At 67.8% G+C, this 228342-nt stretch carries 222 protein-coding genes and 1 pseudogene (2 of these 223 running past the window's edge); 157 read left to right on the top strand and 66 right to left on the bottom strand.

Features of this window, described 5'->3' with window-relative positions; all coding sequences use genetic code 11:
* The 18 genes from OG801_RS02230 to aroB form a co-directional block, all read left to right on the top strand.
* Positions 1-620 carry the final stretch of an ABC transporter substrate-binding protein gene (locus OG801_RS02230; protein ID WP_406033346.1) on the top strand. The gene continues 1087 nt to the left of window position 1, outside the view, so only the last 620 of its 1707 coding nucleotides appear in the window; the start codon falls outside the window, past its left edge; it ends in the stop codon at positions 618-620.
* A gap of 162 nt (positions 621-782) precedes the next feature.
* A complete protein-coding gene (locus tag OG801_RS02225; RefSeq protein WP_355232603.1) occupies positions 783-1799 on the top strand; it encodes an ABC transporter permease in 1017 nt (338 codons plus the stop codon).
* Between the two features lie 14 nt (positions 1800-1813).
* The gene (locus OG801_RS02220; RefSeq protein ID WP_406033344.1) at positions 1814-2899 is read left to right on the top strand and encodes an ABC transporter ATP-binding protein; all 1086 of its coding nucleotides are present in this window, start codon (positions 1814-1816) and stop codon (positions 2897-2899) included.
* Positions 2899-4086, top strand: a complete 1188-nt coding sequence (locus OG801_RS02215) for a dipeptide ABC transporter ATP-binding protein (protein WP_355020141.1) — start codon at positions 2899-2901, stop codon at positions 4084-4086. The genes OG801_RS02220 and OG801_RS02215 overlap by 1 nt, the downstream gene beginning before the upstream one ends.
* A 230-nt stretch (positions 4087-4316) precedes the next feature.
* Positions 4317-5315: an ABC transporter permease gene (locus OG801_RS02210; protein ID WP_355020140.1), complete on the top strand. Its 999-nt coding sequence runs from the start codon at positions 4317-4319 to the stop codon at positions 5313-5315.
* A 47-nt stretch (positions 5316-5362) separates the two neighbouring features.
* On the top strand, positions 5363-7174 hold the full coding sequence (locus OG801_RS02205) for an ABC transporter substrate-binding protein (protein WP_355020139.1): 1812 nt from the start codon (positions 5363-5365) through the stop codon (positions 7172-7174).
* A 111-nt stretch (positions 7175-7285) separates the two neighbouring features.
* Positions 7286-8278: an ABC transporter permease gene (locus tag OG801_RS02200; protein WP_406033341.1), complete on the top strand. Its 993-nt coding sequence runs from the start codon at positions 7286-7288 to the stop codon at positions 8276-8278.
* Positions 8279-8347: 69 nt separating this feature from the next.
* Positions 8348-9679 (top strand): replication-associated recombination protein A, encoded by a 1332-nt coding sequence (locus OG801_RS02195; protein WP_355020217.1) that lies wholly within the window; start codon positions 8348-8350, stop codon positions 9677-9679.
* A 12-nt stretch (positions 9680-9691) separates the two neighbouring features.
* Entirely contained in the window at positions 9692-10249 is a 558-nt protein-coding gene (locus OG801_RS02190; protein ID WP_406033339.1) for a hypothetical protein, read from the top strand.
* Positions 10246-10560, top strand: a complete 315-nt coding sequence (locus tag OG801_RS02185; protein WP_406033337.1) for a DUF6167 family protein — start codon at positions 10246-10248, stop codon at positions 10558-10560. The genes OG801_RS02190 and OG801_RS02185 overlap by 4 nt, the downstream gene beginning before the upstream one ends.
* Positions 10561-10568: 8 nt before the next feature.
* A complete protein-coding gene (gene alaS / locus OG801_RS02180) occupies positions 10569-13256 on the top strand; it encodes an alanine--tRNA ligase (RefSeq protein ID WP_406036325.1) in 2688 nt (895 codons plus the stop codon).
* A complete protein-coding gene (gene ruvX / locus OG801_RS02175; protein ID WP_350658823.1) occupies positions 13256-13726 on the top strand; it encodes a Holliday junction resolvase RuvX in 471 nt (156 codons plus the stop codon). The genes alaS and ruvX overlap by 1 nt, the downstream gene beginning before the upstream one ends.
* A 164-nt stretch (positions 13727-13890) precedes the next feature.
* Positions 13891-15195, top strand: a complete 1305-nt coding sequence (gene mltG, locus OG801_RS02170) for an endolytic transglycosylase MltG (RefSeq protein ID WP_406033335.1) — start codon at positions 13891-13893, stop codon at positions 15193-15195.
* Between the two features lie 13 nt (positions 15196-15208).
* Complete coding sequence (locus OG801_RS02165) at positions 15209-16057, top strand: shikimate dehydrogenase (protein ID WP_406033333.1); 849 nt, start codon at positions 15209-15211, stop codon at positions 16055-16057.
* The gene (locus tag OG801_RS02160; protein WP_406033331.1) at positions 16054-16731 is read left to right on the top strand and encodes a prepilin peptidase; all 678 of its coding nucleotides are present in this window, start codon (positions 16054-16056) and stop codon (positions 16729-16731) included. Before OG801_RS02165 ends, OG801_RS02160 begins: the two co-directional genes overlap by 4 nt.
* Positions 16732-16776: 45 nt before the next feature.
* Positions 16777-17955: a chorismate synthase gene (gene aroC / locus OG801_RS02155; protein WP_406033329.1), complete on the top strand. Its 1179-nt coding sequence runs from the start codon at positions 16777-16779 to the stop codon at positions 17953-17955.
* Positions 17955-18470: a shikimate kinase gene (locus OG801_RS02150; RefSeq protein ID WP_141804915.1), complete on the top strand. Its 516-nt coding sequence runs from the start codon at positions 17955-17957 to the stop codon at positions 18468-18470. Before aroC ends, OG801_RS02150 begins: the two co-directional genes overlap by 1 nt.
* Positions 18471-18472: 2 nt before the next feature.
* A complete protein-coding gene (gene aroB / locus OG801_RS02145; RefSeq protein ID WP_406033327.1) occupies positions 18473-19579 on the top strand; it encodes a 3-dehydroquinate synthase in 1107 nt (368 codons plus the stop codon).
* A 59-nt stretch (positions 19580-19638) separates the two neighbouring features.
* Here the strand turns inward: aroB and OG801_RS02140 are convergent, their stop codons facing one another.
* A complete protein-coding gene (locus OG801_RS02140; RefSeq protein ID WP_357354004.1) occupies positions 19639-20100 on the bottom strand; it encodes a VOC family protein in 462 nt (153 codons plus the stop codon).
* Positions 20101-20148: 48 nt separating this feature from the next.
* Entirely contained in the window at positions 20149-20538 is a 390-nt protein-coding gene (locus tag OG801_RS02135; RefSeq protein WP_406033325.1) for a helix-turn-helix domain-containing protein, read from the bottom strand.
* A gap of 81 nt (positions 20539-20619) precedes the next feature.
* Between OG801_RS02135 and OG801_RS02130 the strand changes: the two genes are divergently transcribed.
* The gene (locus OG801_RS02130; RefSeq protein ID WP_355021717.1) at positions 20620-21186 is read left to right on the top strand and encodes a type IV toxin-antitoxin system AbiEi family antitoxin domain-containing protein; all 567 of its coding nucleotides are present in this window, start codon (positions 20620-20622) and stop codon (positions 21184-21186) included.
* Complete coding sequence (locus OG801_RS02125; protein ID WP_406033322.1) at positions 21155-22009, top strand: nucleotidyl transferase AbiEii/AbiGii toxin family protein; 855 nt, start codon at positions 21155-21157, stop codon at positions 22007-22009. The genes OG801_RS02130 and OG801_RS02125 overlap by 32 nt, the downstream gene beginning before the upstream one ends.
* Positions 22010-22017: 8 nt before the next feature.
* Here OG801_RS02125 and OG801_RS02120 read toward each other — a convergent pair whose 3' ends face one another.
* Positions 22018-23175, bottom strand: a complete 1158-nt coding sequence (locus tag OG801_RS02120) for an acyl-CoA dehydrogenase family protein (protein ID WP_406033320.1) — start codon at positions 23173-23175, stop codon at positions 22018-22020.
* A 35-nt stretch (positions 23176-23210) separates the two neighbouring features.
* Complete coding sequence (locus OG801_RS02115; protein WP_355021714.1) at positions 23211-23816, bottom strand: TetR/AcrR family transcriptional regulator; 606 nt, start codon at positions 23814-23816, stop codon at positions 23211-23213.
* A 147-nt stretch (positions 23817-23963) separates the two neighbouring features.
* Here OG801_RS02115 and OG801_RS02110 point away from each other — a divergent pair, with 147 nt between their 5' ends.
* From OG801_RS02110 to OG801_RS02055, 12 genes are all read left to right on the top strand, one after another.
* The gene (locus tag OG801_RS02110; RefSeq protein WP_406033318.1) at positions 23964-24419 is read left to right on the top strand and encodes a type II 3-dehydroquinate dehydratase; all 456 of its coding nucleotides are present in this window, start codon (positions 23964-23966) and stop codon (positions 24417-24419) included.
* A gap of 202 nt (positions 24420-24621) precedes the next feature.
* Positions 24622-25188: an elongation factor P gene (efp, locus tag OG801_RS02105; RefSeq protein WP_378680369.1), complete on the top strand. Its 567-nt coding sequence runs from the start codon at positions 24622-24624 to the stop codon at positions 25186-25188.
* A gap of 3 nt (positions 25189-25191) precedes the next feature.
* Positions 25192-25605: a transcription antitermination factor NusB gene (nusB, locus tag OG801_RS02100; protein ID WP_160022948.1), complete on the top strand. Its 414-nt coding sequence runs from the start codon at positions 25192-25194 to the stop codon at positions 25603-25605.
* A gap of 173 nt (positions 25606-25778) precedes the next feature.
* Positions 25779-26960 (top strand): MinD/ParA family protein, encoded by a 1182-nt coding sequence (locus OG801_RS02095; protein ID WP_406033315.1) that lies wholly within the window; start codon positions 25779-25781, stop codon positions 26958-26960.
* 107 nt (positions 26961-27067) lie between these two features.
* Entirely contained in the window at positions 27068-28078 is a 1011-nt protein-coding gene (locus OG801_RS02090; RefSeq protein ID WP_406033314.1) for an NADPH:quinone reductase, read from the top strand.
* Positions 28079-28303: 225 nt separating this feature from the next.
* Positions 28304-28879 (top strand): bifunctional pyr operon transcriptional regulator/uracil phosphoribosyltransferase PyrR, encoded by a 576-nt coding sequence (pyrR, locus tag OG801_RS02085; RefSeq protein WP_406033312.1) that lies wholly within the window; start codon positions 28304-28306, stop codon positions 28877-28879.
* A complete protein-coding gene (locus OG801_RS02080; RefSeq protein WP_406033310.1) occupies positions 28876-29817 on the top strand; it encodes an aspartate carbamoyltransferase catalytic subunit in 942 nt (313 codons plus the stop codon). The genes pyrR and OG801_RS02080 overlap by 4 nt, the downstream gene beginning before the upstream one ends.
* Before the next feature lie 79 nt (positions 29818-29896).
* The gene (locus OG801_RS02075; protein WP_406033308.1) at positions 29897-31186 is read left to right on the top strand and encodes a dihydroorotase; all 1290 of its coding nucleotides are present in this window, start codon (positions 29897-29899) and stop codon (positions 31184-31186) included.
* A gap of 11 nt (positions 31187-31197) precedes the next feature.
* Positions 31198-31959, top strand: a complete 762-nt coding sequence (locus OG801_RS02070) for a methyltransferase domain-containing protein (protein ID WP_406033306.1) — start codon at positions 31198-31200, stop codon at positions 31957-31959.
* 10 nt (positions 31960-31969) lie between these two features.
* Positions 31970-32320, top strand: a complete 351-nt coding sequence (locus tag OG801_RS02065; RefSeq protein WP_355021705.1) for a DUF2200 domain-containing protein — start codon at positions 31970-31972, stop codon at positions 32318-32320.
* Between the two features lie 126 nt (positions 32321-32446).
* On the top strand, positions 32447-34069 hold the full coding sequence (locus tag OG801_RS02060) for an ABC-F family ATP-binding cassette domain-containing protein (RefSeq protein WP_406033304.1): 1623 nt from the start codon (positions 32447-32449) through the stop codon (positions 34067-34069).
* 110 nt (positions 34070-34179) lie between these two features.
* On the top strand, positions 34180-34614 hold the full coding sequence (locus OG801_RS02055; protein ID WP_406033302.1) for a hypothetical protein: 435 nt from the start codon (positions 34180-34182) through the stop codon (positions 34612-34614).
* Here the strand turns inward: OG801_RS02055 and OG801_RS02050 are convergent.
* Positions 34598-34789: a type II toxin-antitoxin system VapB family antitoxin gene (locus tag OG801_RS02050; protein WP_355021702.1), complete on the bottom strand. Its 192-nt coding sequence runs from the start codon at positions 34787-34789 to the stop codon at positions 34598-34600. The genes OG801_RS02055 and OG801_RS02050 overlap by 17 nt on opposite strands.
* Before the next feature lie 156 nt (positions 34790-34945).
* Here OG801_RS02050 and OG801_RS02045 point away from each other — a divergent pair, with 156 nt between their 5' ends.
* Entirely contained in the window at positions 34946-35326 is a 381-nt protein-coding gene (locus OG801_RS02045; protein ID WP_406033299.1) for a hypothetical protein, read from the top strand.
* Positions 35327-35329: 3 nt separating this feature from the next.
* Here the strand turns inward: OG801_RS02045 and OG801_RS02040 are convergent, their stop codons facing one another.
* Positions 35330-36331 carry a YhcG family protein gene (locus OG801_RS02040; protein WP_406033297.1) on the bottom strand — a complete coding sequence of 334 codons (1002 nt, stop codon included), beginning with the start codon at positions 36329-36331 and terminating at the stop codon, positions 35330-35332.
* A gap of 340 nt (positions 36332-36671) precedes the next feature.
* Here OG801_RS02040 and OG801_RS02035 point away from each other — a divergent pair, with 340 nt between their 5' ends.
* The 15 genes from OG801_RS02035 (at position 36672) to OG801_RS01965 (ending at position 53916) form a co-directional block, all read left to right on the top strand.
* On the top strand, positions 36672-37673 hold the full coding sequence (locus OG801_RS02035; RefSeq protein ID WP_406033295.1) for an AIM24 family protein: 1002 nt from the start codon (positions 36672-36674) through the stop codon (positions 37671-37673).
* 156 nt (positions 37674-37829) lie between these two features.
* Positions 37830-38981, top strand: a complete 1152-nt coding sequence (carA, locus tag OG801_RS02030; protein WP_406033293.1) for a glutamine-hydrolyzing carbamoyl-phosphate synthase small subunit — start codon at positions 37830-37832, stop codon at positions 38979-38981.
* A 3-nt stretch (positions 38982-38984) separates the two neighbouring features.
* A complete protein-coding gene (gene carB / locus OG801_RS02025; protein ID WP_406033291.1) occupies positions 38985-42320 on the top strand; it encodes a carbamoyl-phosphate synthase large subunit in 3336 nt (1111 codons plus the stop codon).
* Complete coding sequence (locus OG801_RS02020) at positions 42317-43357, top strand: quinone-dependent dihydroorotate dehydrogenase (protein WP_406033288.1); 1041 nt, start codon at positions 42317-42319, stop codon at positions 43355-43357. Before carB ends, OG801_RS02020 begins: the two co-directional genes overlap by 4 nt.
* Positions 43354-44181, top strand: coding sequence for an orotidine-5'-phosphate decarboxylase (gene pyrF, locus OG801_RS02015; protein ID WP_355021695.1), 828 nt, complete (start codon positions 43354-43356; stop codon positions 44179-44181). The genes OG801_RS02020 and pyrF overlap by 4 nt, the downstream gene beginning before the upstream one ends.
* Before the next feature lie 12 nt (positions 44182-44193).
* Positions 44194-44643, top strand: coding sequence for a hypothetical protein (locus OG801_RS02010; protein ID WP_406033286.1), 450 nt, complete (start codon positions 44194-44196; stop codon positions 44641-44643).
* A gap of 164 nt (positions 44644-44807) precedes the next feature.
* Positions 44808-45128 carry an integration host factor, actinobacterial type gene (gene mihF, locus OG801_RS02005; protein ID WP_168381123.1) on the top strand — a complete coding sequence of 107 codons (321 nt, stop codon included), beginning with the start codon at positions 44808-44810 and terminating at the stop codon, positions 45126-45128.
* A complete protein-coding gene (gmk, locus tag OG801_RS02000) occupies positions 45125-45760 on the top strand; it encodes a guanylate kinase (RefSeq protein ID WP_355021693.1) in 636 nt (211 codons plus the stop codon). Before mihF ends, gmk begins: the two co-directional genes overlap by 4 nt.
* 7 nt (positions 45761-45767) lie before the next feature.
* Positions 45768-46094, top strand: a complete 327-nt coding sequence (gene rpoZ, locus OG801_RS01995; protein ID WP_160022984.1) for a DNA-directed RNA polymerase subunit omega — start codon at positions 45768-45770, stop codon at positions 46092-46094.
* A gap of 70 nt (positions 46095-46164) precedes the next feature.
* Positions 46165-47376 carry a bifunctional phosphopantothenoylcysteine decarboxylase/phosphopantothenate--cysteine ligase CoaBC gene (coaBC, locus tag OG801_RS01990; RefSeq protein ID WP_406033284.1) on the top strand — a complete coding sequence of 404 codons (1212 nt, stop codon included), beginning with the start codon at positions 46165-46167 and terminating at the stop codon, positions 47374-47376.
* 129 nt (positions 47377-47505) lie between these two features.
* Complete coding sequence (gene metK / locus OG801_RS01985) at positions 47506-48705, top strand: methionine adenosyltransferase (protein WP_355021691.1); 1200 nt, start codon at positions 47506-47508, stop codon at positions 48703-48705.
* Positions 48706-48872: 167 nt separating this feature from the next.
* Positions 48873-50951, top strand: coding sequence for a primosomal protein N' (locus OG801_RS01980; RefSeq protein ID WP_406033282.1), 2079 nt, complete (start codon positions 48873-48875; stop codon positions 50949-50951).
* Positions 50952-51006: 55 nt separating this feature from the next.
* Positions 51007-51552 carry a peptide deformylase gene (gene def / locus OG801_RS01975; RefSeq protein WP_406033280.1) on the top strand — a complete coding sequence of 182 codons (546 nt, stop codon included), beginning with the start codon at positions 51007-51009 and terminating at the stop codon, positions 51550-51552.
* A complete protein-coding gene (gene fmt, locus OG801_RS01970; RefSeq protein ID WP_355021304.1) occupies positions 51552-52472 on the top strand; it encodes a methionyl-tRNA formyltransferase in 921 nt (306 codons plus the stop codon). Before def ends, fmt begins: the two co-directional genes overlap by 1 nt.
* Entirely contained in the window at positions 52456-53916 is a 1461-nt protein-coding gene (locus OG801_RS01965) for an RsmB/NOP family class I SAM-dependent RNA methyltransferase (protein WP_406033277.1), read from the top strand. The genes fmt and OG801_RS01965 overlap by 17 nt, the downstream gene beginning before the upstream one ends.
* Before the next feature lie 4 nt (positions 53917-53920).
* Here OG801_RS01965 and OG801_RS01960 read toward each other — a convergent pair whose 3' ends face one another.
* Together OG801_RS01960 and OG801_RS01955 are read right to left on the bottom strand one after the other, a co-directional pair.
* Positions 53921-54721 (bottom strand): hypothetical protein, encoded by an 801-nt coding sequence (locus OG801_RS01960; RefSeq protein ID WP_406033275.1) that lies wholly within the window; start codon positions 54719-54721, stop codon positions 53921-53923.
* Positions 54718-55233: a SigE family RNA polymerase sigma factor gene (locus tag OG801_RS01955; RefSeq protein WP_406033273.1), complete on the bottom strand. Its 516-nt coding sequence runs from the start codon at positions 55231-55233 to the stop codon at positions 54718-54720. Before OG801_RS01955 ends, OG801_RS01960 begins: the two co-directional genes overlap by 4 nt.
* A 103-nt stretch (positions 55234-55336) precedes the next feature.
* On the opposite strand from OG801_RS01955, the gene ligD reads away from it, so the two are divergent.
* Positions 55337-56305 carry a non-homologous end-joining DNA ligase gene (ligD, locus tag OG801_RS01950; protein WP_406033271.1) on the top strand — a complete coding sequence of 323 codons (969 nt, stop codon included), beginning with the start codon at positions 55337-55339 and terminating at the stop codon, positions 56303-56305.
* Between the two features lie 3 nt (positions 56306-56308).
* Here the strand turns inward: ligD and OG801_RS01945 are convergent, their stop codons facing one another.
* Together OG801_RS01945 and OG801_RS01940 are read right to left on the bottom strand one after the other, a co-directional pair.
* The gene (locus tag OG801_RS01945) at positions 56309-58579 is read right to left on the bottom strand and encodes an acyltransferase family protein (protein WP_406033270.1); all 2271 of its coding nucleotides are present in this window, start codon (positions 58577-58579) and stop codon (positions 56309-56311) included.
* A gap of 64 nt (positions 58580-58643) precedes the next feature.
* Positions 58644-59525 carry a RecB family exonuclease gene (locus tag OG801_RS01940; protein ID WP_406033268.1) on the bottom strand — a complete coding sequence of 294 codons (882 nt, stop codon included), beginning with the start codon at positions 59523-59525 and terminating at the stop codon, positions 58644-58646.
* Positions 59526-59603: 78 nt separating this feature from the next.
* Here OG801_RS01940 and OG801_RS01935 point away from each other — a divergent pair, with 78 nt between their 5' ends.
* The 3 genes from OG801_RS01935 (at position 59604) to arc (ending at position 63711) form a co-directional block, all read left to right on the top strand.
* Positions 59604-60776 carry a site-2 protease family protein gene (locus OG801_RS01935; protein ID WP_355021311.1) on the top strand — a complete coding sequence of 391 codons (1173 nt, stop codon included), beginning with the start codon at positions 59604-59606 and terminating at the stop codon, positions 60774-60776.
* A 45-nt stretch (positions 60777-60821) separates the two neighbouring features.
* Positions 60822-61811: a tRNA (adenine-N1)-methyltransferase gene (locus OG801_RS01930; RefSeq protein WP_406033265.1), complete on the top strand. Its 990-nt coding sequence runs from the start codon at positions 60822-60824 to the stop codon at positions 61809-61811.
* Positions 61812-61947: 136 nt separating this feature from the next.
* The gene (gene arc / locus OG801_RS01925) at positions 61948-63711 is read left to right on the top strand and encodes a proteasome ATPase (protein WP_378674436.1); all 1764 of its coding nucleotides are present in this window, start codon (positions 61948-61950) and stop codon (positions 63709-63711) included.
* 429 nt (positions 63712-64140) lie between these two features.
* On the opposite strand, the gene OG801_RS01920 is transcribed toward arc, so the two are convergent.
* Positions 64141-64935 carry an alpha/beta fold hydrolase gene (locus tag OG801_RS01920; RefSeq protein ID WP_406033263.1) on the bottom strand — a complete coding sequence of 265 codons (795 nt, stop codon included), beginning with the start codon at positions 64933-64935 and terminating at the stop codon, positions 64141-64143.
* A gap of 126 nt (positions 64936-65061) precedes the next feature.
* Here OG801_RS01920 and OG801_RS01915 point away from each other — a divergent pair, with 126 nt between their 5' ends.
* Positions 65062-65991 carry an AraC family transcriptional regulator gene (locus OG801_RS01915; protein ID WP_406033261.1) on the top strand — a complete coding sequence of 310 codons (930 nt, stop codon included), beginning with the start codon at positions 65062-65064 and terminating at the stop codon, positions 65989-65991.
* Here the strand turns inward: OG801_RS01915 and OG801_RS01910 are convergent.
* Together OG801_RS01910 and OG801_RS01905 are read right to left on the bottom strand one after the other, a co-directional pair.
* Entirely contained in the window at positions 65988-66911 is a 924-nt protein-coding gene (locus OG801_RS01910; RefSeq protein ID WP_406033259.1) for an alpha/beta hydrolase fold domain-containing protein, read from the bottom strand. The genes OG801_RS01915 and OG801_RS01910 overlap by 4 nt on opposite strands.
* Before the next feature lie 21 nt (positions 66912-66932).
* Positions 66933-67724 (bottom strand): SDR family NAD(P)-dependent oxidoreductase, encoded by a 792-nt coding sequence (locus OG801_RS01905; protein WP_406033257.1) that lies wholly within the window; start codon positions 67722-67724, stop codon positions 66933-66935.
* A gap of 184 nt (positions 67725-67908) precedes the next feature.
* On the opposite strand from OG801_RS01905, the gene OG801_RS01900 reads away from it, so the two are divergent.
* Complete coding sequence (locus OG801_RS01900; RefSeq protein WP_406033255.1) at positions 67909-68469, top strand: TetR/AcrR family transcriptional regulator; 561 nt, start codon at positions 67909-67911, stop codon at positions 68467-68469.
* 129 nt (positions 68470-68598) lie between these two features.
* Here the strand turns inward: OG801_RS01900 and OG801_RS01895 are convergent, their stop codons facing one another.
* The 9 genes from OG801_RS01895 to OG801_RS01855 all read right to left on the bottom strand — a co-directional run bounded on the left by OG801_RS01895 (position 68599) and on the right by OG801_RS01855 (position 79446).
* Positions 68599-69711, bottom strand: a complete 1113-nt coding sequence (locus tag OG801_RS01895) for an NAD(P)-dependent alcohol dehydrogenase (protein ID WP_406033253.1) — start codon at positions 69709-69711, stop codon at positions 68599-68601.
* A gap of 79 nt (positions 69712-69790) precedes the next feature.
* Positions 69791-71347, bottom strand: coding sequence for a class I adenylate-forming enzyme family protein (locus OG801_RS01890; protein WP_406033251.1), 1557 nt, complete (start codon positions 71345-71347; stop codon positions 69791-69793).
* A gap of 100 nt (positions 71348-71447) precedes the next feature.
* Entirely contained in the window at positions 71448-72911 is a 1464-nt protein-coding gene (locus OG801_RS01885) for an aldehyde dehydrogenase family protein (RefSeq protein WP_406033249.1), read from the bottom strand.
* A gap of 122 nt (positions 72912-73033) precedes the next feature.
* A complete protein-coding gene (locus OG801_RS01880; RefSeq protein WP_406033247.1) occupies positions 73034-74692 on the bottom strand; it encodes a sigma-54-dependent Fis family transcriptional regulator in 1659 nt (552 codons plus the stop codon).
* Positions 74689-75687, bottom strand: a complete 999-nt coding sequence (locus OG801_RS01875) for a cyclase family protein (RefSeq protein ID WP_406033245.1) — start codon at positions 75685-75687, stop codon at positions 74689-74691. The genes OG801_RS01880 and OG801_RS01875 overlap by 4 nt, the downstream gene beginning before the upstream one ends.
* A complete protein-coding gene (locus OG801_RS01870; RefSeq protein WP_406033243.1) occupies positions 75684-76847 on the bottom strand; it encodes a CaiB/BaiF CoA transferase family protein in 1164 nt (387 codons plus the stop codon). The genes OG801_RS01875 and OG801_RS01870 overlap by 4 nt, the downstream gene beginning before the upstream one ends.
* A complete protein-coding gene (locus tag OG801_RS01865) occupies positions 76844-77626 on the bottom strand; it encodes an enoyl-CoA hydratase/isomerase family protein (protein ID WP_406033241.1) in 783 nt (260 codons plus the stop codon). The genes OG801_RS01870 and OG801_RS01865 overlap by 4 nt, the downstream gene beginning before the upstream one ends.
* 99 nt (positions 77627-77725) lie before the next feature.
* On the bottom strand, positions 77726-78970 hold the full coding sequence (locus OG801_RS01860) for a M24 family metallopeptidase (RefSeq protein ID WP_406033239.1): 1245 nt from the start codon (positions 78968-78970) through the stop codon (positions 77726-77728).
* Positions 78967-79446, bottom strand: a complete 480-nt coding sequence (locus OG801_RS01855) for a hypothetical protein (RefSeq protein ID WP_355224631.1) — start codon at positions 79444-79446, stop codon at positions 78967-78969. The genes OG801_RS01860 and OG801_RS01855 overlap by 4 nt, the downstream gene beginning before the upstream one ends.
* A 193-nt stretch (positions 79447-79639) precedes the next feature.
* On the opposite strand from OG801_RS01855, the gene OG801_RS01850 reads away from it, so the two are divergent.
* Positions 79640-80431, top strand: coding sequence for an IclR family transcriptional regulator (locus OG801_RS01850; protein WP_406033237.1), 792 nt, complete (start codon positions 79640-79642; stop codon positions 80429-80431).
* Positions 80432-80459: 28 nt separating this feature from the next.
* Here OG801_RS01850 and rraA read toward each other — a convergent pair whose 3' ends face one another.
* The gene (rraA, locus tag OG801_RS01845; RefSeq protein WP_406033235.1) at positions 80460-81032 is read right to left on the bottom strand and encodes a ribonuclease E activity regulator RraA; all 573 of its coding nucleotides are present in this window, start codon (positions 81030-81032) and stop codon (positions 80460-80462) included.
* Between the two features lie 23 nt (positions 81033-81055).
* Here rraA and OG801_RS01840 point away from each other — a divergent pair, with 23 nt between their 5' ends.
* The 7 genes from OG801_RS01840 to OG801_RS01810 all read left to right on the top strand — a co-directional run bounded on the left by OG801_RS01840 (position 81056) and on the right by OG801_RS01810 (position 87928).
* Positions 81056-81778, top strand: coding sequence for a CoxG family protein (locus OG801_RS01840; protein WP_406033233.1), 723 nt, complete (start codon positions 81056-81058; stop codon positions 81776-81778).
* A complete protein-coding gene (locus OG801_RS01835) occupies positions 81775-82620 on the top strand; it encodes an FAD binding domain-containing protein (protein WP_406033231.1) in 846 nt (281 codons plus the stop codon). Before OG801_RS01840 ends, OG801_RS01835 begins: the two co-directional genes overlap by 4 nt.
* Entirely contained in the window at positions 82613-84982 is a 2370-nt protein-coding gene (locus tag OG801_RS01830) for a xanthine dehydrogenase family protein molybdopterin-binding subunit (RefSeq protein ID WP_406033229.1), read from the top strand. The genes OG801_RS01835 and OG801_RS01830 overlap by 8 nt, the downstream gene beginning before the upstream one ends.
* Positions 84979-85446 (top strand): (2Fe-2S)-binding protein, encoded by a 468-nt coding sequence (locus OG801_RS01825; protein ID WP_406033228.1) that lies wholly within the window; start codon positions 84979-84981, stop codon positions 85444-85446. Before OG801_RS01830 ends, OG801_RS01825 begins: the two co-directional genes overlap by 4 nt.
* Positions 85446-86243, top strand: a complete 798-nt coding sequence (locus tag OG801_RS01820; protein WP_406033226.1) for an alpha/beta fold hydrolase — start codon at positions 85446-85448, stop codon at positions 86241-86243. Before OG801_RS01825 ends, OG801_RS01820 begins: the two co-directional genes overlap by 1 nt.
* Before the next feature lie 162 nt (positions 86244-86405).
* Complete coding sequence (locus OG801_RS01815; RefSeq protein ID WP_406033225.1) at positions 86406-86699, top strand: Rieske (2Fe-2S) protein; 294 nt, start codon at positions 86406-86408, stop codon at positions 86697-86699.
* A 2-nt stretch (positions 86700-86701) separates the two neighbouring features.
* The gene (locus OG801_RS01810; RefSeq protein ID WP_406033223.1) at positions 86702-87928 is read left to right on the top strand and encodes an NAD(P)/FAD-dependent oxidoreductase; all 1227 of its coding nucleotides are present in this window, start codon (positions 86702-86704) and stop codon (positions 87926-87928) included.
* A gap of 179 nt (positions 87929-88107) precedes the next feature.
* On the opposite strand, the gene OG801_RS01805 is transcribed toward OG801_RS01810, so the two are convergent.
* Entirely contained in the window at positions 88108-88764 is a 657-nt protein-coding gene (locus OG801_RS01805; protein ID WP_406033221.1) for an aromatic-ring-hydroxylating dioxygenase subunit beta, read from the bottom strand.
* A gap of 7 nt (positions 88765-88771) precedes the next feature.
* Entirely contained in the window at positions 88772-89998 is a 1227-nt protein-coding gene (locus OG801_RS01800; protein ID WP_406033219.1) for an aromatic ring-hydroxylating dioxygenase subunit alpha, read from the bottom strand.
* Between the two features lie 280 nt (positions 89999-90278).
* Between OG801_RS01800 and OG801_RS01795 the strand changes: the two genes are divergently transcribed.
* The gene (locus OG801_RS01795; protein ID WP_406033217.1) at positions 90279-91604 is read left to right on the top strand and encodes an MFS transporter; all 1326 of its coding nucleotides are present in this window, start codon (positions 90279-90281) and stop codon (positions 91602-91604) included.
* Positions 91605-91672: 68 nt separating this feature from the next.
* Here the strand turns inward: OG801_RS01795 and OG801_RS01790 are convergent, their stop codons facing one another.
* Entirely contained in the window at positions 91673-92545 is an 873-nt protein-coding gene (locus tag OG801_RS01790; protein ID WP_406033215.1) for an Nramp family divalent metal transporter, read from the bottom strand.
* A 666-nt stretch (positions 92546-93211) separates the two neighbouring features.
* On the opposite strand from OG801_RS01790, the gene OG801_RS01785 reads away from it, so the two are divergent.
* The 3 genes from OG801_RS01785 to OG801_RS01775 all read left to right on the top strand — a co-directional run bounded on the left by OG801_RS01785 (position 93212) and on the right by OG801_RS01775 (position 96466).
* On the top strand, positions 93212-94198 hold the full coding sequence (locus tag OG801_RS01785; RefSeq protein WP_406033213.1) for a PDR/VanB family oxidoreductase: 987 nt from the start codon (positions 93212-93214) through the stop codon (positions 94196-94198).
* A gap of 88 nt (positions 94199-94286) precedes the next feature.
* A complete protein-coding gene (locus OG801_RS01780; RefSeq protein ID WP_406033211.1) occupies positions 94287-95141 on the top strand; it encodes a 3-hydroxybutyryl-CoA dehydrogenase in 855 nt (284 codons plus the stop codon).
* A gap of 317 nt (positions 95142-95458) precedes the next feature.
* Positions 95459-96466, top strand: a complete 1008-nt coding sequence (locus OG801_RS01775) for an MBL fold metallo-hydrolase (RefSeq protein ID WP_406033210.1) — start codon at positions 95459-95461, stop codon at positions 96464-96466.
* A 307-nt stretch (positions 96467-96773) separates the two neighbouring features.
* Here the strand turns inward: OG801_RS01775 and OG801_RS01770 are convergent, their stop codons facing one another.
* From OG801_RS01770 to OG801_RS01750, 5 genes are all read right to left on the bottom strand, one after another.
* Positions 96774-98894: a hypothetical protein gene (locus OG801_RS01770; protein WP_406033209.1), complete on the bottom strand. Its 2121-nt coding sequence runs from the start codon at positions 98892-98894 to the stop codon at positions 96774-96776.
* A gap of 62 nt (positions 98895-98956) precedes the next feature.
* Complete coding sequence (locus tag OG801_RS01765; RefSeq protein ID WP_406033207.1) at positions 98957-99112, bottom strand: hypothetical protein; 156 nt, start codon at positions 99110-99112, stop codon at positions 98957-98959.
* Positions 99113-99199: 87 nt separating this feature from the next.
* Positions 99200-99748, bottom strand: a complete 549-nt coding sequence (locus tag OG801_RS01760; RefSeq protein WP_406033205.1) for a flavin reductase family protein — start codon at positions 99746-99748, stop codon at positions 99200-99202.
* Positions 99749-99811: 63 nt separating this feature from the next.
* Entirely contained in the window at positions 99812-101020 is a 1209-nt protein-coding gene (locus OG801_RS01755; protein WP_406033203.1) for an acyl-CoA dehydrogenase family protein, read from the bottom strand.
* Positions 101021-101265: 245 nt separating this feature from the next.
* Positions 101266-102486: a cytochrome P450 gene (locus tag OG801_RS01750; RefSeq protein ID WP_406033201.1), complete on the bottom strand. Its 1221-nt coding sequence runs from the start codon at positions 102484-102486 to the stop codon at positions 101266-101268.
* Between the two features lie 455 nt (positions 102487-102941).
* On the opposite strand from OG801_RS01750, the gene OG801_RS01745 reads away from it, so the two are divergent.
* Positions 102942-103073, top strand: a complete 132-nt coding sequence (locus OG801_RS01745; protein WP_406033199.1) for a hypothetical protein — start codon at positions 102942-102944, stop codon at positions 103071-103073.
* Between the two features lie 152 nt (positions 103074-103225).
* On the opposite strand, the gene OG801_RS01740 is transcribed toward OG801_RS01745, so the two are convergent.
* Positions 103226-106063, bottom strand: coding sequence for an AAA family ATPase (locus OG801_RS01740; protein WP_406033197.1), 2838 nt, complete (start codon positions 106061-106063; stop codon positions 103226-103228).
* Between the two features lie 228 nt (positions 106064-106291).
* Between OG801_RS01740 and OG801_RS01735 the strand changes: the two genes are divergently transcribed.
* The 10 genes from OG801_RS01735 (at position 106292) to folP (ending at position 116261) form a co-directional block, all read left to right on the top strand.
* On the top strand, positions 106292-107626 hold the full coding sequence (locus OG801_RS01735; protein ID WP_406033195.1) for a glycine cleavage T C-terminal barrel domain-containing protein: 1335 nt from the start codon (positions 106292-106294) through the stop codon (positions 107624-107626).
* A gap of 123 nt (positions 107627-107749) precedes the next feature.
* A complete protein-coding gene (gene purU, locus OG801_RS01730; RefSeq protein ID WP_406033193.1) occupies positions 107750-108667 on the top strand; it encodes a formyltetrahydrofolate deformylase in 918 nt (305 codons plus the stop codon).
* Complete coding sequence (folD, locus tag OG801_RS01725; RefSeq protein WP_406033192.1) at positions 108664-109512, top strand: bifunctional methylenetetrahydrofolate dehydrogenase/methenyltetrahydrofolate cyclohydrolase FolD; 849 nt, start codon at positions 108664-108666, stop codon at positions 109510-109512. Before purU ends, folD begins: the two co-directional genes overlap by 4 nt.
* Entirely contained in the window at positions 109509-110459 is a 951-nt protein-coding gene (locus tag OG801_RS01720; protein ID WP_406033190.1) for a hypothetical protein, read from the top strand. Before folD ends, OG801_RS01720 begins: the two co-directional genes overlap by 4 nt.
* Complete coding sequence (locus OG801_RS01715; RefSeq protein WP_406033188.1) at positions 110456-111190, top strand: HpcH/HpaI aldolase/citrate lyase family protein; 735 nt, start codon at positions 110456-110458, stop codon at positions 111188-111190. Before OG801_RS01720 ends, OG801_RS01715 begins: the two co-directional genes overlap by 4 nt.
* A gap of 54 nt (positions 111191-111244) precedes the next feature.
* Positions 111245-112162, top strand: coding sequence for a VOC family protein (locus OG801_RS01710; RefSeq protein ID WP_406033186.1), 918 nt, complete (start codon positions 111245-111247; stop codon positions 112160-112162).
* A gap of 7 nt (positions 112163-112169) precedes the next feature.
* Positions 112170-112640: a nuclear transport factor 2 family protein gene (locus OG801_RS01705; RefSeq protein ID WP_406033184.1), complete on the top strand. Its 471-nt coding sequence runs from the start codon at positions 112170-112172 to the stop codon at positions 112638-112640.
* Positions 112630-113346: an alpha/beta fold hydrolase gene (locus tag OG801_RS01700; RefSeq protein ID WP_406033182.1), complete on the top strand. Its 717-nt coding sequence runs from the start codon at positions 112630-112632 to the stop codon at positions 113344-113346. Before OG801_RS01705 ends, OG801_RS01700 begins: the two co-directional genes overlap by 11 nt.
* 6 nt (positions 113347-113352) lie before the next feature.
* A complete protein-coding gene (locus OG801_RS01695; protein WP_406033180.1) occupies positions 113353-115422 on the top strand; it encodes a chorismate-binding protein in 2070 nt (689 codons plus the stop codon).
* Positions 115419-116261: a dihydropteroate synthase gene (folP, locus tag OG801_RS01690; protein WP_406033178.1), complete on the top strand. Its 843-nt coding sequence runs from the start codon at positions 115419-115421 to the stop codon at positions 116259-116261. The genes OG801_RS01695 and folP overlap by 4 nt, the downstream gene beginning before the upstream one ends.
* A gap of 1 nt (position 116262) precedes the next feature.
* Here the strand turns inward: folP and OG801_RS01685 are convergent, their stop codons facing one another.
* From OG801_RS01685 to OG801_RS01655, 7 genes and pseudogenes are all read right to left on the bottom strand, one after another.
* Entirely contained in the window at positions 116263-117168 is a 906-nt protein-coding gene (locus OG801_RS01685; RefSeq protein ID WP_406033176.1) for a metal ABC transporter permease, read from the bottom strand.
* Positions 117165-117920, bottom strand: a complete 756-nt coding sequence (locus OG801_RS01680) for a metal ABC transporter ATP-binding protein (RefSeq protein ID WP_406033175.1) — start codon at positions 117918-117920, stop codon at positions 117165-117167. The genes OG801_RS01685 and OG801_RS01680 overlap by 4 nt, the downstream gene beginning before the upstream one ends.
* Positions 117920-118858: a metal ABC transporter substrate-binding protein gene (locus OG801_RS01675; protein ID WP_406033173.1), complete on the bottom strand. Its 939-nt coding sequence runs from the start codon at positions 118856-118858 to the stop codon at positions 117920-117922. Before OG801_RS01675 ends, OG801_RS01680 begins: the two co-directional genes overlap by 1 nt.
* 25 nt (positions 118859-118883) lie before the next feature.
* Positions 118884-119678: an enoyl-CoA hydratase/isomerase family protein gene (locus tag OG801_RS01670; protein ID WP_406033171.1), complete on the bottom strand. Its 795-nt coding sequence runs from the start codon at positions 119676-119678 to the stop codon at positions 118884-118886.
* The gene (locus OG801_RS01665) at positions 119675-121678 is read right to left on the bottom strand and encodes an acetoacetate--CoA ligase (protein ID WP_406033169.1); all 2004 of its coding nucleotides are present in this window, start codon (positions 121676-121678) and stop codon (positions 119675-119677) included. The genes OG801_RS01670 and OG801_RS01665 overlap by 4 nt, the downstream gene beginning before the upstream one ends.
* 151 nt (positions 121679-121829) lie before the next feature.
* Entirely contained in the window at positions 121830-122192 is a 363-nt protein-coding gene (locus OG801_RS01660; protein ID WP_406036324.1) for a 3-hydroxyacyl-CoA dehydrogenase family protein, read from the bottom strand.
* A 6-nt stretch (positions 122193-122198) separates the two neighbouring features.
* Positions 122199-122653: pseudogene (locus OG801_RS01655) on the bottom strand (3-hydroxyacyl-CoA dehydrogenase NAD-binding domain-containing protein); the annotation flags it as partial.
* A gap of 490 nt (positions 122654-123143) precedes the next feature.
* On the opposite strand from OG801_RS01655, the gene OG801_RS01650 reads away from it, so the two are divergent.
* Entirely contained in the window at positions 123144-123818 is a 675-nt protein-coding gene (locus OG801_RS01650) for a hypothetical protein (protein ID WP_406033167.1), read from the top strand.
* A complete protein-coding gene (locus OG801_RS01645) occupies positions 123815-124018 on the top strand; it encodes a hypothetical protein (protein WP_406033166.1) in 204 nt (67 codons plus the stop codon). Before OG801_RS01650 ends, OG801_RS01645 begins: the two co-directional genes overlap by 4 nt.
* 364 nt (positions 124019-124382) lie before the next feature.
* Here the strand turns inward: OG801_RS01645 and OG801_RS01640 are convergent, their stop codons facing one another.
* On the bottom strand, positions 124383-125846 hold the full coding sequence (locus tag OG801_RS01640; protein WP_406033164.1) for an alpha/beta hydrolase domain-containing protein: 1464 nt from the start codon (positions 125844-125846) through the stop codon (positions 124383-124385).
* A gap of 309 nt (positions 125847-126155) precedes the next feature.
* Here OG801_RS01640 and OG801_RS01635 point away from each other — a divergent pair, with 309 nt between their 5' ends.
* From OG801_RS01635 to OG801_RS01590, 10 genes are all read left to right on the top strand, one after another.
* Positions 126156-126689: a 2,4'-dihydroxyacetophenone dioxygenase family protein gene (locus OG801_RS01635; protein WP_406033162.1), complete on the top strand. Its 534-nt coding sequence runs from the start codon at positions 126156-126158 to the stop codon at positions 126687-126689.
* A 30-nt stretch (positions 126690-126719) separates the two neighbouring features.
* Positions 126720-127790, top strand: a complete 1071-nt coding sequence (locus tag OG801_RS01630; RefSeq protein WP_406033160.1) for an alcohol dehydrogenase catalytic domain-containing protein — start codon at positions 126720-126722, stop codon at positions 127788-127790.
* The gene (locus tag OG801_RS01625; RefSeq protein WP_406033158.1) at positions 127787-128512 is read left to right on the top strand and encodes an SDR family NAD(P)-dependent oxidoreductase; all 726 of its coding nucleotides are present in this window, start codon (positions 127787-127789) and stop codon (positions 128510-128512) included. The genes OG801_RS01630 and OG801_RS01625 overlap by 4 nt, the downstream gene beginning before the upstream one ends.
* Before the next feature lie 20 nt (positions 128513-128532).
* The gene (locus OG801_RS01620; RefSeq protein ID WP_406033156.1) at positions 128533-129483 is read left to right on the top strand and encodes a helix-turn-helix domain-containing protein; all 951 of its coding nucleotides are present in this window, start codon (positions 128533-128535) and stop codon (positions 129481-129483) included.
* 77 nt (positions 129484-129560) lie between these two features.
* Positions 129561-130706: a fumarylacetoacetase gene (fahA, locus tag OG801_RS01615; protein ID WP_406033155.1), complete on the top strand. Its 1146-nt coding sequence runs from the start codon at positions 129561-129563 to the stop codon at positions 130704-130706.
* 258 nt (positions 130707-130964) lie between these two features.
* The gene (locus tag OG801_RS01610; protein ID WP_406033153.1) at positions 130965-132137 is read left to right on the top strand and encodes an ABC transporter substrate-binding protein; all 1173 of its coding nucleotides are present in this window, start codon (positions 130965-130967) and stop codon (positions 132135-132137) included.
* 26 nt (positions 132138-132163) lie between these two features.
* Positions 132164-133006 carry a branched-chain amino acid ABC transporter permease gene (locus OG801_RS01605; protein WP_406033150.1) on the top strand — a complete coding sequence of 281 codons (843 nt, stop codon included), beginning with the start codon at positions 132164-132166 and terminating at the stop codon, positions 133004-133006.
* Positions 133007-133028: 22 nt separating this feature from the next.
* Complete coding sequence (locus tag OG801_RS01600; protein WP_406033148.1) at positions 133029-134828, top strand: ABC transporter permease subunit; 1800 nt, start codon at positions 133029-133031, stop codon at positions 134826-134828.
* Complete coding sequence (locus OG801_RS01595) at positions 134825-135535, top strand: ABC transporter ATP-binding protein (RefSeq protein ID WP_406033146.1); 711 nt, start codon at positions 134825-134827, stop codon at positions 135533-135535. Before OG801_RS01600 ends, OG801_RS01595 begins: the two co-directional genes overlap by 4 nt.
* A gap of 117 nt (positions 135536-135652) precedes the next feature.
* Positions 135653-136627 (top strand): helix-turn-helix domain-containing protein, encoded by a 975-nt coding sequence (locus tag OG801_RS01590; protein WP_406033144.1) that lies wholly within the window; start codon positions 135653-135655, stop codon positions 136625-136627.
* A gap of 66 nt (positions 136628-136693) precedes the next feature.
* On the opposite strand, the gene OG801_RS01585 is transcribed toward OG801_RS01590, so the two are convergent.
* Positions 136694-138220: a GMC family oxidoreductase gene (locus OG801_RS01585; protein WP_406033142.1), complete on the bottom strand. Its 1527-nt coding sequence runs from the start codon at positions 138218-138220 to the stop codon at positions 136694-136696.
* Positions 138221-138465: 245 nt separating this feature from the next.
* On the opposite strand from OG801_RS01585, the gene OG801_RS01580 reads away from it, so the two are divergent.
* From OG801_RS01580 to OG801_RS01520, 13 genes are all read left to right on the top strand, one after another.
* The gene (locus OG801_RS01580; protein ID WP_406033141.1) at positions 138466-139914 is read left to right on the top strand and encodes an aldehyde dehydrogenase family protein; all 1449 of its coding nucleotides are present in this window, start codon (positions 138466-138468) and stop codon (positions 139912-139914) included.
* A 57-nt stretch (positions 139915-139971) separates the two neighbouring features.
* Positions 139972-140934 (top strand): MBL fold metallo-hydrolase, encoded by a 963-nt coding sequence (locus OG801_RS01575; RefSeq protein WP_406033139.1) that lies wholly within the window; start codon positions 139972-139974, stop codon positions 140932-140934.
* A 17-nt stretch (positions 140935-140951) separates the two neighbouring features.
* A complete protein-coding gene (locus tag OG801_RS01570; RefSeq protein WP_406033137.1) occupies positions 140952-142559 on the top strand; it encodes an FAD-dependent monooxygenase in 1608 nt (535 codons plus the stop codon).
* Positions 142556-143200, top strand: coding sequence for a YitT family protein (locus OG801_RS01565; protein WP_406033136.1), 645 nt, complete (start codon positions 142556-142558; stop codon positions 143198-143200). The genes OG801_RS01570 and OG801_RS01565 overlap by 4 nt, the downstream gene beginning before the upstream one ends.
* 72 nt (positions 143201-143272) lie before the next feature.
* The gene (locus OG801_RS01560) at positions 143273-144427 is read left to right on the top strand and encodes a homogentisate 1,2-dioxygenase (protein WP_406036323.1); all 1155 of its coding nucleotides are present in this window, start codon (positions 143273-143275) and stop codon (positions 144425-144427) included.
* Positions 144428-144653: 226 nt separating this feature from the next.
* The gene (locus OG801_RS01555) at positions 144654-145418 is read left to right on the top strand and encodes an SDR family NAD(P)-dependent oxidoreductase (protein ID WP_406033134.1); all 765 of its coding nucleotides are present in this window, start codon (positions 144654-144656) and stop codon (positions 145416-145418) included.
* A gap of 47 nt (positions 145419-145465) precedes the next feature.
* A complete protein-coding gene (locus tag OG801_RS01550) occupies positions 145466-145834 on the top strand; it encodes a DUF4345 domain-containing protein (RefSeq protein WP_406033132.1) in 369 nt (122 codons plus the stop codon).
* A gap of 141 nt (positions 145835-145975) precedes the next feature.
* Positions 145976-146962: an AraC family transcriptional regulator gene (locus OG801_RS01545; RefSeq protein ID WP_406033131.1), complete on the top strand. Its 987-nt coding sequence runs from the start codon at positions 145976-145978 to the stop codon at positions 146960-146962.
* Positions 146963-147103: 141 nt separating this feature from the next.
* The gene (locus tag OG801_RS01540; RefSeq protein WP_406033129.1) at positions 147104-148051 is read left to right on the top strand and encodes a 3-hydroxyacyl-CoA dehydrogenase; all 948 of its coding nucleotides are present in this window, start codon (positions 147104-147106) and stop codon (positions 148049-148051) included.
* A 43-nt stretch (positions 148052-148094) separates the two neighbouring features.
* Positions 148095-149648: a flavin-containing monooxygenase gene (locus OG801_RS01535; RefSeq protein WP_406033127.1), complete on the top strand. Its 1554-nt coding sequence runs from the start codon at positions 148095-148097 to the stop codon at positions 149646-149648.
* On the top strand, positions 149641-150540 hold the full coding sequence (locus OG801_RS01530; RefSeq protein WP_406033125.1) for an alpha/beta fold hydrolase: 900 nt from the start codon (positions 149641-149643) through the stop codon (positions 150538-150540). Before OG801_RS01535 ends, OG801_RS01530 begins: the two co-directional genes overlap by 8 nt.
* 314 nt (positions 150541-150854) lie before the next feature.
* Positions 150855-153041 carry a molybdopterin cofactor-binding domain-containing protein gene (locus tag OG801_RS01525; protein ID WP_406033123.1) on the top strand — a complete coding sequence of 729 codons (2187 nt, stop codon included), beginning with the start codon at positions 150855-150857 and terminating at the stop codon, positions 153039-153041.
* Between the two features lie 9 nt (positions 153042-153050).
* Positions 153051-153527, top strand: a complete 477-nt coding sequence (locus OG801_RS01520) for a (2Fe-2S)-binding protein (protein ID WP_406033121.1) — start codon at positions 153051-153053, stop codon at positions 153525-153527.
* Between the two features lie 31 nt (positions 153528-153558).
* Here OG801_RS01520 and OG801_RS01515 read toward each other — a convergent pair whose 3' ends face one another.
* Together OG801_RS01515 and OG801_RS01510 are read right to left on the bottom strand one after the other, a co-directional pair.
* Entirely contained in the window at positions 153559-154827 is a 1269-nt protein-coding gene (locus OG801_RS01515; protein WP_406033119.1) for a PucR family transcriptional regulator, read from the bottom strand.
* Between the two features lie 37 nt (positions 154828-154864).
* The gene (locus OG801_RS01510) at positions 154865-155944 is read right to left on the bottom strand and encodes an alkene reductase (RefSeq protein ID WP_406033117.1); all 1080 of its coding nucleotides are present in this window, start codon (positions 155942-155944) and stop codon (positions 154865-154867) included.
* Positions 155945-156109: 165 nt separating this feature from the next.
* Here OG801_RS01510 and OG801_RS01505 point away from each other — a divergent pair, with 165 nt between their 5' ends.
* Positions 156110-156712: a helix-turn-helix domain-containing protein gene (locus OG801_RS01505; RefSeq protein WP_350843594.1), complete on the top strand. Its 603-nt coding sequence runs from the start codon at positions 156110-156112 to the stop codon at positions 156710-156712.
* 10 nt (positions 156713-156722) lie between these two features.
* Here the strand turns inward: OG801_RS01505 and OG801_RS01500 are convergent, their stop codons facing one another.
* The 4 genes from OG801_RS01500 to OG801_RS01485 form a co-directional block, all read right to left on the bottom strand.
* Positions 156723-157523 carry a hypothetical protein gene (locus OG801_RS01500; protein WP_406033115.1) on the bottom strand — a complete coding sequence of 267 codons (801 nt, stop codon included), beginning with the start codon at positions 157521-157523 and terminating at the stop codon, positions 156723-156725.
* 41 nt (positions 157524-157564) lie between these two features.
* On the bottom strand, positions 157565-158422 hold the full coding sequence (locus OG801_RS01495; RefSeq protein ID WP_406033113.1) for an alpha/beta fold hydrolase: 858 nt from the start codon (positions 158420-158422) through the stop codon (positions 157565-157567).
* Between the two features lie 226 nt (positions 158423-158648).
* The gene (locus OG801_RS01490; protein WP_406033112.1) at positions 158649-160193 is read right to left on the bottom strand and encodes a long-chain-fatty-acid--CoA ligase; all 1545 of its coding nucleotides are present in this window, start codon (positions 160191-160193) and stop codon (positions 158649-158651) included.
* A gap of 195 nt (positions 160194-160388) precedes the next feature.
* On the bottom strand, positions 160389-160877 hold the full coding sequence (locus tag OG801_RS01485) for a helix-turn-helix domain-containing protein (RefSeq protein ID WP_350843586.1): 489 nt from the start codon (positions 160875-160877) through the stop codon (positions 160389-160391).
* 155 nt (positions 160878-161032) lie between these two features.
* Between OG801_RS01485 and OG801_RS01480 the strand changes: the two genes are divergently transcribed.
* The 11 genes from OG801_RS01480 to OG801_RS01430 all read left to right on the top strand — a co-directional run bounded on the left by OG801_RS01480 (position 161033) and on the right by OG801_RS01430 (position 171409).
* Positions 161033-161905 carry an alpha/beta fold hydrolase gene (locus tag OG801_RS01480; protein WP_406033110.1) on the top strand — a complete coding sequence of 291 codons (873 nt, stop codon included), beginning with the start codon at positions 161033-161035 and terminating at the stop codon, positions 161903-161905.
* Entirely contained in the window at positions 161902-163800 is a 1899-nt protein-coding gene (locus tag OG801_RS01475) for an AMP-binding protein (RefSeq protein ID WP_406033108.1), read from the top strand. Before OG801_RS01480 ends, OG801_RS01475 begins: the two co-directional genes overlap by 4 nt.
* A gap of 103 nt (positions 163801-163903) precedes the next feature.
* Positions 163904-164719 (top strand): mycofactocin-coupled SDR family oxidoreductase, encoded by an 816-nt coding sequence (locus OG801_RS01470; protein WP_406033106.1) that lies wholly within the window; start codon positions 163904-163906, stop codon positions 164717-164719.
* Positions 164720-164753: 34 nt separating this feature from the next.
* Positions 164754-165587: a mycofactocin-coupled SDR family oxidoreductase gene (locus tag OG801_RS01465; protein WP_406033104.1), complete on the top strand. Its 834-nt coding sequence runs from the start codon at positions 164754-164756 to the stop codon at positions 165585-165587.
* Between the two features lie 67 nt (positions 165588-165654).
* The gene (locus OG801_RS01460) at positions 165655-166641 is read left to right on the top strand and encodes an MDR family oxidoreductase (RefSeq protein ID WP_406033103.1); all 987 of its coding nucleotides are present in this window, start codon (positions 165655-165657) and stop codon (positions 166639-166641) included.
* Positions 166642-166719: 78 nt separating this feature from the next.
* Positions 166720-167592 carry an alpha/beta fold hydrolase gene (locus OG801_RS01455; RefSeq protein ID WP_406033101.1) on the top strand — a complete coding sequence of 291 codons (873 nt, stop codon included), beginning with the start codon at positions 166720-166722 and terminating at the stop codon, positions 167590-167592.
* Positions 167593-168125: 533 nt separating this feature from the next.
* Positions 168126-168647 (top strand): PadR family transcriptional regulator, encoded by a 522-nt coding sequence (locus OG801_RS01450; protein WP_406033099.1) that lies wholly within the window; start codon positions 168126-168128, stop codon positions 168645-168647.
* Positions 168644-169633, top strand: a complete 990-nt coding sequence (locus OG801_RS01445) for a zinc-binding dehydrogenase (protein ID WP_406033097.1) — start codon at positions 168644-168646, stop codon at positions 169631-169633. The genes OG801_RS01450 and OG801_RS01445 overlap by 4 nt, the downstream gene beginning before the upstream one ends.
* Positions 169634-169721: 88 nt before the next feature.
* Positions 169722-169874 carry a hypothetical protein gene (locus OG801_RS01440; protein ID WP_355021327.1) on the top strand — a complete coding sequence of 51 codons (153 nt, stop codon included), beginning with the start codon at positions 169722-169724 and terminating at the stop codon, positions 169872-169874.
* A 19-nt stretch (positions 169875-169893) separates the two neighbouring features.
* Positions 169894-170235, top strand: a complete 342-nt coding sequence (locus OG801_RS01435; RefSeq protein ID WP_355021328.1) for a hypothetical protein — start codon at positions 169894-169896, stop codon at positions 170233-170235.
* A 217-nt stretch (positions 170236-170452) separates the two neighbouring features.
* Complete coding sequence (locus OG801_RS01430; protein ID WP_406033094.1) at positions 170453-171409, top strand: type IV toxin-antitoxin system AbiEi family antitoxin domain-containing protein; 957 nt, start codon at positions 170453-170455, stop codon at positions 171407-171409.
* A gap of 51 nt (positions 171410-171460) precedes the next feature.
* Here OG801_RS01430 and OG801_RS01425 read toward each other — a convergent pair whose 3' ends face one another.
* Both OG801_RS01425 and OG801_RS01420 read right to left on the bottom strand, forming a co-directional pair.
* Positions 171461-172084, bottom strand: a complete 624-nt coding sequence (locus tag OG801_RS01425; protein WP_406033092.1) for a class I SAM-dependent methyltransferase — start codon at positions 172082-172084, stop codon at positions 171461-171463.
* A 6-nt stretch (positions 172085-172090) separates the two neighbouring features.
* On the bottom strand, positions 172091-172717 hold the full coding sequence (locus OG801_RS01420; protein WP_406033091.1) for a GNAT family N-acetyltransferase: 627 nt from the start codon (positions 172715-172717) through the stop codon (positions 172091-172093).
* Between the two features lie 167 nt (positions 172718-172884).
* Here OG801_RS01420 and dop point away from each other — a divergent pair, with 167 nt between their 5' ends.
* The 4 genes from dop (at position 172885) to prcA (ending at position 176379) form a co-directional block, all read left to right on the top strand.
* Positions 172885-174396: a depupylase/deamidase Dop gene (gene dop / locus OG801_RS01415; protein ID WP_355021332.1), complete on the top strand. Its 1512-nt coding sequence runs from the start codon at positions 172885-172887 to the stop codon at positions 174394-174396.
* A gap of 115 nt (positions 174397-174511) precedes the next feature.
* Positions 174512-174709 (top strand): ubiquitin-like protein Pup, encoded by a 198-nt coding sequence (locus OG801_RS01410; protein WP_008356645.1) that lies wholly within the window; start codon positions 174512-174514, stop codon positions 174707-174709.
* A 3-nt stretch (positions 174710-174712) separates the two neighbouring features.
* A complete protein-coding gene (gene prcB, locus OG801_RS01405; protein WP_355021333.1) occupies positions 174713-175549 on the top strand; it encodes a proteasome subunit beta in 837 nt (278 codons plus the stop codon).
* Positions 175546-176379 (top strand): proteasome subunit alpha, encoded by an 834-nt coding sequence (prcA, locus tag OG801_RS01400; RefSeq protein WP_406033088.1) that lies wholly within the window; start codon positions 175546-175548, stop codon positions 176377-176379. The genes prcB and prcA overlap by 4 nt, the downstream gene beginning before the upstream one ends.
* A gap of 66 nt (positions 176380-176445) precedes the next feature.
* Here the strand turns inward: prcA and OG801_RS01395 are convergent, their stop codons facing one another.
* A complete protein-coding gene (locus OG801_RS01395; RefSeq protein ID WP_406033086.1) occupies positions 176446-176886 on the bottom strand; it encodes a VOC family protein in 441 nt (146 codons plus the stop codon).
* A 111-nt stretch (positions 176887-176997) separates the two neighbouring features.
* The gene (locus OG801_RS01390; protein ID WP_406036322.1) at positions 176998-178452 is read right to left on the bottom strand and encodes a SulP family inorganic anion transporter; all 1455 of its coding nucleotides are present in this window, start codon (positions 178450-178452) and stop codon (positions 176998-177000) included.
* Between the two features lie 225 nt (positions 178453-178677).
* On the opposite strand from OG801_RS01390, the gene pafA reads away from it, so the two are divergent.
* The 11 genes from pafA (at position 178678) to OG801_RS01335 (ending at position 190824) form a co-directional block, all read left to right on the top strand.
* A complete protein-coding gene (gene pafA, locus OG801_RS01385; protein ID WP_355021337.1) occupies positions 178678-180039 on the top strand; it encodes a Pup--protein ligase in 1362 nt (453 codons plus the stop codon).
* 94 nt (positions 180040-180133) lie between these two features.
* Positions 180134-181114 (top strand): FKBP-type peptidyl-prolyl cis-trans isomerase, encoded by a 981-nt coding sequence (locus OG801_RS01380; RefSeq protein ID WP_355021338.1) that lies wholly within the window; start codon positions 180134-180136, stop codon positions 181112-181114.
* A gap of 26 nt (positions 181115-181140) precedes the next feature.
* The gene (locus OG801_RS01375) at positions 181141-182124 is read left to right on the top strand and encodes a helix-turn-helix transcriptional regulator (RefSeq protein WP_406033083.1); all 984 of its coding nucleotides are present in this window, start codon (positions 181141-181143) and stop codon (positions 182122-182124) included.
* Complete coding sequence (locus tag OG801_RS01370; protein WP_406033081.1) at positions 182121-183200, top strand: helix-turn-helix transcriptional regulator; 1080 nt, start codon at positions 182121-182123, stop codon at positions 183198-183200. The genes OG801_RS01375 and OG801_RS01370 overlap by 4 nt, the downstream gene beginning before the upstream one ends.
* Positions 183201-183238: 38 nt before the next feature.
* Entirely contained in the window at positions 183239-183532 is a 294-nt protein-coding gene (tatA, locus tag OG801_RS01365; protein WP_406033079.1) for a twin-arginine translocase TatA/TatE family subunit, read from the top strand.
* 8 nt (positions 183533-183540) lie between these two features.
* On the top strand, positions 183541-184386 hold the full coding sequence (gene tatC / locus OG801_RS01360) for a twin-arginine translocase subunit TatC (RefSeq protein WP_406033078.1): 846 nt from the start codon (positions 183541-183543) through the stop codon (positions 184384-184386).
* A gap of 16 nt (positions 184387-184402) precedes the next feature.
* Positions 184403-185302 carry a diacylglycerol/lipid kinase family protein gene (locus OG801_RS01355; RefSeq protein ID WP_406033076.1) on the top strand — a complete coding sequence of 300 codons (900 nt, stop codon included), beginning with the start codon at positions 184403-184405 and terminating at the stop codon, positions 185300-185302.
* 30 nt (positions 185303-185332) lie between these two features.
* Positions 185333-188113 carry a DEAD/DEAH box helicase gene (locus tag OG801_RS01350; protein WP_406033075.1) on the top strand — a complete coding sequence of 927 codons (2781 nt, stop codon included), beginning with the start codon at positions 185333-185335 and terminating at the stop codon, positions 188111-188113.
* Positions 188114-188266: 153 nt separating this feature from the next.
* Positions 188267-189373 (top strand): ferrochelatase, encoded by a 1107-nt coding sequence (locus OG801_RS01345; RefSeq protein ID WP_406033073.1) that lies wholly within the window; start codon positions 188267-188269, stop codon positions 189371-189373.
* A gap of 33 nt (positions 189374-189406) precedes the next feature.
* The gene (locus tag OG801_RS01340) at positions 189407-190267 is read left to right on the top strand and encodes an inositol monophosphatase family protein (protein ID WP_406033071.1); all 861 of its coding nucleotides are present in this window, start codon (positions 189407-189409) and stop codon (positions 190265-190267) included.
* 266 nt (positions 190268-190533) lie between these two features.
* Positions 190534-190824 carry a DUF4193 domain-containing protein gene (locus tag OG801_RS01335; RefSeq protein WP_040755057.1) on the top strand — a complete coding sequence of 97 codons (291 nt, stop codon included), beginning with the start codon at positions 190534-190536 and terminating at the stop codon, positions 190822-190824.
* A gap of 161 nt (positions 190825-190985) precedes the next feature.
* Here the strand turns inward: OG801_RS01335 and OG801_RS01330 are convergent, their stop codons facing one another.
* Together OG801_RS01330 and OG801_RS01325 are read right to left on the bottom strand one after the other, a co-directional pair.
* Positions 190986-191300: a DUF4235 domain-containing protein gene (locus OG801_RS01330; RefSeq protein ID WP_355019545.1), complete on the bottom strand. Its 315-nt coding sequence runs from the start codon at positions 191298-191300 to the stop codon at positions 190986-190988.
* Between the two features lie 35 nt (positions 191301-191335).
* Positions 191336-191812 (bottom strand): DUF3093 domain-containing protein, encoded by a 477-nt coding sequence (locus OG801_RS01325; protein ID WP_355019544.1) that lies wholly within the window; start codon positions 191810-191812, stop codon positions 191336-191338.
* 55 nt (positions 191813-191867) lie between these two features.
* Here OG801_RS01325 and dut point away from each other — a divergent pair, with 55 nt between their 5' ends.
* The 6 genes from dut (at position 191868) to OG801_RS01295 (ending at position 196236) form a co-directional block, all read left to right on the top strand.
* Positions 191868-192320, top strand: coding sequence for a dUTP diphosphatase (gene dut, locus OG801_RS01320; protein ID WP_355019543.1), 453 nt, complete (start codon positions 191868-191870; stop codon positions 192318-192320).
* A 53-nt stretch (positions 192321-192373) separates the two neighbouring features.
* Positions 192374-193036, top strand: a complete 663-nt coding sequence (locus OG801_RS01315) for a DUF3710 domain-containing protein (RefSeq protein ID WP_406033069.1) — start codon at positions 192374-192376, stop codon at positions 193034-193036.
* A gap of 7 nt (positions 193037-193043) precedes the next feature.
* Positions 193044-193415, top strand: coding sequence for an OB-fold nucleic acid binding domain-containing protein (locus OG801_RS01310; RefSeq protein ID WP_350658712.1), 372 nt, complete (start codon positions 193044-193046; stop codon positions 193413-193415).
* An 11-nt stretch (positions 193416-193426) separates the two neighbouring features.
* Positions 193427-194176, top strand: coding sequence for a DUF3159 domain-containing protein (locus tag OG801_RS01305; protein ID WP_355019541.1), 750 nt, complete (start codon positions 193427-193429; stop codon positions 194174-194176).
* A 17-nt stretch (positions 194177-194193) separates the two neighbouring features.
* Entirely contained in the window at positions 194194-194721 is a 528-nt protein-coding gene (locus tag OG801_RS01300; protein ID WP_406033066.1) for a cell division protein FtsQ, read from the top strand.
* 78 nt (positions 194722-194799) lie between these two features.
* Positions 194800-196236, top strand: a complete 1437-nt coding sequence (locus OG801_RS01295; protein ID WP_406033064.1) for a PepSY-associated TM helix domain-containing protein — start codon at positions 194800-194802, stop codon at positions 196234-196236.
* A gap of 1 nt (position 196237) precedes the next feature.
* Here the strand turns inward: OG801_RS01295 and OG801_RS01290 are convergent, their stop codons facing one another.
* Complete coding sequence (locus OG801_RS01290; protein WP_355019538.1) at positions 196238-196651, bottom strand: transcriptional repressor; 414 nt, start codon at positions 196649-196651, stop codon at positions 196238-196240.
* A 128-nt stretch (positions 196652-196779) separates the two neighbouring features.
* Here OG801_RS01290 and rpmB point away from each other — a divergent pair, with 128 nt between their 5' ends.
* The 5 genes from rpmB (at position 196780) to OG801_RS01265 (ending at position 199620) form a co-directional block, all read left to right on the top strand.
* On the top strand, positions 196780-197016 hold the full coding sequence (gene rpmB, locus OG801_RS01285; protein ID WP_350720330.1) for a 50S ribosomal protein L28: 237 nt from the start codon (positions 196780-196782) through the stop codon (positions 197014-197016).
* On the top strand, positions 197016-197321 hold the full coding sequence (rpsN, locus tag OG801_RS01280) for a 30S ribosomal protein S14 (RefSeq protein WP_406033062.1): 306 nt from the start codon (positions 197016-197018) through the stop codon (positions 197319-197321). The genes rpmB and rpsN overlap by 1 nt, the downstream gene beginning before the upstream one ends.
* Positions 197322-197395: 74 nt before the next feature.
* Positions 197396-198382, top strand: a complete 987-nt coding sequence (locus tag OG801_RS01275; protein ID WP_406033061.1) for a permease — start codon at positions 197396-197398, stop codon at positions 198380-198382.
* Positions 198379-199092 carry a TIGR03943 family putative permease subunit gene (locus OG801_RS01270; RefSeq protein ID WP_406033059.1) on the top strand — a complete coding sequence of 238 codons (714 nt, stop codon included), beginning with the start codon at positions 198379-198381 and terminating at the stop codon, positions 199090-199092. Before OG801_RS01275 ends, OG801_RS01270 begins: the two co-directional genes overlap by 4 nt.
* Before the next feature lie 6 nt (positions 199093-199098).
* A complete protein-coding gene (locus tag OG801_RS01265; RefSeq protein WP_406033057.1) occupies positions 199099-199620 on the top strand; it encodes a hypothetical protein in 522 nt (173 codons plus the stop codon).
* Between the two features lie 15 nt (positions 199621-199635).
* On the opposite strand, the gene OG801_RS01260 is transcribed toward OG801_RS01265, so the two are convergent.
* Positions 199636-201189, bottom strand: coding sequence for an FAD-dependent oxidoreductase (locus OG801_RS01260; RefSeq protein ID WP_406033055.1), 1554 nt, complete (start codon positions 201187-201189; stop codon positions 199636-199638).
* Between the two features lie 72 nt (positions 201190-201261).
* On the opposite strand from OG801_RS01260, the gene OG801_RS01255 reads away from it, so the two are divergent.
* From OG801_RS01255 to OG801_RS01210, 10 genes are all read left to right on the top strand, one after another.
* Complete coding sequence (locus tag OG801_RS01255; protein WP_355224860.1) at positions 201262-201819, top strand: XRE family transcriptional regulator; 558 nt, start codon at positions 201262-201264, stop codon at positions 201817-201819.
* 80 nt (positions 201820-201899) lie between these two features.
* Positions 201900-202163, top strand: a complete 264-nt coding sequence (locus OG801_RS01250) for a type B 50S ribosomal protein L31 (protein ID WP_355019532.1) — start codon at positions 201900-201902, stop codon at positions 202161-202163.
* Positions 202160-203278, top strand: a complete 1119-nt coding sequence (locus OG801_RS01245) for a CobW family GTP-binding protein (protein ID WP_406033052.1) — start codon at positions 202160-202162, stop codon at positions 203276-203278. The genes OG801_RS01250 and OG801_RS01245 overlap by 4 nt, the downstream gene beginning before the upstream one ends.
* A gap of 30 nt (positions 203279-203308) precedes the next feature.
* Positions 203309-203485 (top strand): 50S ribosomal protein L32, encoded by a 177-nt coding sequence (gene rpmF, locus OG801_RS01240; protein WP_406033051.1) that lies wholly within the window; start codon positions 203309-203311, stop codon positions 203483-203485.
* 28 nt (positions 203486-203513) lie between these two features.
* Entirely contained in the window at positions 203514-203750 is a 237-nt protein-coding gene (rpsR, locus tag OG801_RS01235) for a 30S ribosomal protein S18 (protein ID WP_406033048.1), read from the top strand.
* Between the two features lie 4 nt (positions 203751-203754).
* Positions 203755-203877: a type B 50S ribosomal protein L36 gene (gene ykgO, locus OG801_RS01230; RefSeq protein WP_141780388.1), complete on the top strand. Its 123-nt coding sequence runs from the start codon at positions 203755-203757 to the stop codon at positions 203875-203877.
* Between the two features lie 140 nt (positions 203878-204017).
* The gene (locus OG801_RS01225) at positions 204018-205559 is read left to right on the top strand and encodes an ABC transporter substrate-binding protein (protein WP_406033046.1); all 1542 of its coding nucleotides are present in this window, start codon (positions 204018-204020) and stop codon (positions 205557-205559) included.
* Entirely contained in the window at positions 205556-206515 is a 960-nt protein-coding gene (locus OG801_RS01220; RefSeq protein ID WP_406033045.1) for an ABC transporter permease, read from the top strand. The genes OG801_RS01225 and OG801_RS01220 overlap by 4 nt, the downstream gene beginning before the upstream one ends.
* Entirely contained in the window at positions 206512-207339 is an 828-nt protein-coding gene (locus OG801_RS01215; protein WP_355224850.1) for an ABC transporter permease, read from the top strand. Before OG801_RS01220 ends, OG801_RS01215 begins: the two co-directional genes overlap by 4 nt.
* Positions 207336-208727, top strand: coding sequence for an ABC transporter ATP-binding protein (locus OG801_RS01210; RefSeq protein WP_406033043.1), 1392 nt, complete (start codon positions 207336-207338; stop codon positions 208725-208727). Before OG801_RS01215 ends, OG801_RS01210 begins: the two co-directional genes overlap by 4 nt.
* 66 nt (positions 208728-208793) lie before the next feature.
* Here the strand turns inward: OG801_RS01210 and OG801_RS01205 are convergent, their stop codons facing one another.
* The 5 genes from OG801_RS01205 to OG801_RS01185 all read right to left on the bottom strand — a co-directional run bounded on the left by OG801_RS01205 (position 208794) and on the right by OG801_RS01185 (position 214086).
* On the bottom strand, positions 208794-209072 hold the full coding sequence (locus OG801_RS01205; protein WP_350658695.1) for an HU family DNA-binding protein: 279 nt from the start codon (positions 209070-209072) through the stop codon (positions 208794-208796).
* A gap of 114 nt (positions 209073-209186) precedes the next feature.
* Positions 209187-210938, bottom strand: a complete 1752-nt coding sequence (locus OG801_RS01200) for an ABC transporter ATP-binding protein (protein ID WP_406033041.1) — start codon at positions 210936-210938, stop codon at positions 209187-209189.
* A complete protein-coding gene (locus OG801_RS01195) occupies positions 210935-212635 on the bottom strand; it encodes an ABC transporter ATP-binding protein (RefSeq protein ID WP_406033039.1) in 1701 nt (566 codons plus the stop codon). Before OG801_RS01195 ends, OG801_RS01200 begins: the two co-directional genes overlap by 4 nt.
* A gap of 117 nt (positions 212636-212752) precedes the next feature.
* The gene (locus OG801_RS01190; protein ID WP_350720306.1) at positions 212753-213424 is read right to left on the bottom strand and encodes a TrkA family potassium uptake protein; all 672 of its coding nucleotides are present in this window, start codon (positions 213422-213424) and stop codon (positions 212753-212755) included.
* The gene (locus tag OG801_RS01185; RefSeq protein ID WP_355019522.1) at positions 213424-214086 is read right to left on the bottom strand and encodes a TrkA family potassium uptake protein; all 663 of its coding nucleotides are present in this window, start codon (positions 214084-214086) and stop codon (positions 213424-213426) included. The genes OG801_RS01190 and OG801_RS01185 overlap by 1 nt, the downstream gene beginning before the upstream one ends.
* Positions 214087-214207: 121 nt before the next feature.
* Here OG801_RS01185 and OG801_RS01180 point away from each other — a divergent pair, with 121 nt between their 5' ends.
* The 3 genes from OG801_RS01180 to OG801_RS01170 all read left to right on the top strand — a co-directional run bounded on the left by OG801_RS01180 (position 214208) and on the right by OG801_RS01170 (position 219307).
* Positions 214208-216223, top strand: coding sequence for an APC family permease (locus OG801_RS01180; protein WP_355019521.1), 2016 nt, complete (start codon positions 214208-214210; stop codon positions 216221-216223).
* The gene (locus OG801_RS01175) at positions 216220-217422 is read left to right on the top strand and encodes a class I SAM-dependent RNA methyltransferase (RefSeq protein ID WP_406033036.1); all 1203 of its coding nucleotides are present in this window, start codon (positions 216220-216222) and stop codon (positions 217420-217422) included. The genes OG801_RS01180 and OG801_RS01175 overlap by 4 nt, the downstream gene beginning before the upstream one ends.
* A 253-nt stretch (positions 217423-217675) precedes the next feature.
* Positions 217676-219307, top strand: a complete 1632-nt coding sequence (locus tag OG801_RS01170; RefSeq protein ID WP_406033034.1) for an MFS transporter — start codon at positions 217676-217678, stop codon at positions 219305-219307.
* A gap of 58 nt (positions 219308-219365) precedes the next feature.
* On the opposite strand, the gene OG801_RS01165 is transcribed toward OG801_RS01170, so the two are convergent.
* Both OG801_RS01165 and OG801_RS01160 read right to left on the bottom strand, forming a co-directional pair.
* Positions 219366-220151: a hypothetical protein gene (locus OG801_RS01165; protein WP_406033033.1), complete on the bottom strand. Its 786-nt coding sequence runs from the start codon at positions 220149-220151 to the stop codon at positions 219366-219368.
* Complete coding sequence (locus OG801_RS01160; protein WP_406033031.1) at positions 220148-221065, bottom strand: ABC transporter ATP-binding protein; 918 nt, start codon at positions 221063-221065, stop codon at positions 220148-220150. The genes OG801_RS01165 and OG801_RS01160 overlap by 4 nt, the downstream gene beginning before the upstream one ends.
* 178 nt (positions 221066-221243) lie before the next feature.
* On the opposite strand from OG801_RS01160, the gene OG801_RS01155 reads away from it, so the two are divergent.
* Together OG801_RS01155 and OG801_RS01150 are read left to right on the top strand one after the other, a co-directional pair.
* Positions 221244-222461: a sensor histidine kinase gene (locus OG801_RS01155; protein ID WP_406033029.1), complete on the top strand. Its 1218-nt coding sequence runs from the start codon at positions 221244-221246 to the stop codon at positions 222459-222461.
* Positions 222462-222463: 2 nt separating this feature from the next.
* The gene (locus tag OG801_RS01150; protein WP_355019515.1) at positions 222464-223111 is read left to right on the top strand and encodes a response regulator transcription factor; all 648 of its coding nucleotides are present in this window, start codon (positions 222464-222466) and stop codon (positions 223109-223111) included.
* A gap of 17 nt (positions 223112-223128) precedes the next feature.
* On the opposite strand, the gene OG801_RS01145 is transcribed toward OG801_RS01150, so the two are convergent.
* Positions 223129-223911, bottom strand: a complete 783-nt coding sequence (locus OG801_RS01145) for an SDR family NAD(P)-dependent oxidoreductase (protein ID WP_406033027.1) — start codon at positions 223909-223911, stop codon at positions 223129-223131.
* Positions 223912-224055: 144 nt separating this feature from the next.
* Between OG801_RS01145 and OG801_RS01140 the strand changes: the two genes are divergently transcribed.
* Both OG801_RS01140 and OG801_RS01135 read left to right on the top strand, forming a co-directional pair.
* Positions 224056-224949 (top strand): AraC family transcriptional regulator N-terminal domain-containing protein, encoded by an 894-nt coding sequence (locus tag OG801_RS01140; RefSeq protein WP_406033025.1) that lies wholly within the window; start codon positions 224056-224058, stop codon positions 224947-224949.
* Between the two features lie 41 nt (positions 224950-224990).
* Positions 224991-225812, top strand: coding sequence for an arylamine N-acetyltransferase (locus OG801_RS01135; RefSeq protein ID WP_406033024.1), 822 nt, complete (start codon positions 224991-224993; stop codon positions 225810-225812).
* Here the strand turns inward: OG801_RS01135 and OG801_RS01130 are convergent.
* The 3 genes in view from OG801_RS01130 to OG801_RS01120 are tightly spaced (at most 26 nt apart) and all read right to left on the bottom strand, a layout consistent with a single transcriptional unit that may run on beyond the window.
* The gene (locus OG801_RS01130) at positions 225802-226641 is read right to left on the bottom strand and encodes an alpha/beta hydrolase (protein WP_406033022.1); all 840 of its coding nucleotides are present in this window, start codon (positions 226639-226641) and stop codon (positions 225802-225804) included. The genes OG801_RS01135 and OG801_RS01130 overlap by 11 nt on opposite strands.
* 26 nt (positions 226642-226667) lie before the next feature.
* Positions 226668-227504: an alpha/beta fold hydrolase gene (locus OG801_RS01125; protein ID WP_406033019.1), complete on the bottom strand. Its 837-nt coding sequence runs from the start codon at positions 227502-227504 to the stop codon at positions 226668-226670.
* Positions 227501-228342 carry the 3' portion of an alpha/beta fold hydrolase gene (locus OG801_RS01120; protein WP_406033017.1) on the bottom strand. Its footprint extends 22 nt past the window's final position, so only the last 842 of its 864 coding nucleotides appear in the window; its start codon lies beyond the right edge, outside the window; it ends in the stop codon at positions 227501-227503. Before OG801_RS01120 ends, OG801_RS01125 begins: the two co-directional genes overlap by 4 nt.

Here is a 228342-nt window from a genome sequence, read left to right as displayed (position 1 = left end):
CGATCGTGAACCCGGCCGTTCCGGGCTACGTGGCCAACCCGGCCTACAAGGACCGCAACCTCAAGGGTGACCCGGCCGCAGCCAAGAAGCTCCTCACCGAGGCCGGCGCCGAGATGCCGTACCCGATCACCTTCACCTACCCGCAGAGCGACACCGCTGACAAGCAGGCCTCTGCGCTGGTCGAAGGCTGGGAGGCTGCGGGCTTCAAGGTCACGCTCGACCCGCTGGGTGACGTCTACTACTCCAACATCCAGAAGCCGTCCAACAAGGCTGACGTGATGTGGGGCGGTTGGGGCGCCGACTGGGGCTCCGCGATGACTGTCACCGCGGCGCTGTTCGACAGCCGTCAGATCGAGAAGAGCACCAACGGTCAGAACTACGGCAACTACAAGAACCCGACCGTCGACAAGCTGTTCGACAACGCCGCCAACTCGGCGACCATCGAGGAGCAGAACAAGTTCCTCCAGGAGGCCGACGCGACCCTGGGCGAGGACGTCGCCTACATCCCGCTGGAGATCGCTACCTTCAACTGGGTCCACGGCTCCAAGGTGACGGACTTCATCACCACCGATGCCTCCTCGTCCTACCCGGACCTGGCGACCATCGACGTCGAGGACTGATCCTTCAGCTCCGCAACACCGTTCGGACGGCCCTGAGCTGATCCGAACATGGAGGCGGGGCTCGCCAGAGCCCCGCCTCTCCCATGTACCTGGACACGATTCCCCCCGGACGACACCCCACGACGGTGGTCCGGCCGATCCCAATGAAGGTGAGACCCACCGATGGTCGCCTACATCATCCGGCGCGTGATCGTCGGCTTGCTCATGCTGGTGGCGATGAGCTTCATCGTCTTCGCACTGTTCCTGAAGAACCCGGTCGACCCGGCACAGTTCTCCTGCGGCAAGAACTGCCCGCCTGAGCGCATCGAGGAGACCCGTCAGGCCCTCGGCTACGACCAGCCGCTGTTGGTCCAGTGGGGCAACTTCGCGAAGGGCGTCGTCGTCGGCCGCGAGTACCCCGCCGACGAGGCGATGCGCGAGGCGAACCCCGAGCTGGTCACCGAGTGCGCGGCGCCCTGCCTGGGCTACTCCCAGCAGCTGCAGATGACGGTCAACGATGAGATCGCGGAGGCAGCGCCGATCTCGATCTCGATCGCCCTGGTCGCGGTCACCATCTGGGTCGTCTTCGGAGTTCTCTTCGGAGTGCTCGCGGCGGTCTTCAAGGGCACCCTCGTGGACCGCGGGGTCGTCGGAGCCACACTGTCCCTCTATGCCTTCCCGACCTTCTTCGTGGGTGCCTTGCTGATCAACTTCGTAGCCATCAAATGGGGGATCTTCCCCGCGCCGGGATACGTACCGATAGCCGAGGGTGGTGTCGGGCAATGGCTGGTCCAGCTCATGCTCCCCGGGTTCACTCTCGCGGCGGTCTACATGGCGGGTTACGTACGCATGACCCGGGCGTTCGTGCTCGAGTCGATGAGCGAGGACTACATCCGCACCGCGAAGTCGAAGGGCGTCAAGAGCAACAAGGTGCTCTTCAAGCACGCGCTGCGCGCGGCGCTGACCCCGCTGGTGACGATGTTCGGTCTCGACTTCGCTGCCGTCCTCGGCGGCGCGATCATCACCGAGGACGTCTTCAACTACTACGGTCTCGGAAAGCTCGCGGTGACCGCGAACGAGACCTACGACCTTCCCACCATCGTGGGCCTGGTGTTGCTCCTCGGGGCTCTGGTGATCCTCGCCAACATCGTCGTCGACGTCCTGTACGCCTTCATCGACCCGCGCGTGCGCGTCGCCTGAGGAGGATCTGATCCATGACTGACCTTTCCATGACGTCCGAGACAAGGCCCGCCAATGACGGCGCGTTCCTCTCGGTGCGGGACCTGAAGGTTCACTTCTCCACCTCCGACGGCATCGTCAAGGCGACCGACGGCCTCTCCTTCGAGCTCGAGCGCGGCAAGACGCTCGGCATCGTCGGCGAGTCCGGCTCCGGCAAGTCGGTCTCCAGCTCGGCGATCATGGGGCTGCACCGCGGCACCAACGCCATCCTCAGCGGCGAGATCATGCTCGACGGGGTCGACCTGCTCAAGGTGAGCAACGAGGACATGCGCAAGCGCCGCGGCCGCGACGTGGCGATGATCTTCCAGGATCCGCTCTCAGCGATGCACCCCTACTACTCGGTGGGCAACCAGATCATGGAGGCCTACCAGGTCCACAACAACGTGACCAAGAGGGAGGCGCGCAAGCGCGCCATCGAGATGCTCGACCGCGTCGGCATCCCGCAACCCGACCGTCGTGTGGACGACTACCCGCACCAGTTCTCCGGCGGTATGCGCCAGCGCGCGATGATCGCGATGGGGCTGATCAACAACCCGAGCCTGCTCATCGCCGACGAGCCGACCACCGCTCTCGACGTTACCGTCCAGGCGCAGATCCTCGACCTGCTCCAGGACCTGCAGCGCGACTTCGACGCGGCGGTCATCATCATCACCCACGACCTCGGCGTCGTGGCGGAGATGGCCGATGACGTGCTCGTGATGTACGCCGGCCGTGCGGTCGAGTACGGCCCCTGCAAGGAGATCCTCACCCACCCGCAGATGCCCTACACCTGGGGCCTGCTCTCCAGCGTGCCGGACCTGACCGCGTCGACCGAGGCCAAGCTGATCCCGATCCGGGGCAATCCGCCCTCGCTGCTCAACCCGCCGCCGGGATGCGCCTTCGAGCCGCGCTGTGACCACGTTGCGAAGGTGGGCGGCGACCTGTGCCGGACGACCCTTCCCGACCTCACCCCGGCCAGCAGCGGTGGCAACCACACCAAGCGGTGCCACATCAAGAACGCCGACGAGGTCTACGTGGCAGAGATCCTGCCCGAGATCGCCCCTGACCTGGTGGAGGACTGATGAGCGACACCACGACTGCCACCGCGGCCTCGGTCGCGCCGGCGAGCACGGAGACCGTGCTCTCGGTCGAGAACCTGAAGATGCACTTCCCGGTCAAGGGCAGCGGCGTGATCCGGCGTACGGTCGGGCACGTCAAGGCCGTCGACGGGGTCTCCTTCGAGGTGGCCAAGGGCAGCGCCCTCGGCCTCGTCGGCGAGTCCGGCTGTGGCAAGTCCACCACCGGGCGGATGGTGACGCGGCTCTACCAGCCCACCGAGGGGAAGATCAACTTCGAGGGCACCGACATCGCCAACTACTCGGGTCGGAAGCTGCACCCGATGCGCCGGGAGATCCAGATGATCTTCCAGGACCCGTCGACCTCGCTGAACCCGCGGCACACGGTCGGTTCGATCATCGGCGCGCCGCTGCGGATCCACAAGATGGTGCCCAAGGACAAGGTGCTCGGCCGGGTCCAGGAGCTGCTCGAGCTCGTCGGGCTCAACCCCGAGCACTACAACCGCTACCCGCACGAGTTCTCCGGCGGCCAGCGTCAGCGCATCGGCATCGCCCGGGCCATGACCCTGCAGCCGAAGCTGCTCGTGGCCGACGAGCCGGTCTCCGCGCTGGACGTGTCGATCCAGGCCCAGGTGATCAACCTTCTGCAGGACCTGCAGAAGGAGTTCGACATCTCCTACCTGTTCATCGCGCACGACCTCGCCATCGTTCGTCACTTCTGCCCCGAGGTCGCGGTGATGTACCTCGGCAAGATCGTGGAGATCGGTGACCGCGAGTCGATCTACGAGCACGCTCACCACCCCTACACCCAGGCGCTGCTCTCCGCCGTGCCCGACGTGAAGCAGGCCGCGATCGGCGGCCGTCGTGAGCGGATCCGGCTGGAGGGCGACGTACCGTCGCCGATCAACCCGCCCTCGGGCTGCCACTTCCGCACTCGCTGCTCCCTCGCCAAGGACATCTGCTCCGTGGTCGAGCCGCCGCTGCTGCAGATCGGCAAGAAGCACAAGGTCGCCTGCCACTTCCCGGGTGAGATCCACCAGCACCCGGAGAAGCCGATCACCGCGCCGCTCCTGGGCGTCGACGAGTTCGGTGCACCGGACCCGGGCGCCAGCCCGGCCGAGGTCCCGGGCGACGGTCCGGGCTACGCCGACACCTGGTACGACCTGGCGAACAACTCGCGGGGTCGCGCCTGAGAATCTCCCGCGTCTCGGCGAGATTACGAAAGACGGTCCGCAGCCTTTGGCTGCGGACCGTCTTTGTTACATGTGTGTCACACGTCACTGTCGGTATCGAACCGTTATCTGTAGTCCCGCCCGAACCACTGGAACTTGGCATAACTTGAGCAGCGCGCTGGCTCGGGGCCGCGCGAAGTGGTCTGTTCTTGGGCGTACCGAGCCTTGGCATCGAACGGAGATCCGAGCGTATGACTGTGTCCGAAGTGTTGATCCAGGGTCCTGATCCCGAGATCGATCCGGAACCTAGGACCGGCGATGTCGCCGGCCGTTCGCCGATGCGGATCGCCATGGACCGCCTCCTCTCGGACAAGGTCGCGATGATCTGTGCCGGGATCGTGCTGCTCTTCGTCCTGATCGCGATCTTCGCGCCGTTGCTGTGCAAGTTGTTCGGTGTCGAGGTGCGTGCCGGTGACCCGGTCGCCGACACCGACTCGTTCAACTACCCCGTCATCGGCCCGCCCAACTACGGGTTCACCTGGGAGGCGCCGCTCGGCTTGGAGCCCAACTCCGGCAACGACCTGCTCGCGGAGTGGTTCTACGGCGCGCGTACGTCCCTGCTGGTCGCCACGATCGCCACGGTCGTCTCGACCGTCGTCGGTGTGGTGCTCGGCCTGATCGCGGGCTACAGCCGCGGCTGGGGCGACCGGGTGATCACGTTCGTGATCGACCTCTTCCTCACGCTGCCGTTCCTGCTGGTCGCGATCGCGATCTCGCCGATGCTCGTGGAGCGCTGGCGGGAGAACCCGACGATGCTCGACAACGCCTCGCTGATCGCACTCATCGTGATCCTCTCGATCTTCGGGTGGATGGGCCTGGCCCGGCTGATCCGCGGCGAGGTGATCTCGTTGCGTGAGCGCGAGTTCATCGAGGCCGCGCACGTCCTCGGGATGCCGACCCATCGGATCCTGTTCAAGGAGCTGCTCCCCAACCTGGTCGCTCCGATCGTCGTCTCGTTCTCGCTGAGCCTGCCGGCTACGATCGCCGCTGAGGCGACGCTGGCGTACCTCGGCGTCGGTGTCACCGGACGCCCGTCCTGGGGACAGACGATCCTGCGCGCCCAGAGCTGGTTCGACGAATACCCCTTGTACCTCTACGCGCCGATCGTCGGGATCGTGGTCCTGGTCTTCGCGCTCAACCTGCTCGGAGACGCCATCCGCGACGCCTTCGACCCCAAGTCTTTCCGGTGAGCACTTCGTCGGAGAGAGGCATCAACCATGGAAGGTGGACACCTACGATGCAATTGAAGAGAACAGTGATCGCCGCCAGTGCGATCGCTGCGCTGACGCTCACCGCTGCTTGTGGTGGCGGGGGCGGCGGTGGCGAGGACCCGGCCGGCGAGTTCAAGGCCGGCGGCGGCGCCGGTGCCGGCAAGGATGCCACGGCCGAGGGGCCGCTGGAGATCCCGTCCGACGCCAAGAAGGGCGGCACGATCACCGTGCTGTCCAACAACGCCCCCCACACCCTCGACCCGACCCGGACCTACTACACCGACTCCGGTGCGATCATGTCCGGCCTGGTCACTCGCTCGCTGACGCAGTACGTCTACGACGAGGAGACCGGCGACTCCGTTCTCGTCCCCGACCTCGCCACCGACCTCGGTCAGGTCTCCGAGGACGGTCTGACCTGGACCTTCGAGCTGAAGGACGGGATCAAGTACGAGGACGGCACCGACGTCACCGCCGAGGACGTCGTCTACGGCATCAAGCGCTCCTTCGCGACCGACACCCTGACCGACGGCCCGACGTACCAGACGACGTTCTTCAAGGACGGCGACAAGTACAAGGGCCCGTTCGCGGATACCGACGCCGAGCTGCAGAAGCTCGCCGACTACGACGCCAGCGCAGGCTGGTACGGCGGTGAGGACTACGACGGCGTCGAGGCCGACGGCAACAAGGTGATCATCCACCTGGCTCAGCCGTTCCCCGAGCTCGACTACTACGCCTCGTTCCCGGTCTTCTCGCCGATCCCGAAGGCCAAGGACAAGGACCCGCTGGCCTACGAGAGCCACCCGATGGCGACCGGGCCCTACAAGTTCGAGTCCTACAAGCCGGGCAACGCGCTCACGCTGGTCAAGAACGACCAGTGGGACGCCGACACCGACCCCGGCCGGTTCCAGGCCGCCGACGCGTTCGACTTCAAGTTCGCCCAGGACACCGCCAAGCTCGAGAACCAGATCCTCGGCGACAAGGGCGCGGCGCAGACGATGATGACGTACGACGACGTCACGCCTCCGACCTACAAGTCGATCAAGGAGAGCGCGCCGGACAACCTCGTCGAGGGCACCTCGCCCTGCACGTACATGTACCGTCCGGACCAGACCAAGATCACGGACAAGAAGGTGCGGGAGGCCATCAGCTGGGCCTACCCCTACCAGGCTGCCTGGAAGGCCTCCGGCGAGATCGTCGGCGTCACCATCCAGCCCGGCACCTCGCTCTTGCCCCCGGGCACCGCGGGTCGGGTCGAGTACCAGTACCCGAAGGGTCAGGACGGCCAGACCACCGACCCGGAGAAGGCCAAGGCGCTGCTGAAGGAGGCCGGGGCCGAGGGCTTCGAGCTGAAGTGGCACTACCAGCGTGACGACGAGCAGTCCGTGGCGAAGTCGGACCAGATGGTCAAGGGCTTCGAGGCGGCCGGCTTCAAGGCGACCCCGGTGGCCTCGACCGACGAGACCTATCGTGACGACGAGAGCAACCTCGACGCTCCGGTCAACCTCCGCTACGGCGGCTGGTGCTCCGACTGGCCCTCGGGCGGCTCGTGGTTCCCGGCGCAGTGGATCGGCTCGAACGCCAACAAGGCGGGCATGCCGAACCCGACCAACTTCAAGGAGGCCGACGCTGACGCGAAGCAGGCCGAGGTCCTGAAGATGGACGCCGACGAGGTTCCCGCAGCCTGGGGCGAGTTCGACAAGTGGATGCAGGAGACCTACATGGTCGAGATCAACGCCGGCTACGACGCGAACGCCTTCATCAAGGGCTCGCAGGTCGGCGGGGTCGTCAACGACCCGGTCAAGGGCATGCCGAGCTTCTCCATCATGTACCTGAAGTGAGGTGATCCGGCCGGCGTGGGCGCACCCCACGCCGGCCGGACCCGCACATAGGACACCGCAACTTTGGGCCAGCGCCCGTGGACACCTTTTAGGAAGCGAGACCTCCGTCCCATGATCGGTTTTGTCGTACGCCGGTTGATCTCGGCGATTCTCGTGCTGTTCGTGATCTCGGTGGCGGTCGTCGCGCTCTTCACCTATGGCCCGAGCGACCCGGCGGACGCGATGTGCCCTGAGCCCAAGTGCACCGCGGAGCGCCAGGACGCGATCCGGGAGGCGCTCAACCTGGATGCGCCGCTCCACGTTCAGTACACCGAGTACATGACCGGCATCTTCAAGGGCCGCGAGATCGCCTTCGGCTCCGAGTCGTACGACTGTGAGGCCCCGTGCTTCGGGGTCAGCTTCATCTACCGGGTCAATGTCTGGGACGACATCAAGGACCGGATCGGGCCGACGGTCTCGGTCGCGGTCGGCGCCGGCGTCACGATCCTGCTCATCGGCGTACCGATCGGGATGTTCGCGGCCAGACGCCGGGGGACCTCGGCGGACAAGGCCGTCATCGGCGCGACGCTGGTGATCGAGTCGATCCCGTACTACCTGTTCGTCCTGCTCGCGTTCCTCTATCTCGCGGTCAGCGCCGGGATCTTCCCGCAGGAGGGTTATCACCCGCTGACCGACTCACCGCTGAAGTGGGCATGGGGCCTGATGCTGCCGTGGCTTGCGCTCGGCCTGGTGAACTCCTCCAAGTACGCCCGATTCACCCGCGGGTCGATGATCGAGGCGTTCAACCAGGACTACGTCCGGACCGCACGCGCCAAGGGCCTTCCGGAGCGCAGGATCGTCAACAGGCATGCGCTGCGTGCGGCCGTCGTGCCGATCGTGACGATCTTCGGCATCGACTTCGGAGCGCTGCTGACCGGCACCATCTTCACCGAGCTCATCTTCGGCATCCCCGGCCTCGGCCTTCGGGCGCTCAACGCGGTCAGTCAGAGCGACCTGCCGGTCATCGAGGCGACCACGCTGATCTCCGCCTTCATCATCGTGGTCACCAATCTCCTGGTCGACCTCTTCTACAGCGTGCTCGACCCACGCGTACGCCTCACCTGACCCCCCACCCTGTCGGCAGAGTCTGTCGGTGCCGACTACTAGGGTTGGCGTGTGGACGGGTTGTTTGAGATGGGGGCTGCTGCTGGCGCCTCGCGTGGCGGGTCGCTGAGCCACAGCGACCATGCGGCCGCGCCGCTGGCGGTCCGGATGCGGCCGCGTACGCTCGAGGAGCTCGTGGGCCAGAGCTCGCTCAAGGCGTCCGGGTCGCCGCTGCACCAGGTGGTGGAGGGCGGACAGTCGCTCTCGCTGCTGCTGTGGGGGCCGCCGGGGACAGGGAAGACGACCATCGCCTCGATCGTGAGCCGCTCCACCGACCGTCGCTTCGTCGAGGTCTCCGCGGTCTCGGCCGGGGTCAAGGAGGTCCGCGCGGCGATCGACTCGGCCCGCGCCGAGCTGGTCGCGACCGGCAAGGAGACGGTGCTCTTCGTCGACGAGGTCCACCGGTTCAGCAAGGCACAGCAGGACGCGCTGCTGCCGGGCGTGGAGAACCGCTGGGTCACGCTGGTCGCCGCCACCACGGAGAACCCCTTCTTCTCGGTGATCTCGCCGCTGCTGTCGCGATCGCTGCTGCTGCGGCTCGAGTCGCTCACCGACGACGACATCCGTGGCGTACTGCTGAAGGCGGTCGAGGACGAGCGTGGCCTCGGTGCCTCGGTGACGCTGACGGAGGAGGCTCTCGACCATCTCGTACGTCTCGCCGGCGGCGACGCGCGCCGGTCGCTGACGTATCTGGAGGCCGCTGCGGGGGCTGCGTCCGGTGGGAAGATCACCCTCGAGGCCGCCGAGCGGGCGGTCGACCAGGCGGCGGTGCGCTACGACCGGCAGGGCGACCAGCACTACGACGTGGTCAGCGCCTTCATCAAGTCGGTGCGGGGGTCGGACGCCGACGCGGCGCTGCACTACCTGGCGCGGATGATCGAGGCGGGGGAGGACCCCCGGTTCATCGCCCGCCGGCTGATGATCCTCGCCTCCGAGGACATCGGCCTGGCCGACTCGACGGCGCTGCAGACCGCGGTCGCCGCGGCCCAGACGGTGCAGCTGATCGGGATGCCCGAGGCCCAGCTCACCTTGGCGCACGCGACGATCGCGCTCGCCGTCGCGCCGAAGTCCAACGCGGTCACCAACGCCATCTTCGCCGCCCGCGCCGACGTCGCGGCCGGGAAGATCGGCAACGTCCCGCCCCACCTGCGCGACGCCCACTACGAGGGCGCGAAGAAGATCGGGCACGGGGAGGCGTACAAGTACGCCCACGACGAGCCGTTCGGCATCGCGACGCAGCAGTACGCACCCGACGCTGTAGCCGACGCTGAGTACTACCAGCCGACCACCCACGGAGCCGAAGCCGGAGTGAAGGAACGTTGGGAGCGTGTCCGGAAAATCGTGCGCGGACAGGATGGATAGGGTAGGCGCACCATGACGAACTCGAGCATGCCCGGGTGGGCGCTGGTGGCGACGCTGAGCGCGGTGGGGGTCCTGGTCCTCATCTCGCTGGTGGCCGTGCTGCTCGCGCTCCGGGCGCGCCGCGCCGCGCGGCGCCGGCTCGAGGAGGCCGAGGCCAGCGAGGCCGAGCTGCGCGAGCGGCTCGAGGCGCTGGAAAAGCGGCTGACCCCGCCCGAGCCGGCCGGGCGACGGCGGCGCCGGGACGTCGCCGAGAGAGAGTATGTGATCACCTCCCTCGGGGAGGACGGCGAGCCTGCCGAGGTGGAGCAGGTGGTGCAGCGTACGTTGACCGCACCGGCCTTCGCGGACGCGGTGTTCCGGGAGACCGTGGTGCACGGCGCCGCGCTGGTCCACGGCGTGCGCCGGGCGCTCTCGCCCGAGGTGCGGTTCAAGATCCGCTATGAGATGCACCGCGAGGTCAAGCGGGCACGCAAGGACCGGAAGAGCGAGATGCGCGAGGCGCTGCGCGAATACCGTGCGCGCCAGCGCGCGGCAGTTGACGAGGACGTACGTATGGAGGACTCCCTATGAGGGGCGCGATCTGGTTCGTGGTCGGTGCGGGTGCGGGCGTGTACGCGATGGTCAAGGGGCGGCGGGCCGCGGAGGCCTTCACCGCCGACGGCCTGCGCGACCGGGCCCAGGCGCTCGGCGTCGGCGCGCGGATCTTCCGCGACGAGCTGGCCACCGGCAAGGCCGAGAAGGAGCTCGAGCTCCGGGAGTGGATCGAGGCCCGCACGGCGGGGCCGAAACAGATTGGCGCCGCAGGTGTCGATCAGCAGAGACTTGGATTGACAGGGCCCGAGAACGAGGCCCAGCAGAACACGGAAGGTAGTACCCCCTGATGGAGTGGTTGAGCACGGCGGAGATCCGCCGCCGTTTCACGGCGCATTTCGCCGAGAACACGAGTGTCGGCGAGCACACGGTGGTGCCGTCGGCATCGCTCCTGCTCGACGACCCCAACCTGCTCTTCGTCAACGCAGGCATGGTGCCCTTCAAGCCCTACTTCCTGGGCCAGGCCACTCCGCCCTACGACCGGGCGACCTCGGTGCAGAAGTGCATCCGCACGCCCGACATCGAGGAGGTCGGCAAGACCACTCGGCACGGCACCTTCTTCGAGATGTGCGGCAACTTCTCCTTCGGTGACTACTTCAAGGAGGGCGCGATCACGCTCGCCTGGGAGCTGGTCACCAAGTCGGTCGCTGACGGTGGCTTCGGCTTCGACGAGTCGGCCCTCTACCCCTCGGTGCTCAACGGTGACGAGGAGGCGGTCGCGCTCTGGAAGAAGATCTCCGGCCTGCCCGACGACCGCATCGTGCGACTGCCCCCGAGCGAGAACTACTGGTCCATGGGCGTGCCCGGGCCGGGCGGTCCGTGCTCGGAGATCCTGATCGACCGCGGCCCCGAGTTCGGCGCCGACCGTGACTGGGACGCCGGCGACCGCTACCTGGAGTTCTGGAACCTCGTCTTCATGCAGGACAACGTCGTCGCGGCGCGGTCCAAGTACGACGTCGACATCGACGGCCCGCTCGCGCAGACCGGCATCGACACCGGACTCGGCCTCGAGCGTGTCGCCTACCTGATGCAGGGCAAGGCGAACATGTACGAGACCGACGTCGTCTTCCCGGTGATCGAGAAGGCGATGGAGCTGACCGGGAAGAAGTACGGCGCCTCCTACGAGGACGACGTCCGCTTCCGCGTGGTCGCCGACCACGTGCGCTCCTCGCTGATGCTGATCAGCGATGGCGTGACCCCCGGCAACGAGGGCCGCGGCTACGTCCTGCGCCGGCTGATGCGCCGCGCGATCCGCAACATGCGCCTGCTGGGCTACGAGGACCCGGCGATGCCGGAGCTGCTGCCGATCTCCCGCGACAAGATGGGGGAGACCTACACCGACCTGCACACCGGCTGGGACCGCATCAAGCGGGTCGCCGACGCCGAGGAGGAGGCCTTCCGCAAGACCCTCGCGGCCGGCACCCAGATCTTCGACCTGGCCGCGACCGAGGTGAAGTCGAGCGGATCCACCTCGTTCACGGGCGCCAAGGCGTTCCAGCTCCACGACACGTACGGCTTCCCGATCGACCTGACCCTCGAGATGGCCGCCGAGGCGGGCCTCGAGGTCGACGAGCCGGGCTTCCGCGGGCTGATGACCGAGCAGCGCGAGCGGGCCAAGGCCGACGCGCGCGCCAAGAAGGGCCAGCACGCCGACGTGTCGGTCTACCGCGGCATCCTCGACAGCAACGGGCCGACCGACTGGCAGGCCTACACGACCCTCGACACCGAGTCCAAGGCGATCGCCCTCCTCAAGGAGGGCAAGCCGGTCGACGTGCTCGGCCCCGAGGAGATCGGTGAGATCGTCCTCGACCGCACCCCGTTCTACGCCGAGTCCGGTGGCCAGTCCGCTGACGCGGGCATCATCGAGTTCGACGGCGGCCGGCTCGAGGTCGTCGACGTGCAGCGGCCCGTCAAGGGCCTCGTGGTGCACCAGGTCCGGGTCGTCGACGGCGAGTTCTCTGCGCATCGAACGGGCGGCGAGTCGCTCGTGCACGCGCAGGTCGACCCCGAGTGGCGTCTCGGTGCCCGTCAGGCCCACTCCGGCACCCACGTGGTGCACGCGGCGCTGCGCGAGGTGCTCGGCCCGACCGCGCTGCAGTCGGGTTCGTACAACCGCCCCGGCTACCTGCGTCTCGACTACGGCTGGACCAAGGGTCTGACCCCCGAGCAGATGCACGAGATCGAGGAGGTCTCCAACCACGCGCTGCGGGCCGACCTGCCGGTCTCCTGGGACTACATGACCCTCCCGCAGGCCAAGGAGTGGGGCGCGATCGCGCTCTTCGGCGAGACCTATGACGACACCAAGGTGCGGGTCGTCGAGATCGGCGGCCCCTGGTCGCGTGAGCTGTGCGGCGGCACGCATGTGGACCACTCCGCCCAGATCGGCACCGTCGTGGTCACCTCCGAGGCCTCGGTCGGATCCGGCAACCGGCGCATCGAGGCCTACACGGGCGTCGAGGGCTTCAACTACCTCGCCCGTGAGCGCGACGTGGTCTCCGAGCTCAACTTGCTGCTCAAGACGAAGTCCGACGACGTCGTCGGCAGGGTCTCGGACCTGATGGAGCGGCTCAAGGCCGCCGAGAAGGAGATCGCCCGGGCGCGTACGGCACAGCTGCTCGCCTCCGGCGGCTCGATCGCGGCCTCCGCGGTCGACGTCAACGGCGTCCAGCTCGTCGCCCAGCGGGTCCCGGGTGTGGGCGGCGGCGACGCGCGCACGCTCGCCCAGGACGTACGCGCCCGGCTCGGGGACGCGCCGGCGGCTGTCGTGCTCATCGGAGACGCTGACGACAAGGTCGCGGTCGTGGCAGCGGTCAACCCGGCCGGGATCGCCAAGGGCGTCAAGGCGGGTGACCTGATCAAGGAGCTCGCGCCGGTCGTGGGTGGTCGCGGCGGCGGCAAGCCAGACTTCGCCCAAGGCGGCGGCACCGACGTCTCCAAGATCGACACCGCGCTCGGAATGGTCGCGACGCTGGTCGCGCAAGCCTGATGCGGCACGGCGTACGCCTCGGTCTCGATCCTGGCGACGCCCGGATCGGCGTCGCCAGGAGTGACCCCACGGGGTTCCTGGCGACGCCGCTCGAGACGGTCAAGAAGGGTCGCGGAGACCTCGCGCGTCTGCAGGCGATCGTCGCTGAGATCGCCGAGGAGTCGACGATGCTCGAGGTGGTCGTCGGGCTGCCCCGGTCCCTCAAGGGAGGGGAGAACCCGGCGACTGCTAAGGTCCGGAACTTCGCCGCGTCCTTGGCGCGGCGAGTGGCTCCGGTCCCGGTTCGCCTCGTCGACGAACGACTTACAACAGTTTCCGCGGAGGCTATGCTCCGAGACCGGGGGCGCAAGGGTCAGGACCGCCGAGCCGTGGTGGACATGGCCGCGGCGGTTGTGATCCTGCAACACGCATTGGACAGTGAGCGCGCTTCGGGGACCGCGCCTGGAGAGATCGTTGAGGTCGGTCATTGAGTGAGCGCTACTACCCCCCGGACCCGCGCGACCCGCGTCGCCCTGGTCAGGGGTCATATGGTCGCGATCCGCGCGGTGGCCACCCGCCACGGCAGCAGCCGCCGCAGGATCCCCGCGACCCACGCCGGATGCCACCGCAGATGCCGGGTCAGGTTCCCGGTCAGATGCCTCCGCAGCAGGGCCAGCCGGGCCGGCGCCCGGGGCCTCGTCCGGTGCCCGGTGCCGGCACGCCCCCGCCGGGCTACGGCCGGCAGGAGCCGCCGCAGCGGCCGGGCGGCTACGACAGGCCGACCTACCAGCAGCAGCCGGCCTTCTTCGAGGGTGGTCCCTCGGATCACGATCCATACTTCGACGAGAAGCCGCCCAAGCGCAAGCGACGCTTCGGTGGCTGTCTGGCCGTGCTGGTGGCGATGGCGGTGGTCCTCGGTGGGTTCTACTTCGTGGGCGACCGGGCGATCGACTACGTCAAGGACATGGTCGCGCCTCCGGCCGACTACCCCGGACCTGGCACCGACCCCGTCTCCTTCGAGGTGCACGAGGGTGACTCGGTCTCGGCTGTCGGCCGCAACCTGAAGGAGATCGGCGTGGTGGAGTCGGTCGACGCCTTCATCGAGGCGGCCAACGCCGAGGGGTTGACCGTCCAGGTCGGCTTCTACCCGCTGAAGAAGCAGATGAAGGCCGCCGACGCCGTCGAGGTCCTCGCCAACCCGGAGAACATCGACACGGTCAACGTGACCATCACCGAGGGATCGCGCGCCAAGGCGATCTACAAGGTGCTCGCCGAGAAGACCGGGAAGAAGCCGGCGGAGTTCAAGAAGGCCGCCCAGGACGCCGAGGCGATCGGGCTGCCCGACTACGCCGAGGGCAACGTCGAGGGCTATCTCTTCCCGGCCACGTACGCCTTCCCGCCCGACGCCACGCCGACCGAGATGCTGGCGATGATGGTCGACCGGTGGGAGCAGGCGCTCGGTGACAACGACATCGAGGCGCGCGCCAAGCAGCTCAAGTGCGGCGGCGGCAAGGCATGTACACCCGAGCAGATCATGACCGTCGCCTCCCTCGTCGAGGCGGAGGGTCGCGGCGACGACATGGCCAAGATCGCCCGGGTCATCTACAACCGAGTCGAGAACCCCGGCACGGCCGGCCAAGCGGGCTTCCTGCAGATCGACGCGACCGTCAACTACGCGCTCGGGAAGTCTGGAAGCACCGAGCTCGGTGGCGTCGACGTGCAGTCCGTCGACTCGCCCTACAACACCTACACCAACAAGGGCTTGCCTCCGGGGCCGATCGGTGCGCCGGGCGATAACGCGATCCAGGCCGCGCTCAACCCGGCGGAAGGTGACTGGTACTACTACGTGACGGTCAACCTGAAGACCGGCGAGACGAAGTTCGCCAAGAACTACGACCAGTTCTTGAAGTTCAAGGCTGAATACAAGGACTACTGCGCAACCGAGTCCAAGAGCTGCTGAGGAGAAGACCTGAGTGAAGTGCGCCGTCCTGGGTGATCCGATCGATCACTCGCTCTCCCCGATCCTCCACCAAGCCGCGTACGCCGAGCTGGAGATGTCCGACTGGTCCTACACGTCCACGCGCGTACAGGCCGGTGGCCTGGCGAAGTACGTCGCCGACCTCGGCGGCGACTGGCCGCCCAGCCGGTGGCGTGGGCTGTCGGTGACGATGCCGCTCAAGCGGGAGGCGTACGAGCTGGCTCGGTCGATGTCGCCGCGGGCGCGGCTCGTGGGAGCGGTCAACACCCTGGTGCGCTCCTCGCACGGCTGGGTGGGGGACAACACCGACCTGCCCGGAGCGGTCGCGGCGATCCGGGAGCGCGCGGGCGAGGGATTCTCCTGTACGTCCGGCGCGATCCTGGGTGCCGGCGCGACCGCGGCCTCCACGGGCCTCGCGCTGGCCGAGTTGGGTGCCTCCCGGATCACGCTGCTGGCCCGCAACCCGGGTGCGGCGGGGGAGACGATCGAGATGATCTCGCGTCACCCGAGCAAGCCCGTCGTCTCGGTGCTGCCGCTGGACTCCGCGGTCGATGGCGTGGATGCGGTCGTCTCCACGGTTCCGGCGAAGGCGCAGACCCCGGACCTCATCGACCGCTGGGCCTCGACGCCGGTCGTCTTCGACGTCGTCTACGACCCGTGGCCCTCGCCGCTGCTGTCTGTCGCACCCGGCGTGGCGGTGAGCGGCCTCGACCTGCTCGTGCATCAGGCGGTGCTGCAGTTCGAGCTCTTCACCGGCCGGCCCGCGCCGCTCGCCGCGATGCGGGCAGCGGGGGAGAAGGCGCTGGCCAGCAGGGAGTCCAGTATGGAGCCGACCCCGGCATGAGTCCTGGGGCGGTCGTGCTGGTGAGTGCGGCCGTCGCCGGTCTGCTCGCTCTCGGGGTGCCGGCACTGCTTCGCCGGCTACCCGAACCGGTCGATGACCCGCCGGTGGTGCCCTACGCCACCCTGGCCGGGTGGGCGCCGCTCCTGCCCCTTGCGGTGGCCGTCTCCGCGGCGCTCGCCGGGCTGCTCGCCTGGCAGGTGGAGCCCTCGCGCCTGATGGTGGCGCTGGCGCCGCTCACACCTGTCTGGGTGCTGCTCGCCTATGTCGACTGGCGCGTCCAGCGGTTGCCGAAGGTGCCGATCCTGGTGGCGACCGCCGTCGGGGTCGGCCTGCTCGCCGCCGAGTGGCTCTGGACGCGCGACACCGCGGCGGCACTCGGCGCCCTTGCCGGGCTGGTGATCGCGCGCTCGGCGTTCTGGCTGCTGTGGCGGATGCTGCCGCACGCGATGGGCTTCGGCGACGTACGGCTGGCGGCGCTCGTCGGTCTGGTCCTCGGTCGGCTCGGCTGGGAGCAGTTGGCGGTCGGGCTGTGGGCAGGGCTGGCGATCTTCGGCGTCTGGGGCATCGGACGTGCCGTCGCGCAGCGCTCGCGTACGGCGATGCGCGAGCCCCTGGCGTACGGGCCGTTCATGATTCTGGGCATGCTCGTCGGTGCGCTCGCCGTCTCGCTTTGAGCCCGGGTGCACGGGGTTGCGTGACCGGGATGAAACACTAGGGCCATGTTGCGTTGGCTCACTGCGGGCGAGTCCCATGGTCCGTCCCTGACGGCCGTGATGGAGGGTCTGCCCGCCCACGTCCGGATCACCTCTGACGACATCGCTGATGCCCTGGCCCGGCGGCGCCTCGGCTATGGCCGCGGCGCCCGGATGAAGTTCGAGAAGGACCAGGTGCGGATCACCGGCGGCGTACGCCACGGGGAGTCGCAGGGCGGTCCGGTCGCGATCGAGGTCGGCAACACCGAATGGCCCAAGTGGGAGACCGTGATGGCCTCCGACCCGGTCGACCCCGACGTGCTGGCCGGCCAGGCCCGCAACGCGCCGCTGACGCGTCCGCGGCCCGGTCACGCCGACCTTGTCGGGATGCAGAAGTACGACTTCGACGACGCCCGCCCGATCCTGGAGCGTGCTTCGGCCCGGGAGACCGCGGCCCGCGTCGCGCTCGGCGCCGTTGCCTCGGCCTTCCTCGAGCAGGCGCTCGGCGTCCGGTTGGTGTCGCACGTCCTGGAGATCGGCGGAGTCCGTACGCCCGGCCGCGAGGTCCCCGCTCCCGAGGACGTGGCGCGCCTGGACGAGGATCCGGTGCGGGTGCTCGACCCCGACGGTTCCAAGCAGATGGTCGCCCGGATCGACGAGGCCCACAAGGACGGTGACACCCTCGGCGGCGTCGTCGAGGTGGTCGTCCACGGCCTGCCGCCGGGCCTGGGCTCCCACGTGCACTGGGACCGCCGCCTCGACGCGCGCCTGGCCGGTGCGCTGATGGGCATCCAGGCGATCAAGGGTGTCGAGGTCGGCGACGGCTTCGAGCTCGCCGCGACCCCGGGCTCCAAGGCCCACGACGAGATCGTTCCCTCCGCCGACGGCATCCGCCGCACCTCCGGCCGATCCGGCGGCACCGAGGGCGGCATGTCGACCGGCGAGATCCTGCGCGTGCGCGCCGCGATGAAGCCGATCGCGACCGTGCCTCGTGCGCTGCGCACGGTCGACGTGGCCACCGGCGAGGAGGCCGTCGCGCACCACCAGCGCTCCGACGTCTGCGCGGTGCCCGCCGCCGGTGTCGTCGCCGAGGCGATGGTCGCGCTCGTGCTGGCCGAGGCGGCGCTGGAGAAGTTCGGCGGCGACTCGGTCGCCGAGACCGCGCGCAACGCCAAGTCCTACCTCGAGAACCTGAGGTACGTGTGATGCCGGCCGTCGTGCTCGTCGGCCCGATGGGCGCGGGCAAGTCGACCGTCGGAGCTCTGCTCGCCTCCCGTCTCGGGGTCACTCTGCGCGACACCGACGAGGACATCGCGGCAGCCGCAGGCAAGAGCGTGCAGGACATCTTCGTCGACGAGGGCGAGGCCCACTTCCGTGCGGTCGAGGCCGACGCGGTCGCCGCCGCGCTCGCTGAGCACGACGGGGTGGTTTCCCTCGGCGGGGGCTCCGTTCTCGCCGATCGGACCCAGATCCTGCTCAAGGAGCACACCGTCGTCTACCTGCGGGTGGGGGTCGCGGACGCGGTCAAGCGGGTCGGGCTCGGCTCGGGCCGTCCGATGCTGCTCGGCAACGTACGCGGCCGCATCAAGACGCTCCTGGAGGAGCGCGCACCGATCTATGAGTCGGTCGCGACGCTGGTCGTCGACACCGACGGCCGCTCGGCCGACGACGTCGCCGCCGAGCTCGCCACCGCCCTCACCGCGCTGAACACCACGGAGTAGAAGTGACCGAACCTGTCAGCACCGTCATCAGGGTCGAGAGCGCCGCGGCGTACGACGTCGTCATCGGCTCCGGCCTCGCCGGCCGGCTCCAGGAACTCCTGGGTGAGAGCGTCCAGCGGGTGGCGTTCCTCTACGCCGCCGAGCTCGCCGAGTACGCCGAGCCGGTGCTCGAGGAGCTGCTGAAGCACTACGACGTGCTCGGCCTCGGGCTGCCCAGCGGCGAGGACCAGAAGACGGTCGCGGTCGCCAACGACTGCTGGGAGGCGCTGGGGGAGCGGGGCTTCACCCGCTCCGACGCCGTGGTCACCTTCGGTGGCGGTGCGACCACCGACCTCGGCGGGTTCGTCGCCGCCGGTTGGCTGCGCGGCGTACGCGTCGTGCACGTGCCCACCACGGTGCTCGCCATGGTCGATGCCGCGGTCGGTGGCAAGACCGGCGTCAACACCGGTGCCGGGAAGAACCTCGTCGGTGCGTTCCACGAGCCCGCCGGCGTGCTGTGCGACCTCGCGCTGCTCGAGACCCTGCCGGAGGCAGACCTGATCGCCGGGCTCGGCGAGGTCGTCAAGTGCGGCTTCATCGCCGACCCCGAGATCCTGCGCCTGGTCGAGGAGACGGAGAAGATCACCGCCGACTCGCCGGTCCTGGCCGAGCTGGTCGAGCGCGCGATCCGGGTCAAGGCCGAGGTTGTCGCCGCGGACCTGAAGGAGACCGGCGGCGCCGACGGCCACCCCGGTCGCGAGACCCTCAACTACGGCCACACGCTCGCCCACGCCCTTGAGAAGCACTCCGGCTTCTCGATCCGCCACGGTGACGCGGTCGCCGTGGGTTGCGTGTACGCCGCCGAGCTCGCCCGGCTCGCCGGAGTCCTCCCCGACGATGTCGCGGCCCGGCACGCGCCGATCTTCGCGAAGGTCGGCCTCCCGACCACCGTCAAGGAGCTGGGCGTCGAGGCCGGCTTCGACGACCTCATCGGCGCCATGCGCGTCGACAAGAAGGCCCGCGGCTCCGTCCTCCGCTTCCTCGTCCTCCACGACCTCGCCGCCCCCCGGATCCTCACCGGTCCGTCCGAGGAGCAGCTGCGGGAGGCGTACGCGGTCGTCGCCGGCTGACCACGATCGCTTGGGCTGTGCCGGTCGGCGTGGAAGGAAAATTCCTTCCGTGGTTCGACTCACTTTCCGGACCAGCGCGCGATGTCCTCGTCGGTGACCTCGACAGGGCCCTCGACACGCTGGGTGGCACGGATGTGGTTGCCGAAGGGGTCGCGGAAGGCGCAGTCGATGCCGTAGGGCTGCTTGGTCGGCTTGTCGGTGAACTCGACACCCTTGGCGGAGAGCTCCTCGTAGAGCTTCTCGCAGTCATCGGTGTTGAAGATGACCACGGCGCCCATGGCTCCCTTGGTCACCAGGTCGCGCAGCTGGGCGGCGGTCTCTTCGCTGTGAGCGGGGGAGCCGCCCGGGACCTCGAGCAGCAGCTGGTGGTCGGGGTCGCCGGGAAGGTGGATGGTGAGCCAGCGCATGAAGCCCATGTCGACGTCGCTCCCGACTTCGAGCCCGAGCTTGCCGACGTAGAAGTCGAGCGCCTCGTCCTGGTCGAGCACGTAGATTCCGGTGATGTTGATGTTGGTCAGCATGCGACCAGTCTGCGGCGTCTTCGACGCCCCGCGCTTCTCCGAAACTGCTCAGCTCGCCGGCCGCATCCAGGCGCGAGCCACACACCCCGGAACGGCCGGGCTGTCGGCCCGGGCGCGGTAGTCGGTCGGTGAGGTGCCGACGATGTCGCGGAACGTACGGCTGAAGGTGCCGAGGCTGGTGAAGCCGACCGTGAGCGCGACGTCGGTGACCGGCATCGCGGTGTCCCGCAGCAACGCCATCGACCGCTCGATCCGCCGCCGCTGCAGGTAGCGGTGCGGCGTCTCCCCGAAGACCACCTTGAACCGGCGGCTGAAGTGCGCAGGTGACACATGGGCGACACGCGCGATCGCCGCGACGTCGAGCGGCTCGGCGTAGTGCCGGTCCATCACGTCACGCGCCCGCAGCAAGCGGCGATTCTCGTTCTCGCGCGGCGTCATGCCCCGAGCGTAGACCCTTCACGGAACGCGATCGGGCAAAAGCGTACCGAGTCCGGTACGCTTTTGCCCGAGGTGATTCCGATGAGCTATCGCAGCGTCCTACGTGAACTGGGCTTCGACACCCATGGGGTGGTCACGCTTGCGGAGGCCGAATCCTGTGGCGTGCCCGCGGTCGAGGTGCGCAAACTGGCGTCCCGTGGCGCTCTGATCCGACTGGGTCAGGGTGTATATCGAATGGCCGAGGTCGGGCCTGGGCCTCTGGACGAGTTCGCGGCCGCGGTGGCGCTGGTCGGCGCGGATGCTGTCCTGGCAGACGAGTCGGTGCTGGCTGCGTACGACCTCGGGCAGATCAACGTGCGCCGGATCAAGGTTGCGACGACCGCGCGAGTCCGCAAGCGGCTGCCTCCGACAGTCCAGATCGTTCGAAAGCATGTGCCGGCACACCTCCGGGCCGATATCGAGGGGATCGACTCGATGCGTGTCGGCGCCGCGGTGCTCGCCTGTCGTGGCAAGGTGATGGAGACACGACTGGTCGATGCAACGAATTCGGCTTCGGCTCGCGGCTTGATCGACCACGACGAGGCGCAGCGGATCATCTCGGAACTGGAGGCGGCGGATGGGCGGAGCAGCGCCGAGGCGAGTTGGTGACCTGATCCGGTCGACGACGGCCCTGGCCGCGGAGCGCGGCATCTCCCAGAAGCGTCTGGTGGCGCTGGTTGCGAATGTGGTGCTCGCTCAGATGCTGCCCGACTCGGCGGTCAAGGGGGGCACGGGTCTGAAGCTGCGCTTCGGCGAGCGGCTCACCCGTGAGACACCTGATGTCGATGCCGCCTATCGAGGTGACCTCGACACGTTCCGCGATGAGCTGGCGGATCGTCTTGGCGTGGGCTGGTGCGGATTCACCGGCGAGGTGACGATGGGTGAACGGCGTGCGCCCGAGTCGGTTCCGGCGGCGTACGTCATGCAACCCTTCCGGGTGCGACTCAAGTTCGCTCACAAGACGTTCAAGGCGATCGACCTCGAGATCGGGTACGACGAGCTGGAGTCGACGACGAACGAGCCGCCCGAGCTGGTGATGTCGTCAGAGGTTCTGGAGATCTTCGATGCGCTCGGTCTCCCCGAACCGGGCGCGGTGCGGGTCCAGCCGCTACATCACCAGATCGCTCAGAAGATCCATGCCTGCACCGCTCCGCGGAGTCAACGAGCCCACGACCTCGTCGACCTTCAGCTGATCGTTCCTACGACGGATCCGATGCTGGTTGCGAAGGTGGCCGAGCGGCTCTTCGCATTTCGTCAGGAGCACGACTGGCCGCCGCAGCTGTCGCCGGGTGCGCGATGGGAGTCGCTGTACGAGGAGGCGGCCGAGGGGCTCGAGGTACTGGCCTCGGTCTCCGAGGCGGTCGCCTGGCTCAACGACTACATCGCCGAGCTGCGGCGGGCTGGAGCATCGGAAAAGCCCCAGCCCGCCTAGAGGTCAACTCACAGACCCATGTCCTTGGCGATGATCAGCTTCATGACCTCGGAGGTGCCGCCGTAGATCCGGTTCACGCGGTTGTCGGCGTAGAGGCGGGCGATGGGGTACTCGTTCATGTAGCCGTAGCCGCCGTGGAGCTGGAGGCAGCGGTCGATGACGCGGTGGGCGACCTCGGTGCAGAAGAGCTTGGCGGAGGCGGCCTCGGCGGCGGTCAGCGTGCCGAGGTCCTCGGCCTCGATGGCGCGGTCGACCACGGCCTCGGCGGCGTCGACCTCGGCCTTGCAGGCGGCCAGCTCGAACTTGGTGTTCTGGAACGAGGCGACGGTGGTGCCGAAGACCTTGCGCTCGGCGACGTACTTCTTGGCGAACTCGACGGCGGCCGCGGCCTGGGCGTAGGCGCCGACAGCGATGCCCAGACGCTCGACGGGGAGGTTCTGGCCGAGGTAGGAGAAGCCCTTGCCGACCTCGCCGAGTACGTCCTCGACCGGGACCTGCACGTCGGTGAAGGAGAGCTCGGCGGTGTCGGAGACCTTGAGCCCGAGCTTGTCGAGCTTGCGGCCGACCTCGTAGCCCGGGAGCGAGGTGTCGACGGCGAGCAGGGTGATGCCGCCACGCCGATCGTCGGCGGAGGCCGGTGCGGTGCGGGCACACACGATCACCCGGTCGGCGTTGACGCCGCCGGTGATGAAGGTCTTGGCGCCGTTGAGGACGTAGTGCTTGCCGTCCTCGGTGAGCTTGGCGTTGGTGGTCATGCCGGCGAGGTCGGAGCCGGTGCCGGGCTCGGTCATCGCGATCGCCCACATCTCCTCACCGGCGACGAAGCCGGGCATCCAGCGCTCCATCTGCTCCTTGGTGCCGAGGTTGAGGAGGTAGGGCAGGCACAGCCCGACGTGGACGGACGAGCCGCCGAAGGAGACACCGGCGCGGGAGAGCTCCTCGGTCATCACGGCGGAGTACTTGAACGACTCGATCCCGGCGCCGCCGTACTCCTCGGGCACCTGGATGCCCCACACACCGAGCTCACCGAGCTTGAGGTAGAAGTCGTGGGGGACGATCCCGGCCTCGTACCACTCGTCGTAGACGGGGGTGACCTCCTTCTCGATGAACGAGCGGATGGTCTCGCGGAAGGACTGGTGGTCCTCGGTGTAGATGGTGCGGCGCATGGCGGTGTTGTCTCCTCGGTGCTTCCTTGTAGGGGTCAGGGACGGGCGCCGACGGCGCGGAGCGCCAGGTCGGCATAGAAGTCGGCCAGGGCCTCAGGGGTCCAGGAGCCGTCGTCGCGGTACCACCGAGCCAGGTCGATGCCGAGCGAGAGCAGGGCGGTGGCGGCCTTGGCGGGGTCGGGTGTGTCGAAGTCGCCGCTGCGTACGCCTTCCTCGACGACCTCACGCATGACGGTGTCGATGGCGCGGCGCAGCCCCGCGATCTCGCGGAAGTGCTCCTCTGTCAGCGCGGCGAGCTCGTAGTTGATGACTCGGGCCGTCGTGTGGGAGCGCGCGTGGAAGAGGACATAGGTGCGTACGGCGGCGGCGACCCGCTCGGCAGGCGTGGCGTCGGCGCGGGTCGCGTCGGTGACCGCCTCGAGGATCACCTCGTGGCCACGCACCGCGATCGCGTGCAGGAGCTCCTCCTTGGAGCGGTGGTGAACGTAGACCGCGGCCGGGCTCAGCCCGGCCGCCGTGGCGATGTCGCGGGTGCTGGTGCCGTGGAACCCCTTGGCGGAGAATGCCTGGACCGCCGCGTCGAGCAGACGGGCACGGCTACGGTCGCCGCGCGCCTGGGTGCTGGTGCGGAGCTCGTTCATCGCCCTCCTCATGTCGGAGTCTCGTGTCGGAGTCTCCTGGTGTCGGATCCAGTGTCGCACAATATAAGTGACCGCTTAGATTGGGATCGCCGTCACGGGTGTCGAGACGGCCCGGAGCCCGCCCGGGGCCCGTGACAGGATGACCGGGTGAGTGAGAAGCTGCAGCCGGTCCTGGTCCTCAACGGCCCCAACCTCGGACGTCTCGGGAAGCGTCAGCCCGAGATCTACGGGCACACCACCCACGATGAGCTCGCCGCGATGTGCGTCGACTGGGGCCATGCGCTCGGCTTCGCCGTGGACGTACGTCAGACCAACCACGAGGGCGACATGGTCGACTGGCTCAACGCCGCGGCCGACAAGGACATCCCGGTCGTGCTCAACGCCGCCGCCTGGACCCACTACTCCTACGCCATCTACGACGCCTGCGCGCAGCTGACGGCTCCGCTGGTCGAGGTGCACATCTCCGACCCGACCCAGCGCCCCGAGGTCTTCCGGCACACCAGCGTGGTCACCGACCACGCGGTCGCGGTCGTCGCGGGCAAGGGCATCGACGGCTACCACGAGGCGCTCTCGGTCATCGCCGCCAAGCTCGGCAATGGGTGAACGAGCGTCAGCGAGTGAGCCATCAGTTCAACACGCCGCCGCGTCCGTATTCTGGCGCTTGCGCTACGGGCGTGGTGCGTGACGGATTGGGTCGGCGTACGTCTCGTTGACTAGGATTCTCTGAGGCCCTTCGGGCCCCACGAACATTGACAATGAAGCCTGCATCGGTGCAGGTCAAAGAGACGAAGGCTGACGGACGGTTATGGCGACGACGAACGACCTCAAGAACGGCATGGTGCTGAAGATCGAGGGCCAGCTCTGGCAGGTGGTCGAGTTCCAGCACGTGAAGCCCGGCAAGGGTCCGGCCTTCGTCCGCACCAAGCTGAAGAACGTCGAGTCGGGCAAGAACGTCGACAAGACCTTCAACGCCGGCACCAAGGTCGAGACCGCCACGGTCGACCGCCGCTCGTTCCAGTACCTCTACAACGACGGCACCAACTTCGTCTTCATGGACGTCGCGGACTTCGACCAGGTCGAGGTCGACCCGGAGATCATCGGCGACGGCGCCGGGTTCCTCCTGGAGAACCAGGAGGTCATCCTGGCCACCAACGAGGGTCGCGTGCTCTTCGTCGAGCTCCCGCCGTCGGTCGAGCTCGTCATCTCCTACACCGAGCCCGGTGTCATGGGTGACTCGGCCACCGGCCGCACCAAGCCCGCCACCCTGGAGACCGGCGCCGAGATCCAGGTGCCGCTCTTTATCGAGCAGGGCGAGAAGATCAAGGTCGACACCCGCGAGGGCGGTTCCTACCTCTCCCGCGTCAAGGGCTGACCTGTGGCTCACGTCGCCACCGCCCGCACCAAGGCCCGTAAGCGCGCGCTCGACCTCCTCTTCGCCGCCGAGGCCCGTGGACTCTCCGCCGGTGATCTGCTCGACCAGCAGATCCGCGAGGGTGAGGTGCCCAACAACCCCTTCACGGTCAAGCTCGTCCGTGGCGTGGTCGCCGAGTCCGAGCGCATCGACGCTCTGATCGCCGCTTTCGCCAAGGACTGGTCGTTGGCCCGGATGCCCGCGGTCGACCGCAACGTCCTCCGCCTCGGCGTCTGGGAGCTCCTCGACGGCGATGTGGCCTCCGAGGTCGCGATCAGCGAGGCCACCGCCCTGGTGACCGAGCTGTCCACCGACGACTCGCCGTCCTTCGTCAACGGCGTGCTCGCCGCGGTCGCCAAGGACCTCGCCAAGGCCTGATCGGCACGAGACGTACGCCTGTCCGGGACCGTTCCGGGCAGGCGTAGCGTCATTTCGGGTGCGGCGCGACGCGTGTGTTTTCCGGTTATCGACGATTGCTTCGGTCGGGACCGTATGTTTGGACCCAAGGCTGTGATGGAGGCCGTAACCAAGCACCCGTATTCGGAGAGCGCATGACGCAGGAGAACAACCCCTACGACGAGCCGGACTCGCGCACCCGGCCGGCCGGCACACCCTCGCCCTGGGTGACGCCGCCCCCGCCGAACACGGGGGGACGGCCGCCGACGCCCCCGACCCAGCCCCATCCCGACCCGAGCCAGGAGGCGACTCGCATCACCAACCCACAGGTCACCACGACACCCGCCCCGCCCCCTCCGGTGGCGGTGACGCCGCCACCCCCGGGCGTTCACGGGCAGGAGGTCCCCAGCGCGACCGACTTCCTCGACCGGCGTGCGGAGTCGGCCGGGTTCGGCCCCGCGACCTGGGGCTGGCGAGGAGCGATCCGCAGGATGTCCGGCGGGTTGATCAGCCCGAAGATGGGGCAGGACGAGGTCGCCTACGAGCAGGACCGGGCGATGATCCAGCGCGACTTCGACGGGCCGCGCACGATCGTCTTCATCAACCCGAAGGGTGGCGCCGCCAAGACCACCGGCGTGCTCGCGGCGGGCTACACCTTCGGCACCGTGCGCGGTGGCGGGATCGTGGCCTGGGACAACAACGAGACCCGCGGCACCCTCGGCATCCGCGGTATGCGGAGCACCCACCGCAACACCACCCGCGAGCTGCTCGACAACCTGGCGGCGTTCAACAACGTCTACCAGTCCCGCATCGGCGACCTCGGTGCCTTCGTACGCTCCCAGGGCGACGCCCACTTCGACGTGCTCGCCTCCGACGAGCGGCCCGATGTCACCGGCCAGATCCACGCCGACGACTTCGGGCAGGTGCACCAGCTGCTGGAGCGCTTCTACAAGGTGATCCTGGTCGACACCGGCAACAACATGCGTGCCGAGAACTGGCTGGCCGCGGCCGACACCGCCGACCTGCTGGTGGTCACCTCGACGGTTCGCGAGGACACCGGCTACAGCGGCCTGTGGATGCTCGACGCGCTCCAGGAGTCGGGCTACGCCGACCTCAAGCTGAAGACGATCACCGTGCTCTCGGACCCATCCCCGAAGGTCGACACCAACCTGGCCCGCGACCTCACCGAGGTCTACACGCAGCGCACCCGCGGGGTCTACCGGGTCCCGTTCGACCCGGTGCTCGTCGCCGGGTCCACGGTCCAGTACTCCCAGCTCTCGGAGGAGACCAAGATGTCGTGGCTGAAGGCCTGCGCTGGGATGGCGCACGCGCTTTAACCATGTCCAGGGATACCCGGTCGACCGGGTATCCCTGGACATGACGGGCACTGAAACACCCCACAAGTCCATGAAGTGCCCGTCCAGTTCCACGCTAGGGTCGCCGTATGCGCGCGATCGTCTATGCCGAGAATGGCCCGTCGTCTGTCATGAAGCTCGCTGAACGACCGGTGCCGAAGCCCGGCCCGGGCGAGGTCCTGGTCAGGCTGGTGCGGGCGGGGGTCAACCCCACCGACTGGAAGGTACGCGCCGGCCTGAGCGCGACCCTCACGACTCCCGAGGCGACCCCCGGCCAGGACGGCGCCGGGGTGATCGAGGAGATCGGCGAGGGCGTGACCAACCACGTCGTCGGTCAGCCGGTCTGGCTCTTCATGGTCCAGCACGGGCAGCCCTGGGGGACCGCGGCGGAGTACGTCACCGTGCCGGCGCACAAGGCCGTCGAGCTGGCCGCGGGCGCCTCCTACGACCTCGGCGCCTCGCTCGGGGTCCCGGCGATGACCGCCCACCGGGCGCTCACCTCCGGCGCGGTGGAGCGGGTGGCCCCCGAGTCGTTCAGCGGCCTCACCGTCCTCGTCCATGGCGGGGCCGGAGCGGTCGGCAACGCCGCGATCCAGCTCGCCGTGTGGGCAGGAGCCACGGTGATCACCACGATCAGTTCCCCGGAGAAGGCGGCGCTGGCGAAGGCTGCGGGTGCGCACCACATCGTCAACTACCGCGAGGGAGACCCGGCCGCCGCGATCCGCGAGATCGCGCCCGACGGCGTCGACCAGATCGTCGAGGTCGCCCCGGCGGTCAACAACGACCTCGACCGCGCGGTCATCGCCAAGCGCGGCACGATCGCGATCTACGCCAACAACGGCGGCGACGAGCTCACCATGCCGCTGCGAGCCACCTTCTCGCTCAACCTGCGCTACCAGTTCATCCAGCTCTACGGCATCGAGGAGGCGCAGATCCAGGCCGCGGCCGACGACGTCGCCGCCGCCGTGGCAGCAGGGGCGCTGCGGGTCGGCCCGGAGGGTGGCGTACCCCTTCACCACTACCGGCTCGAGGAGACCGCTGCCGCCCACGACGCGGTCGAGGCGGGTGCCGTCGGGAAAGTGCTGATCGACCTGGAGTGAGGACGAGCCCAGATCCATCCGATCCCCGCCTGCTGCGCGCCGCCATACGGCCGCGCTGGCGGCGTTGCCGCCGCTCGACAGACGCCCGGTATGCCTTCGCGGCGGCGCCTGGCCATCACACCCGTCTGGCGACGCTCGCGACGGCGGTGATCGGACGGATCTGGGCTATGGTTGCCCCGATCCTTTAACGAGCCGTCCCGTGAGGCGGAGAAGGAGACCACAACCTTGTCTGATGTAGTTCCCGAGCCGTCGACCGACGGTCGCGTCGTGCTCGACGCCCGTGACATCTCCCGGGCGCTGACCCGGATCTCCCACGAGATCCTGGAGCGCAACCGCGATGCGGAAGACCTCGTTCTCCTGGGTCTGCACACCCGCGGGGTGCCGCTGGCCAAGCGGATCGGCGCGCGGATCGAGGCCGCCGAGGGTCACCCGGTCGCGCACGGCGCGCTCGACGTGACGATGTACCGCGACGACCTGCGCACCCATCCCACCCGCGCTCCTCACCACACCGAGATCCCGCCCGGCGGCATCGACGGCAAGACGGTCGTGCTGGTCGACGACGTGCTCTTCTCGGGCCGCACCGTCCGCGCCGCGCTCGATGCCCTGGCCGACTACGGCCGCCCCGCCGTCGTACGTCTGGCTGTTCTCGTCGACCGCGGCCACCGGCAGCTGCCGATCCGGGCCGACCACGTCGGCAAGAACCTCCCCACCGCCCGCTCCGAGCGGGTCGGGCTGAGCCTGGAGGAGATCGACGGCATCGACGAGGTACGCATCGTGGAGCTCGAGGGGGTTCCGGCATGACGAAGCATCTGCTGTCCATCGACGACGTGAGCGCGGAGGAGATCCAGCAGCTCTTCGCGACCGCCGCCGAGATGCACGACGTCCAGAAGCGTGAGGTCAAGAAGCTCCCGGCGCTGCGCGGGCGTACGGTGATCAACCTCTTCTTCGAGGACTCGACCCGCACCCGGTCCTCCTTCGAGATCGCGGGGAAGTGGCTCTCGGCCGACGTGATCAACCTGTCGGCGAAGGGGTCCTCGGCCTCGAAGGGCGAGTCGCTGCGGGACACCGTGCTGACCGTGACCGCGATGGGCGTCGACGGCCTGGTGATGCGTCACTCGGCCTCCGGCGCGGCCCATCAGGTCGCCGGCTGGCTCGACATCCCGGTGATCAACGCCGGCGACGGGATGCACGAGCACCCGACCCAGGCCCTGCTCGACGGCTACACGCTCCAGCGCCAGCTCGGCGGACCCGGCTCCCTGGAGGGCAAGCGGATCGCCATCGTCGGCGACCTGACCCACTCGCGGGTGTTCCGGTCGAACGTGAAGTCGCTGATCAAGCTCGGAGCCTCCGTGACCGCCGTCGCGCCGCCCACGCTGATGCCCTCGGGCATCACCGAGTGGGCCAAGGCCGACGGGTTCGCCACCTCCTACTCGTTGGACGACGTGCTGCCGGAGGTCGACGCGGTGATGATGCTGCGCGTCCAGCGGGAGCGGATGAGCGGTGGCTACTTCCCGACCTCGAGGGAGTACACCGTCGGCTACGGGCTCACCCGCCAGCGGCTCGGCATGCTGCGCGAGGGCGCGCCGATCCTGCACCCCGGGCCGATGAACCGCGGCCTGGAGATCTCTCCCGAGGCCGCCGACGCCGCCTCCTCGCGGATCCTCGACCAGGTCTCGGCCGGGGTCGCGATCCGGATGTCCGTCCTCTACCACCTGCTTGCCGGCGAGGAGTCTGCATGAACGAGCGCAAGCGAGCGAGCAATCAGAGCATCATGCCGCCGCGTCCGTATTCTTTCCGCTCTGTCACGGAGGTGGCGGCATGAGCCTGTTGATCAAGGGAGTCTCCGTCCTCGGGGCCGAGCCGACCGATGTCCATGTCGACGGGGGAGTGATCCGAGAGATCGGTACGCTCTCCGCGACCGTCGACGAGGTGGTCGACGCCTCCGGCCTCGTCCTCCTCCCGGGTCTGGTCGATCTGCACACCCACCTGCGCCAGCCGGGCCGCGAGGACGCCGAGACCGTCGCCTCGGGTGCGGCCGCGGCTGCCGCTGGCGGCTACACCGCCGTGCTGGCGATGGCTAACACCTCGCCGGTCACCGACACGGCCGAGGCCGCGGTCTCGGTGTGGGACCTCGGCCGCGAGGCCGGGCTGGCCGACGTGTTCCCGGTCGGCGCGGTGACCAAGGGACTGGCCGGTGAGGAGCTCGCCGAGCTGTCCCTGATGAACCGCTCCCGGGCGGGCGTCAAGGTCTTCTCCGACGACGGCCGCTGCGTCGCGGACCCGCGGGTGATGCGACGGGCGCTGGAGTACGTCAAGGCGTTCGGTGGCGTGATCTCCCAGCACTCCCAGGACCCGTCGCTGGCGCCCTACGGTTCGGCCTGCTGCCACGAGGGTGAGCTCTCCGGGCGGCTCGGTCTGCCCGGCTGGCCGGGGGTCGCGGAGGAGGTCATCGTCGCTCGCGACGTGATGCTCGCCCGCCACACCGGCTCGCGCGTCCACGTCGCCCACGCCTCCACCGCCGGCACCGTCGAGGTGCTGCGCTGGGCGAAGGCACAGGCGGAGAAGGACGGCAGCTGGGCGGTCACCGCGGAGGTCACCCCGCACCACCTGCTGCTGACCACCGACCTGCTCGCCGGCTACGACCCGACCTTCAAGGTCAACCCGCCCCTGCGCCCGGCCGAGGACGTCGAGGCCCTGCGTACGGCGCTGGCCGACGGCACCATCGACGCGGTCGCCACCGACCACGCCCCGCACGCTCGCCAGGACAAGGAGCACGCCTTCGTCGACGCGGCCTTCGGGATGCTCGGGCTCGAGGAGGCGCTCTCGGTCGTCTCGACGGTCATGGTCTCCTCCGGTCTGCTGGACTGGGCCGGCGTCGCCCGGGTCATGTCCACGACCCCGGCCCGGATCGCCGGGCTCGAGGAGCACGGGCGCCCGATCGCGGTCGGTGAGCCGGCCAACCTGGCCCTGGTCGACCCGGCCGCGACCTACGTCGTGGATCGCGACCGTTCGCTCTCGCTCTCCCGCAACAACCCCTGGCACGACCGCAAGCTCACCGGTCGCGTCGTCGCCACCTACCTGCGGGGGAAGCAGACCCACGCCGGTTAGGCTCCACCGCCATGACCGACGTCTTCTCCGACAAGCTCGCGCAGTGGCGCGCCTACACCGCGACCCCGTGGGGCCGGATCCGCTACGCCGTGGTCGAGGGGATTCTCCGGCGCCAGTGTGCGGAGCTGGGTGAGGGGCTGCGGATCCTCGACGTCGGCGGCGGGGACGGGATGGACGCGCTGCCGCTGACACTGGCCGGGCACGACGTCAGCATCCTCGACCCGTCGGAGTCCTGGCTGGCCGAGGCGAAGCGCCGGGCAGCGGATGCGGGCACGTCGCTGACCACGCTCGTCGGCGGCCTCGACGACCTGCCCGAGGGGGAGTGGGACCTGGTCCTGTGCCACTTCGTCCTGCACTATCGGTCGGCCGCCGCCGGAGACGTACGCCGCCTCGCGGCCGCGGTCCGTCCGGGCGGGCGCCTCTCGGTGATGGTCCCCAACCCCGCGAGCATGGTGCTGCGCCAGCTGGTCACGGGCGGACCCGAGGCCGCGCTCACCGAGTTGCGCGCGGATACCAAGCGCACCGTGACCTTCGACCATGACGTACGCAAGGTCCCGATGGCCGACCTCGAGGCCGAGCTCGCTTCCGCCGGCCTGCGGCTGACCGGCCGCTTCGGCGCCAGGATCGCCAACGACCTGCTCACCGATGACGCCGCCAAGGCTGACCCCGCCTACTTCGACCGTCTCCTCGAGCTGGAGCGCGAGCTGTGCGACCAGGAGCCGTTCGTACGCATCGCCGGCATGTACCAGCTCGTCGCGGAGCGGCCGGGTTAGGCTCGGGAACGTGGATAACCTCGAGCGCGTCTACAAGATGCCCTTCGGCTCCGTCTACCCGCACTATGTGACGAAGGTGGAGAGGAAGGGCCGCACCACGGCCGAGCTGCACCAGGTGATCACCTGGCTGACCGGCTTCGACGACGACGCGATCGCGAAGCACATCGAGGTGGGGACGAGCTTCGAGGAGTTCTTCGCCGCCGCCGACCTCAACCCGAGCTCGGAGCTGATCACCGGGGTGGTCTGTGGCGTGCGGGTCCAGGAGATCGAGGACCCGGTCATGCGCCAGGTGCGCTACCTCGACAAGCTGGTCGACGAGCTGGCCAAGGGCAAGGCGATGGAGAAGATCCTGCGCGGTTAACCGGTTGGACGGCGCGCCCGTCGCCGCGTATTCTTTACTCATCATGAAGTTCTTGCGCTGACCTCCGACCCGCGCCTGAGGCACATGCCCGGCGGGTCGTCCTCGAACCCGAAGGCCAGCGCTCTCATGTCATCTTCCATCGTTTCCGGACCGATCCTCGTCCGCGACCTCTCCGTCTCCTTCCGCAGCGGCTCCGTCCTCGCCGGGATAGACCTCACCGTCTCCCCGGGCGAGCGGATCGCGCTCGTGGGGGAGAACGGTGCCGGTAAGTCCACACTGCTCCGCGCTATCGCAGACCAGCTTCCGCGCACCACTCAACGCACAGGCACGCTCGAGGCGCCCGACGACCTCGTCTGGCTGCCGCAGGAGCCGCCGTTCCGTGACGCGGCGAGCATCGAGGATGTACTCGCCACCACGCTGCGTCCGCTTCGGGAGGCCGTCACCACGGTCGAGACGCTCGCTGACCGTCTCGACGACCCCGAGGTCGCCGAGACGTACGCGAGCGCGCTCGACTTCGCGGTTGCCCACGACGCGTGGGACGCCGACAGGCGGGCCATCCTGGCCGCTGAGCGTCTCGGCCTCAGCGGCCTGGACCGGGAGCGTCCGATCAGCACGCTCTCCGGTGGGCAGCGGACCAGGCTGGCGCTGGCGACCGCGATCACCCGCCGTCCCGACGCGCTGCTGCTCGACGAGCCCACGAACCACCTCGACGACGAGGCGGTCGCGGTGCTGGGGGAGTTCCTGCGCGACCTCCCCGGCGTCGTGCTGATGGCCTCCCACGATCGCGTCTTCCTCGACGAGGTCGCCACCGGCCTCTTCGACCTGGACCCGACCGCCTTCGGCACCGATGGTGCCGGCGGCCGGCTCTTCGGAGGCGGGTGGAGCGCCTACGAGGAGGCCCGGCAGGCCGCTCGCGAGCGGTGGGAGCAGACGTACGCCGAACAGCAGGACGAGCTCAAGCGTCTCCGCACCGCGACCAAGATCGGCAACGACGCGATCGCCCACAACCGCGGCCCGACCGACAACGACAAGTTCATCTACAAGTTCAAGGGCAGCAACGTCGAGCGCACCGTCGCCCGCCGCAAGAAGGACGCCAACCGTAGGCTGGAGGAGGCCGAGGAGGCACAGGTACGCAAGCCACCGCCGCCGCTGCGCCTCAACGCCGCGCTGGCGGCTGCCGGGGCGGGCGGGAGGATGGTCGTCGTACGCGACCTGGTGGTCGAGGAGCGGGTCGGCCTGCCGGTCCTGGACATCGTGGCGGGGGAGCACCTGCTGATCACGGGGCCCAACGGCAGCGGCAAGTCCACGCTGCTCGGAGTGATTTCCGGGCGCGTGAAGCCGACCTCGGGGGAGGTCCAGGTCAGCGCCCGGCATGTCGAGGAGCTCACCCAGGACCCGCAGTTCGGGGACCTGCGTCGCAGGGTCTCCGACGTCTACCTGGAGTCGGTGGGGGAGTTGCTGGCGACCCAGGTGCCGCTACGTGACCTGGGCTTGGTCCACCCGCGCGACCTCAACCGGCCCGTCGGTGCGCTGAGCGTCGGCCAGCGTCGGCGGCTCGACCTGGCGATCGCCATCGCCACCGGCCCGGACCTGCTGCTTCTCGACGAGCCCACCAACCACATCTCGCTCACCCTGGCAGGCGAACTGGAGGAGGCGATCGGAATCACCCCGGGCACCATCGTCGTCGCCTCCCATGACCGCTGGCTGCGGCGCCGCTGGTCGGGTCCGGAGCACCGTCTTGTGCCCTGAGGTGCCGCGGGGCGGGCCACTTGCGGGCGAAACCCTGTGGATGAGCAGAGTTATCCACAGGCGCCGAGCTCGTCGTTGTCCTCCTCGACGGGCCATGGTGCCGTTGACCCATGACCGACAAGATTCCGTACGCTCCAGTCCTCCGCACCCAGGCCGACGTCGAGGCCGCCTGGCGACACCTGATCAATCCACTCGGCTGGCCCGAGCCGCGGCTGTGGTTCATGCTCGTCGGGGCAGACGGCGTTCCGTTCCCACAGCTGTGCCAGATCGAGCAGCTGCCTGTCGAGATCGGTGACGACGGTGCGGGCAATGTCGCCACGATGCTGCACGACCTGATCGATGAGCTGGGTCTCGACCGGGTCGAGCTCCTGCTGTGCCGGCCGGGCGGTGGACCACCGAGTCAGTCTGACCGGGAGAACGCCGCACATCTCTACGGAGCGTGTGCCGTGGCCGCCGTACCGGTCGATGTCATCCACCTCGCGACCGACCAAGACTTCTGGCCGGTCCCGTTGGACGAACTCGGTGAGCTCAGAACTCCAGCGTGACCTTCGTGTCGCCGAGCTCGCGCGAGACGATGCGGTCGAACTCCGCCGAGGCGGCCTCACGCTCGACGAGGTCACGCAGCGCGCGGTCGATCGCAGCTTGGTTGGTCGTCGTCCCAGCGATCTTCCTCGCCTCGGCCAACAGCTCTTTGTCGATGCTGATCGACGTCTCGGTCATTGCGTACCCCCGCACGGAAATCTGGATGAAACATCGAAACGCTAGCGGTGCACAACCATGCAACGCAATGACCTGCGAGAACCGTCACATCGTGTCGCACTCACCTGACGCCACCCCTGGCCGGGATGTCGGTGCTCGCCTCTATGGTCCACAACCATGAGCCCGGAGGACCGACTGCTGACCGACATCACGATCATGGTGGACTCGATCGAGCCGATGGACCCGGTCGAAAGCGGCCACATCGCCGACGCGTCGGCCTGGTTGTGCTTGACCAACGACGTCTTCCGGCGCACCACCGCTCCGACCGAGCCGGCCAACTGTGACCACGACCCGGCCCGACCGCCCGGGCCCGCACACCGACGTCAGCCTCTGGTTCGTCCTCGCCCACGACCACCTGGGGCCGTTGGTGCCGGACGAGAGGGAGTACGCCAGCGTGCGCTGGTGGAGACACCCTCCGAGATCCGCGCCGCCGACCCGGGGCTGTTCGACCCGCACATGGATCGGATGCTCGACAAGCTGAAGACCCTCGTCGCCTGAGGCTCACTCAGGACCGCTCAGCTCCTGCTGGAGTCGCTCGACACTCGGCAGGCTGGCCCGCAACTGATACTCGGCTACTCCGAGCGGCTGTGTTGAACCGCGCAGCGAGTACTCCGCGACAACCTGGTTGCGGCTCTGGCACAGCAGGATCCCGATCGTCGGAGCATCGTCGGGATGTGCCATCTCCCCATCGACCGCTGCGAGATAGAAGTTGAGCTGCCCCAGGTGCTCCGGCCTGAACTTCCCGGCCTTGAGCTCGATGACGACGTAGCAGCGCAGCCTGAGGTGATAGAAGAGCAGGTCGATGAAGAAGTCCTCCCCGCCGACCTCGAGCAGAACCTGACGTCCGACGTACGCGAACCCGACTCCGAGCTCGACCAGGAACTCGGTGACGTGGTCGACCAGGGCCTTCTCGATCTCGCGCTCCATGGCTTCGCCGCCGACGCCGAGGAACTCGAAGTTGTAGGGGTCCTTGACGATCTCTCGAGCGAGATCAGAGGTCTCGGGCGGAAGCGTACGTTCGAAGTTCGTGATCCCACGCCCGGAACGCTCCAGAGTGCGGGCCTCGATGTGAATCGACATCACGTTGCGCGACCAGCCGTGTTCGACAGCTGCCGCGGCATAGGCCAACCGTGGCTGGGCTTCGTCGAACTTGTCGAGAAGCATCTGGTGGTGAGTCCACGGAATTTGTGCAGCAGGCTGCTGCACAAATTCCGGATCCGGCCAAGCCAGTGCGAACGCGCGCATATAGGCGAGGTTGCGCTTGGAGAGTCCAGTCATATCGGGGAAGGCGAGACGCAGGTCTTGGGAGATCCTGGCAATTACCTTTGCTCCCCAGCCCTGGGCTTCCTGGCGATCGGCGATCTCTCGGCCGATCTGCCAGTAAAGACGCAGAAGTTCGGTGTTGACGGCGAGCGCGGCCCGCTGTCGCGCGGAACGGATCCGCTCCTTGAGGTCCCCGAGCCACTCGGCGTAGCCGTCGGGCAGTGAAAGGTCGTCAGTCATGGGTCGTTCTCCTTGGAGGCGTACGAATCACCGCCTGCGATTGCAGGCGGTACGTTCGCCGCTCCTGGAGGCGCCTGTGGCGCTATTACTTACCCTCGCGACTGGCGGCCCCTTCTCGCAGACCTGGCTGGCCCGGTACTTCGGAGTGATCGCCTAGATTGAGACGATTAGATCATCTGTCCGCCGCGTGCGAGGCCCGCGACACGTGGATGATCGCCTCGGCCGGATTTCGGTCACAGAATCGGGCGACCGAGTGGAACACCGGTGAGTCGCGCATCAAGCACATGCCAGGATGGAGTCGAGAAGGACCGATGTGGGTCCGTGAACGCAAGGGTTAGAGATGACGGACGCAGCGTGGTACCCGGACCCGACCGGACAGGCTGAGCTTCGCTACTACGACGGGAGCCAGTGGACCGAGCATGTTTCCACGGGCGGGCAGCAGTCGACGGCGCCCCTGACGCCGCCTCAGGCCACTGTGGAGCAGGAGGCGCCGACGCAGGTCGGGTCGGCGCAGGCGGTGCAGGCTGCGTATGGTGAGAGCGCCCAGGCGCAGCCGGCCCAGGCCGCGTCCGCCCAGTACGGTCAGCAGGCCGCCCAGTACGGTCAGCAGCCCGCCCAGTACGGTCAGCAGCCCGCGCAGGCCCAGCAGCCCACGGGCGACCCGTTCGCCGGGATCTCGGGTGACCTGATCGACGGCCGCTTCGCCGAGATCGAGGGCAGCGGCGCGGTGCTGCAGAACAAGAAGCTCCTGCGCGTACGCGTCGGGGAGCCGTTCCAGGCGCGCCAGGGCTCGATGGTGGCCTATCAGGGCAACGTGCAGTTCAAGTACCAGGGCGGCGGCGTGGGGAAGTTCCTCAAGAAGGCCGTGACCGGTGAGGGCCTCAGCCTGATGGGCGTCGAGGGCCAGGGCGACGTCTTCCTGGCCGACGCGGCCAAGGAGGTCCACATCCTCCAGCTGAACAACTCCGGCATCTCGATCAACGGTGACCACGTGCTCGCCTTCTCCGGCGGCCTGCAGTGGAACATCGAGCGGGTCCAGGGCGCCGGCATGCTCACCGGCGGTCTCTTCAACACCACGCTGCGCGGCACCGGCTGGATCGCCGTCACCACCGAGGGTGACCCGGTCGTTCTCAACGCCGGTGAGGCGCCGACCTTCACCGACACCAACGCGGTGGTCGGCTGGTCGCTCGGCCTGCAGACCAGCCTGCAGAAGTCGTTGACCGCCGGTGCGCTCATCGGCCGGGGCAGCGGCGAGGCGTTCCAGGTGGCCTTCCACGGCGCCGGCTTCGTCATCGTCCAGCCGTCCGAGGGCGGGGTCGTGCCGCCCCACTCGCACAGCTGAGCCCGACCGCAACTGGCCGAATGCCGCGTACGTCACAGTGCTGGCGTACGCGGCGGACGCCAACTGCCGTCAACCGGCATCTGCTTGATACTGTCACCAGCAAGTTGACCGACATCCTTTAAGCACCGTCCTGTGAGGCGGAGAAGGAGGTACGGCGTGCCGCTGCATGCCCACAAAGAAGCACTCCTCGTACTCGAGGATGGTCGAACGTTCCGGGGAGAGTCGTTCGGCGCCGAGGGTGAGACCTTCGGCGAGGCGGTCTTCTCCACCGGTATGACGGGCTACCAGGAGACGCTGACCGACCCGAGCTACCACCAGCAGGTGGTCGTGATGACCGCCCCGCACGTCGGCAACACCGGCGTGAACGACGAGGACCCCGAGTCCCGCCGGATCTGGGTGGCCGGATACGTCGTACGCGACCCAGCCCGGGTCTCCTCCAACTGGCGCGCCCAGCGCACCCTCGACGACGACCTGCGTGACCAGTCCGTGGTCGGCATCAGTGGGATCGACACCCGTGCCCTGACCCGCCACCTGCGTGAGCGCGGCGCGATGCGCGTCGGGATCTCGACGATCGAGACCGACCCCGAGGTCCTGCTGAAGAAGGTGCTCGCCAGCGCGGAGATGAGCGGTGCGAACCTCTCCGACGCGGTCAGCACCCAGGAGGCGTACGTCGTCCCCGCGAAGGGCGAGAAGCGGTTCACCGTCGCGGCCCTCGACCTGGGCATCAAGGAGATGACCCCGGAGCGGATGGCCGAGCGCGGCATCGAGGTCCACGTGCTCCCGGCGACCGCGACCCTCGAGGACGTCCTCGCCATCAATGCCGAATCTGGGGGCATCGACGGACTCTTCTACTCCAACGGCCCCGGCGACCCGGCCGCGACCACCGGCCAGGTGGAGCTGCTCGAGTCGGCCCTCGCCGAGAACATCCCCTACTTCGGCATCTGCTTCGGCAACCAGCTCTTCGGCCGCGCGCTTGGCTTCGGGACGTACAAGCTGAAGTACGGTCACCGCGGGATCAACCAGCCGGTCATGGACCTCACCACGCGCAAGGTCGAGGTGACCGCCCACAACCACGGCTTCGCCGTCGACGCACCCATCGGCGAGGAGACCACGACGCCCTACGGCATAGCGACCGTCTCTCACGTCAACCTCAACGACGACTGCGTCGAGGGCCTCGAGCTCAAGGACGCCGAGACCGGGAAGCTCAAGGGCTTCTCCGTCCAGTACCACCCGGAGGCAGCGGCCGGCCCGCACGATGCCGCCTACCTCTTCGACCGGTTCATCTCTCTCATGGCGAAGGAGGTCTGAGCGATGCCCAAGCGCGAGGACATCAAGTCCGTGCTCGTGATCGGCTCCGGGCCGATCGTCATCGGCCAGGCCTGCGAGTTCGACTACTCCGGCACCCAGGCCTGTCGCGTGCTGCGCGAGGAGGGGATCCGGGTCGTCCTGGTCAACTCCAACCCGGCCACGATCATGACCGACCCGGAGTTCGCCGACGCGACCTACGTCGAGCCGATCACCCCGGAGTTCGTCGAGAAGGTCATCGCCAAGGAGCGCCCCGACGCGCTCCTGGCCACCCTCGGCGGCCAGACCGCGCTCAACTGCGCGGTGGCGCTGGACGAGCGCGGGACCCTGGAGAAGTACGACGTCGAGCTGATCGGCGCGAGCATCGACGCCATCCAGCGCGGCGAGAACCGCGAGGAGTTCAAGAAGATCGTCGCCGAGCTCGGCGGCGAGAGCGCCAAGTCGGTCATCTGCCACAGCATCGACGACCTGCTCGCCGGCGCTGAGGAGCTCGGCTACCCCGTGGTCATCCGACCGAGCTTCACCATGGGTGGCTCGGGCTCGGGCTTCGCGTACAACGAGACCGAGCTGCGGCGCCTGGGCGGCGCCGGCCTCGCGGCCAGCCCCACCACCGAGGTGCTCCTGGAGGAGTCCATCCTCGGCTGGAAGGAGTACGAGCTCGAGGTCATGCGCGACCGCAAGGACAACTCGGTCATCGTCTGCTCGATCGAGAACCTCGACCCGATGGGCGTGCACACCGGCGACTCGATCACCGTCGCCCCGGCGTTGACGCTGACCGACCGCGAGTACCAGAAGCTGCGCGACCTGGCGATCGGCATCATCCGCGCCGTGGGCGTGGACACCGGCGGCTGCAACATCCAGTACGCCGTCAACCCGGCCGACGGCCGGATCATCGTCATCGAGATGAACCCCCGCGTCTCGCGGTCCTCGGCGCTGGCCTCCAAGGCGACCGGCTACCCGATCGCCAAGATCGCCGCGAAGGTCGCGATCGGCTACACCCTCGACGAGATCGAGAACGACATCACCGCCGGGCCGAACGGCTCGACCGCCGCGTCGTTCGAGCCGACCCTCGACTACGTCGTCGTCAAGGTCCCGCGCTTCGCCTTCGAGAAGTTCCCGGGCGCCGACACGACCCTGACCACCCACATGAAGAGCGTGGGCGAGGCGATGGCGATCGGCCGCAACTTCACCGAGGCCCTCCAGAAGGCGTTGCGAAGCCTGGAGAAGCCCGAGGCGGTCTTCGACTGGACCCAGGAGGTCATCGAGCTCGACAAGCCCGCGCTGCTGGAGGAGATCAAGGTCCCCACCGACGGCCGGCTCAAGCGGGTCATGGACGCGATCCGCTCCGGTGCGACGCCGGAGGAGATCTTCGAGAGCACCAAGATCGACCCCTGGTTCGTCGACCAGCTCTTCCTGATCAACGAGATCGCCCAGGAGATCATCGCGGCGCCCGAGCTGACCGCCGACGTGCTCCGCTACGCCAAGCGCCACGGCTTCTCCGACTATCAGCTCGGCAAGATGCGCGGCATGACCGCCGACGTGGTCCGAGGCGTACGCCACGCGCTGAACATCCGCCCGGTCTACAAGACGGTCGACACCTGTGCGGCCGAGTTCGAGGCGCGTACGCCCTACCACTACTCCTCCTACGACGAGGAGACCGAGGTCGCGCCCCGGGAGAAGGAGGCCGTGATCATCCTCGGTTCCGGGCCCAACCGGATCGGGCAGGGGATCGAGTTCGACTACTCGTGCGTGCACGCCTCCCTCGCGCTGAGCGAGGCCGGCTACGAGACCGTCATGGTCAACTGCAACCCGGAGACGGTCTCCACCGACTACGACACCTCCGACCGGCTCTACTTCGAGCCGCTCACCCTGGAGGACGTGCTCGAGATCGTCCACGCCGAGCAGCAGGCCGGACCGGTGGTCGGAGTCATCTGCCAGCTCGGTGGCCAGACCCCGCTCGGGCTCGCGCAGGCGCTCAAGGACAACGGGGTGCCGATCGTGGGCACCAGCCCCGAGGCAATCCACCTCGCCGAGGAGCGCGGTGCCTTCGGCCGGGTGCTCCACAAGGCCGGCCTGGTCGCGCCGAAGCACGGCATGGCCACCACGTTCAACGAGGCCCGCGAGATCGCCGCCGAGATCGGCTACCCGGTCCTGGTGCGTCCGTCTTACGTCCTCGGCGGGCGCGGCATGCAGATCGTCTACGACGACGAGGCGCTGCGCTCCTACATCGAGGCCGCCACCGAGGTCACCCCGGACAAGCCGGTGATGGTCGACAAGTTCGTCGACGACGCCGTCGAGATCGACGTCGACGCGCTCTACGACGGCACCGAGCTGTTCCTGGGCGGCGTCATGGAGCACATCGAGGAGGCCGGGATCCACTCCGGCGACTCCTCCTGCGCGCTGCCGCCGATCACCCTCGGCGCCGCCGAGGTCGAGCGCATCCGCGTGGCCACCCTGGCGATCGCCGAAGGCGTCGGCGTACGCGGTCTGCTCAACATCCAGTACGCCCTCGGCTCCGACGTGCTCTACGTCATCGAGGCCAACCCGCGCGCCTCCCGCACGGTCCCGTTCGTCTCCAAGGCGACCGCGACCCCGCTGGCCAAGGCCGCAGCGCGGGTGATGCTCGGCGAGTCGATCGCGGAGCTGCGCACGGCCGGCGTGCTCCCGGCGACCGGCGACGGTGGCGCGCTGCCGCCCAACCAGCCGATCGCGGTCAAGGAAGCGGTCATGCCGTTCAACCGGTTCCGCACCCCGGAGGGTCAGCAGGTCGACACCGTGCTCGGCCCGGAGATGAAGTCGACCGGCGAGGTGATGGGGCTCGACTCCGACTTCGGCCGCGCCTTCGCCAAGAGTCAGGCCGGCGCGTTCGGCCCGCTGCCGACCCAGGGCCGGATCTTCGTGTCGATGGCCAACCGCGACAAGCGCACCATGATCTTCCCGATCAAGGTGCTCGCCGACCACGGCTTCGAGATCTTCGCGACCGAGGGCACCGCCGAGGTGCTGCGCCGCAACGGCGTGCCGTCGCGGCTGATGCGCAAGCACTCCGAGGGCACCGGGCCCGATGGCGAGAAGACCACCGTCCAGCGGATTCTCGACGGCGAGGTCGACCTGGTCATCAACACGCCCAACGGCACCTCCAACGCCAAGTCGGCCCGGATGGACGGCTACGAGATCCGCACCGCCGCGGTGATGGCCAACATCGCCTGCATCACCACGGTCCAGGGTCTCGGCGCCGCCGTGCAGGGCATCGAGGCGCTGCGGCGCGGTGAGATCGACGTACGCAGCCTGCAGGAGTGGCGCGACGTCGTCGGCCACCACGACGGCGGGGTGTCGGCCACATGAGGGCTTACCGGACCCTGTTCGACAAGGTACTGACGAAGACGGATCCGGAGCGCGCCCACCAGCAGGCGTTCGCCGCGATCCGTGCGGCCGGCCCGGCGCTGTCCAGGACACGTACGCCGGGATCCCCGGTCCACGCGATGGGGCTCACCTTCCCGAACGTGATCGGCCTGGCCGCGGGCTTCGACAAGAACGCGGTCGGGATCGACGCGCTGGGCGGGCTCGGCTTCGGGCACGTCGAGATCGGCACGGTCACGGGGGAGGGACAGCCGGGCAACCCGGCGCCGCGCCTCTTCCGGCTGCCCGCCGACCGCGCCGTGATCAACCGGATGGGCTTCAACAACGACGGCGCCGAGGCGGTGGCCGCCCGGCTGGCGAGCCGTCTGGAGCGCCGTGGCACGGCGGCCGGCGGGCCGGTCCTCGGCATCAACATCGGCAAGACCAAGCTCGTCCCGGAGGACGACCAGGCGGCCGTCGAGGCCGACTACGCCAAGTCGGCCCGGCTGCTGGCTCCGTACGCCGACTACCTGGTGGTCAACGTCTCCTCGCCCAACACGCCCGGCCTGCGCAGCCTGCAGTCGGTCGAGAAGCTGCAGCCGCTGCTGGAGCACGTCCGCTCCATCGCCGACCAGGTCACCAAGCACAGGGTCCCGCTGCTGGTGAAGATCGCCCCCGACCTGGCCGACTCCGACGTCGTCGAGGTCGCCGACCTGGCCAGCGCGATCGGCCTGGACGGGATCATCGCGACCAACACCACCATCGGCCGTGAGCACCTCGCCTCTGCGCCCGCCGACATCACCGCGGCCGGTGCCGGCGGTCTCTCCGGCGCCCCGCTCAAGGCGCGCGCGCTCGACGTCCTGCGGCTGCTCCGCAGCCGGGTCAGCCCCGAGATGACCCTGGTCGGGGTCGGGGGCATCGCCACCGTCGAGGACGCCCGCGAGCGCCTCGACGCCGGTGCCGACCTGCTCCAGGGCTACACCGGGTTCATCTACGAAGGTCCCGGCTACGCCCGCCGGATCGCGAACGGAGTGGCTCGATGACGTTCGGTGCCCGCTACGCGACCGCCCTCGCGGAGCGGGGGAGGCTCTGCGCCGGGATCGACCCGCACGCCGCGCTGCTCCTGGACTGGGGGCTGAACGACGACCTCGCCGGCCTGGAGAGGTTCGCCCTGACCGCGGTCGAGGGCCTGGCCCCCTACGTCCCCGTCGTCAAGCCGCAGAGCGCGTTCTACGAGCGTTTCGGCTCGCGTGGCGTCGCGGTGCTGGAGCGGGTCATCGCCGAGTCGAAGGCTGCCGGCGCGCTGGTGCTCCTCGACATCAAGCGCGGTGACATCGGCTCCACCAGCCAGGCGTACGCCGACGCCTACCTCGATCCCGCGAGCCCGCTCGGCAGCGACGCGGTGACCGTGAGCCCCTATCTGGGCTTCGGCTCGCTGACGCCGTTCGTCGAGACGGCCACGAAGTTCGACGCCGGTCTGTTCGTGCTCGCCCTGACCTCCAACAAGGAGGGCCCCGAGGTTCAGCACGCGACGGTCGAGGACGGCCGCAGCGTCGGCCGGGTCATGCTCGACCACCTGCGCCGGCTGAACGAGGCCGAGACGCCGCTGGGCTCCTTCGGCGCGGTCGTCGGCGCGACGATCGACGGCGCGGACGGTGCTGGGGTGGCGTACGACTTCGGGTTCAACGGCCCCATCCTGGCGCCGGGCTTCGGTGAGCAGGGCGGCACCCCGGGCGACCTGGCCCGGATCTTCGGTTCCGCCAACGCCAACGTGGTCGCCAGCACCAGCCGCGGACTGCTGCGCAAAGGCCCGGACGTGGCCGCGCTGCGCGACGAGGCCCTGAGGCTGCGAGACGAGCTCGGCTGAGACACTGGCGCCATGACCAGTCTCCGGATGGCCGCCCAGCTCCTCGTCCTGCCGATCCTCGCCACGGGCCTGAGCTCGTGCGGTGATCCGATCGACGACTACTGCGAGTCCCTCAGTGGCCACCAGGAGCAGCTGACGAACACCCTGGGCGAGGACGGCACCGGCGGGCTGATCGCCGCGCTGCCGATCTTCGAGGACCTCGAGCGCAATGCGCCCGACGACATCGCGAAGGACTGGAAGACGCTCACGGGGGCGATCTCGGGGCTCAGCACGGCTCTGGAGGACGCCGGCGTCTCGGCCGACGACTTCGAGAACGGCGAGCCGCCCGAGGGCGTCAGCGACGCCGAGGCGAAGAAGATCGCCGACGCGGCCACGAAGGTGAGCAGCACCAAGACGCAGGAGGCGTCCGTACGCGTCCAGCAGCAGGCCCGGGACGTGTGTCACACGTCCTTGACCCTGTGAACCGAATGGACACGAGTTAGGCGACCCCGATTGCCGCCCCGGCAACGTAATGGCTAGATTGGCGCGAGCGCTTACTTTCAGCGCTCAGCCGGGGGGCACGATCCCTGTACCGCGCGCCCCGGTTGCCCTGTCGACTACACACTTGATCGTGAAAGGGAGTCTTCGTGGCTCTGCCTCCGGACATCACCCCTGAACAGCGCGCTGCCGCGCTCGTCAAAGCCGCGGCCTCGCGCCAGGAGAGGGCTGCTGTCAAGAACAAGGTCCGCACTGGCGGCATGTCCGTCCTCGAGGTCATCGAGGAAGGGAAGAAGAACGAGGTCGTCGGCAAGATGAAGGTCATCGACCTGCTGACCTCCCACCCCGGCCTCGGTGAGGTGCGGGCAACCCAGATGATGGAGCGTCTCGGCATCGCGATGAGCCGCCGTGTGCAGGGCCTCGGCCCCAAGCAGGTGGCCGCGCTGGTCGAGGAGTTCGCTCGCCGATGAGTCTGATGACGGACGAGAAGACCCCGGCCGGTGCCGGCGAAGGCCACGAGAAGCGACTGGTCGTCCTGGCCGGTCCGACCGCGGTCGGCAAGGGCACCGTCTCCGCGGCGGTGCGCGACGACCACCCCGAGGTCTTCTTGTCCGTCTCGGCGACCACCCGGAAGCCTCGCGCGGGCGAGGTCAACGGGGTGCACTACCTGTTCGTCTCCGACGAGGAGTTCGACGCGATGATCGCCGGTGGCGAGCTGCTGGAGTGGGCCACGGTCCACAACATGGCCCGCTACGGCACCCCTCGTGGCCCCGTCGACAAGGCGCTGGCCGAAGGACGCCCGGCGATGCTCGAGATCGACCTGCAGGGCGCCCGGCTCGTGCGCGAGACCATGCCCGAGGCGATCTTCGTCTTCCTGGCCCCGCCGAGCTGGGAAGAGCTCGTACGCCGGCTGGTCGGTCGAGGCACCGAGACCGAGGCCGAGCGGGAGCGCCGCCTGGAGACCGCGCGGGTCGAACTGGCGGCGGAGAAGGAGTTCGACGTCACGATCGTGAACCACGAAGTTCATCAGGCAGCCGATGAGTTGGTAACCTTGATGACGCTCGGGCTTCCGAGCAAGAAATCCGACCAAGCCGACAAGTGAGGCTCACGTGGCTGCCCCTCAGATCGACGCCCAGGGCGTGACCAACCCCTCGATCGACGACCTGCTGACGAAGACCGACAGCAAGTACAAGCTGGTTCTCTACAGCGCCCAGCGGGCTCGCCAGATCAACGCCTACTACTCCCAGCTCGGCGAAGGCCTCCTCGAGTACGTCGGCCCCCTGGTCGACACCCACGTTCAGGAGAAGCCCCTCTCGATCGCGCTGCGCGAGATCAACGAGGACCTGCTGACCTGCGAGGACATCGACCCGGCCGAGCTGGCCGCCCAGGCTGCGGCTCAGGCTGCCGCTGCCGAGGCGCCTGCCGGCGACGCCTGATCGTCCAGGTCCTCCGCTGTCCACCAACAGCACCACTTCGGCCGCTCCCCTCGAGGGGGAGCGGCCGCGCGTGGTCTTAGGGGTCGCCGGCGGCATCGCCGCCTATAAAGCGGCCGAGCTGCTACGCCGGTTCACCGAGTCCGGCCATGACGTGACCGTGGTCCCCACGGCCGCCGCCCTCGAGTTCGTCGGCGCCCCCACCTGGGCGGCGCTGTCGGGCAAGGAGATCGCCACTGGCGTCTTCGAGAACATCACCGAGGTCCCGCACGTACGCATCGGGCAGCAGGCCGACCTCGTCGTGGTCGCGCCCGCGACCGCGAACACGCTCGCGCGCGCGGCCCACGGCCTCGCGGACGATCTGCTCAGCAACGTACTGCTCACCGCACGCTGCCCGGTCGTGTTCGCCCCGGCGATGCACACCGAGATGTGGGAGCACCCGGCGACCCAGGCCAACGTCGCCACCCTGCGCGAGCGCGGCAACATCGTCATCGAGCCCGCCGAGGGCCGACTGACCGGCAAGGACACCGGCAAGGGCCGCCTGCCCGAGCCGGCCGAGATCTTCGAGCTCTCCCGTGCCGTCCTCGCCCATGGCGGGCGTGCCGACCTCGTCGGTCGTCGTGTCGTCGTCTCGGCGGGCGGCACCCGGGAGTACCTGGACCCGGTCCGCTTCCTCGGCAACCGCTCGTCAGGGCTCCAGGGCTATGCCATCGCCCGCGCCGCCGCCGCCCGCGGTGCCGAGGTGACCCTGGTCGCCGCCAACGTGACCCTGCCCGACCCGGCCGGCCTGAAGGTCGTACGTGTCGGCACGACCGCTGAGCTGCGCGACGCCGTGGTCTCCGCGGCCACCGGTGCGGACGCGGTCGTCATGGCCGCCGCCCCGGCCGACTTCCGGCCGACCGGGGTGAGCGAGGCCAAGATCAAGAAGGCCGCCGACGGGTCGGCGCCGACGATCGAGCTGATGCAGAACCCCGACATCCTGGCCGAGATCTCCCACCACCGGACCAAACCCGGTCAGGTGATCGTGGGATTCGCGGCGGAGACGGGCGATGAGACCGGCTCGGTGCTCGAGCTCGCCACGGCCAAGCTGAAGCGGAAGGGCTGCGACCTGCTCGTCGTCAACGACGTCAGCGGCGGCGCGGTCTTCGGCAGCGAGGTCAACAAGGCGGTCATCCTGGGCGCCGACGGAGGCCACGTCGACGTGCAGGAAGGGGCGAAATCCGCCCTCGCAGAGGTGATCTGGGACCAGATCTCCTTACGCCTGGATGAACAACGTACAAACTGACGACACGCCACGCGCCACGATGAGGACCACCCCTGCGGTCCTGGGTTTCGGGGTCTATGTTTGTCGACCAGAACGATTGACGTTTGCCTACCTGTTCAACCCACACGAACCTTTGAAACGGAGCTACACGTGACCGGACGTCTCTTCACGTCGGAGTCGGTGACCGAGGGGCACCCGGACAAGATCGCCGACCAGATCAGCGACACCGTGCTCGACTACCTGCTCGAGCACGACCCCAAGAGCCGGGTGGCTGTCGAGACCCTGCTCACCACCGGCCTCGTCGTCGTCGCCGGCGAGGTGACTACCGACGCCTACGCGCCGGTCGCTCAGCTCGTGCGCCAGAAGATCCTCGACATCGGCTACGACTCCTCTCTCAAGGGCTTCGACGGTCACTCCTGCGGTGTCCAGGTCGCCATCGGCGCCCAGAGCCAGGACATCGCCCAGGGCGTCGACACCGCCGAGGAGCACCGTCTGGAGAGCTCGGTCGACGAGCTCGACCTGCAGGGCGCCGGCGACCAGGGCCTGATGTTCGGCTACGCCTGCGACGACACGCCCGAGCTGTTCCCGCTGCCCATCAAGATCGCGCAGACGCTGGCCGAGAAGCTGACCGAGGTCCGCAAGGACGGCACGCTGGACTACCTGCGCCCCGACGGCAAGACCCAGGTCACCATCGAGTACGACGACGAGAACAAGGCCGTCCGCGTGGACACCGTCGTCCTCTCGACGCAGCACTCCGAGGAGACCACCCAGGAGCAGCTCCACGCAGACATCAAGAAGTACGTCATCGAGCCGGTGCTCGAGCAGTTCAAGTCGTCGGTTCCCTTCGACGGCTACAAGCTCCACATCAACCCGACCGGCCGCTTCGTCGTCGGTGGCCCGATGGGTGACGCAGGCCTGACCGGCCGCAAGATCATCGTCGACACCTACGGCGGCATGGCCCGCCACGGCGGCGGCGCCTTCTCGGGCAAGGACCCGTCGAAGGTCGACCGGTCGGCTGCGTACGCCATGCGCTGGGTGGCCAAGAACATCGTCGCCGCGGGCCTGGCCCGTCGCGCCGAGGTCCAGGTCGCCTACGCCATCGGCAAGGCCCAGCCCGTCGGCGTCTTCGTGGAGACCTTCGGCACCCACACCGTGCCCGAGGCCAACATCCAGAAGGCCGTCCTCGAGGTCTTCGACCTCCGCCCGGCCGCGATCCTGCGCGACCTCGACCTGCTCCGCCCGATCTACGCCAAGACCGCTGCGTACGGTCACTTCGGCCGCGAGCTCCCCGAGTTCACCTGGGAGCGCACCGACCGCGCCGACGCCCTCAAGGCTGCGGCTGGCGCCTGAGGTAGGAATACCCGGTTAACCGGGTATTCCTGCACTTCTCTGGCGTTGCAACACCTGAGAAGCGCAGGAAAAGCCTGAGAAGTCCGGCGCCCGTCTCACCAGAGACGGGCGCCGGCGGCGTTTTCGAGGGGTCGGCGCCGTGGAGGTGTCGGCGGCGGCTGGTAGAAATGACCACTGTGAGCCGGGGACCGCAGGAGGCAGCCGGGGCAGCCGAGCTGGAGCTGCCCGGGCTGGTTCGCGACCGGGTCAAGGAAGGCCGGGCGAAGGCCGCGGCTACGCGGGCACGGAAGGCCGCCGAGGCGTCGATCGCCGAGGTCGATCCGGTCGCCAAGGTCTTGGTCGACCTGCCGATGGCCCACCTGGACCGGCCCTTCGACTACGCGGTCCCGGCCTCGATGGCCGAGGAGGCGCAGCCCGGGGTCCGGGTGAAGGTGCGGTTCGGTCCCAAGGACGTCGACGGGTTCGTCGTGGGGCGGGCGGACTCCTCCGAGCACGCGAACCTGCAGCCGCTCAAGCGGGTCGTCAGCTCCGAGCCGGTGCTCACGCCGCAGGTGGCCGCGCTGAGCGAGTCGGTCGCCCGGCGCTACGCGGGTGCCCGGGCCGACGTGCTCCGGCTGGCGATCCCGCCCCGGCACGCCTCGACCGAGAAGGAGCCCTCAGCGGTCGTCCCGGCCGGGCGGCCCTTCGACCCGGCTGCCGCGGCCGCGGCGTGGGCCGGTCACGAGCCGGCGGCAGCGTTCCTACGACATCTGGCCTCCGGTGGGGCGCCGCGCGCGGTCTGGCACGCCGCCGCCGGCACCGACCACGCCGATCTGATCGCACATGCCACCGCGACGACCCTGGCCTCCGGGCGCGGCGCGCTGGTCGTGGTGCCGGACTGGAAGGACCTCGCCCGCCTCGATACCGCGATGACGAAGGTTCTGGGGGAGGGGCAGCATGCCGTGCTGGCCGCCGACGCCGGGCCCGCCTCGCGCTACCGGGAGTTCCTGCGGGTCGCCCGGGGCGCGGTGAAGGTGGCGATCGGCACCCGCGCGGCGGCCTTCGCGCCGGTGCGCGACCTCGGGCTGGTGGCTGTCTGGGACGACGGCGACGACCTGCTCGCCGAGCAGCGCTCGCCCTACCCGCACGCGCGCGACGTACTGCTGCTGCGCGCCGAGCAGGAGCCGGCGGCCGCGCTCGTGGGTGGCTTCGCGCGGACCGTGGAGGCCGGGTTCCTGACCGAGACCGGATGGGCGCAGGAGATCCGTCCCACCCGGGCGCTGGCTCGCGAGCGGGTGAGCATCGAGATCACCGGCGACACCGACTTCGACCTCGAGAAGGACCCGCTCACCCGCGCTTCGCGGGTGCCTCGCGAGGCCCACGAGATCATCCGGGCCGCGCTCGCCACCGGACCCGTCCTGCTGCAGACGCCACGGCGCGGATATGCGGCCTCACTGGCCTGCGACCGATGCCGTACGCCGGCCAGGTGCTCAGCCTGCCAGGGACCGCTGCAGCTCGGCGGACCGTCGGCGCCACCGACCTGCGGCTGGTGCGGACACGTCGAGACGGCATGGGCGTGCGGAGCCTGCGGCGGGTTCGGGCTGCGGGCGCCGATCATCGGTGAGGCGCGTACGGCCGAGGAGATGGGCCGCTCCTTCGCCGGGGTGCGGGTGGTGACCTCCTCGGCAGGGGCGGTCAAGCAGACGGTGCCGGGCACACCGGCGATCGTGGTCGCGACCATCGGCGCCGAGCCAGTCGCCGACGGCGGCTATGCCGGGGTGCTGCTGCTCGACACCTGGCTGCTGCTGGGGCGGCCGGATCTGCGTACGGACGAGGAGGCGCTGCGCCGCTGGAGCAACGCCGCCGGACTGGTGCGGCCCGGTGGGCGGGTGCTGGTCGTCGGCGACCCTGCGCTCTCGGTGCTGCAGGCACTGGTGCGCTGGGACCAGCCCGGGTTCGCCCAGCGCGAGGCGGCCGCCCGACAGGAGGCCCACCTCCCGCCGGCGTCGCGGTTGGCCACCATCACCGGCACTCCCGGAGCGCTCGACGACGCGCTCACCCTGCTGGCGCTTCCGCCGGGCGCGGAGGTGCTCGGGCCGGTCCCCGCTGAGCCCACGTCGACCGGCGAACCACGGCTGCGTGCGGTCGTACGGGTGCCGCGATCCCTCGGAGTGAGGCTCACCGAGGCACTGGGAGAGTTGCAGCGGGTGCGGTCGGCGCGCAAGCTCGACCCGGTGCGGGTCCAGGTGGATCCGCCGACGCTCTGACCGGCCCTCAGCCCACGTATTGTGGTCCCGACACGCTCGACCACCTAGGAGAACAGTGGCAGTCCAGCCCATCCGACTCTTCGGCGACCCCGTGCTGCGCAAGCCAGCGATCGAGGTCGTCGACTTCGACAAGGAGCTGCGCAAGCTCGTTGCCGACCTGACCGACACCATGCTCGAGGCGCCCGGCGCCGGACTGGCCGCTCCCCAGATCGGAGTGAGCCTGCGGGTTTTCACCTGGTACGTCGACGGCGAGGTGGGTCACCTGATCAACCCGGACCTGACCCTGTCGGAGGAGATGCAGGACGGGGGAGAGGGCTGCCTGTCGCTGCCCGACATCACCTTCGACTGCCGCCGGGCCCTGTCGGTGGTGGCGAAGGGCTTCGACATGCACGGCGAGCCGGTCACCATCGAGGGCTCCGAGCTGCTCGCCCGGGCCATCCAGCACGAGACCGACCACCTCGACGGCATCCTCTTCATCGACCGGCTCGACGAGGCCGCGCGCAAAGCGGCGATGAAGGAGATCCGAGAGTCGGAGTGGTTCGGCCTGGAGAAGCCAACGGTGAAGGTCTCGCCGCATGCGACGAACGGGTTCGGGTTCTGATGAGGGTCGTCTTCGCTGGTACGCCCGAGGTGGCCGTCCCCTCGCTGGACGCGATCGCCGCCTCGCGCCACGAGCTCGTCGGTGTCGTCACCCGCCCCGATGCCGCGCAGGGACGCAGCAAGCGGCTGGTGCCCTCGCCGGTGGCTCAGCGGGCCGAGGAGCTGGGGGTGCCGGTGCTCAAGCCGGAGCATCCCCGCGAGCCCGAGTTCCAGGCCGAGCTGAAGGCGCTGGAGCCCGACTGCTGCCCGGTGGTCGCCTACGGCGCGATGCTGCCGCAGTCGGCGCTGGACATCCCGCGGCACGGCTGGGTCAACCTGCACTTCTCGCTCCTGCCCGCCTACCGCGGCGCCGCTCCGGTGCAGCGCGCGGTCTGGGCCGGCGAGGAGATCTCCGGGGCGACCACGTTCCGGATCGTGAAGGCGATGGACGCCGGCCCCGTCTTCGGCACCATGACCCAGGCGCTGGCGCCCGACGAGACCTCCGGGTCGCTCTTCGAGAAGCTCACCGAAGGTGGGGCCCAGCTGCTGGTGTCCACGCTCGACGGCATCGAGGACGGCTCGCTGGAGGCGCGCGAGCAGCCCACCGAAGGCGTCACCTACGCCGACAAGATCACCGTCGAGGACGCCCAGATCGACTGGACGCAGAACGCCGTCGCCATCGACCGGCAGATCCGCGCCTGCACCCCCGCGCCGGGAGCCTGGACCCTGCTCGACGGCGAGCGGTTCAAGGTCGGGCCGGTCACGATGGCCGATGACACGGTGGCTCCCGGGGAGCTCGTCGTCCGCAAGAACGAGGTCCTCGTCGGCACCGGCACCACGGCGGTCCGGCTCGGCCGGGTGAAGGCCTTCGGCAAGAAGGAGATGCCCGCGGCTGACTGGGCCCGCGGCGTACGTCTGGAGTCCGGTGTCGCCTTCGAATAGGGAACAGCCGGGTAGGCGCTCAGGCCCCGGCCGGCGGCCCCAGGGACCGGCGCGCTCGGGTCCGCGCGGCAGCACCAAGCCCGCCGATCCGGCTCGGCTCGCCGCGTTCGAGGTGCTCAAGGCGGTGCGGGTCGATGAGGCGTACGCCAACCTGGTGCTGCCCCACGTCCTCGGCCGCCTCGGGCTGGAAGGTCGCGACGCGGCCTTCGCCACCGAGCTCGCCTCGGGGACGCTGCGGCAGCAGGGGACGTACGACGCCGTGCTGGCCGCCTGCATCGACCGGCCGCTGGCCAAGGTCGAGGCGAAGGTGCTCGACGTGCTGCGGCTGGGGGCGCACCAGGTGCTGTCGATGCGGGTGCCCGACCATGCCGCGATCTCGACCAGCGTCGATCTGACCCGGTCGAAGGTCGGCCAAGGGCCGGCGGGATTCGTCAACGCCGTGCTGCGCAAGGTCACCCGCAAGACCCTCGACGAGTGGGTCGCCGAGGTCGCGCCCGCGCGCGAGAAGGACCACGATGGCTGGGCAGCGGTCGCCTTCAGCCACCCGCGCTGGGTCGTCCAGCGACTCGCCGAGGCCGTCGGTCGCGGCCAGATCGATGCGCTGCTCGAGGCCGACAACGTACCGCCGTCGGTCACGCTGGTCGCCCGTCCCAGGCGGGCGACGGTCGACGAGCTCGGCGGCACGCCGACGCCCTACTCGCCCTTCGGAGTCACCCTCGCCTCCGGCTCACCGGCCGGGATCGCCGCGGTCGCGGAGGGGCGCGCCGGGGTGCAGGACGAGGGGTCCCAGCTCGTCGCCATCGCTCTTGCCGAGGCCGAACTCGACCGACAGGACGCCGGGACGGAGTCGTGGCTGGACCTGTGCGCCGGGCCCGGCGGCAAGTCGGCGCTGCTGGCCGCCCTGGCAGCGCAACAGGGCGCTGCGCTGGTCGCCAACGAACGCCAGCCGCACCGCGCCGGCCTCGTCCTCGCCAACCTGACCGACCGGTCGTCCGGCACGTACGTGGACGGGTCAGCTGGGGTCGTGGCGGGCGACGGGACCAGGCCGCCGTTCAAGGACTCGACGTTCGACCGGGTCCTCGTCGACGCCCCGTGCACCGGCCTGGGGGCACTGCGCCGCCGGCCGGAAGCACGGTGGCGGCGCGCCACGGCCGACCTCGACGTACTCGTCGATCTCCAGCGCTCCCTGCTCGACCGCGCGATCGACCTGACTCGGCCGGGCGGTGTCGTGCTCTACGCCACCTGCTCGCCGGTTCTGGCCGAGACGAAGGGTGTGGTGCAGAGCGTGCTCGAGGACCGTTCCGATGTGGTCCTCGAGCCGATCGGCGCCACGGCCGGCACGGTGCCCGACAGCGCCGGCCCGATCCCAGGCACGGTGCAACTGTGGCCACACCGCCACGGCACCGACGCGATGTTCCTCGCGCTGCTGCGGCGCACCCCGTAGCGGCTCAGTCGGTCCACCTGAGCGAGCTCGCGAGCGCCTCGAGCTCGGCGTTGGTCGTGCCCTGCCCGCTCTGGACACTGATGAAGATGTTGCCGTGGACCGGGGTGATGTACGAACCCGAGCCGGGCCCTGCCTTGTCGGGGCTCGTGCTCCACACCTGGTAGTCCTCCGCCGGGCGGATCACCAGGCCGGCCACGCCACCGTCCTCGGACGTGCAGGAGGCCTTGTCATCGATCAGCGACCACTCACACGTCCAACCGGGCGGCTGCTCGACGGGAACCTTGTCGACAAGCCCTTTGCGCGCGCCTTCGGTGGCGATCCTGACGCCGGGATAGTCCTCGAGGAGCGTGTCGTTGCTCCATTTCTGCTCGACCGCGCCGACCGGTCCGGACAGGACGATCGTGAAGCCGGTCCCGGCGCCCCGAAGACCACTGACCGCCTGCACCGTGATGTCCATCGTCTTCGCCTCGTCGTTGGTGACGACCTGTCCGGTGACACCGTTGCCGAGGTCGAGACTCTGCCCGGAGGCAAGGGGTGCCGTCGAAGCCGACGCGGACGGTGCGCCGGCAGCGCCGAGGGGAGCCTGGTCGACCGCGGTCGTGTTCAGGAGCTGAGAGAGCCCCAGCCCACCCGCGGCGAAGGCGCCGACGGTCGCAGCGGCGCCGACGGTCACGGTGATGCGCCGGCGGCGGCGGATGTGTGAGCCCGCGCTGATCGCGCCGGCCGAGATCCGGGCATAGTCAGGGTGCTGGTCGGCGACCTGCTCGTGCAGTGCCGTACGGAAGCTGGTCTCTGGGTCGTTCATCGGGTGGTCCTCTCCGGGAAGATGTCCGCAACCAGCGGGCGCAGCCGTTCAAGGGCACGCTTCGAGCGGGTGCGGACCGCCGTCTCGGTCAGTCCGAGGTCGGCAGCTGTCTGGGATACGGATCGGTCCTCCCAATAGCGCGCGACGAGCACGGCCCGGTCGGTCGGCGACAGCCGCTGGAGGGCGGCAAGCAGGTCGATCCGGGCGCTGGGGTCGGCATCGCTGCCCGGATCGTCCGGCAGCGTCGAGGTCGGCGTCTCGGCGTTGCGCCGGAGCCGTCGGTGGGAGATGAATCCGTTGAGGAGCACACGTCGTGCGTAGGCCGTCGGGTTGTCCGCCCTGCTGACCCGCCGCCAGGAGGCGAAGACCCGGGCGTACGTCGTCTGGGTCAAGTCCTCGGCGAGGTGATGGTCACCCGTCAGCAGCAGCGCGGTGCGGTAGAGCGCGCCGCCCGTCGCGTGGACGAAGTCGGCGAACTCCTCGGCGGGGGTCGTCGCGGTCGATGTGCTCACATCCCTTCGACGCCTCGGGCTGAGGTCCACGTGACACCCCCGTGAGGATCCGGATCAGCGAGTTTCGTTTCACCGCATCATCTCAGCGCCTACGCTGGCGAGCATGGCCAAGGCATCGCCGTCGGTGGAGATAGAGGTCGACAACCGCGTCGTCAGGATCTCCAACCCGGATCGGGTCTATTTCCCTGAGACCGGTGCGACCAAGCTCGACGTGGCGCAGTACTACCTCGCCGTCGGCCCGGGGATCGTCAACGCGCTGTGGGAGCGGCCCTGCATGCTGCACCGGTTCCCCAAGGGCCTGGCCGGGCCGAAGGTGCACCAGAAGCGGCTGCCACAGGGGGCGCCCGACTGGATCGAGACCGTACGTCTCTACTTCCCGCGCTGGGGCCGCACCGCCGACGAGCTCTGCGTGACCGAGCTCGGTGCGGTGATCTGGGCCGTACAGATGTCGACGGTCGAGTTCCACCCCTGGAACAGCCGCCGCGAGGACACCGAGAAGCCCGACGAGTGGCGCATCGACCTCGATCCCGGTCCCGATTGCCCGTTCTCGACCGTGCAGACGGTGGCGGGCGTCGTACGCGAGCTCCTCGACGAGCTGGGCGCGGTCGGCTATCCGAAGACGAGCGGTGGCTCGGGGATGCACGTCTATGTCCGGATCCCGCCGGAGCACGGATTCCAGGACGTACGCCGCGCCGCCCACGCCTTCGCCCGCGAGGTCGAGCGCCGGGCACCGAAGCTGGTCACCACCGCCTGGTGGCGCAAGGATCGCGACCCGGCGCAGCTGTTCGTGGACTTCAATCAAAACACCCGAGATCACACGATCGCGTGTGCCTACTCGATCCGCGGCGTCGCCGACGGCCGGGTCTCCACCCCGATCACGTGGGAGGAGACCAAGGACGTCGACCCACGTGAGTTCACGATGCGTACGGTGCCGGCACGGTTCGCGGAGATCGGTGACCTGCACGCCGACATCGACGACCACCCGTTCTCGATCGAGCCGCTGCTCGAGTGGGCCGACCGCGACGAACGCGACGGCGCCGAGACCCCACCCGAGCCCGACGACGCCGAGTGAGCGTCACCAGACCTTGAGGCGCTCGCCCAGGGTGCGACCGAGCTCCTTGGAGTAGGTCGCGGTGAGGTGGTGGCCGTCGCGATGGGTGATCGTGTCGCCGACGACGGTGGTGCAGATGCCGACGCTGTCACAGAACATGTCGTCGAGGTCGACCGTCTCGACGCGAGCCGCCTTGGCCGCCTGCATCTGCAGGTCGGCGCCGTCCTGCTGGCTCTCGAGCGGCTTGTAGGTGCAGGGCGAGAGCGTCTTGTTGCTGCTCAGGCACGTGGCCGGGTCGAACTCGAGCGCCGGTACGTCGCGCAGCCACACGGTGCGCTTGGCGACGGGCTTCACCTGGTCCAGGAGGCGCTGGTAGCCGCGGTAGACGGCACGGCGTACGTCTGCGCGGTCGGTGTGGCGGCCCGAGGAGTCGTGGTAGGCGGCGCTGATCGGGCGTGAGGAGATCAGCAGCAGGTCGGGGCGGAGCTTCTTGACCGAGGAGAGCATGAAGTCGTGGAAGTCGTCGCACGACGTCATCGGGTCGGTGCTGTCGATCTTGTCGGGCGTGACCAGCGAGACGGTGCACTGCGGCATCGCCAGCATGTAGGCGCGGTAGCCAGAGCGCTCGGCGATCTCCTCGACGGCGGGCGTCCAGTGGCGGGCGTGGGAGTCGCCGATGACCACGATCGTCTTCTCGGCGTCGGCGTCACCGCGCGGGCACAGCTTGCGTACGTTCGTCGAGTAGTAGTTGCACTCGCCGACCGACTCCACGTCGTCGGAGAGGTTGGTGAGGCCCGGCTTCAGGTTGGTGGGGATCGCCTGGTTCTTGCGCGCCGCGAGCACCGAGGCCTTCAGCAGCGCCGGGAGCGGGTCGGGCTCCTGCGCCTTGGCGGCTGGCGGTGCGGCGCTCGACGCGGGCCGGTCGGGCTGCTTGGACGGCCCGGAGGACCCGGAAGAGTCTGCTTCGGCCAGGGTGATCGCCGGCTGGTAGCCGTCGCGGGCGGTGCCGGTCGCGTAGGTGTTGGCCCCGAAGCAGGTCACCGCGACCAGGGTGATGCTCAGCGGGTAGAGCGCCACCGGGCCCAGCGTGGCGGCTCGCCCGAACGCCGGACGGCGCCAGAGGATGCCGCGCCGGAACGGCTCCTCGACGTAGTGGTAGGAGAGCCCCGCCAGACCGAGCGCGAGTGCGACGAGAAGAACCTGCTCCCACCAGCGCAGCTCGCGGCCCAGCTGCAGCTCGGCGAGGACCAGCACCGGGAAGTGCCACAGGTAGAGCGAGTAGGACCAGTTGCCGACGACCTGCAGCGGCGGCACCGACAGCAGCCGGCCGACCACCGTCGGGCCGTGCCACAGCGTGCCGGCCACGATGATGAAGACGCTGCCGAGGACCGGCACCAGCGCCGGGGTGCCGGGGAACGGGGTCGCGTCGTTGAACTGCAGGCAGGCGCAGACGATGAAGAACATCCCGAACGCCGAGAGCACCTGCGCCCGCCACCGCGCGGTGGCGTCCTGCGGCCCGTCGTCACGGAACGCGATCGCCGCGATCGCGCCCAGGCCGAGCTCCCAGGCGCGGGTGAAGGGCGAGAAGTACGCCGCCTCCGGGCTCGTCCGGGTCAGCACCGCCGAGGCCAGCAGCGATGCCACGATGACGACGCCGAGAGCGATGACCAGCACGCGCCTGCGCCTGCGCTGGTCGATGGGGCCGTCCGTCGCGGCGTTCTGGCTACGCCGCTTCATCGCCCACAGGCATCCCAGGATCATCAGGGGCCAGACCAGGTAGAACTGCTCCTCGACCGCGAGGGACCAGAAGTGCTGCAGCGGCGAGGGCGGCAGCGCCGCCGAGAAGTAGTCGGTCTCCAGCGACGCGAACCGGAAGTTGGCGGCGAACGCGGCAGACCACAGCGCGTCGAGGGCTATCTCCCGGGTGCGTACGAAGCCGAGGAAGAGAGCTGCGTAGACGACGGTCGCGAGCAGCACCAGGGTCGCGGCCGGCAGGATGCGGCGGGCCCGGCGCGCGTAGAAGCCGAGCAGGCTGACCCCGCCCTCGGCGCGTGCCTGCCGCATGAGCTGCTGGGTGATCAGGAAGCCCGAGATCGCGAAGAAGACGTCGACGCCGACGAAGCCGCCGGTCAGCGATCCGAAGCCGACGTGCAGTGCGACGACCGCGAGCACCGCGATGGCGCGGAGCCCCTGGATGTCGGGACGGTGCCGAGACGAGGTCGCGCTCTCGCTGGTCGAGCCGGTGGACGAGTCCGTCGAGCCCACGAGCAGCCGCACCTCCTCAGCCAAGCGCATACGTCACATTCGTCGCGACGATAACTCCCGTAACCGGTCGATCCTGGTAGACGCGCCTAGGGTCCTAGTCGAGATCGACGTCGTCTCCGGCGGCGACGGGGCCTGCGGTCGCCGGGAGCGGGGGAGGAGTGCCGCCGAAGGCGGGGCACAGCGGCTTGTGGGCGCACCATCCGCACAGCCGCCCCGGGTTCGGCTGCCAGTCGCCGGTCTCCTGGGCGGTGCGGATGGCCCGCCAGATCGCCTCGGCCTTGCGCTCGGTGGCCAGCAGATCGGCCTCGTCGGGCACGTAGCGCAGGATGTCGCCCGAGCCGAGGTAGATCAGCTGCAGCATCGCCGGCACCACGCCTCGCGTGCGCCAGATCACCAGGGCGTAGAACTTGAGCTGGAACAGCGCCTTCGCCTCGTAGGCCTCGCTGGGGACGCGCCCGCTTTTATAGTCCACCACTCGGATCCGGCCGTCGGCGGCGACGTCGACACGGTCGATGAAGCCGCGCAGCAGCAGCTTGGAGTCGAGCAGCGCCTCGACGTAGTGCTCGCGCTCGGCCGGCTCCAGACGACGTGGGTCCTCCAGGTCGAAGTAGCGCCGCAGCACCTGCCGGCACGACTCCAGCCAGCCCTCCTCCGCACCCTCGGCCTCGGAGGTGAAGAGCGTCGCCAGGGCCGGGTCGAGGCTGCGTACGTCCTCCCACGCCTGCTCCACCATCGACTTCGCCTGCCGCGGTGTGCGCTCGGGAGCGGGCAGGTCGAAGAGGTCCTCGAGCACCTTGTGCACGACGGTCCCGCGTGCGGCCGCCTCCGAGGGCGGCTCGGGCAGCTGGTCGATCGTGCGGAACCGGTAGAGCAGCGGGCACGAGGTGAAGTCGCTCGCGCGGCTCGGTGAGAGCGACCCCAGCACGTTGACGCCGTCGACCGGGGTCGACAGCGATTCGGCGGGTGAGGTGCTCATGAACATCGAGACTATTCGCAGGCACCGACAATCCGGGTCGCCGCCACCTGACAACCGCCGCTCAAGTACGCTCGGAATGTGGCAGACCCTGACCCACGCCCCGGCGGCGACAAGCCGGTCGAAGAGGCGGAGCCCACCTCCCGAGTCCCCGGCACGATCAAGGTCGGCTCCGTCGCCGGCAGCGACGTCCTGGTGACGCCGTCCTGGTTCCTCATCGCGGCGCTGATCGCCTGGGTGATGGCGCCCCAGATCGATGCCGTGGAGCCGGGCTTGGGCTGGTTGACGTACGTCGCGGGCTTCGCTTTCGCGGTTGTCCTCTATGGCGCTGTCCTGCTGCACGAGGCTGCCCACGCGGTCGTCGCCAAGCGGCTCGGCTACCCCGTGGGCGTGATCATGCTCCACTTCCTCGGCGGCGCGACCGCCGTGGAGAAAGAGGCGAAGCGGCCCCGCGACGAGTTCTGGATCGCTGTGGTGGGACCGCTGGCCTCGCTGGCCGTCGCCGCCGCTGCCTTCGGTATCTCGTTCCTCACCTCCGGCGGCCTGGTCGGGCTGTTCGTCACCGGCCTGTGGTTCACCAACCTGTTCGTGGGCGTGCTCAACCTCGTCCCCGGCCTGCCCCTCGACGGCGGCAGGTTGCTCAAGGCGGGCGTGTGGGCCGCGACCGGCAACAGCAACCGCGGCAGCATCGTCGCCGGCTGGGCCGGCCGGGTTCTCGCGGTGATCGTGCTGCTGTGGCCCTTCATCCAGGGCCAGATCCTCGGCAACGAGCCGCAGCTCAGGCACTACGTCTTCGCCGTCATCATCGGTGTCTTCCTCTGGAGCGGTGCCTCCGCGGCGATCATGTCGGGGAGGGCGCGCATGCGGCTCCCGCTCCTCGTCGCACGCGACCTCGCTCGCCGCACCCTGGCCGTACCCGCCGACCTTCCGCTCGCCGAGGCCGTACGCCGCGCCCATGAGGCCGAGGCCGGCAGCATCGTCACCGTGAGCAGCGGCGGCGAGCCGATCGGTCTCGTCCACGAGGGCGCGCTCCTGGCGACACCGGAGGACCGTCGTCCCTGGATGGCCACCTCGACGGTCACCCGCCAGCTCGAGGACGGCCTAACCCTCCCGGCCGACATCGACGGGGAGTCCCTGATCCAGGCGATCTCGAAGACCCCGGCACCCGAATACCTCCTGGTCGAGCCCGACGGCTCGATCTACGGCGTACTGGTGACCTCCGACGTCGACGCGGCCTTCCGCGCGGGAGCCTGAGCCGCGGTTTGCCGGGTTGGCCGAAAGAACGGGTAGCCTCGGCGGGTGTCAAGCGCTGATATTCCAGACATTCCGGCCGAGGCCCGAGCGGGCGTGCACCGCGGGCCGCTTCGTGAGGGCGAGTGGGTGCGGCTGACCGACACCAAGGGTCGCCGCCACAACTTCGAGCTGGTCGCCGGCAAGCGCTTCTTCTCCAACAAGGGCCACATCGACCACGACGAGCTGATCGGCCGCGAGGAGGGCTTCACCGTCACCGCCTCGACGGGCGGTGAGTACCTGGTCTTCCGCCCGCTCCTGTCGGAGTTCGTGGTCTCGATGCCGCGCGGCGCCGCCGTGGTCTACCCCAAGGACGCCGCCCAGATCGTCGCGATGGCCGACATCTTCCCGGGTGCCTCCGTCGTGGAGGCCGGGGTCGGCTCCGGCGCCCTGACCTGCTCGCTCCTGCGGGCGGTGGGTTCGTTCGGCAAGGTCACCTCCTTCGAGCGCCGCGAGGAGTTCGCCGAGGTTGCCCGCAAGAACGTCGACCAGTTCTTCGGCACCCCGGCGGGGGAGTCCCACCCGAGCTGGTCGCTCAACCTGGGCGACCTCCAGGAGGAGCTGCCTCGCCAGCAGATCCGCTGCGACCGGCTGATCCTCGACATGCTCGCTCCGTGGGAGTGCGTCGACGCGGCGGCCGAGGCGCTCTACCCCGGCGGCATGGTCTGCGCCTACGTCGCGACCACCACCCAGCTGTCCCGCTTCGTCGAGACGGTCCGGGCCCACGGCGGGTTCACCGAGCCGCAGGCCTGGGAGTCGCTCGTTCGTGACTGGCACGTCGAGGGTCTCGCGGTCCGGCCGGGTCACAAGATGATCGGCCACACGGCCTTCCTGGTGACGGCGCGAAAGCTGGCACCGGGCGAGCGCGCGCCGCGAAAGACACGCCGACCTGCACCCGGGGCGTACGGATCTGACTACACCGGTCCGCGGCCGGCCGACATGCCAGCTCCTGAGCCCGTCGTGGAGGTCCTGCCGGAGGATGGCACCGAAGTGGACTGAGTCCACTCTGCAGAACGTGTGCCACGGGTTGACACGAACTTGGCGGTTGTCGACGAATAGTGTCCAACACCGGTAAATCCTTCTCCGCTCCTACCCCTGACCCTTGTAGGGTCGAGGGAGTAGAGGAGGTGTGCTGATGTCGACATCCGATGGATTCCATTCCGAGGGGCGCAGCCCCGAGGAGCTCGAGAGTCATGTCCGTTTCCTCGAAGCTGAGGTGACCGACCTGCGGCACAGACTGACTGAGATGCCCGGTTCTTCGCGTGGCCTGGAGGCGCGGCTCGCTGATGCGCAGCGCTCCCTGGCCGCCGTGACGTCGCAGAACGAGCGACTCACCGTGACGCTTCGGGATGCCCGAGACCAGATCATCAAGCTCAAGGAGGAGGTCGACCGGCTGGCACAGCCGCCAGCAGGCTTCGGCACCTTCATCGAGCGCAACGAGGACGACTCGATCGATGTCTTCACCGGTGGGCGCAAGCTCCGGGTGACCGCATCGCCCAACGTCGACCTCGACGAGCTGCGCTATGGCCAGGAGGTCATGCTCAACGAGGCGCTGAACGTCGTGGCCGCGATGGAGTACGAGAAGGTCGGCGAGGTGGTGATGTTCAAGGAGCTGCTCGCCGACGGTGAGCGCGCCCTGGTGATCGCCAATGCCGACGAGGAACGGGTCGTACGCCTCGCTGAACCGCTCCTACAGGACGCGATCCGCGCGGGTGACTCGTTGCTGCTCGAACCGCGATCGGGCTATGTCTACGAGAAGGTGCCGAAGTCCGAGGTCGAGGAGCTCGTCCTGGAGGAGGTGCCCGACATCTCCTACGAGTCGATCGGTGGCCTCGCCGGCCAGATCGAGCAGATCCAGGACGCGGTCGAGCTGCCGTACCTCTACCCCGACCTCTTCATCGAGCACCAGCTCAAGCCACCCAAGGGCGTGCTGCTCTACGGTCCTCCGGGCTGTGGCAAGACCCTGATCGCGAAGGCTGTCGCCAACAGCCTCGCGAAGAAGGTCGCCGCGAAGACGGGAGCGGACGGCAAGTCCTACTTCCTCAACATCAAGGGCCCAGAGCTCCTCAACAAGTACGTCGGTGAGACCGAGCGCCACATCCGCCTGGTCTTCCAGCGGGCTCGTGAGAAGGCCGCGGCCGGCACTCCGGTGATCGTCTTCTTCGACGAGATGGACTCGCTGTTCCGTACGCGTGGCACCGGTGTCTCCTCCGACGTGGAGAACACCATCGTCCCGCAGCTCCTCTCCGAGATCGACGGTGTCGAGGCTCTGGAGAACGTGCTGGTGATCGGCGCCTCCAACCGTGAGGACATGATCGACCCGGCGATCCTGCGCCCGGGCCGTCTGGACGTGAAGATCAAGATCGAGCGTCCCGACGCCGAGGGTGCTCGCGACATCTTCTCGAAGTATCTGGTCACCGACCTGCCGTTGCACCCGACCGACGTGGGCGAGTTCAACGGCGACAAGCGGGCCACCGTCGACGAGCTGATCCGTACTGTCGTCGAGCGGATGTACACGGAGTCCGAGGAGAACCGCTTCCTGGAGGTCACCTACGCCAACGGCGACAAGGAGATCCTCTACTTCAAGGACTTCAACTCCGGCGCGATGATCCAGAACATCGTCGACCGGGCCAAGAAGATGGCCATCAAGTCGTTCCTGGACTCCGGTGAGGACTCCGGCCAGAAGGGCCTGCGGGTGCAGCACCTGCTCCAGGCCTGCGTGGACGAGTTCAAGGAGAACGAGGACCTCCCCAACACCACCAACCCCGACGACTGGGCCCGCATCTCCGGCAAGAAGGGCGAGCGGATCGTCTTCATCCGCACGCTCATCACCGGAAAGCAGGGCACCGAGCCCGGCCGTTCCATCGAGCAGGTCTCCAACACGGGCCAGTATCTGTAACCTGTGCCGACCGCACTATCGGCCCGCCACCTGCGAAAAGGGTGGCGGGCCGATTGCTGTCTGCAGGTGATTTCGGTGCGCCCGACAAGTTCTCGTCATCCGTGCGGCACCTCTTCGACTGCCTGGACCCAAATTTCCCGTGTCAACACTGTGTCAACACACGGGTTCGAGTCCCGCGACTGATGTTGCCCCAAGTCGGACCGCTTCACTACCCGCGCGTAGGACATCGCGGTGACGCATCCCAACAGGACGAGCACCCGTAGGCTCGCGGGCCCGGTGAGTTCAGAGGGCCTCGATCAGGGAACGGCGCACGATCTCGGCCCCGACATGGCGCTCGAAGAGTCCTGTCTCGTTTGTCCTCCGACGGGTGCCGGGTGTGATGGCGCGAGGATGGCACCGAAGACAAATGGCAGCCGCCAGTCTCGTGTGCTAGCTCGTGAAGTGCTTGATGAGGAGCTCAGCAACGACTTGTGGCTGCTCGAGCGCGACCGAGTGTCCGGCGGGGGAGACGGTTTCATGACGTCCGTGGGTTGCCGTGGCGATGTTGCTGCCCGAGATGGGCTGAGGGTATGCGTGGTCCTCGTCGCCGGCGATCGCGAGCACCGGGACGCTCACGTCTTGGAGTTCCTCGTAGATGCGGTCACGGTGGATCACCTGATAGGCGGCCGCGCCGATGGAGGTGTCCAGTGCGGACATGTACGAGCGCCAGTGGTCGACGACGTCGCCGCCGTTAGCGAGACTGGTGTCGCCGAACATGATGTAGAGCAGCGTCTCAACGTTGGCTGCGGCGGCGCCGTCCTGGCCCAGTGCCTCGGCGAGGGGCCCGAACTCGGCGAGCTGGTATTCCTCCTCCGCGGAGGCTCCGAGCGTCGTGACGGTCCGTAGTAGTTCGGGGTGGCGGGCCGCGAGCCGCAGCGTGATGAAGCCGCCCATGGAGTTGCCGACCGCGTGCACCTGGCCGAGGTCGAGGGTGCGCACCAAGGCAGCGGCGGCTTCGGTGAGTGCGTCCATCGACAGTTCGGCAAGCGTGACTCGGGAGCTGGCGCCCTGGCCGGGGTGGTCGTAGGCCAGGGTGCGATAGCCCGCGTCGTGCAGCAGTTCGGCCAGCGGGTCGAACATGGTGTGGTCGAAGAAGAGCGAGTGGCTCAGCAGGACGACCTCGCCTTCCTGCGGGCCGGCAAGCTCGTAGGCGATGCGCCCGCCATTGATCTCGGCGTACTCCATGGGGACCGACTCCGTTCCTTCTCGTGCGGCCGTCGACCGCTTATGCTGTGACGGTAGTCACGCGGCTCCTGCGGTTCTTGCGGATTCGCGCGGGCCATCGACGGATCTGCGCAGGAGGTGACGGGCGTGGTCGAGGCAGGGCTGGACTACCTGGTCGCCGCGACCAGGGCCGATGCGGTGCCCCGCGATCGGCGGGTCGATTTCTGGCGTGAGCACGTCACCGCCAACCACGGCACCCTGCACTTCGCTTTCGCCGATCGCCAGGACTTCCACGGCGAGACGCGGGTGCAGCGCGCAGGCGGTGTGCAGTTGGTCGTCTTCTCGTCCGATGCGATCGGTTACGAGCGTCGGTCCGTTGACGTCGACCGTGACGGGGAGGACAGTCTGCGCGTTGTGGTGCCGACGTCCGGCCAGGTCGTCGTCGAGGCAGCAGGACGTCGCTCGCGGGTCCGACCCGGCGCTGCCGCGCTCGTGTCCATGACCCAGTCGTTCGCGCTGAGCCACGACGAGCACACCCGCGCCTTCATCCTGTCGGTGCCGGCCACGGCATGGCCGGAAGCGAGGCCGCCCGAAGGCGCCCGGCTCTGGAACACGAGTGAAGGCGCGGGCCGGGTCTTCGCGGCCATGGTCGCCGAGGTCGCCGAGCAGGCACAGGCCCTCGATGGCGGCTCTTTCGTGACCGCCGCCGAGCTGGCATTCGAGCTCATCGTCCGCGGTGACGCCGGCCGCACCTACCGGCTCACGGAGCAGGCCCGTGCGTTGGCACGCCACAGCTGTGCGGACCCGGCGTACGGCCCGGGAGCGCTGTCCCGAGAGCTGGGTCTATCGCTGCGTACGCTCCAGGAGCGACTGAGCCGGGAGGACAGCTCGCCGGCCGCGTTGATCCGCGAGGTTCGGCTCGACCTGGCCGCGCGGCGACTGACCCATCCCGGTTGGCGGCGTCGCACCGTGACCGACGTCGCGTACGCGAGCGGTTTCGGATCAGTCACTGCGTTCAACGCCGCCTTCCGGGAGCGATTCGGGCGCACACCCTCCGAGCACAGGCTCGGTCGCTAGCCTGCTTGGTCGCCCAGGTGCCGGCGCAGCCACTGGCCCATGTGCTGGATCGATTCGTCGATCTCGGGCACCCGTCCGGCGCCGAGGACGTAGGAGTGCTGTCCGCCCGGCAGGCAATGGGCTTCGGACGTGACGCCGTGCTCGACCAGTCGGCGGCCGAACTCGGCGTCCTCGCCGGCGAGGACTTCGTACTCGCCGTAGTAGAGGCCGGTCGGAGGAAGGCCGGTGAGGTCCGCGGACAGGAGGTTGATCTTCGGGTCAGCGTGACTCAGTTCGGGATCCTGCAACCAGGCTGCCCGGAACAGCTCGAGTGCCTCCCTCGAGAGCGCCCTGTCCGCGGAGGCGTTGGTCTCGATCGTCTCGTTCTGGATCGTGAGGTCACACCACGGCGACATGCTGACCACAGCGGCCGGTGTCTCCTCGCCGTTCGCGAGCAGACGCAGCGGCAGCAGCACGGCCAAGGTGCCACCGATCGAGTGCCCGGTGGTAGCGATGGTGCGTGGCGTGTAGCCCTGCGAGAGCAGCCAGCGGTAGGCGGTCTCGGCGTCGTCGAGCTGGGCGGGGTAGGGGTTCTCCGGTGCCAGCCGGAAGTCCACGACGAGCGTACGGATGCCCGCTGCCTTGGCCAGGTGTCCGGCGGCCTTGCGGTCGGAGTACATGGAGGCGACCACCGAGCCGCCGTTGTGGAAGTGCAGCAGGGCCTGGCGCGGCTCGGCGTCTTCCGGGATGCACCAGAGCGCTGGGACGCCGCCGGCGTCGACTTCTGCGTAGGTCACGCCTTCGGGCTCGGTCGACATCCGTTGGAAGGAGGCGTCGATGACGTCCCGGATCACCGACATCTCGAGACCAGGTGTCCCCGTCTTCGCTGTCGCGCTTCCCAAGGCGTCGGCGAACTGCTCTGCTTCTTGACTGATTCCCATGACGATGTCTTCCTGGCGCGATCAGGCGCGGTAGCGGTCGGCGGGAACCTGCAGCGACAGGCTGGGGATGAGCGTCTGGCGTGCCTTCTCGAACGACTCCCAGTCGCCGATCTCCGGCAGCGACGGGATGGTGACCGGCTCGCCGGCGTCCAGGCCCGCGAGCGCCGCGTCCACGGCGTCGTCAGCGCTCATGACCCACTCGTCGGGGAATGCGGCGAGGTCGAGGCCGGAGCCGTCCCAGAACTCGGTGCGGACTGCACCCGGGAGCACGACCTGCACTCTGACAGGGCTCTCGGCCAACTCCTGCTGCAGCGCCTGGGTGAAGGTCAGCACGTAGGCCTTGGTCCCGCTGTAGACGGCGCTGACGGGCAGCACGTTGAGAGCCAGTGCAGAGGAGATGTTGACGACGGTTCCGCGGCCGCGAGCGGTCAGGCCCGGCAGGACCGCGGTGGTCAGCCGAGTCAGCGAGGTCACGTTGAGGTTGATCAGCGCCTCAGATGCCGCCGCGTCGGAGGTGGCCAGCGGCGTGAACAGTGAACCGCCGGCGTTGTTGATCAGGACCTCGATGCTCTCGTCGGTGCGCAGGCGCTCCTCGACCACGGAGATCTGCTCGGCGTCGGTGAGGTCGGCAGTGACGACATCTACTGCACGGCCCGTTTTGGCACGGATGTCCGACGCCAGCGCCTCCAGTCGTGCGGTGTTCCGGGCGACCAGGACGAGGTCGTAGCCGCGGTGGGCCAGGCGGTTTGCGTAGGCGGCGCCGAGGCCGGTGGACGCGCCGGTGACAACGGCGCTCGGGTTCTGCGTGGTCATGGGGAGATCTCATTTCGGGTCTGTCGGAGAAAAGTGCCGTCGGATCGTCGGCAGTCGTTAGATTACGCACGTGATCTAAGAAGTGTCCAGCCCGTCTTGATGCCGGGGGGTGTCGTGGATGGCCGGGTTCGGGGCGATGGCCGGGTAGGATAGATGTGAGTTGTCATCTAATTCGAGGTGAGTGATGAGCCGCGTCTCCCAAGCCCAAGCGATCGAGAACCGTAGGCGCGCCGTCGCGGCGGCGTCCCAGCTCTTCCGGGAGCGCGGAGCAAACGGCATCAGCGTCGCCGAGCTGATGAGCTCCATCGGGCTGACCACCGGCGGCTTCTACAAGCAGTTCTCCTCCAAGGACGCCCTCGTCGCGGAGGCCATCGAGGTCGCGTTCGGTGACCTCGATCGCCTGCTGGCGGGGTTCGACTCCATGCACGAGGATCACGACGCCTCGCGGCGCGCTCTCGTCGACTTCTACCTGTCGGCCGAACACCGGGACGAGCCCGGCACGGGCTGTCCGACCGCCGGATTCGCGGGCGACGTGGCGCGCGAGCCTGCGGCCGGTGGTGTGCGCGCGACTTACGCGGTGGGAGTCGAGAGGTTCGCCGAGTGGATGGCGGCGGATGGCGACGACGGTCTTCCGGTGGTCGCCAGCCTGGTCGGAGCGATCCTGCTTGCCCGGGCCACGGCCGGCACGGAGCTGTCGGAGCGAATCCTGAAGTCGACTCACAAAGCCCTCGCGCCCGACAGCTGAGTTCTCTGGGGAAGCTGCTCATCGTCGGTCTTCTTGCTCATCCAAGGCGTGATGGTCCTTCCATGGATCAGATAAGTGGAAGGACCATCACGCCGAGCAACTTGTACTGGTTCGTTACGGACTCGCCCTTTACTCGAAGGTGAGGACGGCCTTGGTCACCTTGCCGTGATGGACGTCGTCGAGGGCCTCGTTGATCGACGTGAACGGGTAGGGGGTGATGAGGTCGTCGAACGGGAACCGGCCCTGGCGGTAGAGGTCCAGCATGCGCGGTACGAACTCCTGCGGGACGGCGTCGCCCTCGATCACCCCGATCAGGGTTCGACCGAAGAGCAGGTGGCCCTGGTCGATTGCGATCTCGTTCGGAAGTCCCTGGAACCCGACCGAGGCGCAGACACCCGGCGTCTGGAGACACTCTAGAGCGGCGCGGACCGCGTCAGGCAGTCCGATGCAGTCCACGCTGTACTGCGCGCCGAGACCATCGGTGATCTCGACGATCGCCTGGGCAGCATCGACCTGCGCCGAGTTGACGGTGTGGGTGGCGCCGAGCTCGCGGGCGCGCTCGAGCCGTGCGTCGTCGATGTCGACGGCGATGATCGCTCCGCAATCCGCCGCCTGTGCAGCGAGGACGGCGGCGAGGCCGACCGAGCCGACCGCAAAGACTGCGATGGAGGAGCCCGGTTCGGGCGCAAGGGTGTTGAGCACGGCGCCGGCGCCGGTCTGGATGCCACATCCGAGTGGACCAAGCAGCTCCAGGGGCACGTCGTCGCCGACGACGACACAGTTGCGCTCGTTGGTGATGGACAGCCCGGACCAAGAGGACTGCCCGAACCACGCGCCCAGGACTGGATCGCCGTCGACCGAGAGGGGAGAGGTGCCGTCGACGCGCGCCCCGACGAGGTTGCGGCCGATGAACTCGCGACAGTGCATCGGCAGCCCGCGGTCACAGATGTCGCAGTGTCCGCACGACGCGTAGGACAGCGCGACGCGGTCTCCCGCCTTCACCGTGCTGACGCCGTCACCCACGGCCTCGACGATGCCCGAACCCTCGTGGCCGAGGACGATGGGCAGCTGCCCCTCAGCAGGAGCTGCGATGACACCGAGGTCGGTATGGCAGATGCCGACACCAACCATCCGTACGAGCACTTCACCCTTACCGGGTCGGGCGACATCGACGGTCTCGAGGGAGAGCGCGCCTCCCTGCTCTCGTAGGACCGCGGCGGTGGTAGTGGTTTGAGTTGTCATGACGTCTCATCCTCTTGGTTCGGTAGGGCGGGAAATGGTGGTGACGGACAGCTACTGATGGGCTCGATGACGCCGCTGCTCAGGCAGGTGGAGCAGCCTCTGAAAGCTTGCGGCGCATGATCTTTCCCGTCGACGTGGTCGGAAGCGCCGAGACAAAGCGAACGGACCGGGGTCGCTTGTAGGCAGCGAGCTTGTCGCGGGTGAACTCGATGAGTTCGGCCTCGCTCGGGCTCGTACCGGCACGCAGCACGACGTATGCACAGGCCAGCTCGCCTTTGACGTCGTCGGGTACAGGTCCGACCGCGACCATCGCGACTGCTGGATGTGCGCTGAGGACGCGCTCGATCTCAGCCGGGTAGACGTTGTAGCCGCCGGTGATGATGAGGTCCTTGCGGCGGTCGACGACGAAGAAGTACCCGTTCTCATCCACCGTGGCGATATCGCCGGTGTGGAGCCAGCCGTCGGGCTCGATCGTCTTGGCCGTCTCTGCTTCGTTGCCGTAGTAGCCCATCATCACGATCGGCCCACGGACCATGAGCTCGCCGGGCGTGCCGGGGGCAGCGTCGAGACTCACGTTCTCGAGGTCGGCGACACGTACCTGGACGCCGGGAAGCGATACTCCGATCGAACCGGGAACCCGAGGCGAGTGGACGGCGTGAGTGGTGCCGAGACCGGATATCTCTGTCATCCCCCACAGCTCGAGGAGCGGGGCGCCGGAGTGTTCCTGCCAGGCGTCGATGGTGCTCATCGAGATGGTCTGGCCGCCCACGGTGCATACTCTCAGTGCACTCAGGTCGGCGTCGGCGAGCGCTTCGGAGGACAGCAGCATCGAGTACATCGCGGGTACGCCCTCGAACATCGTCGCCCTGTGCTTGGTGATGAGTGCGAGTGCTTCCTCGGCGACGAATCGCTCCATCAGGACGACAGTTCCGCCTACGAGGAAGGTGCCGTTGATGACGACGTTGCCGTAGACATGGGGCGCCGGAAGGGCGGTGACGACCACGTCGTTCTCGGTACGACCATGCATCGTCGCAGTCAGCGAACAGTTGAGGAGCACCGCCTGCTGAGACTGCATTGCCCCCTTGGGGTGCCCTGTGGTGCCGGACGTGTAGCCGATGGTCGACATCGACTCCGGCGTCACCGGCGCCGGATCGACGAGCGGCTCATGGTCGAAAAGCGTCGCGAAGCCACGCTCGTCCTCGCTATCGAGGGCAAGGACGAGGCCGACCGCGTTGTCCTCGTCTGCGATCGCGCGGATCGTCTCGAACTGGTCAGCGGACGTCAGCACTGCCACAGCCCCGCAGTCGCGGACGACGAAAGCCATCTCGGGTGGGGTGAGCATCACGTTGACGGGGTTGACGACGGCTCCCGCGCGTAGCGCGGCGTGGTACGCGACGATCCACTGCCACGTGTTGGGGCCGTACAGGGAGACCACCCGCCCTGGCTGGACTCCGTTGGCACGCAGCCCGGTGGCTGCGCGGGCAGCGAGGTCGTCCAGGTCGGCGTAGGTGAACGTCCCGCCTGCGGTGATCAGGGCGGTCTTGTCGCCAAAACGTCGTGCGCTGAGCCGCAAGATGTCACCGGGGCCGACCAGGTCGGGGCGGCTCTTGGTCCCGGACTCGGTGTCGATGCTCATCGGAATACTGGGTCCTCTCGGTGGATGCTCCGGACCGGGCGTCGTGGGTAGCCAGCCGCCCGGTCCGGTCGTTGTGTGGATTCGCCGTCGACTCGGTCGCTCAGACCGCTTCGGGGTCCTTGTTCAGGGTGATGGACTGCCAGTTGGTGTACTCGGCCAAGCCGTGCAAGGAGTTCTCGGTGCCGATGCCGGACTGCTTGTGACCGCCGAAGACCTGGTAAGGCGTGTACTGATGCACCTCGTTGAGCCAGACGGTGCCGGCGTCGATCTTTCGCGCGATCCGCTGGAGTGCGTCGAGGTCCTTGCCCCACACCGAGGCTCCGAGCCCGTAGATGGTGTCGTTGGCGCGAGCGATGACGTCGTCCTCGTCGGTCCACTTCAGGAGGGGAAGGATGGGACCGAACGGCTCCTCCACCACCAGCCGGGAGTCCTCGGGCGGGTTGTCGACCAGGGTGACCGGAACGAACCAGCCGGCACCCTCGGTGTCGACCTCACCACCGAGGGCAAAGGTGTGGCCCTGCGCGTGGGAGTCAGCGAAGAACTCCCGAACCTTCTTGAACTGGGGTTCGTTCTGGATCGGTCCCAGGCCGGTGTCGGCGTCGGCGCCGTTGCCGACCTTGATCGTCTTCGCGTAGTCGACCAGAGCATCGCGGACGGCGTCGTATACGTCCTCGTGGATGTAGAGCCGCTTGGCGGCATTGCAGAACTGTGCATTGTTCTGGAAGGCAGCCCAGAAGAGCTGGGGAGCGACCTTGGTCGGGTCGACGTCTGGGAGCACGATAGCCGGGTCGTTGCCGCCGAGCTCGAGGGTGAGCCGCTTGAGTGTCCCGGCGGCGGAGCTCATCACGTGCCGGCCGGTGTCGGTGCTCCCGGTGAAGGCGATCTTGTTGATGTCGGGGTGGGAGGTCATCCACTTGCCGAGGTCGTCGTCACCCGCGACCGCGCTGAGCACGCCGGGCGGGACAAGGTCCTGGACGAGCTCGACCAGCTTCAGGTCGCACAGCGGCGTGAACGGCGACGGCTTCACGACGATGGTGCACCCTGCGACCAGAGCGGGCGCGATCTTCCACACCGCGAGAAGGATCGGGAAGTTCCACGGGACGATGGCGCCGACGACGCCGACCGGGGTGTATCGCGTGACGGCTGAGCGCTCCGCGGAGTCGAGGAGCGTCTCGTCGGGCAGCGACTGCTTAGCGATCTCGCGGAACCATGCGACGGAGCCGAAGACTTCCCACTCCGCGCCAGCGCGCGGCTTGCCCTGCTCACGGGTCAGCAGCGCCATGAACTCCTCGGCGTGCTCCTCCAGCCGGTCACCGATCGCGCTGACGATGCGCTTACGCTCCTCGATCGGCGTCGCGGCCCAGCCTGGGAAGGCTGCACGCGCGGCAGCGACCGCCTCGTCGAGCTGGTCCTTGCTCATGACCGGCACCTGTGCGATGACTTCGCCGGTGGCCGGGTTGAACGCCGGAGCCGTCGTGACCGAGGTGGCGGGTCGGCCGTTGATCGTCGAGACGTAGTCGCTGTCGAAGGTGGTCGTGGCCCGGCGTTCGGCTTGGGTGGTCATCGGTGACGCTCCTTGGGTCTGAGGGATCGGTCACCCCGACCATGCATCGTGACGAGCGTCACTAACTGTTCGGATTCGGGACGGTGGGTCCAGGGCGTGCCTTCCAGACCTCACGAAACGGTCTACGTCTGGATACCGAGACGCCTGATGCGCTCGTACAGCGTGTTGCGTCCGATGCCGAGCCGCTCGGCCGCCTTGGTCTTGTTGCCGCCCTCCTCGGCCAGGACCGCCACGATCGTGTCGTGCTCGGCCTGCTCGAGGAGACCGAGATGTCGACGACGGGGACCGGTCCGGTACGCCGCGGGCAAGTCGGCGTCCGTGATGTCTCCAGTGGTGCGCGCTGACGAAGACTCCTTCAAAACCCTGCGAAGCTCACGTACGTTACCGGGCCACGACCTTGACTCCAGGATGTGCAAGGCGGTCGGTGTGAGCTTGCGTCCCGTCCCGCTCGGTAGGTCGGCCAACAGCGATGCGACGAGATTCGGGAACTCCTCTACGCGCTGGCGGAGTGGGAGGATCTCGCGGCGTTTCGAGGCTCGGGCGAGCAACGCCGCGTGCTGGCTCGAGGTGCCGCCATGTCCTGCGGCGACCAGGTCTGACGAAGCAACCAGCGCGACGGTAGCGTCAGGCTGAGCGTCGAGCAGCTTGCCAAGCAGTCCTGCTGCTGCGGGTGTCAGGAGGTCGGTGTCGTCGAACAGGACCGGCCTACCGGACCCAAGAGCTCGTCGCGCTCGGAGCAACCAGCGTGCCGCTCCGACCTCCACCTCGTCAGCAGCAGAGACCACCTTGGCGTCAGCCCCCAGAGCGTCGAGTCCGAGTGTCGAACGTCCGGTCCCGGGCTCTCCGTGGATGACGACTACATCGCCGGAGTCGATCTCGCCGGTCAGACGTGGTGAGGTCTTGGCTCTTGAGGTGGACCGGGGAACGGGCGGTCGCGGAGCAAGAGGCTCGAAGTCGAAGATGACCCCGCCAGGGCTTCCTTGGACCCGCTCGAAGTGCACCGCGGTCTCCAAGCCGGCAGCGAGCGTGATGGTGGATGTCACCGTCCCGCTCCGCGGCGCGTCGATCGCCATCTCCCGTAGGCGGGCATGGTCTGCTGCATCGAGGAGGTCGATCGCGTGACGGTTGGCCAAGAACACGTCGTCGCTCAAGACGACGACAGGGTTCGGTCGGTTGGCTGCGCGGATCTGGAAGGCGGCCAGCATCTTCTGTTCTGCGACCCGTGACCCTTCTAGCAGGTGCTGCTCGATGTCGCGGACCGCGCGCATCAGGAAAGGCCGCAGAAGTCTGGTGGCGTCGTCGACGTGCCCGGTGACGTCGAGGACTCCTTCGAGGCGGCGAGTCGCCGGGTGCACGATAGGCGCACCGAAGCACGAGAACTGCTGCAGCGCCTCCAAGAAGTGCTCCGACCCACACACCGAGATCGGAGCGCGGAGCTCGAAGGCGGTCGCCAGAGCATTGGTTCCGGAGACCGACTCGACATAGCGACTGCCCGGAACGGCCATGACTCGATCCAACGCGCCAGTGAGGCTTCGCATGCCGTAGCGCCGGTCGACGATGACCGAACCCTTGTCGGCGAGCAGGACGCTGAATCGGGTGTCCGAGAGGTCCTGGGCCATTCGATCGAGCACCGGCTCCGCCGCCAGAACGAGTCGACTACGCCGATCCACGTCGGACATCACCGACTCGCGGACCTCCATGCCGGGATCAAGACCCGCCAGCTGAGCGCGGTGCCAGGCCGTCTCGATCTCGGGGCGTAGCCCGTGCTCGCCGATGTTCATCGCTTCATTGTCTTTCGAGACCGCCGCTCAGGCCAGTGCCCCGAGCGGATGGGGAATGCCAACGGACGCATCGGCGACGCTGTCGCCCCGCGCAGACGCAGGCCGGCCCCGACGATGACGAACTCCCACAGCTGAGCCTGGGAGATCTCCTCGAGGTTCGCGTTCTCCATGATCGGAATGCCGCATTCGCCGAGCAGGTATGTATGGACTGGGTGCCAGTTGTTCGGGTCGGTGCTCGGCATGACCTCGAGGGCCACGTTGTCTGCTCCGATGACCATGGCGCCCGCCTCGGCCAGGAGTGCGGCGGCGTCCCTGTCGAGGCCGGCCTCGTTGTGCAGGTAGCGCTTGTTGTCGTGCCACAGCCGCATACGGCCGGTGCGGATGAGGACGACGTCGCCCTCGCGGATCTCGGTACCCTGGCGTTCGATCACTGCGGAGAGATCGTCTGCGGTGATGACCTGAGAGTCGGGGAGCACGTCGACCCCGGCCGCGGCGGCGACATCGAGGAGTACGCCGCGGGCGATGACCGGCGGCAGCTGCTCGGCGCCGTTCTTCAGCCAGTGCCGGCTGCCCAGGTCCTGGTCCGCGCGTACCTCGTTCCACACCATGCCGTCGAGCCCGAAGTGGTTCAGCGAGTCGAGATGGGTGCCGGTGTGGGTGTACATCGAGATGCAGTCGCCCGAGTAGGTGACGTGCTGGTTCTGCTCCGCACCGACGCCGAGGACGTTCTCGTTGACGCTGCCCTGCGGGGTGTGGGACATCCAGATCTGGTACGTCGGGTCGCCCAGCCCGTCCCACGACGGCATTCCGACGTGGTAGTCGACGGACAGGTCGTAGATGGTCGTCGGATCGGCGGCCGCCCATGCCGCGGCGCGAGATTCGTCGGTCATGAGGTTGAGCATGCCGATCTCGTCCGATGGCCCGAAGGGGCTGCGGCTCACCTTGCCTGCGGTGACGGAACGTGCGGCCACAGGGTCGGTCGTCTTCACATTCATGCTGGTCTCCTTTGCGGTGCGCTCGCGCGCTCGTCAGGTATCTCTGGTTCAGTTCCGGTCGAGACGTCGTCCGACCACGGTGGTGGCGGCAGCCGATACGTCACCGGTGTCCGCTCCATGCGAAGGGGATTGCGCGTGAGCTCGGTGCCGCCGATCTCGACGGTCGGGTTCAGGCCGAGCGACCTGGCGAACTCGAAGGCGGCCGCGACGTCGTTGACCGGACCCGCCGGAACCCCGGCCTCGTTGAGCAGACGCGACCATTCTGCTGCTGGTGCCGAGCCCAGTTGGGTGCTCAGTGCGACCCGCAGCGCCTCGCGGTGGTGAACACGGCTCGCATTGGACGAGAAGCGTGGATCTTCGGCCAGCTCGGGCACGCCGAGCACAGCACTCATCGACCGGAACTGGCGGTCGTTCCCAACTGCGACCGCGAGTTCGCCGCGGGCAGTCGGCAGCGTTTCGTATGGCGCGATAGACGGATGCTGGTTGCCCATCCGCGTCGGAACCATTCCCCCGGCCGTGTAGGCGGATCCTTGATTCGACAGCGCGGCGAGGGCGCAGCTGAGCAGGTCGACCTCGATGCGCTGACCTTCGCCAGTTCGTTCGCGGTGACGCACAGCAGCCACCACACCGAGGGCTGCATAGAGTCCGGTGATGACGTCGATCAGCGCAACTCCCACCTTCTGAGGCTCCTGCTCGGGGGCTCCGGTGATGCTCATCAGCCCACCGACGGCCTGGACGATCAGGTCGTAGCCGGGTATGGAAGCGCCGTCGCCCGACCCGAAGGCGCTGATCGAGCAGTAGATGATGTCTGGTCTCTGCGCGGCGAGTTGCTCATATCCGAGGCCGAGGCGGTCCATCACGCCGGGCCGAAAGTTCTCCACGACGATCCCGCTCTTCACCGCGAGTTCCTGAGCCTGCCGGCGGCCCTCGTCGGTGGCCAGGTCGAGGACGATGCTGTTCTTGTTGCGGTTCACCGACAAGAAGTACGTCGCGCCACCATCTGGTGCATACGGAGGTCCCCACGCTCGGGTGTCGTCACCGCCGCCGGGCCGCTCGACCTTGATCACCTCGGCGCCGAGGTCACCGAGCAACATGGTGGTGAGCGGGCCGGCGAGGATCCGGGAGAAGTCCGCGACACGGAGTCCCTCGAGAGCGGTCATCGGCCGACGAACTCCCCGACGCGCTTCTCGGAGAAGGCGCGGTAGGCCTCGACCGAGTCTGCGGTGGAACGGACCACACCCATATGCGAAGAGATCAGGTCCAGGCTTGTCCGAAGGTCCAGCCGCTGGGACTGATACGCCGTGCGTTTGATCATCCGCACAGCCACGGGCGGCGCGGCGGCGATACGGCGGGCAAGCGTATAGGTCGCGTCCATGAGCCCTTCGGAGTCGTGGACGCTGTTCACCAAGCCGATTTCGACGGCCTGGTCTGCAGCCACCATGTCACCGGTCCACAGCAGCTCCAGGGCCTTCGGCATCCCGACCAGCCGGGGGAGGAGCCAGCAGCCACCGTCCCCGGGGACCAGTCCGACCTTTACGTACGACATCGCCAGCCGGGCGTTGTCGGAGATCAGCCGCAGGTCGCACATCAGTGCCATGTCGAGCCCTGCGCCCATGGCGTCGCCGTTGATGGCGGCGATGACGGGCTTGTCCACGTTCTCGAGCGCCAGCGGCACCCGGTGGATGTGGTCGGTGAGCGCCTGCTTGAACTCCAACGGCTTCTGCTCGTGCTCGGCTACCCAAGACAAGTCGATACCGGAGCAGAAACCTTTGCCTGCTCCGGTGACCACGATGGCGCGCACCAGCGGATCCGCCTGCGCCTCGAGAAGCCGGTCGGCCCAGGCATCGACCATCTCGAACGTGAACGCGTTGCGCTTCTCTGGTCGGTTGAGCCGGATGGTCGCTACATGTTCGGCGACCTCGTACTCGAGCTCGTTCATGGAAGGCACGACTCCTCAAATGTGGTTCAGTTGCTGCTCACACGCCGGGTAGGCGTCGAACGCGCCCGCTGTCTCGATGCAACGGGCACGTGACGCGTCTCAGGAATTGGCGAAGCGCAGGCGGGTGGGAAGGGTGTTGAGCTCCTCGTACCCGTCGGTGGTGACGATGACGTTGCCGCCGATGTTCACCTGTTGACGGCCGAAGACCGCGTCGGGCTCGAGCTGGAAGGTCATGCCCGGCTCGAGGACGACGTCGAGGTCGGTGCCGGGAAGCTCAACGACCTGCTTGAAGCGGTCGGTGATGCTGCGGTCCGTGCCTCGCGTGACGCGGCCGACCATGGTCAGAGGAGTGAGGCTGTGGATCAGCGGCGTGATGTGCCACGCTCCGGCCCTCTCGAGCGGCTCGGCCATGGCATCGGCGACCTCGCCGAACTTCACGCCGGGACGGATCGCCTCCAGGCCCCGCTCATAGGACTCGCGCGCCACCTCGGCCGCGCGGTGGAACTCAGGTGCGACATCGCCGACCGCCACGCACATCTGCACCTGCGCCTCGATGCCGCCGACCGCCGGCATCATCTCGGACAGCACCATGTCACCGTTCTGGATCACGCGTGCCGGCTGTGCACGGTGGAGCCAGCGCGGTGCGTCCCAGCTGAGGTTGTCGGGCCCGGAGTGGAGGAACAGGTCGTGGGCCATCCCGGCGCCGTGGCGGTGGAACTCGTGCAGGATCGCGGCGTAGACGTCGATCTCGCTGACACCCGGCTTGGTCACGTCCAACATGACCTGGCAGGCCCGTTCGGCCAACTCAGAGACGAAACGGAACAGTGCGAGCTCTTCGTCGCTCTTCACCAGCCAGACGGCCGTGAACTCGTCGAGGACGTCGACGAATGTCGCCTGCGGCAGCTCGGCCTGGAGGTAGGCCCACATCGGCTGCGGCGTCCAGCCATAGGGGAGCAGGTTGGGACCGCTGAGGATGCCGATCGTTCCGATGCGGGACTTGGTGAGTCCGAGCTCCTCCAGGACCCGCACCATAGCCGGCGCGCGAGGCCCGAATCGCATGTCCTGGATCCAGGTGCCCTCTCCGAGCTCCTGCGCCTGCAGCCACGATCCCGCCAATGAGGCACCGCGCTGGATGGCGACGGGCTCGCCTTCGAGCGGGAGTATCACGGCAGATCCCGGCAGATCGTTGGTCAGGTAGGTGTCGGCTGGATATCGCACCGGAGCAGGGGGGACGAGGAGAGCCTCGACCTCGTTGCGACGCATCAGATCACGCAGCAGACCCCAGCGACGGTCCCGTTCGGCCAGCGAAAGCGTGGGCGTCGACAGGTCGGGAGAGACGCTCACGCGATGTTCTCCTTGGGCTTCTTCGTCCACGCCCACATCTCCATGTTCACGTTCTTGCGGTAGTCCTCCTGCATCGCAGGCGTCAGCACCTCGACATGGAGGCGGTTCTCGACCCACACCTCGATGACGTCGAAGAACTCACCTCGAGGGCACGACACAGTGCGCCACCCGTGGCGTCGTGCGATCGCCATGATCTCCTCCTGCGACTTCTCAGTCGAGGTCGCGAAGTGGAAGGCGACGTACTTGGACGGAGACTCGTCCGGCTTGGGCCACACCGGGTCCTCGTCGCCCTTGCCGGGCGCCATCGTCTGAGAACGCGGATAGACCTCGCAGGTCGTGCCATTCTCGTCGCCGGCGATCGCCACCCAGGCGCCGGGCCACGGGGGAAACTCGAAAGCCTCACCGCCCCAGATCTCGGCGATCACCTCTGCGACGAGCTGCGTGTTGTCTGCGGGTATCGAGACGTGAAAGATCATCGTCGGCCTTCCTTTTGATCTGTTGTCCAAACAACAGGACACAATGTCCTCTCATGAATACTAGATTGAGGGATTAGGGGCGTCAAGAGGCTTAGGTAACGGCGTTTCCAGTTGCACTAGATGTCCTCTGTCGAGGACACTGAAGTCTTCCGGCCGCGGCAATCGGCCAGTTCGGAGACGAGGAGGCCTACTGATGGTGAACGAGGTACCCGCGGTGAGTGCCGCTGTCCGGTTGGTCGAGCGCCTTGCGGCCGCCGCCCCTCAGCCTGTGTCGGCTGGCACGCTCGTGGACGAGCTCGGGCTCAACCGGTCGACCTGTTACAACATTCTTGCCACGCTGCAGCAGGCTGGCTGGGTCAACAACCTCGGCAAACGGTCGGGATGGACGCTCGGCCCGGGACTGTCGACGCTGTCCGGTCTTGGCGACGAGGGCATTCATGCTGTCGCCAAGGAGGAGGTCGAGCAGCTCTGTCGGCGACTCGGGGTGGTCGTCTTTGCCTGCCAGGAGGATGGATCGGGCAGCTATACCGTCGTTGCGGTTGGCGACCCGGGCCGCGGGGTTCGGGTCACGGTCGACGTCGGTGACCGTTTCCCCTTCTCGGCGCCCGGGCTCATGCAAGCCTTCTGGGCGTATCGCCCGTTCGAGGATTTCCGCGACCTTGCACGGAGGCGTCTCGTCGAGCGCTTCACCGAGTTCACGGTGACGGATGCCGACGAGCTGAAGGACGTGTTCGAGCAGGTTCGGTCTCGCGGCTATGGCTCGAGCATTCGCCAGTTCAATGTGGCGCACAGCGGTGCTTCGGCGACCGTGTTCGGTCCGAACGGGCAGCCGAAGCTGGCCCTGATGACGATCACGTTCTCAAGCGAGCTGGATGAGGACAACCTTGATCGCGTCGGTGCGGCGATTCGCGATGCAGCGGACCGGATCACGGCGCGGATCGGCGGTGCGGTGCCGGAGCCAGGGCGTGTCCTGTCTGGACGATGACCGACGGGACTGTGTTCGCGCGGCATCGTCATGAACGTAGTACGACGATGCCGTCGTCGTCACTGACAAGTGTCGACCCGGGCAGGAAGGTGCATCCGCCGAAGGAGACGGGAACGTCGCGCTGACCTCGACCCTCTTTGAGACTTCGTCGCGGGTTGGTTCCCCGCGCCTTGATCCCGAGGGGCAGGGTGCCGAGAGGCGCCGCATCGCGGACGGCGCCGTTGATCACGATCCCTGCCCAGCCATTGCTTGCTGCTCGCATTGCCATGTTGTCGCCCAGCATCGCCACTCGCACCGATCCGGTTGTGTCGACGACGATCACCCGGCCCTCGCCCGGCTCTGAGATGACCTGCTTGAGCAACAAGTTGTCCTCGTAGCAAAGCAGTGTCACTACGGCCCCTGAGAAGGTGCGCCGACCGCCGTACTGCCGGAGCTGTGTGTCGCAGACGTCGATCTCGTTGCCGTGCTCGTCGCAGAGATCCGCCGTGCTCAGGGGGATTTTCGCGGTCATGTCAACTCCTGATTCGGGGCGCAGGTCTGTGCCTTGGGGGTTTCGCTTCGGTGTCGGCGATGTTAGCATCATGTCCTCGATACAAGACACGAATTCTCCTATGGTGGTCACTCATGAAACTTGCGTCTTCCTTTCTCGTGCCTGGTTCGCCGGACAAGGTGCTCAACTCCTTCCTTGATCCAGCGATCATGCAGGTGTGTCTCCCGGGCTGCGAGGAGGTCAAGCAGGTCGATGACAACACCTATCGCGGAAGCCTCGTGAACGAAGTCGCCCACGTGAAGTTCAAGGCGACGTTCATCGCCGAGATCACTGAACGGGACATCCCCGAGGACACCGCGAAGCCGGCGATGATCAAGGCAGTGCTGAAGGGGGAAGACCGTCGACTCGGCAGCACCGTCAAGCTCGACGCTCTCCTGACGGTCTCGCCGGTCGACACCGACGGCGACAACGCCAACTCTCAGGTCTCTTACGAGATGGAGATGGCGATGTGGGGCAAGCTCGGCCGGCTTGGCGAGGCCGTCATCCGCCGTCGCACCGCTGAGGTGGAGGCGCAGTTCGCCGAGGCCCTGGCCGCGGTGTGCGCGGGCAAGCCGGTGCCGACGCGAGCATCGGGTAAGAACGGCCGGGCAGCCGCTCGGACGCGGGCGAATGGTGCCGTCGCGATTGGTGTCGGGAACGACGTACCGGGTCAGGTCGACCAGTCCGGGCAGATCAGTCTCACCCCGGTCCCCGTGGCACCGCGTTCGTCGCAGGACCTGCTCGTCCTCGGGCTGGCGGTCGCTGCAGCTTTCGCCTACGGCGTGATTGCCGGCGGCCGCGCGCGAGCCCGCCGATGACTCGCTTTCACCGGCCCGGCAGCCTGGAGGAAGCGACAACGCTGCTCTCCGAGCTCGACGACGCGATGGTCTACGGAGGAGGCACCGCCATTCAGATCCTCCTCAAGCAGGGGATCTTGTTCACCGAGGACTTCCTGGACATCTCTGGAGTTCCTGGTCTGAATGACGTGGTCCTCACTGACGGCGGGTTTCGCGTCGGTTCTCTCGTCAGCCTGCGGCACATGGAGACGAGCGAGGACGTGCGGCGGCTCGCACCGTTGGTCGCCCAGACCTACGGCAAGGTCGCAAACCCGCGGGTGAGGAACACGGCGAGCGTCGGTGGCAATGTCGCCCACGGTGACTACAGGCTCGACCCGCCCACGGCGCTAGCGGTCCTCGATGCGACCTTGGAGCTCTCCTCCGTCGAGGGAACGCGTGAGGTGTCGGTGAGGGAGTTCTTCGTCGACTTCCAGGTCACCGACCTCCAGCCCGACGAGATGATCACCGCGCTGCTCATTCCGCACCAGCCGCCGGGTTCGGTCGGGCACTACACCAAGCTGAGCAGCCTGAGCGAGAACGACTGGCCCTGCGCCACCGCGGCTGTGCTCGCGGTCCCAGAGGACGACTTCGTCGAGATCCGGATCGGTCTCGGCGCGCTTGCGCCGACCACCCGCTACCTGGCCTTCGACATGACGCCCGACATGAACGACCAACAAACGGTCGAGGCGGCGATCGAGATCGCCGACTCCGCGATGGACCCGATCGCGGACGTACGTGGAAGTGCGAGCTACAAGGCAACGCTCGGGCGGGTGGCGGTCGAAGAGGCCGTACGCACGGTCCTGAAGGAGATCAATCGTGACTGAGATCGTGGATCACCCCTACGCACAGGTTGATCGGAGCGCTGCGCCGCCGGAGGTCCAGGGAATCGGTCAGCGGAGACGGCGTTTCGATGCTCTTGGCCGCGTTCGCGGCACCATTCGGTACACGGGGGACGAGACGCCGCCCCGGGGGACTCTGCACGCCGCCGTGCACCGCAGCACCATGCCGCACGCCCGGATCCTGTCCGTCGATACCGATGAGGCCGCGGCCGTCACCGGCGTCTTCAGCGTCGTGACCGGGCGTGACCTGCACGAGCTGTTCGGCGACCGCATATACACCGGCCCGGCTTTTGCAGACCAACCGTGCCTGGCCGTCGACAAGACCAGGTACGTCGGCGAGCCTGTCGCGGCGGTCCTGGCATCCGACCGCGCTGTCGCCCAAGCGGCAGCCGACCTGATCGCCGTCGAGTATGAGGAGCTCCCCGCGGTCCACGACGTGAGGTCCGCGCTCGAGGGCAGCGCGTTCGTCCATGACGAGCTGAGGCCGAGCTCGGTGTTCGCAGACCTCGCGCACCTCGGCGGAGTTCGCGACACCAACATCGCCTATGAGTACCGGCAGGTCCTCGGGGACGCGGCAATGGAAGCAGACGCCGCCACCACGACGGTGTCAGCCACCACCTGGGCGCCGCCCACGCACCATGTGCCGATCGAGCTCCCCTCGACCACAGCCTGGGTCGAGAGCGGACGTCTCGAGATGCTCAGCACGACCCAGACGCCGTCGTACTGCCGTCAGACCATCTCGGACCTCTTGGCGATCCCGCTGTCGCAGGTGCGGATCACCACGCGTCCACTGGGAGGAAGCTTCGGGTCGAAGATGTACGACCGGCTCGAGCCGCTGACCGCGGCGCTGGCATGGTCGACCGGCAAGCCCGTCCGCTTCGACGTGACGCGCGAAGAGGCGTTCCTCCTGACCACGCGGCACGGTTGCGAGGTGGTCGCCTCGATGTCGGCCGATGCCAACGGCGACATCGTGGCCGTCACCTCCGACGTCCGCTACGACACCGGCGCGTTTGCCGATGTCGGTCCCCGTATCGCGGCAAAGTCCGGGCTGATCGCCGCCGGGCCCTACAACGTACGAAGCGTCGATGTTGTGTCACGGTGCATCTACACGAACAAGGTGTCCGCCGGTCCGTTCCGCGGTTTCGGCGTCCCTCAGATCACGTGGTCCCACGAGACGCTGATCGATGAGCTGGCCAGAGAGCTCGGCGAGGATCCGTATCGGTTCCGCCGCCGCCACCTGCTGCGGGAGGGTGATGTCGCCTCAGTCGGCACCCCCATGCACAGTGCTGACTTCGTCACCTCGATCGACTCGGTCGCCGACGCGATCGGCTGGGACGACCCCACCCCGAGCGGCGATGGGCGCTGGATTCACGGCAAGGGCATCGCGGTCGGCATCAAGGCTGTTCTCACGCCGACGATCGCGAACGCGACCCTGAACCTGAACCAGGACGGGTCGGCGACGCTGCTGATCAGCACCGTCGACATGGGCCAAGGCAGCGACACGATCATGGCTCAGATCGTCGGAGAGGTGCTCCGGATCGACAGCCGGAGAGTCCATGTCGTTCCCGCCGACACCGACGCGACCCCGTACGACACGATCACAGCTGGCAGTCGTTCTACCTATCACACGGGAAATGCCGTGCGCCTGGTCGCGGAGGCCATGCGGACGAAGCTCCTGGGCTTCGCCGCCGAGCAGCTCGAGGTCGCGGCCGACGAGCTGCAGCTCGGTGCCGACGGGATCAGGCACGTACCGACGGACAAGACGTTGACCGTCCCGGATGTCGTACGCACCAAGTACGGCGCTCGGGGAGCGACTGTGACCACCGCGGAGAACTTCACCAGCTGGTGGCACCCCTACGACAAGGGCACCGGTCGCTCGGAGAAGGTGACCGAGCACTGGTTCGCCGGTGCAGTTGCGGTGCGTATCGCGGTGGACACCCGAACCGGTCGCATTCACACCCATCATCTGGCGGTCGCAGGAGATGTCGGCAAGGCGATCAACCCTGCCTTGGTGGAGCAGCAGCTCACCGGCTCGGCGATCATGGGCCTGGGGCACACACTGTTCGATCAGCTGGTACTGGACAACGGCCAGATGATCAACGCGACCCTGCTCGACTACCAGCTGCCGTCGATCAAGGACGTGCCTGATCGGCTGACGCCGATCATCGTGGAGAGCGCGCACCGAGACGGTCCTTTCGGTGCCAAGGGCGTGGGGGAGACCGGGATCCTTCCGATCGCGCCGGCCTACGCGAACGCGCTCCGCGACGCCTGCGACGTTCGCGTGACCCAGTTGCCGCTGACGCCCGAACGCGTCCTTCACCACCTCGATGCCCGGGAGGCACGATGAGCACGGAGATCTCGCTCGATGTCAACGGCACCAGCCACCAGGTGCGGGTCGCGGACAACACAGTGCTTCTCGACGCTCTGCGTCAGCAAGTGGGAGTCACGAGCGCTCGGGAGGGCTGCGGCGTCGGCGCGTGCGGCGCCTGTACGGTGCTCGTTGAAGGGCACAGCGTGTCGTCCTGCATGGCGAATGCTCGCCGCTATGACGGCAAGAAGGTCGTCACGGCTGACGGCCTCCCGGAGAACGACCCAGTGGTGTCCTCCTACGTCGACAACGGCGCCATGCAGTGTGGCTACTGCATTCCCGGCTTCGTCCTGATGACCAAAGAGTTGCTCCGGGAGAACCCGTCGCCAACTGATGAGGAGATCGCTGATCACCTCGAGGGCAACATCTGCCGGTGCGCGACCTATCCGGAGATCATGAAGGCGGTTCGCGAGGCGGCTGCCCGAGCAGGGGAGACAACCTGATGCCTAAACTCGACCGTCCTTGGGGGACGTACCACTACCTCGACGAGGGTGCCGGACCGCTGGTCGTGCTGCTGCACCCGCTGGCAGCAACGGGCGAGCTGTGGCGACGCTTGATCGACGAGCTGACCCCGTCCTTCCGCGTGGTAGCACCTGATGCTCGAGGGCATGGCGCCTCGACATGGGACGGCACGCAGTTCACCGTTCCAGACCTGGCCGACGACGTGGCTGCCCTCATTCAGCACCTCGACTCCGGTCCTGCCCATCTCGTGGCCCTTTCGATGGGTGGTTGCACGGCAGTGGCGACCGCCATACGAAGCCCCGAGCTCGTCGGGCGGCTCGTACTCGCCGACACCACCGCGGACTATGGTCCGCAGAAGAAGGAGGCGTGGTCGGAGCGAGCCGAAAGGGCTGTCGCAGTTCCTCGCGACAAGCAGCTCCGTTTCCAGGTGGAGCGCTGGTTCTCCACCGGATTCATCGAACAGGACCCCGCCGAGGTCGAGCGGATCTCGAATATCTTCGTCGACACGGACTCCGAGGCCCATGCGGCGGCTTGCCACGCCCTCGGTGCCTACAGCGACCTTGGCCGGCTAGGGGAGATCAAGGCGCCCACGCTCGTCCTGGTCGGTGAGGACGACTATGCGACTCCGCCGCGGATGGCTCAGACGATCCATGAAGGCATCGCGGGTTCCACGTACCTCGTGTTGTACAAGACGCGGCACATGTCATTGGTCGAGAACCCAACCGCCCGGTTGCTCGCAGCCCGTCATCTGTCCGGTTTGGACGTGCTGCGTGACTGACGTGCTCGGCGGCGGATGACGGGGAGGGCGACGCACTCGCCCGACGAAATGACAGTTCTTCGATCTCGACGCAGCTGCTGCACAGCGGTCGCGAGATCGGCAACAGAAAGGGAGTAGGTAATGTCCCTAGATCAGTGGACGAAGGTCGCAGCAGTTGGCGACGTGCCTGACGGCGAGATGATCGGCGTCGATGCCGGCCAGGTCAAGATCTGCTTGGCGCGGGTCGAGGACAAGTACTACGCGATGAACGACATGTGCTCGCACTTCGCAACCCGCCTGTCGGGGGGTGAGTTCTACCCCGATGACCTGGAGGTCGAATGCCCCCTCCATGACAGCAGGTTCAGCCTTCTAGACGGGACACCGCACGAGGTCCCGGCGGACGAACCGGTCGAGGTGTACGCAGTGCGGGTCGACGGAGACGAGATCGTCGTCGGCCCAGCCGAAGAAGGGCAGTAGGCATGGTTGCCGTTCCCAAGACGATCGCCATCGTGGGGGCCAATCTCGCAGGCGGGCGTGCCGCGCAGGCTCTGCGTGCCAATGGTTATGAGGGTGGCATCCGGCTCATCGGGGCCGAGGCCCACCCGCCGTACGAACGCCCGATGCTCTCTAAGGAGGTGCTGCTGCGGCACTGCGAACCGGAGCGATCCTTTCTGATGTCGGAAGCGGGGTGGGAGGAGTTGGGTGTAGATCTCCATCTCGGATCGCCGGTGACAAGTCTGCGCGCCGCCGATGCGGAGCTCGAGCTCGCCTCAGGAGTGAGGCTGAGTGCGGACAAGGTGCTCCTCGCAACCGGTGGACGGGTGAGGAAGCTCGAAGTGCCAGGAGCTCACCTCGACGGCGTTGCGTATCTGCGAACCATTGAGGACTCGCTACGGATTCGCGAGCAGCTGCGTCCGGGCGCGGGTGTCGTCGTGATCGGTGGCGGATTCATCGGGGCAGAGGTAGCAGCGAGTGCGCGTCTCGCCGGTTGCGAGGTCACCCTTCTCGAGAACGGGCCGACTCCGTTGGCTCGGATTCTCGGCATCGAGATCGGAGCAGCGCTCACGCGGGTCCACCGTGAGGAGGGGGTCACTGTCCTCACTGAGACGTCGGTCGCGTCGATCGAAGGCAGCAGCAAGGTGACGCATGTGATCACGACGACCGGTCAGCGGATCGATGCTGCACTCGTCGTGGTGGGTATCGGAATCGTCCCGGCCGTTGAGCTCGCAGAGCAGGCGGGGCTCGCGGTCGACAACGGAGTCGTCGTCGACGAGTACTGTCGCACCTCCAACCCTGCGATCTTCGCAGCGGGGGATGTGACCAACCACCCCAATCAGGTCCTCGGCGAGCGTGTCAGGCTCGAGCAGTGGCAGAACGCCCAGAATCAAGGTGCAGCCGCAGCCCGAGCCATGATCGGCAAGCAGGAGCCCTTCCGTGAGGTCCCTTGGTTCTGGTCGGACCAGTACGACCTCTCGGTGCAGATGGCTGGCCTCCCAGGTGGTTGCGACAACATCGTCTATCGCGGCGACCTCGACTCCAGGTCGTTCAGCGCGTTCTTCCTCCGAGACGGCGTGCTCCGCGCCGCCGTCGCCGTCAACCGTCCTCGTGACGTTAAGCGTACGACGCCACACATTGCAGCTGGTGCGAAAGTCGACGCCGCACAACTCCGTGATGAGAGCAGCGATCTTCGGGCCGTTGCCGCGTAAGACAAGCAAGGCCCCGTCGACGGTGCATGATGCCGGCCGGCGGGGCCTTGGTCATGGCGGTACCAGCGCAAAAGCCAGCGGGCCTCCGGTTGTGACCTAGAACTAGTCACAACCGGAGGCCATCGCCTGTCAGACAGGTTCACCGCCTTCGGCCGGTGCCACCTGCCCGGGCATCTTGTCTAGAACATGTGGCTCAGGTTCCGGGACAAGATCACCGTCTGGTCGAGGAAGATGCTTCTTCGAGCGATTCGCCAGCGTCCGTCGACTCGCCGCAGGACGTCGTCCCGCTTGCCTACCCACCAGTCCTCTTCTCGATCGTAGGATCCCCGGAAGAAGGTGAAGTTGAGACTCGTCGACAACTCGTCACCGTCGCGAGACAGCGCTCGGATGTTGGTGAAGGAGCGCCTCGTCCGGGACGGAGGGTTCTCGCCCCAGGCATAGGCACTCTCGAGCTTGTGCGCGCGCAGACGGAGGACGGACTTGTCGTCGTCGTAGAAGGCCATCTCCATGCTGCTGCGGTCGGTGAACTCGGCGTCGAGCTGCCCGGTGAGCCTGGTTTGCCGGATCGGCATCCAGTAGACGCAGTCGTCCGTGAAGAGCTCTGCCCACTGGGTGAACCGTTGGGCGTCGAGCAGGGCGGCTTCGGCGTAGTAGAACTGCTCGAGCTCGTACTGCTCCTCGGGGCGCAGGAGGAGGTTCCCATCCAGAGCACCGGTCCCAAGGACCGTGCCGAGATCCGGAAGATCTACGTGGTCTTCCTGGGGCGTCGGGACATCGCTCTTGTCGAGACTGGCATTGATGTCCCAGGCGGCGGTGGCGTTGCTGTTCGCTGTCATCGTGGGTTCACTCCTCGCCGAACTTGGCGTGATTGCGCTTCAGAGCCGTCCAGTCCTCGGCTTCGATCCAGTCCACCCAGGCACGTCGAGACCAGCGCGCGTACGCCTCGGTCGTATACGGCGACTGCAGTACGGGGAAGCCGAGGTCCGGATCGAAGACGACTTCGCCGGCATGCAGCCCCTGGGCGTAGTTGAGTGGCGCGTCACGTACGGCCGCAATGCCGGAGCCACTCGTGCTCAGCTCGAAGTTCTCACCGTCGTCCTGCTCGACCAGGCCGGCCGGACCGACCCTTCGGAGTTGGGTCATGCGAGCTGCTTGACGAGCCTCCTCCGAGGCGTTCTTGTCGTGGAAGCAGAAATACCAGTTCTCCGTCTCCATCGGCCCCTTCGGGTGCCGGATCTCCAAGATGTTGAGGGACGTGGTGAGCAGCGTCATGTGCGGGAAGATCGTTGAGTGGTCGTATCCGGGCTGGGTGTCGGCGACGTGTCCGTACTCTCCGAGGATGACCTTGCCGGCGTTCCCCCAGAAGGCATTGTTGGCTTCCTCGAAGGACGACCCGAGTGCCTCGAGGTATGACGCGTGCGTGATACCGGGGTGGTAGTAGTCCTGGTCGTTCTCGACTGGGACCTTCCAGTTGCACTTCATGCGGTGCTTGATGATTCCCGGAGTGACGGCCATGTCCCCCAGATTCGCGAAGGTATCGATGATGTATCGACCTTGGGCGCCGAGATACTCCTCGAGGTCCGGTGCTTCAGGGTCCAGGGTGGCGAAGACGAAGCCGCGGTAGGACGCGACGCGAGCGGCCGTCCTGAGGCTGAACGCATTCTTGTCGATCCCTCCGGCGTACAACTCCTTCTGCCCGGGAACCCCGACGAGCTTCCCCTCGAGGTTGTACGTCCACCCGTGATAGGAGCACATGAACGAGGAGGCGTTGCCTGAATCGGCCTTGCACACTGTGTTCCCTCGATGCATGCAGGTGTTGATCAGCACACCCACCCCGCCGGCCTTGGTCCGCGTGACGAGAACCTTGGCTTCGCCCAGGTAGGTCTGGAAGAAGTCGCCCGGTTTGGGGATCTGGCTCTCATGACACATGAACAGCCACGCTCGGGCGAAGATCCTTTCCTGCTCGAGCTTGTAGATCTCGGGGTCACTGAAGATCGCCCGGCTGATGAGCCCCTTCTCGTGGTCGACGAGGCGGTCGGTGGCCGCCGCTCTCTCACTGATCAGTGTCATGCTGCACCCTTCGTCTACGTGGTCCTCGTTCTATATCGAGGACTGAATGTATGCTATGTGAGACTAGTGACAGGCGTCACTAGGCGTCAAGGGGTAGTTGACCGCCTCGCCTCGCGACAGTTGGCGCAGTGGCCTTTGGTCTGGCTTGAGGCGATGCCGTGCGGAGCCGCGCCGTCTCTGTGCAGGGGTCTTGTTGTGGAGTGCAAGGGCGACTACGGTGCATTGCTGTCCAAACAGCGAGAATGCTCATCCTGGATACAGGACGGAAGTGGAGGCGGCGATGAAGAGTGAGAGCATTGAACGGCCCTCGTGGCGTGCGGGGGTGACGCGCAGGCAATGGCGCTCGCTGTTCGCCGCAAACCTTGGTTGGCTGTTCGACGGTTTCGAGACATACGCGTTGATCTTGACCGTGGGATCCGTGCTCGCGACGTTGGAGCCCGACGCCTCGCAGTCGTCGGTCGCCTTTCTCAGCGGTGCCACGATCGCCGTGACGCTTCTTGGGTGGGGGATCGGTGGCATCGTCGGCGGGGTTGTCGCCGACTACTTTGGTCGGCGGCGCACGCTGTTGCTCGCGATCGTTCTCTACGCGGTCTTCACTGGGCTGACGGCGCTCTCCTGGGACCTCACATCGTTCTTGGTGCTTCGCTTCTTGACGGGGCTCGCGCTCGGTTCCGAATGGGGAACCGGTGCGTCTCTAGTCGCTGAGATCTGGCCGAGCCATGCACGTGCCAAGGCTGCCGGCCTCATGCAATGTGGCTTGGGCCTCGGTTTCTTCATCGCTTCTGCCTGCTGGTACGTCATCGCGCCGACGGGTCCCGAGGCGTGGCGGACCATGTTCTTGATCGGCGTTCTTCCTGCGTTCTTCGCTCTGTGGCTCCGCCGCAGCGTTCCCGAGTCCGAGCAATGGGAAGCGGCCGCTGCTCGGCGGCGGTCGCTTCGTCGGTCTCGACGCGAGACCCTGACTCGGGAGGAGAACTCCTACACCCGGCTGACTCTGAGGCAGATCTTCGCTGACCCCGAGCTCAGGAAGCGTACGATCCTGGGCTCTCTCATGTCGCTCACCACGACCCTTGCCTGGTGGGGAATCTCGACCTGGATCCCCGCCTACGTCGGCGGGGTCGCTGAGAAGTCCGGCGCGGACGCGACCAGGTGGGCGAGTACGGCGGGGATGATCTACAACCTCGGTGGAATCGGCGGCTACATCTGCTTCGGGTTCATCGCCGATCGTTGGGGCCGCAGGCCCGCGACGATGTTCTACTTTGCCGCGTCGCTGATCCTTACGCCCGTTCTGTTCCTGTGGACCCATGACCTACGCCTGGTCGTCGTCGTGCTGGTCATCAACGGCTTCTTCACGCTTGGGCAGTACACCTGGATGCCTGTCTGGCTGCCTGAGCTCTATCCGACGCATCTGCGTGCGACGGGAGCAGCGTTCGTGTTCAATGCAGCGCGATTCGTGGCCTTCCTCGGTCCGTTGCTCGCCGGTGCGATCATCTCGGCGCTCGGTGGGTACGGCGTCGCTGCGACGACAATTGGCCTCATCTACATTCTTGGTCTGGTCGTCGCGCCGTTCACTCCTGAGACGAGGGGCACGGAACTCACGAGTTGACCGGGCGTACGCTGCGAAGCGCTCGCCCTCGTCTGCTGGGGGTTGCTCGAACCATGACCGGCACTGCCTCAACCAGCGAGGGTCTTCGCCAGTTGGTTAACCGCCAGCGCGACGAAAGCTAGGACCGACAGTCCCATGAGCAGGTTTCGTGCGAACCCGTTGCGCCACTCGCTCGGCACCCGCTCGCTGTTCAGTAGCAGCATGAGCGTGATCGACAGAAAGGGCATGAAGAACGCGCTCAGGACGCTGAAGGCGAGGATCAACCACACGGGCTGACCCAAGAACAGCGGCACCATCGGAGGAAACGTCATCCACAGCACGTACATCTTGTAGGTCGTGCCGCTGGAGGTCCGCGCCGGATGCTCCCCGGTGAGCCCGCGAAGCTGACCGATGAAGTCGGCAAACATCAACGAGACCCCGTTCCATGCGCCGACCAGGGTGGACATCGCCGCGGCCCAGAAGCCGATGAGGAAGAAGGTCCCGGCGAACTCTCCGTACCTCTCCCTCAGCACCCCGGCGAGATCGAGCATCCCGCCCTCGCCGTCGTCGACGGCGATCCCGGCAGAGTGGAGCAGCTCGGCGCCGACGATGAGCGTGGACACCACGAAGACGCCGGTCATCACGTACGCCATGGTGTTGTCCAGCCGCATCACTCGCATGTGCGCCGGCGTTTGCCAGCCCTTCTCCCGGATCCAATTCCCGTAGGCGACCAGGATGACCGTTCCGCCGAGGCCTCCGGCCAAGGAGAGGACGTTGACGACACCGCGTTCGGGTATCCGAGGAACCAGGCCGTTGATCAGCTCGGGAACGTTCGGCACGGTGAGTGCAGCGGCGTAGAGCATCGTCACGAACATCACGGCGACCATCGCAGCGCAGAACTTCTCGAACAGGCCGTACCGGCCCGAGAACACGAGCGCCAGTCCGATGAGACCGGAGATCACGCCCCACAAGGGAGTCGATAGTTGGGGGAACAGTGAGTGGAGAGCCAGGCCAGCAGATAGCCGAATTTGCTTCCCGCGATCAGCGTAGCGATCAGGTCCGCGGCGCCGACTCCGGTGGCGGCGGCGACGAGGCCAGGGCCAATAACGCGCCAGCGGGTAGTTGCCTGCTCGAGTCGATCGCCAGATACGTCCTGTGACATGGATGAGATGTCTATCATTCGAGATTCAGGGTGGCAATGGGTTGATTCGGCTGACGGTCTCGGCGGGCAACGGCGCGTGGCGCCTGCCTCCGGGCAGGTGGCTCGGTTGGCCGGTACTGGGTGCGCGCCGAGTTGTGTGTAAACGGTCGCGCGTACCACTTGACGCCTTCGACCCCTGTGACTATCGTCACGCATAGAGGACATGATGTCCCGACAGAAAGACAAGAAGCTCGTTTGCTCAACGTCTCGTCGGTCGGCACAGGTCCCAGGAGGATGCTCGGACACACATCGAGCCAACGCGCTACGGAAGGCGCAGAATGACTACCCACGGGAACACGATGGAGGCGATGCGTCGTCTCGACACCGATCCGACGGTCGGCCTAGCTCGGCTGACGTATATCCGGCGGTGCTGTCCAGGTGCCCGGCTTCGCGGGTCAGGGGCAACGGGTGATCAAGGCGGTGAGCAATGACCACGTGCGAGACGGACGGCGTAGAGATGACGACGCGCGACGAACAGACCTTGCGCGTGGTCCGGAGGTGGGCAGCCGCAGACGATGTCGTCGCCTTGGAGCTCGCGGACGTGGACGGCGGAACGCTCCCGGTGTGGGCTCCCGGAGCCCATATCGACATGGTGCTGCCTGATGGGAACGTGCGTCAGTACTCTCTCTGCGGTGATCCGGCCGACAGGTTGACATGGAGGGTCGGCGTGCTGCTGGAGCGGGACGGGCGAGGTGGTTCGCGATGGATCCACGAACGACTGGGGGAGGGCGACCTGCTCACCACCCGGGGGCCGCGAAATCACTTCGCCCTCGAGCCCGCCTCCCGCTACCTGTTCATCGGCGGGGGCATCGGGATCACACCGATTCTCCCCATGATCGCGTCTGCTCGCTCAGCTGGGGCTGAGATCGAGGTCGCCTACGGAGGTCGAACGCGTGAGTCGATGGCATTCCTCAATGAGCTCGCCGACCTGGGGGACCGGGTTGAACTCGCTCCGCAGTCGGAGGTTGGTCTGCTCGATCTCGATCGGCTGCTTGCAAACCCTGCGCCCGGGACGCTCATCTACTGCTGCGGTCCGGGGACCTTGCTTGACGCGGTCGAGGAGAGGGTTGGTCACTGGCCTGAGGGAGCGCTTAGAGTCGAACGCTTCAGTGCGCGCAGCGACGTCCAGCTCGCTTCTGGCGCCGACCAGGCATTCGAGGTTGAGCTGGCGCAAAGTGGAACCGTGCTGCAGGTTCCAGCTGATCGGACCCTGCTCTCCGTGTTGGAGGATGCAGAAGCTGACGTGATCAGCTCGTGTGCCGAGGGCACGTGTGGATCCTGTGAAACGGCAGTCGTCGCAGGCGACATCGACCACCGTGACTCCGTTCTCTCTGATGCAGAGCGCGCGGCGGGAGACCGGATGATGGTCTGTGTCTCTCGATGCCGTGGGGCCAAGCTGGTGCTGGACCTCTAGACAGGTGCATTTCCCGCGGTGGCCGGGCTTGCATGAAGTGGAACAAGCATGGACGACACGGTGCCGTGCGACGTGAAAGGGAGCGAGTATGAACGAAGTTCGGCGAGTCGGCGTGGTTGGAGGCGGCCTGATGGGGTCGGGCATCGCGGAGGTCAATGCTCGCGCCGGCAAAGACGTGATCGTCGTCGAGTCTTCCGGGTCTGCGGTGGCGGCTGCGCGCCGGCGGCTGGAAACCTCCCTCAAGCGTGCCGAGAGTCGGGGCAAGGTCGAGGCCGCCGATGTGGTGCTCGGCAAGATCCGGGTGGTCGAGGACCTCGCACTGCTCGCTGACCGGGACATTGTCATTGAGGCTATCGTCGAGGACGAGCGAGCCAAGACCGACCTGTTTCGCCAGCTCGACGAGATCGTCGACAGCCCGGAAGCGGTTCTTGCTTCCAACACCTCCTCGATCCCGATCATGAAGCTCGCGGTCGCGACGAAGCGACCGACGCATGTGCTCGGTGTGCACTTTTTCAACCCCGTTCCCGTGCTCAACCTGGTCGAACTCGTACCGTCCCTGATGACAGACGAAGCCATCACTGAGCGCGTCCGCGCGTTTGTGCAGGACGACCTCGGCAAGACCGCCATCGACTGCCAGGACCGCGCCGGATTCGTCGTCAACTCCCTGTTGATCCCGTTCATCCTGTCAGCGATCCGGATGTTCGAATCGGGATTCGCCACCGCTGAGGACATCGACCAAGGCCTCGTTCTTGGAGCGGCACATCCACAGGGACCGCTCGCGCTCGCGGATCTGATCGGCCTCGACACCGTCAAGGCGGTCGCCGAGTCACTTTACGAAGAATTCAAGGAACCGCTCTACGCAGCCCCGCCCCTGCTCGCCCGCATGGTCGACGCTGGACTACTCGGTCGTAAGAGCGGCCGCGGCTTTCACCTGTACGACTGAGCCCCAGTGTTCGACGTTGTGCCATACGTCTGATGCGCACGTGCCTTGTTGGAGGTTCCAGCTCGTCGAGCAAAAGGATATTCGCCAGATGGTGCGACACGAGGCCGTACGCGTAAGTGGCGTGTCAATTAGGAATCGAGGAGACAGGTATGTGCGACAAGCTATCTCACGCTATCGCAGAGCATGAGCCGTCCGTGAGGAGACGCGGATTGCTTGGTGTGGCAGCGGCCGCGAGCATCACCCCGGCCCTGATTGGATCACAGGCGCAAGCCGCCCCGAATCGGACTGGCTCCGCGCGACCGAGGACGCGGACGGGGGTGACCCTCCTGGGCACCGCCGGCGGCCCGATCTTCATGACGGCCGACCGGCGAGGCGTCTCCACTGCCGTTACCTACGGGGACCGGGTGTACATCGTCGACTTGGGCCATGGGTCGGTCGAGCGTCTTGTCGAGACAGGCTTGGTCGGAGACACCTTGCAGAGTGCGCTGATGAACGTGCGGGCGATCATGTTCACCCACCTTCACTCCGACCACATCACCGAGTGGCCAGCCGTGTATATGACGGGGCCGGTCAACACTGAGCAGGGTGGCCGTGCCGCCGACCCCATCCTGGTGCGCGGTCCAGGCAATCGTGGCACGTTGCCTCGCGTCTTCCCGCCGGCTCGTCCGGCGCCGCCGGTCGTCAGCCCTGACGATCCAACGCCTGGCACCCATGCGATGACGGCCTACCTACGCCGTGCGTTTGCTAGCGACTTCAATGACCGCCTCCGCGATGCCAGGTGGATCGACCACGACTCAGTCTTCGACGTCCAGGACATCGATATCGCGCCGTACTGGACAGTCGACGAAAGCGGCGTTCCCCCCACATTGCCGCGCGGGACGCGAATCCCCGTCCTCGTCGACGGCGATGTCACGGTCACCGCCACCCTCGTGGACCACCACCCGTCCGCACCGGCGTTCGGTTACCGGTTCGACACCCCGGATGGCTCGGTCGTCATCTCCGGGGATACCTGCCCGAGCGAAAACCTCATCGACCTAGCCCAAGGCTGCGACTATCTCGTACACGAAGTCATCGACGAGATCTGGGTCGACGAGTTCACCTCCGCGCTGCCCCCCGAAGCCGGCGAAGCGCTCAGGCAGCACCTCCTCGAGTCCCACACCACCATCGCCCAGGTCGGGACCGTCGCCCAACACGCCGGAGCGAAGAACCTGGTCCTCACCCACCTCTCACCTGCAGTGATCCCAGCGATCCGCTTCAGCAAGATCAGGCAGGCCTATGACGGTCGACTGCACGTCGGCAAGGACCTCATGAGCCTGGGCGTCTAACCACAGCGAAGCAGCTCATGGCGCTCGGGAGGGCTGTTGGTCGGGCTGGCGCAGACCCCGCTGATGTGTGTTCGCCGGCTGGTCGAGCTCGGTCGGCAGCGAGCCGATGTGGCCGCACCGGACTTGTCTGCGGTGGCGCAAGTAGGCCGGCAGGGTCAACAATGTGTGGTGCGGTCGTCGTGATGCTTAGTTGGAGAGATCCGTGCAGGTGAGCTCGAAGGATCACGCGGTGGCCACCTCTTCGTCCCACATACACGTCGGGGACGAAGTTGGTGACCCGCGGTTACCCCACTATCAGAGACCCGCCTTATGGGACTGGCCTCAGGTTGAAGGAGTGACGTCCGGAGAGGTCAACCTCGACGGTCAGTTCCCCTGAGGAATCAGCTTCGACGTCAGTTGAGACGGCGCCATGGGCGACGTATCTCTGACCGGGGCGTAGGCGGTCGATCCTCATCCTGAAGCGACCGGGCTCGCGTCCTGGATACGTGACGACGTCCAGCCCGGAGCCGTCGGAGACCGCCTTGGCAACCAACACGTCAGGGGTGGGCACTTCGACCAATCGCGGGCCTTCAGTCCACTCCGGTCGTCGACCCTTGGTCATCATGTCGGTCAGTAGCGGATCTTGGCTGAACCCCGCGAAGCCGAGCATTCCGTTGGAGTGCACTGACCCGGAGCCAAAGCTCCACACGCCTGGTGATCGGTCATCCTCTTGGAAGCTCAACTGCTCGAGCGCCGCGCTCCAAAGTCGCTCGTGCCACTCACGCTCGCCGCACTCACGTGCCAACATCATCGCGCCAACGAGTGCGTTCGCGTTTGTCTTCTGCGCAGTCCCCCAGTCTGGGTTCTCCCGTCCGACCGAACCAGGATTCTGGAATGCCCCGGTCTCGAGCCACTCTCGGCGCAGGTTGTGCCACGAGCGCCATGCGAGGTCAGGAGACAGGGGCGCGAGAAACGCTGCGATACCTGCGGTGGTGGCGGTGCCAGTCATGATTCCGCGGGCAGAGACACCGGCCCCGGCGACCACGAAACCCATCAGGTCGCCGGTCGACAACGTGAACTCCCGAGCGAGCGCGTCCTCCAGACGTGGCGCGACATCAAGAGCCGTGCGGGTGCCCCGGACGGTGTCTGCGACGCCTAGCCCGGCAGCCGCGACAGCATTGCAGTATGGGAACACGAACCCGCGCTTGCGTCGCCTTCCGAACGGTGCTGGCTCGCACGGCCACAGGCAGAGTTCTTCGCCGAAATTTCTGGCAACGATGGCGTTGAGTCGCGGATGATCAAACGTGTAGCGCTTCTCTCGCGACCACTCGAAGAGCAGTGACTCACGTTCATCGTAACGAGAGTCGCCGGTCGCATGGCGGAACATGCCGAGCTGTAGGTTGAGGTATCCCGTGAACATGATGTTCTGCGGTACGTCGATCGGATCTGCGCGTCGCTGAATGAAGTCCAAGTTTCCGAGAAGGTTTTGCCAGTACCAGTATCCCCAGACGCGCCTGTCCTGGAGGCGATCGATCAGCGCGACCTGAGCATCCAGCAGTGCTCCGGAGTAGGACGGCGTATGCGCGTAGCCAAAGGTCGACAACGCCCACCCCAGTGCGTTTATCTGATACCGATACTTCCCCAATGGAAGGGCGAGTTCCTTGTCGTAGCTCTCCCAGTTGTCAACCGGTTGCTGCGCGACGCGCAGAAGATGGCGGAGGAGCCGCAACTCGTCTTGGCTGGCCTCTGTGACTGTTGACTCGCCTGAAGAACGATCCAGTGCAACAGGAGCGGTCCGCGCTCCAACAGGGGTCGTGAGTCCTTCGAGGTGCCGATGGCGGTCGCTTCCGACCGCGAGCCCCGCTCGGTGGACTAGTTGCGCGCGGATCAGCAACGCGGCGGACAGGATCAGAACCGCCACCAGGGCTATCCACGGAATCCAGCTGAGTCGCTCCGACTGACTACCGTGCCCAGTGGTCAGGGCCGCGCCGGCGACAGCCGAGGAGACCACGACAGCCGGAAGTGTCACGAAGTCGGCCCAGCCGACGAGACGGAACATATAGGCCCATGCGCACGCGGCCAGCACACTGACGAAAGCCACCACATGACCGACGACAACGACGGTATAAGGAGCCGCCAGCAGCCCGATGCAGAGAAGCAAGATGCTCACCACGGTCGCTGTTCCCACGGCTGGGCGGAACCGCCGCAAGGCCCACAAGACGGCTGCAACTTCAAGGCCGACGAAGACGGCATGGCCAGCGACGTGCATCGTCGACTGCGGATGGTGTGGGGCCGGGATGGCATAGAGCAGTCCAGCGCCGGGAAGGACCAGACCGGCTCCGAAGGCGCGCCAGGCAGGGGATAGGTCCAAGACATGTGGAACGACTACCGCGGAGGTCCAGAACAGGTAGGCGAGCGCCAAGGTACGCAGGAGCCAGCGACGGGTCATGGGTCCTCGTACACGTTGTGGTGGTGCCAGCACCGTCGCGTTCATGGGAACCGATGGAGTTGTCATGCGTACTCCTGCTGCTTAGACGAAGTCATCACGAGATGCCCGGACGTCGCAACCTCCTGCGGCGGCTGCGCGACACTGATCTGGGCGTCGATCTTGCGGAACGCGCGGTAGAGCCGGGCGCCTCGAGGACCGAGAAGACCGAGTCCGGTCATGAGTAGGCAACAGATCATGCGATGGCCCATCCGATCCTGAACTCGACCAATTGAATCGGCTGCGACTGCGCCGGAGGATTCGAAATCTCACCAGGTCCGGTAGAGCGTCCAACCATCGGGAACCGATCGCCCCGCGTCTACCAATCCGGTCATCCGCCCGTCGGCGAACAACAGCGGCCGGCCGGCTTCAGCGGGTACGGCGACGTCGAGCACCTCAGAGAGCACAAGGTGATGGTCGCCCGCAGGCGTGACCGCGTGCGGGCGTGTGTGGAAGGTCATCAAAGCCGAGTCGAGTACGGGGGTCCCGTACTCGGAGACGGTCCACGACAGTCCGTCGAATCTCTCATCGAGGGGGCGGCTGAAGCTGTCGACAGTGTCGGCATCGTGCTGGGCCAGAACGGAGAAGGAATGGCTTTCGAGCTGGTTCAGGACGCCGAAGGTGGCGGAGTTGCTCATCGCGAAGTAGCCGACGAGGAGTGGGTCGAGCGATACGGTGGTGAACGTCCCCACGACCATCCCGACGGGCTTGTCTTGATGCATGCCGCCCGCGACGACGACGGTGGTCGGCAGTCGGCCGCAGATCTTTCGAAAGGCTCTCGCGTCGATCGCGGGTCGTTCTTCGGTGAGCGCTGGCATCTTCAGCTCCTCGTCTTGCATCGCTTCAGAGATCTCGGGCGTACAGGGGTTCGGTAGGACCGGTCAGTGGGGGCCGATCGGCGGAAGGCCAAGCTGCTCCTGGCCGGACATCGCGAAGATCCCATCCGAGTCCAGGGTCACGTGACGCGTGCCGGCGATGACGTCGCGCCAGAACCGCTGGAAGGGAACCTGCAGCGACGTGGCAGAAGCGCTGGCGCCTTCCATGAGAAGGTTCACGGCTTCGATTGCCTGGCGGGTTGCGAATCCGACATCGCGTCGGAGGCGAACGCGTTCGGCGATGGAGATCTCCTCACCAGCGAGCACCTTGGCCTCGTGCGGCTTCAGGCCCGTCTCGAGGAGTGCCATTGCTGCGTCGATCTTGGCCGAAGCCTCTCCGACCTTCGCCTGAATGAACGGGTTGGCTGCCGCGGGAACTCCGGCGCCTGCCTTCAGGGAGGTCTTGACCTTCGTGCGCATTGTCTCGGTGAACCAGTCCAGCGCGCCTTGGGCGGCGCCGAGCAACGGTGCCACCAGGATGACCCCGCCAAGCGTGGAGAAGTTCCACCTCGCCACGGCGTTGTCCTCAGCAAGCTGGCCGGGAGTCTTGCCTGCGGTGATGTCGTCTACGGTGACCACCCGGTGGTGCGGTACGAACAGCGGGTCGCGCCGAATAAGGGTCTTGCTGCCCGTGCCTGCGAGACCGGAGACCTGCCAACTGTCCTGATCGATCTCCAGGTCCTTCGTCTCTACCATGAACCAGGTGGTGGATGGCTCGCCGTTGACCGAGGTGACGGCGGACACGACGGCCCACTCAGAGTTGTCACTGTTGCTCGAGTATCCCCACGAGCCCGAGATTTCGTATCCGCCGTCGACGGGTACTGCCTTCCCAGTTGGGATGCCCGAGAGGCACACTGTGCTGTCCGGCGATTCGGCCCAGAGTTCATCGTGGACCTCGAGGGGCCAGTAGGTGGCGAACCAGGTGCACGAGTTGCCCACCAGGACGGCCCATGATGTGCTCGCGCATGCGCGGCCCATCTCGAAACCGACCTTGAGCCACGTGGTCGGCCCGAGCTCGAAACCGCCGTACCGCGCCGGAAGGCAGAGCTTGTGCAGCCCGGCCGCCTTGATCAACGCCGTTGTCTCGGCTGAGACCCTGCCGTCCTGCTCGGTCTTGCGTGCACGCTCGGCGAGGACGGGCTGCAGCTCGCGGACGCGATTGAGGATCTCCTCCTCCGACGGTGTCGTGGTCTGCTCTGCAACGGCTGCGGTCATGATGGGGCTCGCTCTCAAGTCAGGTTGAGTTTGTCTTGTCACCGAGACGACATGTCCATGATCGAGGTCACAGGCAAGTGTGTCAAGAGTCTCACTGCTCGCTCTTGTCAGCGCCGGGGGCGTTGCTGGCTCCGGCGCCTTCCTGGGCACCTTCACTGGCAGGGTGCAGAATGTCCTGTGCCGCGAGTCAGTGGCATGCGGATTCTCGATGCGAGGTAAGTGCCTCGACGGACTCCGCATGGGACTTAAGAAGCAATCGACCCGTCGTTGGCGGGGTGAAACTCCAGTGGCATCTCGTCGACCGAAAGTACGGGGAAGCTGCGACGGACAACGTCTCCAGCGACCGAGAACGAAGATGTCCGAGCGAGCAGTTCTTCGAGCGTGAGGCGCATGTTCATTCGGGCAAAGTGCTGACCGAGACAAGCGTGCAGACCGAACCCGAACGACAAATGGCTCTTGTCTTCGCGGTCGAGGTCGAACCTCTCGGGATCTGGAAACTTCCTCGGGTCGACGTTCGCCGATCCGTAGCTCGTGAGGACGTACTCGCCTGCCGAGATGGACTTGTCTCCGATGACCGTGTCCTTGGTGCACTTCCGGCTCAGGGTCTGCTGCGGCGTGTCGAGGCGCAGGCTCTCCTCGAGGGCATCGGGGATCCGGTGCGGCTCCGCACGCAGGCGGTCTTGCAGCTTTTGGTCGAGCGCGAGGCGCAGCACCGTGTTGGACAGGGCCGCGGTGGTGGTGCCATGTCCTGCCAGCATCATGGCGATGATGAGCTTGCTGATCTCTACATCCGTCAGCGGGCGACCCTTGATCTCGCCCGAGATGAAGCTGCTGACGATGTCCTCGCGTGGGCTTGTTCGGTGGTCGTCGATGACCTTCTGGACGTAGGGCAGCACCTTGAACATGGCGTCGACAAACAACTGCTCGTCCTCCTGTCCGTTGACCGCGAAGCCGACCTGCTCGCCGGTGGCCATCACGAACTCGTGGTGGACGGGCCAGTCGGCGTCCGGAACGCCAAGGAAGCGGCACAGGACGCGAGTGGGGAAGCGGTGAGTGTAGCCGGTGGCAAAGTCGGCCCGACCTCTGCCGATCAAGTCGTCGATCATCTCGACGGCGATCTCCCTGTTGCCGGCCTCGAGGCGTCCGACGACCTCGACAGGGAAGTTGGGGTTGAGCAGTTTGCGGTAGCCGGTATGAAGGGGAGGGTCGGCGAACAGGGGAAAGATCGCTGGTGTGGTCCCATCGGCCTCGGTCGCCACGGTGCTACTCATCGACTTGAAGTCGCGAAGGACTGCCTGGAGTTCGGCGTGCCCCAACGCCCCCCACCAGTCGACGTCGGAGCCGTCGATGTTCACCCGGCTAACGGGGCATCGGGCCAGTGCGTCCGCATATGCGCTGGCGGTGGTCGCTGTCGGGTCCATCTTGAGCGGTCTTAGCGCTTCGGTCACGTCGAAGGGAGTGTCCATTTCAAGTTCTCCTGGGTGGTCGGCCGGGATCGGGTTCGGGGCAGTGGCGCACGGGTCGTCGTCGGTGTCGCGCCATCAGTTGCTACGAGCGGCCTGAGGTCGCCGCCTGAAAGCGCGCGTCGGTCGCAGGTGTCATGGCACTCCTTCTTGGATGCCCGTGCGCTCTGCCGGTGTATCGAAGGGTTGACACCCACTGCCAGTGAGTCTTGTATTGAGGACAGAGTGTCCGTTATATGACGCTAGTCACAATGTACTGACTCGTCAAGAGTGGCGCGGAGTCGCCGATTCCATGCGAATGGTTCGGCCTGTGGATGGGGCGCCTTTGTGTAACATGGACCTGCATGCAGGAAATGATGTCCTGTCGACGGGGTTTGTGGACTGGTGTAACCCGGTCACATCCGACTGGTCCGGGTACCCGGTGTGCTGGACCTGCTGTCGCGGAGGAGGTGTGGAACGTGCGAGATCGAGACATTGATCCAGTTGTCGAAGAGGACCCTGAAGAGCCGCTCGAAGCGATGGTCGCGATGGTGTTGGCGTGGGGCGTCCCTGCCGAGATCGCTTTCGGCGATCCGGATACGCCGCAATAGGCGCCTGAGCGAGGGCGCCTGGCTCAAAGCGAGTACTCGTACATGGGGTTGGCTGTGCTCACCGCGCGGGGCGCACAGCGTCGGTCTGCCTGCTCGGTGGTGGGTGTGCGTCGAGTGGGTCCGCGGGCGCCGTCGTGCGGTCGAAGCGACACTCAGCTCTCGATGTCCAGCGGCTGACCGGACATGGCTGCCCGCAGTTCGTCTCGGGACGAGACCTCGAGCTTGCGGTAGATGTTGCGGCGATGCCATTCGACCGTGCTCATCGTGAGGTACAGCGTCTCGGCGATCTGTCGGCTGGTGTGACCTTGGGACATCAGGTCCGCGATCCGGTGCTCGCTGGGGGTGAGCGAGTCAGGGCCCAGGATCGCGGCGCGGCGGGGGCGTGCTCCTGCCGCGAGCAGTTCTTGATGGGCGCGTTCTTCCAGCGCGAGCGCACCCTGGCGATGGGCCAGGTCATGCGCGCGTCGGAGCGTGTCGCGGGATTTCACCCGGGTGCCGGCACGACGCTCGGCCGAGCCGAGCTCGAGAAGGGTCTCGGCGAGCTCGAGGCTCGAAGCATCCTCTGCCTGTAGGACCTCGGCGGCGCGGTGCAGCAGATCTGGGTCCGGTGAGCCTTCGAGCATCGCGCGGGTCCTCAGCGCCGCGCCGAGTGTGGACGGCAGCTGATAGCGCTCGGCGTCTTCGATGTCTTGCGAGACCATCTCGACGGCTTCGGCGTGGCGACCGAGTCGGTGCAACGCCAAAGCGGCTTGAGAACGCCAGGGGCGCAGCATGTAGCCGGGGTTCGTGTAGCCGTTGCGCTGGAGAAGCTCGCCGACCTTCATGAAGTCATCGAGCGCAAGGTCGTACTGATCGGTGACCAGACGCAGTCGGCCCCTCGCCATGTAGAACCAGACGTTGAGCGTCGCGGTGGGCCCCTCGCGCAGGCCGGCCTCGGCTTCCTCGAGAACTGTGGCCGCTTCGTCGGTCTCTCCACGGTCGAGGTGGCAGTAGGCCAGGATCCCCTGTGGCGCCGGAACGGTCGACTTCCAGCCTCGCGCCATGCCGATGACGGCGGACTGCGCGTCTGCCATAGCGTCGCGGACGTCGCCCTTGGCATAGGCCGCCATGGCTCGTGCGAGGGACATCTCGGCGAAGATCAGCGAGTCTCCTCGCTGTCGCGCGTCTTCCAGTACGCGGTCGGCGACGCTGATGGCTGCGCTCGGTGACCCAGCCCAAGTGAGCGCCAGGACGGCGTGGCTGAGTGTCATTCCGTCCGAGGTCTCGTGCCACAGTTGGAGCCCGTCGCCCAGGGCTGCCAGGGCGAGAGCCGCATGGTCGGGCGCCGCTGGCTCTGACATCGCCCGGTAGACGGCTAGGTGGAGCAGGATCAGTCGCTCTGCTGGAGTCAGCGTGGGCGCATCCTCGAGATCGGGTGCGAGTTTCTCGAGACGCTCAACGGCGTCCTTGGGTCGGTCGACGAGATAGGCGGCCGAGGCGAGGTAGCCGGCCTCGAAACGGAGCGACAGTTCACGGTCGCTGGCAGCGAAGTCGTCGGCCCCGCGACGGAACACAGTCAAGGCCTCGGCGGAACGGCCGTACCGGAAGAGGGTCTGGCCTAACGCGTACATGCCCCGGGCTCGCGGCTGAGGCTCCGCGAGCAGCAGCAGGGCGCGTTCGAGATGGACCAGCGACTCGGTCTCGCCGGCCGCGGCCTCCATGATGCCGAGCGCAATGAGCGTCTCCCCGCGATCGATGGCATTGAGATCGTCCTGATCAAGGGCTCGGCGTAGGAACACGGCAGCCGTCGCGGGCGCCCCCTTACGGCCTGCGCTCCGACCGGCAGCTCGCAAGATCGGGCTGACCCACGGCTCGGAGAAGGGCGCCGTCCTGAGCAGGTGGAGCGCCACCTCCTCGTCCGGGGCGGCCAGTTCGTGGAGTAGACATGCCGCGCGTCTGTGCAGGCGGATCCTCTCCTGGGCGCTCAGCCGGGCATAGACCGCGGACTTGATGATCGGGTGGTGGAAGCTCAGCCCGCCCTCTGGGTCCAGGATCTGTGCGCACTGCAAGAGGTCAGCAGCGACGAGCGCGTCCTCAATCGACAGCCCAGCCGCGGACGCGGCGGCACCGACCTCCGTCGGTCCGGCCAGCACGGAGACGGCGCGCGCGAGGGCCACCGCATGCGGGCCCAGGCTCTGGATCCGCAGGTTCACGCTGCGGGTGACCCCGTCGGGTGCGCTGTCGGGTAGCGCCCGGATGCCTCGTTGGGTGGTTGCTGCAGTCACCTCCCGCAAGAGGAAAGGGTTGCCGCGGGTGGAGGTCCAGGCTTTGTCGACGAGGGAATCGAGATTCTCCTCGACTCCCAGTGTGGCGGTGAGAAACTCGCGGGTGCCTTCCCGGGTGAGCTCGGTGAGCTGGATGGTGAGGCCTGCTTCCAGCATGAGCCTGGTGAGCGTGTCGCCATCCGCAGCCTGGTCGCCTGTCCGTACGGCCAGAACGACTGCGACAGGCAGGTCGTGGATCCGCTGTGTGAGGTAGTGCAGGAAGCGGAGAGACTGCTCGTCGGCCCACTGGATGTCGTCGATGACCAGGACCACGGGGCGAGCATCGGCGAGGTTGACCACCAGCCAGTAGAGGCTGTGCACCAACGCGAACTCGTCGTTAAGCGAAGGGCTGTCCTCGTGCTGGCCACGGAGCACCCGCTTTGCGAGCGCTGCGTGTCCGCGGAAGAGCCCGTCGGCCACGTCGTGATCGGCCTGGGTCGCGCGCTCGAGCAAGCGCAGGACGACCCCCAGTGGATAGCCGCGCTCGAGCTCGGATGCGCTCGCCTCCAGGACCTCGGCATCGCCCGACCCGAGGCATCGTGCGACGAGCTCTCGCAGAAGCCGGGTCTTGCCGATGCCCGCCGAACCCTCCACGAGAGCCAACGCCCCCGCGCCGACGGTGCAGGTCCGGACCAGCCGCTCCAGCGCGTCGAGCGGTTCCTGGCGTTCGATCAGAGGAGCGGGCACAGCGCGGCGCCTCCTTCCGGCGATGACAGGAGGACGCCTGATGTGTCCTCCGTCACTGAGTCTAGTGGCGATTCGGCGTGGTCATCCGCCTCCAGGGGGTGGGTGGGGAGAGGGGATTTCTGTGGCCGAATCCCCATGGGGACTCCTGTGGGGCAGGTCACAGCTGTGCCGACCTAGCGTCGTCGCCAAGGACCACTGTGGTTGTGGTCACACGACGAGGAGGATCCAATGACGGACGCAGCGCCTTTCCGAGCATTCAAGGGGATGCCCCCGGTCCCGTACTTCCCGGTCATGGGGGCGTCGGAGCATTCGGGCTGGATGGACGAGCAGCGCTCCTGGCACGAGGACTGCTACGTCGGCGACTGGTCCTTCGTGCCACAGATCCGGGTCAAGGGCCCCGACGCCTTGCGCCTCTTCCGGGACCTCTCGGTCAACGACTTCGTGAAGTTCCCGGTCGGCAAGGCCAAGCATGTCATCCAGTGCAACGACGACGGCAAGGTCATCTCCGAGGGCATCCTGCTGCGTCACGCCGAGGACGACTTCGAGTACCAGGTCGGGACGCCCCAGTGGACCCTCTACAACGCGCACAAGGGCGGGTACGACGTCGAGATCACCTTCCCGTTCACGCACAAGTTCCAGGTCTCCGGCCCCAAGTCTCTCGGAGTGCTCGAGCGGCTCACCAAGACCGACCTGCGAGACGTACGTTTCATGAACACCAAGACCGGCGAGATCGGTGACGTCGAGGTGACGTTCCTGCGGCAGGGCATGGCCGGTGAGATCGGCTTCGAGATCCAGGGTCCGATCGAGAACTACCCGACCGTCCTCGAGGCGATCCTCGAAGCCGGCAAGGACTTCGGGATGCGCCGGCTCGGGACCCGCGACTTCATGATCAACCACCTCGAGGCGTGCTACCCGACGGGTGCGATGCACTTCTACAACGCGCTCGGCGACGAGTCGCTCACGGACTACCGCAAGTTCATGGACGAGAACCTTCCGCCGGAGTGGGAGCCGACCCCGTTCAACGGACCGCTCCGCTACAACTTCTCGACTTCCTTCACCGGCAGCTGGGACGGCGAGAACATCGAGGATCTCTACCGCAGCCCGATCGAGATGGGCTGGGGCCGCAATATCGCGTTCGACCACGACTTCCCCGGCCGCGCCGCCCTGGAGGAGGAGATGGCGAACCCGCCCCGCAAGGTCGTCACCCTCGAGTTCAACAGCGACGACATGAAGCGTATCCACGCCTCCCTCTACGACGACGGCCCGATCTACCAGCAGCTGGACCTGCCCGAGAACCAGTGGGTCTCGGCGTGGACGGACTGGATCCTGAAGGACGGCGAGAAGATCGGGCACTCCACGCACCCCGGTTACAGCGTCTGGTTCAAGAAAACCCTGGCGCTGAGCTTCATCGACGTCGCGTACAGCGAACCCGGCACGGAGGTCACGGTGCTGTGGGGACAGCCCGGAGAACCGCAGACCGAGATCCGCGCCACCGTGGCACCGGCTCCGTACAAGCAGGACAGCCGACGTCGTGACCTGCGCAGCGAGCCCGCTCTCGCTTGACGCACAGCAGTCCGGGTGCGTGAGCCGGCTCCGCCTCGCCCATCGTCACAGCCGAGCGACCGGCCGCGCGCCCGTACTCGACGCTCACCCGCCCACCAACCGCAACTCACCGAAGGCAGAACGATGACCAAGACCTCCGTCCAGTCCCCTCCGCGGCCGGCCGCCGGCGCCGATGCACAGGCTGACGACCTGGGCCGCCTTCTCGTGCAGTGCGACGACGGACCTGGAATCGTTGCCGCGGTCGCCAGCTTCCTGGCCGAGTACGGCGCCAACATCGTCGAGTCCGACCAGACCACCACCGACCCGGTCGGCGGCCGCTTCTTCCTGCGTGTCGTCTTCCATGTCGAGAACCTCAGCCTGGTCATCGAGGATCTCGAGCGCTCCTTCGCGAAGAACGTGGCGGGCCCGCGCGGCATCGAGGAGTGGCAGATCACGAAGGCAGCCACCCCGAAGCGCGTCGCCATCATGGCGTCCAAGTATGACCACTGCCTCCTCGACCTGCTGTGGCGCTGGCGCCGCGGAGAGCTGAACGCCGACATCGGGCTGGTCATCTCCAACCATCCCGACCTGGCCGAAGAGGTCCGTTCGTTCGGTGTCCCGTTCGTGCACATTCCGGTCACCAAGGCCACCAAGCCCGAGGCGGAGGCCGAGCAGCTGCGCCTGCTCACCGGCAACTTCGACCTCGTGGTGATGGCGCGCTACATGCAGATTCTCTCCTCGGACTTCATCGCCGGCGTCGGGTGCCCGGTCATCAACATCCACCACTCCTTCCTGCCCGCGTTCATCGGCGCGTCCCCTTACCAGCAGGCACACCAGCGGGGCGTGAAGCTGATCGGCGCCACTGCCCATTACGCGACGGAAGACCTGGACGAGGGCCCGATCATCGAGCAGGACGTCGTACGCGTCAGCCACTCCGATACAGCGGCCGTGCTGCAACGTAGGGGTGCGGACGTCGAACGCTCGGTCCTTCTTCGTGCCGTCCAGTGGCATTGCGAGGACCGGGTGCTGCGCCTCGGGCGGACGACGGTGGTGTTCGCATGAGCGCGCTGATCATCGACGGAAAGGCTGTCGCTCGCGAGGTGCGCGAAGGTGTCGCCAGGTCGGTGGCCGAGCTGCGCCGGCCGCCGGGCCTCGCCACCGTCCTCGTCGGAGAGGACCCAGCGTCGGCCATCTACGTGGCCAACAAGCGAAAGCTCTGCACCGCCGCCGGGATCCGCGACCTCCACCGGCAGGTGCCGGCCGACATCGCCCAGGGGGAGCTCGAGGCTCTTGTCGAGGAGCTCAACGGCGATGAGGACGTGGACGGCATCCTGGTGCAGCTGCCGCTTCCCGATCATCTCGAGGCCCGTGCGGTGGTCGATCGCATCGATCCCGCCAAGGACGTAGACGGGCTCACCACCTTCAACGCGGGGCTCCTCGCCCAGGGACGACAGGGCCTGCAACCCTGCACGCCCGCCGGTGTCATGTTGCTCCTCGAGCAGGCCGGGATCGATCTGGCCGGGAAGCACGCGGTCGTGATCGGTCGTTCCGACCTCGTCGGTCGCCCGATGGCACAGCTCCTCACCCAGGCGAACGCGACTGTGACCGTCTGCCACAGCCGGACCAAGGACCTGGTTGCCGAGACCTCCCGTGCCGACGTACTGATCGCGGCGGCCGGCGTCCCTCGGCTCATCGGCGCCGACCATGTCCAGCCGGGGGCCACTGTCATCGATGTCGGCATCCACCGCACCGACACCGGCATGTGCGGCGACGTCGACTTCGACGAGGTCCGTGAAGTGGCTGGCGCGCTCACTCCGGTGCCAGGCGGCGTCGGACCCATGACCATTGCGCTGCTGCTGCGCAACACCGTGCAAGCCGCGTCCAGGCGCGAGGAGATGTCGCCATGAGCTACGACCCGCAGAACCTCCGTGATCGCATGAGGTCACCCACGCAACGGCTACAGGGCTCGCAGACGGCCGACCAGCCTGCCGCCGCGGCTGCGTACTTCGACTTCAGCGTCGTGCCGCCCGACGAGGTGACCGACAATGGCTCTAGGACCTGGTGGGTCCGCGGCCAGAACTTCGTCCTGGCGTTCTGCTGGGCTGCAGAGGGCGCGGTCTTCACGCGCACCGAGCAGAAGGACGAGTACGTCGTGCTGGTTCCTCGCGCCGGCACACAGGTCCGCGCGGCCGCCGACGTCGGTCCCGACGCCGACATCGAAGGACCGGCCCTCTTGATCATGCCCCCCGGGCCCAGCGAGCTGGAGGTCCATGGTGGCGGACCGGTGATCCGGCTCTTCACGACCGAGTCTGAAGACCTCGTCGCGCGATGCCGCAATCAGGAGGACTACGCAGAGCCCCACGCCCATGTCGCACCGCTGATCGCCTGGCCGGAGCCGGCTGATGGCCACCGCATCAGGGCCTATCGGATCGCCGATCATCCGTACGAGCCGACCCGGTTCGGGAGGCTCTTCCGCTGCTCGACCTTCATGGTCAACTGGTTCGATCCTGACCAGGGACCACGCGATCCCGGTGCCTTGTCTCCGCACCTGCACGACGACTTCGAGCAGTGCTCCCTCGCCCTCGAGGGCTCCTACGTCCACCACATCCGCAGCCCCTGGACCTCGAGCCTCTCTGACTGGCGCGACGACGACCACCGTCTCGTGGCCAGTCCGTCCATCGCGATCATCCCGCCGCCTGCTCTGCACACGAGCCAGTCCGTGGGACAGGTGCGCAACCACCTGATCGACATCTTCTGCCCGCCGCGGGAGGACTTCTCCAACCAGGATGGATGGGTCATCAACGCCGCGGAGTACCCGCGTCCCGACCTCGAGGACGAGGAGACGGGGCCGTGACCACTCACCTCAGAGAGGTGCTGTCGTTCCCGGCACTCGGCACCTTCGCCAAGATCGGTCACCGCGATGTGATCGAGGTGCTCGCCATCGCGGGCCTGGACTTCGTGATCATCGACATGGAGCACGCGGCGCTGGGACCGGCCGAGGTGCACGCACTCGTCGGCGCTGCGCTCGGCAGCGGGCTGCCACCGCTCGTACGGGTGCCGGACCACGACGCCACCACCATCGCGCGGGTGCTGGACTCCGGTGCGCACGGAGTGCTCGTGCCGCACGTCAGCACCGCTGAACAGGCCGAGCGGCTGCTCGAGGCCGCGAGGCTACCGCCGAACGGACGGCGTGGTTACGGGCCGACGGTGCGCGCGGGGCGCTACGGAAGCGACCCCGATGCCTATCGCAAGTCTGCTGAGCTGGCCCTCGTCATCCCGCAGATCGAGGACCCGGAGGGGGTCGAGAACTGCTCGGCGATCGCCGCCACCGGCGTCGGCCACCTGTTCGTGGGGATGGCTGACCTGGCCGTCACGGCAGGGCTCGAGACGAGCGATCCCGCTCTCACGGACATGCTGCGCCACGTCGACGGGGTGGCCCGACGCCACGACATCGTCCTCGGCACCGCCGTGAGCGCGGCTCACGGCCCGACCGCCCCGGCCGGCCTCGACTCGGCCTCCTTCCTCGCAGTCTCCAACGACGCCAGCCTCCTGCTGGAGCGAGCCAGAGCACTCGCCACGGTCTGAGGAACCCCTGACCCTTTCGGGCAACCAGCCCACCTTCAACACAAGGAGAACGAAATGCCCATCAACCGCATCGACCACGCGGCCATCCGCGTCCAGGAGCTCGGTCAGGCGCTCGAGTGGTACGAGGGCGTCCTCGGCCTCACCGTGCTCGACAAGAACGAGAAGCGCGCTCTGCTCGCCTGCTCGGGCGACGCCGCAGACCTCACGATCACCGCGGGAGGCCAGAGCCTCGACAGCTTCGCCTTCGGCGTAGATCACGAGGACGACCTCGACGAGGTGATGAGCCGTCTGTCGAAGAACGGCGTCGAGTACGAGCGCTACCGCAGCCCCGACCGTCCGGGTCACGGGGAGATCCTCGGGTTCGACCTGCCCAGCGGCCACCGCATGGAGTTCGTCGTCGCCGACGGCAACCGCCGCGCCGGTGTCACCGAGACGACCTCGGACGGCGGCTTCCGTCCGACCGACATCGACCACATCAACCTGCTCGGCGAGGCCGACCCGCAGGAGTGGTCCGACTTCATGAAGATGGTGCTCGGATTCAAGCAGTCGCTCGTGCTGACCGTCGCCGGCAAGTGGGCCGCCTCGTGGATGCGAGCGACCAAGCTCGACCACGACCTGGCGTACATGCAGGCGCAGCGGAAGTCCGACCGTCTCCACCACGTAGCCTTCGCCGTCGAGGACGGCAACCACTACTTCCGCCTCTCGGACCGGCTCGTCGAGACCGGCAACCGGTGGGAGTTCGGTCCCGGCCGTCACATGGGTGGTATCCCGCAGGACACCCAGGGCTTCGGCACGAACTGCTTCGCCTACGCCTTCGACCCGACCGGAAACCGCAACGAGTTCAGCGCGGGCATGAACGAGTTCGACGACTCGGAGTTCTTCATCGCCGAGACCTCGCCGGAGAAGTTCCCGGAGATCATGAACGGCTGGGCCTACAACATGCCCGAGACCTTCATGACGATCGGATCCTGATCAGGCCATGAACGACTCGCCCGCCGGCCGCCGTCTCGACACCACCCAGGACGTGCGCGACCTGATCATCAACACGTGGTGGAACGTCGACCATGAGGCGGCGGTCGGCGGTGAGCGCTACTTCACCCCCGACGGCGTCTGCCAGATGCCGGCTATCACCATGACCGGTCGTGAGGAGATCGCTGCGGGGTACGCGAAGCGTCAGGCTGCCGGCGCCCGTCTGTCGCGACACCTGGTCACCAACCTGGTCGTGCAGCACCAGGACGATCTGCGCGCCCGTGCCCGGTACGTGCTGACGCTGTACGCAGGTCGTGGCCGTCAACCGGGAGTCCTGACGGAGCCGCAGGCAGTTGTCGATGTCGTCGACGAATGTGTTCGTGACGACGGCCGTTGGCTCATCGAGTACCGCCTGCTGACGAGCGTCTTCATCAGTGCCTCGAACGACTCGGTCATGTTGGAGCCGCGCCATGACGACTGATGCGCGGTCGGGTCGTACCAAGAGGACCGTCGCTGTGGTCCACGGCTGGGGGAGCACCCCGGCTCGCACATGGCCCGAGGACGGGCTGGCCGGTGATCTTCGGAGGTCCGGGCTGAACGTGGTGGCACCGACGCTTCCCGGGCACGGCTCGGGCGCCTCCACGTGTTCCGACGACTACGCAGACATCGACCGCCAGCTTCGCGCGTTGCTACCCCGTACGTACATCGACGGCTCGGGCGACGCGGTCGGGTTCTCCCTCGGGGGCAAGCTCCTGCTCAGGCTGGTGAGCTGCGGTGCTCTTCGCGTCCGGCGGCTTGCCGTGCTCGGAGTAGGGGCCAACCTGTTCACCGGCGAGGCTGGCGATGCCGTCACGCGTGCCCTCGCGGACGGCCCTCCCGATGGCGCCGGACCCGGTTTCCGCGAGGTCATCTCGGAAGCCCGGGCCTCCGAGATCAACCAGGATGCGTTGGGTGCCGTCATCCGGCGCCCGCCGCGGCTCGTCGAGCCGCCGGACCTCGCGGCGGTCACCTGTGATGTGTTGATCATCGTCGGTGAGGACGACGACATCGCCGGTGACCCGGCCCCACTCGCGCAGGCACTGCCGTCCGCGACCGTGGTTCGGGTGCCAGGGCTCGGTCACAGCACCACGCCCCACGACCACCGAGTGCGCCAACTGGTCTCCGAGTTCCTCCTCCGCGAGGAGTGATCCAAGGTGGTCGAGCGAGGTTGGGGAGGAACGGCCGGGTCATCGCTCTGTGTCGAGCGCGTCCCGATCGAGCTGCCGCACGATCCGGGGGCGGTGCTGCTCGGTCTTCGTGACCGTGCTCATCTGGCTGCTCTTCTGGGCCGGTGGCACGACGGGAGGGCGGTGATCGCCTGGGATCCGTTGCATGTGCTGGAGCCGGATGCGGATCCGTTCACGGTGCTCGATCTGGCCCCTCCGGCTGTGGAGGGAGGCTTCGGCGGTGGGTGGATCGGCTCCTTCGGCTACCGCCTGGGGCGGTTGCTCGAGGACATCGGCCCTGCTCACCCGTCGTCGGTGCCGGTCACACGTCTCGCGTTCTACGACCGAGTGCTCGTCCGAGAGCGTGGTCGATGGCGGTACGAGCGGCTGACGGGTCATGTCGATCCGGCTCGGTGCGCGGATCGCGACGCGCGCTTCCGACACGATCTCCAGGGACTCGCCGCCGGCCCCGCGTGTGCCAGGCCGGAGCCGTACGACCTCGGGGACTTCGCGAGCGCCTCTGGAGAGGCAGCACATGCGGCGTCGATCCGTCACGTACGCGACGCGATCATAGACGGCGACCTCTTCCAGGCCAACATCACCCAGCGGATCGAAGCTGACTTTCGCGGTAACCCGCTCGATGTCTTCGTGCGTGGATGGCGGGCGCTCGAGCCGGACTTCGCGGCGTACGTCGGCTGGCCCGGAGCGGAGATCGCCAGCTTCTCGCCGGAGCTCTTCCTCCGGCGTAGAGGCCGACGCATCACGAGCTCCCCGATCAAGGGCACCGCTCCGACAGCTGCCGACCCGCGCGAGCTGGCGAGCTCGGCCAAGGACCGAGCCGAGAACGTCATGATCGTCGACCTGATGCGCAACGACCTCGCCCGGGTCTGTACGCCCGGCAGCGTGGACGTGCCGGCTCTGAACCGGGTCGAGGAGCACTCGGTCCGCCACCTTGTCTCCGACGTCACCGGAACGCTCGCGAACGGTGTCCACGACGGCGAAGTCCTGCGCTGCACGTTTCCGCCCGGATCGGTGACGGGGGCGCCGAAAGTGGCCGCCATGCGCCTGATCGACGCACTCGAGCCGCAGACGCGTGAGGCCTACACCGGCGCCATCGGATACGTGAGCCCTGGTGCAGGGATGGAGCTATCGGTGACGATCCGGACGCTGGAGTTCTCGCCGGGCAAGGCATGGATGGGCGTCGGGGGAGGGATCACCGCTCTCTCCGACGATCGGCTGGAGGTGGAGGAGTGCCGGGTCAAGGCCGAGCCGGTGCTCCGAGCGATCGGGAGCCGCTGGCCGCGTACGCCGCCACAGCTGTCACCTGACAGTGCGCGGCTCCCGCGCCCGGCCCCTTTTCGCACGGCGTCGACGACATCGGAGCTGTCCCGGATCCGCAGGTTCTTCGAGGCCGGACAGGGTTCCGATGTGCCCAGGGTTCTGGTCGTGGACAACTACGACTCGTTCGTTCACATGATCGTCCACCAGGTCATCCAGACAGGTGCCATAGCGGCCGTCGTACGCAACGATGCCCTGAGGCCCGACGATGTGGTGTCGCTCCGTCGGACGGGTGTCTTCACCCACCTCCTGCTCTCGCCGGGGCCGTTCGCGCCCGCGGAGGCCGGGATCTGCGTGCCAGTGGTGCGCGCGCTGGCGGCATCGACACCCGTGCTCGGGGTCTGCCTCGGTCACCAGGCCATCGGCGAGGCGTTCGGTGCTCGTGTCGTTCGTGCCGGCCGCGTCGTGCACGGTATGTCCGACGTTCTCTCCCATGACGGGGAGGGGCTGCTTCACGGACTGCCGGCGTCGATCCGGGTCGCGCGCTACCACTCGCTGACGGTCGGTGCCGTCGATCTCCCGTCGAGCCTGGAGCCGACCTCGTGGTCGTCCGACGGTGAGCTGATGGGAGTCAGGCATCGCCTCCACAGTCACGTCGAAGGACTCCAATGGCATCCCGAGTCGATCCTGACCGATCACGGGCAGCGAGTCATCGAAGCATTCGTCGGCGCGCGCGTCTCGTCACGCGTCCTCGCGCCCGTCAAGGAGGTCAACTCATGAGATCAGAGCGAGTGACGCAGCTGGTGCGACGCATTCACGACGACGGACCACCGCTGGTGTGCGGCATCGTGAACGTGACTCCGGACTCGTTCTCCGACGGCGGGCGCTTCACCACCCAGGCGGCCGCCGTACGTCACGGACTGCTGCTCGTGGAAGAAGGAGCGGACCTCATCGACGTGGGAGGTGAGTCGACGCGACCCGGGGCGCGAGCCATCGGCGAGCAGGAGGAGATCGACCGTGTTGTGCCGGTGATCGCTGACCTGGTCGACCGAACCGCATGTCCCGTGTCGGTGGATACCTCGAGCCCGGCCGTGATGCTCGCCGCGGCCGAGGCAGGCGCGTCCATGGTGAACGACGTGCGTGGCCTCAGACGGCCGGGAGCGATGGAGTCCGTCGCTGCCAGCGGAGTCGCAGTGTGCATCTCCCATATGCAGGGCGAGCCGGCGACGATGCAGGATGATCCCGCGTACGACGATGTGGTCGCGGAGGTGTCCGCCTACCTCGTGGGTCAGGCCGAGATCTGTGAGCGAGCCGGCACCCCGCGTCACGCCATCGTGCTGGATCCCGGTTTCGGGTTCGGGAAGACGCTGCCCCACAACCTGCAGCTGCTTGCCTCACTGGCGGACGTGGCCCCCTCCTACCCGCTGATGGCCGGCCTTTCGCGCAAGGGGATGCTCGGGGTGCTGACCGGGCGTGCCGTCGGGGACCGGATGGTTGCCTCGGTGGCAGCTGCGCTCGTCGCTGCTCAGCGTGGTGCCCGGATCCTCCGGGTCCACGATGTGGGGCCGACACGGGACGCGATTGCCGTGTGGACGGCTGTGCGTGGCACGGACGGGTGACTCATCCGGTCGAGGCTGTCGCCGCAGGCGCGGACGAACTTCCGGCCCTCCCGTGTGCCAGCCGCAGCTTCGCGATCAGGCCGTGTCGGGGACTCAGCAGGTAGACCACGAAGAACACGGTTCCCTGTACGACCACGACGAGCCCACCGGAGGCTGCGTCGATCCAGTAGCTGAGGTAGATGCCGACGATCGAGCACGCCACCGAGGTGACAGGTGCGATGAGGAGCATCCGACGGAACCGGTCGGTGAGGAGATAGGCCGTCGCGCCGGGGATGATGAGCATCGCGACCACAAGGACCACTCCGACCACCTGGAGGGATACCACTGATGTGAGTGCGAGCATGCCCAGGAGCAGCGATCGCAGACCACGGGTGGAGATGCCCAGTGTGTGGCAGTGGATGGGGTCGAAGGCGTACAGGGTCAGGTCACGCCTCTTCAGGAGCAGGATTGCCATCCCGACTGCCGCTAGTGCGGCGACCTGGGCGAGATCCGTCTCCGAGACACCGAGGATGTTTCCGAAGATGATGTGGTTGAGGTCCTTCTGGCTCGGCGTCACCGAGATGAGGACCAGGCCGAGCGCGAACAGCGTGGTGAAGACGATCCCGATCGCCGCGTCCTCCTTGACGCGGCTGGTGGCCGAGATCGCTCCGATGACAAGGACGGCCAGGACCCCGAAGCCAAGTGCACCGAGCACGAGCGGAACGCCCGTGATGTAGGCGACGACCACACCGGGAAGGACGGCGTGGGACACGGCGTCGCCCATGAGGGACCATCCGACGAGGACAAGCCAGCACGACAGCAGCGCGCACAGGACCGCCGCGATGGCCGTGGTCAGGAGCGCGCGAACCATGAACTCGTACTGGAGCGGTTCGAGGACCAGGTCGAGGAGACCGATCTGGGTGCTCATGCGACACCGTCCAGGCTCTGAACCGCGGTCAGGTCGTGCGTCTCGAGACCGAAGGCCCGAGCCAGCTGGTGGGGTTGGAGCACCTCTTCGACCGCTCCGTGGAGCAGGACGTGGCGCTTGAGCAGAACGGCCTCGTCCGCCAGCTGGGGAAGGCCATGCAGGTCATGGGTAGAGCAGAAGATCGTGCGGCCGTCCGCAGCCAGGTCCCTCAGCAGCCTGATGATGGTGGCTTCGGAGCGCTTGTCCACACCGGCGAACGGCTCGTCGAGCAGGAGGACACGGGCGCCTTGGGCGATACCTCGAGCGACGAACGTACGCTTCTTCTGTCCGCCCGAGAGCTGGCCGATCTGCCGGTCGGCGAGTTCGGTCAGCTCGACCCGGGCGAGTGCTTCCGCCACCGCGGCGTGGTCGGCGCCTCGCGGACGGCGGGTGAAGCCCTGGTGGCCGTACCGGCCCATCATCACTACGTCCCGCACTGACGTCGGGAACGTCCAGTCCACCGACTCGTTCTGCGGTACGTAGCTGATCAGACCGCCTCGACGCGCCGCTGTGGGGGAGAGACCCCCGATCGTGACCCCGCCCGCGCTGGGACGGACCAGCCCCATGATCGCTTTGAAGAGCGTCGACTTCCCCGAGCCGTTCATGCCGACCAGGGCCGTGACGCGGCCGGACTCGACGCGGAGGATCGCGCCGTCCAGGGCATGCACCGCGCCGTAGCGGACGTGCAGGTCATCGATCTCGATCTCGGACATCACAAGTCGCCTCCAGTCAGTGCACCGACAATCGTGTCTGCGTCATAGCGGAGCAGGTCCAGGTACGTCGGCACAGGTCCGTCGGACTCGGAGAGCGAGTCCACGTACAAGGTGCCTCCGAAGGCTGCTCCGGTGGCGTGAACGACCTGCTTCATGGGTTTGCCCGACACTGTCGACTCGCAGAAGACGGCCGGCACTTCGTTGGTCTCGACGAACTCGATGGCAGAGGTGATCTGCTTCGGCGTGGCCTGCTGCTCCGCGTTGACGGGCCAGATGTACTTCTCCGTCAGACCTGCATCTCGTGCCAGGTAGGAGAAGGCTCCCTCGCAGGAGACCAGAGCCCGCTTGCTCTCCGGAACCTCCTTCAGCCTCGTGACCATCTCGTGCTGGACCGCCTGGAGCTCGGCCTTGTATGCCCTGCCATTGGCGAGGAAGTCCCCTGCATGCTCAGGGGCCAGGTCCGAGAATGCGTCAACAATGTTGTCCACATAGATCTGGGCGTTGACCGCACTCATCCACGCGTGCGGGTTCGGCTTGCCGGCATAGGCGTCGCCGGTGATGTCGATGGCATCGACCCCCTCCGAGACGACTACGTGCAGGACGTCTGCTGACTCGATGAACTGGCCGAACCAGGCCTCCAGGTTCAGCCCGTTGTCGAGGACGAGGTCGGCCTCCGAGGCCTTTGCGACATCACGCGGTGTCGGCTCGTAGCCGTGGATCTCTGCGCCGACCTTGGTGATGGACTCCACCCGCAGGTGATCGCCGGCCACGTTCTCCGCGATGTCCTCGAGCACCGTGAAGCTGGTGAGCACCACCGGCCGCCCGTCGTCCTTCCCCGTAAGCCGAGCGGTGGCCGAGCTGCAGCCGGCGCATGCCGCCAGGAGCAACACCGCGAAGAGGGCCGATCGGCTCCGACGCTTCATTCGACGAGTGGACATGGCTTCTCCTTAGGTGAACGAGTGATCAGGTGAACTTCGGTTCACGCTTGCCGAGGAACGCGTCGATGCCCTCGATGCCATCGGAAGAGGCGACGAGCGCGGAGATGGAAGCCGCCTCGTCGTCGAGGTGCTCTGAGAAGGAAGCCGTCGCGCTCGACCTGATGAGCCGCTTCGTCCTGCTGAGTGCTGCGAAGGGTCCTCCGGCGAGTGATCGGGCGAGAGCCTGCGCCTCCGACAGGACGTCGTCCTCGACGACTCGACTCACCAACCCCCACTCCGCTGCTTCCTTGACCGACACCACGCGGTTGGTCAGCGCGAGGTCGAGAGCCCGTCCCTCTCCGATCAGCCGGGGAACGATCCACGATGTGCCACAGTCAGGGCTCAGGCCCACCGCTGTGTAGGCCATCCGGAACTTCGCCCGGGGCGAGGCCAGGACGATGTCACCGGTCAGCGCGAGGCCGATGCCGCCTCCCGCTGCGACTCCCTCCACGACCGTGATCACGGGCGCATCGGCGCCGGCGAGCAGCCGCAGAGCGTCGTGGATGGCGCCGGCGACCTTGTCCATCTCCTTGTCCCGCTCGGCCGACGAGGCGAAGTACTGCAGATCGCCACCCACTGAGAACGCCGGCCCCTCGGCCGCGACGATCGCGGCCCGGACCGTGCCTTTCTTCGAGCCGTCGTGGACGCGTTTCGCCGCCTCGCGGATCGCTTCGGCCATGGCGAGGTCGAAGCCGTTTCCTCCGTCGGGTCGGGCGAGGGTCACAGTGGCCACCTGGCCATTGATGCTCCAGCGCACGCGGTCATTGATGAGCTCGCTCATGAGGCAGATTCCTGTCTGGTCGTTGATTCACGGCGCACACGTGCCGTACGGGCGAAGAACTCCAGCAGGGACGGATCGTCGACCGACTGGGGGTCGACGACACTCTCGGGCGGGGCACCCTGCAGGATGCGTTTGACCGGGATCTCCAGCTTCTTCCCGGTGCGGGTGTGGGGGATCCCGGGAACGGCGTAGACGGCGTCCGGAACGTGCTTCGGAGATGCCTGCGACCTGATCGCGTCTCGGATGGTCGCGACGAGCCGGTCGTCAAGAGCGGTGTCCTCGGCCAGCACGATGAACAGGGGCATCCAGTAGGACCCGTCGGACTCCTCGGCGCCGATCACGAGCGCCTCGGCCACCTCGGGCAGCTTCTCGACGACCTCGTAGATGTCGGAGCTGCCCATCCGGACGCCGTTGCGGTTCAAGGTCGAGTCCGACCGGCCATGGACGACGACCGAACCGCGGGAGGTGATCGTGATCCAATCGCCGTGACACCAGACGCCGGGGTATTTGCCGAAGTAGGCACGGCGATACCGCTCGCCGTCCGGGTCGTCCCAGAATCTCACGGGCATCGATGGGAGGGGGCGTGTAATCACGAGCTCGCCGACCTCGTCACGCACGCTCCTGCCGTTCTCGTCCCACGCCTCCAAGGACACTCCGAGACATGGCACGGACAGCTCACCGGGCCAGATCGGCATCACCGGCACAGCTCCTGCGAAGGCGCTCACCACGTCGGTGCCGCCGGTTGTCGAAGCGACCGCTACGGAGGTGCCGACGTGCTCGGCGGCCCAGCGGTACGAGCTCGGGGGCAGCACGGAGCCTGTGGCACCGAGGATGCGGAGGTGGCTCAGGTCGTTGTCGTGAGCTGGGTGAAGGCCGGCCTTCTCAGACGCCAGAAGGTACGCCGGACTGGTGCCCAGGACGGTTGCCCGGCAGTCCGCCGCGATCTCCCATAGCGCGCCAGGATCCGGATATCCAGGGCTACCGTCGTAACACACGATGGTCGCTCCCACGAGGAGTCCGGCGACCTGGAAGTTCCACATCATCCAGCTCGGGGACGTGTACCAGAAGTAGGTGTCGTCCGAGTCCATGTCGAGGTGAAAGCTCATCTGCTTCAGATGCTCGAGCAGGACACCCCCGTGGCCGTGGACGATTCCCTTCGGTTTCCCTGTGGTCCCGGACGAGAAGAGCGTCCAGAGAGGGTGGTCGAAGGGAACTGCCTCGGTCCGAAGAGGGACGTCCGGCGAGATCGCCCCGGCCCAGGTGAGGACTGTGGGCTCGTCATCGATGGGTAGGCCAAGCCGCGGGATCATGACCGTCTGGCGGATGGACGGGATGCCGCGGCGGATCTCTGCCACGGCATCCCGGCGATCGACCGCCTTCCCGTTGTAGCGATAGCCGTCGGCTGTGACCAGGACGACCGGAGACAGCTGGCCGAGGCGGGAGACGGCCGCGGCGGGGGAGTAGTCCTGGCCGCAGGATGCCCAGACCGCTCCGAGGCTCGCCGTGGCCAGGAACGCGACGACCGCTTCGGCGATGTTGGGTACGTAGCCCGCGACGAAGTCGCCGCGGCCGACGCCGGCCTCGCGAAGCGTCGCGGTGAACCCCGCGACATCACCTCGGAGCTCGGCCCACGTGATATCCCGAGCAGCCGTTGCGCCAGGCTCCCCGACGGAACGGATTGCGACGGCATCGGGATCCGCCTCACGGAAGACGTGGTCGACGTAGTTCAATCTGGCGCCCAGGAACCAGCGGCCGTACGGCATCTCCCGACCGTCATGGACAGCCGTCCACGGCGTCTTGCTGTCGACCTCGAAGAACTCCCACAGATCAGCCCAGAACCCGGAGGCTTCGCGGACCGACCATTCGTGTAGCGCGGGGTAATCTGGGAGGTTGACACCCCTGCGCTCACAGACCCAGCGACGAAACCGTTCGACGTTGGCCGATCTGAGACGGTCGTCGGACGGCGTCCAGATCGGCGCTGTTCCATCGGTGGACTGCACTGGGTCTCCTCTACATATGGTTGGCGGGCCTTGGCCGTCATTCGCGGTGATCGGGTGTGACGTACGCCACCTGCTGACACCGGCACCGTAACGAGGGATGCGTTCGTCCCACCCCCGGGAGAGAGGGATGGGATTTGAGGCCACCGCGCCCCTACCCCTTCGGGTGGTCGAAGAAACCTTTGCCCGACTTCGCACCCAGCAGGCCGGCGTCGACCATCCGGTCCAACAACGGCGGCGAGGAGTACAGCGGTTCCTTGAGCTCGTCGTACATGGACCGGCCGATCGCTTGGACCGTGTCCAGCCCGATCAGGTCGGTCAGCGCGAGTGGTCCCATCGGGTGGCCGCAGCCGAGCGTCATGCCCCGGTCGATGTCGTCTGCGGAGGCGTAGCCGGCCTCGAGCATCCTGATGGCGCTGAGCAGGTAGGGCACGAGAAGTGAGTTGACGACGAACCCTGCGCGGTCCGTAGCCTCGATCGCTCGCTTGCCCAGCGTGTCACCTACGAAGGAATGCATGCGTGAGACGGTCTCGGCAGACGTGGACAGCGAGGGAATGAGCTCGACGAGCTGCATGACCGGCACGGGTTGAAGAAGTGGACACCCATCACGAGAGAGGGACGCCCGGAGGCGGCACCCAGCTTGGCGATCGGGATGGAGGAAGTGTTCGAGGCGAGGATGGCGTCCTCGCGGCTCAGGATGTGACCGAGCTTCCGAAACAGTGCGAGCTTCATCGTCTCGTTCTCGGAGGCGGCCTCGATGACGAGCCCACGATCAGCCAGCGACGTCATGTCATCGGTGAACCGAACCCGCTGGAATGCCGCTTCAGCGTCTGCCGCCGAGATCTTCCCTCGCGACACCGCCCGCGTCAGTGACGACTCGACGCGGGCGGCTGCTTCGCGGGATGCGGCAGTCGATACCTCGATGTTGACGACGTCGAGTCCGGCACGCGCCGCAACCTCGACGATTCCTGAGCCCATCAGGCCACCACCGACTACGCCGATCGTGTCAGTCATTCGGATCTCCCTGTCGTTGTACGAATCGACGACACGGTGTGAACGGCCGATCCGGATGGACACCTCAGGGAACCGGGGGATTCGAGCCCGACCGGGATGGGTTTGTCGATCGGGACGCTTGCACACCCTCGATCAGGGACGCGCTGGGACGTGAGCTGGGAGTGACCTGCATTGCCCGGTCCAAATCCCCTCCCTGAGGGGAGGGGGCAGGCCCCGTCGGGCCTGCTTAACGTCAGATTCGTCACATTCCTCAGAGTGGAGGTTCCCATGGCGAATCCGACGAGGCTGCGTTCAAGCGCCTACTCGTTGTCCTGCCTGCTCGCCGCAGCCGTTGCGCTCGGGGCAGAACGCTGGTTGATCGGCGCGTTGCTCGTCTCGGTGACCGTTCTGCACGAGGTCGCACTGAACACCCGGCCCTCGGGACCGAGGCCGTCGTCACGGATTGGATGGAAGCATGCCTGAAGCAGAGAAGATCGTTCTCGTCGACGGGGCGCGGACTCCGATCGGGAGCTACGGAGGGGTGTTCAAGAGCGTTCCTGCCCATGAGCTCGGGGCTACGGCATCGAAGGCGGCCCTGGACCGCTCGCACGTCGATCCGTCCGAAATCGGCGAGGTGGTCATGGGCTGCATCGGCCAGGTGGGTCCGGACGCATACAACGCACGGCGCGTAGCCATCGGCGCCGGGCTGCCCCCGAGTGTGCCGGGTTATACGGTCAACCGTCTGTGCGGGTCAGGGCTGCAGGCGATCTGGTCGGCTGCGATGCAGATGCGGTGGAATGGCCTCGACCTGACGCTCGCCGGTGGTGACGAGTCGATGACCCGGATGCGTTTCTACGACTTCGATGCCCGCAACGGCTACAAGCTCGGCGACCGGCAGTTGGTCGACGGCACGGTGACGATGCTGACCGATCCGTTCCATCAGATCCACATGGGGAAGACGGCGGAGAACGTCGCGGCCAAGTATGGCGTCACGCGGCTGGAGCAGGACGAGTTCGCCGTGGAGTCCCAGCGCTGTGCCGCCACGGAGGCCGCGCGGCAGGCTTTCGCTGAGGAGATCGCTCCGGTCGAGGTGGGCGGGCGCAAGCCGTTGACGGTCGCCGAGGACGAGCATCCCAAGCGGTTGCGGTGATCCGAGATGCCAAGCTGGACCCCGCCATGGTGAACCCGTATGGCGGCGCGATCGCGCTCGGTCACCCGGTCGGTGCCACAGGGGCGATCCTGGCTCTGCGGGTTGCCAAGGACCTTGTTCGGCGCGACCTCGAGACGGGGATCGTCACCATGTGTATCGGTGGTGGGCAAGCCATGGCGGCACTCTTCCGCAGGGTCTGAACCGTGGCACGGCGATCGTGGCCAACCCGTTGCTCGGGTGAAAGCTGCCAGGCTGGCCTGTGAGCCGGGATGTGGGTCCCATGGGAAGGGTTGGCGATGGCTCTCGACGGATCTACGCGGTTGACCCGGAAGAATGTGTGCGGTCGACCTGGTTAGGAACAGTCTGCGGCTGCCTTCACGCAAGGGCTGAGGCAAGGTAAGGACCTGGGTCGGAGCGGATCTGCACCGCCCCGACCCGTCGCATAGGAATCTCCGTGACGTGGACGCCCGCGTGCCGACGTCCACGCTCGTGTGGGTGATCACAGCGTCCATGACCAGCAGAAGTGCCGGTCACGGGCCTTGTCGACCCACCTGAGTAGGTCGACTACCTTGCCACGTCCGAGCGGGCAGCGTCGCGAATGGCCGCCGCGGCGTCCGCCGGCAGCACGTAGCCTTCCGACACCAGCGGGGTCATGACTTTCCGCACCTTGGAGACGTACTGGGCGTGTGTCTTGTACATCGCCTTGAGCTCCGCGTCCGAGTAGTAGCGGTGCCAACCGGACACGTTGCAGGGGAATGCGGGCCCGTTGAGCGCTCCCTGGTCAGCTGTCGGCACGACGAACTGGGGGAGCCGGATCCCGCCCTCAACCTTGCCGTCGGCATCGCGTACGACGGTCCCTGCGTCGGTGGTCACGAAGCTCCGTGAGGGGGCGGCGGGCTTGCCGGTCCTGGACCAGGTGCGTACCGAGTCGATGGCCTTGTTGTAGACCAGACCCACGTCCACCGTCGTGAAGGGCGGAAGCTTGACGCAGGCGGGTTCGATCCACTGGAAGAAGGTGATCGGCTGGCCGTCGGGTGCCTGGATCGACTGATCGCGCTGCGCGATCGCCTCGATGTACTCGGCGCCGTAGAGCGAGGCGTGCGTCGCGCCGGCGATGTCCCACTTGCGCGTGTACTCGGACGTCGTCCATCGCGCGCCACCGAACGAGCCGCCGAGTCCTTCGGAGGCGACGCCGATCGCAGGGACGGTCAGATCGGATCGGAGCTGGCCCGAACGGTCCCAGAGCGCGAAGCCCTCGAAGACGTCGTGCAGCGGCTGGACGGTGTTGTAGTAGACCGCCAGGCGGCCGGCCGACTGGGACTGACCGATGGCGATCGCGTCCTTGACCTTCAGGCCCGGCATCGGCGCGGCCGCGCCACCGACGTTGCCCTTCAGCGCCTGGGTGACCTGCGCGAAGATGTCGTACGACAGCGGGTCTCCGGTGCACAGCGACGTCCCGCCGTCGCCGCACTTGTTGACGTCCACCGAGAGTCCGGCGTAGCGGGCGGGGCTCCAGGTCTTGAGCCGCTCGACACCGACGCGCTGTGCGGAGACGACCGCGACCGCGTAGCCCTCGCGGAGCAGGTACTCCGAGGCTTCGGCGGCCGCGAACTCGAAGTCGACCCCGATGGTGACGTTGGTCCACTCCACGGCCAACGTTCCGTTGAACCTGTCGGCCTTCGGGTAGCGCACCATGACGCGCGTGCGATACGGGTTGCCGCCGTCCAGTACGGAGGCGGTCGTCAGCGCGCCGGCAGTCGCGCCGGCGTACCCGTTGGCCTGGCCTTCCGCGTAGAACTCGCGCGCGGTGTAGCCGACAGCCGCGAGGTCAACGGCCGTCGCCGACATCGGCGATGTTCCAGGAACATTGACCTCCGACAGGGCTGCGGTAGGCACAGCGACCGGAGTCGGCGTCTGCGCGGTCGCCGGCGGCACCGCGATCATGGCGCCGGCGAGAGCTACCGGCAGCAGCAACAGCGCAGCCCGGCGAACGCTCAGCCCTGACAACGTCTTGTGCAGTGTGGACATGACAATCCTCTTCCTGTTCGCGGGAGCGCCTTGACATAGGCATGGGCTCGCCGCTCGGCGAGTGGCCCGCGTCACATGGGCGAGTCTGAATCGGGCCGAACGCATGCGTCCGCACCGCAGGCTAAGTCGTGCGCCTCCGATCAACAGCTGTGCGTGGTGCAGCAAGTGGGCGCGCGCGAGCGGACGTCACGATGTCCAGGACCGGCAAAACAGATGTCCGATTCGTGGAAGACGCGGGTGACGCCGGTCACGTTGACTGCGTACGTCGCCGCACCGCGTGACGCCCGCACTTCGAAAGGATCGACGACCATGCCTGAAACACCTGGTTCGGAATTCTGGCGCGACCTCAAGCCGATCGAGAACGCCCTCAAGCCCGACGCCCAGCCGGAAGTCTTCCACCAGTTCGCGCCCGTCGAGGACGAGCGCTACTACGTGCCTTTCAGCGAAACCGTCGCTTCCCGCCCCCTGTGGATCTCACCTCGCGACAACCGCTGGGCCGATGTCCTGTGGGCCAAGTCCGCCGGCCTGGTCAACCGGCACTACCACCCGCACGAGGTGTTCGCCTACACGATCAGCGGCAAGTGGGGATACCTCGAGCAGCCGTGGACAGCGACGGAAGGGTCGTTCGTCTACGAGACCCCGGGCGAGGGACACACCCTCGTGGCGTACGAGTCCGATGAGCCGATGCGCTGCTTCTTCGTGGTCACTGGTCCGCTGATCTGGCTCGACGAGGACGGCAACAGCGACGGTCATTTCGACGTGCACGACTACCTGGCTCTCTGCCGGGAGCACTACGACAAGGTGGGGATCGGCGCCGACTACGTCGACACCCTGATCCGCTGAGCGCCCGAAGTTCAGGACCCAGGGACACCAATGACGACAGCACGCGCGGTCCGCTGGCATGCAGCCGGCGATCTTCGGCTGGAGACGTTCGACATCTCGCCGCCCGGCGACGGTGAGGTGTTGGTGGCGGTCGCCTATTGCGGTGTGTGCGGGAGCGACCTCCACGAGATCGCCGACGGCCCGCACGCCATTCCGGTGAGCACCGCACATGCACTGTCGGGAACGAGGGCGCCGATCACCTTGGGGCACGAGTTCTCCGGCACGGTGGTCGCGGTGGGGAACGGCGTGGACGCGTTGCCGCTCGGGACCCGCGTCGCGGTGGAGCCGAACTACCGCTGCAGGACGTGCACCGCGTGCCGGGAGGGTCGCTACGAGGTGTGCGTGGGATCCGGCTTCGCCGGCCTCATGGGCGACGGTGGAATGGCCGAGTACGCCGTCGTGCCCGAGTACATGGTGCGAGCGCTGCCCGACGGTTTCGATCTCGCCGCGGCCGCCGTCCTCGAGCCGGCGGCGGTCGCGTTGCACGGCATCCGTCGGTCAACGTTCGCCGCGGGACAGGCGGTCCTCGTAGTGGGGCTGGGTCCGGTGGGGCTGCTCGTGTGCGCACTTCTGCGTGAGAAGGGCGCCGCGGCGGTGATCGGAATCGATCCTCGCCCCGCTCGCCGCGAGCTCGCCGCCAAGCTCGGCGCAAGCGTTGTCCTCTCGCCGGACGATGACGTCGCCGCCGCGGTGGGCCAGGCAACCGACGGGGTCGGCGTCCACGTCGCGTTCGAAGTCGTCGGGAGTCAGCAGACCTTCGACCTGGCACTCGCCGGACTGCGGACCGGGGGCGAGCTGCTCCTCCTCGGCCTCGTCGACGAGCTCGTGCTGCCGGCATTTCGCCTGCTCAACAACGAGCAGACGATCACGACCAGCGTCGGATACCGCGACTGCCATGACGAGCTCATCCAGATGTGCGCAGAGGGGCGGCTGGACCTGGCCGCGATGGTGACCGATGTCGTGGGACTGGACGAGGGACCGGGTGCCCTGATGCGGATGGTTTCGGACCCGGGCGACGGCATCAAGACACTGATCCACTGCGAGGGAGAGAAACGACCATGAGCTGGCAGAGCAACCTGTTCGAGGGCCGGACGGTTCTGGTGACGGGAGGGACGTCAGGGATCGGTGCTGGAGCAGCCCTTCGTTTCGCCGAGCTCGGGGCCGACGTCCTGGCCGTAGGACTCAATGCCCGAAGTCCTCACACCCCAGTGCACGAGCGCGTACGCGTGGTTGAGCTGGATGTGACCGACGCCAAGGCGGTGTCCGCGTTCATGTCCGGCGTGCCCGCACTCGACGTCCTGCTGTGCTGCGCGGGGATCAGCCGCGATCGCGACGAGTACGACCTCGAGGTCTTCGCCCAGGTGCTGGCAGTCAACCTCGGGGCGACCATGCGGGTGGCCGAAGCGGCTCGGCCGCTACTGGCGCAGCGCCGTGGCTCGGTCGTGACGACTGCCTCGATGTACAGCTACTTCGGCGCCGCCGACCGACCGGCCTACAGCGCCAGCAAGGGCGGGATCGCCCAGCTCACGCGCTCGCTGGCGGCGGAGTACGCCGGGGAGGGGATCCGGGTCAATGCGATCGCTCCCGGTTGGATCGACACGCCGCTGTCGCAGGGACTGCAGGCAGACCCTCAGGCATCCGCGGCGGTGATGTCGCGTCTCCCGATCAGCCGGTGGGGGACCCCTGCGGACGTGGCGGATGCGTACGTCTTCCTGGCCTCGCCCGCTGCCGCCTACGTCACGGGAGTCGTCCTACCAGTGGACGGCGGATATCTGACGGTCTGAAGACCCGAGAGGAGTACGCCATGTCAGCAGCCTCCGTAGTCTCGTCTGTCTCGACAGCCGGGATCGAGCCGCAGGATCGCCTGGCGTTCTGGGAGCACTACAACGCCGAGGCGCTCGTAGGACTGACCTGTTCGTCGTACGTCGCCGAGGGTCTGGTCGCCAGCGAGCTCAATCTCGATGTCGGCGGCTTCCGGGTCGCCAACATCGCGGGCAACGCCCATGTCATCGAGCGGGCGCCACAGCTGGTCCGGGAACGGCCGAAGGACGCGGTGTTCGCCTCGGTCCTGCTCGAAGGAGACGCGTTCTTCTACCACTCGGAGGGCTGCGCAACGCTCGGCGCCGGCGACGTGATCGTGTACGAGACGGACGTGCCGTACCTGTTCGGGTTCAGCAGCACGATGCGCCAGATCCTTGTCGACGTACCCAAGTCGGTCTTCGAAGAACGTTGCGCGCCCACGCCCGGGGTGCCGCTCAAGGTCGCCGCGGACGGGGTCGGGCCGGCAGCGGTGACCGCCCGTGCGCTCAGGCGGATGCTGCTCGGGCTGGTGGAGGATCCTGGCGCGGCTCGGCACTCGACCGGCGATCATCTGCTGGACCTGTTGGGAACGATGACAGCAGGCAAGGGGACGCCGAACGGTGCGGCGCACCTGCTGTCGGCCAAGGAGTTCATCGCCACCCACCTGGGGGACTTCGACCTCTGCACGGATCGAGTCGCGCACGCCGTGGGGGTCACCTCGCGTCACCTCAACCGTGCCTTCGCCACCGAGGGCACCACGGTCGCGCAGTACATCCAGGGACGTCGCCTGGAGGCGGCCCGTCTGGACCTCACCTCGCCCTCCATGGAAGGGCACCGGATCGCCGACATCGCCGGACGCTGGGGCTTCGCATCGCAGGCGCACTTCACCAGGTTGTTCCGAGCTCGATTCGGCCGCACGCCGTCGGAGGATCGCGGGTCACGCTCCGGCACGTAGTCGAGTCTGCGTGGAATGCCCAGTGGCCTGCGCGCACGCTCAAGGCTGCGGGTGCGTCGTGCTGGCAGGCTGATCGCATGAGTGGCTTCGGGTTGGACCATTTGCCCTATGGCGTCGTCATGCACCAGGGCCGTCGGTTCGTGGTCGTACGCCTCGAGGACGAGGTGGTCGACCTTGCGGCGCTGGCTGCGTCTTCGACGCCGTCCTTCGACCCCTCGGTGCTCGCCGGTCCGGACCTCGCGCCGTTGATGGCTGCCGGGCCGGGCATGTGGTCGGCCGTACGTGCATGGCTGCAGAACACCTTGGCCACCTCCTCCGCCGGTCGCATCCCGCTGGCCGAGGTCGAGCCGCGGATGCCGTTCGCGGTGGCCGACTACGTCGACTTCTACGCCTCGCTCGATCATGCGTCGAACGTCGGCAAGATCTTCCGGCCCGATGCAGAACCGCTGCTGCCCAACTGGCGCCACCTCCCAGTCGGCTATCACGGTCGTGCCGGCACGGTCGTCCCGTCGGGCACACCGATCGTGCGACCTCACGGTCAACGCCGTCCGGGATCTGACGGGCGGCCGGGGTTCGGGCCGTCGCAGGCGCTCGACATCGAGGCCGAGCTGGGGTTCGTCGTCGGGGTGCCCAGCACGCTGGGGGAGCGGGTGTCCGCGGACGCGTTCGCCGACCACGTCTTCGGCGTCACACTGCTCAACGACTGGTCGGCCCGCGACCTCCAGGCCTGGGAGTACGTCCCGCTGGGTCCGTTCCTCGGGAAGTCGTTCGCGACGTCGATCTCGCCGTGGGTCACCCCGCTCGCGGCGATCCGGGATGCTCGAGTGCCGCTGCTTGGACAGGATCCCGAGCCGCTGGACTACCTGCGGGTCGCCGAACCTGCCGGCTACGCGATCGACCTCGAGGTCGTCATCAACGGCACGGTGGTGTCACGGCCGCCCTACGCCTCGATGTACTGGTCACCGGCCCAGATGCTCGCCCACATGACGGTCAACGGCGCGTCACTGCGTACGGGTGACCTCTACGGATCCGGCACGATCTCCGGCCCCGACCGCGATCAACGCGGATCACTTCTGGAGCTGTCGTGGGGCGGCACGCAGCCGTACACCCTCGCCGACGGCACCACTCGCACCTACCTGCAGGACGGCGACACCATCACGCTGCGCGCCATGGCCGGCGCGATCACATTCGGCGAGGTCGAAGGCACGATCTGCACTCGCTGAGGGACAGACCTCGGATGTCCGAATCCGGCAAGTCGGATGTCCGATTCGCGGAAGACGCACGTGACGCCGGTCACGTTGACTGCTTTTGTCTCCGCCCCGCGCGGAGTCGCACCATTCTTCGTCGCCCGCATGCCCGGCGTGCCCGCAGTGTCAACTTCCCTACCCGCTCAGCCAAGCCCCAAAGGGTCACTTCTTTCTACCTTGGCGAGGACGCTGGCGCTGATCGAGTTCCGGTGTCCTATCGAAAGGCTCATCAACATGAAGCGAATCATCGTCCTCGCGACGGCCCTGGCCGCCGCTGCTGGACTCAGCGGCTGCGGTGGCAACGCCGGAAGCTCCGGCTCCGACGATCCCATCGTCCTCGGCTCGGTCAACGCCCTCAGCGGCCCGGCTACGTTCCCGGAGGCCTCTGCTGCAGCGAAGGCGGTATTCGACCGGGTCAACGCCGATGGCGGCATCAACGGTCGCAAGATCGAATACACGGCGGCGGACGACAAGGCCGACCCCGCGACGGCGACGCAACTGGCGCGCGAGCTCGTCGCCACGAAGAACGCCGTCGCCCTGGTCGGCGGCGCGAGCCTGGTCGACTGCGACGTCAACGGCAAGTTCTACGAGCAGCAGAAGATCATGAATGTCGTCGGCACCGGAGTCGGACCGGGTTGCTTCTCCAGCCCGGTGATGGCACCCGTGAACGCCGGCCCCTTCCTCGACTCGCAGATGACGCTGACGATCGGATCGGAGAACCTCGGTCTGAAGAAGATCTGTGGGTTCGTCTCCATCACGGGCGCGACCAAGCCCGCCTACCAGGCGTCCATCGACGCGTGGAGCAAGGCGACCGGCAAGGAGCTCGTCTTCTTCGACGACAGCGTTCCCTACGGCAATGCCGACTACACGCCCCAGGCCGTGAAGATCAAGAAGGAGGGCTGCGACGCCGTCTTCACGAACTTCGTGGAGCCGGACGCGCTGGGCCTGCTCAAGGCAGCGAGGGCCCAGAACATCACCGACGTCACCTGGCTGTTCCTGACCTCGGTCTATTCCCAGCAGTTCGCCAAGGCAGCGCCGGCGGGCCAGAAGGTCTATCTGCCCGCAGAGTTCCTGCCGTTCACCGACCCCAGCGCCACGGCCAACAAGGACTGGCGCGACCTCATGACGCAAAATGATCTGGCGCTGACGTCCTTCTCCCAGGGCGGCTACCTCTCGGCCACCTACCTGGTCGAGGTGCTGAAGTCGATCAAGGGTGACATCACCCGAGAGTCGGTCACCGAGGCGCTGCAGAACATGGAGCCGATCGAGAACGAGATGGTCGGCACGCCGTACGAGTTCGGGACCGGCGACAGCCACAACCCCAATCACGCCGGCTTCCCGGTGATGCTGGAGAACGGTGCCTGGTCGAACGCAGCCGACGACTGGCTCGTCGTCGAGCAGAACTAAGCGAGGCTGCGGTGTTCTCAGGAGCAATGAGCGGGCTCGCGCTCGGTGGCCTCTACGCCACGGTGGCCGTCTGCCTGACACTGATGGCACAACTGGCGCGGGTGGTGAACTTCGCGCAGGTCGCGTTCGCGATGTTCGGAACGTACGCGGCAGTGACGCTCGCCGATCGAGGCCTCCCGGTCTCGTTGGCGATCGCCTGCGGAGTGCTTGTGGGAACAGTCGGCTCCGGCATCCTCGGCGCGGTCATCGCGAAGTGGATGCCGGAGGCTGACATCACGAGGCGTTCCGCCGTCTCGATCGCCGCCCTTCTGCTCACGCTGTCGGCGTCGTTCATCGCGTTCGGCACCAAGCCGAAGACCATCAGCCCGATCGTCCATGGCGCCGCGTTCGAGGTCGGCGGAACCGTCGTGACCTGGGTCGGTCTGATCATGTGCCTGATGGCGCTCCTCACCGCAGCCGTGGCGACCGTGCTCCTCAGGAAGACCGATGTGGGCGTACTTCTCCGTGCTCTCGCCGAACGACCGACGACGGCGGAGCTGTTGGGAGTCCCTTCCCGGATGCTCACGATCGGGGTATGGATGGCGACGGGCCTGGTTGCAGCCGTCGCGGTGGCCCTCGTCGCCCCCACGCAGACGAACGATCAGTACTCGTTGTCGATGCTGGTCGTGCCATCGGCGGCGGCCGCCCTGCTCGGCGCGTTCCGCTCGGTGTGGCTGGCAGTCGCCGGCGGCATCGGGCTCGGCATGCTGCAAGGCGCCCTGGCCCAGTTCAACGATCTCTCTGTCATCAAGTTCTGGATTCCATTCGTCGCGATCCTCGTGCTCCTGCTGTGGAGCGAGCGTAAGGAGGTGTGGGATGTCGCACGTTGAGAGCGAGCCCACGAGTTCTGCCATGGGCGATTCGCCTCAGACCGAGCCGCCTGCGGACCGCGCAGCCGGATCGCTCCGCCAGGGCCTGGTGGAGTCACCGTTCGCCCCGGCGGCCCTGGCAGTCCTTGCACTCGTGGCGGCGGTTGTCGGCAGCCGGGTGCTGTCGCCGTACATGGTGTTTCTCGGAATCAGTGTCGTCACGGCCGCCATCGCGCTGGTCGGCATCGGTGTGGTCTCCGGACGAGCGGGCATGATCTCGCTCTGCCAGCTGTCGTTCGCCGCCGTGGGTGCCGCTGTCGTGGCCCAGCTCAATGAGTGGCAGGCGCCCGGCGGGTTCATCGTGTGGGTCATCCTCGGCGGCGCGGCGGCCGGGCTCGTCGGAGTCGTGATCGGCATTCCCGCCTTGCGACTGCGCGGCGTCAACCTGGCCGTGGTCACTCTCGGGTTCGCGGCCGCGCTTCGACTGACCCTCGGCCTCACCCAGTTCCCCGGGATCAACGAGGGTCTGTACATCGATCGTCCGGTCGCAGCCGTCTCCGACGAGGACTACTTCGTGCTCTCCGCGGCATTCCTGATCGCATCGGGGCTGTGGGTCGCCTACCTCGATCGGACCAAGCTCGGCTCGAGCTGGCGTGCTGTGGCCTACTCCGAACGTGGCGCCGCTGCGGCCGGTGTGAGCGTTCCGTACGCGAAGACGACGGCCTTCGGCATCAGTGCCCTACTTGCCGGGATCAGCGGGGGAGTGACGGCCGGTCAGGTCGGCGTCCTCTACCCGAGCAGCTTCGAACCCACTTCATCGCTCGCTCTGTACGTGCTCGCCGTCCTGGTCGGTGCGCAGGCTGTCAGCGCCGCGGTGGTCGGCGGTGTTCTGTGGGTCGGCATCCCCGAGCTGTTCAAGTCATGGGGCATCCCGCAGGACTGGGCGCTCGTGGTCTTCGGCCTGGCAGGGATTCAGGCGGTTGCCTCCGGCAACAGCATCGGGGACAACGTTCAGAGGTTGGTGGGCCGGCGCCATGTGCCCAGCAGCGCAGGTCCTGAGCATCAGCAATCCGCGGAGGGTTCGCTTGACGATGGCGTGCTCGGATCGTCACCGCCCCCGGATCGCCCGGATGCCGGCGCCGTGGCGCTTCGGGCGCGAGGCATCACGCTGTCGTTCGGCGCGGTCACCGCGCTCGACGATGTCGACATCGACATCCCGCAGGGGGCGATCATCGGGCTGATCGGCCCGAACGGCGCGGGCAAGTCCTCCCTGGTCGACGTGCTCACCGGGTTCACCGCTCCTGCGTCGGGGAGCATCGACCTCGACGACCGGGACCTGACCCGGATGCGTCCGACCGGACGCGCGCGGGCCGGGTTGCGGCGCACGTTCCAGCAGGACCGAGTCCCGCCGGGCATCACCGTCGGTGCATTCGTACGCCTCGTGGCCCGCGGCCGGCACAGCCGATCGGAGATCAATGCGGTCCTGAGCCACTTCGACTGTCCGCCGGCGCACGCTCGCCTGGCAGATGTCGACCTGGGCACGCGTCGTCTCGTGGAGGTGGCGGCGCACGTGCTGAGCCGACCCCGCGTCCTGCTCCTGGACGAGCCTGCGGCTGGGCTGTCTCACGAGGAGCACCTTCGGTTCGGGCAGCACCTGCAGGCCGTGCCTGCGAAGTTCGGCACCTCGGTGCTGCTCATCGAGCACGACCTCGATCTGGTGAGGTCTGTCTGTACGTCGTTGGTGGTCCTCAACTTCGGCCGCGTCATCGCTGCCGGCCCCCACGAAGTGGTGCTGCGAGATCCCGCTGTGATGAAGGCCTACATGGGAGAGGTGACGGTATGAGCAGCGAGCTGTTCCTCGACGGCGTCTGCGTCGACCGCTCAGGAGGGCGCATCGTCTCCGATGTCACGATTCGCGTCCGCCCCGGTGAGGTGACGACGCTTGTCGGTCCCAACGGCGCGGGCAAGACGACTCTCCTCGAGGCCGTGTCCGGGCTCGTCGCCACGTCGGGAGGCGCGATCAGCTGCGACGGCCACGACATCACCAAGCTCAGCAAGGTCGAAAGACGGCGCCTCGGCATCGTGCACGTCGAGCAGGGGCGTACGGTCTTCGGCTCGCTGAGCGTGATGGAGAACCTGCGGGTCGCGACCCGGTCCGCATCCGAGATCGAGGGCGCGTTCGACCTGTTTCCGGAGCTTGCCAAGCGCCGGGACAGCGACGCGACCCTGCTTTCGGGTGGTGAGCAGCAGATGCTGGTGCTGGCTCGCGCACTCGTCACCGCACCGCGGTTCATGCTCGTCGACGAGATGTCCCTGGGCCTGGCGCCGGCGGTCTTCGGGCGCCTGCTGCCCATGATGACGGCATTTGCCGAAGACGGTATGGGCGTCCTGCTCGTCGAGCAGTTCGCCCAGATGGCACTGGGGATCTCGACCGGAGCGGCCGTCATCACCGGTGGGCGACTGACGTACTCGGGCCCGGCTCAGACGTTGGTGGACGACCCCGACCTGCTGCACAGCGCCTACATGGGAACGTCTGCGACGCCAGCCTGAAACTTGTCGTAGCGCGCATGCCTGTTTACGGCAAATGCTGGAATCTCAGCAGATTGTGGCATCCGTCACACCAAGTGGCGCATACTTTGGGCACATCAACACCACACCGGAGGTTCCATGACGGTGGACAGCATGCCGGGGACGTCCAACGGAGTCGAGACATTCAGCACGGCCGATTTTCACGACTGGCGCCGCCACGTCTCCGAGAGCTTCGTGCCCCTGGACGTACAGACCGATCGCCCTGACACGTTCCATGGCGACTTGCGCGCCAAGCGGATCGACTGCTTGGCGATGTTCGACATCAGCGTGAGCCAGCATGCGGTCGTCCGTACCCCTGAGCTGGTGGCACGGTCCGGCCGTGACTTCTACAAGCTCTCCATGCAGCTGCGGGGAAGCAGCCTGCTCCTCCAGGACGGCAAGGAGGCGTTGCTCACTCCTGGCGACATCGCGATCTACGACACCACTCGGCCCTACACCTTGCTGTCCGACGACTACATGCGGCACATCGTGCTGATGTTTCCCCGGACGTCCATCGACCTGTCGACCGAGGACCTCAGAGAGCTCACTGCCACCCGCCTGCCGGCCGACCTTGCGCTGTGCCAGGTGGTCAGCCCGTTCCTGCTGAGGATGGCGAAGAACTTCGAGTCACTCCAGGGTGTGTCGGCGCTCCGCCTCGCTCACACGACGATCGACCTGGTGACCACGTTGTTCGCCAGCGAGCTCGACATCGGACTGGAAGGTGCGAACGAGCCGCGGCGGAGGCTGCTGAGCCAGATCAAGCACTTCATCGAGGCCCACCTCGACGACGACTCGTTGTCGCCGGGCCAGATCGCGGCAGCCCACTACATCTCGGTGCGTCAACTCCATCAGCTGTTCCAGACCGAGGGCAGCAGCGTGTCGACCTGGATCCGTACGCGACGACTCGAGCAGTGCCGCAGGATGCTCACCGATCCGGTGCACTCAGGGCGGTCTGTCTCGGAGATCGGTGCCCGGTGGGGACTGCCGGACGCGCCTCACTTCTCGCGGGTGTTCAAGGCCGCCTACGGTGCCTCGCCGCGTCAGTTCCGTGCCGAGGCCCTTCACGACGCCTGATCTGCACACGAAAAGGTGGCCGACGCGTGAGCGTCGGCCACCTTTCTGATCTCCCGTCTCGGCGTGCTACTCGGCGAGCACGAAGTCAGCAGCACGTTCGCCGATGAGACAGGCCGGTGCGTTGGTGTTGCCGCTCGTGATGCGGGGCATCACCGAGGCGTCAGCGACGCGGAGGCCGGCCACCCCGTGCACGCGTAGGGTCGACGGGTCCACCACGGCGTCGGGGGTCGTTCCCATGGCGCACGTGCCGACCTGGTGGTGGTACGTGATCGCGGTCCGGCGTACGTAGTCACGGAGCTCCTCGTCGGACTCGAGCCCTGGTCCGGGGTAGATCTCGCGGGCTCCCCACTCGGTGGCCAACGCCGGCTGTCGCCCGATTTCCCGGCACTTCTTGAGGGAGGCGACGAGGGCATCGAGGTCGGCCTCGTCGTCGAAGACGTTGAGGTCGATCGCGACTGGATCGTTGGCACCCGGACCCGTCAGCGTGACTGAACCACGGCTCTCGGGCCGGACCAGACCTGCCATGAGCGAGAAGCCGAACTCCGGCCCGCTCATCCAGTCCTCGGAGTACATCGGAACGCCGAAGTTGATCGGCTGGGTGTCGGGGGAGTCGAGCCCCCCGCGGCTCCGCCAGAAGTGGTGCGTCTGGCATGCGGCGAGTCCCGGCGTCGGCGGGCCGACCTCCCGTGTCGTCGTCTCGAAGATGACCGGAGCGATGAGGTGGTCGTGCAGGTTGCGCCCCACGCCGGGCAGATCGCGCTCGATCGCGATGCCCAGCGCCCGGAGCTCGTCCGCCGGCCCGATGCCGCTGCGGAGCAGCAGGCGCGGGGAGTCCAGCGCGCCCGCGCACAGGATCGTCTCGGCGGCGTACGCCTCGGTCGGCACCCCCTGCACGTCGACCTCGACGCCGCTGACCACGCCGTCCTCGACGATGAGGCGATTGACGCGGGCGCCGGTGACGATCTGGAGGTTGTCCTGCCCCCGGACCGGCTTGAGGTACGCCTTGTAGGTGTTCCAGCGCTCGATACCGCGAATGTTGAACTGCATCTTCGCCACGCCGTCGAGGTGACCGCTGTTGTAGTCCGGGTTGAGCGGCAGGCCCGCCTCGACCGATGCGTCGAGGATCGACTGCTGGATCGGGTCGAGTGTGTACGAGACGTTGATGTCCAGCAAGCCATCGGTCCCACGGCCCGTGGCGGGCTGCCCGTCATACGCCTCGATCCGGTCGTAGACGGGGGCCACGTCGTCCCAGCCCCATTCGGTGGCGCCCAGCTTCTGCCAGTGCGTGAAGTCCTCGACGGCGCCGCGAACCCAGATGCAGGCGTTGAGGGCGTGTGAGCCGCCGAGCACCTTGCCACGTGGCAGGTGAAGGGCGCGTCCGGCCGCATTCTTTTGCGGCACCGTGAAGTATCCCCAGTCCTGTGGGCTCATCCAGAGCTCAGCCAGACGCATCACGTCGTGGATCGCGGGATTGGTGTCCTCGCCGCCGGCTTCGAAGAGAAGGACGGACTTGCCGGCATCCACGAGGCGGCGGGTGAGAATGGAACCGGCGGACCCGGCTCCGACGACGATTACGTCGGCGTTCAGCGTCATGACGCGACCTCCCAGTGGTGAAATGTGCGACTCGCGAGGGGTCTCGCGATGGTGGCGCTCCTTCTCATTCTGAGAATCGGAGAGGCCGACGGAAGTGCGGGAGCGGAACCGTTCGCGCTGCGCCAAGTGTCGATCACGGCGGGCCAAGTCAAAGATCGGTTTCCCACTCCAGAATCGAGTGGCGCCCTTCCGGCGCACCGATCAGCGGCACTGGCCGAGTCACCACAGCGCAGGAGGACACCGGAATGGCAAGCAAGCTCTTCATCGACGGAGAATGGACCGGCTCCTCCGGAACGTCCGCGATCGACACCATCGACCCGTCCACCGGACAGGTCATCGAGACCGTCCCCACCGCCAGCCGGGGTGACGTGGACGCGGCTATCGCCGCAGCGCGAGCAGCCCTGAGCAACCCCGCATGGGCCGACCTGCTCCCGGTCCAGCGCGCGGGCTTGTTGTTCAAGCTCGCGAGCCTGGTTGACGAGCATCACGAGGAGCTGGCACAGCTCGAGACCCGCGACCAAGGCCAGCCGATCGGCATCTCGCGCATGGTGTCAGTGACCGGCGCTGCCGAGCACATCCGCTACTACGCGGGTTGGGTCACCAAGATGCAGGGCAGTACGAACCCGGTGTCCTTCCCGGACACGCTGAACTACACGCGCCGCGAGCCGGTCGGGGTCAACGCACTGATCACGCCGTGGAACTTCCCGTTGATGATCCTGACGTGGAAGCTCGCACCGGCGCTGGCGACCGGCAACACGGTCGTGATCAAGCCCAGCGAGGTTACGCCCCTGACGAGCCTGCGTCTCGTAGAGCTCTGTGCCGAGGCCGGCTTCCCGGCCGGAGTCGTCAACATCGTGACCGGCGACGGCTCGGTGGGGGAGATGCTCACCCGTCACCCGGACGTCGACCACGTGTCCTACACCGGGTCCACGGCCGTCGGGAAGCTCATCACGATGGCGAGCGCCGAAACCAACCTCAAGCGGCTCACCCTCGAGCTGGGCGGGAAGGCCCCGAGCATCATCGCCCGCGACGCGGACATCGACGCCGCGGTCGGCGGCAACATCATGGGTGCCACGCTCAACAGTGGGCAGGTGTGCGCTGCGTACACCCGTTTCTACGTCGAGCGTTCCCGCGAGCAGGAGTTCGTCGAGAAGGTGGTCGGCGGTCTGGCCCAGGTGCCGATCGGGCCGGGCGCCGACGAATCCAACGTGCTGGGACCGTTGGTCTCGGCCAAGCATCTCTCGCATGTCGAAAGGCTGGTCGCGACCGGCGCCGCGGATGGTGCGGAGCTGGTCGCCGGCGGCAAACGCATCGACCGGGACGGGTACTTCTTCGAACCGACCGTGTTCACCGGCGTCAAGGACAGTGCAGCGATCATGCACGAAGAGATCTTCGGGCCGGTCCTCGCCGTGACCGCGTACGACGACACCGATGAGCTCCACGACCTCATCAATCGCGCCAACGACACTCCCTACGGCCTCGCCGCCACGGTGTGGACCCGCGACATCGCCACGTCACAGCGTCTCGCGAACGGCATCAAGGCCGGCGCCGTGTTCGTCAACATGCCGCCCATCCCCGACATGGCCGCACCGTGGGGCGGCTACAAGGCCTCGGGCTGGGGACGAGAAATGGGTCCGTGGGCGCTCGACGCGTACACCGAGCTGAAGTCCGTATGGCTCCACTACGGGTCCTGATCCACGCCCCAGCCCACCAGAGCTTCGACCGCCGCAACACCTAGGAGAAGAAACCGTATGTCCAGCAAGCCGTTCGCCTCATCCGCAGACCTCGCCGCGAAGGACCAGACCCTCGAGGTGCTCGCTGATGGCGTGTATGCCCTCACAGCCGAGGGCGACCCCAACCTCGGCGCGATCGAGGGCGAGGACTTCGTGGTGTGCTTCGAGGCGCTGGCGACCCCGGTCGCAGCTCGCCGATGGCTGACGATGCTCCGCGAGCACACTGACAAGCCCGTCAAGTACCTGGTGCTCTCGCATTACCACGCGGTTCGCGTCCTCGGAGCCAGTGCGTTCGACGCCGAGGTGATCGTCGCCCATGAGCAGACCAAGGTGCTCATCGCCGAACGAGGGGAGCAGGACTGGGCTTCGGAGTACGGCCGCATGCCGCGGCTGTTCGACGAACCTGAATCCATTCCGGGGCTGACATGGCCGACCACGACGTTCTCGGACCGCTTCACGATCGACCTCGGGGGCGATCGCGGTGACCTGGTGCTCCAGCACCTGGGTCGAGGGCACACCGCCGGCGACATCGTGGCCTGGGTGCCGAAGCAGAAGATCCTGTTCGCCGGCGACCTCGTGGAGGCTCAGGCGGCGCTCTACACCGGCGATGCGTTCCACCGCGACTGGTCCAGCGCAACGTTGGACGGCATTGCGGCGCTCGGTGCCGAGCAGCTCGTCGGCGGCCGGGGCGCGGTGGCGCGAGGGGCGGACGCCGTGTCGGCCGCCATCGAGCAGACCCGTGGGTTCCTCACCACGATGATCGACGAGGTCGGCTCGATCCAGGCCCGCGGCGGGACGCTCAAGGAGGCGTTCGAGGCGACACACGCGGCCCTGTCGCCGCAGTTCGGGAAGTGGCCGATCTTCGAGCACTGCCTACCGTTCGACGTGGCACGGCTGTGGGAAGAGCTCTCCGGGACCGACTGGCCGAGCATCTGGACCGCCGAACGCGACCGCGAGGTCTGGGCCCGGCTCCAGGACTGAGCGGAGTCATGACCAGCATGAGCTACTCAGAGGATCCGGTTGTCGTCATCGGCGACGGTCCCGTCGGCCAGACCGCGGCGTTACTCCTGGCGCGATGGGGCCTGCCCGTCATCGTCCTGGATGCACGCCCAGAACGGGACATGGTCGGCTCCAAGGCGATCTGCCAGCAGCGCGACGTCCTCGACATCTGGGACAGCCTCGGCGGCGCGGGGGCCCAGATCGCGCGCGAAGGCGTCACTTGGACCCGGGCAACGACGTTCCATCAGGACCATGAGCTGTTCACGATCGAATTCCAGGACCCGGGCCAGTCGCCGTTCCCACCGTTCGTGAACATCTCGCAGTGCCGCACTGAGGAGATCCTCGACGAGAAGATCGAGACCAACCCTCGTATCGACGTTCGGTGGGGTCATCGGGCCACCGGGATCGCTCAGAACGACTCCGGGGCCGTGGTCACGTGTGTCACCGAGTCTGGCGAGGTTCGTATCGCAGCGTCGTACGTGATCGCGTGCACCGGCGCCCGCAGCGATCGGCTCCGCGCGGAACTGGGACTGACGTTCGAGGGCTCGACCTTCGGCGACCAATTCCTGATCTGCGACATCCGCACGGACCTGCCGGGCTGGGGCCAAGAGCGCCGGTTCTACTTCGACCCCCCGTGGAATCCGGGTCGCCAAGTGCTCATCCATCCCTGCCCCGACTCCACGTTCCGGATCGACTGGCAGGTGCCGGAGACGTTCGATCTCGCCGAGGCGGAGCGGTCCGGTTCGCTGGACGAGCGCATCCGCCAGATCATCGGCGACCGCGAGTACGAGGTCATGTGGAGCTCGGTCTACCGGTTCCACTCCAGGGTTGTGGACCGGATGCGCGTCGGGCGGGTGCTGCTGGCCGGCGACGCAGCCCACCTGGTCTCGCCGTTCGGCGCGCGCGGTCTCAACAGCGGTGTGCAAGACGCTGAGAACGCGGCCTGGAAGGTCGCCTTCGTGCTGCATGGCTGGGCTCCGGAGAGCCTTCTCGACAGCTATCACGACGAGCGGCACGCGGCCGCGCTGGAGAACATCGACGTCACGACAGCAACGATGAACTTCCTGGTCCCGCACACCGCCACCGAGCAGGACCATCGCCGCCGAGTGCTCGAAGCGGCACGCCACGACCCGATGTCACGGGCCGAGGTCGACTCCGGACGACTCGCCGAGCCGTTCTGGTACTCCGACTCGCCGCTCACGACACCGAGCGTCGACCGCCCAGCGTCCGACCGTCCACCGCGCGGCACGACGCCGCCATGTGCGCCGGGCGTGCTGATTCCCGACCACAAGGTGTACGACAGCGTCGATGGACGCCCGGACCGCCTGAGACGGCGGCTGCGCGACGGGATGACCCTGCTGTGCGGGACAGCGGTCGACGTCGGTCAGGTTCGTGACGCGGTTGCGGCCGCCTCCGCCCATGTGTACGTCAGCGGAGTCGACGAGCTCGACCATGACCTCGGGCGCGCACTCGGGCTCGGCGCCGACGAGGTCTGGTTGGTTCGGCCTGACGCGCACATCGCAGCGTGTCTGGCGTCGGCCGACGCGGACGACGTCCTCGCAGCGGTCCACCGCACGCTGGGCAGCACCGCGAATGCGCTTTCGTGAGCCGACATTGGCCGGTGAGCCGTGGCGGCCGGTTCATCCAGCTCGCGGTGGGTCTGCTCATCGCGGCGACGGGTATCTGGCTCAGCATCCGCGCGAACCTGGGGGTCGCCAGCTGGGAGGTCCTCCACATCGCTCTGGCAGACCGCCTCGGGATCGGTGTCGGAACGGCGTCGATCGGGGTCGGAGTCCTGCTGGTCACGATCGTGGCACTCCTGGGCGTACGTCCTGGGGCAGGGACGCTGTTGAACGTCCTGATCATCGGGGTCGCTCTGAATGTCCTGCTCGACCTGCCAGCACTCGCGTCGTTGCCCTCGGACGGGCTGCCAGTTCGGCTCGGTGCACTTGCCGCCGGAATCGTCGTGTTCGCAATTGGATGCGCGATCTATGTCGGGGCGCATCTGGGTTCGGGTCCCCGCGACGGGCTGATGCTGGCCGTGCATCTGAGAACCGGTCTGGGCATCGGGTCGGCGCGGATCCTTTCCGAAGGCATCGGGCTGGCCACCGGTTGGCTGCTCGGGGGACCGGCAGGGCTTGGGACCGTGCTGTTCGTCCTGACCGCCGGCCCCTGTGTGGCAATCGCATTCAAGGCTCTCGGCCTTCGGCCTCTGGCACCTACATCACCGCACGCCGCGGCGTGCTGACCACCATCTGTAAGGAGACGACTCGTGTTCTACCGCCACCTGGGTGACATCCCTCGGCACCGGCACACCCAGATGAGGGACGCCGATGGCCGGTTGCACTACGAAGAGCTGATGGGCGAGGAAGGATTCTCTTCCGACTCCTCCTTGCTCTATCACCGCGAGATCCCGTCAGCGATCGTCGCCACCGCGACGTGGGAACTGATGGACCAGGCGACCGCTCCGAACCATCCCCTCCGGCCGATCCACTTCACGCTCCACGATCTCTTCCGCGACAGCAGCCCGGACGGGACCGATGCGGTGACCAGCCGGCGCCTGGTGCTCGGCAACGGCGACGTCCGGATCTCGTACGTGGTCGCCGGCGCAATCTCGCCCTACTACCGCAACGCGATCGGGGACGAGTGCGTCTACGTCGAGTCGGGCTCCGGCATCGTCGAGACCGTCTTCGGCGCCCTGCCGTACCGGACCGGTGACTACGTCCTGATTCCCCGTGCGGCGACCCATCGCTGGGTGCCGGCGGACCTCAACCGTCTGTACGCCATCGAGGGCCAGGGACACATCGCCCCACCCAAGCGATACCTCTCCCGCTACGGCCAGTTGCTCGAGCACGCACCGTTCTGCGAGCGCGACCTGCACGGGCCGGCCGAGCCGCTTCTGGGCGAGGGGTCCGACGTCGAGGTGCTGGTCAAGCATCGAGGTAACGGTCCAGGAGGCATCGTCGGGACGACCATGACGTACGCCACCCACCCGTTCGATGTCGTCGGCTGGGACGGCTGCCTCTATCCGTACACGTTCAACATCGAGGACTACATGCCGCTGACCGGCAAAGTCCACCAGCCGCCCCCGGCTCACCAGGTCTTCGAGGGCAACAACTTCGTGATCTGTAACTTCGTCCCCCGGAAGGTCGACTACCACCCACTCGCGGTGCCCGTTCCCTACTACCACTCCAACGTCGACAGCGACGAGGTGATGTTCTACGTCGGTGGCGACTACGAGGCACGCAAGGGCTCAGGAATCGATATCGGTTCGGTGACCCTGCATCCCGGCGGCCATGCTCACGGCCCTCAGCCCGGCGCGATGGAGCGGTCGCTCGGAGCAGAGTTCTTCGACGAGCTCGCGGTCATGGTCGACACGTTCCGCCCACTGGAGGTGGGCGGAGCCGGTCGCACGGTGGACGACGGTGTGTACGCCTACACGTGGGCGCAAGGCCGCAACGGATCACCGGGATGAACGACGCGCTCGCACGTTCCATTGTCAGTTCGTCCGCTAGCGATTATAGTACGAACGTAATCTAAAATGCAGAACGGCTCAGGAAGGGGCCCCTCATGATGAGCCAGTCGTGGCGGGAGGGCTTCGTGACGTCGTACAAGGACGTGCCTAGAGAGAAGGAATACACATGCCGTCTGTACTGGTGACAGGTGCAAGCCGAGGGATCGGTCTGGCAATCACCCAGCACATGAGCGATCGGGGCTGGGACGTGTACGCGACTGCTCGCTCGGCTGCCGACCTTCGCGATCTCGGCCGGTTGCCAAACGTGCATCCGATCCAGCTCGACATCACCGATCGGTCCGCCGTCGCGGGCCTGGGCGAGCAGCTCCCGCCGGTGCTCGATGGCGTGGTCAACAATGCCGGGATCATCGTGCAGGGTCCCGTCGAGGGGATATCGCTCGATGACCTGGGGCGGCAGCTGGACGTCAACGTCACGGCCCAGATCGGGGTGACTCAGGCTGTGCTTCCGCAGATTCGGGAGGCCCGCGGTCGGGTGGTGTTCATGTCTTCGGTCAGCGGCTTGATCACCGCGCCGGGCACCGGCGCCTACAGTGCATCGAAGTATGCGCTCGAGTCCCTGGCCGATGCGCTGCGGATGGAGGTGCGTCCCTGGGGGATCCGAGTCTCACTCATCGAGCCCGGGCCCACGCGCACCGACATGTGGGGCGACGCGCTCGATGACTACGACCGGATGACCAAACAGCTGAGCCCGGCGCACTCCGAGCTGTACGCATCGCACCTGGTTGGCACGCGCAAGCTCCTGGGCCGGATGCAGAAGCTCGCAGGCGATCCCAAGAAGGTCGTGGCGGCGGTCGATCGTGCGCTCACATCACCTCATCCCAGGCGTCGCTACCGGACCGACAACGTCAGTCGTGTGCAGCTCGCGCTCACGTCGGTCACTCCGACCGCCGTCAACGATGCGGTGCTCGCAGCCGCTACCACGTCCAAATGAGCACTCAGTTCACGGGCCCCGCCCCCGAGAGGCGTAGCCGACGACGCTTGCAGTGGACCCTCGCGGTGCTAGCGGCTATCCCCACCGCCAGCGCCGCACGCGAGATCGTGCTCGGCCCTCGAGGAGTGCCAGGCGGATCGCCGGAGGTGACCCCGACGGTGGACAGTGCCCTTCGCTACGCCAACGTGTTCAAGCTCGCCGTGGGACCTGTGATGTGGTCACAGGTCCCACGCGTCGACACCAACTCGCCGGCACTCACCTCTGCGCTGGCCGCGCTCTTCGTCGGCGGTCTTGCTCGGACGTGGTCCTGGAAACAGGCTGGCCGGCCCCATCCGGTCTCGGTGACAGCGGTGGTGCTCGAGCTCGTCGCCCCGCCGGTGCTGATCGTCTGGCAGCGGCGAGTTGCCTCGCGCTGAACCTCGTTCATCGGTCACGTGGAGGCAGAGGACCTCGCTGCTGTCCTCTGCCTGGCCACTTGTCTTGGGTGAGCGGGTGCTCGAGAATCGTTGACTGTGACCAGCCTCATACGCGCCACGGTCATCTCAGGCGCTCGTGAGTTGATCGACGAGCTCGGCGGGAACGCGGATGAGCTGCTCCTGGCCCACGGCATAGATCCCTGGGCGATCGATGACTTCGACCGCTACGTCCGCTATGCGGATGCGGCCGCGGTACTGGGACACGCGGCGCGTCAGCTGGATGTCCCGGACGTCGGGCTGCGCCTAGGCGGCAGGCAGGGCATCGGAGTCCTTGGCCCCCTTGGTGTCATTCTCCGCAACGCTGAGACCGTGGGTGACGCGGTGTCGGCATGCTGTCAGTTCCTGGGCAACATTGCGCCGGCCGACACGGCCGAGCTGATTCCGGGATCGGGCTCCCGATCCGCTGTCTACTCGTACTCGACGATCTTGGACAGTCCTTTCGACCGGCGCCAGATGGTGGAGAGAAGCCAGGCGTTGGCCATGCACGTGCTGCGGATCATGATGGGCGATGGCTTCACGCCCCGGCGAGTTACATTCCAGCACGAACGGTTCGCGGCGGTCGGCTGCTATGAGAACGTCTTCGGCTGCCAGGTGGTCTTCGGTCAAGACCACAACGGCATCCACCTCGCACCGGATGACCTCCGGCGCGCCATCGATCACCGTGACGCAGTGGCTGCCGAACTTGCCGAGGACTACTTGAGCAGGTTGCATCCCAAGGTCGCTCTGGCCGAGCACATCCGCGACGTCACCCGGCGGCTCATGATGGTCGGCGAGATCGGGCTGCGCCAGGTCGCCCGGGCGGTATCGATCCACGAGCGCACCCTCCAGCGCGAGCTTGCGGCAGAGGGGACGAGCTTCGAGGAGATCCTCGACGATCTTCGCCGCGCCACGGCATGGGAGCTGGCAGCGACCGGCATGCAGGCTGCTCAGATCTCGCGCGCGCTGGGGTACGCCGAACAGAGCAGCTTCACCCGCGCATGTCGACGCTGGTTCGGTCACGCTCCCCGCGACCTTCTTCGTCAGCGGCGGGGCCAGAACCCAGGGCAGGAGCCGGCCCGGCGCGCGTAGTGATCGCTGGGTCCGCCTTGCTGGCGTCAGATGACAAATCTGTGTCGCCTGAAGGCAAGTTCGCAGGCGACCTCCTCTGCCATCTTGTGATGGACGTCACGCCAGTCGGGCGTCCTCGAATCGACAGGATGGTGGATCCACGTGTCAGATCTCAATCGGGTCACAGTGCTGGGGGCAGGAGTGCTGGGTGGGCAGATCGCCTGGCACAGCGCCTTCAAGGGCAAGACCGTCGTGGTCTACGACATCGCCGAAGACGCCATCGAGAGAGCGCGTGCCACCCACGACGGCTACTCAGGGATCTATCTCGATCAGGTCGGGGCGAATGAGGGTGACATCGCCGCCACGCGCGAACGGCTCACCTACAGCACGGACCTGAAGGCGGCGGCGGGTGAGGCGGACCTCGTGATCGAGGCCGTGCCTGAGGTGCCCGACATCAAGCTCGCGGCCTACGAGAAGCTGGCCGATGTCCTGCCCGCGCATTCATTGATCGCTACGAACAGCTCGATCTTCCTGCCCCGGGACTTCGCTGCTGCCACCGGCCGGCCGGACAAGTTCTGCGCGCTCCACTTCGCCAACATGATCTGGGCCATGAACGTCGCCGAGGTCATGAGCCATCCGGACACGTCGAAGGAGACGCTGACTTCCGTCACGGAGTTCGCCATCGAGATCGGCATGCGGCCCATCCCGGTGCGCAAGGAGCAGAACGGCTACGTCATCAACACCTGGTTCGTGCCACTGCTCAACGCCGCCCAGACGCTGGTGACCAACGGCGTTGCCACACCCGAGGACGTCGACCGCACGTTCATGCTCAACGGTGCGAACTTCGGTCCGATGGGCATGTTCGACTTCGTCGGCATGAAGACCGCCTATGACGTTCTCGCCTACTGGGGAGCAAGGTCCGGCGATGAGCAGATGAACCGGAACGCGGCGTACATCAAGGAACGGTTCCTTGACCGCGGTGCGCTGGGAGTCGCCACCGGCTCGGGCTACTACAGCTACCCGGACCCCACCTATAAGCGGGCCGACTTCCTGGCCGTGCCGGACCTGGCGGAAGTCCCAGGTCTGGTCGAGTCGATGCTCCCGTCCTGAGCCCCGCACCCACCCCCAACCCGGAAACAACGAGGAGCCCGCGATGACTGCCACAACCTCAGCCCACACGTCCGTTGCCTTCGACCACGTCGACGTACTCATCGTCGGCGCGGGGATCGCCGGTCTCAGCGCCGCCTACCATCTCAAGAGACTGCAGCCGGGACGTGCGTTCGCGATCGTCGATGCGCGCAGCAACATCGGCGGCACGTGGGACCTCTTCAAGTACCCCGGCATCCGTTCCGACGCCGACCTGCAGACCTTCGGCTTCGGTTTCAAGCCATGGCGTCGGGACAACGCGATCGCCGACGCCCACGAGATCCTCGACTACCTCCACGAGACCGTCGAGGAGAACGACCTGCAGCGACACATCCACCTGGGACACAAGGTGCTGAAGGCGGACTTCTCGACCGCTGACGAGCGCTGGGTCGTCACGCTCGAACGCACCAGCGACGGGACGCGGGTCGATGTCACGGCCACCATGCTCTTCTCAGCGGCCGGCTACTACGACTACGACCAGGGCTACACCCCCGAGTTCGAGGGCAGGGATGACTTCGGCGGCGAGATCGTCCACCCTCAGCACTGGCCCGAGGACCTCGATCACTCCGGGAAGAAGGTCGTCGTCATCGGGAGTGGCGCCACTGCCGTCACCCTCATTCCGTCCATCGCCGCGAGCGCCGATCACGTCACGATGCTGCAGCGCTCCCCGTCGTACGTGCTCCCGATCCCTCGGCAGGACCCGATCGCCAACACGCTGCGCCGATTCCTGCCTGCCAAGCCGGCCCACGACCTGGCCAGGGCGTTCAACATCCGTAGGTTGAACGTCCTCTACGGGCTGAGCCAGCGGTTCCCCAGGCAGATGCGCGCACTCGTGCGGAAGATCAACGCCGCGTCTCTCCCCGAGGGCTACCCCGTCGACACCCACTTCAACCCGTCCTACAACCCGTGGGACCAGCGCATGTGCATGGTCCCCGACGGCGACATGTTCAAGGCCATCTCCGACGGCAGTGCCTCTGTCGTGACAGACAAGATCGCCCGCTTCACGAAGTCCGGCATCCTGCTGGAGTCGGGTGCCGAGCTCGAGGCGGACATCATCGTGACCGCCACGGGGCTCAGGATGGTGCCCTTCGGAAAGGTCGCCCTAGCCGTCGACGGCGAGGACGTCCATCTACCCGACCACGTCGTCTACAAGACACTGATGGTCAGCGACGTCCCGAACTTCGCTTTCACCGTGGGCTATGTGAACCAGGCGTGGACTCTCAAGGCGGATCTCGTCTCCGCATGGTTCTGCCGCCTCCTCGCCTATATGGATGAGCACGGTCACGCCAGCGTGACGCCAGTGGTTTCGGACAGGTCCATGCCGCTCAAGCGCTACGTGGAGATGGATACGGGCTATGTCAACCGGGCCATGCACCTGTTCCCCAGGCAAGGCACGCGCGGCCCCTGGGAGGCGCCACAGAGCTTCAACCGTGACCGGGTCGTCTTGGGCAAGGACCCGATCGACGACCCAGAACTGCGCTTCACGGATACGAAGCTGGCTCCGACGGCAGCCACGTCCTCGTCCGTCGACGAGGCCTTCGAGGTGGTGCTTGGTGAGTAGCCCGGCATTCGTCGTTGTGCAGGGCCAGCGTGTACGCGTGCGGGTCGCCGGGCCTCTCGAGTGCCCACCGGTCGTCCTGATCCATGGGATCGGTCGGACGCTGGACGATTGGGCCGAACAGTTCCCTCGGCTCTCCTCGAGATGCCGACTGATCGCGCTCGACCTTCCTGGTTGTGGCTTTTCCCAACGTGCACCGCAGCCGACGACGCTGACATTCCTGGCCCAGGCGGTCGTCGATGTCTTGAACGAGCTCAGCGAGGCGCGGCCAGTGCATCTGGTCGGCAACTCCCTCGGCGGTGCCGTTGCGATGCAGGTCGCCGTCACGGAACCCAGCCGTGTCACGAGCCTCACCCTGGTGGACAGCGCAGGCTTCGGGAAAGAGGTCGCACTCGCACTGCGCCTGCTTGCCGTGCCGTTGATCGGTGAGGCTTTGACCGCACGTCTCCCACGTTGGTTCGCACGAGTGTCGGAGCGCACGCTGTTCGTCGACCCCCGTCTTGCAACCGAGGCGCGGGTGGATCATGCACTCGCGGTCTCTCGTCAGCCCGCCACCGGGAGCGTGATGCTGGAGATCGCGCGGTCGCTGGCGACGCTGTCTGGTGTCAGCGCCGCCTGGCGCACGGACCTCCTCCGCGCGGCGGCGGACCTCGAGCTCCCGACTCTTCTGGTGTGGGGCGATCGCGATCGGGTGCTTCCCCATACCCACCTGCAATCGGCACGAGCTGCTTTCCCCAAGGCCGAGTCGGAACTGTTCCCAGGGGTCGGGCACATGCCTCAGATCGAGGTCCCCGACGCCTTCGCTGAGCGGTTCCTCGATTTCCTGGGCGGCGTTCCGCAGCCGACAGGGCCTGGTGCGGTGAGGTCGCCATCAGTACGGCGCCAGGCCGAGTGATGCGGTTGGAGTGCTCTCCAAATGTGACTTCCGGAATTGGGGCGTTCCACATGGCGGTCCCTGTGTGACCGGTGTCACCGTACGGGGGTGGCCCGCACTGATGGCGCGGCGACTGAACCCACTGTTGCTCGGAGGCTTCCATGGTCGAACACCCCTCGGACGATGCGGCACCAGCCGATGGCTGGGTCGGGCCGGCCTTGGGCAGACGCAAGGTCCTCGGGTACTTGTTGGCGGCACCGACACTCGCGGTGGCAGTGCGCCTGGGAGTGGACTCGAATGTTCCCAGCGAGGCTGGCGCGCTGACCGCGCTTCCCGTGCCCAGCAACGATCTTCCAGCCGATATCTTCGACCTCGGGGATGCGCAGAACTACGGTGCGAAGCCGACGTCGCACCTGATCTGGATGGAGCTGCGCGAGGACGGCACGGTTCATTTCGCGCTTCCGCGCATGGAGGCTGGCCAGGGCATCGTGACCTCGACGGCGATGATCATCGCCGACGAGCTCGACATCCCGGTCAGCATGGTCGAGGTGACCCTCGCGAAGGCACGCCCCGAGCTGGTCATGAACCAGTTGACCGGCGGCTCCAACACCACCATGTCGACCTACTACCCGGTGCGCGCTGCGGCCGCCATCGCTCGTGGTGCGCTCCTCGAGGCCGCAGCCGCCATGCTGGGCGGGCTCACCCCGAACCTTCTCGACACCGAGGCAGGCGCGGTGGTCGCCCCCGACGGGACCAAGATCCCGTACGGCGATCTTGCCGCTGCTGCCGCGGTGCCGAAGACCACCGAGGTGGAGGCCGAGCTCAAGGCGACGTCCGAGCTCAACATCGTCGGGTCGCCGATGGGTCGTACGGACGCGCGCGCCGCAGTGACCGGAGCGAAGCGTTTCACCTTGGACCTCGACATCGCCGACGCCCTGCCCTGTATGGTCGCCAAGCCGCCGACGATCTTCGGCAAGGTCCGCCAGCTCAACAACGAGGCGGAGGTCGTCGCGATGCCGGGCGTCACCCATGTCGCCGTCATCGAGACCGGCGTCGCGATCCGGGCACGCACCTTCGGCCAGTGCATCGATGCCATCCGAGCCCTCGATGTCGACTGGGATCCGGGACCGGTCGGCGCCGATTCCGACGACGATGTGCTGGCTGACCTCAAGCGGGCTGAGGTGCCGCTGCTGGTTCCCAGCGTCCCGATCCTTGCGAAGACCGTCGATACCGAGTTCACCTTCGCCTTCGCCAGCAATGCCTCGCTCGAGCCGGACTGTGCGATCGCCGACGTACGTGCGGACTCTGCCGAGATCTGGGGCGGGTTCAAGGCCCCGGTCCCTGCCCAGCAGGAGATCGCGTTGAAGCTCGGACTGCCGCAGGGCCAAGTGACGATCAATGTGGTCACCGGGGGTGGGTCGTTCGGCCGCAAGCTCTTCCACGACGGCGCCATCGACGCGGCTCTGGCGTCCCAGGCGATGCGGGCACCGGTGCGGTTGATGTGGCACCGCGCTGACGCGTGTCGGCACGGGCGGATGCATCCGATGTGCACGTCGCGTGTGCGGGCAACGACGCTGGGCAAGCAGGTTCTGACCTACGAACAGCGGCACACCAGCGCCCGCACCGACTTCGGCCACGGATTCGGCGACATCGTCACGGCGGCAGCCGGGAAGCTTCCGGTGACCGACTACACCCTGTCGCAGACGGTCTACTCCCTGACTGCCGGAGCGCACTACAACTTCGGTGCCACCACATCGCTGCTCAACGAGCTGGTGGACCGACGGTTCAACACCGCATCGATGCGCAACATCTACTCACCGAACGTGGCGATCGCGCGGGAGGTGACGGTCGACAAGATCGCCCGAACCACCAACCAGGATCCTTACCAGCTCCGACGCGCCTTCGTCCGCAAGGATAGGTCCCGTGCGGTCCTGGATCGCGTCGCCGAAGCCGGCGACTGGGGACGGTCGATGCCCGCCGGCCACGGCCAGGGTCTCGGGATCCACAACGAATACCACGGTTTCAGTGCATGTCTGATCGAGGTCGACGCCACCTCGGCGACGGTGAACCGGAAGATCCGGAAGGCCGTGACCGGCCCCCGTGTCACCAAAGTCGTCTTTGCTGTCGACGTCGGCCTGATCATCAACCCGACCGGGCTGAAGGCGCAGATGATGGGCGGCATCATGGACGCGCTGGCGATCGTCTTCACCTCCAGCGTCCACCTGAAGGACGGCAACTTCCTCGAGGCGAGCTGGGACAACTACGCCTACACGCGACAGTGGAACACGCCGCCCGAGCTCGAGATCCACCTGATCGAGTCCAACGACGAGAGCCCGGGTGGAGCGGGGGAGTTCGGGGTAGCCGCCGCCTGTGGCGCTGCCGCCAATGCGTACTGGGCGGCCACCGGCACCATGCCGACGCAGTTCCCGATCAACCACAAGGGCCCGCTCCACTTCGAGCCGTTCCCGTACACGCCGTCCGTCCCACCGTCGCCGACCAACGGCCTCGACTTCGTCAGTTAGGACCACGAGATGTCGACACACACGTTCACAGTCAACGGCAAGCAGGTCAGCGTCGAGGTCGAGGACGACGTACGTCTTCTCTGGGTCCTACGGGACGTCCTGGGCATCACCGGACCGAAGTACGGCTGCGGCATCAACGTCTGCAAGGCTTGCACCAGCCACATCAACGGCAAGGCGTTCAACCCGTGCGCGGTGCGAGTCGCAGACATCGCCGCCGGCGACGAGGTCACCACCATCGAGGGACTCGCAGATACCGTCGAGGCCGACCTGCACCCGATGCAGCAGTCCTGGATCGACCACGACGTCGCCCAATGCGGATACTGCCAGCCCGGCCAGATCATGGCCGCCGTCGACCTGGTGCGGCGGGTGAAGGCGGAGGGCCGCGCTGTCACCGACGCCGACCTGGACACGATCCGCAACGTCTGCCGCTGTGGCACCTACCCGCGCATCCGCTCGGCCATCCGCGACGGCGCGGAGAGGATGTAGCCGAGATGATGTAGCCGTGCGGCCTCGCCTGTCACGAGCCTGCGCGCAGCACCCGGACGGCCAGGAGCAACTCCACGAGCGACTCGAGTCGGCGAAGGTCGGAACCGGTGCTCGAGGCGATGCGCTCCAGCCGGTAGTAGACCGTGTTGGCGTGCACGAAAAGGGCCTGCGCCGCTTCGCGGACGTTGAGGTTGCTGTCTGCGTAGGCCTCGAGTGTGTCGGCATAGATTCCGTCGCCCGCGAGATCCTCGGCGAAGAACGCGACCACATGGTCCCTGAGGAGACGACGAGCGAACGGGTCGGGTCGCCGGATCAGGTAGGTGAGAGGGGAGACCTCGGCAATCGGCACGAACCCCCGGCGGCCCCCGAGCGATTCGCAAGCCAGGGCGGCCGCGCCATAGGCATCAGCGACAAGCATGAGGCCCGCTTGGGCGGTGCTGCAACCGACCGACATCGCGGTACCCCGAGCACTCAGCTCATCCGCGAACCGGCGCAGGGAGTGCGTGACCTCCGACTCGGTCCTGTCCAGCAGCGGAATCAAGCCGACCATCTCACCGCGCCGGGCGACGAAGATGCCGGCCCCCGCAAGGGCGAGGGTCGCCGCCGACACGGCTTCGGACAGGTCGTCACTGCACCCCTGGCCAGCTGCCGGTCGTGCCACCACCAGAAGGAAGGTGGAGTCCTCGGCGAGGCCGGCATCGGCGAGGATGCGTTGGCCCAACAGCCCCTGTGGAGCTCGCCCGTCCAGAAGGTCGTCCAGTACGTCCCGCTGCAGTCGCTGGAGATCAGCGAGCTGGTGCTGCTGCAGCTCGAAGTACGAACTCGCCACAGCGGAGCTACCTGCCTCGATCAGGCGCATCAGCTGGGTGACGATCCCCAACAACATCTCCGCAGCCTCATCCGACTGAGCACTGTAGGCACGAAGGCCCTCCCAGAGTGTGCGTTGACCGACTCGGAACGCGGTGAGGAAGTCGACGAGTGAGATGTCGGCCTCGAACCTCGGCCTGGTGTGCTTCGACATCCACGGAAAGTCCTCGGGAGTCGGCTCATGCCCTTCGCGGAGGCTGCGCGCGAAGATCCCGAACACCTGGCGGCAGTGCGCCGCGACGTCAGCCTCCTGGCCGCTGTCTCGGTAAGCGGGGACTGCTTCCCAGATGTCCTGGACCGCCTGCCGAGCGAGCGTCTCCGCAGATTCGTCGATCCAGTCGGCAATCTGTGGCCGCGGCGCACCGTGGATGTCTCTCGGGGCCTGCCCGCCCGCCACAAGGATCTCTCCACTCCCCGGGCTCTCCGGTTGCATGGTGATCGTTCTCCTTCAGGTGGCGGGCGAGTGGGTGTCAGGCGTGGGTCAGCGTCGGGTAGTCGGTGTACCCGCGGGCGCCACCGGTGTAGAGCGTGTCGGCGTCGAGGTCGTTGAACGGGGCATCGGTGCGGAGCCGCTCGGCCACGTCGGGGTTGGCGATGGCGAACCGGCCGAGCGGCGCGATGTCGGCCAGACCTGCGTGGATGTCGTCGGCGATGTGCTCGCGCTCACGCCCGTACCGGACCACGAGCAGCGCGCTCGGCCACGCGTCCCGGAAGGAGCGCAGCAGCTCATCGTCTCCCAGGTGGTGCACGTGCAGGTACGCCAGATCGAGCTTGGCGAGCTCGCCCACGAGGAAGCGGTACTGGGCACGTACGGCCTCGGTGTCGCCCTCATCGAGGCCGCCGAGCGGGAAGGCGGGGGAGATGCGGATGCCGGTACGGTCCGCGCCGATCTCGTCGGCGACGGCCCGGGCGACATCGATCACGAAGCGGGCCCGGTTCTCGATCGACCCGCCGTACTCGTCGGTGCGCTGGTTGGCGTTGGGCGCCAGGAACTGGTGCAGCAGGTATCCGTTGGCGGCGTGGATCTCCACGCCGTCCGCGCCGGCGGCGATCGCCGAGGCGGCGGCGTGACGGAACTCGCCGATGACGTCGTGGATCTCCCCGGCGCTGAGCTCGCGCGGCACGGGGGTCTTCTTCGGGCCCTCGGCGGTGAACATGTCCTGCTCGGCAGAGATCGCCGACGGGGCGACCGGCTGCCGGTGGTGCGGGGTGTTGTCCGGGTGGGAGATCCGCCCGACGTGCATCAGCTGGATGAACAGGTGGCCACCCTTGTCGTGCACCGCATCGGTGACCTTCCGCCACCCCGCGACATGCTCAGGTGTGTAGATCCCCGGCGTGTTGAAGTAGCCCTGCCCGTCGTCCGAGGGCTGCGTGCCCTCGGAGATCAGGAGGCCCAGTGACGCGCGCTGGCTGTAATAGGTCGCCGCAAGCTCGCTGGGGGTGCCGTCGGAGCTGGCGCGGCTGCGGGTCAGGGGAGCCAGTGCGAGACGGTGGGGGAGCTCGAGTCGACCGAGGGTGAACGGCTGCCAGATTGAAGAGGAGGAGGTCATGACCGGGTGATGTTCCTTTGCAATGAAGCGGTGGCCACTGTTCCGGTGCGAGGCCAGGTCGTCTCGTACCGCCGTGGGAGAATGAGCACGGGCACCTTCGAGCCCACGCAACAGTGACTACACTCAAAACTGAGGCTAGTCATAGTTTATTCCGGGAGGAGCACGATGCCAGTGGCGTCCCAGGCGCTTGGGCGACGCGAGCGGAACAAGCAGGCCAAGCTCGAACGCATCACCGCGGCGGCCAGCGAGCTGTTCGCCGAGCATGGCGTGGATGAGGTCACCACGCAGCAGATCGCGGACGCCGCCGACATCGGCACCGGCACCCTCTTTCTGTATGCCAAGACCAAGGGGGAACTGCTGCTCCTTGTCCAGAACGCGCACTACGTCGAGGCGCTGGAACGCGGCCGCGCCGCCGCCGAGAGCGCATCCAACGCGCTGGACGGGGTTCTCGCGCTGGTCACGCCGGTCGTGGAATGCAATCGTGTCCAGGTCGACAACGGCCGCACCTACCTGCGGGAGATGGCCTTCGGCGATCCCACCGAACCCCATCACGCCGAAGCGCTGTCCATCGTCGTCCAGACCGAGGAGGCCGTCGCCGGCATCCTGAACGACCGGGCGCAGATCGCCCCTGCCGAGGCGTTGACCCTGGCTCGGGTGGTCACGGCCATCATGTTCTTGGACATGGCGGTGACCGTGAACGCAGGGTTGAGCGTCCCGGAGATCCTCGCGAGCATTCGCACCCAGCTGGCAGCGATCCTTCCGCGCTGACCTCGGCACGTCAGCTCTCGTAGTGGGGCAGGACCTCGCCGTCCTTCACATAGGTCAGTGTGGCGGCGACGTCGTACGCGTGGATCGCCGAGACGTACGGGACCATCAGATCGGTGAGGTCGCCGACCTGGGTGCCGGTGAAGAACGCGTCGCGGGCGACGTCGTCGGCGAAGCCGAGGATGACGGAAGCGTGCAGGTGTTGATCGCCGGGGTTGTCATGGGCGACGTTCGGGGTGTCCCAGAGCTTCTCGCTCCACGGCAGGAACACCTGCGTGCGCAGCTCCTTCAGGACTCCCGTCCCGGCGAGAGCGGGCACGAGGCCTTTCTTGACGAAGCGGTGGAAGTCGATCGTTCCGGCGTCCGAGTGGCGGCGTAGGTAGACGACCGCGCGTGACCCAGGCCTGTCTCCCGGAGCGACGTCGTACCAGCGGGAAGAGTTGGGTGGGCCGGCGTAGAGAAGGGTGCGGCGGAACACGTTGATCTCGTCCTCATAGGCGAGTGCGGTCTGCTTGCGGCCGGCCAGTGGGGACAGTGGGCTCTCGAAGGTGACTTCGGCGATGCCGTCGATCTTCCGGTCGACCGGGATCGCAGTCTCGACTCCTGGCGTGGCGGGCCAGCGGCCCGGGTTGGCCTCGGCGAGGTGGATCTGCCGGTACTCGAGCTGCCCCGGAGTGTTGGCGATGATGCCGGAGTGAGGGCCCTTCCAGTAGTCCATGCCGGTCTGGCGGGGCTGATCGGTGCGCATCCACAACAGGATCGAGGAGCTGAAGTGCTTCGAGACGTCCGGTGTCTTCGTGGTGGCCTTGCTCATGGTGATGCCTTCCGTTCCTCGTGTGCTGTCGGGGACGTCGTTCACGGCGCGAGGAACTTTGCGGCGACCGGAGCGAACTCCTGCCAGTACTGGAAGATGCCACCGTGGCCCGAGTTCGGGTAGATGATCAGCTCGCTGCCCGCGATCCTCTTGTGCAGGTCCTCGGAGAGCACGGAGGGCACCATCCGGTCGTTGTCGCCGTTGGCGATCAGCGTCGGCTGGGTGATCACGGCCAGATCCGACGGTTCCGAGCGACCGAATCGCTGGATGGCCTTCAGTTGCGTACTGAACGCCTTGTTGCTGATCTTCTTGTCGCGGTCGGCGGTGCGCTCCTTGAGGCGTTCCACGAACGCCTTCCCAGCCTGCTTGCCAACCTTGTCGCGGTTGAAGAAGAGGAACTCCTTCGGGTCAGACCGTGTGATCACGGACCGAAAGATGTCCCAGTAGGTGACGCCCACGACCTTGTCGATGTTCTCGCCGCCGCGCGGCCCCGTGCCGGTCAGCACGAGCTTGCGGACCAGGTCGGGGTGCTTGACGATGAGATCTTGGGCGATCATCCCGCCCATGGAGAAGGAGAAGACGTCTACCTTGTCGAAGCCGAGCGCGGTGATGAACGTGTAGGCGTCGTCGGCGGCTTCCTCCAGGGTGTCCGGGACGGTTCCGGAGGACGCGCCGACGCCTCGCTGGTCGAAGGTGATGACGTGTCGGGTCTTCGCGATGGCGTCGACGATGCGCGGGTCCCAGTTGTCCAGGGTTGCGGCGAGGTGCACGAAGAACACGACGGGGATGCCGCCCGTCGGTCCGAGCTCGCGGTAGGCGAACGTGACATCTCCCGCGGTGACGGTCTTGGCAGGGGCTTTCGCGTACGAGGTGATGGCGGGTTCGCCGGTGGTGCTCATGATGTTGTCCCCTTCGGGGGCCGGTGTTGCCGGCTGCGTTGTCATGGGTGTCGCGACGTATCCAGTCGCGTGCTCAGCGGCGCAGGAATGGGAAGCCCTGAACCCAAGTCCTGGATCGAGGACCTCATGCCGCCCGAGCCCACTCAATCATGAGCGCGCTCAGTAGCGGTGTCAAGGAGGCCCCGCGCGGAGCAGGTTGCCGGTGGTATCCCTGCTCTCGGTCCCGTCAACGCAGCTCGCGCTTGAGGATCTTCCCTGTGGCGGTCATGGGCAGAGAGCTGGCGACTTCGATGATCCGCGGGTACTTGTACGCGGCCATCTGCTCCTTTGCCCAGCGGACCAGGTCCTCGCTGGTCGCCTCGGCTCCCGCGTTGAGGATGACGAACGCCTTGACCTCTTCGCCGTGGCTCTCGTGGGGAATGCCGATGACGGTGGCGAGGCTGATGTCCGGGTGGCTCATGAGGACTTCTTCGATCTCGCGGGGGTACACGTTGAAACCGCCCCGGATGATCATGTCCTTGGAGCGGTCGACGACGTAGTAGAAGCCGTCCTTGTCCTTACGGGCCAGATCGCCGGTGCGGAACCAGCCGTTACGCATCACCTCGGCGGTCGCCTCGACCCGGTTGTAGTAGCCCTTCATCACGTGGTGTCCGCGGGTGGCGATCTCGCCGATCTCGCCGACCTGGGTGACCTCGTTCCAGTCTTGGTCGATCAGCTTGACCTCGACGCCCCAGACGGGAATGCCGATCGATCCTGGTCGCGGATCGCGGTCCGGGTCGCTGAAGGTGACGACCGGCGAAGTCTCCGACAGGCCATAGCCCTCGAGGATCTGCACCCCGAGCTTCTGCTGGGCGCGATTGATGATGTCCACCGGCAGGCTGGAGCCACCGGACACTCCGATGCGGAGGTTCTGCGCGATCCGTGTCACGTCGACGTCGTCGGTCAATGCTTCCAGCAGGCCCCACCACATGGTCGGTACGCCGGCGAAGAAGGTGATCGACTCGCGCTGCATGAGGTCGATGACCTGTCGCGCATCGAAGCGGGGCACCAGGTGCAGGGTTGCTGCCATCGAGAAGCCGGCGTGCATCTGCACGGTGGCTCCGAAGGTGTGGAACAACGGCAGTGCCAGGACGTGGGTGTCGGTCGCCGGTTCGCTGGAGAACAGCCGGTTGCAGGTCAATGCGTTGAAGGCCGTGTTGGCATGCGAGAGCTCGGCGCCCTTCGGGCTTCCAGTGGTTCCGCTGGTGTAGAGGATGCAGGCGGTATCGGTCGCCTCAGTCGCAACCGACTCGAACTGCACGGGCATGGACGCCAATGCCTGGCCGAGTGTCTCGACTCCCTCGATCGGGCTGGGAGCGGCCGGATCCGCGGTGATGAGGAAGAAGTGGCTGGCGCTCGATGCCTGGAATCCGCTGTGTCCTTCGGTCCCGACCGGGAGTTCTGGGGTGCCTTCGAAGCAGAAGTACGCCACGGCCTCGGAGTCGGAGAGGTGGTAGGCGATCTCGCGCGACTTCAGGAGAATGTTGAGCGGGACGATGACCGCGCCGGCCTTGAGAGCCCCGTAGTAGACGATGGGAAACCAGGCGATGTTGGGGCTGCTGAGCGCGACCTTGTCGCCGGGTTGGATGCCCCGGTCGATGAGGAGATTTGCCACCTGGTTGGCGGCCGCATCGACCTGCGCGTAGGTCAGGCGAGTTCCCCCGAACACCAGGGCGTCACGCCGAGGGTACCTACGGGCGGAGTCCTCGAGGAGGACGGACAAGTTGAACATCGGATGCTGCTCCTTGGCGGTTCATGGAACGCCTGGTCGTGCTCGGCGGGCCGTAGTGCTGTCGATTGCAGTATGACCATAATGTGATGAGCGCCATGTGAACAAGGGGCCATGGAGCGATCCGCAATTACTTTGCGTTGGGGACAGGTTCTGGTTGCTGCCGAAGAACGTCCGTAGAGGACAATGGCTCGTTGCTTACGACGCCGACCGGGTTTCGAGCACGGCACGGAGTCGGTCGTCGGCGGCAGGTCCGGGCCGGAATGACGTGTGTTCCTCGTCAAGCGGCTTGCCGGTCGAGCGATCGACCAGCACGGGGTCGACCTCGGCTTCGGTCTCGCTGTCGACCAGGAGGACGTTCACTGCCTCCGGCGGATAGTGCTGGTTGCCCCAGGCATACAGCGCGATCAGTACCGGACGGAAGGCGTGCCCGGCTTCGGTGAGCACGTACTCGTCGCGGGGAGGCCGCTCGTTGTATCGGCGCCGTTCGAGGAGGCCGGCATCAACGAGGGCGGCGAGCCTGCGAGAGAGCGAGTTGGGCGAGATGCCGAGGCTCTTCTGGAACTGCTCGAACCGGGTGAGGCCATGCGTGGCGTCTCTCAGGATCAGGATGCTCCACCACTCGCCGACCCGCTCCAGGGCTAGTGCGACCGGACAACTCATACCTTCGAAGCTTGTGCGTTCCATGATGGAAGTCTACCCGAGTGGTGCGCTTCAGTGCCCGCGTCATCGCTTCCGAAAAAGTTCCATGATCGTAGTCACTTGCGTCATGGTAGTGACGAGCGTTACATTCCACTCGTTACCAGTCCTTCAAGCGAACGAGGTGTGTTGTGAGCTCTTTGGTGATTGACAGCAAGTACCGCTCGGTGGAGATCGAAACGAAGTACGTCGAGGTCGACGGTGTGCGGTATGCCTACCGCGAACTCGGTCCGGCGCAGCCGGTGGACGCGACGCCTCTGGTGTTCCTGCACAGGTTCCGGGGGACCTTGGACGACTGGGACCCGGCCTTCGTGGACGCCATGGCCGCGGAGCGGCACGTGATCCTGTTCAGTGACGCGGCGGTCGGTTCGTCGACGGGAGTGCCGGCGACGAGCGTTGACGAGAAGGCTCGCAACGCGGCCTCGTTCGTGCGTGCACTGGGCCTCGGAAGCGTCGACGTACTGGGCTTCTCGATGGGCGGATTCGTCGCCCAGGCGATCGCCATGGCTGCGCCCGAGCTGGTGCGCAAGGTCGTGCTGATCGGCACGGGGCCCGGCGGTAACGCCGAGACCGATCCGCCCACGGACATCGTCTTCGAGATCGCCCTGAAGCCCGAGTACGCCTTCGAGGACGTCCGCTACCTCTTCTTCGCAGAAGGTCGTGACGCCGAGACCCAGGCCTACATCGAGCGCCACGCGTTGCGTACGGATCGGGAACCGCCGGTCTCCGAAGAGACCATCCAGGCCATGGTGGGCCTGATCCTGGACTACATGGGCGGCAAGACCGACCACTTTGCGCGTCTTGCCGAACTGCGTCAGCCGGCGCTCATCATCAACGGGGACGACGACCACTTCTTCCCCTTGAAGAACGAGTGGCTGCTGTATCGCGAGCTGCCCAACGCCCAGCTGGCGATCTACCCCCAGGCCGGCCACGCGCCCCACCAGCAGCACCCTGAGACCGTTGCGGCTCAGGTCAACCGGTTCCTCGGCGCCCAGGACGCGGAAGCGTCTCGATGACCGACCATGGCAGCCTCTACCAGGGCTGGCGAGACGACCCGCTCGGCTACTGGCGAGAGCAGGCCTCTCGGATCGCCTGGGAGACGGCGCCGTCTGAGGTCTTCGACGCGGCCGCCGGTCCGTACGGCCGCTGGTTTCCCGACGGCCGGCTGAACACGAGCTACAACTGCCTGGATCGTCACGTCGAGGCAGGTGCTGGTGACCGCCCGGCGCTCGTCTGGGACAGCGCGATGACCGGTGAGGTCGTCACCCACACCTACCGCGAGCTTCGCGACCGGGTCGCCAAGCTGGCCGGTGCCCTCGCTGCCGTGGGAGTGGGCCGGGGCGATCGGGTGGTCATCTACATGCCGATGGTCCCTGAGGCGGCGATCGCGATGTTGGCGTGCGCGCGGCTCGGCGCTGTCCACTCGGTGGTGTTCGGCGGGTTCGCGTCCTCCGAGCTGGCGACGCGGATCGACGCCACCGCTCCACGCGTCGTGATCGCGGCATCGTGCGGACTGGAGCCGGGCAGGGTGGTGGAGTACAAGCCGGTGCTCGACGAGGCGCTCACGCTGGCGCGCCATCGCCCGGAGGCGTGCTTCGTGCTCCAGCGTCCGCAGGCGCCGGCGGAGCTGATGGCGGGTCGTGACCACGATCTGCTGGCCGCGGAGGCGGCGGCGAGCCCGCACGATCCGGTGCCCGTGCAGGCGACGGACCCGCTGTACATCCTGCACACCTCGGGCACGACGGGTCGGCCGAAGGGCATCGTCCGCGACAACGGCGGGCACGCGGTCGCCCTCGCCGCCTCGATCCCGACGATCTTCGGACTCAGCGAAGGAGATGTGTACTGGGCCGCCTCTGACGTCGGGTGGGTGGTCGGGCATTCCTACATCGTCTACGCGCCGCTGCTCGCCGGGCTGACCTCGGTGATGTACGAGGGCAAGCCGGTCGGTACCCCGGACGCTGCCGCGTTCTGGCGGGTGATCGAGCGACACCGGGTCAATGTCCTCTTCACCGCACCCACCGCCATTCGGGCGATCAGGCGTCAGGACCCGGAGCTGGACCTGAAGGCGGAACACGACCTGTCCTCGCTGCAGGCGGTGTTCCTGGCCGGCGAGCGCTGTGACCCCCCGACCGCGATCTGGTTGCAGGAGCAGCTCGACCGACCTGTCATCGACAACTGGTGGCAGACCGAGACCGGCTGGCCGATCACGGCCCGGTTCCGCGGTGGAGAGTTGACCCCGTTCAAGCCCGGCTCCGGTGGACGACCGAGCCCGGGGTTCGAGGTCGCTGCGCTCGACGATCTCGGCAGCCCGTTGGCCGCGGGGGAGACCGGCAATCTCGCGATCCGGCTTCCGCTCCCACCGGGATGCGCACCCACGTTGTGGGGCGACGACGAGGGCTACCGGACGTCGTACCTGGAGGACTTTCCGGGCTGGTACCGCACGGGAGACGCCGGGCGCGTCGACGGGGACGGTGACGTCTGGGTGCTCGGCCGCACTGACGACATCATCAACGTGGCCGGGCATCGCTTGTCCACGGGTGCGATGGAGGAGGTGCTGGCCGCCCATCCCGATGTCGCCGAGTGCGCGGTGATCGGTGCACCCGATCCGCTGAAGGGCGAGCTGCCGACGGGACTGGTCGTGCTCAAGACAGGCGCAGACCGCGACCCGGCAGCCATCGCGGGCGAGCTGGTGGCGATGGTCCGTGAGCGGATAGGCGCGGTTGCGTCGTTCCGCACGGTCCTGGTCGTCGACCAGCTTCCGAAGACCCGCTCGGGGAAGATCCTTCGTCGCACGCTCCGCGACCTCGCCACCGGAGGGCCGGTCCAGGTGCCTCCGACGATCGAGGACCCCGATGTCGTCGACCGCCTTCGGGAGGCCTTTGGTGCGGTGGAGGCCCAGGCAGCGCGCTGATCGACCACGACGCCGGGCTGCACCGCAGCCACGACGCCTCGCTTTCACACGGAACGGCCACGAATGGCCGATCCCGTTCGGTTCGAACAACGAGGAGAAGCTCATGGGACGAGTCGAGAACAAGGTCGCGTTCATCACCGGGGCGGCCCGCGGACAGGGCCGTGGCCATGCGCTGCGACTGGCAGCGGAGGGCGCCGACATCATCGCGCTGGACATGTGCAAGCAGCTGCCGTCCGCGCGCTACGACCTGGCCACGTCCGAGGACCTGGTCGAGACCCGCAAGGCAGTCGAGGCACTGGGTCGTCGGGCGATCGTCATCGAGGTGGACGTACGTGACGAGCAGCAGCTCGAGGAGGCGTTCCGGGAGGGAGTCGCTGAGATCGGCCCCGTGGACATCGTCATCGCCAACGCGGGGGTCGCCCTGTTCGCGGTGGACCAGCCGCACGAGGCGTGGAAGGACACGATCGACATCAACCTCACCGGCGTCTTCAACACCCTGGAGACAGTCGTGCCGTCGATGATCGAGCGCGGCGCCGGCGGGGCCATCGTGCTGACCAGCTCGACGGCAGGTCTGCGCGGAATCCTGGGGCCGTCCCGGGGGTCACTCGCGTACGTCGCCTCGAAGCACGGCCTGGTCGGGCTGATGCGGTCCTATGCCAACAATCTGGCAGCCCACTCCATCCGGGTGAACACCGTGCACCCGACCGGGGTGGAGACGCCCATGATCGTCACCCCGTCGATCGACGCCTTCCTCGAGGCGAACCCCGAGCTCGTCTCGCACGTCACCAACGCGATGCCGGTCGGCCTCGTCTCGGTCGAGGACGTCACCAACGCGGTCCTCTACCTCGTCTCCGACGACGGCCGCTACGTCACCGGGACGACTCTGACGGTCGACGGTGGCTTCGCCAACAAGAACTGATCCAGGACTCATCCACACAACCAAGGAGCACAACATGACTGGACGCGTCGAAGGCAAGGTCGCCTTCATCACCGGGGCAGCCCGGGGACAGGGCAGGGCACATGCCGTCCGGCTGGCCTCAGAGGGAGCCGACATCATCGCGGTCGACATCTGCGAACCGATCGACTCCGTGCCGTACCCCCTGGCGACCGAGGCCGACCTGAAGGAGACGGTGAACCTCGTCCAGGGCCTCGGCCGCAAGATCGTGGCGAGCCACGCCGACGTGAGGGACTTCTCGGCACTCGAGGCGGCCGTGGCGGACGGGGTCGCGGAACTCGGACGGCTCGACATCGCCGTGGCGAACGCCGGGATCCTCTCGGCGGGCCCGACCGAAGCCCTGCCGGAGCAGAGCTGGCGAGACATGATCGACGTCAACCTCACCGGTGTCTACCATGCCGCCAAGGCCGCGATCCCGCACATCCGAGCAGGAGGCGCGGGAGGATCGATCGTCTTGACCAGCTCCGCGCTCGGCATCAGGGCGATGCCGAACATGGCCCACTACGTCGCTGCGAAGTCCGGTGTCATCGGCCTGATGAGGGTCATGGCCCTCGAACTTGCCGCAGAAAAGATCCGGGTCAACACCGTCAACCCCAGCATCGCGGACACCCCCATGGTGCAGAACGACGCCGTGCACAAGCTGTTCGTGCCCCACATCGACTCCCCGACACGTGAGCAGGCGGCCGAGGTCTTCGCGACGCTGAACCCGATGCCGACCCCATGGGTCGACGCCCAGGACGTCAGCGAAGCAGTGCTGTTCCTCGTCTCGGACGAGGCCCGTTTCGTCACCGGCCTCGAGTTCAAGATCGACGCCGGCTTCTGCCTCGCGTGACCGTCGCCCGCCCTTCGGGCCTCGGACAGCAGCCCGGGGCCGACCAAGCACCCTCCAAGGAGACCAGATGAGAGCAGTACAGATCCTGAAGGACGACGCCGGCCAGCGCGCCGAGCTCACCGAGATCCCCGACGAGGACATCGGAGACGGCGATGTCACGATCGCGGTCGAGTACTCGGCGGTCAACTTCAAGGACGGGCTAGGGGTCACCGGTGCTGTACCGGTGGTCGAGCGCTTCCCGGTGGTCGCCGGCATCGACCTTGCCGGCCGCGTGGTCGAGGCCTCGGCCGAGTCCGGGTTCTCGCCGGGCGATGCGGTCGCCGTCAATGGGTGGGGGCTGGCCGTGAACCACAACGGTGGCTTCGCCACCAAGGCACGCGTACCCGCAGAGTGGATCACCCGGATACCTGAGCGGTTCACCACCTGGCAGGCGATGGCGATCGGCACCGCGGGCTACACCGCTGGCCTCAGCGTCGTGGCCCTGCAGCAGCACGGGTTGAAGCCCCAGGACGGACCGGTCATCGTCACGGGCGCGGCTGGTGGCGTCGGCTCGGTGGCGATCGCACTGCTCGCCGCGCTCGGCTACGAGGTGCACGCCTCGACCGGACGACCGGCCGAAGAGGCGTACCTGCGCCGGCTGGGCGCATCCACCATCGTCCCGCGCGCGGAGCTTTCGGAGCCGGCTGCGGCACCACTCCAGAGCGAGCGATGGGCAGGCGGTGTCGACAGCGTCGGCAGCCACACGCTGGTGAACGTGCTCAGCCAGATCCGTTACGGGGGAGTGGTGGCGAACTGCGGGCTCGCCCAGGGACTGGACTTCCCGGGGTCGGTGGCTCCGTTCATCCTGCGGGGCGTCACCCTGGCCGGGATCGACTCGGTCAACGCTCCGCAGACCAAGCGGAACGACGCCTGGGATCTGCTGGCCGCGAACCTCGACGCAGACCTGCTCGAGCAGATGACCACCACGGTGCCGCTCGGCCAGGCAGCCAAGGTGGCCGAGCAGGTGCTTGCGGGAACAGTGCGCGGGCGGACGGTCGTCGACGTCAACGCCTAGCGATTTTCTGGGCGGCTGGGGGCGGCTGGGGGCGGATGGGGGCGGCGCGCGGTGCGGGACTACGGGAGAGTGTGAGTCATGTTCGATGACTTCCGCCGGGAGGCGGTCCGCACCGCGATCACCATCAACACGGTCGTCGGGGGCAGTGGCAGTCCCGTGCTGCTCTTGCACGGCTATCCGCAGAACCTCTCGATGTGGGCACAGGTAGCCCCAGCCCTTGCTGCGAACCACACCGTGGTCTGCGCCGATCTGCGTGGCTACGGTGACTCGGACAAGCCGGTCCAGGACGAGGACCTGGCCAACTACAGCTTTCGACAGATGGCGCAGGATCAGGTCGATGTCATGCGGACCCTCGGCTTCGACCGGTTCCATGTGGTCGGCCACGACCGCGGTGCCCGGACCGCGCATCGCATGGCCCTCGACCATCCCGAGGCTGTGCGTTCGCTCGCTCTGTTGGACATCGCACCCACCTACGACATGTTCGAGCGCGTGGACGCGGCCATGGCAAAGGCGTACTGGCACTGGTACTTCCTGCAACAGCCGGCCCCGTATCCCGAGGAGATCATCGCGGCCAATCCAGACCATTTCTTCGAGGGCTGCCTGACCGGCTGGGGAGCGATGGGGCTGAGTGACTTCGACCCCGATCAGCTGGCGTCCTACCGGCGATCCTGGCGTGATCGCGACTTCATCTTCGGCAGCGGCGCCGACTACCGTGCCGCTGGCGATGTCGATGTACGCCTGGACGAGGCCGATCTCCACCGCAAGGTCGACTGCCCGGCGCTGGTGCTTTGGGGTGAGCGGGGAATCGCTCGACTCATCGACATGGAGGAAGTGTGGTCAGCCCGGCTGTCACAGATGCGCACGGCGACCTTGCCCAGCGGACACTTCTTCGTCGACCAGTTCCCCGCAGAAACGACTCAGATCCTCCGTAGCTTCCTGGCCTCCGTCTGACCCGCCCGCAGCCAACGAATGTCGGAAAGTTGATCAGGGCGACCTCGCCCCGATATGCGGTCTCGCCGCGAGCCTTGGCGCTCGCGTACTCTGCACCAGACGACTACTTGAGAGGGACTTGAGCCCGCGGTGACGTCCGGCGTCAAACAGCAGCCTTGTCCGGTGACTCGGTGGCGATGCTTCAATCGCCTCCTACTTCTAGGCCTGTTGACGGTGTCAACACGGGGCTCGCGTTCCGGGCATTTCCCGTGGTCTCCCCACGCTTGGCGATGCGCTTGAGGCGCCTTCGCGCAGATCGTCTTCATCCGTACGCTCATCACCGGCAAGCAGGGCACCGAGCCCGGCCGTTCCATCGAGCAGGTCTCCAACACGGGTCAGTATCTGTAACCTGTGTCGACTGCATCATCGGCCCGTCACCTGCGAAAGGGTGGCGGGCCGATTGTCGTCGGCGGCCATGCGAGCGCCGCCGGGGCGTTGATCCCGAAGGCGGGAACGCTAGGACAATACCTCGAATCGAGGTACTGTTCCGTGGTGTGAGCATCGTCGACGTCATGGTCCTCGGCTTCTTGGCCGAAGGGCCCCAGCACGGCTACGAGCTGCGACGGAAGATCGAGCAGCTGTACGGCCACACTCGCCGCGTCAGCGATGGCACGCTCTATCCTGCGATCGACCGGCTCGAGCGCAACGGCCATGTGGTCAAGAAGTTGGCGTCGGGGCGTGGTCGGGCCGGTCGGCACACGCTCACTCTCACCGATGCCGGGCGGGCTCATCTGCTCGAAGCGATTCGCACCGCCGACGGCCACGACATCACCGACGCGAGCCGGTTCTTCGTCGTGCTCACCTTCTTGTCGCTGCTGCCGGACCGTGCCGATCGGCACGCGGTCCTGCGCCGGCGACTGGAGTTCCTGGAGACGCCGGCGAGCTTCTTCTACGACGGTGACCGCCCGGTCCGGGCCGAAGAGGTCGGCGACCCCTACCGTCGCGGGCTGCTGCTGACCGCCCGTGCCACCAGTGCCGCCGAGAGGGCCTGGATCAGAGAGGAGATCGACTCATGAGCTCGAGCGAGACCATGCGAGCTGTTGTGCTGGAGGCGCCCGGACCGGTGGAGGCCCTGCAGGTCCGGGACGTGCCTGTCCCGGAGCCTGAGCCGGGCTGGGTGCGGATCCGGGTCAAGGCGTTCGGGCTCAACCGCTCGGAGCTGCACACCCGACTGGGGCTCGCCGGGGACTCCGTGACGTACCCGCGCGTGCTGGGCATCGAAGCCACCGGCATCGTGGATCTTGCGCCGAGCGGCGAGTTCGAGCCCGGGCAGCAGGTGATGACGATGATGGGTGGGATGGGACGTACGTTCGACGGCGGCTATGCCGAGTACACCTGCGTCCCGGCCGCACAGGTCATCCCGTTCCACTCCGACCTCGACTGGGCGACGTTGGGGGCCGTGCCGGAGATGCTGCAGACGGCGTACGGCTCCCTGACCGTCGGAGTCGGCATCGAGCCTGGTCAGAGTCTTCTCATCCGGGGCGGCACCTCCTCGGTCGGGATGGCGGCAGCTGTGCTCGCCAAGCGGGGTGGTCTTCGCGTGCTCGCCACGACCCGGAGCGCGACCAAGGCCGAGGCGCTCGAGGCGATCGGGGTCGATGACGTGCTGGTCGATGACGGCGACGTCGCGGCCCAGGTGCGGCGCCTGCTTCCTGAAGGGGTCGATGGCGCGATCGAGCTGGTCGGAACTCCGACGCTCCCCGACACGCTTCGGTCCACCCGCGTCCACGGCACGGTCTGTTTCACCGGGATGCTCTCGAACGTGTGGACCGTCGAGGAGTTCTACCCAATCGACTATCTCCCCACAGGTGTGCGCCTCACCGCCTACGCCGGGGAGGCCGACGATCTCCCGGCCCACGTTCTTCAGGGATTCCTCGACGACGTGGCGGCCGGTCGTGCGGTGGTGCCGATCGACACGACGTACGACCTCGACGGGATCCGTGAGGCCCACCAGCGGATGGAGGAGGGCACGACCAGCGGGAAGCTCGTCGTGGTCCTCTGAAGCCGGTAGCGGAGTCTATTCGGCTGCGGGTGGGCGGCTCGCGGGCTAGTGTTTGAGCGTTCGCGCGCCGGTGAGATTGGGGAGCCAGATGGCAGCGTGGTTGCTGATCGCGGCCGGAGTAGTGGCACTCGTCGTAGTCGTCGTGGTGGCAGCTGTCGTGGCGCTGGTCGCGGCGCTGTCCGGTCGAACCGAGCGAACCAACATTCAGCACAACGTCGGGGACATCGACCCCGGCATCTGATCCCCTAAGGTTGATCGACGTGGCAGACGAGATGGCGCGCAAGGACATCGAGGCAGGGCTGGAGACCCGCCATGAGCTGGGCGATGCGTTCGACGCGGAGCTGGTAGCCGGCTTCGCCGATCGCATCGAGAAGACCGTTCAGGAGCGAGTGGGCACCACCGCCGCCGCCCGCACTCTCGCCGAGCGCAACGAGTCGCGTACCTCGGTCTTCCAGTTCGTCCTGGGCGCAGGCTCCGCCGTCGCCGGCATCCCGATCAGCATCACCCTCGGCGTCACCGACAACCTCGGTGCCCTGGTGATCTCCTGGGTCGGCCTCGTCGGCGTCAACGTCGCCCACGCGCTGCGTACGCGTAAGCGCTGAGGCGCTGGGGTGTTCCTTCGTCAAGGTATGCAGACGAAGGAACACATCCCGTGCGGAGTTCCGCTGGGGATGTGCGCCTTTACCTGCATACCTTGACGAAGGAACACGACGTACGCCTGTGCCACCGGCCGTCCAAACTCCGGTTCGATCGGGAGTTATCCACAGGGCGGGGGAATTGGGCTTTCCCGCCTCGAACCGCCGCGTGAGGGTTGCGGCCATGGATGCACTTCACTACTTCATCGAGCGAGACGGCTTCTTCACCACCCAGATGGCGCTGGAGGTGGGATACGCGAAGCGGGACATCACTCGTATGGCACGTTCGGGCGAGTGGCACCGGATTCGCCGCGGTGCGTACGCGCCGGGCGCCATGTGGCTCGAGCTCGACCCGGTGGCACAGCATCACGTCAGGGCTCGGGCGGTGATGCGCTCGCTCGGCGACTCTGTTGCGCTGAGCCATGCCTCAGGCGTGGTCGCCCACGGCATCGACGTCTGGAACCTGCCGCTCGACCGGGTTCACGTCACCCGTCTCGACGGCGGCGCCGGCAGGATCGAAGGTGACGTCGTCCATCACGAAGGCTTCAGCCTGGGCCATGAGGTGGTGGAGGCCGACCGGATGAAGGCGGTGCTTCCGGAGCGATGCGTGCTCGAAGCGGCATCGCGCGTCGACACGGAGACCGCGTGGTGCCTGCTTGACGCCGGGCTGCGGAGCGGAACGTTCGATCGAGACAGCCTGGAGGCCGCGTACGGGATAATGCAGCACTGGCCGTTCATGCACCGAGTGAGAAATCTGGTTCCGTTCGCGGACGGAAGGTCGGGCTCGATCGGAGAGTCGCGCGGCAAGCATCTGTTCCGTTCCTTCGGCCTACCGCAGCCGGAGCTTCAGTACGAGGTGCGTCGAGCCGACGGCTCGATCGCGGGAGTGACCGACTGGGCCTGGCCCGAGTACGGGCTGCTGGGCGAGTTCGACGGACGGATCAAGTACGGTCGCCTGCTCGAGCCGGGCCAGGATCCCGGCGACGTCGTCTTCGCAGAGAAGCGGCGCGAGGACGAGCTGCGCGAGATCACTGGCTTCTCGATGATCCGCCTGATCTGGAGCGACTTCGCCGACGCCGCGATGACCGCCGCACGCGTACGCCGCGCGCTGAGCCTGTCGAAAGGTATGCAGACGAAGTGACACATCCCGGGCGGAACTCCGCCAGGGATGTGGGCGTTCACCTGCATACCTTTACGAAGGAACCGCGCGCCCGACCGAGAGATACCCCCACGGCCGCGAGAGCGACGGGCCGGGGAGGTAGGACTGCTCCAGACGGTCGAGGGTGAAGCCGGCGGCCTCGACGAGCCGCGGGATGTCGCGGGCGAGGTGGCAGCCGCCGAAGAGGCGCTGCTGGAGGCCGTCGAGGCGGTGCTGCCAGCGGGCGACGCCGGGATCGGGGGAGAGGCCGTGCTCGAGGAAGCCGAGGGTGCCGCCGGGACGCAGGACGCGGCGCAGCTCGGTAAGGGCACCCGCGACGTCGGGGATGGTGCACAGCGAGAAGGTGACCAGCCCCGTGTCGACCGAGGCATCGGCGAGGGGGAGCTGGGCGCCGTCGAGCCCGACGCGGTTCACCGGGACCGACGAGTCCGAACGGCGCGAGGCCGAGAGCTGCCAGGCGACGTCGGAGGGCTCGACGGCCACGATCTCGGTGACCTCGGCCGGATAGAGGCCGATGTTGCGCCCGCTGCCGAAGCCGATCTCGACGACCTGGCCACGGAGACCGTCACAGGCCTGTTCGCGCAGCGGGTCGAGCTGCGCGATGCCGCAGGTGCGGTCCACGATGTGTGGCACCACCCGCGCCTCCCAGAGTCCCACGGGAGCTCACTCTTCCATCTCGCCGGTCCATTGGACACCGAGCAGCATCGAATCCTCGCCCTCGACGAGGGTCGTGAAGCCGATGCGCCGGTAGAACCCGATGGCGCGGGTGTTGCCGGCAGCGACGCCGAGGTGCGCGCCGCGTACGCCGGCGACGTGGAAGGCGCCGAGCATCATTCCGATCAGCTCCTTGCCGACGCCTTGGCCCTGGGCGCGGGGGAGCAGGTTGATGTGCAGGTGTGCCGGGAACTCGCTGAGGATCTCGCCCACCATCCGTGGCGGGCGGTGGATCTGGGAGCGGAGCCGGGCGTTCCAGTCGTTCCGGTCGTGATCGGGCCCCGGATCGGGGTTGACGACGCGGAGCGCGGGCCACCAGTCCTCCTCGCACTCCTTCTCGAAGGCGCGGGTGAACGGGGTGCCGACGACGTAGCCCACCACGCCCTCGGAGTCGACCGCCACGAACCCGAGCCCGAGACGCAGCACGATGTAGGGAGCGGCGTAGATGTTCCCCGGCAGCCGGGGGTCGTCGTAGAACTCGGTGGCGTCCTCGCCCGATGCCCCGGTGAGCAGGCAGATCGAGAAGATGTCGTCGAGGTCGTCGGCGGTGGCCCGCCGGATCTCAGGAGTTCCCATGGCCCAACCTCACCATGACCCGCTTCCGCCGACGACATACCCCCGGACATGGCGTTTCACTAGCGGTCTCCTCCTGGTGCCGCCCAGCCGAACAACCTCGGGCAAACCTCAGCGTGGCGTGTGGATGCTCACGTGCCTTCGTGCACGTGGCCGGTAGCCTTGCAGGCATGAGCGTACGACGGGTGATGGGCACGGAGGTCGAATACGGAATTTCCGTGGCCGGACAGCCCCAGGCCAACCCGATGGTGGCCTCGAGCCAGGTCGTCAATGCGTACGCATCCTCGACATTGAAGGCGAGGAGAGCGCGTTGGGACTTCGAGGAGGAGTCGCCGCTGCGCGACGCGCGCGGGTTCGACATGTCGCGGCAGGTGGCCGATCCCAGCCAGCTCACCGACGAGGATCTCGGGTTGGCCAACGTCATCCTCACCAACGGTGCGCGGCTCTACGTCGACCACGCCCACCCGGAGTTCTCCTGCCCCGAGGTGACCAACCCGCTCGACGCGGTGCGCTGGGACAAGGCGGGTGAGCAGGTGATGCTCGACGCCTCCCGCGCGGCCGCGCGGCTGCCGGGCAACCCGCAGATCCACCTCTACAAGAACAACACCGACAACAAGGGTGTCTCCTACGGTGCGCACGAGAACTTCCTCATGCGCCGCTCGACCGCGTTCGCCGACATCGTCAAGCATCTGACCCCGTTCTTCGTCTCCCGGCAGGTCTTCGCCGGCGCCGGGCGAGTCGGGATCGGCCAGGAGCGCCCCAAGCACGGCTTCCAGATCTCCCAGCGCGCCGACTTCTTCGAGGTCGAGGTCGGGCTCGAGACCACGCTCAAGCGGCCGATCATCAACACCCGCGACGAGCCCCACGCCGATCCGGAGAAGTACCGCCGCCTCCATGTGATCCTCGGCGACGCCAACCTCGCCGAGATCTCGACGTACCTCAAGCTCGGGAGTACGTCGCTGGTGCTCGCCATGATCGAGGACGGCTACATCACCCGCGACCTCAGCGTCGATGGCCCGGTCTCGGCGCTGCGCGCGGTCTCCCACGACCCGTCGCTGAAGACGCTGATCACGCTCAAGGACGGTCGCAAGCTGACCGGTGTCCAGCTGCAGATGGAGTATCTGGACCTGGCCAAGAAGTTCGTCGAGGAGCGCTACGGCTCCGACGCCGACTACCAGACCAAGGACGTCCTGGAGCGCTGGGAGTCGGTGCTCGACCGCCTCGAGCGCGACCCGATGGAGTGCGCCACCGAGCTCGACTGGGTGGCCAAGTACAAGCTCCTCCTCGGCTACCGCGACCGCGACGGTCTGGAGTGGGACGACCCCAAGCTCCACCTGATCGACCTGCAGTACGCCGACATCCGGCCCGAGAAGGGCCTCTACCAGCGTCTCGTCCGTGCCGGGCGTATCCAGCGCCTGCTGACCGACGACCTGGTGGAGAAGGCGATGCACGAGCCGCCGACCGACACCCGGGCCTACTTCCGCGGCCGCTGCCTGGAGAAGTACTCCGAGAACGTCGCCGCGGCCAGCTGGGACTCGGTCATCTTCGACCTGCCCGGGCGCGAGTCGCTGCAGCGGGTGCCGACCATCGACCCGCTGCGCGGCACGAAGAAGCACGTCGGTGGCCTGCTCGACTCCTCCGAGACCGCCGTCGACCTCTTCAACCGGCTGACCGGTTCCTGAGCTCGATCGCGACTCGTGCCACATCTCGGCCCAACGTTCGACTTCTGCTTCCTCCCGTAGCGAAATCGGGCATTGTTTCCTCAGGTTTGTCGGTGCTAGTGGATAGGTTGAAGACATGGCACAGGAGCAGAAGCAGCCGAAGAAGTCCTCCGAGACGGAGGAGTCCGTCGAGACCGCGCCCGAGACCGATGTGAACGAGCGCAAGGAAGCGCTTGACTCCGACGTCGACGACATCCTGGACGAGATCGACGACGTCCTGGAGACCAATGCCGAGGACTTCGTGAAGTCCTTCATCCAGAAGGGCGGGCAGTAGTAGATGTCCGAATCCCGTATCCCGGCTGCCTACATGACGCCGGGCACCTCGTCCTTTGCCGATTTTCTGACGGCCCAGTCCCCGGAGCTGCTCCCGCGACGCGACGCCGTTCCGGGCAATCTGAGCGACATCGCCCCGCACGGCACCACGATCGTCGCGGCCACCTTCCCCGGTGGCGTGATCATCGCCGGTGACCGTCGGGCGACCCAGGGCAACCTGATCGCCGAGCGCGACATGCGCAAGGTCTTCCCGTCCGACGAATACTCCGCGGTCGGCATCGCCGGTTCCGCGGGGCTCGCGGTCGAGCTGGTCAAGCTCTTCCAGACCGAGCTGGAGCACTACGAGAAGATCGAGGGCACCACGCTCTCGATCGAGGGCAAGGCCAGCCGGCTCTCCGCCCTCGTCCGGGGCAACCTCCCGATGGCCATGCAGGGCCTGGTCGTGGTGCCTCTCTTCGTCGGGTTCGACCCCGAGGCCGGCGAAGGAAGGATCTATGGGTACGACCCGACCGGCGGCCGCTACGAGCAGACCGGATACTCCGGCGTCGGCTCCGGCTCGCTGTTCGCCAAGGGCGCCCTCAAGAAGCTCTACCGGGCCGACCTCGACGAGGCCACGCTGGTCGCGGTCCTGGTCCAGGCGCTCTACGACGCGGCCGACGACGACTCGGCCACCGGCGGCCCGGACCTGTCCCGCAAGCTGTTCCCGCTGGTCCACGTGATCACCGCCGACGGTGGGCGCACTCTGCCCGACGCCGACGTCGCGGCGGTTGCCGAGGCCGTCATCACCGGGAGGCTGCAGCGGCCCGACGGTCCCATCGCCGAGCTGGAGGGTGGCCGATGAGCACTCCTTTCTATGTGAGCCCCGAGCAGCTGATGCGCGACCGCGCGGACTTCGCGCGCAAGGGCATCTCCCGGGGCCGGGCGCTGGTCTCGCTGCAGTACGCCGACGGCATCGTGTTCGCCTCCGAGAACCCCTCGGCGGCGCTGCACAAGGTGAGCGAGATCTATGACCGGATCGCCTTCGCGGCGGTCGGGCGCTACAACGAGTTCGAGAACCTTCGCATCGCCGGCGTGCGGCTGGCCGACATGCGCGGCTACGCCTACGACCGGCGTGACGTCACCGGGCGTGGCCTGGCCAACGCCTACGCCCAGACCCTCGGCACGATCTTCTCCTCGGGTGGGGAGAAGCCCTACGAGGTCGAGCTGTTCGTCGGTGAGATCGGTGACTCCGCCGAGGACGACCAGCTCTACCGGCTCACCTACGACGGCCAGGTCGTCGACGAGCACGGCTTCGCCGCCATCGGTGGCGCCGCCGAGGCTGTGGGTGGCTACCTCAAGGAGCGTTACACCGAGGGCGCCTCGCTCGAGGACGCCATCAAGCTGGCGGTCGCCGCGCTCGGCCACACCGACACCGACGACCGCGAGATCGCCGCCAAGGACCTCGAGGTCGCGGTCCTCGACCGCAACCGCACCCAGCCGCGCAAGTTCCGTAGGATCCGGCCGGCGACGCTGCTCGAGATCCTCGGCGCTGCCGTCGCGACCCCGGAGGTCGAGCCGGCCGCCGTCGAGCCGCCCGCCGACAAGCCGGCGGAGAAGCCGGTCAGCGACGCGCCGTTGGCCCCGCCGGCCGACGACGACGGCGAGCCGCCGATCGCCCCGCCGATCGACTGAGCCCAGAGACGTGGGAGTGCTGAGGTCCTTGGTGACCTCAGCACTCCCACGTCACATTTCCAGGTGTCAGCCGACCTGGTCCGAGAGCGAGACGACGATGCCCTCGGGCCCGCGCACGTACGCCATCCGCACGATGCCCTCGTAGACGCCGACTCCGCCGACCAGCCCGTAGCCCTTCTCCGCCAGGGCCGCGAGGACCACGTCGAGGTCGTCGACCTGGAAGCAGACGTTGCGCAGGCCCAGCATGTTGGCCATCGCCTCAGGCGCGCCGGGCACGTGGTCGGGACGTACGAACCGGGCGAGCTCGAGGGTGGTGTCGCCACCCGGCGGACGCAGCATCACGACCTCGCAGCGTGCCCCGGGGATCCCACAGACGGTGTCGATGAACTCGCCCTCGACGAACGTACGTCCCTCGATCTCCAGGCCCAGGCCGACGAAGAACTCCGTGACCAGGTCGATGTCGGCGACGGTGATGCCGACGTGGTCGAACTTCAACAGGTGTGTCATGACTGCCATCCTCGTACTGTGCTCGTCGTTGTGGCGGGTGCCTTCGACGAGGGGACGAGGCCGGCGCGCCGATCTCTACATGGTCGGCGACACGAGTTCTGCGCGCGGAGGTCAGTGACCGCTGAGCTGACCGGTCAGCCGCTCGTGCCGGTCGGCGCTGGAGGCGTTGAGGCCGACGATGCGTACTGACTTGTTCTTGGCTTCGTACTTGTGGGTGATCGCGTCGAGCGTCGCGACCGTGGAGGCGTCCCAGATGTGGGAGTCGGAGAGGTCGATGACGATCTCGTCGGGGTCATCGGCGTACTCGAACTGGGTGTAGAGGTCGTTGCTGGAGGCGAAGAAGAGCTCGCCGGTGACCCGGTAGACGGCCCTCATGCTGCCGTCGGCGTCCTCGACGAGCTCCCGGTGCGTGTGGGTCAGGTGGGCGACGCGGCGCGCGAAGAGGGTCATCGCGACCAGGACCCCGACGATGACGCCGATCGCGAGGTTGCGGGTCGCGACCGTGACCGCAACGGTCGTGAGCATCACCACCGTCTCCGAGAGCGGCATCCGCCGCAGGGTGGCGGGCCGGACCGAGTGCCAGTCGAAGGCGCTGACCGAGACCATGATCATCACCGCGACCAGGGCGGCCATCGGGATCAGCGCCACGGTGTCGCCAAAGCCGACGACCAGGATGAGCAGGAAGATGCCGGCGAGGAAGGTGGACAGGCGCGTACGGGCGCCGGAGACCTTCACGTTGATCATCGTCTGACCGACCACCGCGCAGCCGCCCATGCCGCCGAAGAAGCCGGTGATCAGGTTCGCCAGACCCTGGGCGCCGGCCTCGCGCGTCTTGTCGGAGTGGGTGTCGGTGATGTCGTCGACGAGCTTGGCGGTCAGCAGCGACTCGAGCAGGCCGACCAGCGCCATGCCGAGGGCGTAAGGGGCGATGATCTGAAGGGTGTCGAGGGTGAGAGGTACGTCGGGGAGGAACCAGGTCGGCAGGCTGTCGGGCAGCTTGCCCTGGTCGCCGACGTTCGGCACGTCGACCGCGCCGATGACGGTGAAGGCGGTGAGCGCGACGATCGCTACCAACGGGGCCGGGATCACCTTGTTGATCCGCGGGAATCCGACGATGACGGCGATGCCGACGGCGATCATCGGGTAGACCGCCCAGGGCACGTCGACCATGTGGACGATCTGCGCCTCGAGGACGAGGATCGCGAGGGCGTTGACGAAGCCGACCATCACCGAGCGGGGGAGGAAGCGCATCAGCCGGGCCACCCCGGCCAGCGCCAGCCCGATCTGGATCAGGCCGCCCAGGAGCACCGTCGCGATCAAGTAGTCATAGCCGTGGTCCCGCATCACCGGCGCGATCACCAGCGCGACCGCGCCGGTGGCCGCCGAGATCATCGCCGGCCTCCCGCCGAGGAAGGAGATGGCCACCGCCATCGTGAACGAGGCGAACAGCCCGACCCGTGGGTCGACCCCGGCGATGATCGAGAACGAGATCGCCTCGGGGATCAGCGCGAGCGCGACGACGAGACCCGCCAGCACCTCCGTACGCAGCAGCCGCGGCGAACGCAGCGCCGCGAGGACGCCCGGCTGGTTGCCGGTGGAGGACGAAGGCAGCGGTGAGGGCACGAGCCGCAATCCTAGGGCTGGCCGTCCTCGTTGCCGGCTTCGTGAGCGATGTGAGGTTCGACCCTTCCGGCGCCGGCTCGCGGTCGGCGTGCCGGTGGACGGCGCGCCCCGCCGTGTCGTACCTCTGAACGCCTCCGGAGTGACCGCCGACCGTCTAGGGTTTCAGGTATGGACAGGCGCATCTTCGGCATCGAGAACGAGTACGGCGTGACCTGCACGTTCCGCGGCCAGCGGCGGCTGAGCCCGGACGAGGTGGCCCGCTATCTCTTCCGCAAGGTCGTGAGCTGGGGCCGCAGCTCGAACGTGTTCCTCAGGAACGGCGCGAGGCTCTACCTCGACGTCGGCTCCCACCCCGAGTACGCCACGCCCGAGTGCGACGACGTGATCTCGGTCGTCACCCACGACAAGGCGGGGGAGCGGATCCTGGAGGGGCTGCTCCTCGACGCCGAGCAGCGGCTGCACGACGAAGGCATCGCCGGCGACATCTACCTGTTCAAGAACAACACCGACTCGGCCGGCAACTCCTACGGCTGCCACGAGAACTACATGGTCAGCCGCGCCGGGGAGTTCTCCAAGCTCGCCGACGTGCTCATCCCGTTCCTGGTCACCCGCCAGCTCATCGTCGGCGCCGGCAAGGTCACCCACACCCCGCGGGGTGCCGGGTTCGCGGTCTCGCAGCGTGCCGAGCACATCTGGGAGGGCGTGTCGTCGGCGACGACGCGGTCCCGACCGATCATCAACACCCGCGACGAGCCGCACGCGGACGCCGAGAAGTACCGGCGCCTGCACGTGATCGTCGGTGACTCGAACATGTCCGAGACCACCACGATGCTCAAGATCGCGAGCTGCCACCTGGTGCTGCGGATGATCGAGGAGGGCGTCGTCCTGCGCGACATGACGATGGAGAACCCGATCCGCGCCATCCGCGAGATCGCCCATGACCTGACCGGCCGCCGCAAGGTGCGGCTGGCCAACGGCCGCGAGGCCAGTGCCCTCGACATCCAGAACGAATACCTGTCCAAGGCGCGCGAGTTCGTCGACCGCCGCGAGATCACCGACCCGACCATGCTCGCCGCCCTCGACCTGTGGGAGCGCGGCCTGAAGGCGATCGAGTCCGACGACCTCTCCCTGGTCGACCGCGAGATCGACTGGGTGATCAAGTGGAAGCTGATCGACCGCTACCGCGCCAAGCACGGCATTCCGCTGGGCCACGCGCGAGTCGCGCAGCTCGACCTCGCCTACCACGACATCCACCGCAACCGCGGCCTCTACTACCTGCTGGAGAAGAAGGGCGCGGTCAAGCGCGCGACCACCGACCTGAAGATCTTTGAGGCCAAGTCGGTGCCGCCGCAGACCACCCGTGCCCGGCTCCGCGGCGAGTTCATCAAGAAGGCGCAGGAGCGCCGCCGCGACTTCACCGTCGACTGGGTCCACCTCAAGCTCAACGACCAGGCGCAGCGCACCGTGCTGTGCAAGGACCCGCTGAAGGCGTACGACGAGCGCGTCCAGCGGCTGATCGACGGCATGTGACACCCCTGCCGGGGTGGCTTCGCTGCGGGGTAACCACCGGGCGGATATGGTGTGCTCCGCTGTCGTCTATCTCTATTTCACGAAGGTTTGCACTGTGCCCACTGCTCCTCGGCCTCGTCTGCGCCACGCGCTGAGCGCGCTGGCCGTCACCCTGCTCATTCCGGCTCTGGTCGCCTGCGGCGGCGAGGAGAAGACGGGGTACGGCGACGAGACCGTCTCCGGCTTCGACGGCGTCACGGTCTCGGCCGCGGTCGACAAGGCGCCCACGCTGAAGTGGGAGTCCGCGATCGCCTACCCCAAGGACCCCAAGGTCAAGACGCTGACCGAGGGCGAGGGTGAGGAGATCCCGGAGGGTCGCGGCGTGTTCGCCAAGATCTACATCGGCAACGCCACCACTCTGGACAAGGACTGGGCCTACGAGAGCCAGGCGCCCGAGGGTGAGGAGCTCCCGGCGGAGAAGCCGTGGAGCACCATCCTGAAGGGCGCCAAGGTCGGCGACCGGATCGAGGCCATCGTCGGCTCGGCCGACCTGCTCGGCGAGGGCGGCAACCCGCAGATGGGCATCGGCAACCACGACACGCTGCTGGTCGTCGTCGACGTGGTGAAGCCTGCCGCCGACAAGACGCCGCAGGACGTCGACGCCTCCGAGCTCCCGAAGGTCGTCGAGAAGAACGGCAAGCCGACCGGCTTCGACTTCACCGGCATCGCCAAGCCGAAGGCCGACGAGGGGCTCAAGCGGGCCATCGTCACCGAGGGCGACGGCGAGGAGATCACCACCGACCAGACGGTCACCGCCAACTACCTCGGTATGACCTACGGCGCCAAGAAGCCCTTTGACGAGAGCTTCAGCAAGGAGGCCGTGCCCTTCGCTCTCAACCAGGTGGTCGCGGGCTGGACCAACGGCCTGGAGGGCGTCAAGGTCGGCAGCCGTGTTCTGCTGCAGATCCCGCCGGAGCTGGGCTACGGTGCAGAGGAGAAGCCGGGCCAGGGCGGCACGCCGGGGATCCCGGCCAACAGCACGCTCTACTTCGTCATCGACGTCGTCAAGGCCGAAGCCACCCCGGCTCCGCAGTAGAAGAGTCTCTAGGGGGAGAACACACCGTGGCGGCGGGTAAGACCGAGCGGTTGATGAACCTGCTCATCATGTTGCTCGTGCAGCGTGACAATGTGTCGAAGGAGCGGATCCGCGAGGTCCTCTACCCGTCGTCCCACGGTGAGGCGTTCGAGAAGATGTTCGAGCGCGACAAGGAGGAGCTGCGCAGCCTCGGTGTGCCGATCGAGACCGGGGTGATCGACTCCTTCTTCGAGGACGAGATCGGTTACCGGGTCAGCCCCGAGCAGTTCGCGCTGCCGCCGATCACCCTCGAGGCCGACGAGCTCGCCGTGGTCGCCCTGGCCACCAAGGTCTGGGAGAACGCCTCGATGGCGGAGGCGACCACGGAGGCCGTACGCAAGCTCAACGCCGCCGGGCTCGAGACCGACGTCTCGGCGCTGGAGATCGTGCAGCCGCGGCTGGCCGCGGAGGAGGGCTCCTTCGACGTCTTCGTGGCCGCGACGCAGGACCGGCAGATCGTCGAGTTCGACTACCGCGGGTCGCGGGCGGCCGAGCCCTCACATCGGCGACTGCAGCCGTGGGGCGTGGTGCGCTACTCGGGCCGTTGGTACGCCGTCGGCCACGACGTCGACCGCGACGACACCCGCATCTTCCGGCTCTCCCGCGTCCTGGGGGAGGCTCGGGCAGTCGGTGAGTTCGATGCCTTCGAGGTGCCGGCCGAGGTGGACGTACGCGATATCGCACGGACCCTGGCGCCGGCCCCGCCCACGGGCAAGGCCGTCCTGCTGCTGCGGCAGGGGAGCGGCTACACCCTCCGCCGGGCCGCCGACTCCACCGAGCCGGGGGTGACCGGGCCTGACGGCAGCGACGACTGGGACCGTGTGGTGCTCACCCGGGTGCCCGCCGACCTGGTCGGGGCGGTGCTGGGGCACGGCCCCGACGCCTACGTCGAAGAGCCCGAGGACCTCCGCCGCGAGGTCGGCACGCGGCTGGAGCAGCTGGTGTCCCGCCTGGACGGAGCCGCACGATGAGTGCGAGCGGTGCCAAGGGCCAGGTCGGGCGTCTGCTGACGCTGGTGCCCTACCTCTACTCCCAAGAGGACGACGTACGCCTCGACAAGGCCGCCGCCGACCTCGGCGTCGAGGAGAAGCAGCTGGTCAAGGACCTGCAGGTGCTCTTCATGTGCGGCCTGCCCGGCGGCTACCCCGACGACCTGATCGACGTCGACATCGACTCGCTGACCGAGCCCGACGGCGACCGGGTCATCCGGATCTCCAACGCCGACTACCTCGACCGTCAGCTGCGGCTGACGCCGATCGAGGCCACCGCCGTGATCGTCGCGCTGCGCGCGCTGCGGGGCGGAGCGGTGGCTGCTGCGACCAAGGAGGTCGTCGACCGTACGCTGGCCAAGCTCGAACAGGCGGCGGCCGAGGGCGCCGCGGCGCGTGTCGACCCCGGCGAGGAGCTGGTCGACACCTCGCTCGTCCAGATCCATGCCGCGATCGCGACCGCGATCGACCAGGGTCGCCAGGTACGCATCGACTACTGGGTCCCGGCGCGCGACGAGGAGTCCTCGCGGGTCATCGATCCGCGCGCGCTGGTCTCGATCCGCGACATCGAGTATCTCGACGCCTGGTGCCACACCGCCGAGGCGCCGCGCAGCTTCCGCCTCGACCGGATCAGGGGCGCCGAGGTGCTCGCGACTCCGGTCGCCACCGACCCGGAGGACGGCGCGAGCGCCGAGGACGCGGCCGGGCTGCTGGAGCGTACGGACTACGGCACGGTCGTCCGGGTGTGGCTGGCCCCCGAGGCTCGCTGGGTCGGTGAGTACTACTCGGTGATCGACCCGGTCGAGCTGCCCGGCGGCGGGCTCGAGGTGGGACTGCGGGTCTACGACCAGCGCTGGCTCACCCGCTTCCTGCTCCGGCTCGCGCCCCATGCCGAGCTCGTGGCCGAAGACGCCCGAAGCGTGGAGGCCGATGCCCGAATGGCGCAGACAGCCCGAATGGCGCAGACAGCCCGAAGGGCGCAAACAAGCACAGAGTTCACTGAATCGTTTGCCGCGTCTGCGCGGCAGGCACTCGGCCTGTACCGTACGGGCGCGTAGACTTCTGGCGTTCCCCCTAGACGTAGATGAGGTAGTTCATGTTCACTCCATTGATCGGTATGCCGCAGGGAGCCGAGTGGCTCATCATCTTGGCGATCGTCATCCTCGTCTTCGGTGCCGCAAAGCTTCCTGAGCTCGCCCGCGGCACTGGTCAGGCGCTGCGTATCTTCAAGACCGAGACCAAGGGTCTTCGCGACGAGGACGAGAAGGAGAACGGCGACAAGGCCGAGAAGCCGGCCGAGCTGACCGCCTCCGAGCAGGAGCGGATCGCCGAGCTCGAGCGTCGTGAGGCCGAGATCAAGGCCGAGCGCGAGCGCCTCTCCGGCAACTGAGGCCGACCTTGTCCATCGCCGGTGTTGTCGCGATCTTCAGCGGCACCCCCAAGCACGCCATCGGCGACGACGGCCGGATGGCGCTCTCCGACCACCTGCGTGAGCTCCGCGCGCGGGTGATCAAGGCTGCCCTGGCTCTGGTCGTCGGTTTCATCGTCTCGCTGTTCTTCTTCGAGCAGCTCTTCGGCCTCGTCATGGACCCCTATCTCAAGGCCGTCGAGATGATGGACACGAACAGCGGGGCCGAGTCGCTGAGCTCCGTCAACGGGGCAGCGGGCGGCTTCATGCTTTACCTGAAGCTGTGTGGACTGGCCGCCTTCATCGGCACCAGCCCGATCTGGCTGTACCAGATCTGGGCGTTCCTGATGCCGGGGCTCCACGCCCATGAGAAGAAGATGTCGCGGATCTTCGTGGCGGTCGCCAGCCCCCTGTTCATGGCCGGTGTCCTGCTCGGCTACGTCACTTTGCCCAAGGGCCTGGAGATCCTGTTCGGTTTCATCCCCGATGGGCTGACCAACATCGTCGAGTTCAGCGACTACCTCAGTTTCCTGAGCCGTACGCTCCTGGTCTTCGGCATCGCCTTCGAGATCCCGGTCTTCGTGATCATGCTCAACCGCATCGGGGTGCTGCCTGGAGCCGCGCTGGCGAAGTACCGCGCCTGGATCATTGTCGGCTCCTTCGTCTTCGCCGCCATCGCGACCCCGTCCGGCGACCCGTTCACGATGACGATCATGGCCGGCCCGATGGTCGTCCTCTTCGGCGTCTCCGAGGTCATCGCCCGGGCTCACGACAGGCGGAAGGCCAGCAAGCGCAAGGAGATGCTCGGGGATCCTGACGTCCCGTCGGTGATCTGAGCACTAGTCTTCACCCGTGACGCGCCAGATCGCCCTGCTAGCCAACCCCACCGCCGGCCGCGGCCACGCCGACCAGATCCTCGATGCGGTCACCGCGAGGCTGGCGGCCTCGGGGGCCGTCGTCGAGCACCTGATCGGCGACGACGCCGAGCATGCTCTCGAGCTGGCCCGGAAGGCGGCTGCCGACGGGGTCGACACGGTCGTGACCCTCGGCGGTGACGGCATGGTCCACATCGCGGTCCAGGCACTGGCCGAGACCGAGGTCAGCCTCGGCGTCGTCCCGCTCGGGACCGGCAACGACTTCGCGCGTGCGCTCGGGATCCCGACGGTCGATCCGCTCGCCGCCGCTGACGTGGTCGTAGGCAACCACACCCGTCGCGTCGACCTCGGCCGCAGCGATGACACCTGGTTCGCCACGGTCTTGGCCGCCGGGTTCGACGCAGCGGTCAACGAGCGGGCCAACGCGATGAGGTGGCCCCACGGCGATCTTCGCTACACGCTCGCCGCGCTGTCGGTGATCCGTAGCTGGAAGCCGGTGCCCTACCTGCTGGAGATCGAGGACTCGACCGGCGCGACCACGGTTCGCGAGCAGGAGGCGATGCTGCTGGCGATCGCCAACACCGAGTCGTACGGAGGAGGTCTGCGGATCGCGGCGGACTGCGACCCCGCCGACGGCCTGCTGGACGCCATCCTCATCAAGCCGGTCTCGCGGCTGGAGTTCCTGCGCGTCTTCCCGGGCGTACGCCAGGCCAAGCACCTCACCCATCCGGCCTTCGAGCGCATCCACGCCCGCCGGATCAAGGCCTCCGCCCCCGGTGTGATCGCCTACAGCGACGGGGAGCGCCTGGGCCCCCTGCCGCTCGACGTCGAGTGCGTCCCTTCCGCTCTCGGCGTACTCGTGCCGCCGCCGTCCTGACTGTCGGTGTCGGTCGATAGGCTCGGGACCATGGACGCCTCGCCAGCGGAGAAGTACGCCGCTTTCAAGCGTGACAAGGACTACCCCGTCTTCCGGGACTTTGCCTCGCTCTACGACTTCGGGCTCGACGACTTCCAGATCGAGGCGTGCAAGGAGATCGAGCAGGGCAAGGGCGTTCTGGTCGCCGCGCCGACCGGGTCGGGCAAGACGATCGTCGGCGAGTTCGCCATCCACCTGGCGCTCGCGACCGGTCGCAAGGCGTTCTACACGACCCCGATCAAGGCGCTCTCCAACCAGAAGTACAACGACCTGGTCAAGCGCTACGGCCCCGACCAGGTCGGCCTGCTGACCGGCGACAACGTCGTCAACGGCGAGGCGCCGGTCGTGGTGATGACCACCGAGGTGCTGCGCAACATGCTCTACGCGGGCTCGCAGACCCTGATGGGCCTCGGGTTCGTGGTCATGGACGAGGTCCACTACCTCGCCGACCGCTCCCGCGGCGCGGTCTGGGAGGAGGTCATCATCCACCTGCCCGAGTCGGTCTCGGTCGTCTCGCTGAGCGCGACCGTCTCCAACGCCGAGGAGTTCGGTGAGTGGCTCACCACGGTGCGTGGTGAGACCACCACGATCATCGAGGAGAAGCGGCCGGTGCCGCTCTACCAGCACGTGATGGCCGGCCGGCGGATCATGGACCTGTTCGCCTCCTCCGACGTCGACGCGGCGGCCGGGTTCGTCAAGGAGGGCGCCCCGGTCAACGGCGAGCTGATGAGGCTGGCGCGCGACGACTGGGCGGCAGGCCGGATGACCGACCGGCGTACGCCCAAGGACAAGCGCAAGGGGAATGGAAACCGGCGCGTGGGCAACGGGCGGCGGGTCTGGATCCCGTCGCGCGTGGAGGTCATCACGGCCCTGCAGCGCGACAACCTGCTCCCCGCGATCAACTTCGTCTTCTCCCGGGTCGGCTGCGACGCCGCCGTGGGCCAGTGCATCCAGGCCAACCTGCGGCTGACCACGCCCGACGAGCGCGACGAGATCATCGCCTACGTCGAGGAGGCCTGCGCCGACCTGCCAGACGAGGACCGCCACGTCCTCGGCTACCACGACTGGATCGACGGCCTCTCCCGTGGCGTCGCCGCCCACCACGCCGGGCTGCTGCCGGCGTTCAAGCAGGTCGTCGAGGAGCTGTTCCTGCGCGGCCTGGTGAAGGCCGTCTTCGCCACCGAGACGCTCGCGCTGGGCATCAACATGCCCGCCCGCACGGTGGTCATCGAGAAGCTCTCGAAGTGGAACGGCGAGGCCCACGTCAACCTCTCGCCGGGGGAGTACACCCAGCTCGTCGGCCGTGCCGGCCGACGTGGCCTCGATGTCGAGGGCCACGGCGTCGTGCTCTGGCAGCAGGGGCTCAACCCGCGCGAGCTCGCCGGCCTCGCCTCGACACGCACCTATCCGCTGCGGTCGAGCTTCAGGCCGTCCTACAACATGGCGGTCAACCTGGTGCACCAGTTCGGCCGGGCGCGCTCGCGCGAGCTGCTGGAGCAGTCGTTCGCGCAGTTCCAGGCCGACAAGGCGGTCGTCGGGCTGGCCCGTCAGGTGCGCAAGGCGGAGGACGCGCTGGAGGGCTACCAGGAGGCGGCGACGTGCGACCGCGGCGACTTCATGGCGTACGCCGCGATCCGCCGCAAGATCTCCGACGTCGAGAAGTCCTCTTCCCGCGAGCGGCGTTCGGACCGACGCGACGAGATCATCGATTCGCTCTCGAAGCTGAAGATCGGTGACGTGATCGACGTGCCGACGGGCAAGTTCGCCGGATATGCCGTCGTCCTCGACCCGGGATTCGACCCCGAAGGGCCGCGTCCCTACGTGATCACCCAGGACCGGCAGGCGCGGCGCCTGGCGATGATGGACTTCAACGTGCCGATCGTCGCCCAGACCCGGCTGCGGGTGCCGAAGTCGTTCAACGGCCGCAACCCGCAGATGCGGCGCGACATGGCCTCCCGGCTTCGGGAGAAGACCCGCGACCTGCGACCGGTGCCCTACGAGGGGTCGCCGACCGCCCGCAAGGAGCGCAAGAGCTCGGCGGAGACCCAGATCTCCGAGCTGCGGCGCGAGCTGAAGATGCATCCCTGCCACGACTGCCCCGACCGCGAGGACCACGCCCGCTGGGCCGAGCGCTGGTTCAAGCTGTCACGCGACACCGACACGCTGCGCCGCCGGGTGGAGGCGCGTACGAACACCGTCGCGCGCACCTTCGACCGGGTCTGCGAAGTCCTGGTCGCCCTCGACTACCTCGAGGGCGAGACGGTCACCGAGCGCGGCACCCACCTGATGCGGCTCTACTCCGAGATGGACCTGGTCGCCGCCGAGGCGCTCCGCGAGGGGCTGTGGGACGACCTGACCCCCTCCGAGCTCGCCGCCGCCCTCTCGGTGCTGGTCTACGAGGCCCGTCGCGCCGACGACGCCACCCCGCCCCGCCTCCCCGGCGGCCGGGTCAAGGACGTCATCGCTGAGACGGTCCGGCTGTGGGGCCAGCTCGACGCCCTCGAGCGCGACCACAAGCTCGACTTCCTCCGCCAGCCCGACCTCGGCTTCGCCTGGGCCGCCTACCGCTGGGCCGAGGGCGACGAGCTCGACGACGTCCTCAGCGAGGTCGAGCTCGCCGCCGGCGACTTCGTCCGCTGGGTCAAGCAGCTCATCGACCTCTGCGGCCAGGTCGCCGACGCCGCCGGCGACGTCCCGCTGCGCCGCACGGCCCGGCAGACCATGGACCTCCTCAAGCGCGGCGTCGTCGCCTACTCCTCGGTGGTGGAGTAGCGTCGCTGGTCGAGCCGCCGGAGCCTTTAGGCGGAGGCGTGTCGAGACCAACACAGTCCCATCGAGCGCGACATGGACTGTGTTGGTCCCGACACGCTCGGCCGCGGGCGGCCTCGCGGCTCGACCAGCGGGGGCGATCAATATGATGGTCGGGTGGATGTCTCTCCTTACGATGCCTTGCTGTTCGTCTCTTTTGGGGGGCCGGAGAAGACCGAGGACGTGGTGCCGTTCCTGGAGAACGTGACCCGGGGGCGGGGGATCCCGCGGGAGCGGCTGGTCGAGGTGGGGCAGCACTACTTCGATCGGGGCGGGAAGTCGCCGATCAACGACCAGAACCGGGCGTTCCTGGCGGCGCTGCGCGGCGACCTGGCGGAGAACGGGATCGACCTGCCGGTCTACTGGGGCAACCGCAACTGGGACCCCTACCTGAGCGACACGATCGCGCGGATGCGGGCCGACGGGATCAAGCGGGCGGCGGTCTTCGCGACCAGTGCCTACTCGTCCTACTCCTCGTGCCGGCAGTACCGCGAGAACCTCTTCGAGGCGTGTGACAACAGCGGCGACGTCGAGAGCGCGCCGGTGCTCGACAAGCTGCGGCGCTACTACAACCACCCGGGCTTCGTGGCACCGGTCGTCGACGGGGTGCTCGCCTCTCTCGAGGACCTGCCCGAGGACGAGCGTGATGGCGCGCGCATCCTCTTCGTGACCCACTCGATCCCGACCGCGATGAACGACAACGCTGGCCCCGACGGCAACGCGTACGTCGCCCAGCACCTCGACGTCGCCAAGGTGATCGCCGAGCAGGTCGCGCAGCGGCGCGGGGTCACCCACGAGTGGGACCTCGTCTACTGCAGCCGCTCCGGCGCCCCGAACATCCCGTGGCTCGAGCCCGACGTGAACGACCACCTCGAGGACCTGGCGAGCAAGAATGTCGCCGCCGTCGTGATGTGTCCGGTCGGCTTCGTCTCCGACCACATGGAGGTCGTCTACGACCTCGACACCGAGGCCATGGCCACCGCCGAGAAGCTCGGGATCCACGCCCGCCGCAGCCCGACCGCGGGGGAGGACCCGCGCTTCGTGGCTGCCGTACGCGAGCTGCTCCTCGAGCGTGCCGCTGCGGAGCGTGGGGAGGCCCCTGAGCGGCCTACCGTGGGCGACCTGGGCCCCGGGCCCGACCGCTGTCCCGCGGGCTGCTGCTTCAACCAGCGCTCGCAGCTGCCGACCCTGTCCGGAGAGGACTCGCCCCAGTACTCCGAGTAAACAGGTGATCAGCCGCGACATAGGGTCGGCCCCATGACAGAGCATCCAGCGCCGGCTCAGCCCGCCCCCAAGTCCGGAGACCTGCTCGCGCTCGCGGTGGCGACCGCCCGCGCGGCCGCCGATCTCGTTCGCGAGCGGGCCGCCGGCGTGGTCGAGGTGGCGGCCACGAAGTCGACCGCGACCGATGTGGTCACCGAGGCCGACCGGGACACCGAGGCGCTGATCCGGCGGCTGATCTCCCAGGAGCGTCCGGAGGACGCCTTCTTCGGCGAGGAGGGCGAGGAGACGCTGGGCACCAGCGGCGTACGCTGGATCGTCGACCCGATCGACGGCACCGTCAACTTCCTCTACGGTCTGCCGAGCTACGCGGTCTCGATCGCGGCGGAGTACGCGGGTGAGGTCGTCGCCGGCGCGGTCGTGGACGTGCCCCGCGGCACCCTCTACGCCGCCTTCCGGCAGCCCGACGGATCGGTCGCCGCGGTCAAGGACGGCGAGCCCATCCGCGTACGTCAGCCCGCCGAGCTCGGGCAACGGCTGATCGCCACCGGGTTCTCCTACGACGCCGAGCTCCGCCGGGTTCAGGCCGAGGCGCTGGTGCGGCTGCTCCCCGTCGTACGTGACGTTCGTCGCATCGGCTCGGCCGCCCTGGACATCTGCGGAGTGGCCGAGGGAACTCTCGACGGCTACCTCGAGGAGGGGCTGCACCTGTGGGATCACGCCGCGGCCGGCCTGGTCGCGGAGGCCGCCGGTGCTCGTTGGGAGGCGACGACCGGCATCGGCGGTCGCCGGTTCGTGATCGTCGCACCAGCCCACGGCTACGATGAACTACGGAAAGCGGCTGTTCAGGCCGGTTTTCTGCCAGTTGACTCGCTCCCGGGTGTCGTACCCGACTGAAAGCCGCTGGTTGATGTAGATCTATGACCGGCCGGGGGCCGGGAAGGTCCCGGAGCCCCGTCGGTACAGCCGCGTTCACCCACCCGAAACTCGACGCTCATCTATCCCCGTGATAGGGAATACCGCCAGATGACAGAACGTTTCGGCGACGCGGACCCGGTTGAGTGTGCGAAATCCGCATTGATGGTGCACAATCCACGGGCCGTGCCGCTGCCCTCGGGGGCGCGCGGGGGGACTGAAGATGAGTGAGAAGGGGAGTGGCGCATATGGCGACGGACTACGACGCACCGCGTAAAAATGAAGAGGACCAGTCCGAGGAGAGCATCGAAGAGCTCAAGGCTCGTCGTCATGACAAGAACTCGGGCAAGGTTGACGAGGACGAGGCCGAGGCGGCCGAGTCGTTCGAGCTCCCGGGAGCCGATCTCAGCCACGAGGAGCTCGCGGTCGAGGTCAAGCCGAAGCAGGAGGACGAGTTCACCTGTATGAGCTGCTTCCTGGTCCACCACCGCAGCCAGCTGGCTGACGAGAAGAAGATGATCTGCTTCGACTGCGCGTAAGCGCAGTCGAAAACGCGGAGTCGGCGGGTTTGTACAGCTTGCGCTAGCAAGCGCTGTGTACAAACGCGCTGACTCGGCGGAAAGCCCGACGCAAGCCGGGCAAATAAGCAAGGCCGCACGGAACCCCGTGCGGCCTTCTTGCTATCTCAGAATCTGCTGACTCAGGACTCGTCCTTCTCCAGCTGCTTCGGCAGCCGACCGACCGACTTCATGTAGTAGTTGGCCGCTCGGCGCTGGGCGAACATCCGCGCGAGCGCGACGGTGGCGCCGGTCGCAGCCGACCAGAGCACGGCCTCCACGAGGCGTACGTCGGGGTCGGCGGGGTTCGCCGGTGGCTTGCGTCCGGTGGACGCCTTCCAGCCGGTGGAGAGGACCTTGTTCGTGACCTTCGCGGCCCCGATTCCGCTGACGAGGGCCATGATCGCCCAGACCTTGTCAGCCTTGTCGGCTTTGTCAGCCTTGGTGGACTTGGACATACCTCGAGCCTAGGCCATGGCGGGGAGGTTGCCGCTCAGAGACTCGCTCGGAGCGCGTTGACCGTCTTCGCGAGCGCCACCGGGTGGCGGGTGAAGAGCAGCCAGTAGGGCGCCGGGTCGGCGGGGTCGTCGATGGTGACCCGCACCGCGCGTTTGAGGTAGGGACGAAGGAGCAGGTACGCCCTGGCGTCGGCGTCGCGCCCCGCAAGGTGATGTGCCTCGGTCTCGTCGAGAGCGACCGCCTCGCCGAGGAAGCGCGCCTCGATCCGGGCGGGCCCGGCGCGCAGGACGCCGTCGGCGATCGTGATCCGGGCGTTGCCGTAGACGATCATGGCCAGCGCGAACAGGCCGACGATCGCCGCGGTGATGCCCCAGGCGAGTGCGGCCGGAACCCACAGGATGACCGCGATCCACAGGGTCGCCAGGAACATGACGCCCTGGACCCACCACCGCAGCGGCACGGTCAGTCGCTCGTCGTACGCCGGGGTGCTCACGAATCGTGAGTTTTTCATGTCGGTCAAGGGAGTCACGAATCGGGTGAGCCGTAGAGCATCTAAGGTGCGGGTTGTGTCTGATCTCGAAGTAGCCCTGGTCCGTCTCGACGCCGAGCTGCCGCCCCCTGCGTACGCCCACCCGGGCGATGCCGGAGCCGACCTGCGGACGACCGTGGACGTGAGCCTGAAGCCGGGGGAGCGCGCCCTCGTGCCGACCGGGATCGCGATGGCGCTGCCGGAGGGGTACGTCGGCCTGGTGCACCCGCGCTCTGGCCTCGCCGCCAAGCACGGGCTGTCCATCGTCAACGCCCCCGGCACCGTCGACGCCGGCTACCGCGGCGAGGTGAAGGTGGCGCTGATCAACCTGGACCCTGTCGAGGCGATCGAGCTGCGTCGCGGCGACCGGATCGCCCAGCTGGTGATCCAGCGCGTCGAGCAGGCTCGTTTCGTCGAGGTGTCCGAGTTGCCCGACTCGGTTCGTGGCGATGGGGGATACGGTTCTACAGGGGGCTTCTCCAACCGCTGAGGGATCAGTGTTAGATAAGTCTCCTCAGAGACTCACCGCAAACCTGAAAGCAGATGGTCGTGAAGTTCCGCCGCAAGTCCACGCCCTCCCACCGGGGAGAGCCATCTGCACCGGTCACGGACGGGCCGATGGCCCCCGAGCGGCCGGTGCCGGCAGCTCCCGAGGTCGGGCCGTTCGACATCGACTCCGTGCCCGACGGGCTGATCACCGGCGACTGGGTGGACCTCGGCTCGATGATGCTCGCCCCCGCGCCGGGCAAGGAGCTGCGCCTGCAGGTGGACGAGAAGTCCGGGCAGATCGCGGCCGTGATGCTGACCGCCGAGGACGGCGCCATGGAGCTGCGCGCCTTCGCCGCGCCCCGCAACGGCGACCTGTGGACCGAGTCGCTGCCGATGCTGCGCGAGGACGTCCAGCAGCGCGGCGGGGCCACCGCCGACTTGGAGGGTCCCTGGGGCACCGAGCTGATCACCCAGATGAAGGTCAAGCTGCCCGACGGCCAGCCGGCCGTCCAGCAGACCCGCATCATCGGCGTCAACGGCCCGCGCTGGATGCTCCGCGCCACCATGATGGGTCGTCCCGCGATGGAGCCGACCGCCGGCAAGGAGTGGGAGAAGCTCCTCGAGCGGGTCGTCGTGCGCCGCGGTGAGGGGGCCAAGCCGAAGGGCGAGGCGCTCGAGGTGAAGCTGCCGCCCAACGCCCGCCGCGTCGAGAAGTGAGCCAGTAGTGTCCAAGGGTCGGCTGCGCGCGAAGCTCAGTGAGTGGGCGAACACCGGCTCGATCGACGCGAGCGAGATCCGGGCCGCCTACGTCGCCAAGGACTTCGCCTCCATCGCCGACGCGCCCGACCGTGAGCCGGTGCGGCTGCGGGGGACGTTGCGTACGATCACGCTACGACCACGCGGCGGCGTCCCGGCGCTGGAGGCCGACCTGTTCGACGGCTCCGGCACCCTGACGCTCATCTGGCTGGGACGCCGGCGCATCGCCGGGATCAGCCCGGGCCGGTCGCTGCAGGTGCAGGGCCGCATCGGCCGTACCGACGGCCAGCGCATCATGTTCAACCCCCGCTACGAGCTGATACCGGACCCCAACGAGTGAGCCAACCACACGTGAGCCCCACCTCTGAGACCCCTGCCGACGGCCAGGGCGACGAGCACGACCACAACCATCCGACGGTCGACACCGTCGAGGCGGTCGTACGCCGCCAGATGTCCGCCGGGCTGGGCGGTGTGCGCGGGATGCTCGAGGCCGGCGTGCCCGGCCTGGTCTTCACCATCGCCTGGCTGGTGTTCAAGGACCTCAAGGTCGCGCTGATCGCCTCGGCGGCGACCGCGGCGGTCTTCCTGCTGGTCCGGCTCGTGCAGCGCTCGAGCCTGCAGTACGTCGGCAACGCCATCTTCGGCATCCTCATCGGCTTCGCGGTGGTGCGGCTGGCCCAGTCCATGGGCGGCACGGCCGAGGAGCAGGCGCTGGCCTACTTCCTGCCCGGCATCCTGATCAGCCTCGGCTACACCGTCGTGGTCGGCGGCCTGTGCCTGATCGGCTGGCCGATCTTCGGCTTCTTCATCGGCATGGCCAGCGGCGATCCGCTCGAGTGGCACCAGGACAAGCAGATCGTGAAGCTGTGCTCGCGGCTGACCTGGCTCTTCCTGGCGCCCGGCGCGATCGGTGCGGCCATTCAGGGCCCGATCTGGTTCCTGGCCTGGAGTGGGACCATCGACCGGGACTGGGCGATCCTCGCCCTCGGCATCCTCCGCACCGGCCTCGGCTGGGCGCTCCGGATCGCCTGCTACGGCACCATGATCTGGCTCCTCGCCCGCAACCACACGCCGGTCCAGGGCCGCCCCCAGGACGCCTGAGCCGGATGGAGCTCCGGGTGGTGAGGCCGACACGCGGAAGCGTGTGGCTCTCCCTGCTCGCCACCATCGAGATCATGACCGGCGCGGCCCTGGCCCACCTGGCCGCGGGCGGCGCGCTGCCGAGCGCCGGCTGGCTGGCCGCGGCGGCCCTGGCCGTCTTCGGTGCCGGCGTCGTGGTGCTGCAGCGCCGGGTCGGACTCCTCACCGGTGCTGTCCTGGCCGGCCTGTCCCAGCTCGGGCTCCACGAGGTCTTCGCGGCGTTCTCCGCGGCCCCCGGTGTCGAGCACCATCACGCGGTCGGCACCTCGCTCGGCTCCGCCGACGGCGCCGCGATGCTCCTGGCCCACGCCTGCGCCGCCGTCCTCTCCGTCGTCGTCTGGGTGCTGCACCGCAGGGCCCTCGCCGTGGCCGTACGCAGCCTGCCGACGCCGCGGATCGCGGTCGCCGGCCGCCTGCTCGCCGAGTCGACACAGCTCGTCCCGCGACCGGCCCTGTGGGCCCATGTCTCTCCGCGAAGAGGACCGCCGAGGCCGGCAGGCCTCTGAGATCCCTCTGCGAGCACCACCGGGCGAGTCCCGGTGGCTGTCTTGCGTACCCGAAAATTCGCGAGAGAGAAACCTCCAATGTCCGTTCCGACCCAGTTCCAGACCGCACCGCCGGCAGAGCCACCGACGGAGGCGCCCGGCGCCAGGCCCGGCTGGTGGCCGATGATCCGCCCGCTCGTGCTGCGGCTGCACTTCTACGCCGGGGTTCTGGTCGCCCCGTTCATCCTGGTCGCCTCGGTGACCGGGCTGCTCTACACGATCGCCCCGCAGGTCGAGCAGATCGCCTACCACGAGCTGACCCATGTCACCCCGGCCGGCGAGACGGTGCCGCTGGCCGAGCAGGTCGCCGCGGCCCGGGCGAGCCACCCCGACGGCGACATCCTCCGCATCGACGTGCCGCCCGCCGCAGACCGAAGCACCCGGGTGGTCTTTGCCGACGAGACCGTGCCCGACGACTACGCGATGTCGGTCTTCGTCAACCCCTACACCGCCGGCGTGGAGGGCAAGGTGCGCAGCTACGGCCAATGGCTCGGCTTCCGCGCCTGGCTCGATGAGCTGCACCGCAACCTCCACCTGGGTGTCTTCGGGCGTCACTACAGCGAGCTCGCCGCGAGCTGGTTGTGGGTGGTGGCCCTCGGCGGGCTGATGCTGTGGATCGGCAAGGGACGCCGAGACCGGCGGGTGCGCCGGCTGGTCACGCCCGACCCGGCGGCCACCGGACGCTCCCGGGTGATGTCATGGCACGCCGTCATCGGGGTGTGGGTCCTGCTGGGCGTACTGGCGCTGTCGGTCTCGGGGCTGACCTGGTCACGCTTCGCCGGGGCGAACATCGGCGAAGTGCGTACGGCGCTGTCGTGGACCGAGCCCACACCGGCCACCTCCCTGCACACCGGCGGCGCCACGGACGAGCACGCGCACCACGGCTCCTCGGGCCCGGCGGCAGGCGTCGAGGACCCGGATGCGGTCTTCTCCGACGGGGCCGGTGTCGACGGCGTCCTCGCCACCGCGCGGGAGGCCGGGCTGGGTGATCCGCTCTACCTGGTTCCGCCGGCCGACGGCGCCAGCGCGTGGACGGCGGCCGAGAACAAGCGTGACTGGCCGACCAGGTACGACGCGATCAGCGTGGACCCCGCCACGGGCAAGATGCTGGACCGGGTCGACTTCGCCGACTGGCCGGTCATGGCGAAACTGACCGACTGGGTCATCGGCGCCCACATGGGCATCCTGTTCGGCGTCGTCAACCAGCTGGCGCTCGCGGCGCTGGCGATCGGCCTGATCGTGATGACCCTGCTCGGCTACCGGATGTGGTGGCTGCGGCGGCCGCGCGGCGCGAGCCGGCTGCGGTTCGGCCGGCCGGTGCCTCGCGGTGCCTGGCGCCGGCTGCCGGTGCCTGTGCTGGTCGGTGGCATCGCGGTGACCGCGCTCGTCGGCTGGTTCGTCCCGATGCTGGGGATCAGCCTGGTCGCGTTCCTGCTGGTCGACGCCGCACTGGGGGCGGTGCGTCGGCGCAGCTGAGTCAGGAGGCGGCGCAGGTCGCGCAGAGGCCGAAGATCTCCACGGTGTGGTTGACGTCGGTGAAGCCGTTCTGCGCCGCCACCTTGTCGGCCCAGGTCTCCACGGCCGGACCCTCGATCTCCACGGCCTTGCCGCAGCTGCGGCAGACCAGGTGGTGGTGATGGGTCGTGGAGGCGTCGCCGCACAGCCGGTAGGTGGACTCGCCGTCGGGCTTGTGGATCACGTCGGCGAGTCCGTCGTCGACGAAGATCTGCAGGTGGCGGTAGACCGTGGAGAGGCCGATCTTCTCGCCGTTGGCTCGCAGCGTGGCGTAGACGTCCTGGGCGCTGCGGAAGGTGTCCTCGGCGGCGAGAGCCTCCTTCACCGCGGCGCCCTGGTTGGTTGCGCGCCGCTTGACCTGCTGGGTTGGTGCCATGGGCGCCATGTTAGTCGGTATCGGTATGGATCCCCTGCCCAGTGGCACCGTCAGCAGGGCGGTCGATGACACCGTGTGCGGCGCCTGTGTCATAATGGGAACGATTCCCAATAAGACGAAAGGCTGCCATGTCACGCACGTGTCAGGTCACCGGAGCCCGCCCCGGCTTCGGCAACAACCGCCCCTGGTCCAAGAAGGCGACCCGGCGACGCTGGGAGGTGAACCTGCAGAAGAAGACCTACTACGTCCCCAGCCTGGGCCGGAAGGTCACGCTGCGGCTCAGCACCAACGCGATCAAGCGGATCGACGTACGTGGCATCGACGCCGTCGTCGCCGAGATGCTCGCCCGAGGGGAGAAGGTCTGATGGCCAAGAAGTCCAAGATCGCGGCCGAGGCCAAGCGCCGCGAGATCGTGGAGCGGTACGCAGCACGCCGGGCCGAGATCAAGGAGCGCATCCGCACCGCCGGGCCCGGCTCGGCCGAGCAGGCCGAGGCCGTCCGCGCCCTGTCCCGCCTGCCGCGCGACTCCTCACCCGTACGCCTGCGCAATCGCGACCAGGTCGACGGCCGGCCGCGGGGCTATCTGCGCAAGGCGGGCGTGTCCCGGATCCGGTTCCGCGAGCTCGCGCACAAGGGGCATCTGCCCGGGATCACCAAGTCCAGCTGGTGAGTTCCTAACGAGAATCGTTCCGAGTCGGCGAGGCGCAACCCGGCCGTCATCGGCCTGTGCTAAACACACGCCTCATGAGTACGAAGACCCCGGTGCGGGCAGCCGAGAAGTCTGGGTTCAGGCTGGGGCAGACAGAGGTCGTGGCGATCGTCCTGCTCGTCATCCTGCTCTCGCAGCGCTGGCTGCTGCCGCTGTTGGACCATGACCTGTTCAACACCTGGGGCACCATCTTCGTCGCCATCGTGGTGCAGTCGGCTCCGTTCCTGCTCGGTGGCGTGCTGCTCAGCGCCGTCATCTCGACCTTCCTCTCGGAGAAGGCGCTGAGCAAGATCGTGCCCAAGAGCCCGGCGCTCGGTGTCCCGGTCGCCGGCCTGGCCGGGATCGGGCTGCCGGGCTGCGAGTGCGCCGCGGTGCCGGTGACCAACTCGCTGATCCGTCGTGGGGTCGCGCCCGCGGTGGCCCTGACGTTCATGCTGGCCGCGCCGGCGGTCAACCCGGCGGTGCTCGTCTCGACCGCCGTCGCCTTCCCCGGCCAGCCGGTGATGGTGCTGGCCAGGTTCCTGGCCTCGATGATCACCGCCGTCGCGGTCGGCTGGATCATGCTCGCCCGCGGCAAGCTGCTGCTCGAGCGGCTGACCAACTTGGGTCGCGACCAGCACGCCCACGAGCGGTCGTTCCTCGGCAACGTCAGCCACGACTTCCTGCACGCCTCCGGCTTCCTGGTGCTGGGCGCCATGCTGGCCGCGGCGGTCAACACCTTCGTACCCCGCTCGGTGGTCAACACCGTCGCCGGTCAGGCGGTGCTCGGGATCGCAACGCTGGCGCTGTTCGCGTTCATCGTGGCGCTCTGCTCGGAGTCCGATGCGTTCGTCGCGGCCTCGTTCACCGCCTTCTCCGACACCGCGAAGCTGGTCTTCCTCGTCGTCGGCCCGGCGATGGACATCAAGCTCGCCTCGATGGAGGCCGGCCAGTTCGGCATGGGCTTCGCGCTTCGCTTCGTACCCTTGGTGATCATCACGGCGGTCGCCTCCGCCGTCGGCATCGGATGGTGGCTGCTGTGACACGTACAACTCAAGCCCTGGTCGTCGGCTTCCTCGGCGCCGTCCTGCTGCGGCTCTCGCTCGGCGACGGCTATCTGAGGTACGTCACCGGCTGGATGAAGTGGCCGCTGGTCGCCACCGGCGTGGTGCTGCTCGGGCTGACTGTGTGGATGCTGCTGCGTCCGGCGTCGGGCGAGCACGACGGCGAGGACGGCGACGACCACGACGCCCATGACCACAAGGTTCCGGCGATGACCTGGTTGGCGATCATTCCCGGCGTGATCGTCTTCGTGGCCAGCCCGCCGTCCCTGGGCGCCTACCTCGCCGAGCGACGTGCGGACGACCCGGTCGCGGCGGCCCCCGATGCCGAGATCCTGCCGCTGCCCGCCTCCGACGGGCCGGTCGACGTCGAGGTCGCCGAGTTCATGTGGCGTGCCGGGGTCGACGACGGCGCGACGATCAAGGACCGCGACGTACGCCTCACCGGATTCGTCAGCACCGACGAGAACGGCAACTGGTACGTCACCCGCATCGCCATCGCCTGCTGCGCCGCCGACGCGAGCGCCTCGCGGGTACGGGTCGAGGACTACGACGACGCCCCGGAGCGCGACTCATGGGTCGCGGTCACCGGTCGCTGGGTCGAGGGCACCGCGCCGGGCGGCAAGTCGGAGACGGCCATCGAGGCCGCCTCCGTCGAGCCGCGCGAGGCGCCCGCCAACACCTACCAGTGAGCATCGATGGGTGACCCGAGGCGCTCCGGCAACCCCGCTCGCCGGGCAGAGGCGCAGCGTGAGCCGACCTGGCGCGACCGCTTCCCGCCGCGGGCGATCGTCGTCGGCGTGATCATCGCGGTCGCGATCGGCGTCGTGGTGCTCACCCGCGACCTCGGCGGTGGAGACGATCCGGCGGCCTCCGTCCCCTCGGCTGCGACCCCGTCGGCCGCTCCGGTCGCCACGGGTCCGATCGCGTCCTTGGAGGAGTTCTGCGGCGCCGTACAGACCATGGCGAACGCCCACGCGACCCAGATGGCTACGCCGAACGACGAGAACGAGACCGCGCTCGGTCTGGCGGCGACGAGCCTGCAGTCGATGGGTGTTCCAGAAGGTACGCCGGCGGCAGCTGTCGAGGGCGTGCGGATGATGATCGAGGACGCCCTGCGCACCGGCCGCGGTGAAGACCCGCTGGAGCGCAGCGAGGCCCAGAACCTCGCCTACGAGCGCCTCGGCGAGTTCCTCACCGAGACCTGCGGCGCCGCCTGACGCTCCGCCTGGCGATCACCGGTGACGGAGCAGGACCACGGCGTCCTCGAGGGTGGATTCCTCGCCGGACGGGGTGGTCACGGGACGGTGCCGGTGCTCGAGGACGACCGTCTCCCAGTGCTCCTCGGGCAGGCCGAGCTCGGCCAGCTCCTCCTTGGCGTCGAGGAAGCGGTGCTCGTGCGCGGCGGCGTCTGCCCACGGCGGTGCGGCCGCGTGGGAGGTGACCAGAAGGTGTCCGCCCAGGCTCACCAGATCGGCCGCGCGGCGCAGGATGTCGGTGCGCGGCAGCTCGACGGGGGAGTGGAAGAAGCTGGCGGTGACCAGGTCGTAGCTCCCGTCGAGGTCGGCCGGCGAGGAGAGGTCGGAGACCACGAACCTCGCCTGGTCCTCGTTCAGCCCGGCAGCGCGCGCCGCCTCGCGTCCGCGAGTGGCGGCGTTCTCGGAGATGTCGATGCCGGTGGCTCGCCAGCCCTGCTGCGCCAGCCAGATCACGTCGGCGCCCTCCCCGGAGCCCAGGTCGAGGGCCGTCCCGGGCTCGAGGCCGGAGGCGATGTCGCCGAGCACGGTGTTGACCCTGCCGGACCAGATCCGGTCGCTGCCGGCGTACCTCTCCTGCCAGAAGTCCACCGCGGCGGGCCCGGCCGCGGCCCGGTCGAAGTCGTCGGTGACCAGGGTCATGTTCACGACGCTGCCGGCCATGGTGCCGGCGCTCATGCTGATCGGGACGTTGGCCATCGGGTTGGAGACGTTGCCGACCGCCCAGATCCGGTCGCTGCTGGTCTTGCCGGTCGCGTCGACGGCGAGGAAGCTGCCGACCGGGGAGTCCGCGCGGTCGAGGCCGAGGTGGGTCAGGAAGCCGTCGTGCGGGCGCAGGGTGCCGGCGGTGAAGATGGCGCCGACCTCGGTGGTCTTCCCGTCGGCGGTACGCACCGCGGTGACCTGGTCGCCCTCGCCGAGGATCTCGGTGACCGGCGAGGTCACGAGGGTGATCCCGCGCGACAGCAGTCGCTGCTCGTCGGCCTCCTCGAGCGGACCGAGACCCGCGGTGAAGACGACGACGTCGTCGCTCCACTGCCGGATCAGCTGCGCCTGGTGCATCCCGAGCGGTGAGGTGGTCAGGACGCCGATCCGCCGATCGCGCACCTCCCAGCCGTGGCAGTAGGGGCAGTGCAGGACGGTGGCGCCCCAGCGCTCAGCGAGCCCGGGGATGTCGGGAAGCTCGTCGGTGACGCCGGTGGCGACGATCGCGACCCGGCCGGTGAGCCGCTCGCCGTCGTCGAGGAGGACGCTCACGCCGTGCTCGGTCTCGTCGAGGCGGGCGACGCGCCCGGGACGGATCCCCACGTCGTACGTAGCCAGCTCATCGCGTCCCTTGCGCAGCAGGTCGGTGGGGTCGATGCCCTCGTGGCCGAGTACGCCGTGCATGTGTGCCGCGAAGCGGTTGCGGGGGAGGCCTGAGTCGATCACGAGGGTCCGGCGGCGGGAGCGGCCGAGCATGAGAGCCGCGGAGAGGCCGGCGGCACCGCCGCCGATGACGATTGCGTCGAAGTGTTCGGTGTGTTGGGTCATGCCTCCAGTTCAGTGGCACAATGACAGAACGGCAAGGCTTCTTGCAGAAATGGCAAATGGGAGATGGAGCACATGATCGACGAGCTCAAGCAGGTCGGCCCGCGGATCCGGGCGATCCGGCACAGCAAGGGATGGACCCTGGACCAGCTGGCCGCGATGGCGGAGATGTCTCCGAGCACGCTGTCCCGGCTCGAGTCGGGCAAGCGGCAGGCGAGCCTGGAGCTGCTGATCCCGCTGACCCGTCACCTCGGCGTGGGTCTCGACAGCCTGGTGACGCCGTCGGTCCCGGATCCGCGGGTGCGCCGGCCGGTGATCCGCCGTGACGGCATGGAGATCGCGCCACTGACTCCGGAGGGGTCGCCGGTCAACACCTTCAAGATCACCTACGAGCCGGTGACCGAGGTGCCGGAGCCGCGGGTGCACGACGGCTACGAGTGGCTCTACGTCATCTCCGGCAAGCTGCGGCTGCTGCTGGGCGACCGCGACCTGGTGCTGACCCGCGGTGAGGCGGCCGAGTTCGACACCCGGGTGCCGCACGCGATCTTCGCGACCGGGTCGCGCCCGGCGCAGGTGCTGAGCATCTTCAACAGCGACGGCGTACGCATGCACACCCACACCGCCGAGGGGTGAGTCTCGCCTCGATATGAGTGGGGCTGTGATCCTGTGTGTAGAATGAGAACCGTTATCATTAACTACAGCGGGAGGTCCCCATGAAGCAAGGCATCCACCCCGTCTCCGGGCCGGTCGTCTTCCGCGACCGCTCGGCCGACAAGCTCTTCCTGATGCAGTCGACGATCCTCGAGCGTCTCGCCGACGACCACGAGCGGGTCACCTGGGAGAACGGTGAGACCTACCCGGTCGTCGACGTCGACGTCTCCAGCGCCAGCCACCCGTTCTGGACCGGACGCGGCCGCGTCGTCGACACCGAGGGACGGGTCGAGAGGTTCAAGCGCCGCTACGGGCGTGGCCGATGACCACGCCTCGGCCGCGGTCTCCCCGCAATCTGTCCCGCCCGAAGGTGCCGGTGATCCTGGTGAGCGGGGTCGCGGAGAGCGCGATGCTCTCGGCGACCATCTCGCTCCAGTTCGGCCTCCCCGACGCGGTCATGGTGCGCCACATCATCGACCCCGAGCGACAGCTCCTCACCCGCGTCGTCAGTGACCTGACCGGCGTGATCGAGCACGAGGAGATCAACCTCGCCCACGCCTGCGTGGCCTGCGCGATCCGCGAGGACATCGTGCCGACGCTCGAGCGCCTGGCGGCCCAGGGCCGTTGGGGGAGCATCGTGGCGTGCCTGCCGGTCGCCGCCGAGGCGATCCAGGTCTGCCGGGTGCTCGCCTGGGCTCCGCGGATGGCTCCGCACATCTCGATCGCCGCTGTCGTCGCGGCGCTCGAGGGTGCGACCGTCGCCGAGGACCTGCTCGGTCCCGACCTCCTCGACGAGCGTGGGCTGGCCACCTCCGAGGACGACCGTCGCGGCGTCGCCGAGGTCGCCAGCGCGATCGTCGAGTACGCCGACGTCGTCAGCATCACCGAGGCCCCCGAGCCCGAGGAGGAGTCGCTGGTCGCGACGCTCGCCCGGCCGGGTACGCCGGTGGTGACCGACCCCTCGCTCCTGGACGCCGCCGGCCTGGTCGCCGGCGTGCATCGTCACCACGCGGTCGAGGCGTGGGTCGCGGAGGTACGCCGCAACGCGCTGCCGCCGTTGCCCGAGGGTGGCGCCTGGCGGCTCGACCTGCGCTCGGAGCGTCCGATCCACCCGGTCCGGTTCCAGGAGGAGTTGGAGCGTCTCGGCGGTGGCCCCCGCCGCTCGCGCGGCTGCTTCTGGGTGCCGACCCGCCCTGACGACATCTGCGTCTGGGACGGGGCTGGCGGTCAGGCGAGCGTGGGCTCGACCCAGAAGTGGGGTCGCACCGAGCGGCTCACCCGGATCGTCGTGATCGGCATCGACGACGAGGCCGACGAGATCCCACGGGCCTTCGAGCGCGCCCTGCTCACCGACCAGGAGATCGCCCAGCGCGGCCAGATCTGGGAGGAGTCCTGGGACGGGCTCGAGGACTGGCTCGGCCCCATCGGCCGTGCCGCCTGAATCGCATCCACCACCCCGAAGGAGGCCGCCATGGCCGTACCCAAGCGCAAGATGTCGCGCAGCAACACCCGCCACCGCCGGTCGAGCTGGAAGGCGACCCCGGTCGCACTCGTGCCGGTGACCGTCGACGGCCAGGGCCACGACGTGCCTCGTCGCCTGGTCCGCGCGGTCCAGCGCGGCTACGTCGACCCCGCCAAGCTCCGCTGAGAGCCTCTGCTGAAAGGAAGCCGAACTGATGCCCAAACGACCGCCGTCTCCCGTCCGCAAGCGGCGCAAGCCGCAGTTGGCGCCGGACGTGACCTACGTCGACTACAAGGACGTGCAGCTGCTGCGTACGTTCATCTCCGACCGCGGCAAGATCCGCGCGCGCCGCGTCACCGGACTCACCCCGCAGCAGCAGCGCGCGGTGACCAAGGCGATCAAGAACGCCCGTGAGGTCGCGCTGCTGCCCTACACGAGCACGAAGGGATAGCTCCATGAAGGTCGTCAACTCCATCCGGTCGCTGAAGAACCAGCCCGGCTCCCAGGTCGTACGCCGCCGCGGCCGGGTCTTCGTCATCAACAAGCGCAACCCGCGCCTCAAGGCACGTCAGGGCTGAGTCCAGTCCGCCCTGAACGTCGGCCCCGTAGCTCTGTGAGCTGCGGGGCCGACGTCTGTCTGCTGGACCTCCGCCAACTAAGTTGCAGATGGTAATCATTCTCATTAGGGTTCGGGGTCACCTGACTGGAAGGCAGCAACATGCACATCCGCCCCCACCTGCGAGGTGTCGCGGTCCTCGCGGCCGTCGTCCTCGCGGCGACCGCGTGCGGCTCGCGATCCGCGAGCCCGACCGACACGCTGCGCATCGCCGGACCGTTCGAGCTGCACAGCCTCGAGTCGTCCGCGGACGGCTACTTCTTCACCCGGCTCCAGGTCACCGAGACCCTGGTGACCGCCGACATCGACGGCGCTCTCGCCCCCGGCCTGGCCACGTCGTGGGCGGCCGAGGACGACAACCGGACCTGGACCTTCGACCTGGTCGAGGACGCCGAGTTCCACGACGGCGAGCCGATGACCGCCGAGAACGTCGTCGCCGTTCTCGAGAAGGTCGAAGCCGAGGCTGCCAGCCCGCTGGCCGACGTCGGCGTCGAGGCGATCCGCGCGGAGGGCGGCTCGGTGGTGATCGAGCTCGCCGACTCGTACGTCTCCCTGCCTGCGGTGCTCAGCCACTACAGCACCGCGATCCTGGCGCCCTCGGCCTACGACGAGGAGGGGAAGGTCGAGGACGTCATCGGCACCGGGCCCTACCGGATCGAGACGATCCAGATGCCCTCCCGCATCGAGACCGTACGTGTCGCCGACTGGCGTGGCGAGGAGCCCGACGTCGAGAAGGTCTCCTTCCAAGCCGTCGGCCGCGCCGAGACCCGTGCGGTGATGGCCACCAGCGACCAGGCCGACGTGGTCTTCGGGCTCGAGCCGGCCGGTCGCGAGCGGGTCGAGAAGACCGACGGCGTGGACATGGCCTCGACCCTGCAGCCTCGCACGATCCACATGAAGATGAACGCCGGTGACCCGGCACTGAAGGACGTACGCGTCCGGCAGGCGATCAGCCTGGCGCTGGACCGGGAGGCGATCGCCGAGGCGGTGCTGAGGGAGAAGGAGCTCGCGGCGACCCAGCTGATGCCGCCGACCCTGAAGGACTGGGACGCCGACCTCGAGCCGCTGAGCTACGACACCGAGGGTGCCAAGGCGCTGCTGGCCGATGCGGGCTGGAAGGCCGGCGCCGACGGCACTCTCACGAAGAACGGCGATCCGCTGCGGCTCGAGCTGCTGACCTACCCCGACCGGCCTGAGCTGCCGGCGCTGGCCACCGCCATCCAGGCCGAGCTCGCCAAGGTCGGCGTGCAGGTGGACGTCGAGGTCTCCAACTCCAGCGAGATCCCGGCCAAGCACGCCGACGGCACTCTTCAGATGGCGCTCGTCGCCCAGTTCTTCGCGCTGGTCACCGACCCGCTGCCGACCGTCGCCGACACCTTCGGCGAGGGTGGGTCCGACTGGGGCGCCATGGGCTGGAGCGACCCCGCCGTCGCGGAGGCCGTGGCCGCGCTGACGACGGGAGCCGAAGGTGCCGAGGGCGCCGCGCACCGCGAGACGATCGTGCGGGCGGCGCAGGAGCAGCTGCCGCTGGTCCCGGTCGCGTGGTACCGGATGAACGCCGCGGTCAGCGACCTGGTCGACGGGTTCGTCCTGGACTCCCTCGAGACCACCTGGCGGATCACCGACGTCGAGCTGGCGTCGTGAGGACGCGGGTCGTCGGGGGCGTGCTCGTCCGGCGGGCGGCGCAGGCTCTCACGGTTGCGGTCGGCGTATCGGCGCTCTGCTTCGTGATCACCCAGCGGTTGCCGGGGGACATCGCCTACCGGATCGCGGCGGGGCGCTACGGCTACGACATGGTCGACGCGGCCGCGGCCGCCCAGGTGCGCGACGAGCTGGGACTGGACCAGCCGCTGTGGCAGCAGCTCGGCGCGTGGGTGGTCGACCTCCTCCGGCTCGACCTGGGCCGGTCTCTGGTCACCTCCCAGCCGGTGCTCGAGGAGGTCGGGTTCTACCTGGCGGGCACGCTGCAGCTCGCTGGGCTCGCGATCGTCATCGCGGTCGTCCTGGGTGCCGGGATCGGGGTCGTGGCCGCGCGCCGGCCGGGCGTGATCGCCGACCGGTTCGCTTCGCTGTGGGTCGCCGGCGTACGTGCCGTGCCGCCGTTCCTCCTGGGGCTGCTGCTGATGATCGTGCTCTCGGCGCAGCTGGGGCTCTTCCCGGCGGTCGGGCACGGCGGCGGGAGCATCGTGCTGCCCGCACTGACCCTGGGGCTCGGACTCTCCGGGCTCATCGCGCGGGTGACCAGGGACGCCGTCGTGGAGGTCCGCGGCTCGGCGTACGTGGAGTTCGCCCAGACCAAGGGGCTGGCCGAGAGGTGGGTGCTGGTCAGGCACGTGGTGCGGAACGCCGCGGTCGTGCTGGTGCCGTACCTCGGAGTGCAGTTCGTCGTGCTGATCGAAGGAGTCGTCGTCGTGGAGAGCCTCTTCGCCTGGGACGGGCTGGGCCACTCGCTGGTCCACGCCGTCTTCTGGCGTGACATCCCGGTGCTGCAGGCGTCCGCGCTGGTGCTGGCGCTGCTGATCGTGCTGGTCAACACGCTGGTCGACCTGGCCGTCGCCTGGCTCGACCCGCGGCCGCGGGGACGGATGGTGGCGGCATGAGCATGCTGATGCTGGAGCAGACGCTCGGGTCGCGGCCGCAGCGGTCGTGGACCCGGGTCGCCGCTGTCGGTGGGCTGGTCCTGATCGCCGCGTTCGCGCTGGTCGGGCCGCTGGTGCTGCCCGACCCCGCGAGCCAGGACCTGGCTCGCTACCTGCAGCCGCCGTCGCTGTCGGATCCACTCGGGACCGACGACTACGGGCGTAGCGTCGCCTCCCGGGTAGCGCACGCCACCCGGGTCTCGCTGCTGCTCGCGCTGGTGTGCGTGGCGACCGCGCTGGTCCTCGGCTGCGTCGCCGGGGTCGCCTCGGCCTGGTTCGGTGGCTGGGTCGACGCGCTGCTGCGCTCGGTCTCGGAGGCCTTCGTGGCGGTGCCGGCGCTGCTCGTTGTGCTGCTGGTCTCGGCGCTCGCCGCACCCGGGAGCATGGTGGCGCTCTACGTGGGACTCGCGCTGGTGCAGTGGGTGGAGTTCTTCCGGGTGGTGCGGGCACGCAGCGCCCTGGTGCTCGGCTCGCCCGCCGTGGAGGCGGCCGGGTTGCTACAGCTCGGCTGGACCCACGTCGTCCGCCGCCATCTGTGGCCGGCACTGCGCCCGCTGCTCGTGACGCTGGCCTCGCTCGGCATGGTCACCTCGATCCTGGCGATGTCGACGCTCGGCTTCGTCAAGGTCGGTCTCCAGCCGCCACGCGCGGAGCTGGGCCTGATGATCACCGAGTCGTTCCCGTTCTACGACGCGGCGCCGTGGATGCCGCTGGCCCCGGTCGGCGTCCTTTTCCTGCTCACCGTCTGCCTGCTCGGGCTGCGATCCCCGGAGGAGGGGCGATGAACCTGAAAGCCACCGGAGTGGTCGTACGCACCGAATCGCTCGTCCTCGCCGACGTACCCGAGGTGCGGATCGAGGCCGGGCGCGCGCTCTCGATCGTCGGCGAGAGCGGTTCGGGCAAGTCGGTCCTCGCCCACGCGCTCATGGGTACGCTGCCGCCCGAGCTGGCAGCCATCGGGTCGCTGACGATCGGGGATGAGTCCTTCGATCTCGCCGACCGGGACGGCCGGCGGAAGCTCTGGGGTCGCGAGGTCGCCCTGCTTCCGCAGGAGCCCGCGCTCGCGCTCGACCCGACGATGCGGGTCCGCGCCCAGGTCGCCGAGGGCGCACCGGGCTGGTCGCCACGCAGCGTCTCGGCGGCCCGGGCCGCTGATCACCGGCTGGGCCAGGTCGGGCTGGCTGACGCGGGCGGTGCCTACCCGCACACCCTCTCGGGCGGTATGGCCCAGCGGGTCGCGTACGCCGCGGCGACCATCGGCGGTGCCAGGCTGCTGATCCTCGACGAGCCGTCCAAGGGCCTCGACCGGGCGTCGGTCGACCAGCTCGCCGATCTGCTGCTCAGCCACCTCGACGAGGGTGGCCTGTTGCTCACCATCACCCACGACCTACGCCTGGCCCGCCGGCTCGGCGGAGAGGTGATGGTGATGCGCGAGGCGGCTGTGGTCGAGTCCGGGCCGGCCGAGGAGGTGCTGACCACGCCCACCGGCGACTACACCCGACGCCTGCTGGCCGCCGAGCCCTCGCGCTGGGACCACCCCTGGATGCGTTCGCAGGCGCCTGGTGGGAGCGAGCTCCTGGTCGGCGCCTCGGGTCTCGCGAAGGCGTACGCCCATGGGTCGGTCTTCGAGGGTCTCGACCTCGAGATCAGGGCCGGTGAGCGGGTCGCGATCACCGGGCCCAGCGGCGCGGGCAAGACGACGCTCGGCAATGCGCTGCTCGGGCTGACCCGGCTCGACGCGGGGTCGGTGACGTACGGAGAAGGGGTGGGCCGGGGACGGCTGCAGAAGCTGTACCAGGACCCGGCGCTGTCGTTCCCGCAGCAGGTGAGCCTGGAGAAGGCGCTCGGCGACGTGATGCGGCGCCATGGTGTGGGGGAGGCGGAGGTGCGGGCGTCGCTGGAGCGGCTCGGCCTGCCCTACGAGATCCTGCGCCGCCGGCCGGGGCAGGTCTCCGGTGGTGAGCTGCAGCGGATCGCGGTCGTGCGGGCGATGCTGCCGCGTCCTGCGCTCGTCTTCGCCGACGAGGCCACCTCGCGGCTCGACCTGGTCACCCAGGAGCAGACCGTGGACGCGCTGATGAGCGAGATCGCCGAGAGCGGGGCCGCGCTGCTCCTGGTCACCCACGACACCGACCTGTCGGCTGCGGTCGCCGACCGGGAGATCGCACTCTGAGAACAGTCAGGAAATCAAGGAAGGGCCGGGTCATGACGACCCGGCCCTTCTTAGGTGTCCAGGGACTCAGCCCTTGGCGACCCGCTCCTTGAAAGCGGAGCCGGCCTTGAACGCCGGGCCCTTCGAGGCCGGGATGTTGATCTCGGCGCCGGTCTGCGGGTTGCGGCCGGTGCGAGCCGAGCGCTCGCGCGACTCGAACGTACCGAAGCCGGGCAGCGTGACCTTGTCGCCGTTGGCGACGGCCGCGCTGATCGCCTCGATGGCGGCACCCAGGGCGGCGGAAGCCTGCGTCTGGGTGATCTCGGCCTGCTTGGCGATTTCGCTCACCAGGTCGGTGCGGTTCATGCGATCTCCTTTAATCGTTGATCCGAGCCGCAAAGGTTGACGAGTTGCGGCTCGTCGCCAGCGTAGGCCAGACCTGGGGATCTTCAACGTTCACGCGCGGCGTGTTCCGCGTGGTTACGGGCTCTGCGGGCCCTCGAGGAGCCGCCAGCCCTCTGCTTGCGTACGTTCGCGCCAGAAGTCGAGGTAGCGGCCGCGGTGGGCGAGGAGCTCCTCGTGGGACCCGCGCTCCACGATCCGGCCGCCGTCGAGGACGACGATCTGGTCGGCGGCGACGACCGTCTGGAGGCGATGGGCGATGACGATGACCGTACGGTCGGCGGAGAGCGCGGTGAGCGCCTCCTGGACCGCGGCCTCGTTCTCGGCGTCGAGGGCGGCGGTCGCCTCGTCGAGGAGCACGACGGGGGCGTCCTTCAGCAGCGCCCGGGCGATCGAGACCCGCTGCTTCTCACCGCCCGAGAGCGTGGAGCCGGCCTCGCCGATCCGGGTCTGCCAGCCGTGGGGGAGACGGTCGACGATGTCGTCGACGCGGGCCAGCCGGGCGGCCTCCAGCAGCTCGTCCTCGGTGGCGTCGGGCCGCGACATCATCACGTTGTCGCGAAGGGTGCCCTCGAAGAGGTAGACGTCCTGGAAGACGATCGAGACGCGCCGCATCAGCGCCTCGGTGCCGAGATCGCGTACGTCGACCCCACCGAGCATCACCGAGCCCGACGTGACGTCGTGGAACCGGGCGACCAGGCGCAGCAGGGTGCTCTTGCCCGAGCCCGAGGGCCCGACCACGGCGGTCAGCGAGCGCGGCGGCGCGGCGAGGGAGACCTCGTCGATGACCCGGGCGGTGCCGTCGTAGGAGAAGGCCACGTCGCGCAGCTCGATGCCGCTGTCGGCCGGCTCGCCCGGCGCGGACGGCTCGGGGAGCGGCTCGAGGGCGAGCACATCGAGGACACGTCGCAACGAGCCCTCGGCGATCCGCAGTGCGCTGGAGAGCTCGCCGTAGTCGATGAGCGACTCCACGAACCGGACCGTGAGGACGAGGAGACCGATCGCCGTGGCCGGGGCGAGGGTGCCGCCGAGACTGAGGTGGACGGCCAGCGCGATCACCAGGGTGAGCAGCGCCTGGATGGAGAGCAGCTGGATCCCCAGGCCACCGAACCCGGTCACCAGCAGCCGTCGCGACGCTCGCTTCTGCTCCCGCAGCGCGTTCTCGACCAGCTCGTTGCCGTGGACGGTGCGGCCGAAGACACGCAGCGCCGGCTGGTTGAGCGCGAACTCGACCACGCGCGCCGAGCCCTCCGCCATCGCGGCGTCGTAGGCGCCTTCGCCGCGGCCGACGATCGTCGCGAGGAGCCGGGTGGTGGCGAGCACGGCGACGACTCCGACGAGGAGCGCGAGCGCCAGGCGCCACTCCAGGAACGCCATCGCGACGACGACGGTGACGGGGCTGACCACCGCGGCGATCAACGGCCTGAGCAGATGGCCCGGCACCGAGGCGATGTCGGTGGCACCCTTGGAGGCCAACCGGGAGAGCTGGCCGGTGCGGTCCTGGTCGTACCAGCCCAGCGGCAGCCGCACGGTGCGGTCGCCGAGTCGGGCCAGGGTGATGTCGAGCAGGTCGCAGGCCAGGTCGTAGCCGTCCAGGTTGCCCACCGTCAGCGCCACGTGATGGGCCACGAAGAGGCCGGCGAGCACGCCCAGCCAGGTGGTCGCCGCGTCCCAGTCCTGGCGCAGCGCGGCGTCCAGGACCGGCACCACACAGGCGAACGCCAGACCCTGGAGTACGCCGGTGGTGACGAACATCGCCACGACCCGGGCGAGCTGGCGGCGATGAGCGGGATCGAGGAGGTCGGCGAGGAGGCGGACGATGGTGATCATGCCGACTCCTCCTCGGCCCAGCCGTCCACCGGGTGGACGCGCTGGTCGGCGGCCCAGAGCCGCGCGTAGCGCCCGCCCAGCGCGAGGAGCTCCTCGTGGGTGCCGAGCTCGGCGACCCGGCCCTCGTCGAGGACCACGATCTGGTCGGCCGCGGTGACCGTCGAGAGCCGATGCGCGATCACCAGCAGCGTACGTCCGGCGACGAGGCGGGACAGCGCCCGCTGGACGAGCGCCTCCGACTCGGGATCGGCAGCCGCGGTGGCCTCGTCGAGGACGAGGATCGGGGTGTCGGAGAGCAGGGCGCGGGCGATCGCGACCCGCTGCCGCTCGCCGCCGGAGAGCTGGCCGTCCTCACCGACCACCGAGTCGTAGCCTCGCGGGAGCTCGTCGATGCGGCCCGCGATCTGCGCGGCCTCGGCCGCGCGGCGTACCTCCTCGTCCGGTGCCTCGGGATGAGCGAGCCGGATGTTGTCGCGGATCGAGGTACGCAGCAGCCCGGTGTCCTGGAAGACGAAGGAGACCTGCTCGTAGAGTTGTGCGCTCGTCATCTCGCGCAGGTCCACCCCGGCGATCGTGATCCGGCCGGCGGTGGGGTCGGCGAAGCGGGGCAGCAGCTTGGCCAGGGTCGACTTGCCCGAGCCGGAGTGGCCCACGAGTGCGGTCACCGTGCCCGGTTCGAGGACCAGGTCGATGTCGTGGAGCACCGGTCGCGCGTCGGGGGAGTAGGAGAAGGAGACGTGCTGGAGCTCGACGCGAGCGGCGTCTGGGGCTGGGCCCGGGGCGGCCGGCTCCGGAAGCTCGGGCTCGGCCAGCAGGCGCTGGATGCGCCGGGCCGCCTCGGTCGCCTCGCGCAGCTCGCGGGCGGCGTAGCCGGCGACGGTGACCGGCGCGGTCATGGCCAGGCCGAGGACGAGGAAGGGAACCAGGTCGGGCCCGGTGATCTGGCCGGCCCGAAGCATCCAGACCCCGGCCCCGAGCACGAGCACCAGAGTCAGCGCCGGCGTCAGCGCGAGCTCCATCAGCAGCATCCCCAGGGCGGAGTGTCGCATCCAGGCCCGGTTGAAGCCGCCGAACCGGGTGGCGACCTCGGCCAGGCGCCGGTGAGCCTGCCCAGTCGCGCCGAAGGTCTTGATCTCGGCGATCCCGCCGGTGTTCTCGACCGTCGCCGCGGCGAGCTCGGCCAGCCCGGCGTCGTAGTCACGGTAGAGCGCCGCGGCACCCCGCATCGAGATCCGGAACCCGACCAGCCCGAGCACGAGCGGAACCAGGGTGACCAGGGCGAGCGGCGGGGAGACGACGAAGAGATAGCAGGCCACGACGGCCGGCAGCGTGATCGCCGCCGTCAGCTCCATGACCGAGTGCGCGACCAGGTGGTGCAGCGCGGCGACGTCGTCCTGCACGGCCTTCTTGACGGTGCCGGAGTTGCGTTCGGTGAACCACGCCAGCGGCACCCTGCCGAGCCGGGCGACCAGCAGCCGGCGCAGGTGGATGGAGAGGTCGAGGTCGGCGACGTGGGAGAGCCACGACGAGCCGAGCACCGTCGCCAGGCGTACCAGCAGCGCCGCCACGCTCGTCCAGACCACGACCCAGGCACGGCTCGCGTCGACCCCGGCCCCGGACGCCGCGGGCAGCAGGATCCGGGCGAGCTCGACGATCCCGACCAGCGGCACCAGGCCGGCGACGGTCGAGACGACCATCAGCAGGAGGCTGGCGACCAGCCTTCCCCGGACAGGACGAAGTGTCTGGAGGAGGGGGGAGCGAGCCAACTGTTGTCCTGCCGAGATCGAGGGGTGCTGCGTACGAGGTCCTCGGCGTCAGCCGCCGTGACCCGTGGGGGCGAGAAGACGCTCGAGCTCGTCCTCCTTCTCGGTGGGCACGACGAAGAGGAGCTCGTCGCCCTGCTCGAGAGGCTGCTCGGGGGTGGGTACGTAGACCTGGCCGTCACGCAGCAGCGTGACCAGCGCACAGTTCTCCGGGAACGGCACCAGACCGGTCGGCTTGCCGACGTAGGGGGAGTCGGCGGGCAGCGTGATCTCGACCAGGTTGGCCTGGCCCTGCCGGAAGGTGAACAGCCGCACCAGGTCGCCGACGGTGACGGCCTCCTCGACCAGCGCGGACATGATCCGCGGGGTGGAGACGTTGACGTCGACGCCCCAGGCCTCGGTGAAGAGCCACTCGTTGTTGGGGTGGTTGACCCGGCCGACGGTGCGCGGCACGCCGAACTCGGTCTTGGCCAGCAGCGAGCAGACCAGGTTGGCCTTGTCGTCACCGGTCGCGGCGATGACCACGTCGCAGTTGTCGAGCCTGGCCTCCTCGAGCGACGAGAGCTCGCACGCGTCGGCGAGCAGCCATTCCGCGTCGGCGACCCGCTCGGGCTTGATCGAGCCCGGGTTCTTGTCGATGAGGAGCACCTCGTGGCCGTTGGTGATCAGCTCACTGGCGATGGACCTTCCCACGGCTCCGGCTCCCGCAATCGCTACTCGCATCAGTCTTCCTCGGGGCCGTTCTTGATCGTCTTGTACGCCTGCGCGGTGTTCTCCTCGCGCATGACGATGTGGAGCACGTCGCCCTCCTGGATCACGCTCTCGAGGACCGGGAGGACACCCTCGCCGAGCCGGTCGATCCAGGCGATGCGGCTGCCGGACTGGCGCTGGAACTTGATGGTCCGCTGGCCGACCCAGGACTCGGGCATGATGACCTGGTCGATGCGGATGTTGCCCGACATGTCGCGGAAGTCGGGTTCGGCGCCGGCCGGGAGGAGCCGGCGGAGCACCTGGTCGGCGGTCCACTTCACGGTCGCCACGGTGCTGATTCCGAGGCGCTGGTAGACCTCGGCGCGGCCGGGGTCGTAGATGCGGGCCACGACCTGCTGGATGCCGAACTCCTCGCGCGCCACCCGGGCGGAGATGATGTTGGAGTTGTCACCGCTGGAGACCGCCGCGAACGCCTCGGCCCGCTTGATGCCGGCCTTGAGCAGGACCTCGCGGTCGAAGCCCATCCCGGCGACCTTGTCGCCGTTGAACCCCGGTCCGAGCCGACGGAACGCCTCGGAGTTCTGGTCGATGACCGAGACCGTGTGGTTACGGTCCTCGAGGCTCCTGGCCAGGGTCGAGCCGACGCGGCCACAGCCCATGATCACTACGTGCACCGTGTCATGATTGCACTCGTGCGGGCCGCGCGTCGCCTACGCCCTCGAAGTTGGCGTGTTCGGATGGGCGCGGCGATCCGGAAGCGCGCCGAAGCCGAGATGTGCCGTAGCGTCTGCCGTTGTGGGTGTTGGTGATGTCTCCAAGCGGATCCTGATCGGTCGCAAGCTCCGTAGCTCTCAGCTGGGTGAGACGCTGCTGCCGAAGCGCATCGCGCTACCCGTTTTCGCCAGCGACGCCCTCTCCTCGGTGGCCTACGCGCCCGACGAGATCTTCATCATGCTGGCGGTGGCGGGAGCCTCGGCGTACGCCTGGTCCTGGAAGATCGGCCTGGTCGTCGCCCTGGTGATGCTGACCGTGGTCACCTCCTACCGGCAGACGGTGCACGCCTACCCGAGCGGCGGCGGCGACTACGAGGTCGCGACGGTCAACCTGGGGCGTAAGGCGGGCGTGACCGTGGCCAGCGCCCTGCTGGTCGACTACGTGCTGACGGTGGCGGTGTCGATCTCCAACGCCGCGCAGTACGCCGCCAGCGCGATCCCCAGCCTGATCGGTCACGAGGTCCTGGTCGCCTCGATCGCGATCGTGCTGCTCACCGCGACGAACCTGCGCGGCGTGCGCGAGTCCGGGACGTTCTTCGCGATCCCGACCTACCTGTTCATGTTCGCCATCCTCGGCATGGGCATCTACGGGATGGTCCTGCTGGTGACCGGCAACCTGCCGGAGGCCGAGAGTGCCGCCCTCCACATCCGCCCCGAGGAGGGCTGGGAGGGCACGCTCAACCAGGTGGCGCTGATCTTCCTGCTCGCCCGCGCGTTCTCGTCCGGCTGTGCGGCGCTGACCGGTGTGGAGGCGATCTCCAACGGCGTACCCGCCTTCCAGCGGCCGAAGAGCAAGAACGCCGCCACCACGCTGCTGCTGCTCGGCCTGATCGCGATCACGATGATGATGAGCATCATCGTGCTGGCAAACCAGATGAGCATCCGCTACGTCGACCCGCACGCGCTCGACAACCTTCGCACTGCCGCCGGCGACGCGGTCCCGGACGGCTACGAGCAGCACCCGGTGATCTCCCAGATCGCGGCCGGGGTGTTCAACGACTTCCCGCCGGGCTTCTACTTCGTCATCACCGTCACCGGCATCATCCTGGTGCTCGCCGCCAACACCGCGTTCAACGGCTTCCCGGTGCTCGGCTCGATCCTCGCCAAGGACGGCTACGCGCCCCGGTCGCTCGGGGCGCGTGGCGACCGGCTCGCCTACAGCAACGGCATCGTCTTCCTGGCGGTGCTGGCGATCGCGCTGATCATCGTCTTCGAGGCGCAGACCACCAAGCTGATCCAGCTCTACATCGTCGGAGTCTTCGTCTCGTTCAACCTCAGCCAGCTCGGCATGATCCGCCACTGGACCCGCCATCTCGCCACCGAGCGGGACCCGAGCGAGCGGCGCCGGATGCAGCGTTCGCGGGCGATCAACACCTTCGGTCTCGGGATGACCTCGGTCGTGCTGGTGATCGTGCTGATCACCAAGTTCCTCGCCGGCGCCTGGATCACGATCCTGGCGATGGGCTTCTTCTACGTCGTCATGCTGGGGATCAGGCGCCACTACGACAACGTCGCTCGCGAGCTGGCCGCGGACGAGCAGGACAAGGTCATGCCGACCCGGGTCCACGCGATCGTGCTGGTCTCCAAGCTCCACAAGCCGACGCTGCGAGCGCTGGCCTTCGCCCAGGCGACCCGGCCCAACGCGCTCGAGGCCGTGACCGTCTCGACCTCTGACTCCGACACCGCCGAGCTGCTGAAGCAGTGGGACGAACGCAACCTGCCGATGCCGCTGAAGGTGCTCCACTCGCCCTACCGCGAGCTGATCCGACCCGTCGTCGAGTACGCCTCGGCGATCCGGGACGCCAACCCGCGTGGCGTCGTGGCGGTCTACATCCCCGAGTACGTCGTCGGCCGCTGGTGGGAGCAGTTCCTCCACAACCAGACGGCGCTGCGGCTCAAGGGCCGGCTGCTGTTCACCCCGGGTGTCATGGTCATCTCCGTGCCCTACCAGCTCGCCTCCGGCAAGGAGCGCGCCGAGGAGCTGCGCGAGGAATACTGGCTCGCGCCTGGCCTGCGTCGCGGAAGCGGACGCCGATGAGCCGCCCGCAGCGTCCCGCGCCCCGTGGGCGGCGGCCCCGTCCCAAGGCCTCGAAGGGCGAGTCGTACGTCGGTCGTCGCTTCGAGGTCGAGGTCGGCCCGGTCGCCCACGGTGGCCACTTCGTCGCCCGGGTGCAGATCGAGACCGGCACGTCCAGGGAGGGTTCCCGCGTCGTCTTCGTACGCCACGCCCTGCCCGGTGAGCAGGTCGTCGTCGAGATCACCGAGGGAACCGCCGGCGACCGGTTCTGGCGCGGCGACGCGGTCTCGGTGGTCTCGGCCGCACCGGAACGGGTCGTTCCGCCATGCCCGTACGCCGGTCCGGGCCTGTGCGGCGGCTGCGACTTCCAGCACGTCTCCGTGTCCGCTCAGCGCGAGCTGAAGGCGACGGTGCTGCGCGAGCAGCTGGTCCGCCTGGGTGGCCTGTCGGCCTCGGACCCGCTGGTGTCCGAACTGGCCGTCGAGGCAGTCCCTGGGGATGAGGACGGGCTGCGCTGGCGGACCCGTCAGCGCTACACGACCGCCCCGGGTGGCGGCCGAGGCATGCGGAAGTACCGCTCCCACGACGTCATCCCCGTCGACGACTGCCTGATCGCCACCACCGACGCCCGCGAGCCGGGTGCCGGGACGGTCGTGGAGCAGGTCGCCGTCGGGGGAGCGGAGCACTCCTTCGAGGTTTCCGCAGACGGCTTCTGGCAGGTCCACCCCGGCGCGCCCTCGACGCTGGTCTCCGCGGTGCTGTCCGCCCTCTCGCCTGCCCCGGGCGACACCGTCCTGGACCTCTACGCCGGCGTCGGCCTCTTCTCCGCCTTCCTCGCCGACCGGGTCGGTCCCACCGGACGTGTCGTCGCCGTCGAGGGCGACCAGACCGCCTCCGCTCTCTCGGTGGGCAACGTCCCCACCGCCGAGGTCAGCGCCGGTGATGTCGCCACGGAGCTGGGACGCCTCGAGGAAGGTCCTTTCGACCTCGTCGTCCTCGACCCGCCCCGTGAGGGTGCCCGACGGAAGGTCGTCGAGGCCGTCGTCGCGCGTTCGCCTCGGAAGGTCGCGTACGTCGCCTGCGACCCCGCCGCACTTGCTCGCGACGTCGCGATCTTCGCCGAGCACGGCTACCGGCTGCGTACGCTGCGTGCCTTCGACCTGTTCCCGATGACGCATCACGTCGAATGTGTCGCGCTGCTCGCTAGAGCCCGACTCTGACCTGAGGCGCAGCGATTCGCGATGAAGGCACCTCGCTCACACGTTGGGGATGAGGTTCAGGAACGCAGGCTGGAGCAGTTCCAGCGGCGAATGTAGCCCTGCGCCTCGCCCGCAGCGGGTGACGCGACGGCGACCTGGGCCTGCGACGGTACAGAGAGACAGTTTCCTCAGCCAGGTGGTGCCCGTGACCTGTCTGTCACTTCGTACCCGCCGAGGATCGAGCTGACCGAACGCATCGAGGAGGCGAGCAACCATGACCGCGGGTGATTCCCAGGAGACGCAGACGAACTCAACGCCGAAGACGAACTGGTTGCCGCTGGTGGCGTTGGCCATCGCCCAGTTCGTCATGGTGCTGGACCAGTCGGCGATGAACGTCTCGATCAGCGCGCTGGTGGCGGACTTCGACACGACGGTGACCACGATCCAGGCGGTGATCACGCTCTACTGCCTGGTGATGGCGATGTTCATGCTGACCGGCGGCAAGATCGGCGACATCATCGGTCGGCGCAAGACGTTCGTCATCGGTCTGGTCATCTACGCGTGCGGTTCGGCGATGACGGCGTTGGCGCCGTCGGTGGCCGTACTGACGCTGGGTTGGTCGGTGCTGGAAGGGCTCGGTGCGGCCCTGGTGCTTCCGGCGATGGTGGCGCTGATTGCAGGCAACTTCGAGGGCGCCTCGCGGAAGGCGGCCTACGCCGTGATCGGCGGGGTCGCCGGTGCCGGGATCGCCGTGGGGCCGATCCTGGGTGGTTGGGCGACCACCGAGTACTCGTGGCGGATCATCTTCGCCGGTGAGGTGCTGTTGGTGGCCCTCATCCTGGTGATGACCCCGAAGGTGGCCGACGCGGTGAGGACCGGACCGGCACCGAGACTCGACATCGTGGGCACCGTGCTGTCTGCCACGGGCCTGGGCCTGGTCGTGCTCGGGGTGCTGCAGTCGAGCACCTGGGGGTGGGTCAAGCCGACAGACGACTCCCCGGTGACGCCGTTCGGATTCTCACTGACGGTTTTCGTGATCGGCCTCGGGGCGGTCCTGTTGTGGGGCTTCAAGGCGTGGCAGGCTCGCCGAGAGAGTAGTGGACGCGACCCGCTGGTGCACCTGGCGCTGCTGAAGATCGCCCCGCTGCGCTCCGGCTTGGTCGGCCTGTTCAGCCAGAACCTGATCCTGATGGGCGTCTTCTTCACGATTCCGTTGTATCTGCAGCTGGTGATTGGGCTCGATGCCCTGGATACAGGCCTCAGGATGCTGCCCGTCTCCATCACCATGTTCCTCGCCTCGGCAGCCGGGTCACGGCTGTCCCGCCGCTTCGCCATCCGGTCGATCGTGCGGGCCGGTCTGGCGACGAGCATGGTCGCAGCCGTGCTGCTCTTGGCCACGATCGAGCCGGAGCTGGACGACTCGAGCTTCGCCTGGTCGATGGCGGTGCTCGGCGTGGGGATGGGTCTGATCGCATCGCAGCTCGGCAACGTCGTGCAGTCCTCGGTCGACGCCTCGGGTCGGGGAGAGGCCGGCGGGCTGCAGTTCACCGGCCAGCAGCTCGGCTCGTCACTGGGCGTGGCCCTGCTGGGGGCGATCGTGCTGTCGGGGCTCACCAGCGCTTTCGTATCCAACATCTCTTCCGATGAGCGGATCAGCAGCGCGGTCTCCGAGCAGGTCGGTGTGGCTGTCGGGTCCGGAATCGACTTCGTGTCCGCTGACCAGATCGGAGCAGCTGCCCAGGAGGCTGGGCTGGACGAGCCGACCACCGAGGCGCTCGTCGAGGACTACGAGTCCGCACAGCTACAAGCGCTCAAAGCCGGGCTGCTCGCCGCGGCATTCCTTGCCCTGCTCTCACTGGCCTTCACCAGGGACCTGCCGCATGAGACTGCGGCGGGAAGCGCCTGAGGCCGACTTCTGCGGTGGGGCACGGGTGTGTGCACACCATGTGGCGCGAATTCGTGGGTCAGTTGATCTCGCGACGCACCGTGCGGACGAGACCGACGGCCAGCGGTGCCGCCACCCACAGGACTATGGCGACGAGGATCTGCGCCGTGTGGCCGGACCATTGGCCGTTGAGCAGCCAGGTGAAGGCGGTCGAGTAGTCGAGCCAGTTGGCCACCACCTGCGATGCCGTACCCAGAAGCGCGAACCCGATGGGCAGCACGAAGGAGGCGACGATCGCGGCCGCCGAGTTGTGCATCAGCGCACCGAGCGCCACGCCCGTCATGATGTTGAGCAGCACGTACGCCAGGAAGGCCACCATGAGGCCGATGCTGAGGTCGGCCTCGAGTGTCCGACCTGACGCTGCGGCAACGCCGAGACCCACAGCGGTGACCAGCGCGCCGAACACCGCGGCGCCGACACCGAGCATCAGGGAGACCATGATCTTGGCGATGACGACCCGCATGCGCCGCGGCTCCTGGGTGAACGTCGTGAGGTTGGTGCGCTGGCTCCACTCGCTCGTCAGGGTCAGGATCGCCACCACAGGCAGCAGGATGCTCAGGGCGACCGCCGCGAATCCGAGGTAGCTCGTGTAGGACTGCTCGATGCTCGACGGGGACACGATCGGCACCAGCATGAGGCCCACTGTCGACACCGCGACCGCGGCGAGCAACCACCGTGAGGCTCGGGTGTCGGACGCCTTGCCCCATTCGACACGAAGCAGGCGACTGAACGGGATGGCGGGGAACATCACGTCTTGCGACGTGGAGTCGGCGGTGCCGACAGGATGAGTCATCGTGGTGGTCATGCTGCTGCCTCCTGGGTTGGTGCCGCGTCCGCGGCGGTGAGTGAGAAGAAGAGCTGTTCGAGACCGCCCGCGTCGGAGTGGCGCAGCTCGGTGAGGAGCACCTGCTTCTCGAACGCGATGCGAGCCACCGTCTCTGTGGTCACGGCCCCGCCGACCATGTCGACGACGAACGTCTGGTCCGGGCCGGCGACGTAGTCCACACGGGCGGCGCGGAGGGCGGCGGCGAGTGCTTCCGGGTCGGAGGTGCGCACCAACAGGCTCGAGCTGGCCAGCAGCTCGTCCATCGGGCCGGACGCGACCACGGCGCCCTGGGAGATGACGACGAGATGGTCGGCGGTCGCCTGCACCTCGTGCAGCAGGTGACTGGAGAGCAGCACGGTGCCACCACGGTCGGCGAAGTCGCGCAGCAGCCGACGCATCCAGGCGATGCCTTCGGGGTCCAGCCCGTTCGCCGGCTCGTCCAGGATCAGCACGTGCGGGTCGCCGACGAGCGTCTGGGCGATCCCCAGGCGCTGCCGCATGCCGAGGGAGTAGCCGCCCACTCGTCGGTCGGCCGCGTCTGCCAGTCCGACGCGGTCCAGCAGCTCGTCGACCCGATCGGTCGACACACCAGCCATTCGCGCGGCGATGGTCAGGGTCGCGCGACCGGTACGCCCGGCGTGCATCGCCGAAGGGTCGAGCAAGGTCCCGACCACTCGCGTGGGATTGGGCAGCTCGACGAACGGGTGACCGGCGATCAAGGACGTCCCGTGGTCGGGTCGAGCAAGACCGACGAGCATCCTCATGGTGGTGGACTTTCCCGCGCCGTTGGGGCCCAGGAAGCCAGTGATGGTGCCGGGTTCGCAGTGAAGAGAGACATCACGTACGACCGGGGCATTGCGGTAGCTCTTCGAGAGAGCGGTTGTTGTGATCATGTCGGCAAGCGTGGCCGCTGGACGAGTCTTCGCACATCGGGCGGCGGGCTAGGACCGCACCACCAAAAGAGCTCGCGAGGCCGAGCGAATCGCGCCTTTCGTCGCGGGTCCGCGTCGACCTTCGTTGGTGTCACTGGCGCGAACGGGCCGCCTATACTGAGGTCATGTCAGGCCACGAATGATCTGGGCCAAGCAGCTGATGCCGGTGTCACTGGCGGCACAGTTCGATCCAGCGCTGCTGGACAGGGTCGGTCCCCGTACGGCGCGCGACTGGGTCGTCGACACCGTCGGGTTCCTCGTCGCGGTCACGTTCGGCGTACTCATCCTGATCCAAGGGGTGCACGACACCGTTCATCCGCTGACCGGCTCGCAGCTGATCATCGATGCCGTGGGCGGGGCCATCTGCTGCCTCGCGTTGTGGTGGCGGCGCCGGTGGCCGCTCGGTGTCGCGCTTCTCTGTGTCGTGCTCGGTGTGTTCTCGGCGGCTGCGACGATCGCGGGCCTGCTTGCGCTCTCCTCCCTGGCGGTGCGCCGCAGCGTCCGGCAGGTGCTCCTGGTCGCGATCTTGTGGGTCCCGCAGGCCATCGGCTACGCGATCTACAGTGGACGGACCGACGCACCGACGGTGTTGCTCCTGGCCCTCGCGATGGTGCTCGCGGCCACTGCTTGGGGGATGTTCGTCCGTGCCCGACGTCAGCTCCTGCACACACTGCGCGAGCGTGCGCTGCGTGCGGAGGCCGACCAGTTCGTGCGCACCGAGAACGCACGTATGGCCGAACGGACCCGGATCGCCCGCGAGATGCACGACGTGCTCGCGCACCGGATCTCGCTGATCGCCCTGCACGCAGGCGGCCTGGAAGTCCGGCCCGATCTGCCGGCGGAGAAGGTGCGGGAGACTGCCGTGCTGCTGCGCTCGACGGCCCGCCAGGCTCTCGAGGAACTACGTGGCGTCGTCGGGGTTCTGCGCGCGGAGCCCGGGCACGAGGTCGCCACAGCCGCACCGCAGCCCACTCTGACGGACATCCCTCGCCTGGTCGAGGAGACTCGGCAGACCGGTGCGAAGATCGACTTCGAGATGCGGGTCGACCGAGTCGACACGGCGCCCAGCGCGCTGGGTCGAGATGCCTATCGCATCGTCCAGGAAGCCCTGACCAACATCGGCAAGCACGCCCGCGGCACGGCGGCGCGGGTGCGTGTCCGTGGTGCGGCAGGCAGCGGGCTGCACGTCAGCGTCAGCAACCCGCTGCCCGTTCATGCCCATGCCCGGCCGGCACTTCCGGGTTCCGGTGCCGGTCTCCTCGGTCTCCAGGAGCGGGTGACCCTCGCCGGCGGCACGCTCGTGCACGGGCCGGACGGATCTGGCGACTTCGTGGTTGACGCCGAGCTGCGGTGGTGAGGATGCGAGTTCTGCTGGTCGACGACGACGCCTTGGTACGCGCCGGTCTACGAACGATCCTGTCCTCGGCCGCGGACCTGGAGGTGGTCGGCGAGGCGTCCGACGGCGTCCGCGCGGTTGCTGCGGTCCGCCAGCACAGGCCCGACGTCGTACTGATGGACATCCAGATGCCGGAGATGGACGGCATAACCGCCACCGCTGCGCTGCGCCAGCTGCACCCACCGCCTCACGTGATCGTGCTGACCACCTTCCAGGCGGACGAGCAGGTGATGAGCGCACTGCGAGCCGGCGCGGGCGGTTTCCTGCTCAAGGACACCCCGCCGGCCGAGATCGTGGGGGCGATACGCCTGGTCGCCTCGGGCGAGGCGATGCTCTCGCCGTCAGTGACCCGCACGCTGCTGTCGCATGTCGGTGACGCCCAGGCCTCGGACCGGCGCAGGTCTGCCGCGGACCGACTGGCCGCGCTGTCCGATCGCGAGCGTGAGGTGGCGCTCGCGGTCGGGTCTGGCGCGTCCAACGCAGAGGTTGCGGCTTCGTTGTTCATGAGCGAGGCGACCGTGAAGGCGCACGTGTCTCGCCTCTTCGGCAAGCTCGGCGTCGTCAACCGGGTGCAGGTCGCGATCGTCGTGCACGACGCGGGCCAGGCCTAGGCTCGCGGCCGGGCCGGTCAGAAGTTGTAGCCGCCGGAGACCTCGATCTCCTGGGCGGTCACCCACCGTCCCTCCTCGGAGGCCAGCGCTGCGATCATCAGCCCGACGTCCTCGGGCTCGCCGATCCGGCCGAGCGCCGTCTGTTCGGCGATCGCGGGGATCATCTCGGGATGCTTGGCGAACGCGTCACCGCCGAGCCGGGTGCGGGTGACGCCGGGGGAGACAGCGTTGACCCGGATCCCGCGCGGGCTGAGCTCCTTGGCCAGGTAGCGGGTCAGCGTCGCCATGCCACCCTTCGAGATCGCGTACGCCGAGTAGCCCGGCGTGAGCCCGGCCCCGGTCGCGTTGCTGGTGACGTTGACGACCGCCCCGCCGTCCGCGAGCAGTGGCAGAAGCGACTGGGTGAGGAAATAGGGACCACGCAGGTTGACCTCCATGAAGGCGTCGAACTGCTCCTCGGTGGTGTCGGAGAACATCAACGGAACCCCGCCGACGCCGGCATTGTTGACGAGCGCGGTGAGGCGATCGGTCTGCCAGCGCTCGGCCAGCACCTCGCTGACCTGGTCGCGGAATTCGGGGAAGGACTCAGGGCGGACGATGTCCAGGGGGAGTGCGACGGCGACACCGCCGAGCTCGGTGATCTCGTCGATGACCTGGCGTGCTCCATCGGGGTTGCGGTTGTACGTGATGACGACTCCGGTGCCACGAAGGGCGAGCTGGACTGCGGCGCCACGTCCGATCCCGGAGCTGGCTCCGGTGACCACGGCGACGGGGACGGTGGGCGTTGATGATGCAGACATGTGGTCGGTCTCTCTGGTCGGTTGGAGGAGATGTCACCCAGCCAACCGTCCGGAGCGCTTCAGAAGTAGACGGATCCTCCTCTGCTCTTGCCTGATCCTGCTTGGTCAGGCACGAACCGGCATGCCACCTGGTTCACTGTCCACATGTCGATGGAGCAGTTGCGGAGCCTGATCGCCCGGCACGCCCAGCGGGGGACGAGCACCGCCGCGAGCGGCGTTCTGGTGTCGATGGTGACCGGTCCCGGTGATCCGGCGGCGGTGTCTCTCTCCGGCACGGTGTTCGCCCTGATCGCCCAGGGGCGCAAGACTCTCTCTGTCGGCGACCGGATCCATGAGTACGGACCCGGTCAGTTCCTGGTGACCTCCCTGGACCTTCCGGTGAGAGGTCACTACACAGAGGCGAGCGTGCAGCGCCCCGCGCTCGGCTTCGGCCTACGGCTGCGGCCGTCGGTGATCGCCGAGCTGCTGCTCGATCCTGCGGCCGAGCCCGTCTGGCGCCGCTCCTCTGACGCCGCGCCGGCACTCGCGGTGAGTAGGGCGGACGAGGATCTGATCGACGCCGCGGTCCGCATGCTGCGGCTGTTGGACCGCCCGCGGGACATCCGGGTGCTGGCGCCGCTGATCGAGCGGGAGATCCTGTGGCGGCTGATGACGGGCGAGCAGGGCGCCACGGTGCGTCAGCTCGGTCTGGCAGACAGTCGTCTCCACGACGTCGGCCGGGCGGTTCGCTGGATCCGCGACAACCCCGCCGACCCGGTATCGGTCGCGGAGCTCGCGCGGATGGCGGGGATGAGCGAGTCGGCCTTCCACCGCACCTTCCGCACGGTCACGGGCATGAGCCCGATCCGGTTCCAGAAGCAGCTGCGCCTGCACGAGGCGCGGGTGATCCTCGCGGGGCGGGCGGGCGACGTCACCGGGGTCGCGCACGCGGTCGGCTACCAGAGCGCCTCGCAGTTCAGTCGGGAGTACCGGCGCCAGTACGGCGTGCCGCCGAGCGCTCATGTCGGCGACACGGGTTCGGCGCGCACGGACACATAGTCCGTTGCGGGTATGGCGAGATGCCGGTAGAGATTCATCCTGTGAGCGATGACCTGTGGGGGACCGACCGGCTCGACCTGATGGCGTATCTCGACCGGATCGGGGTGGCCGAGCCACCCGGCCCTTCCCGGGATGCGCTGGAGGAGATCTATGACGCCCACCTCCGCACCTTCACCTTCGACAACATCGACGTGCTGCTCGACCAGCATCCCGGCGTAGACCTTCCCGACGTGCAGCAGAAGTTCGTGGGCCGGGGGAGAGGCGGCTACTGCTTCGAGCACGGCACGCTGTTCGCGGCGGTGCTGGACCGGCTGGGCTTCGCCGTCGAGCGGCGGCTGGCGCGGGTGGGCGCCGACCCGACCGCGGCGGGACGTACGCATCTGGTGGCCATCGTCGAGCTCGACGGGGAGCGGCTGCTGGCCGATCCCGGGTTCGGGCTGAGCGTGTGGCGTCCGATCCCACTGGTCGACGGGGCGGTCGACGAGGTCCGGGGCATCACCCATCGGGTGCGGTGGGGCGAGCACGGCTGGGCGCTGGAGCGGGCCAAGGACGATGGCTGGGACCTCATGCACACTCACGACGAGGCGTTGGTGGTGCCCAGCGACGTCGCGATCGGCCACCACTACACCAGCACCCACCCGACGGTGCACTTCCGTCACCGGCTGATCGTGACCAAGCTCCTCGAGGACCGACACCTCAGCCTCACCCACAACACCGTCACCATCCGCCGTGAGGGCGAGGAGACCGAGCACCGCGAGATCGGGCTCGACGAGGTGATGGCCTACGTCGAGGAGCTCGCGGTGCCGCTCACCGACGACGAGCGGACACGCTTCCGGGAGCGGATCGTCGCCCTCAGGTCGTGACCGTGCCCGGCACCGGGGACGCGTTCCGAAGCGCCCAGTCCAAGGCGTGATCGGCCACCTCCTCCCACCCCGGAGCGGCACAGATCCAGTGGTCGCGGCCCTCGAACTCGTGGTAGTCGGTGACGGCCGGCGACTTGGAATAGTGCTTGGCGTTCGATCGGTTCACCGACGGCGGCATGATGTGGTCCTTCTCCCCGGCGATGAAGAGCAGCGGGGCGCGGTCGGCGCTGTAGTCGACCCAGGTGTCCTGGTGGCCCGGCTTGAAGTTGGCGAACAGCCCGTACTCCCACACCCAGTTGCCCGGGGCGCCGATCGCATAGCGCTCCCAGGCCTTCAGCGACTCCTCCTCGGTCAGGGTGTTGGTGAAGGCGTAGTGGAACTCCTCGGGGGTGAAGGCGACCGCCCGGTGCCGGTTGGCGGGGTTCTTCAGGGCCGGGAACAGGGAGCGGGCCTGGGAGATCGGGTTGACCCGTACGCCCTCGGTCGGTGCCGAGTCGACGACGACACCGGCGGCGCCGAGACCGCGGGCGAGCAGCAGTTGGGTCAAGGTTCCGCCGAAGGAGTGCCCGATGATGATCGGCGGATCGGGCAGTGACTCGACGACCTTCGCGAGGTGGTCGACGGTCTCAGGCACCGTCAGGTTCGCGATGACGTCCGGGTTCTCACGCAGCGCCTCGACCTCGATCTCGAAGCCGGGATAGGCGGGGGTGATCACCGTGAGGCCCTTGGCCTCATAGTGCTTCACCCATCCCTCCCAGCTGCGTGGGGTCATCCACAGTCCGTGAACGAGTACGACGGTGTCGGGCTTGGTGGTAGGAAGGTCTGGCATGGCGTGCTCCTTGGCTGATCTGTCTGTCATGAGTCGAGAAACCGGAGCAGGTCGGCGTTGAGCTGCTCCTTGTGGGTGTCGGCGATGCCGTGCGGGGCGCCGGGGTAGACGATCAGCTGGGCGCCATCGACCAGTTCGGCCGACCGGCCGCCGCCCACGGCGAGTGGGACGATCTGGTCGTCGTCGCCGTGGATGACCAGGGTCGGGACGTCGATCAACGCGAGGTCGTCGCGGAAGTCGGTCGCCGAGGACGCCGCGATGCACTCGTAGGCGTTCCGTGTGCCTGCCTGAAGCCCCTGCAGCCAGAACGAGTCGCGTACGCCCCGTGAGACGACGGCGCCTGCACGGTTGTTGCCGAAGAACGGGCCGTCGGCGAGGTCGCGGTAGAGCTGGGATCGGTCGGCCCGCGAGCCGGTGCGCAGTTCGTCGAAGACCTCTGCCGGTAGACCCTCGGGGTTGTCGGACGTACGGGTCATGAAGGGCGGCACGGCCGAGACGAGGACCAGCTGGCGCACCCGGCCGGACCCGTGGCGAGCCAGGAAACGGACCACTTCCCCGCCTCCGGTGGAGAAGCCCACCAGGGTGACCTCTCGCAGGTCGAGGGTCGAGAGCAGGCACTCCAGGTCGTCGGCGTAGGTGTCCATGTCATTGCCCTCCCACGTCTGGGTGGACCGGCCGTGGCCACGCCGGTCGTGGGCGATCGATCGATAGCCGTGCTCGGCCAGGAAGAGCTGCTGCGACTCCCAGCTGTCGGCATTGAGTGGCCAGCCATGGGACAGGACGACGGGTCTGCCGCTGCCCCAGTCGCGATAGTGGATCTCGGTGCCGTCGTCGGTGATGATGGCGTTCATCACCGTGCTCATGGCCGGTGGTTCCGGGTGGTGGCGTACGCGGCTTGGAGGATCATCTCGGTGGTGGCTCGTGGGTGGCTCATCATCGCGACGTGCGAGCTGTCCACCGTGCGGGTCCGAGCCTCGGCACGCTCAGCCATCGCGGCCTGGGCGGGCGGCGGGATGAGCTGGTCGTCGCCGGCGATCAGATACCAGGACGGCACCGTCCGCCAAGCCGGTTCGGCAGACGGCGTGATCAGTGCCCCGAACGTCGCGGGCCGCTGGCCGGCAGCCATCGCCACCGTCTGGGCGCGCGGCAGATCATGGGCGAAGATCGAGCGGAACGCCTGCGGATCGACGTACACGTCGCCGTCACCTTCGGGCGCACCCGGATAGGGACGGACGATGATGTGCTCGAGCAGGTCGGAGTGCCCACCGCCGAGCTCGTTGGCCTCGGCGACGTTCTCGCCCTCGTCCAGGGCGTACGCGGCGACGTAGACAAGCGCTCTGACGTCCGGGTTCCCGGTGGCGGCGTTCGTGATCACCGCGCCGCCGTAGGAGTGGCCGACCAGCACGATCGGTCCGGCGATGGTGGAGAGGAACGTCTTCAGGTACGCGGTGTCGGAGGTCAGGCCACGCAGCGGGTTGGGCGGCGCCAGGACCGGGTACCCCTTCGCGGCCAAGCGGGTGGCGACATCGTTCCAGCCCGAGGCGTCGGCGAAGGCACCGTGGACGAGGACGACGGTCGGCTTGGCCGCCGTGTCTCCGGCAGCGACCGCCGCGCCGGCTCGCGAGGACTGGGTTGCGCCCGTCAGGAGAGCGGCCAGCAGAACGAGGATCGGCACCAGCACGGCTGGACGGGCCGTGCTCG

The organism is Nocardioides sp. NBC_00163, from assembly GCF_045206295.1.
Lineage (GTDB): Bacteria > Actinomycetota > Actinomycetes > Propionibacteriales > Nocardioidaceae > Nocardioides.
Note: the sequence above shows the minus strand (reverse complement) of the source record. Positions and strands in the feature narration are given on the sequence as shown.

Coding starts and splice junctions, on each gene's coding strand:
- OG801_RS02225 (WP_355232603.1), top strand. CDS start 783: ATGGTCGCCTACATCATCCGGCGCGTGATCGTCGGCTTGCTCATGCTG.
- OG801_RS02220 (WP_406033344.1), top strand. CDS start 1,814: ATGACTGACCTTTCCATGACGTCCGAGACAAGGCCCGCCAATGACGGC.
- OG801_RS02215 (WP_355020141.1), top strand. CDS start 2,899: ATGAGCGACACCACGACTGCCACCGCGGCCTCGGTCGCGCCGGCGAGC.
- OG801_RS02210 (WP_355020140.1), top strand. CDS start 4,317: ATGACTGTGTCCGAAGTGTTGATCCAGGGTCCTGATCCCGAGATCGAT.
- OG801_RS02205 (WP_355020139.1), top strand. CDS start 5,363: ATGCAATTGAAGAGAACAGTGATCGCCGCCAGTGCGATCGCTGCGCTG.
- OG801_RS02200 (WP_406033341.1), top strand. CDS start 7,286: ATGATCGGTTTTGTCGTACGCCGGTTGATCTCGGCGATTCTCGTGCTG.
- OG801_RS02195 (WP_355020217.1), top strand. CDS start 8,348: ATGGGGGCTGCTGCTGGCGCCTCGCGTGGCGGGTCGCTGAGCCACAGC.
- OG801_RS02190 (WP_406033339.1), top strand. CDS start 9,692: ATGACGAACTCGAGCATGCCCGGGTGGGCGCTGGTGGCGACGCTGAGC.
- OG801_RS02185 (WP_406033337.1), top strand. CDS start 10,246: ATGAGGGGCGCGATCTGGTTCGTGGTCGGTGCGGGTGCGGGCGTGTAC.
- ruvX (WP_350658823.1), top strand. CDS start 13,256: ATGCGGCACGGCGTACGCCTCGGTCTCGATCCTGGCGACGCCCGGATC.
- mltG (WP_406033335.1), top strand. CDS start 13,891: ATGCCTCCGCAGCAGGGCCAGCCGGGCCGGCGCCCGGGGCCTCGTCCG.
- OG801_RS02160 (WP_406033331.1), top strand. CDS start 16,054: ATGAGTCCTGGGGCGGTCGTGCTGGTGAGTGCGGCCGTCGCCGGTCTG.
- aroC (WP_406033329.1), top strand. CDS start 16,777: ATGTTGCGTTGGCTCACTGCGGGCGAGTCCCATGGTCCGTCCCTGACG.
- OG801_RS02150 (WP_141804915.1), top strand. CDS start 17,955: ATGCCGGCCGTCGTGCTCGTCGGCCCGATGGGCGCGGGCAAGTCGACC.
- OG801_RS02140 (WP_357354004.1), bottom strand. CDS start 20,100: ATGCTGACCAACATCAACATCACCGGAATCTACGTGCTCGACCAGGAC.
- OG801_RS02135 (WP_406033325.1), bottom strand. CDS start 20,538: ATGACGCCGCGCGAGAACGAGAATCGCCGCTTGCTGCGGGCGCGTGAC.
- OG801_RS02130 (WP_355021717.1), top strand. CDS start 20,620: ATGAGCTATCGCAGCGTCCTACGTGAACTGGGCTTCGACACCCATGGG.
- OG801_RS02125 (WP_406033322.1), top strand. CDS start 21,155: ATGGGCGGAGCAGCGCCGAGGCGAGTTGGTGACCTGATCCGGTCGACG.
- OG801_RS02120 (WP_406033320.1), bottom strand. CDS start 23,175: ATGCGCCGCACCATCTACACCGAGGACCACCAGTCCTTCCGCGAGACC.
- OG801_RS02115 (WP_355021714.1), bottom strand. CDS start 23,816: ATGAACGAGCTCCGCACCAGCACCCAGGCGCGCGGCGACCGTAGCCGT.
- efp (WP_378680369.1), top strand. CDS start 24,622: ATGGCGACGACGAACGACCTCAAGAACGGCATGGTGCTGAAGATCGAG.
- OG801_RS02095 (WP_406033315.1), top strand. CDS start 25,779: ATGACGCAGGAGAACAACCCCTACGACGAGCCGGACTCGCGCACCCGG.
- OG801_RS02090 (WP_406033314.1), top strand. CDS start 27,068: ATGCGCGCGATCGTCTATGCCGAGAATGGCCCGTCGTCTGTCATGAAG.
- OG801_RS02080 (WP_406033310.1), top strand. CDS start 28,876: ATGACGAAGCATCTGCTGTCCATCGACGACGTGAGCGCGGAGGAGATC.
- OG801_RS02075 (WP_406033308.1), top strand. CDS start 29,897: ATGAGCCTGTTGATCAAGGGAGTCTCCGTCCTCGGGGCCGAGCCGACC.
- OG801_RS02070 (WP_406033306.1), top strand. CDS start 31,198: ATGACCGACGTCTTCTCCGACAAGCTCGCGCAGTGGCGCGCCTACACC.
- OG801_RS02060 (WP_406033304.1), top strand. CDS start 32,447: ATGTCATCTTCCATCGTTTCCGGACCGATCCTCGTCCGCGACCTCTCC.
- OG801_RS02055 (WP_406033302.1), top strand. CDS start 34,180: ATGACCGACAAGATTCCGTACGCTCCAGTCCTCCGCACCCAGGCCGAC.
- OG801_RS02050 (WP_355021702.1), bottom strand. CDS start 34,789: ATGACCGAGACGTCGATCAGCATCGACAAAGAGCTGTTGGCCGAGGCG.
- OG801_RS02045 (WP_406033299.1), top strand. CDS start 34,946: ATGAGCCCGGAGGACCGACTGCTGACCGACATCACGATCATGGTGGAC.
- OG801_RS02040 (WP_406033297.1), bottom strand. CDS start 36,331: ATGACTGACGACCTTTCACTGCCCGACGGCTACGCCGAGTGGCTCGGG.
- OG801_RS02035 (WP_406033295.1), top strand. CDS start 36,672: ATGACGGACGCAGCGTGGTACCCGGACCCGACCGGACAGGCTGAGCTT.
- carB (WP_406033291.1), top strand. CDS start 38,985: ATGCCCAAGCGCGAGGACATCAAGTCCGTGCTCGTGATCGGCTCCGGG.
- OG801_RS02020 (WP_406033288.1), top strand. CDS start 42,317: ATGAGGGCTTACCGGACCCTGTTCGACAAGGTACTGACGAAGACGGAT.
- pyrF (WP_355021695.1), top strand. CDS start 43,354: ATGACGTTCGGTGCCCGCTACGCGACCGCCCTCGCGGAGCGGGGGAGG.
- OG801_RS02010 (WP_406033286.1), top strand. CDS start 44,194: ATGACCAGTCTCCGGATGGCCGCCCAGCTCCTCGTCCTGCCGATCCTC.
- gmk (WP_355021693.1), top strand. CDS start 45,125: ATGAGTCTGATGACGGACGAGAAGACCCCGGCCGGTGCCGGCGAAGGC.
- OG801_RS01980 (WP_406033282.1), top strand. CDS start 48,873: ATGACCACTGTGAGCCGGGGACCGCAGGAGGCAGCCGGGGCAGCCGAG.
- fmt (WP_355021304.1), top strand. CDS start 51,552: ATGAGGGTCGTCTTCGCTGGTACGCCCGAGGTGGCCGTCCCCTCGCTG.
- OG801_RS01960 (WP_406033275.1), bottom strand. CDS start 54,721: ATGAACGACCCAGAGACCAGCTTCCGTACGGCACTGCACGAGCAGGTC.
- ligD (WP_406033271.1), top strand. CDS start 55,337: ATGGCCAAGGCATCGCCGTCGGTGGAGATAGAGGTCGACAACCGCGTC.
- OG801_RS01945 (WP_406033270.1), bottom strand. CDS start 58,579: ATGCGCTTGGCTGAGGAGGTGCGGCTGCTCGTGGGCTCGACGGACTCG.
- OG801_RS01940 (WP_406033268.1), bottom strand. CDS start 59,525: ATGAGCACCTCACCCGCCGAATCGCTGTCGACCCCGGTCGACGGCGTC.
- arc (WP_378674436.1), top strand. CDS start 61,948: ATGTCGACATCCGATGGATTCCATTCCGAGGGGCGCAGCCCCGAGGAG.
- OG801_RS01920 (WP_406033263.1), bottom strand. CDS start 64,935: ATGGAGTACGCCGAGATCAATGGCGGGCGCATCGCCTACGAGCTTGCC.
- OG801_RS01910 (WP_406033259.1), bottom strand. CDS start 66,911: ATGGGAATCAGTCAAGAAGCAGAGCAGTTCGCCGACGCCTTGGGAAGC.
- OG801_RS01905 (WP_406033257.1), bottom strand. CDS start 67,724: ATGACCACGCAGAACCCGAGCGCCGTTGTCACCGGCGCGTCCACCGGC.
- OG801_RS01900 (WP_406033255.1), top strand. CDS start 67,909: ATGAGCCGCGTCTCCCAAGCCCAAGCGATCGAGAACCGTAGGCGCGCC.
- OG801_RS01895 (WP_406033253.1), bottom strand. CDS start 69,711: ATGACAACTCAAACCACTACCACCGCCGCGGTCCTACGAGAGCAGGGA.
- OG801_RS01890 (WP_406033251.1), bottom strand. CDS start 71,347: ATGAGCATCGACACCGAGTCCGGGACCAAGAGCCGCCCCGACCTGGTC.
- OG801_RS01885 (WP_406033249.1), bottom strand. CDS start 72,911: ATGACCACCCAAGCCGAACGCCGGGCCACGACCACCTTCGACAGCGAC.
- OG801_RS01880 (WP_406033247.1), bottom strand. CDS start 74,692: ATGAACATCGGCGAGCACGGGCTACGCCCCGAGATCGAGACGGCCTGG.
- OG801_RS01875 (WP_406033245.1), bottom strand. CDS start 75,687: ATGAATGTGAAGACGACCGACCCTGTGGCCGCACGTTCCGTCACCGCA.
- OG801_RS01870 (WP_406033243.1), bottom strand. CDS start 76,847: ATGACCGCTCTCGAGGGACTCCGTGTCGCGGACTTCTCCCGGATCCTC.
- OG801_RS01865 (WP_406033241.1), bottom strand. CDS start 77,626: ATGAACGAGCTCGAGTACGAGGTCGCCGAACATGTAGCGACCATCCGG.
- OG801_RS01855 (WP_355224631.1), bottom strand. CDS start 79,446: ATGATCTTTCACGTCTCGATACCCGCAGACAACACGCAGCTCGTCGCA.
- OG801_RS01850 (WP_406033237.1), top strand. CDS start 79,640: ATGGTGAACGAGGTACCCGCGGTGAGTGCCGCTGTCCGGTTGGTCGAG.
- OG801_RS01840 (WP_406033233.1), top strand. CDS start 81,056: ATGAAACTTGCGTCTTCCTTTCTCGTGCCTGGTTCGCCGGACAAGGTG.
- OG801_RS01835 (WP_406033231.1), top strand. CDS start 81,775: ATGACTCGCTTTCACCGGCCCGGCAGCCTGGAGGAAGCGACAACGCTG.
- OG801_RS01825 (WP_406033228.1), top strand. CDS start 84,979: ATGAGCACGGAGATCTCGCTCGATGTCAACGGCACCAGCCACCAGGTG.
- OG801_RS01820 (WP_406033226.1), top strand. CDS start 85,446: ATGCCTAAACTCGACCGTCCTTGGGGGACGTACCACTACCTCGACGAG.
- OG801_RS01810 (WP_406033223.1), top strand. CDS start 86,702: ATGGTTGCCGTTCCCAAGACGATCGCCATCGTGGGGGCCAATCTCGCA.
- OG801_RS01805 (WP_406033221.1), bottom strand. CDS start 88,764: ATGACAGCGAACAGCAACGCCACCGCCGCCTGGGACATCAATGCCAGT.
- OG801_RS01800 (WP_406033219.1), bottom strand. CDS start 89,998: ATGACACTGATCAGTGAGAGAGCGGCGGCCACCGACCGCCTCGTCGAC.
- OG801_RS01795 (WP_406033217.1), top strand. CDS start 90,279: ATGAAGAGTGAGAGCATTGAACGGCCCTCGTGGCGTGCGGGGGTGACG.
- OG801_RS01785 (WP_406033213.1), top strand. CDS start 93,212: ATGACCACGTGCGAGACGGACGGCGTAGAGATGACGACGCGCGACGAA.
- OG801_RS01780 (WP_406033211.1), top strand. CDS start 94,287: ATGAACGAAGTTCGGCGAGTCGGCGTGGTTGGAGGCGGCCTGATGGGG.
- OG801_RS01770 (WP_406033209.1), bottom strand. CDS start 98,894: ATGACCCGTCGCTGGCTCCTGCGTACCTTGGCGCTCGCCTACCTGTTC.
- OG801_RS01765 (WP_406033207.1), bottom strand. CDS start 99,112: ATGACCGGACTCGGTCTTCTCGGTCCTCGAGGCGCCCGGCTCTACCGC.
- OG801_RS01760 (WP_406033205.1), bottom strand. CDS start 99,748: ATGCCAGCGCTCACCGAAGAACGACCCGCGATCGACGCGAGAGCCTTT.
- OG801_RS01755 (WP_406033203.1), bottom strand. CDS start 101,020: ATGACCGCAGCCGTTGCAGAGCAGACCACGACACCGTCGGAGGAGGAG.
- OG801_RS01750 (WP_406033201.1), bottom strand. CDS start 102,486: ATGGACACTCCCTTCGACGTGACCGAAGCGCTAAGACCGCTCAAGATG.
- OG801_RS01735 (WP_406033195.1), top strand. CDS start 106,292: ATGACGGACGCAGCGCCTTTCCGAGCATTCAAGGGGATGCCCCCGGTC.
- purU (WP_406033193.1), top strand. CDS start 107,750: ATGACCAAGACCTCCGTCCAGTCCCCTCCGCGGCCGGCCGCCGGCGCC.
- folD (WP_406033192.1), top strand. CDS start 108,664: ATGAGCGCGCTGATCATCGACGGAAAGGCTGTCGCTCGCGAGGTGCGC.
- OG801_RS01720 (WP_406033190.1), top strand. CDS start 109,509: ATGAGCTACGACCCGCAGAACCTCCGTGATCGCATGAGGTCACCCACG.
- OG801_RS01710 (WP_406033186.1), top strand. CDS start 111,245: ATGCCCATCAACCGCATCGACCACGCGGCCATCCGCGTCCAGGAGCTC.
- OG801_RS01705 (WP_406033184.1), top strand. CDS start 112,170: ATGAACGACTCGCCCGCCGGCCGCCGTCTCGACACCACCCAGGACGTG.
- OG801_RS01700 (WP_406033182.1), top strand. CDS start 112,630: ATGACGACTGATGCGCGGTCGGGTCGTACCAAGAGGACCGTCGCTGTG.
- folP (WP_406033178.1), top strand. CDS start 115,419: ATGAGATCAGAGCGAGTGACGCAGCTGGTGCGACGCATTCACGACGAC.
- OG801_RS01685 (WP_406033176.1), bottom strand. CDS start 117,168: ATGAGCACCCAGATCGGTCTCCTCGACCTGGTCCTCGAACCGCTCCAG.
- OG801_RS01680 (WP_406033175.1), bottom strand. CDS start 117,920: ATGTCCGAGATCGAGATCGATGACCTGCACGTCCGCTACGGCGCGGTG.
- OG801_RS01675 (WP_406033173.1), bottom strand. CDS start 118,858: ATGTCCACTCGTCGAATGAAGCGTCGGAGCCGATCGGCCCTCTTCGCG.
- OG801_RS01670 (WP_406033171.1), bottom strand. CDS start 119,678: ATGAGCGAGCTCATCAATGACCGCGTGCGCTGGAGCATCAATGGCCAG.
- OG801_RS01660 (WP_406036324.1), bottom strand. CDS start 122,192: ATGCATTCCTTCGTAGGTGACACGCTGGGCAAGCGAGCGATCGAGGCT.
- OG801_RS01650 (WP_406033167.1), top strand. CDS start 123,144: ATGCCTGAAGCAGAGAAGATCGTTCTCGTCGACGGGGCGCGGACTCCG.
- OG801_RS01640 (WP_406033164.1), bottom strand. CDS start 125,846: ATGTCCACACTGCACAAGACGTTGTCAGGGCTGAGCGTTCGCCGGGCT.
- OG801_RS01635 (WP_406033162.1), top strand. CDS start 126,156: ATGCCTGAAACACCTGGTTCGGAATTCTGGCGCGACCTCAAGCCGATC.
- OG801_RS01630 (WP_406033160.1), top strand. CDS start 126,720: ATGACGACAGCACGCGCGGTCCGCTGGCATGCAGCCGGCGATCTTCGG.
- OG801_RS01625 (WP_406033158.1), top strand. CDS start 127,787: ATGAGCTGGCAGAGCAACCTGTTCGAGGGCCGGACGGTTCTGGTGACG.
- OG801_RS01620 (WP_406033156.1), top strand. CDS start 128,533: ATGTCAGCAGCCTCCGTAGTCTCGTCTGTCTCGACAGCCGGGATCGAG.
- fahA (WP_406033155.1), top strand. CDS start 129,561: ATGAGTGGCTTCGGGTTGGACCATTTGCCCTATGGCGTCGTCATGCAC.
- OG801_RS01610 (WP_406033153.1), top strand. CDS start 130,965: ATGAAGCGAATCATCGTCCTCGCGACGGCCCTGGCCGCCGCTGCTGGA.
- OG801_RS01605 (WP_406033150.1), top strand. CDS start 132,164: ATGAGCGGGCTCGCGCTCGGTGGCCTCTACGCCACGGTGGCCGTCTGC.
- OG801_RS01600 (WP_406033148.1), top strand. CDS start 133,029: ATGGGCGATTCGCCTCAGACCGAGCCGCCTGCGGACCGCGCAGCCGGA.
- OG801_RS01595 (WP_406033146.1), top strand. CDS start 134,825: ATGAGCAGCGAGCTGTTCCTCGACGGCGTCTGCGTCGACCGCTCAGGA.
- OG801_RS01590 (WP_406033144.1), top strand. CDS start 135,653: ATGACGGTGGACAGCATGCCGGGGACGTCCAACGGAGTCGAGACATTC.
- OG801_RS01585 (WP_406033142.1), bottom strand. CDS start 138,220: ATGACGCTGAACGCCGACGTAATCGTCGTCGGAGCCGGGTCCGCCGGT.
- OG801_RS01580 (WP_406033141.1), top strand. CDS start 138,466: ATGGCAAGCAAGCTCTTCATCGACGGAGAATGGACCGGCTCCTCCGGA.
- OG801_RS01575 (WP_406033139.1), top strand. CDS start 139,972: ATGTCCAGCAAGCCGTTCGCCTCATCCGCAGACCTCGCCGCGAAGGAC.
- OG801_RS01570 (WP_406033137.1), top strand. CDS start 140,952: ATGAGCTACTCAGAGGATCCGGTTGTCGTCATCGGCGACGGTCCCGTC.
- OG801_RS01560 (WP_406036323.1), top strand. CDS start 143,273: ATGAGGGACGCCGATGGCCGGTTGCACTACGAAGAGCTGATGGGCGAG.
- OG801_RS01555 (WP_406033134.1), top strand. CDS start 144,654: ATGAGCGATCGGGGCTGGGACGTGTACGCGACTGCTCGCTCGGCTGCC.
- OG801_RS01535 (WP_406033127.1), top strand. CDS start 148,095: ATGACTGCCACAACCTCAGCCCACACGTCCGTTGCCTTCGACCACGTC.
- OG801_RS01520 (WP_406033121.1), top strand. CDS start 153,051: ATGTCGACACACACGTTCACAGTCAACGGCAAGCAGGTCAGCGTCGAG.
- OG801_RS01515 (WP_406033119.1), bottom strand. CDS start 154,827: ATGCAACCGGAGAGCCCGGGGAGTGGAGAGATCCTTGTGGCGGGCGGG.
- OG801_RS01510 (WP_406033117.1), bottom strand. CDS start 155,944: ATGACCTCCTCCTCTTCAATCTGGCAGCCGTTCACCCTCGGTCGACTC.
- OG801_RS01505 (WP_350843594.1), top strand. CDS start 156,110: ATGCCAGTGGCGTCCCAGGCGCTTGGGCGACGCGAGCGGAACAAGCAG.
- OG801_RS01500 (WP_406033115.1), bottom strand. CDS start 157,523: ATGAGCAAGGCCACCACGAAGACACCGGACGTCTCGAAGCACTTCAGC.
- OG801_RS01495 (WP_406033113.1), bottom strand. CDS start 158,422: ATGAGCACCACCGGCGAACCCGCCATCACCTCGTACGCGAAAGCCCCT.
- OG801_RS01490 (WP_406033112.1), bottom strand. CDS start 160,193: ATGTTCAACTTGTCCGTCCTCCTCGAGGACTCCGCCCGTAGGTACCCT.
- OG801_RS01485 (WP_350843586.1), bottom strand. CDS start 160,877: ATGGAACGCACAAGCTTCGAAGGTATGAGTTGTCCGGTCGCACTAGCC.
- OG801_RS01475 (WP_406033108.1), top strand. CDS start 161,902: ATGACCGACCATGGCAGCCTCTACCAGGGCTGGCGAGACGACCCGCTC.
- OG801_RS01470 (WP_406033106.1), top strand. CDS start 163,904: ATGGGACGAGTCGAGAACAAGGTCGCGTTCATCACCGGGGCGGCCCGC.
- OG801_RS01465 (WP_406033104.1), top strand. CDS start 164,754: ATGACTGGACGCGTCGAAGGCAAGGTCGCCTTCATCACCGGGGCAGCC.
- OG801_RS01460 (WP_406033103.1), top strand. CDS start 165,655: ATGAGAGCAGTACAGATCCTGAAGGACGACGCCGGCCAGCGCGCCGAG.
- OG801_RS01455 (WP_406033101.1), top strand. CDS start 166,720: ATGTTCGATGACTTCCGCCGGGAGGCGGTCCGCACCGCGATCACCATC.
- OG801_RS01445 (WP_406033097.1), top strand. CDS start 168,644: ATGAGCTCGAGCGAGACCATGCGAGCTGTTGTGCTGGAGGCGCCCGGA.
- OG801_RS01440 (WP_355021327.1), top strand. CDS start 169,722: ATGGCAGCGTGGTTGCTGATCGCGGCCGGAGTAGTGGCACTCGTCGTA.
- OG801_RS01430 (WP_406033094.1), top strand. CDS start 170,453: ATGGATGCACTTCACTACTTCATCGAGCGAGACGGCTTCTTCACCACC.
- OG801_RS01420 (WP_406033091.1), bottom strand. CDS start 172,717: ATGGGAACTCCTGAGATCCGGCGGGCCACCGCCGACGACCTCGACGAC.
- dop (WP_355021332.1), top strand. CDS start 172,885: ATGAGCGTACGACGGGTGATGGGCACGGAGGTCGAATACGGAATTTCC.
- OG801_RS01410 (WP_008356645.1), top strand. CDS start 174,512: ATGGCACAGGAGCAGAAGCAGCCGAAGAAGTCCTCCGAGACGGAGGAG.
- prcB (WP_355021333.1), top strand. CDS start 174,713: ATGTCCGAATCCCGTATCCCGGCTGCCTACATGACGCCGGGCACCTCG.
- prcA (WP_406033088.1), top strand. CDS start 175,546: ATGAGCACTCCTTTCTATGTGAGCCCCGAGCAGCTGATGCGCGACCGC.
- OG801_RS01395 (WP_406033086.1), bottom strand. CDS start 176,886: ATGACACACCTGTTGAAGTTCGACCACGTCGGCATCACCGTCGCCGAC.
- pafA (WP_355021337.1), top strand. CDS start 178,678: ATGGACAGGCGCATCTTCGGCATCGAGAACGAGTACGGCGTGACCTGC.
- OG801_RS01370 (WP_406033081.1), top strand. CDS start 182,121: ATGAGTGCGAGCGGTGCCAAGGGCCAGGTCGGGCGTCTGCTGACGCTG.
- tatA (WP_406033079.1), top strand. CDS start 183,239: ATGTTCACTCCATTGATCGGTATGCCGCAGGGAGCCGAGTGGCTCATC.
- OG801_RS01350 (WP_406033075.1), top strand. CDS start 185,333: ATGGACGCCTCGCCAGCGGAGAAGTACGCCGCTTTCAAGCGTGACAAG.
- OG801_RS01340 (WP_406033071.1), top strand. CDS start 189,407: ATGACAGAGCATCCAGCGCCGGCTCAGCCCGCCCCCAAGTCCGGAGAC.
- OG801_RS01335 (WP_040755057.1), top strand. CDS start 190,534: ATGGCGACGGACTACGACGCACCGCGTAAAAATGAAGAGGACCAGTCC.
- OG801_RS01330 (WP_355019545.1), bottom strand. CDS start 191,300: ATGTCCAAGTCCACCAAGGCTGACAAAGCCGACAAGGCTGACAAGGTC.
- OG801_RS01325 (WP_355019544.1), bottom strand. CDS start 191,812: ATGAAAAACTCACGATTCGTGAGCACCCCGGCGTACGACGAGCGACTG.
- OG801_RS01315 (WP_406033069.1), top strand. CDS start 192,374: ATGGTCGTGAAGTTCCGCCGCAAGTCCACGCCCTCCCACCGGGGAGAG.
- OG801_RS01295 (WP_406033064.1), top strand. CDS start 194,800: ATGTCCGTTCCGACCCAGTTCCAGACCGCACCGCCGGCAGAGCCACCG.
- OG801_RS01290 (WP_355019538.1), bottom strand. CDS start 196,651: ATGGCACCAACCCAGCAGGTCAAGCGGCGCGCAACCAACCAGGGCGCC.
- rpmB (WP_350720330.1), top strand. CDS start 196,780: ATGTCACGCACGTGTCAGGTCACCGGAGCCCGCCCCGGCTTCGGCAAC.
- rpsN (WP_406033062.1), top strand. CDS start 197,016: ATGGCCAAGAAGTCCAAGATCGCGGCCGAGGCCAAGCGCCGCGAGATC.
- OG801_RS01275 (WP_406033061.1), top strand. CDS start 197,396: ATGAGTACGAAGACCCCGGTGCGGGCAGCCGAGAAGTCTGGGTTCAGG.
- OG801_RS01265 (WP_406033057.1), top strand. CDS start 199,099: ATGGGTGACCCGAGGCGCTCCGGCAACCCCGCTCGCCGGGCAGAGGCG.
- OG801_RS01260 (WP_406033055.1), bottom strand. CDS start 201,189: ATGACCCAACACACCGAACACTTCGACGCAATCGTCATCGGCGGCGGT.
- OG801_RS01255 (WP_355224860.1), top strand. CDS start 201,262: ATGATCGACGAGCTCAAGCAGGTCGGCCCGCGGATCCGGGCGATCCGG.
- OG801_RS01250 (WP_355019532.1), top strand. CDS start 201,900: ATGAAGCAAGGCATCCACCCCGTCTCCGGGCCGGTCGTCTTCCGCGAC.
- OG801_RS01245 (WP_406033052.1), top strand. CDS start 202,160: ATGACCACGCCTCGGCCGCGGTCTCCCCGCAATCTGTCCCGCCCGAAG.
- rpmF (WP_406033051.1), top strand. CDS start 203,309: ATGGCCGTACCCAAGCGCAAGATGTCGCGCAGCAACACCCGCCACCGC.
- rpsR (WP_406033048.1), top strand. CDS start 203,514: ATGCCCAAACGACCGCCGTCTCCCGTCCGCAAGCGGCGCAAGCCGCAG.
- ykgO (WP_141780388.1), top strand. CDS start 203,755: ATGAAGGTCGTCAACTCCATCCGGTCGCTGAAGAACCAGCCCGGCTCC.
- OG801_RS01225 (WP_406033046.1), top strand. CDS start 204,018: ATGCACATCCGCCCCCACCTGCGAGGTGTCGCGGTCCTCGCGGCCGTC.
- OG801_RS01215 (WP_355224850.1), top strand. CDS start 206,512: ATGAGCATGCTGATGCTGGAGCAGACGCTCGGGTCGCGGCCGCAGCGG.
- OG801_RS01210 (WP_406033043.1), top strand. CDS start 207,336: ATGAACCTGAAAGCCACCGGAGTGGTCGTACGCACCGAATCGCTCGTC.
- OG801_RS01205 (WP_350658695.1), bottom strand. CDS start 209,072: ATGAACCGCACCGACCTGGTGAGCGAAATCGCCAAGCAGGCCGAGATC.
- OG801_RS01200 (WP_406033041.1), bottom strand. CDS start 210,938: ATGATCACCATCGTCCGCCTCCTCGCCGACCTCCTCGATCCCGCTCAT.
- OG801_RS01195 (WP_406033039.1), bottom strand. CDS start 212,635: ATGGTCGTCTCGACCGTCGCCGGCCTGGTGCCGCTGGTCGGGATCGTC.
- OG801_RS01190 (WP_350720306.1), bottom strand. CDS start 213,424: ATGCGAGTAGCGATTGCGGGAGCCGGAGCCGTGGGAAGGTCCATCGCC.
- OG801_RS01175 (WP_406033036.1), top strand. CDS start 216,220: ATGAGCCGCCCGCAGCGTCCCGCGCCCCGTGGGCGGCGGCCCCGTCCC.
- OG801_RS01170 (WP_406033034.1), top strand. CDS start 217,676: ATGACCGCGGGTGATTCCCAGGAGACGCAGACGAACTCAACGCCGAAG.
- OG801_RS01165 (WP_406033033.1), bottom strand. CDS start 220,151: ATGACCACCACGATGACTCATCCTGTCGGCACCGCCGACTCCACGTCG.
- OG801_RS01160 (WP_406033031.1), bottom strand. CDS start 221,065: ATGATCACAACAACCGCTCTCTCGAAGAGCTACCGCAATGCCCCGGTC.
- OG801_RS01155 (WP_406033029.1), top strand. CDS start 221,244: ATGATCTGGGCCAAGCAGCTGATGCCGGTGTCACTGGCGGCACAGTTC.
- OG801_RS01150 (WP_355019515.1), top strand. CDS start 222,464: ATGCGAGTTCTGCTGGTCGACGACGACGCCTTGGTACGCGCCGGTCTA.
- OG801_RS01145 (WP_406033027.1), bottom strand. CDS start 223,911: ATGTCTGCATCATCAACGCCCACCGTCCCCGTCGCCGTGGTCACCGGA.
- OG801_RS01140 (WP_406033025.1), top strand. CDS start 224,056: ATGTCGATGGAGCAGTTGCGGAGCCTGATCGCCCGGCACGCCCAGCGG.
- OG801_RS01130 (WP_406033022.1), bottom strand. CDS start 226,641: ATGCCAGACCTTCCTACCACCAAGCCCGACACCGTCGTACTCGTTCAC.
- OG801_RS01125 (WP_406033019.1), bottom strand. CDS start 227,504: ATGAGCACGGTGATGAACGCCATCATCACCGACGACGGCACCGAGATC.